We start from the raw sequence: 230686 nt of genomic DNA on the forward strand, positions 1-230686 counted from the left end.
GATGTGGGGATATGAGTCAATAATATATGGAACTATAAAAGTCTCCTACTTTACAAACACTTTTATTGCGATAATAACGGCCTCCCTTCTTAGTGTTTTGATACCACTAAGAAAAATAAAAAAACTAAATCCTATAGAAGTTATAAAGGCTGAGAAATGATAAAACTTGAAAATGTTAACAAGTACTTTTTTAAAGATGACCCTAGAGAGGTTCATGCTCTTCGTGATATTAATCTAACTATAGAAGATAGTGAATTTTCGCTATTTAGCGGACCTTCTGGATGCGGAAAGACTACTCTCTTAAATGCCATTGGTGCACTTGACAGCATAGACAGCGGTGAGATTTACTTGGACGACAAAGAGATAAGTTCTCTTAGTGAAGAGCAGCGTACAGAGCTTAGACTTACTCAAATGGGTTTTGTATTTCAGGCATATAATCTTGTTCCTGTTTTGAGTGTTGAAGAGAACATAGGTTTTATTATGAAGCTTCGTGGATTTAGCGATAGCGAGATAAAACAAAGAGTCTTTGAAGTAGCATCTATGTTAGAGATAGACAACAAACTAAGCTCACTCCCAAATGCTCTAAGCGGTGGACAGCAACAACGTGTCGCAGTTGCCCGCGCTGTCGCTGCAAAACCAAAGATTATCTTAGCGGATGAGCCTACAGCAAATCTGGACTCGAAAAATTCTCAAAGTTTGATGGATATGATGCGAGAGTTGAACGAGAAAGAGGGTGTTAGCATCTTGTTTGCATCTCATGACGATATGGTTATGCAGAGCGTAAAGAGAATCATAAGACTAAACGACGGTGCTTTGGTAGATGCGTAAAATAGTCCTACTCTTAGTTTTACTTACACCTGCACTATTTGCAGAGTTTGAGTACAGAGTAGACAATACCAACTTTACAATCTCACAAGGTAGTATAGAACCAAACACAGATAAGACCTATGTCTACAATTACGATAGATTGAGGTTTCGTGGAGACTACACAGAGGGAAATTATTTTGTTACTTTAATAGGTGATGGAGTGAATTACTTTGGACATGACTATGTAAGTTCAAATGATTTTAACTATGTGAAAGAGATAAAATCAGATACACCTTTTAGTACACAGACTAATCATCATGACTACTATGAGGGAAGTGTTTATGCAAAGCTATATAGACTCTATGGCGGTTATGAAGACAACAAAAACAGAGCAGTTGTAGGTCTGCAAAATATCTCCATGGGAGTAGGTCGCATCTGGACTCCAACGAACCTTTTTAATCCTAAAAACATCTACTCACTTGAACCTGATGAGACATTTGGAGTAGCAGCTCTTTCATATACAAGACACATAAACGATACTTCGCATCTAAGTGCAGTGGCATCCCAAAATGCTGACTACACTTTCAAGTATGGAGCTAGATATAAAGCTTTTTTAGACTTTGCAGATTTTGCCATAGATGCTGTAAGCTCTGATGATACTAAGATGCTGGGAGTGGAACTTGAAGGAAATCTAGGTGACACGGGAGTTGAGGTTAGAAGTGAGGGAGCATATATAAAAAATACTCTTAAGACCTTATCCGGTTTAGATGAAAAAGAGTTTTTTCAAGGAATCATTGGAGCTGATTATGGTTTTGTAAATGGTCTTACTGTTATAGGTGAAGCACTTTACTCATCTGAGAAATTTACACGTGGTGAGATACTTCTAAACAGAGACTCCGAGATACTCTCAAATCTTGTTAGTTCAAACTTTTACACAGCAATTTCTGCGACTTACACTTTCAATATATTTTTAGACGGAGGGCTTGTTTACATAGAGAGCTTTAATGATAAAAATTCACGTTTTATATCACCGACTCTTACATATACTATGAATGATTACAATACATTTGTACTTGGTGCGATGATTCAAAATGGTCCTAGCGGAAGTGATTTTGGAGACTATGAAAATACATATTATTTTAAGTATGCACTCTCATTTTAGGTTTGTTTTCTTAAGATAGTAGTGGCCACAAAGAGGAAGCAAAGTGACCACTACTAAAATCTTTACATCTGTTTACCGATGCCTTTTGTAAGGTTTAACATAAATGCTAATCCTTTTCTAGTGTCTTCATCTTTAAGAAGTTTTAGCATACCAAAAAGGCTGGGGATTTCATTTTTGGCACTTTCACGTTTTGCATATCTAACTGCATTTTCTGTTACAAAACCGGCTGTTGCTATATTATCTATAGAGTGAACCATCTTCTCAACTATCGGAGTAGTAGTCATCTCTATCTGGTCAGATACTACAGCAAGCAAATCAATAAGATTATCGATCCTTCCTGTTTGCACTAACATTGTCATCTTGTCTTCAATCTCTTGCATCTCAGCACTTTTTTTTGTTTGTATTACTTCGCTCATAGTAACCTCCTATAACATACCGCGTGCGGCAGCCCAATATAAACTTTTGTTAAAACCTAAGCGTACAAAACTACCTAGTTTACTACAAGGAGTCGGTTTAACATCTTCTTCGTAGTCATACCAAAGTGGCATACCACACTGTAATCCCATCTGTGCGATAGCGATTACTTTACCGTCATAAGATTCAGTTGGATATCCAAAACGCATCTCTGCTGCGATATTATCTACAAGAACATCTACTTGATTATGAATAGTTCCACCTGCTTTAGAAACAGATAAATCAACAGTGTCACCAAGAGTGTAGACGTTATCAAGACCCTTAACTTTAAGAGTCTTTTTGTCTGTTGGCAACCAACCTTCATCATCAAGAGCTTTAGATAGACCTGACTTACGAATCACTTCAGCTGCAATAAATGGTGGTGTTGACATAAGGATATCAAACTCCATTTTTTCGCCTTCTTCAGAATAAGCAGTCTTAGTTTTAGGATCAACTTTTGCAAGTGTGAAACTTGTTTTATGTTTTACATTTATACTGTCAAAAATCATTGGAAGAACATCAGAAGTCGGAGCTTGTAAGAAAAGTCCATTTTCTACTGCTTGAGATTTTGTAGGGTAAGTATAAATAATCTCTATGTCATCTCTGATACCTTTTTCAGTTAGGTAATCATGTAACATCATAGTTGTCTCAACTGGTGCGATTCCACACTGGTGAGGGATGTTTGGAGTCTTAGGAAAGTTTACAGTAACTAGAACTCTTCCTTTTTTAAGTGCTGCAAACTTTTTAGCTAATTTCTTAGCACCTTCATAACTATAGAACCAATCACCACCTTCTTGTAGCCCTGGAATTCTGTCAGCGGCAACTTCACATCCAGTAGCTAAAACAAGATAGTCGTAGTTATATTTTGTACCACTTTTACCTTTTACATAGTTCGACTTTGCATTGATCTCAACAGCTTTGTCAACTATAAAATCAACTTCTAACATAAGTAGAGAACGTTGATCTCGGATAAACTCATGACCTGCAGCCTTATGAAATGCAACATACATTGCTCCAGGGCGATATACATGGATCTTTGAGTCAGAAATCATTGTTATTTCTACTTCTCCACGATTAATCTCTGGCATAAGTTTATTTGCAAGATTGTTAGCGGTCATGGTTCCTGCTGTACCACCACCAACTATAAGAATTTGCTTTTTCATATATCACTCCTTTTATTTGCACTTAACAATGGTAACGGATAATCAAAAGGTATTAATAAGGAGTGTATAAGGTTTTAATAAGGTTTTTAAGAGATATTTAGACGGTAGCCCAGTCCTTTGAGGTTTTCAACTAAATCACCGTAAATCTTTTTGCGAAGACCTACGACTACCATTCGTATAGCATCTGCACTAACAGGCTCTTCATAGATATTTTGCTCAATCATCTCCAATCCTACAAGGCTGTGAGGATTTTTTAGCAGGAGTTCAAGAAGTTGTAACTCTTTTTTTGTGAGTTTTACAGGCTCTAACTCTTCTTTATAGACCATTCTTTTTTGAGCATCGTAGTAAAAACCTTCTCCAAGATTTGAGATGGGCTTTATGGATTGTGCATCTGGCATGTGTGAAGATATGGCTACAAGAAGTTCATCTATATCTATAGGTTTTTTCAGATAAAAGTGAACACCTGATTCAACTGCACGATTTAAGTAGGGGTTAGAGTTAAAGGCTGTCATAACAATTCTTAGAGTGTATGGTGAGATAACGGATATCTTTTGCAAAAAGCTTAGTCCATCAACTTCTGGCATCTGAATATCGGCTATGACTATATCGCATGGTGAAGAAGTAAAGATATCTAAAGCATCCATAGCATTTGAAGCACCTTTGACATCTTTGAAATAAATTTTAAGTACTCTTACAAGCCATTTTAGTGTACTTGGGTCATCTTCCGCAACCAAGACAGTGTGAGATGCTAAACGCTTGTGAATAGTTTGCATATTATTGTAACTCCTGACATTTTAATTCTATGCAAAATTTTGTACCATCATTATGATTTTGTACAGTTAGGTACCCTTGCATGTGATGCTCAATGATTACTTTGGACATATAGAGGCCTATTCCGCTTCCATTTTCACGTGTAGTAAAGTATGGATCAAATATCTTTTCAATATTTTCTTCATCTATTCCACCTCCGTTATCCAAGATACAGATATTTAACCTGCCATCATAAAAAGTTAGCTTTATCTCTATTAGAGCATTATTTTTGTTCTTTGCTACAACAGCTGTCATAGCATTATGAACTATGTTCATAATTACCTGTTTAAACTCATTTGGAAATCCGACAACATTTCTTGGAACTCCATTTTCAAGTATGATTTTAATGTCAATAGAGTTAGCTTTTAACTGAACATCTATAAGACGAATAGCATCTTCGATGCTGTTTAGAACATCAAAGGACTCTTTTATCTTTGAGATGCGAAAGAAACTGCTAAAGTCGTCGATGGTTTGAGACATATAGTTAATCTTCTCCATAATCTCCTCTTCAATCTCTTCTAGCATCTCTTTGTTTAGCATATTGTTATCAGATATATGTCTTAAGCCTTGAACGATTAGGCCTAGGCCGTTGAGGGGTTGTCTCCATTGATGGGCTATAGAGTCAATCATCTCACCCATAGCGGCCAGTCTTGACTGATGACACATGATCTCATACTGCTCAGTCCGCTTGGCTACTTCAATCTCAACTTGTTTTTTTAACTCGTCTTGATACTTTATATCTTGTGTGATATCTGAAGTTATCATAACGATTTCATTACGACTTTTTAGGTAACTAAGTGACATACTTGCATTTAGGTGTTCGCCTGATTTTGTAATACAGACTTTACGAAAGTTTTGAATACTTCCATATTTTATGGCCTTTTGGACTGCAGTCTCAGAAGCAGCGGCATATTCTGGAGATGATAAAGAGATACAAGACTCAGTATATAGTTCTTCCATCGTGTAGCCCATCATGTCTTGAAAAAATTTGTTTGCGTAAAGAAACATTCCGTTGTGGTCAAGAATAGAGATACCGTTTGCCGCCATATCAAAGACAGCTTGAAGTTCTTCCTTTTTTGACATCAGATCATTAACAGTCTGCTTTAGCTGAGACTCGACACTATCCATTTTAACCGCCTAAATAATTGGGTAAGAGATATTATAGTGTAATTTTCTACATAACGTTAAGTCAAACTTAACGTTAAGATAGATAAGTTTTAGTGTTTGATGATGATTTTGAAGAGTGCACCGGAGTCTGTGTTTTTTACGCTGATAGTGCCATTGTGTTTTTTAACGATTTGAGAACTCATATATAGACCTATTCCTGTCCCGTTAGAGTCTTGTTTAGTTGTGATGTGTGGATTGAATATTCTAGAAATCACATGATTTGAAATACCTTGGGCATTATCTTCAAACTCTATGATGCTCTTATCTTCATCCGTATAAGTTTTTATAGTTATATCTCTATTGGAAATATTTTTTTCGTTAAACGCATCTATAGAATTACTTAGAAGATTTAAAAACAGATGTTTAAACTCATTTATAAAACCATATATTTTGATGTCATCTTTTATATCAGTTTTTAAGTTTACAGTATTTTTTATAAGCTCATCTCTCATAAGAACTTCTACACTGTTTATGCAATCTTCAAGTAAAAACTCTTCACTGTCTTTTGAAGGTCTGAAAAAAGTTCTAAACTCATTTAGAGTAGTAACCATATGCTCTATCTGAGTATGAGCAGTTTCTGTAATATCATCTATATAAGCTTCGTCAACTATACCATCTTTAAAATCGTCTTTTAACATATCATTCATCATGCTCAGAGAGTTTAAAGGCTGCTTCCATTGGTGAGCTACTGCATCCATCATCTCGCCCATAGCGGCCATTTTTGACTGCTGGCGAAGCATCTTGTCTTTTTGGGTACTTGTCTCGTTGATGACTACAGTTCTTTTATCAACTTGTTTTAAAAAAGCGGAGTGGTTTTTTTGGAGTTTGGAGTTTTTCTTTTTTTGTTCTTCGTAGAGCTCTATGAGGTGGTGGGTTTGCTCTCTAAGCCTATGATTAGAGAGCTTAGAGAGAACTATTATTTCGTCAATGAGTTTTTGATTTTCATCTTCATTCATTTGTTTTTAGCTAAAAGCCCTGTTTAAAGCACAAAACATCGCTTTGATAGAAGCAGTAGCAATATCGTTGTCTTTGCCAACACCATAACAAGAGAGAATATCTTTACTTTGAATCTCTATGTAAGCAACAGCTTTGGCAGTGCTTTTGTCTCCACACGAATGCTCAGAATATGAGTTTATAGTAAATTCATTTTTATAATCTTTCATCAAAGCATTTTTGCATGCATCAATAGGACCGTTGCCTTCAGCCTGTGCTACTATTTTTTCTCCATTGTACTTATAAGTTAAAGTGCAAGTCGAAACTTTTTTATTAGTAGACAGTGTTACATCAATTAAAGATATATGTTTCTTTATATTGAAGTATGTATCTTTAAATATTTCTAATATTTCTTCTGCTTCAAGCTCTCTGCCTTTTTCATCAGTTACTGCTTGGACTATACGACCAATCTCTGGATGCATAGCTTTTGGAAGCTGATAACCAAAGTTTTTCTCTAAGATAAATGCTATTCCGCCTTTTCCAGACTGTGAGTTAATACGTATGATACTCTCATAAGTTCTTCCCACATCTTGAGGATCAATCGGTAAATATGGAACTTCCCAAAAGCTGTCTACACTATTTTTTTGATATGCAAGACCTTTGTTTATGGCATCTTGGTGTGAACCGGAGAATGCTGTATAAACTAATTCACCTACATAAGGGTGACGAGCATGCGTAACCATTTCCGTACATCTCTCAACTACATCTAAAACTTCATTTATATCTGAAAAGTCTAGCTCTGGGTTTACACCCTGAGTTAACATATTAAGAGCAAGGGTAATCATGTCGACATTACCAGTTCTTTCACCATTACTTAAAAGTGTTCCCTCAACTCTGTCTGCACCTGCTAAAAGTGCCAATTCAGTCGCAGCGATAGAAGTTCCTCTGTCATTATGAGTGTGAGTTGAGATGATTACATTCTCACGGTTATCTAAGTGATTGGCCATCCACTCAATCTGGTCAGCATAAACATTAGGTGTCGCCATCTCTACTGTTGCAGGAAGGTTGATAATAACCTTTCTTGTGGACGAAATGCCCCATCTTGCAGTTACAGCATTTGAAATCTCTGCCGCAAACTCTAGCTCAGTTCCAGTAAAACTCTCAGGTGAGTACTCTAAAAATATCTCTCCATCATGTTCTTTTTCATATTTTTTAACTAAGTCAACACCCTCTAATGCTAAAACAACAATCTCTTCCTTGCTCTTACCAAATACTATTTTTCTTTGAGCAGTAGAAGTAGAGTTGTATAGATGCACAGTCGCTTTTTTAACACCACTAAGTGCTTCAAAGGTTTTAGCTATCAAATGTTCTCTTGCTTGAACTAAAACCTGAATCGTTACATCATCAGGAATTAATTTGTCATCAACTAAACGGCGTAAGAAATCAAACTCGACTTTTGAGGCAGATGGAAATCCAACTTCAATTTCTTTGAAACCAAGTTTTAGTAAGAGTGTAAAAAGTTCAAGTTTTTTATTCATGTCCATAGGGTTGATTAGTGCTTGATTACCGTCACGTAAATCTACACTACACCATTTTGGAGCTTTTGTAATTATTTTATTTGGCCACTGTCTGTTTGGCAAATCTATTTGTGGGTAAGGGCGATATTTGCCCATTTTTACTTGATTCATTACGAATCCTTAACTTGAAATTTTTAATAACACACTCTTACATATAGTTATTAAGTTCGGAATTATAGCAAATTTATGATTAGGGTAAAAGTAGGTGTTATTAAATAGTAGCTTGTCGTAAAGTTATTGTAAAGAAAGCTCCAGCAGCTGTATTATATACATTTATAGTTCCGTGGTTCTTTTTAACAATCTGTTCGCTCATATAAAGCCCAATACCTGTGCCTTTACCCTCTGGTTTTGTAGTTACGTTTGGTTTGAAAATATCTTTGATTACTTCATTTGGAATGCCACCTGCATTATCTTCGACTTCAATGTAAATATTTGTATTTTCTTCATAGCATCTGATATTTATATTTCTATGATTTATATTTTTGTCATTAAATGAATCTATTGAATTATTTATCAGGTTTATAAAAAGGTGTTTAAATTCATTCTGATTTCCAAATATTTTAATCTCTGAATCGATGTCTATATCTAGAAGAATATTTTGCGAGATAAGTTCATCTTTCATGAGTATTCCAACGCTATTCATTGCATCTTGTATAGTAAACTCTTCATTTTTAGTTGATGGACGAAAGAAAGTGCGAAACTCATGTAACGTGCTTACCATGTGATCTATCTGCATATGTACTGTATCATTAAACTCTTTGACGTAGGCAGAATTAACTAAGCCATTTTCAAAGTCCTCTTGCATCATATCACTCATCATACTCATAGAGTTTAAAGGTTGCTTCCACTGGTGTGCAATAGCATCTATCATCTCACCCATAGAAGCCAGTCTTGATTGCTGTTCTAGTAGTTTGTCTTTTTTGGCATCTCTCTCATGAGCTATGATATTTCTTTTATCCCATTGCTTTAAGAAATACTCGTTCTGTTTGATAGTTTTTTGATTTTCTTTTTGTTCAGTAATGTAAAAATCAAGTACTGTCTGAATTTTTTCAGCGAGTTTTTTATCTGATTTTTTGGATAGGTTTACAATTTCATTTAGAAGTATTTGAGTGATTTTATTTGACATTTTTCACCAGTTAAATAGTTTTCATATATTATAGCAAAAAATGTAATCGAAAGGTATTCCCGCAAAAAGCGGGAAAAAAGATTTAAAGCCCTCAACCAAGGAGGACATGTGCGACTAGCACTGGTAAGTTGTTTTAAACTCGTAAGCAGTTGGACGACCTTCATCTGGCCATACATCACGCTCAAATCTGTAATGTCTGTATGCTTCTAAAAATTCATCAGTAAATACAGGTTTTAGGTAGTCGTTGTCACGGAAAAGAGCTTCAAGTGAACCACGAAGAGTGTGAGGCATTTGAGGAATTCCTTTTTCACGAATCTCATCTAAAGATAATTCATATAAATCTTCATCCATTGGACCTATTGGAATCTCTTTGTTTTGGATACCATCAAGACCAGCCATCATCATTACTGCAAATGCTAAATAAGGACATGCACTTGAATCTGGAAAACGCATCTCAACACGAGTAGCCATTTCACCAGCACCATAAGGGATACGGCAAGATGCAGAACGATTTTGAGAAGAGTAAGTTAAAACACTTGGTGCTTCAAACCCTGGTAATAATCTTTTGTATGAGTTAGTTGATGGGTTAGTAAATGCAGCAACTGAACGAGCATGCTTGAATATACCACCGATATAGTTAATACCCATCTCAGATACGTTTGCATAATTACCTTGTTTATAGAAAAGGTTTTTACCATCTTTCCATAGTGATTGGTGAACGTGCATACCATTTCCATTATCGCCAAACATTGGCTTAGGCATAAATGTTGCAGTTTTACCATTAAGGTGAGCAATCATTTTAATAACATATTTGTATTTTTGAACATTATCAGCTGCACCAATCATATCAGAAAAAACGATACCAATTTCGTGTTGACCTTGAGCAACTTCATGGTGACCAAGAATAACTTCTAGACCAACTTGCTCTAAAACTTGCATCATCTCAGCACGGATGTCAACAGCAGAATCTGTTGGAGCTACTGGAAAGTAACCACCCTTAGTCCCTGGTCTGTGACCTGTGTTATACATATCTGGATAAGGATTGTTTGAATTCCACTCACCCTCTTCAGTATCTATTTTGTAGCCAGCTTCATTGATATTGTCAACAAAAGTTATGCTATCAAACATAAAAAATTCATTTTCAGGACCAAAGTATGCAGTGTCTGCAATACCTAAAGAATCAGCATGTGCTAGTGTTGCTTTTGCAATTGAACGTGGACATCTTTCATATGCTTGATTTTTGTAAATATCATATACATCACAAAATACGATGATAGTTGGATCAGCAGTAAATGGATCTAAAAATGCAGTTTCAACCTCTGGTTTTAAAAGCATATCTGATTTATTGATTGGCTGCCATGCATCGATTGAAGAACCATCAAATGGTAATCCATTATTAAGTTGTCCTGCGTTTACAGCACTCATTCTATAAGTAACATGGTGCCATGTTCCTTTAATGTCTGTAAATCTAAAGTCTACAAATTGAACATCATTCTCTTCACAAAAAGTAAAAAACTCTTCTGTATTATTAACAAATTTTCCCATTCATTCTCTCCTGAAATTAAATTGCCATTAGTATATCTGATTTATATTTAATTGAATCTCTTATGTTGCTTATATTTTAATCAATATTAATTTTTTGTTTCGTTTTGTGCGAGTTGTCTTTCTCTTTTTTTGAGAAACCTGCACCTTTTTTTGTCTTTGCTTCTAATTCTAATGAATCTATAATTGAATGATAATCCATACCATTTTTTTTCATTTGCGAAAAGCAAGTGACAATAACGGCAATAGTGTTTGGAACCACACCTTTTTGTTTATAAGCTTGTAAGTTTTTTTCACTTACTTTAATTAGTTTACTGAATTTCGGAATAGTAATTTCTGCATCTAGCAGTAGTTTTTTAAAATCTATAAAAGTCATATTTGTCCTAATTGGTATAAAAATCAATATGCAAATTATAGCATATATCTATATTTTATTGACATATAGGCATAAAACATATATAATCACTATAATTTATTACTATTAGTAGTAAAAAACTTCATCAAGGAGCCACCAATGGCAAAAGAATTAAAGAAAAAAGTAGCTAAAAAAGTAGCTAAAAAAGCAGATAAGAAAAAAGTTGCAAAGAAAGTTGCAAAGAAAAAAGTAGCTAAAAAAGCAGAAAAGAAAAAAGTAGCAAAGAAAGCGGCAAAGAAAAAAGTTGCTAAAAAGTCTTCAAAGAAAAAATAAGTTTAGTCATTTAGTTTAAAACTGCAAAGTCATATTTTGCAGTTTAACTCTTTAACTATAATGGCGAATCTCTCCACCTTGTGAAGCAAATAACATAAGATTTGCAATATTAACACTTCTATCACATGCACGTTCAAGTTTACGAAGAGTCCCTAATACCTTGACATACTCTATAGATAGTTCTTTTTCACCTATAATCATAGTTAAAATTTCTTTTTCTAAGATAGAAAAAAGATCGTCATTTTTACTTTCCTCAACCATTACCTTAGTGAAAAAATCTTCTATATTACAATTGTCAAGTTGCTTGAAACATTCTAAAATGTACTCAAGAGCATTTATAGTACTTTTGTGAAGTTGTATAATAGTTGAGTTTAAAGGCTCTAAATTACACTTACTAGAAGAGTGGTCTCTCATACGAAGGGCATATTTTTTCACACCTTCACCTATCCGTACGATTTCGTTGGTCATTTTTAAGTAAGCAACTAATGATCTAAGCTCTTTTGCCTCAGGTCCATATAGAGCAAAAGTTTTTATAATTTCATTATCAATAATATCACCTTGAACAGTTATATTGCTAAGTCTGCTTTGAACATCTTTGTAAAGCTCGTCGTTACTATTTTTATAGGCCTCAAGAGATATTGTGTTAGCATCTACTATACTTGTTAGTAGATTTGACATTATCTCTCTAATTTCTTCAATTTTATTATCATATTTTGTCGACATCATTTTCCTTTGTATTCTTAAATCTCATATAGTCTTAGTAAAGCTAAAATCAACCAAATTTTCCTGTAATATACTCTTCAGTTAACTTCTCTTTTGGTGTTACGAAAAGCTCTTCTGTGCGACCAAGTTCTATTAACTCACCAAGATACATAAAACCAGTGTAGTCACTTACTCTTGCTGCTTGCTGCATATTGTGAGTTACTATAATAATAGAAACACGATCTTTAAGTTCAACGATTAACTCCTCTATACCGGCAGTTGAAATCGGATCAAGTGCAGAAGTAGGTTCATCAAATAGTAAAACTTCCGGCTCTACTGCTACAGCTCTTGCAATACATAGTCTCTGTTGTTGACCGCCTGATAGGCCGTTTGCATCATGCTTAAGTCTATCTTTAGTCTCTTTCCATACAGCTGCATCTTTTAAAGCTTTCTCAACTCTGTCTTGAAGCTCTGTTTTGTTTTTAATACCTTGAAGCCTCATACCATAGGCAACATTATCAAATATGCTCATAGGGAAGGCAGTAGGTTTTTGGAAAATCATACCTATTTGGATTCTAAGGCTTATAAGATCTTCTTTAGAAGTTAATATATTTCTATCTTTAAATATAATTTCACCATCATATTTATTCCCAGGATATAAATCATGTATACGATTAAAACTTCTAAGAAGTGTGGTTTTGCCACAACCTGAAGGCCCGATTAGTGCCGTAATGTTATTTTTAGCAATAGGCATATTTAGTGTTTTAATACTTGGAGCATCAGCAGATGCATAAGTGAATTGAAAGTCTTTAACTTCCAGTGCTTTTTCTTCTGTTATATCTACAATCGTAGCCATTACTTTCCTTTTTTCTTCATAATAAATAGTCGTCCAATTATGTTTAGAGATAAAATAAACATACTTAAAATAAATGCTGCAGCCCATCCAAGTTTTTGCCAATCTTCATATGGACTAGTTGCATAGTTGTACATTGTTACAGTCAGAGATGCTACAGGCGCATTCATATCTGTATTTAAAAAATTGTCATTAAATGATGTAAAGAGTAGTGGAGCAGTTTCACCTGCAACACGAGCCACACCAAGTAAAATACCTGTAAGTATTCCAGCCTTTGCTCCACGATAAACTACCTGTATAATAACTTTGTATTTAGGAGCACCAAGTGCAAAAGCAGCTTCTCTTAGCGTTGATGGAACAAGCTGTAACATGTCATCAGTAGTTCTAAGAATGATAGGCAACATTATAATAGTCAGAGCAATTGAACCTGCCCAACCGCTAAAGTGACCCATAGGTGCAACAATGATTGCATAAACAAAAGCTCCGATAACAATACTCGGAGCAGACATCATAATGTCTGAGATATCACGTATAGCCTCAGAGAGTTTTGACTTTTGACCATATTCACTAAGATATGTCCCCGCCATAATACCTAAAGGAACACCAACAAGTGTAGCTACTCCAACAATCATTAACTGTCCAATCAGTGCATGTTTTAAACCACCTTCTGCGTTGCCAGGAGGTGCACCTTCTTGAGTAAAAATACTCCATGTAAGTGCATCAACACCGTTTATGATTAAAACACCTAAAATCCAAAATAAAAATCCAATTCCAATCAGAGCTGACAGCGTAGATAAGACCATAACAATATTATTTATAATAATTCTTTTTTTAGTATGAGTCATTAGACTAACCTTTTTCTTCTAAGGAAGTAAAACTTTGCAACTGAGATAATGGTAAAACTAATTACAAGAAGTAAAAGTGACAACTCAAACAAAGATGAGTAGTAAAGCTCAGTATCTGCTTCAGTAAACTCATTTGCAAGTGTTACCGGAATCGAAGTCGCAGGTTGTGTTAAATCTGCAGATATTTTATGCACATTACCCATTACAAATGTTACAGCCATAGTCTCTCCGATTGCACGACCAAGAGCTAAGATAAATGAACCTATAATTCCGGCTTTAGCGTATGGGATGATAATGTCTTTTATAACATCCCATTTGGTTCCACCAAGTGCATAAGCAGACTCTTTTAATATATCTGGTGTTGTATTCATAGCATCTCTTGTTACTGCTGCCATAAATGGAAGAATCATGATTGAAAGTACGATACCAGCTGTTAACATACTTATTCCTATACCTCCAAAAACATCACGAACGATAGGCACAAAATAAAAAAGTCCCCACATTCCGTAGATAACAGATGGAATAGCAGCAAGAAGCTCTATTGATACACCAACTGGTGCTTTAAACTTCGCAGGTGCCAACTCACTTAAGAATATTGCCACCCCAATAGCTAGTGGAACCGCTAAAATCATTGCTAGAAACGTTGAGACAACAGAACCGTAAATAGCAGGAAGTGCTCCAAATTTTTCTAAATTCGGTGCCCATTTTGTGTCAGTTATAAAGTCAAAGCCAAAAGCGTTAATTGACTCGATGGAGTGTTGAAATAAAACTACAAAAATCCATGCAACAATAAGAAGTATAGCAATAGCGATTATTTTTGTAGCGTTAGCAAAAAGTTTATCTATTATTATGCTCATAAAATTTTCACCCCTTTTTTTAAGTTCGCAATTATAAAAAAGTTTGGTTACATAGAGGTTACATTTTGGAATTGTTTAGAAGATATTTTATTAAAATCAACACTTCTGTTTTTATCTATTTATTTATTTTATTCTAGCTTTGTGGTTCAAATTATAAATAGCCTTTAAAAAGAAAATTTTATTAATTTATACCTTTTGGGGTTAAAATCATATATAAATCTCTTTAAGAGCATTTAAAATTAATTTTATGATGAATAATATTGGTATTAAAAAGTGTATTTTAGTAAATTTATTTTAATCTTCTAAATAATCTAAAGAAAATCATTAAAATTGAAGAAAAAATCAAGAATAGTAGGAGTATACTGACTCCATGTAGCTGATAAATAACTTAAGATAAAAAGAAAATGAGTTAGAGATATTATACAGCTCTTAGAAAAGGAAAACATGGAAATTCAGACAGTTAAGAAGATGGAAAAAGAGGCGCTTAAGGGCAGCGGTATAGATTTTATGAGACTTGGGTTCGCACTCTTTTTTATGGTGGCAGTTCTTGCTTACAGCTTCTTGAGTCTGGGTAGTGTTCCAAATAGTATGTTTCTAGCTATTGCAGCGCTCTTTGGAGCGTATATGGCAATGAACATCGGAGCTAACGATGTTGCCAACAACGTTGGACCAGCTGTTGGTTCAAAAGCTCTTACTATGGGTGGAGCGATAGTTATTGCTGCTATTTTTGAAGCTGGTGGTGCCTTTATCGCCGGTGGTGATGTTGTAAAAACAATCAAAAAAGGTATTATTGATATAAATGCATTTGGTGGAAATGTAGATCCATTCATCTGGGCGATGATGGCTGCACTTTTAGCAGCTGCATTATGGCTAAACTTTGCAACTGCGATGAAAGCACCGGTTTCAACTACACACTCAATCGTTGGTGGTGTTATGGGTGCTGGTATTGCGGCAGCAGGGTTTAGTATAGTTGACTGGGGTACAATGGCAAAAATTGCATCTTCATGGATTATCTCACCTGTTTTAGGTGGTGTGATTGCTGCAACATTTTTGTTTGCTATTAAAAAGACAATGGTCTATAAAGAAGATAAAATAACCGCAGCCAAGATATGGGTGCCTATCTTTGTAGCCATTATGTCATGGGCATTTGTTACTTACTTAACTTTAAAAGGTCTTAAAAAGATTTGGCCTTCGATTGTTGATGTCTTGTCTTTTCTTCCAGATGAGAAAAAACCTTCATTTATTGTTGCAGCAATTTTTGGATTAATCATTGCAGCAATTGTCTACTTCATAGTTAAAAAAACTGTCACAGCCAGAGCTGCTAAACTTGATAACACTAGAGCTGGAATAAATTTACTTTTTACAGTACCTCTTATTTTTGCAGCGGCACTATTAAGTTTTGCTCATGGAGCAAATGATGTTGCAAATGCAATTGGACCATTAGCTGCGATCAGTGATGCTGTTACTACAGGTGGCATCTCTGCTAAAGCCGGAATACCTTTTTGGGTAATGGCAGTAGGAGCTTTAGGTATTGCAATTGGACTAGCTCTTTATGGACCAAAACTGATTAAAACTGTAGGTGGTGAGATAACAGAACTTGATCAGATGAGAGCATTTTCAGTAGCAATGGCTGCTTCTATAACGGTGATTATAGCTTCACAGCTTGGTCTTCCTGTTTCTTCTACTCATATTGCTATTGGTGGTATATTTGGTGTTGGTTTTTTAAGAGAGTATCTGGTTTCAACTAATCAAGAAGAGATTTTACACCAAGAGGAATTAAGTATTGAAGATGAGAAAAAAGTTTTAAAAGCATATACTAGTGAGAGAAAAACATTAGAAGATAAGAGTGATAAAACTAAAGATGATTATGAGAGAATTGTTAATCTATATAAAATGATTGATGAAGAAGAGAATAAGATTAAATCATCTAAAAAACATATTAAAAGCGTAGAAAAAGTTAAATACGTAAAAAGAGATGCAGTTAAGAAAATTATAGCAGCTTGGATAATAACAGTTCCTGCAGCCGCTCTTTTATCTGCAGCAATATTTTTTATGATTAAAGGAATTGTGCTTTAATGTTAAAGAAAATATTATTACCGACAATTTTAGTCATTCTTGCTTACGGCTTTTGGATTAGCCCAGATTTTAAAGAGATAGCAGCCGGTGTTGCTATCTTTTTATTTGGTATGTTAACTTTAGAGGAAGGTTTTAAAGCTTTTTCTGGTGGTACTTTAGAAAAGATTTTAAAAAAATCTACAGATAAACTTTATAAAAGCATTAGTTTTGGATTTGTAGCTACGGCGATAATGCAATCAAGTTCTTTGGTCTCAGTTTTAACTATATCATTTATAGGAGCAGGACTAATTGGTCTTACTCAGGGTATTGGAATAATCTTGGGTGCCAATATCGGAACAACAACCGGTGCTTGGTTAATGGCCGGATTTGGTTTGAAAGTAAAAATATCAGCTTATGCAATGCCAATGCTTGCCTTTGGTGTGATACTGATTTTCCAAAAAGCTAAATCTTTAAAAGGTATAGGGTATATATTAGCGGGACTTGGATTTTTATTTTTAGGTATCCATTATATGAAAGATGGATTTGAAGCATTTAAAAACACGGTTGATTTAGCAAGTTTTTCAGTTGATGGTTTTAAAGGTCTACTTATTTTTGTAGGAGTGGGTATTTTAGCAACTGTAGTTATGCAATCCTCACATGCTACTATAGTTCTTATTCTTGCTGCTTTATCTGTTGGTCAAATAACATATGAAAATGCTCTAGCGCTTACAATTGGTGCAAACATAGGTACAACTATTACTGCCGTTATTGGTTCATTGAGCTCAAATATAGATGGTAAACGACTCGCAGGAGCGCATTTTATTTTTAACGTAGTGACTGCTCTAGTAGCTATTGCTTTTATGAATCAAATAATGCAATTTGTAGCGATTATAAGTGATTCGATAGGAATAGCTAGCGACAATCACACACTTAGACTTGCAGTTTTTGACAGTTTCTTTAAAATAATGGGTGTGATTATGTTTATACCATTTATTGATAAGCTTGTGAAATTTCTTAATAATACACTTAAATCAAGTACATTAGAATCAGATGCAGGTTCGGATAATGCTAAATACTTAAATGATTCAGTATTAGGACTTTCAGCAACTTCTATGGCAGCTATTGTTAGAGAGACAAAGCATCTGTATGAAAATGCATTTGAGATTATCACTCACGGATTGAATATAAAAAGACATAATATAGTCTCGTCTATGCCATTGGAAGAGGTTGTGCAAGAAGAGTATTCTAAAGAAGCAATCGACATTGATGATTTTTATAATAGAAGAATAAAAGGTATATATGGCGAGATTATAGATTTTTCTACTAGAGCCCAGTCTCAAATGGAACCAGAAGATATTGAGATTCTTTACAAATTAAAGCTTGCTAATAGAGATATAGTAGAAGCTGTAAAAGACACAAAACATTTACAAAAGAATTTAGTCAAATATTCAAAAAGTACGAATGAGCATATAAAAATGCAATACAATACTATGAGAAAAGATTTGGCAGAACTTTTGAGAAATATCAATATTATTGCAACAACAGATGAAGAAGATATCATACTTATGTTACTTTCAAAAGCTAAACTGCATATTGAAAAGTATGACATTATTGCTAATGGTACACTGGATAACCTCATTAGAAAAGGTTTGATTACAAATGAGATGGCTACTTCATTGATGAATGACAGCGCTTACGCTTATAATATAAGTAAACATCTTATAGCTATGGCAAATGTGATATTTATTGATAATAATAATGATATGAAAAACATTGGTGAAGAGATGCTTATCAGTGATGATGAAGTTACTTCAATCTTAGAAAAAAAGGAGAGTACATGAGTATAAAAAACTTTATTGAGAGTGTTAGAAAGTCTTTAAGTATTGATGATTATGAGAAGTCTGGTAAAAAAAAATCTGTTAAAAACTTACTAAAGAAGTTACGTGAGAGAGAAAACAAGATTCTTAAATCCTTGAAGAAAAAGTTAGATAAAAAAGATAAAAAAGAGTTAAATGAAGAGCTTGAGATTATTGAGTTACAAATAAAAAATGGTAAAAAAATACTGGAAAAACTCAACTCTTAAAATGTGTATATATTGAAGAAACTATCAAGATAAGTAGTAGTATACTTGTTAGAGATAGTTTGAGTAAAAGAAGAATTAAATAAGGATACAAATGGCAGCAAAAGAGACAAATATGTTTGACGTAGATGGAAAACAGGTTACACTTGACGAGTTGATAAAAGAATATAAAAAATCAAAAAATCAAAAAATTATAAGAAGTAAGGCAGAAATTAAGAGAAATGATGAGCAGAAGCTCAAGCCTTACCAAGCAGAACTTATTAAACTTCAAAAATATTTAGAAGACACTTCACAAAAAATGATTATACTTTTTGAAGGTCGTGATGCTGCTGGAAAAGGTGGAACCATAAGAAGAGTTACGAGATATATGGATGAAAAACATTATCGTGTAGTTGCACTTGGAAAACCTACAGAGGAGCAAAAAACTCAATGGTTTTACCAAAAATATATTCAACACTTTCCAAGAGGTGGTGAGATAGTTCTTTTTGATAGAAGTTGGTATAACAGAGCAATGGTAGAGTCTGTTTTTGATTTTTGTACTAAAAAAGAGTTTGATGACTTTATGAATGGCGTAAAAGGGTTTGAAAATGATCTTGTTCGTCAAGGAACAATACTTGTAAAACTATACTATAGTGTAACAAAAGATGAACAGGCAAGAAGATTCTCCAGACGTAAAAATGATCCACTAAGACAGTGGAAACTTAGTGAGATAGATTTACAGGCTCAAGAGAGATGGGATGACTTCACAACTACAAAATACAATATGATAAAGCAGACTCACTCTCACAGTGCTCCTTGGACAATTATAAGATCAAAAGACAAACAACTAGCAAGACTAGAATCTTTAAAAGTAATACTTAATGCTGTTGATTATGAAGGCCGTGATGAGCATTTGAATTATTCACTAAATCCAGCTGTTGTAATATCGGGAGCTAGAGAGATTGAGATAATGGACGCACAAATTACAAGTACAGGTAAATTTATAGGATAATAAGGGGAATATAGTGAAAGAAGAAAAGATGTCAAAAAAAGAGATAAGAAAAGAAGAAGATAGAAGAAAGCTTGACCGAGACAGAAGAGAAAAAAAGAAAGATGGTAAAGTTAGAATATGGGTTAAAGCAGAAACACTGGAGTATGAAGATGAACTCTCAAAGCTACAGGTAGAACTTTTAAAATTCCAAAACCATGTAAAAGAACAAGGACTCAAAATCTTGATGATTTTTGAAGGTCGTGACGCTGCTGGCAAGGGTGGAACTATTAAAAGAATTACTGAGCATCTAAACCCAAGGGGAGCAAGAGTTGTAGCCCTTGAAAAACCAAGTGATCAAGAGCGTACTCAGTGGTATTTTCAAAGATATGTAAAACATCTGCCTAGTGCGGGTGAGATTGTACTATTTGACAGAAGTTGGTATAACAGATCAATGGTTGAGCCTGTTATGGGTTTCTGTACAGAGAGAGAGCATCATAAATTTTTAAAAGACGCACCGAAATTTGAGCAAATGATTGTAGATGAAGATATACAGATATTTAAATTTTATTTCTCAGTATCTAAAGATGAGCAAGAAAAAAGATTTAAAGCAAGAGAGACAGATCCTCTAAAGCAGTATAAGCTATCACCTGTAGATAAAGAATCACAAAAACTTTGGAATGAATACTCTCTCGCAAAATACATGATGCTTAGCGCAACTCATGTAGAATCTGCTCCATGGACAATTGTTAAGAGTGATGATAAGAAAAAAGCTAGAATCAACTGCATAAAACATATACTAAATTTTGTTGATTATCCAGATAAAATATCTAACAAAAATATAAAAGTAGACGGCGATATCATAGTATACGGAAGAGATGAGGCCATATCTATGGAGAAAATGTTTAAGTTCTCGGAAAAAAAATAGTTAGACATAAAAATTACAAAGAGGTTACAAAAATAACCTCTTTCTACAAACTCTTGTAATCACTCTGTAACATTACACATTTATAATTTCGTATCTTAAAAAATACAAAGGTATGAAAATGTTAAAGAAAATACTTGGAGTTGCATTAGTTGCAGCTGTTTCTGTTAGTTCATCTATCGCAAGCGATAAGATAAATGGTGCTGGCGCATCTTTCCCTGCTCCTCTATATTATGATTGGGCTTTTAATTATAAAAAAGAGACTAAAAATCTTGTTAACTATCAATCAATAGGTTCTGGCGGTGGAATCAAACAGATTACTAAACGTATTGTAGATTTTGGTGCATCTGATAAGCCTCTTGATTCTAAAAAACTTGGTGCAGCAAAACTTTTACAGTTCCCAGCAGTTATTGGTTCAATCGTTGTAGCATTTAACGTAGATGGAATCGCTGATGAAACTTTAAAACTTTCTAATGATGTAGTTGCAGATATCTTTGCAGGTAAAATCACTTCTTGGAATGATCCGAAAATAGCTGCTAACAATAGCGGTCTAAAACTTCCAAATCAAAAAATCATCGTTGTTCACCGTTCAGATGGAAGTGGTACTACTTATAACTTTACTTATTACCTAAGTGGAAGTTCACAGAACTGGAAAAATAGTTTTGGTACTGGTAAAGCTGTTGACTGGGCTGTTGGAATCGGTGGGAAAGGTAACGAGGGTGTTGCCAACTTAGTTAAGCAGACTCCTTATTCAATCGGTTACATTGAAAACGCTTATAAAGAGAAAAATAACTTAAGTGCAGCTATACTCAAAACTGCAAATGGTAAATGGGTAAAAGCTACTGAAGATAACTTCAAAGCTGCTGCTAAATATGCAAGCTGGACTAAAGAAGATAACTTCTATGCAATGTTAGCTCTACAGCCTGGTGATACTTCTTACCCGATTGTTGCTGCTACATTTATTTTACTTCCAACTGAGACTCCTGCTATGAATAAAAAAGTAACAGAGTTTTATGATTATGCTTTCAAAAATGGTGACGCTTCAGCTAAAAAGCTAGGTTATATTCCACTTCCAGAAGCAACTAAAAAAATGATTAGAGAATATTGGGCGGCTAATATCAAATAATTATTTCTATAACTTTCATTCATTCTCCTTAAAAGTTCTTGCATCGAGACAATGCAAGAACACTCCTAACAGTTAAAACTTTTAAACCAATCATCCGGTCTGTTTGAAAACGGATTTTGTCTATGGAATTCCTCTTCATCTAAAGAAAATCTATAATTTTTCATATATGTTTGTATGATTTTATATGCTTCATTAATCTCTCTGAATTTTTCATTACTACCATCAGGCATATCTGGATGATACTGTTTTGATAATCTCTGATATTGGTTTTTAAGGTCAGCATGAGTTATTCGTGTCATTATATTTAAAGTCTCAAGAGCTTTTTCAAAATCTTTGTATCTCATACTTCTCCTTTAAGTGTTTGTATATTTTACCTTTATTCTTGACATAAGAGTTTTAAAATCATAACATAGTAAGGATATTTAATTTTCAAGTGAACAAGGAATGTAATGAGAAGCAAAATAATAAATTTAATCTTGATAGTATCAATTCTATCAGCTACATCATTGATGGCTAGGTTTAAAGAGACAGAAGCATTACTCTCAGAAGCTAAAAGAGAGGTTGGTGAGATGACACCTCAAGAATTAAAGAAAATGATCGATAGTGAAGAAGAAGTAATAGTCCTTGATGTAAGAGAGATTGAACAAAGAGCAGAAGGTAAAATTTATGCGGATGACAGCTATGCTATAACTCGTTGTAATTTAGAGTTTCAGACGATGAAAATAATTGAAAATAAAGATGCTATTATCGTTAGCTACTGTCGAGGCGGGATTCGTAGTGCATTCGCAGCACAAACATTAAGAAAACTTGGATATAAAAATGCTACAAGTCTAAAGGGTGGTCTCAAAGCTTGGGCAAAAGCCGGTTATGTGATTGAGACAGGGCTTGGAGTAACAAAATTAGTAAAGGATAAGGAATGACTACTATTATTTTAAATCATCAGCCCTATGACGGTACTGATATAACATGGAATGCACTAAGACTGGCTAAGACACTTTTTAAAAGTGGAGAAAAAGTCAATTTATTTTTAATGAATGACGCTGTTGATTTAGCTCGTGATAAAACAACTAAACCAGATAGTTACGATTATGACTTGGTTGAGATGCTAAAGAAGATGTATGCCAATGGAGTGTCCCTTCAAGTATGCGGTACATGTAACGCTCGTTGCGGCATATTTAAAAATGAGCCATATTTTGATGAAAAAGTAACTTCAACTATGCAAGTGCTTGCTGACTGGGTTATAGAGAGTGATAAAGTTATAAGTTTTTAACCAAAGTAAAAATAATCTTATTTGGTGTTGTCAAACTGATAGACAACACCTTTTTCATAATCTTCTACTAAAATATTGAAGCATCCTGCAATCTCTTTCATAGTCTCTATATTTGGTTCTATATAAATCTTATTTTTATTTTTTGTCATAGTAATTATTTTTGCATCTTTTAACTCTTTTAAATGACGAGAGATTGTAGGAAGTGCAAAATCAAAATGTTCTGCGATGCTAGTAACACAAGTGGCTTGAGCGATAATATCATCTTTTGGTTTAGAGTCATCAATTGAACAAGCATATCCGCCAGTGAAAATATTTTTAAAAATCATAAACCTTGTCTCATTACCAAGGGCTTTGAAAATCTTAATCTTATCATTCATATCTAGCATCTAATAACCTTGTATATAATTTAGAAAGGATTATATCCAAAGTAAATCTATTTAGCAATTTAGACAATTAACGCTAGTATAAGTTATTATAATATAAAATGAAAAGAATCATTTAGCTTATAAGCCAAATTGTAAAGGAATCTTACCAGTAACATGCGTACTTTTACTTTAATATTTTTTCTATTTATATCCACCTTAGATGCTCTTGAAAACTCATCATTAAGTTTTGATGGCCAATACAGAGGGCGTTTTGATATATATAATGGTGTAAATAAAGCAGCCTATGGAGATGACTCAATAGATGCAAAAGGAAATAGCAGAGGTAAATCTAATGATACGATATACCTTCAACAAATTATTGCCGGCTTTACATACAAACCTAACACTGATTGGAAAATAAAAGCTTATATGTATGATTCACGTTCTTGGGGTTCCTCTTTAGATGCTGATGATTTTATTAAAAATGGTGGAACTCCTGATGAGTACGGGATGTCCTTTTATGATGATCATTTTGAACTTTTTGAAACCTATATCCAAAAACACAATTTTTTAAGCAAAAATCTAACTTTTACTGTTGGCCGTCAACAGTTGGGGTATGGAGATAGCAGAATCTTTGGCCCTGGAAAATGGGGAAACACAATTGGTTGGCTTTGGGATGGCACTCATATATCATATAAAAAAGATAATAATTTTATAGACCTGTGGTACGGGCAGACTCGTATAAAAGATAGTGATGATTTTAGTATACTAGAACAACATCGATATCAAGGAGTGGGATTATACTCTCACTATGAATTCTCTTCAATGAAGATAGAGCCTTTTGGAGCATGGAAAAACAATCTCCATACAGAAGTCTCAGATGAGTTTAATTACTACTATGGCGGGGCAAGGGTTTATGATTTAACAAAAGGTTTCATTTACGACATAACAGGAGTCAAGCAGATAGGAAGTTACAGTACTAAAGATGTAGATGCATACGCTTATGTTTTAAAGGGTGGTTATAAGTCTATAAATAAATATGAACCTACTTTCACCTTGGCTTATATTTATGCTTCTGGTGATAATGATTTAGACGACAATAAAGTAAAAACATTCACTACACCTTTTGGTTCTACTGATGGGTCACATTATGGACGTATGGATGTAATGGCATGGGCAAATATGAGTGACTTAGAAGCAAAAATTTCTATTAAACCAATGAAAAATATGAATTTACAGTTTGAATACCATCATTTTAATCTTGCAGATGCTGCTGATAAATGGTATATCTTTGGATATAAAAATAAAGTTGGAAATAGTTTCACTCATATTGGAGATGAGTATGATGTAACTATCAAATATAAAGCTACAAAAGATTTAAACTTGTTGGCTATTGGTGCATATATGAAATCTGGGGATTTTATTACCGCTAATGATATTGCCCAAAATGATACATCAAAAGTTTTTTTACAATTTTTATATAAATTTTCTACAAATTAATAGTCTCTAAATTTGATGAAAGATTATATATAAAGTGAAGCTATTTAGCAATTTAGACAATTAACTTTTATATAAGTAAAAACTATATACAATTTTGAAATAAATTTAGCTTATTAGCTAAATAGTATATAAGGACATTAAATGGCTGATGTAAAACAGATAATAGAACTTTATTCAGAGTTAGTTGATAAACCAAATAAAGATTTTGGCTGGGATAAGGGAATTGAAAATGCCAAAGCACATAACTACTCTAAAGAGTGGTTTGAAAAACTACCGCTTAAAGTGTGGGACTATTGTGCTGCTGTTGGAAATCCGTTTGAGCAAGCGGATATACAAGAAGGTTCTACTGTTGTAGACCTAGGTTGTGGAGCAGGTGTAGATCTATTGGTGAGCGCTCTACTTGTTGGTGAAAATGGTAAGGCAATAGGTGTTGATATCACTCCTAAAATGGTTAAAAAAGCAAAAGAACATGCAGCTTTAGCAGGTTTTATAAATGTTGATGTTTTAGAGAGCAGTTTTGATGATATTGATTTAGAAGATGAGTCTGTTGATGTCGTTATCTCTAATGGTGCTATAAATCTTACATCTTGTAAAGAGAGTGTCTTTGCTGAAATTTACAGAATATTAAAACCGAATGGGAAAATTTATTTTGCAGATATGATAGATATATCTGAGAATGATGACTCTTGTAGTGATGAAAGCTCTTGTTGTATATCTGAGTCACAAGACTGGGCTAACTGTGTGGCTGGAACACTACAAAAAGATAAGCTAATAGAGATAATCTCTAAAGCTGGATTTAGAAATGTAGAGTGTACAGGATTAACACACTACAAAACATCAGATACTACATGCGGCGCAACTTTTAAAGCTGCAAAGATTGCATCGGATGAGTTAAGAGAAGCTCACTGGGATAATATCTTTAAAACAAAGGATTATACACAGGTTTTATGGCATCAGAACTCTCCTGATAAGTCCTTAGATCTAATAAAAAAATCCAACATAGGAAAGAAAAGTTCGATTATTGACGTAGGATGCGGAGCTTCATATTTAGTTGATAAGTTAGTAGAAGATGGATATAAAGATATTACACTTCTTGATACATCCGCTACTTCTCTTGAGATAGTAAAAGGAAGACTCTGGAGTCATGCTGATATTGTAGAGTATATTTGTTCAGATATTATGAACTATGAGAGTTCAAAAAAGTTTGATATCTGGCATGATAGAGCTGTTTTTCACTTCTTAGTTCTCAAAAAAGAAAGAGCTAAATATTTTGAAGTTCTGCAAAATTCATTACAATCAGGCGCTATCGCAATAATAAATACATTTGCTACTGATGGTCCAATTCAATGCGCAGGCTTAGATATAGTTCAGTACGACAAAGAAAAAATGTTACAAGAACTACCTTCTGGACTAGAGCTTATGGAGTACGATAAATATATACATCATACACCAAAGAATACAGATCAAAAATACAGCTGTTTTGTCATTAAAAAAGCATAAGTCCAATGTAATCTCTATGTAACCAAACTATTTTATAATTTCTTCAACAAAAAAAAGGAATTAAAATAATGAAAAAAATAGTTTTATCAGCATTAGCTGCATTAACAATCGGTACAGTAGCTGCATCTGCTGGCGATGTAAAATTCTATACAGACGGCAATGGTCAAGTATTCACTACTGCTGGTGAAGGTCGTACTGAGATAAAAAGTAAAAAAACTCCAGTATTTTCTCATGCTGATAAATTAAAATTCAGTGGTTTAACTTATATTGGCTATACATATAATGACTACAAAGATGGATTGACATCTGATAACGTAACAGCTTATCAAAGTGACACATCTCAATTTGAATTAAGAAGAGCTTATTTTCAACTAAAAGCATACCTTTTAGATGATCCTAAATCTTATTACCGTGTTACATTTGACATGTACCAAAATACAGAGAAAGATATGGTTGTTCGTGCTAAATATGCATATCTTTATTTAAATGAAGTTTTACCTTTTACTGGTGTAGAAATTGGTTTAGTTCACCGTCCATGGCATGACTATGAAGAACATAATGCTTGGTACTACCGTAATATTTCAAAAGTTTTAATTGAAGCTAAAAATGCTGGTGATTTAAGTAATTCAGCTGACTATGGTGTTAACTTTAAAACTAAAACAAAATATTTTGATAGTGAAATTGGTTTATTTAATGGTGAAGGGTATCACGCTACACAAGCAACTGGTACTGGTATGAGTCTTGAGTGGAGAGCAACTGCTCACTTACTTGGTGTAAACGGTAAAGATAAACAAACTATTAAAACTTATCTTGATGCTTCTTTCTTTGGTCAATACAACCAAGAACATAAAGCTAATGCAGCTGCACCAAGTGGCTTTGATGATTTAATCTTTACTGGACTTCATACAGTATATAATCAGCCAGAGTTCTTAATATCTGCTCAATATGTATTATCTAATGATACTGCTGAAAACTCTACTTATGTTTCTAAGCAAGCTGGTTCAGGTTACAGTGTAAATGGTGAATACCGTCTTGGAGATAAGAAAGAGTATAGAGCAATCGCTCGTTATGATAGTTGGACAGATAAAAAAGCAACAAGTTCAGCTGAGAAAGCAGATAAGGCATATATCGTTGGTGGTGTTTGGGAACAAAGCCATAATGTTCAATGGGTTGCTAATGCTATTGTTACTGATAATGAAGCAGGTAGTGATAGAGAAAAATATAACGGCGTAGCTTACATGCTTACTGCTGAAGTTAAATTCTAAAAATTCTATTCTCCTTATTTTCGTAAAGCCCACTTGAACTGGGCTTTACATTCTTCTCATATTTAAAATCAATCATTTTTAAAGTACATATTATGTTTTATGTGTTAGTATCTGTTATTGTGCAAAGTTTTTATTTGCTTATTAAGGGGTATATATGTCTTTTTTATTAGATATTGATCTTATTTCCACTAATATAGTAATCTATAAAAAAGTAGATGATGATTTCATCTTTGTAGCTTTTAATAAGATGGCTCAAAAGACAGAAGATGTAGATGCCAATGAACTTTTAGGTAAAAGACTTACTGAAGTGTTTCCTGGGGTTAGGGAGTTTGGTCTCTTTGATATACTTTTAAAAGTTCAAGAGAGTGGAAGAAGTGAAATATTTGAGACATCATTTTATAAAGACAGTAGAATTAGCGGTTGGCGTAGAAATGAGATAAAGAAACTCCATGATGGAAATTTAATAGTATTATATGAAGACAGTACAGTTCAAGTTGAAATCAAAAAACAATTAAATATACAAAAAAGTCTTCTAAGTACTATTTTTGACATAATCCCAGACCTTATTTGGCTAAAAGATATTGATGGTATTTATCTATACTGTAATCCAAGATTTGAGCAGTTCTTCGGTGCAAAAGAAGCAGAAATACTCGGCTCAACAGACTTTGATTTTGTAGATGCAGATCTTGCAAACTTTTTTCGTAAGAATGATTTAAAAGCTTTAGAAGAAAATGCTCCAAGAAGAAATGAAGAGTATCTTGTTTTTGCAGACGGTTCATATAGAGGTATGTTTGAGACTACAAAAGTACCTATGTACGATGATGAAAACAACCTCATAGGAATTTTAGGAATAGCGCATGATATCAATGAAAGAAAAGAGCATGAAGAGCAACTTAAAATATATGCAAGTCATGATGCATTGACAGGTTTAGCAAATAGAACACTATTTTTAGAACGCTTATCTCAACTCCTAAAACAAAGAGAATCAGATATTAATGTTCATGCTGTTTTATTTATAGACTTAGACCACTTTAAAGTCATAAACGATGAAAAAGGACATGCTACAGGTGATAAAGTCCTGGTAGAAGTTGCCCATAGATTAAGAGGTCTTATTCGTAAAGGAGATACTTTATCGAGATTTGGTGGAGATGAGTTTACAATACTCTTAGAAAATATTCATAGTGCTGATGAAGCTGCAAAAGTAGCACAAAAAATATTAGATAAGTTAAGAGAACCAATAATAATTAATGAAGACAATTATCAGGTTACAACCAGTATTGGTATCTCACTTTCTCCATATAACTCCAAGGACAGTGAAGTATTACTTCACTATGCGGACGTTGCTATGTATAAAGCTAAGTCAAATGGGAAGGATGGGTATAACTTCTTTACTAAAGATTAAATCCCATCTACACGAAGTAGTTTACTCTTTCCAACCATCAGGTCAATAGTCATACCGATTCTTTTAAACACACTCTCTTGTCTATATTCTATGTTATGTTTTCTACAAACTTCTTTTACGAGAGGTTGCATTTTTTGCTGATAACTCTGTGGTGTATTTGGAAAAAGATGATGCTCAATCTGATAGTTTAAGAACCCTTGTGAGAAGTCAATCAGATCAGAACCAGTGCTGTAATTTACACTACCCATGATCTGTCTTAGGTAGAACTCACCTTGTGACTTGTGAGGCTCGCTAAACTGGTAAATATCTCCCGCAGAATGGTTTGGTACAATCACTAAAAATGAGTGAAGATTTGCGTATACTTCAGCCATAAGCATGATAATTAAAGCACTAAAAACTGCGCTAGTTCCTAGTGGTAAAAACAGAAGTGGAAGTAGAGCAAACTTTACAAGAGCGTATGGAAGATAGAAATTTTTCCATAACTCTTTTCCATTCTCTGTAAATGGAGAAATTTGATACTCTGTAATCTCTGGAAGTCTCTTTTTTCTACGCTCTTTATTTTCTAAAATTCTAAGTGTGTTTGGCGCATAATAAACCGGTTTCCAAACTGCTGCAAACATGTAAACAATTACTCTTCTAAGCCACATTGGAACCTTTGACTGGATGAGCCATTGAAGATTTCTTTCAACATTATCCGGATCATCATCTTCACCTAAATGGTAGTGATGCATAATGTTATGCTCATACTCCCAAGCTTCAGGTTTTATCCAATCTAACCAGTCAATATATCTTCGTTTGCCTCTTGCAAAACCAGATTTTGTGTATTGTTTGGGAATATTAGGGACTTTATCATAAGCGCCATGTAAAATAGGATGAGCCACATTTGCCCATCTAGCTACATTTCCAACACCGACTAAAATAGCTGCAACAATACCTAAAGTCCAAAAACCAAATGTACTTAAACCTATGGATATTTCTAGTGCCGTTGCCATATAAATTAAAAAGAAACCGCTTAGTGTTGCTCCTCTTCCCCATCTCTCAAGTTTTAACAGATGCTGATAATCTTCTTCACCTACCGGGCCAAGATTAGCTTTTATCTCTTCTAAATCACGTTGAAGCTCTTCTTTATCAACATCTTCATATTTTGCATAAACATGCGTGGAAGAGATCTTTTCTTCTTTTAAATGTTTTATTATTGGTTCTGATGAAGTAGATAACTCTTGAATTGCTATTTCTGCTTCATGTTTTAAAATCTTCTCTTGGGCAGAAAGTTCTTCTGCTTCTTCGGTAGAGATTATTGATTCTCTTGCGTTTAATATATCTTCAAATACTTTATTTTCTCTAGCTGACAAAATTTCCCTTTTATTTCATATAATTATAATTCGTATTATAAGTAAAAATGCTTTAAAAGTACTTGTTAAATGACCTTAATATATAATAAACAGCATTTTGGATAGAATATCAAGAATTTATAAAGTAATAATTATTGGAGAATCAATGGACGCAGCCAAATATATTTGGATGAATGGAGAATTCGTAGCTTGGAATGATGCCAAGGTGCATGTACTTTCACACACAATTCATTATGGAAATGGTGTAATCGAAGGAACTAAGGCTTATAAAACAGAAAAAGGTTATGCTATTTTCCGCTTAAATGAGCATACTAAAAGATTAAAAGAGTCTGCAAAAATGACTCTTATAGATATTCCATATTCAGTAGAAGAGATGAATAAAGCTCAAATAGAGCTAATTAGAAAGAATGAGTTTACAGGTCTTAATGTTTACCTTCGTCCTTTCGCATTTTTAGGATATGGTGTAATGGGTGTTTACCATAAAGGTGCTCCAGTTGAGACAGTAATGTCTGCTTGGGAATGGGGTGCTTATCTTGGTGAAGAGGGCCTGCAAAAAGGAATTAAACTTAAAATTGCATCAATGACAAGACCTGCTAACACGTCTAACATGGGGAAAGCGAAAGCTACTGCAAATTACCTAAACTCTCAAATGGCTAAGTATGAAGCAATAGACTGTGGATATGACGAAGCACTTTTACTTGATGACCAAGGTTATGTTGCAGAAGCTTCCGGTGCAAGTTTCTTCATGGTTGTTGATGGAAAACTGGTAACTCCTCCAAGTGATAATGCACTTGTGTCTATCACGCAAAAAACAGTTATTGAAATCGCTCAGGATATGGGCATTGAGGTTGAACGTCGTCGTATTAGTAGAGAGGAAGTTTATATTGCAGATGAAGCATTTTTAACTGGAACGGCTGCAGAGATTACTCCAGTTCGTATAGTTGATGCAAGAGAAATTGGGTGTGGTTCTCGTGGTGTGATTACAGAAAAAATTCAAAGTACTTACTTTGACATAGTGTTTGGCAGAAATGCTAAGTATGAGCATTATTTAACGTATATAGATTAGTTCACGTTTTAAATAGATATTGTGTAATTCATTTATAAAGAACTATTATAATGACGAAAATATAAATTAAGGATATTTAATGGCTTCAGATATGAATGACTATTTCAACAAGAAAAAAAGTGAAAGTGGTGGTTTTGGAAAAAAACCTACTGGTGGTTCTGGCGGTGGTGGTCCACAAATGCCAAAGATTGATATGAATTTCGGTGGCGGTAAAGCAGGGATAGTTTATTTTCTTGTAGCTGTTGTTGTAATGTTAGTTTTAGCAAAACCGTTCACAATCATTCAAGAGGGTGAGCGTGGTATTTTGAGTACAAATGGTAAGTACCAAGACCAAGCACTTCTTCCAGGACTTCACTTTATTATTCCAGTGATTCAGAAAGTTTATGTTGTAGATACTAAAGTTCGTATTATTAACTATGCTTCTCGTATTGAAGCTAGTGGTGGTAATGCAGCGGGTATCAATGTTAAACCTGCTATTACAGTTCTTGATAAGCGTGGTCTTCCTGTTTCTATTGAGCTGACTGTTCAGTACAGACTTAACTCACAGTTCGCAGCACAGACTATCTCTAACTGGGGATTCTCTTGGGAAGATAAGATTATAAATCCTGTTGTTCGCGATGTTGTTCGTAATGTTGTTGGTAAGTATGATGCAGAATCACTTCCACAACAAAGAAATGTTATAGCTGACGAAATTGACAAAGGTGTAAGAGCTAGTGTAACAAGTCTTAAAAACTCTCCTGCAGATCTTCAGTCAGTTCAGCTTCGTGAGATTGGTTTACCAAACAAGGTAAAAGAACAGATCGAGCGTGTTCAAGTTGCAAAACAAGAAGTTCAAAAAGCTGAACAAGATGTACAGCGTGCGAAACAGGAAGCTCTTAAGCGTGCTGCTGAAGCAGAAGGTATGGCACAAAAAGCTAGAATTGAAGCACAAGGTATAGCAGATGCTATTACAATTGATGCAGATGCAAAATCAAAAGCTAATTATTTGATTTCAAAATCATTGACTACTCAGCTGCTTCAGTTGGAGCAAATGAAAGTTCAAGGTCAATTTAATGATGCACTTCGTGAAAACAAAGATGCTAAAATTTTCTTAACACCTGGCGGTTCAACTCCAAATATTTGGGTTGATATGAAAAATGGTCATCAGACTAAAACATCTACAGGCCAGTAAGTAGAAATATGCAAGATGCAATAAATCGAATTGATTGGCAAAAGTGTGAACTTTTGCCTGTTATTGTTCAAGATAACTCAAATAGCGAAGTTCTAATGATGGCTTATATGGATAAGCAAGCTTTAGAACTTTCATTAACTACAAAAGTGGCACATTACTTTTCACGTACAAAGCAACGCATCTGGAAAAAAGGTGAGAGCAGTGGGCATATTCAAAAAATTCACTCTTTTAGCATTGACTGCGATAATGACACTCTTCTCATAAAAGTCACTCAAGAGGGTGTTGCTTGTCATACAGGTCGTCGCACATGTTTTTTTACTGAGTTAGAATCTGGCGCTACAAACTCAGAAGTAGAAGTAAATACTGATGCTATATATGGCGTGATAGACACTCTTTATCATACTATTCAAGAGAGAAAAAATGCAGATCCGGAGAGTTCATGGACAGCTAAGCTAATCTCTAAAGGTGACAATACAATTTTGAAAAAAGTTGTAGAAGAGGCAGGTGAATTTAGTTTTGCATACAAAGATAATGATGAGTCGGAGATGATATATGAAGCTGCTGATTTGACTTACCATATGCTTGTAGCACTTGCTGTTAAAAATATCTCTCCTGATCGCATCAAACAAGAGCTAGCTCGTAGATTTGATATGAGTGGAATAGCTGAGAAAAATTCAAGAGATAAGTAGATAGATGAAAGCAAAAATAACTGCCTTTATAGATGAATTGATTACATACGATTACATTCTTTTTGGTAGTGTTTTTGGACTCTTTATCCTATTTATCATCTTAGGTATAGTTCTTAGAAAAAAAATTGCTCTAGCCATACTCCTAATTCTTTTAGCCTTTACTATACTTTTAGCAGGTCCAACCATTGGTTATGTTAAGATGCATGATTATATATTCAAAAATACTACTGAATTAACAAGTCAAAAGAAATTATCTTTTACACAAGCTGTTGTTGTAAAAGGAAAAATAACCAATGAATCTAAGCGTTTTTTTAATAGTTGTAATATCACAGCAAGTGCTAATAAAGTAAGTAATAATGAGTTGAAAAACTATTTGTACTCATTTAAATCATTTGCCAATATGTCGATCATGGAACAAAATATAGCAGTTGGTGAAACAAGAGAGTTTAAGATAATTATTGAACCTTTTACATACTCAAAAGACTTTAACGTCTCAATTGGAGCAAAATGCAAATGACAACACTCTTTAATTACTGGCACTATATAATACTTGCAATAATTCTTTTTATATTTATTGGTGGTGTTGTTTCTGCTTTTAAACAAACAAATAAAAAACTTGTTTTTCCTATGTTGATATCAGTCTCATTAATTACTGCACTTATGGCTGGTTTCTCAATAGTTGTTGTTGATAAGTACACAAAAATCCCGAAAATATATAAGTTAGAAAATAAAAGACTTCTTTCAATTGAAAAAATTGTATATACGGGTATAGTAAAAAATGAAGGCAATCATGAGATTGGTACAGTTACTATAGAGATTAAACTGGTAAATAAAGGTCACGCAACAGGAAATGTAAAAGGCGGTAACTTTTATAAGCCAAGCGGTTTTTTAGATTTTTTTAGTGGTGGAGCAGACATTTTATATAAGCCACAAACTATTGTAAAAGAGTTTGTTGTTGCGACAAATTTAAAGCCTGGTGAAGCTAAGGCTTTTAGAGTATATTTTGGATGGCCGCCATATTTTAGAAGTGTTGCAGAGTTTGTAAAAATAATGGGGCACTAATAGAGGTGATTTCTATTAGTATTTGAGTCCTAATGGTTTTAGTGCACTATTAATATTTTTGATCTGTATATTTTTATCTCTACACCAATCTGGAGATAGTAAAGAAGAGTTGTTTATACCTGCAGTAACTCTTTGAACTGTTACATTTTCAGGTTTCATCATAATAGATTTTATTAAAACATCAAGATACTCAGCTTCATTTATAGGGGTAAACAATCCTTTTATAAAATCATTTGCAAGAGCTGTTTTTTTAACTACATACAGTGGATGATATTTAACAGAGTCTATTCCCCATTCATAGGCTTGTTTAGAAGTCTCTAGCATCATCTCCTCGGTCTCATCAGGCAGACCAAAGATTAAATGTCCACAGACGTTAAGACCCTTCTCTTTAGACTTTACAATCCACTCTTTAACATTATCACTAGAGTGACCACGATTTATCTTCTGCAGTGTCTCATCATAAACTGATTGTATGCCAAACTCTATCCATATCTCTTTATCTTTGTTTAATAGTGCGAGATACTCTAGAGTCTCATCTGTTATGCTGTCAGAACGAGTACCTATACTTAATCCAACAACATTAGGAAATGATAGAGCTTTTTCATAAAGAGCTTTTAGAGTATCAAATGGAGCGTAAGTATTTGTAAAAGATTGGAAGTAGACTAAAAACTTTTTGGCTCCATATTCTTCACTCTGTCTTTTGCTAATAGCATTAAATTGCATCTCAAGTTGGTCTAGTTGTTTTTGAAGATTTGGATTTGATTTTGATTCGAGGTTAAGATGAAAACCTTTTAGTTCTTGAGTCTCACCTGTACTGGCACTAAAAGAGTCATTTTCACAAAATGTACAGCCGCCTTTAGCAACTGTACCATCTATATTTGGGCAGGTAAAGCCAGATATATTGATCCCAACTTTGTAAACCTTGCAACCAAATTTATTTTTAAGATAGTTGCCGTAAGTATAAATTTGTTGCATTAAACGATATACTTACCTGTAAAACAAGCAGTACAATAGTTGTCTTCTTTTGTATTTACACTTCTAAGAAGTGAAGCCTCATCTAAGTAAGCTAAAGAATCAGCTTCTATATATTTGCATATCTCATCAGTTGTCATGTTTGCAGCGATTAGATTATTCTTATCAGGTGTATCTACCCCGTAAAAACATGGATCTGTAGTTGGAGGAGAAGATACACGCATATGAACTTCACTCGCTCCGGCTTCTTTTAGCATTCTTATAATTCTTCTTGAAGTTGTTCCACGAACAATAGAATCATCTATAACAATAACTCTTTTGCCTTTAATGATATCAGTCATTGGAGAGAGTTTCATTTTAACTTTTAAGTCACGCATCTCTTGTGTAGGTTCAATAAATGTACGACCAATGTAGTGGTTTCTCATAATACCCATTTCGTATGGTATACCACTCTCTTGAGAGTAGCCTATAGCTGATGGAACACCACCATCTGGAACAGGGATAACAACATCTGCTTCAACAGGTTTAATATGAGCAAGTTCTTTACCCATATTTTTTCTTGTTTGGTACACAGACTGACCAAATACAACAGAGTCAGGTCTCGCAAAATATACATATTCAAATATACAGTGTTTAGGTGTTGGTTCAAAAACTTTTATACTTTTAGGCTCTTTACCTTCTGAAAATATAAGTAATTCACCAGGTTCAACATCCCTGATAAACTCAGCACCGACAAGGTCGAATGCACAAGTCTCAGATGCTACGATGTAACCACCATTTGGAAGACGACCTAAACTAAGAGGACGAAAACCAAAACGATCACGCATAGCAAACATTTTTGTTCTGCTTAAAAATACAAGTGAAAAAGCACCTTCAATTCTTTGCACAGCATCTATTATTCTGTCAAGAAGTTTTTTTTGTTCACTTTTTGCTATAAGATGGATAAGATTTTCTGTATCCATATAAGTTTGAAAAATTGCACCTTTTTCAATCAGCTTGTTACGAACTTCTTCTGCATTTGTAAGATTTCCATTATGAACTATAGCCATTTCACCTAAATCATATCTTGCAAATACCGGTTGAGCATCAAGAATTGAATCATCGCCTGCAGTTGAGTAGCGAGTGTGACCGATAGCGCTTGAGCCACTTAAAGTTTTTAGTTTAGCTTCATCAAAAACACGCATAACTAGACCACGTTTTTTGATAGTATGTAGTTTCTCTCCATCGGAAGAACTGATTCCAGCTGCTTCTTGTCCACGATGTTGAAGTGCATGAAGTGAAAAGTAAGCTAATTTAGAAGCTTCTTGATGACCATAAATTCCTACAACAGCACATTTTTCATTAACATCTTCTAGCAAATTATTTTCCTTGTTCTGCAAATATGAAGCTTTTTAGATAAATAAAAAAACTTCAATTAATCCATTTTGCGAATTATACTGAATTTGTCCTAAATCTTTTATAATGTTTTTACAACTCTAAACAGTCACTTATAGAGTATAAACCTGGTTCTTTATCTGCTAACCAAGCTCCAGCTCTGATAGCACCTTTAGAAAATGTACTTCTTGAAGTTGCAGTGTGGTTAAGTTCTATAAATTCACCATCATTGTAAAAACCTACAGTATGACGACCAACTATATCTCCACCGCGAATAGCCATTACAGCTATTTCATCTTCTGTTCTCTCACCAATATTGCCATCTCTACCGCTTACACGAACTTTATCTAAATCAAGACCGCGACCTGCAGCCGCTGATTCAGCTAGAGTAAGTGCTGTTCCGCTTGGTGCATCTTTTTTATGTTTATGGTGCATCTCAACTATTTCAATGTCAAAACCATCGAGTGCGGATGATGCTTGATAAACAAGCTTATTTAAAAGTGCTACACCCAAAGACATATTTGTAGCATATAGTACAGGCATGTTTTCACTAGCCTGCTTTAAAAGGTTTAGTTGGTGTGCGCTAAGTCCAGTTGTTCCTATAACTAGAGGTTTTGGAGTTTTAATAGCCGCTTCTAAAAGAGCTTCACAAGCCTCTGGAAGTGAAAAGTCTATTACTATGTCACAGGCATTTAAAAACGATTTTATATCTGTACTTACTAAAACAGAAGGGTCAATAGAGAAGTTAAGTTCAGTTCTTACAAAAACCGAACTTAAGCTGATATTTTCACTCTCTTTTAAATCATCTATGATTAATTGTCCAACTCTACCATTCGCACCAAATACACCAACTCTTACCATATTATTATATTTCCTAACTTTTCTTTTAATTTAATTTTTCATCTACATATGAGATAGCTTGTAGTGCTGCAACAGCACCATCTCCAGCTGCACTTACAACTTGTTTTGGAGCAGCGATTCTCATATCACCTGTAGCATATAAACCTTCTACTGAAGTCTTCATGCTAATATCTACAATAACCTCACCTGCAGAGTTCATGTCACATAAAAAGCTTCCATCCTCTTGGATAAGAGCTTGATTGTTTACATCATTTCCAACAAATGTAAAAACACCAGGAACTTTTATATCACGAAGCTCACCATTGTTGTTTTTTACTCGGATGCCAGTAACACCCATATTGTCCCCATAAACTTCATCGGGAACTGAATTTAAAACAAGTTCAATATTCTCAGCTTTTTTTATTCTCTCTATAGTGTTTGGAGCTGAACGAAATGTATCTCTTCTATGAACAAGATAAACTTTAGAACATATTTTAGCTAAATAAAGTGCTTCTTCCAAAGCTGTGTCTCCGCCACCGATAACTGCAACCTCTTTTCCTTTATAGAAAAAGCCATCACAAGTAGCACAAGTGCTTACACCACGACCGAAAAGTTCATCTTCTCCAGCAAAGCCAGCACGACGTGGAGATGAGCCAGTACCGATTATTACACTGTGTGCTTCACTAATAGTTCCATCACCTTTGTGAATTTTAAAAATATCACCATCTTTACTAACACGAAGAACTTCTACCATCTCATGTTTTAAACCAAATCTTTGACACTGCTCTGGCCACGGCATCATAAGATCCATACCACTTATTTCACCAGTAACACCAGGGTAATTTTCTATTTCAGAACTTGAAGTAATTTGACCACCAGGCATACCTTTTTCAAACATTGTAACATTTTCTAAACCACCACGAGTTGTATAAAGTCCAGCAGTAAGACCAGCAGGACCACCACCAATAATTGCACAATCTAATATCATTTATTTATTCCTTATAGAGCTTCTATATGCGAAGCTAATTCTTTTAAATTATCTAATTTCCGTATCATACTATCTTGTTTATAAAGAGACTCTTTTGATTTCTTTATAAAAAAAATAGATGGGGATTCATAGATATTAAAGCGTTGAATAAAGCTAAGAGAATTCTTTGTACCACTCCTTAGGAATGTCGTGCCAGAGCTGTTTTCAATGACCTCATTGTAGTAGTCAATAGCTAGGATTGGAAGCTTAAGTTTTGTTTCAGATAAGAGCTTCATGGTATTGTTTTCTTTAGAACTGTAGAAGACTACAACATACTTATCTGCAGTTGGAGAAAAGACATTACTTTTTTCATAAAAGACCCACTCTTTGAAGTCAATAAATTTGTATTCTGAGAATTTATAGTTGAAGTAAGCAAAGGCACCGGCTATCATAGCGGCGCCAAAGAAAGAAGCTAAAAGAGTAGAGACAGAAAAGAGGCTTTTGCCTCCCCTTTTTGCCACTACTTAGCTCCTTTTAAGATTACGCTAAAAGAGCGTCGATTTTTTCAGCTAGAGCTTGTTTTGATTGTGCTCCAACAACTTGATCTACCATTTCTCCATTTTTGAAGAACATGATTGTAGGGATAGAACGGATACCAAATTTAACAGCAATATCTTGCTCTTCATCAGTATTTACTTTACAGATTTTAGCTTTTCCATCATAGTCTTCAGCTAACTCTTCGATCACAGGAGCGATCATACGACATGGTCCACACCATGGCGCCCAAAAGTCTACAAGAGATACACCTTCACTTAAAGTTGCTTCAAAATCTGCACCAGTTAATTCTATATATTTACCCATTACAATTTCCTTTTAAATTATTAATATGGAAGTATTATACAGAGCTAATCTTTAAAATCGCTTTATAAATTTTTTTCGAACATTTTATATATAGATGTAAAGAATAGGATTGCCCCAATACTCAGTAATAAAGCCCCTGCATAAAATATTGTATATGTGTTGATTAAGATGCCAAGAGCCGACACTCCAAGACCTATTGATGAAAAGATAAATTGCAAATCTGTTAGCTTTTTTGGTATGAGTTCATGTAGCATCGGCACCTCTTGTTCTTCAATAAGCGGTGAGTAAATCTGAAACCAAATCAAGAATGGAATTATCTTATAGAAGTTTCCAATGATTAAAAAACCAAAAAAACCAACAAGCATAATCCACATACTCAGCTTTAGGCTTAAGGCGTCATTTGTAAATATGTAAGAGACTAGCAATATAAAAGAGATAATAAAAGAGCTAAATCCGACATACATAGATCTTGCCCATATATCATGAACTGCCTTTTTTCTTGACTTAGTCATTTTAAAGAGTTGATAAAAGTAGAGTAAAATAGCTGATATAGTAAGAGCGTACGCTAAGTACTCCATATATATAGTTAAAAAGAATGGCGATAGAAGCATTGTAACTACTGCTACACTTAGTGTATAGAAACTGCTTGAGAACTCATTATCACTTATGCGTTTAGAAGAGCCAAACATAGGAACTAAGACAATTGATATCCCCATTATCAAAAGTATGACAAAACCAACAACCAGTCCAAATGTATGAGTCTTTAAAATTGAGTGAGGATCTATATCTACGTATCCGTTAAAACCAGAAGCCATGATTAGACCGCTAATGATTCCAAGAAGTAAGAATATACTACTCATCTTCATAGCATTTGTAATGCTTGTCTTTCTTCTTGCATTTTTAAGAGTTAAAAAGAACTCAATAGCGTAGATGCTCATAGCGATAAGAACTAAAACTCCTCCATAAGTTAGCAGCTTCATATCTATATAAAAACCTGCGATCATTATAATGAGACCGATTGTTAGAAAAATCCAAATGTACTTAAAAACATTTACATTGTAGTGTTTAGTCTCAACAACAACAGGACCTAGTTGAGCCATGGCTGAAAATATAGCCATCATAACAAAGCCTAGCATATAGATGTGAACCCAAGCAATAATGGAAAAGTTATCAAGTGTGTCTAGTGGATTTATGAAAAACAGCCAGATCATGCTCAGTAGGTAGAAAAATCCAGATAGTATAAAATATGGTTTCATTATTTTTATAGATGGAGAAAAATCAGGTGATACATTCATTTACATTTCTTAATTATATTTTTGTACAATTCTAACAAATTTTTAAAGGTTTTATTATGAAATTAACAATTAGTGATGGACAAATCGGTGTGAGACCACCAGTAACTAAACCACATCCTGGATTTTTACATGAAGTTGGTGAAGAGAGATTTAAAAAATTAGTTTTTGACCACTATGATTTAATCAAAGATAGTGACATAGCATTCCTATTTCCTGTTCATGATGAAGAAGATTTTGATGATGCAAAGCAGCACGCTTTTGATTTTCTTATTCAGATTTCCGGAGGGCCTAGATACTTTGAGCAAAGTCGCGGTGAACCGAGAATGGTTGGAAGACACGCACCGTTTCGCATAGATGAAGAGAGTCGTAAATCTTGGTTGGCTCTTTATGCACCACTTTTAGAAGCCCTTGTTGAAGAAGGCATAACAGAAGAATATATTCAAAGTTTTTGGGATTATCTAAATATTTTCTCAATGTGGCTTATAAACACTAAAAGCTAAGAGATTACTTCATAAATAGTAGTCTCTTCTTTTTTCCCTTTTACTCTAAGAACATCTAACTTTTTTATGTTGTAACTATCTTTGAGCAAATCTTTTGTCTGCTGAGTTATGAGAAGCTTGCACCCATACTCTTTTGTAAGAGATTCAACTCTTGAAGCTACGTTAACGGTGTCACCGATAAGTGTATAGTCACTTCTACCGCTACTTCCCATCTCTCCGACAATAGCTTCACCACTGTTTATCCCGATACCGATTTTAAGCTCAATATTAAACTCTTTTTTAAGCTCAATATTCAAGGTGTCCAATCTTTCGAGTTGTCTTAGTGCTGATTTTAAAGCCATATCTGCATGATTCTTTAGTGGCAATGGTGCATTGAAGTAAGCCATGATTGCATCTCCGATGAACTTATCTACAGTTCCGTTAAACTCCGTAATAGATTCAACCATTGGTGACATATATCTGTTTAAAATACCTATGAGCTTTATTGGATCTTTTATATCTTCACTAAGAGATGTAAAGTCACGTATATCACTAAAGAGAACAGTTACTTCTTTTTTTTCTACCTTCAAGATGCCTTCATCATGTTTTAGAATTTCCTTGGCAACACTGTTTGAGACTTTTGAACTGAGTTTGTTAAATATTTTTTTACGTTGAATATTCTCAAAGTAGTAAGAGAGAAGGGCGAAAAATCCTGTTGTAAAAAAGAGAGTGATAAGTGGTGCACTAAAACCTATTATGATCTGTTTTGTAAAGATGAGGTAGTAGTTTGTAAAGATTAGAATTCCCAAAGATGCTAAGAAGACTACTAAACTAAAACTAGCAGGCAAAAAATATAAAACTAGTCCAACAACGATGCTAGAGAAAAATATAAGTAAGATGCCATAAGTATAACTATCAATAGGTGTGTAGAAAAAGTCGCCATTTAAAATATTATCAATAGTTGTAGCATGAACTTCGACTCCGGGTATTGCAGGGTCGTATATTGTTGTAACCATGTCATTTAGTCCAATGTCACTTGTACCTATTAAGATAAACTTTCCATTTACGTCTCTTGGATCAAAGTTATTTGTTAAAACATCATAAAAAGATAGGTACTTATAGCTAAATCCAGCTCCTCGAAAATTTAGTTTTATCTCAGTATGTCTGTTTGTTGGAAGATTTAAATCTCCTAATTTTATTCCTTCTACACCCAAGTCAGAGTTGATAACTTCGATACTTTTTTGCGATGAAGCAATACGAACCATCTCTAAAACTAGAGATGGATATAGTTTATCATTTAGATTTATAAGAAGAGGGGCACTATCAACTACTCCACTTGTAATATTAGTAAGATTAAAGTAGCCACTGGAATATGCTGAGTTTTTTAGTGGAGGGATGTTGTCAACTACACCCATTGCATGGTTGAAACTCTCTAGATTTTTTGAACCTTGAACAATTATATTTGCCAGATGCTTTGGTGGCAATTGTTCATTTTGCTTTGACATGTCAAAAAAATAGCCAAGAATAGTAGGAGTTTTTTCTAGTGTGGATGCCAAGAGTAAGTCATTGTTAGTAAAATTTCCTTCTATATCTAAATGTTTAGCCATCGCATGAGGACTCAGCCTGTCTGGGTTTGAGAAAACAATATCAAACCCAATAATACCAGCACCGGAGTTAGTTAAGTTTGTGATTGAATCTGAGATGAGGTTTCTTGGAAATGGCCATTGGCCTAGCTTTTCTATACTCTTAGCATCTATATCTACGATGGTGATATGCTTAGAAGCTTCTTCTGGCTTTTTAGATTTTAAAAAAAAAGATGTAATCTTATCGTCTGTTGTTTTATAGATAGACTCGAAGTTAATATATGAAAACTCCATAACAACGAATATAAGGAGAATCAGTATAGGTAAAATGTGATTTTTTTGCATAATTTTATGTTATACTTTTTTTCATGTGAATATACTGAAAAAGGAATATTATGAATAAGTATCTAATTTTTTTAAGTTTGGTTGGTGTGCTGAGTGCTGGAGAGATAGTTAGTAGTGGTGAAGTTCTTGTCAATGGAAAAGTATTGAGTAAAACAACAAAGATAAAACATGGCGATACAATAGAGACAAAAGCCAACTCTAGTATAAGATTTAACGTAGCAAATGATGCTTTCTCTGCAAAGGAGAAGTCAAAATTTAAACTAGAAAAATTGGGTAATAAAAAAATTCTCAATGTACTAAATGGTGGAGTTATGGCTGTCTTTGGTAAAGGCAATCATGGTGTAGCTACTCCAAATATGACTGCCGGAATTCGTGGAACTGGAACATATACACTTGTAAGAGATGCTAAAACATATTTTTGTACATGTTATGGTCATACTGAAGTTGGCGCGCATGGAGAGACAAAAGATTTAAAAGCTACTCATCACAAGATGATATGGGTTACAAACGATAAGATAAAAGCTGCTAAAACTATGGAGAATCATAGTGATGATGAGCTAAGAGTATTAGAAGCTATGGTCGGAAGAGTCGTACCTTTTCATAAAAAGTAGATGACTAAAAACTAATCATCTCTCTTTTTCTTTTTCTAAAAAAGGCACACTCTGTATAACCTGCGTCACGTGCCAGTTTTACAATCTCATCATTAAAAAGTGATACTTGCTCTGGCTTGTGAGCATCTGAGCTAAATGTGATGGGAATTTCTAACTCAAATGCTCTCTTTAAAAGTGAAGCAGAAGGGTAGGCCTCACCAACAGGTTTTCTATAACCTGCAACATTTAATTCTATAACCATATCAGCTTTTTTAATGGCTAAAAGAGCATTTTTAGCAAGTTCATTTATATCTTTTCTTGGCATAAATTTAAACACTTTTATAAGGTCAAGATGCCCTACAATATCAAAGTGACCACTTATTGCCATCTCTTCTATCGCATTAAAGTATTTTTGCCAAATCACATCAATGTCTTCATGCTGATAGTGACCTATAAACTCAGGGTTGTCAAAGCCCCACTCATCTATGAAGTGAACAGAGCCTATAAGATAGTCAACATCGGCGTTTAGAACCCTTTCATCCATATGATCTTTTAGATAATCTACCTCATAAGCTAGTAGTATTTCAATCTTGTCTTTATATTTTTCTTTCACTTCAAGTACCGCTTTCTCATACTCTGGCATTTGAGCAAAACTCATACGATATTTAGGGTCGAAATCCATGGGTGCGTGGTCTGAAAAACCAAAACATTTTGTACCGGATTCTATTGCTTTTTCAACATACTCAAATATTTCTCCCTCAGCATGATTACAAAGTGAAGTATGGTTGTGTAAATCGACTATCATAAATGTACCTCTAAAATAAATCTTATAGTTTTTTATGCTATTATAGTGACAATAAATAAATTTGGCTAGGGAATTAAAATGACTCAAGAAGAACTAGATGCTATGATGAATGGGGAAATCGACGATATTGATGGGCTTGAAGATGAAATAGGTTTGGATGAGGAAGTAGCTTCTGCAGAGCCTGCTGCTTCAAATGACTCTTCAAATACTGGTCTTCCTGCTGGTTACAGTGATGAGACTTCACATCACTGGCCTCTTCCTGCTACAGATGAAAACAAGATGGTACATCAGCTTGATGATGTAACAAAAGAAAGTGAAGAAAAAGCTACTGAAATTTTTGATATTATTGAAATTATTAGTAATGATTTGATGGAGAAAGAGGAAAATGCCGCTAATGTTGCAGAAGTTATAGCTTCTAACATTGAGCTATTTACTACATTAAGTTCAAAGTTTCCTGATGTTGAAGCTTTTAAGACTCAACTGGAAAAAAATGAAGCTGCATTAAATGATATTAATGAAACTATAGAGATGCTTCAAAACAGCGGAGACTCTATTATGAGCGTTATGGATATTATGCAGTATCAAGATATTCATCGTCAAAAAATAGAACGTGTTATAAATGTTATGCGTGCACTTTCAAAATATATGAACACGCTTTTTGAAGGCAAAGTAGATGATGACAAAAGAGTTTCATCTGCAACACATATTGCTGGTGATACACACAATGATTTAGCTTCAACAGATGATATTGAAGCACTATTAGAACAGTTTGGAAGTTAATGAGTAAAATAGAACTTCTATCTCCGGCGGGAACGCTTGAGAAATTAAAAATTGCACTTGATTTTGGAGCAGACGCTGTTTATGGTGGAGTAAGCCACTTCTCACTTCGTATTCGCTCTGGTAAAGAGTTTAGTATGGAAGAGTTTAAAGAGGGCATAGATTACGCTCATGCTCGTGGGAAAAAAGTATATGCAACTATAAACGGGTTTCCATTTAATTCTCAACTCTCTCTATTAAAAAAACATATTTTAGCGATGGCAGAACTTGGTCCGGATGCTTTCATTGTTGCTACTCCTGGTGTTTTAAAATTGGCTCATGAGTTGGCTCCACAAATCCCATTGCATCTATCAACCCAAGCAAATGTTATGAACGTCTTAGATGCAAAAGTTTTTTACGACATGGGTGCTGTCAGAATAATTACAGCGCGTGAGATTTCGCTCAAAGATCTTGTCGCTATAAAAACTGAACTTCCAGATTTGGAACTTGAGGTTTTTGTACATGGCTCTATGTGTTTCGCATATAGTGGAAGATGCCTTATATCTACACTTCAAAGTGGTCGTGTGCCAAATCGCGGATCTTGTGCAAATGACTGTAGATTTCCTTATGAGATGTATGCAGCAAATCCTGAGACTGGAACACTCTTTAAGCTTGAAGAAGATGAAGGTGTTGGAACTTACATAATGAACTCTAAAGATTTAAACCTTGCATCTCATATACAAGAGATTTTAGATAGCGGAGTTGTAGATTCTATTAAAATCGAAGGTCGTACTAAAACATCTTACTATGCCGCTACAACAGCTAAGGCTTACAGAATGGCTTTAGATGATTACGCTAATGGTACAGTAGATGTTGACAGGTACCAGTATGAACTGCAATCACTGCAAAATCGCGGCTATACAGATGCTTATCTTATTTCAAGACCTTTTGAAAAGCACGATACTCAAAGTCTAGACTTTACAATGCAACTTGGTACCCATCAGGTTTGTGGTCAAGTAAATGAAGCGGGAACACATTTTTTATGTAAGTATAAAACTCTGCCAAATGATGAAATGGAAGTAGTATTTCCTTTAGGCTCAAAAGTTGAAATAGTTGATAATGAAATAGGAAGCACTTATGAAAAAGATGGAAGATTTTATCTAAAACTAAAACAGCTAAAAGCTCAAAATGGAAAAATTTGGGAAGAAGTTCATAGCGGAAATATAAACCCTATAACCCTACCGACAAGCTTCCCCTCATATACTTTTTTTAGAGTTGGGGCACATCCAGATATGGGAACATATCCAAAGAAATAAAAAAAAGTGTATAATTCCAAAAAAATATTTGAGGGAAAAACAACATGAAATTTGTATCAATAGTAATGGGTTCAAAAAGTGATTATGAAGTAATGAAGTCTTGTTCTGACACACTAGAGTCTTTTGGTGTTAACTATGAGATGATTATCTCTTCAGCTCACCGTTCACCAGAGAGAACAGCAACTTATATTCAAGTAGCTGAAAAAAAAGGTGCTCAAGTATTTATCGCTGCTGCCGGTATGGCTGCACACTTGGCTGGTGTTTTGTCTTCTAAAACTGTTAAGCCTATCATAGGTGTACCAATGTCAGGATCTGCTTTAAGCGGAATAGACGCACTGCTTTCTACTGTTCAGATGCCAGCTGGAATGCCAGTTGCTACTGTAGCTATAGGAAAAGCTGGAGCTATTAACTCTGCTTACTTAGCAATGCAGATTTTAGCACTTGATAATGAAGAATTATCTATCAAACTAAAAGAAGATAGAATTGCCAAAGCTAAAAAAGTTGAAATGGATTCTTTAGAGATAGAGACAATTATCAGCATATAAATTTTTCCTACATAAGGGGTTAAAATGAAGTGGATGAGTGATGAAGAGTATATGGAACTTACAGGTTTAGATTTGAATGCGATCGATGATTTATGTGATCGCGGAAAACTGACTGTAAAAGTAGAAGACGGAGTCAGAATGATTGACCCGTCTAAAGGCTCACATGAAGTGGTTCCAGCTCAACTAAGAGAGCTCTCTGCTCGTAACACTCATGAGATGCTAGTTCAGCCAGAATTTGTTGAAAAAACAATAGGCACTATCATCAACCTTCATGAAAAAGTCCTAGATGCTAAAGATGAGACTATTGTTTCTATTAAGAATGAAAATGAGTTTTTAAGAGAGGCATTAGCATCTCTGCAAGAACTTTACGATGAAGACAGAATAACTATTCACACACTTCAAGAACAACTAAAGCTTTCTCAACAAGAAGTTGAGTTTATGAGAAGAAAATATAAACTTATGTGGAACAAAGCAATCGAAGAACATACTAATTAATGACAATTGATGAAGCTTGTGTTGCTTGTATAATAAACCAAAGTGTTAAAGTCGCAGATGCTATTGGTGCATCTGAATCTATTAAAGAAAAAATGACTTCTACAGTTAGAGATATGAGCTCTAACTTCTCTTACGATGACAACCCTCCTGAAATCGCTTCTTATGTTTATGAAAAAATGGCTGAGATAGCAAATAAAACTGATTTATATGATGAAGTAAAAGAGCTCTCAACTAAAAAAGCACTCTCATTTGTACCTCTTGTAAAAGAAGAAATTTCTTCATCTACAAATAAACTTTTAACAGCTACAAAAACTGCAGTTGCAGGAAATGTTATAGACCTTGCAGCGGCAGTAGAGTTTGACTTAGAAGAGGAGTTGTCAAAAGTTTTTCACACAGATTTCGCATATAATGATTTTGATAAGTTTCAAGAGAAACTCTCAGATGCTAAGAGTGTTTTAGTTATAGGTGATAATGTAGGTGAGCATATTTTTGACTACCTTTTTATAGAGACTCTCCAAGAGTTATATCCAGAGGCTAAGTACTCATATATGGTTAGAGGAAACCCAATCATAAACGATGTAACTATGAAAGAGGCAAAAGATGCTGGCTTTGATAAGCTTTGTTCTTTAGTAGATAGTGGTGTAAATACTCCTGGGTTTACATATAACCGTGCAAATGATGAGTCAAAAAAGCTTTTTGATAGTGTTGATCTGGTTATATCTAAAGGCATGGGAAACTACGAGTGTATGAGCTCGTCTCACAGAAAAAATATATGTTTTCTTCTCAAAGTAAAATGTAATGTTGTAGCAAACTCTTTGGGTAAAGAGGTAGGCGATATAGTTTGTAAAATGGTATAATGCCAAAAAATTTAATATAGGTACTTTTTTATGATTACTTTTAGCGAGATGTTACTAAAACTTCAAGAATTTTGGATGAAACAAGGGTGTAATATAGTTCAGCCTTACGATATTCCAGCAGGTGCAGGAACATTTCACCCAGCTACTTTTTTACGTTCACTAGATTCACAACCTTGGTCAGTTGCTTATGTAGCACCTTCACGTCGTCCAACAGATGGAAGATATGGAGAAAACCCTAATAGACTTGGAAGCTACTATCAGTTTCAAGCTCTTATCAAACCATCTCCGGATAACATCCAAGAGCTTTACCTAAAATCATTAGAGTACCTTGGTCTTGATGTATCTCAACATGACATTCGTTTCGTAGAAGATAACTGGGAATCTCCAACACTTGGTGCTTGGGGTCTTGGTTGGGAAGTTTGGTTGAACGGCATGGAAGTAACTCAGTTCACATACTTTCAGCAAGTTGGAGGGATTGAGTGTAATCCTGTAGCTGTTGAGATTACTTACGGAACAGAGAGACTGGCAATGTACCTTCAGGGTGTTGATAATATTTTTGACATAGTTTGGGGAGAGAATGAGCATGGAAAAACTTACTATCGTGATGTTCATAAAGAGAGTGAGATTCAGTTCTCAAAGTATAACTTTGAAGTAGCGGATACTGATATGTTATTTGCTGATTTTACAGCAAAAAGTGATGAGTGCGTAAGAGCACTTGACGCTGGGCTTCCTCTTCCTGCCTATGACTTATGTATGATGGCTGCAAATACATTTAATGTACTTGATGCTAGAAAAGCTATTTCTCAGACAGAGAGACAAAACTATATTCTTAAAATTCGTGAACTCTCACGTGGTTGTGCAGAACTTTATAAAGCTCAAGAAGCTGATAGAATAGAGAGAGTAAAGGCTTAATCCTTGAGCAGCACACTCATCGGTCAAATAGACCGTATTCTATTTGAAGATGAGGGCTTTTTCATCGCAGTTTTAAAAACAGGTGAGAAAGTTAGCGGTACTTACTTAGAGAGTGAGGTCGCGCATATAAAAGGCTCAGCCATAACTCTTAGCGGTCAGTGGGAAGAGCATAAAAAGTACGGAAAAACTTTCAAATTTGAGTCCATTAAAGTAAATCAAAATCAACTATTTTTCTTCTTAAACAAAATTGTAAAAGGTTTTACAAAAAAGATTTCTAGTGACCTTATAGAACACTTCGGAAATGAAAAACTCATAGATATTTTAGATAATGATATAGAGAGACTTCTGGAGTTTAACGGCATCAAAGAGAAGCGTCTTAAAAAGATCCAGACTTCTTGGAAGAAGTTTCGTTCCATGAGAAAACTCGGTGAGTTTTTAAGCCCTTATGATGTTTCACAAGCTCTTCTTACTACCATAGCATCTGCTATGAAAGATGTTGATGAGCCTTGTACTAAGATAAAAGAAAATCCATACATCCTTACTTCCATAAACTCCATAGGTTTTAAGAGAGCTGATGAGCTGGCGCTCAAGATGGGTGTAAAAAGTGAAGATGAAAACCGAATCTCTTCGGCGATGGATTATGTTCTTATGAATTACTGCGAACAACAGGGAAACAGTTGTGTCGCAAAAGAGCTGCTTTTCTCAGGACTCAATGAACTTCTAGGATTTAACGGCAAAAATCATCTTTATGAAGCAGCACTTATAGAGAGAGTGAGTGAGCAGAGCATTGTCATTATGAAAAATGACAGAGTCTCTCCTGCAAGGCTTTATGACTCAGAAAAATACCTGCATGATACTTTTACAACAAGAGCTGAAAAAGATAGTGGTGGATTTGTAAAGAACTTAGACGAGTTTTTAGCCACTAAAGAGTTAAAACTTGGAGATCAGCAAAAAGAAGCAGTTGCTAAGATAAACGAGGGTGCATCTCTGCTCTTTTTGGTTGGTTATGCAGGAACAGGTAAGAGTACAACTTCAAAGACTATACTTGATTTGCTAAACACTAGATATGAAGAAAAAGAGATAATAACTTGTGCCCTAAGCGGTATAGCATCTCAACGAATTGCAGATACCACAGGTTATGAGAGTGCGACAATCCAGTCTCTTTTAGTAAAGTATGAAGATAGGGATGATTTTCCATTTAGAGTTGTTCTTATAGATGAAGCATCTATGATTAACTCATCTCTTTTTGCAAGATTAATGGCAAAAGTGCATAGAGATGCCATAGTTATAGTGGTTGGTGATGATGCACAGCTTCCTCCTATTGGTGCTGGAAATGTTCTGAGTGATGTTCTTACTTTGGAGTTGGCACCTATTGTAAAACTTACAAAGATATATAGACAGAGTGAAGATCAGGCGATAACGCTTATAGCAAATGATATCCGTAAAGGTATGGTTCCAGATTATAGACAGACTTATGAGGATTTTGAGTTTATAGATATTAGCATCCAGAACTATTATGCTATAAAAAATCAGCTCTCCTCGCAAGAACAACAAGACCTAAGGGAGGCTAACTCTCTTTCCATTGTTACGGAGATAGTACACAAAGTTGTAGAGTCCATAGAAAAAGCCAGATACAGACTAAACAATAAACAGATTAAAGAGTACCTAAACTACTTTCAGGTTATTACTCCGATGAAGGGTGGAACACTCGGTTCTAACAATCTAAACATAGTTTTGCAAGAGTATTTCAATCCAAATCCTAAAAAATGTGTCAAAAAAGGCGGCAGTGAATTTAGACTTATGGATAAGGTCGTTCACACAAAAAACGAGAATATGACTTCATGGAGCAGTGAAGGTTTTAAGATGGGTGAAGACTCAAGCCAGAGACGAATATTTAATGGTATGAGTGGACTTCTTTTTAAGATAGAAGAGGATGATGAACAAGTGTTCGTATTCTATCCAAATGAAGACGTAGTGGTAGTTTACGAGTATGAAGAGATAAAGTCGCATCTAATGCTTTCCTATGCTCTTACCATTCATAAAGTCCAAGGTATGGAATACGATATCGTAGTTATTCCTATGACTTTCTCCCACTTCATCATGCACAACACTAAGCTTATCTATACAGCCATAACAAGAGCAAAACATAAGTGCATCTTGATAGGTGAGAGCGGTGCTTTTGAGAGTGCATGCAAAAAGTTTGAAATTACAAGACGAGATACTGTACTACTAGAATTATAATCAAAGCAATTCCTTATTTTTTTTAACATATAATCACTTATTATAGTTTTAAAGGAGTTTGACATGTCTAGAGGATACAGAATTAAAATAGCTATTTGTGGCAAAAGTGGACTTGTTGGATCAAAATTAGAAGATATGTTCACATCTAAGCATAGTGATGTAATAGGCATAAAAATCAGAGAAAACACAAGAATAGAAGATGTCGCAAAAGAGATATCTGGTTGTGATGTACTGATAAATCTAGCCGGTACAACTATCCTGGCAAGATGGACTGATACTTATAAAAACATACTCTACAACAGCAGAATAGATACAACAAGAAAACTCGTAGATGCCATAGCTCTATGTGTTGAAAAACCTAAGCTATTTATCTCTGCATCTGCAGTTGGAATCTATGACTCTGAATCAAAACATGATGACTATTCTACGGAATATGCAGATGATTATCTATCTCATATCTGTAAAGACTGGGAAGCAGAAGCCAGAAGAGCAGAGGAGTATGGTGTAAGAAGTGTTCAGACAAGGTTTGGAGTTATCTATGCTAAAGAGGGTGGAGCGATGCAAAAGATGCTTCCGCCATTTAAGATGGGTGTAGGCGGAAAAATTGGAGGTGGTCACCAGATAGTTTCATGGATACATATAGATGACTTGGTTCGCGCTTTTGAGTTTATTGTAAAGACTCCAGAGTTAAACGGCCCGATTAATTTTACAACACCTCATACTCTTTCAAACATAGAACAAACCAGAATACTAGGCGAAGTATTGCATCGTCCAACTTTTTTAAGTGTGCCAGAGTTTGCTTTAAAAATTGCATTTGGTGAAGGCTCAACTGTAATGCTTGACTCAAAAGATGTATATCCTAAAAAGCTTTTAGATAGTGGTTTTGAGTTTAGATTTGATAGATTCGAAGAAGCCCTTAAAGATATACTCCGCTGATATAAAGCTATATCTTTATAGTTTATTTGTGCTATCATATAAGCATAATAAAACAGGGAAAAGTAATGGAGATGCTATTTAATATAGGAATCATCTTTGTCTTAGGAAGTATAGTTGGATGGTTTAGTCCAGGGTTTGGTATTCCTCGTGTAGTAGGTTATTTACTCCTTGGCTTAGTAATAGGACCAGGACTCTTAGGCATAATACCTGCAGAGTTTGTCAAACATTCACATCTAATCATTGATATTTCCCTATCTGTTATCGCTGTATTGGTCGGCGCTACCCTTAAGTTTTCATCGCTTGATGGACATCACAAAGAAGTCATATATATTACTCTTTATCAAGCAATAGGAACATTTATTATTGTAGCAATCGGCTTTATTCTATTTGCTAATGTATTAAAGTTTGAAACTACTCAAATAGTGCTAATGTCCTTACTCCTAGCCGGCATTGCAACTGCAACCGCTCCAGCTACACCTCTTGCGATAGTTAATGAACTTCATGCAAAAGGTATTTTTACTTCAACTTTATTAGCCATTGTAGCTCTTGATGATGTCATCTCCTTAATGTTGTTTAGTCTAGCGCTGACTATAGGAACTTCGCTTGTTGGAAGTGGAGTTTTAGAGTGGATTAATATCGTAGATGCAACAAAGGTTCTGTTTTTTAGCATCTTGTTTGGTACAATAGCCGGATTAATAAACACTCTTTTAGAGAGAGTTTTTGTTGATTCTAAAACTATGGAGACTATTGCTACATTAGGTTTGATATTTTTGGTTTACAGCATGAGTAATTTTTATGCTCTTGAGCCACTGCTGAGTGCTATGACTATGGGTATTGTAATGGCAAATACTTCACATAATTTTGACTTGATACAAGAAGAGATTGACAAGCATTTGGCAAATATTATCTTCATGCTTTTTTTCATTATATCTGCTATGTATTTGCAGTTAGAAGCACTGCTAAGTGTACCTCTTATCATAGCTTTATATACAATATTAAGGTTTGTCGGCAAAGTTAGCGGAAGTTATTTAGGAGCAGTGGTATCAAATAGTTCAGATGCCATAAAAAAATATATGGGGATAGCTCTGTTTCCCCAAGCAGGCGTAGCAATAGGTCTTGCACTCTCTATACAAAACCACCCGCAGCTTGAAAGTATTGCACCCTTAATCTTAAATGTTATTATTGCTACTACTTTTATTCATGAGTTGTTAGGGCCTTTTATGACGAAGTATGCGTTGCAAAAGAGTGGAGAGTGTACCAGAGAGGAATTAAAAGATTCTTTGAAGAAAAGACGACGCTTTAGCGATTAATATTAGGAGTTTACATGATAGATTCTATTTTACTGAGAATTGCAAAAAGTGCAATTCTCAGTCGGTTCGATGATAAATATAAATTTGATGAAGATAGTCTTACGAATAAGTATCCGTTTTTGGCTAAAGACGGTGCTGCTTTTGTTACTTTGAAATATGATAGCAACCTGCGTGGATGCATAGGTTCTATAATCGCACACACTAGACTTTTGGATGATGTTATGCACAATGCAATATCTGCCGGTTTTGGTGACCCCAGATTTAAGCCTCTGAGCCCTGAGGAACTTTCGCATCTAAACCTTGAAGTCTCAGTTTTGAGTGAGCCTGAGGTTTTAGAGTATGAGAATTATAAAGATTTAGTTAAAAAAATTCGGCCAAATATTGACGGGCTTATTTTAAAGCATGGAAGATATCAAGGTACTTTCTTACCTCAAGTCTGGGAACAACTTCCTTCTGCGGAACTGTTTTTAGAGCATCTGAGTATGAAAGCCGGAGCAAACCCCTCAATATATCAAGAACACCCAACTATATACAGATATGGCGTAGAGCATATAGAAGAAAAATTTGATAAGGTTCAAGCCCTTTAAAAGGAGAAGTTATGAAAAGAATGATGAGTGTTGCAGGAAGCTTTTATCCGGCAAGAGAAGTTGAAATTGAGAGATATTTTGAGCATTTCAATACAGTTTATGAAGAAAACTTTACTCTGCCTGATGTAAAAAGCAGAGCAGTGATAGTTCCTCATGCAGGTTATATTTACTCTGGCTATACGGCAAATATAGCTTACAGGGTTTTACAGCGTAGCGATGTTAGAAAGTTCGTAGTTATAGGACCCTCTCACAGAGTGGCCTTCAATGGTGTAAGCATGTGTGATTTTACTACTTATGAGACACCTTTTGAAGATTTGAAAGCGGCAATAGATGTGGCACAAAGACTAAGAGAAAAATTTTCACTGACTCGTTTTGAAAACGCGCATCAAGAGCATAGCACGGAGGTGCAGTTTCCGTTCATAAAATTCTATATGCCAGATGCCAAGATAGTTGAATTGGTTTACAGCGGAGCAGGAGCAAATGAGATCTCAAACATCATAGATTTTGTTTTATCACAAAATGATTGCGGAGTTATTATCAGTACGGATTTAAGCCATTTTTACAATCTCGAAGATGCAAATAAGCTTGACAATATATGTTTAGAAGCCGTAGACAAGTTAGATACACAAAAACTCCATACTGGATGCGAGGCTTGTGGGATGATAGGAGTAGAGGCGATGATGCTAAGTGCTAAAAAGCTCTCTCTGAACTCTCACATACTTGACTATAGAACAAGTGCAGATGCTAGTGGAGATGAGAGTAGGGTTGTTGGATATATGAGTGCGTATTTTATATGAAAAAATCTAATATATTTGCAAATATTCCGACTGAGATAAACGAAGAACTCTTCGAAGATATCATCTCAAAAGATGGAATAAAAATAGAGAGAATAGTCTCAAAAGGTCATACAACAACAGAGTTTGAGTGGTACAATCAAAATGGTGATGAATGGGTTATTGTTCTTAAAGGAGAAGCTGTTTTGGAGTTTGAAGATGCTGATGAGGTTAGACTAAAAGAGGGTGACTACCTAAACATCCCCGCTCACACAAAACACAAAGTCTCTTGGACTAAACCGGACGAAGAAACTGTCTGGTTAGCTATACACTACTAACAATAGGAGTAAATGCCTTAGTGCTGACCTCTACAGCATCTCCAATATTTAGGTTTTGTGCTTCATCTTCACTTACAACTACTTCCACGAGTTGCTGACCTATAGCGATGATAGCAATATAGATAACATCTACTTTTTTTATGTCTAAAAGCTCACCGCTAAAAGAGAACTTTTGACTTCCCGATGTTCTTAGAAGAATATCTATAGGTTTTCCGTCGTTTGTAATTTTCCCATTTTCTAAGACTACTACTCTAGATGCAAGTCTATATATCTCGCTAGGGTCGTGGCTTACCATGATGGTAGTTGTATTAAACTCACGGTGTAGAGTCAGTATTTCGTTTTGTAGTTTTGTTCTCATAGCAGGATCAAGGGCAGAGAGAGGCTCATCCATAAGTAAAAGTTTTGGTCTATTCATCATGGCACGACAGAGTGCGACTCTCTGTTTTTGTCCACCGCTTAGAGTGTTTGGAAGTCTATCTTTAAGCTCACTAAGTTCTGTGATGCCAAGCAGATGCTCTGCTAGTTTTATGTCCTTCTTTACATATAAAAGGTTGTTTAAAACACTCATGTTATCAAAAAGAGCGTAATCTTGAAAAACAAAACCGATGGCTCTTTTTTGCGGCGGCAGTTTAGTTTTCGCATCTAACCAACTATCTTCACCGACTTTTATATTTCCAGTAGCATCTTCAAGACCTGCTAAGATGCGAAGAAGTGTAGTCTTTCCGCTTCCACTTTTCCCACTTAATGCTAAGAACTCTCCCTCTTGGATGCTGAGGTCTATATCTAAGTTCATATCAGCATTTGAACCGTGAAGTTTTTTATTTATATTTATATTAATCATCGGTGAAATCCAGCAAATTTATTATTATTTTTATGGTTAAAGATGTAAACACTCAGTAGAACTAAAAAGCTCATAATAACCATTAGAGCACTATAGATATGTGCAGAAGAGTAGTCCATAATCTCAACCATTTCATAGATGGCTACAGATGCTACTTTTGTCTCATCAGGAATGCTTCCACCTACCATAAGAACCACTCCGAACTCTCCGACAGTATGAGCAAACGTCACGATGATAGCAGTTATAAGTGCGGGTTTCATATTTGGAAGTGCGACTTTTATGATAGTCTCTAACTTACTTTTACCACTTATGTAAGAGGCTTCAAGCATATTTTTGTTGATGGATTCAAAACCGCTTTGCAGAGGTTGAACCATAAATGGAAGAGAGTAAAAAGAGCTTGCAATGACAAGACCAGTAAAGTTAAAAACCAGTTTTATTCCAAAATACTCATCAAAAAAAGCACCGATAGGAGAGTTTTGAGAAAGAGCTATTAGGATATAAAAACCTAAAACAGATGGAGGCAGAACAATTGGAAGAGCAGTTATAGCTTCTAGAATTGGTTTACTTTTAGAACGGGTCTGAGAGAGCCACCATGCAAGAGGCATAGACAATACAAAGAGTATAAGTGTAGTTATCCCAGCCAGTTTAAAAGATAGTGCAAAAGGAGCAAACTCAATTAATTGAAGCATCTCTAGCATTCTATTATCTCCTTTATTGACAACTCACTTGCTTTTATAAAGAGAGTAACACTATCTCCTACTTTTAGGTTCATTCTGAGGGATGAGTTTTTAGTTATGATACTCTCACAAGTAGCATCTCCCGTATTTAGTTTTATGCTGCTTAAAAGCTCACCATTGTTTATCTCTATTATCTTTGCATCTAGCTGATTTGAGTAGCTTATCTCTCCACTGAACTCTTTTGCTATTGCTATGTGAGTCGGTTTTGCAGTGAGTATGACTTGGCATCCAACATCTACTTTTTCGTTTAAATCCAAACTCATCATACTTAAGTTTTGAGAGCAAAAGTCAAAGTTAACTATGTTTAGATTTTCTACACTTTGTATTTTTGTTATTGTCGCAGTGAATTTATTCATGGTAGTAAGTATCCATATTCTTTAAATATTTTTTTTGCATCATCTGAGAGGATAAAGTCATAAAAAGCTTTTACCTCTTTGTCATCTTTTAACATGACTATGCCTTGTTGGATGGGAGTGTATAGTTTTGAATCTATGGATATCCAGTTTATGTTCTCTTTGTATTGTGACATATTAGGTGAGTATAGTGATGACTTTGCAATTATCCCGACATCTGCTGCAGTTACAGCATAAGAGACGGTTTGGGAGATAGACTCACCATAGACAAACTTACTCTTCACATCATCTTCAAACTTAGCATTTGTTATTGCTTGCATAGCCGCTATTCCATAAGGGGCAGTTTTTGGGTTTGCTATGGCTACTTTGGATACTTCCTTACTTTGAAGTATATAGATGCCATCACTTAAATCTCTTTTTTTGTTACTTAAAATAGCTAATGAACCTAAAGCATAAACAACAGGCTCCGTAATCGCTATTTTTTCTTGATATAACGCTTGTGGATATTTCATGTTTGCAGACATAAATATCTGATAAGGTGCACCATGTTTTATTTGCGCTGTAAGTTTTCCGCTGCTTCCAAGAGTTACACGTACTTTTGTTTCTGGATTAGTCTTGTTAAACTCTTTTTTTAAGTCTTCTATTGCATAGCTTACATTTGCTGCCACGGCTATGCTTATAGTCCCAGCATTTACCAATGAGATGCCAAGAAGTAGTAATATAAATAATCTTTTCATTTAATTTCCTTAGATGCTAACAATTATATCTGTAGCTTTTATGATCGCATATATCTCTTGACCTATCTGTAAGTTAAGTGATTTTAGTGACTCATTGCTTATGGCAGATGTAAGAGTATTTTTACCAATAGATAGTTTCACTTCAGTACTTACAGCATCTGTTTTAAGCGCTGAGATAGTGCTTTTGATGATGTTTCTGGCACTGATTCCATGAAGCTCATGAGTAGAAAGCATGATAGAACTCTCTTGAATAAGAGCAAAGACTTTGTCACCTTGTTTTAGGTCCATATCTATAAATGTTGCAGTTGGGATGATAGCGTAAAGGGAGCTCTCTTCAGAGATGCCAATCTCAATTTTGGTGTTGTATTCAGCTGTGTTAAACTCTTTGATATGTCCGGTAATCATGTTTCGAGAACTGCTTTTCATATGCAGTTTACGAATTAGCGAGAGGTGGTTGTCACTGTTTAGCTCATTTTCATCTACTTCAAGCAACAGAGCGTTATAAAACTCTTTGAACTTTTTAAATGTATTGATGAGTTCTTTACCGACTTTGGTTACTTGTGCTCCGCCACCATTTTTTCCGCCTGTCACTTTTTGAACAAGAGGCTTATCAGATATGTTGTTCATAGCATCTACCATGTCCCAGGCAGCCTTGTAGCTCATCTTCATAGCTCTTGATGCTTTGGATATAGAACCATACTCATCTATTTTTTCAAGAAGTTCAACTCTACCATTGCCCAGTAGATTTTTTCCCTCTTTTTTAAACCAGATACGACCTTCTATTTCCACACCACACCTCTGTATAATAAAATATATAACGGTATGATATCAATTTTAAAAAAAGATGTCAATTGTTATATCTGTTAAATTTAGTTTATATAATTTTAATCCTCTAAGATGTAAAATAGATCAATAGCTAAAATTGGAGGTGTGTGATGAGAAGTGTTTTATACGTTTTATTAGTTTTGTGTATGCCGATAAGTTTGTTTGGAGCAGGTGCAAATAGTAGTTTTAATTCAGTGGACAAAGAACTAGATAGTCTAAAACCAATGAAGATGCAGCAAAAAAAAGTTGCAGTTTCTTCTAATGATGATTCCCAAGATTCTCAAGATTCACAAGAAGGTAGCGCTAATGCAACTAATATCCATCCTACACTATATTTAGTAGTTAAAGATGATCATAAAAATCATGATTTTAGCAAATTTAACGGATATATGCATATTGACTACGGTGTGATTTTTGCAGAAAATTTTGGAAATGATAAGTATGGTAAGGTTTATCGCTCTCTAACCCATAGAGCAGAACAAGAGTGTATAAAAAGAGCACAATATATTCAAGGTGCTCATATGAATACAATCAATGTTGTGTTAGATTATTTCAGTTATACAGGAAGAGCTCCAGCATTAGAAAACAACGGTGGTTATGGTTATGGAAGTGCTAATCTACACTGTTACGTATATAAAAATTAAAATAAATGTTGCTTAATGGCATAATGTTTTAATAGCCAGTATAGTTCTGAATATGAATAATTAAAAATGGTTTAATAATATTAATGTATAATCTCCTTACTCTTGGAGACGTAATGAAACATATTTTTATATTACTATTTTTAACAGCTTTTTTATTTTCTAATGATGTCTTAACTATAAATCAAAATGAGACGGCTTATGAGCTTGGACAAAGTATTGACTACTATGTTGATGAAAAAGGCAATCAAACTTTAGAAGATATCCGCTCTGAAAAATTTATCTCTCATCATGAGCCTATCCCAAACTTCGGATTTTCAACACAGACATATTGGTTTAAACTACAATATAACTACGTTGAGTTGATGAAAAGTAAGGAGTGGTGGCTAAATATTGACTATGCGCTTCTGGATTTTGTAGATATCTATGTCTTTGATGAAAAAGAAAATTTACTAATTCATAAAGAGAGTGGGGACTTAAATAGTGAAGCTAAAAGGGATGTAGAGCAAAACAAGTTACTCTTTTCTCTGCCAACAGAGTCACTAGGTACTTATACTTTATACATGAAAGTAAAAACAACAGGTTCTATGTTTGTCCCGATGCAGATTATCAGCTCAAAACCACTTTTAGAGACTACGCATCTAAACCAGACTCTGACTGGGATGTATTACGGGATTTTATTTATCCTGATTCTTTACAATAGTGTTATTTATATCTATACACGAGAGAAAATTTATATCCTATATGTATCGTTTGTAATCTCTTATGCTTTGTGGCAACTCTCTTTTGATGGTTTGGGAATGCTCTATCTTTGGCAAGACAGCCAGTGGATGAAGGAAAAAAGCACAGTTCTATTTATTTACAGTAGTACCTTTTTACTTATGCTCTTTTCTCAGACGCTTTTAAAAGCAAAAACAAATATTCCACGTTATAATAAATATGTTCTTCAGCCATTAAGATATATCTCTGCTGTTGGAATCTTGGCTTCTATAGTTCTCCCATATAACAACACTATAATCCTTGGAGCTGTTCTTGCAACAGGTGTACCTGCCGCACTCTTTATAGCCGGTCTTATGGTCATTAAAAAAGACTACTACTCTATCAGACTTTTTGTACTTGGTTGGGGTATATTTTTGATAGGGACTATACTCTTTACTCTTAGTAAGTTCAATCTGATGTCGGGTTATATTATTATGAAGTATGCCCAACAGATAGCATCTGTTATTGATATGATTCTTCTATCAGGAGCTTTGGCGGAGCGTTTTAAGCGTCTACAAGATGAATATACATATAAACTTAAAAATCATAATAAAAATCTACAAAATGCCGTAACTGACGCGCTAAAATTAGAGAGAAAAAAAGATAAGATCTTGATTGAGCAATCAAGACTTGCATCTATTGGTGAGATGATAGAGCAAATAGCACATCAATGGAGACAGCCTCTAAATGACTTAGGTCTGCTAAATCAAAACCTTTACTTTAAACAACAGCTTGGTACCTTGGAAGATGATGATTTTATAAAAACCCATAATAGTATAGATAGTACTATAAAATATATGTCGGATACTATTGATGACTTTAGAAACTATTATAAAAGCGATAAAGAAGAAGAGACCTATCAACTCAGCAGTGCAATTGAGAGTATCTTATCGATCGTAAGACCAACTTTGGAACACTCTGGTATCCAAGTGACTTTAAAACTTGACTATGAAGTTAATGTCCGTAATGTTAAAAATGAGTTACAGCAAGTTCTGCTTATAATTTTAAACAACGCTAAAGATGCAATGATAATAAATGCTATAGAAGATAAGAAGATTACTATTGAAGTAACAGCTGATGAGAAAAATGCTTATATTCATATAGGTGACAATGGAGGTGGAGTTCCTGAGGATATCAAAGCAAAGATATATGACCCTTACTTCACAACTAAGTTTACAGGACAAGGAACAGGCATCGGACTTTATATGTCAAAAATCATAATTGAAAAAAATATGCACGGATATTTAAGTTTGAAAAATTTAGATGATGGAGCCTGTTTCAGTGTTAAACTTCCACTGGCATAAAAGCATAAATATCTTAAGAAAAAAGATGATATGATTACTTATAGTTATATTTAGACGTAAATACACAACTAAAATTATTGAAGGTGGGTCTAGATGGCAAAGCTACTAATAATAGAGGATTCTAAAACCCTCTGTATGGTTTTTGATGAACTGCTAAATAAATATACCAACTTTGATTTCGATATAGCCATGACCTATGAAGAGGCAAGACTGTCTCTATCCCAAACAAGATATGAGTTTGCAGTAGCTGATATGAATCTCCCAGATGCACCAAATGGCGAAATTATCGCTCTGTTAAACAAACATAATGTTGCTCCAATAGTCTTTACTGCCATATTTGATGAATCTTTTAGAGAGGGTTTTGAAACCGCTAGAATTGTAGACTATGTACTAAAAGAGCGTTTTGAAAACGTTATATATGTAATTGAAAAGCTTAAACAGCTAGAAGCCAACAAGAAAAAAACAGTACTTGTAGTTGATGACTCAGCTCTTTATGCAAATTATTTAAAACAGAATTTTATGCTTCATCATTTTAAAGTCATAAGTGCTTCTAACGGTAAAGAGGCTCTAGAAAAGTTAGAACTTCATCCAGAGATAGATTTAGTAATCACTGACTATCATATGCCAGTTATGGATGGTTTAGAGTTTGTACGAGCGATTCGTAAAAAAAGAACCAAAAAAGATCTCAGCATCATTATCTTAACCTCAGATACAAACTCCTACACAACAAGCCGTTTTTTAAAAGATGGTGCAAATGACTATATTACCAAACCTTTCTCTCGAGATGAGTTCTATTCTAGGATATATCAAAACGTAGAGACGGTAGAACTTTTTGAATCTATGCGCTCAGAGTTTAATGAAGATATAATCGCATTACTCGCAGAGGTAACAGAGTTTAAAAGTTCAGAGACTTCATCTCACATAAAACGAATCAGTGAGTATGTATATCTTCTAGCAAAGTTGCTTGGTATGTTTGATGAAGAGGCAAAGATGATATCCAAAATGTCGGTTCTTCATGACATAGGAAAAGTCACAATAGCTGATAATGTTCTATGTAAACCGGGTAAATTAACTCAAGAAGAGTTTGAACATATGAAAGCTCACACTGCTAATGGTAAAAAACTACTAGAGAGAGCATTTAACAGTGATCCTAAAGTTAGTAAAGTTGCACAGGAAATAGCGATGCACCATCATGAAAAATGGGATGGAAGCGGTTACCCTGATGGACTAAAAGGAGAAGAGATACCTGTTCATGCGAGGATAGTTGGTTTGGTTGATGTCTTTGATGCTTTAGTTAATAGAAGAGTATATAAGGACCCATGGACATTAGACGACACTCTCTCATATATTGAAAATAATGCAGGTACACATTTTGATCCTAAAATCGTAAAGCTATTTCTTTTAAATATAGGATGTTTTATAAATGTTGTAAATAAGTATGAAGATGAAGAATCCAAAGCTACATTTTGTAAAGTTAGCCCTATCTAGTAATTTAGTGTAGTATAATAATCCCATGTTTTTAAATACCAGACGTACTTTTTTAAAATGTACTGCCTTTAGCACTACTGCCCTTATTCTTCCTCACACAAAACTCTTTGCATCTGCAACCATACTCGATACTCTAGCCTTGGCTCAAAGAGATTTGTATGGAGACTTAGAGAGTGCTCCAGGCTTTAAAGAGATAAATTCTAGAGCATATTTGAGTCTCATCTTAACTCACTCTCGCATTGGTGAAGATTCAAAAAAGTTCATAACAAATGGTGCTACTTGGTTAGAAGAAGAAGCGCAAACACTTTATAAAACCCCATATACTTCTCTAAGCTATGATGAACGTCAAAAAACTCTAGAGTCTACAGCTACATACAAGTGGGGAGAATCATGGATAGATGCGATGCTTAGGTTTATATACGAAGCAGTTTTAGGTGATCCTATCTATGGTATTAACAAAGACTCAAGCGGATGGAAGTGGTTAAATCATGTCTCAGGTCTGCCTCGTCCAAAGGAGCCTCTACTATGAAGTATGATGTCTGTATAGTCGGAAGCGGAGCAGGTGCATCTCCCATAGCGTATGAGTTGTCAAACGCTGGATTTAATGTAGTAGTTTTAGAAAAAGGAAAGTACTACAAAGAAGAAGACTTCTCAAAAGATGAACTTGCAGTCTCACGTAGAGATAAGTTTACGCCTCTGCTTAAAGATGAACAGCATGTTATAAACACTAGGGAAGAAGATGGAAGCATGGAGAGATATGAAGGTGCTAAAAGCGGTTGGAACTTTTGGAATGGTTCTATGGTCGGAGGCTCATCAAATCTTATGAGTGGATATTTTCATAAGATGCAAAAAAATGACTTTAGACTCAAAAGTGCTTATGGAGAGATAGAGGGAGCAAATGTTGTTGACTGGCCAATCTCACTTGAAGATTTAGATCCATACTATGAGAAAGTTAAAATGGTTGTTGGAGTATCAGGTGATGAGATGCCATACAGACCATTGGAAGTAAATGGTGCAACAAAATGGTTTGACAAGAGCTGTAAAGAGTTAGGTTATAAAAGTTTTGCAACTCCTAGAGCCATACTTTCAAGCCCAGCATTAGGTAGGAACAGTTGTTCATATAGTGATTTTTGTGGAAGTTACGGCTGTGCAACTGGGGCGAAGGGAAGTGCAAGAGCAGCTCTGCTTCAAAAGTGTGATGCCAAGATAATCAGCGAAGCATTTGTATACAGACTAGATAGTGATGAGAGTAAAATCACTAAAGCACACTACTATGACAAAGATATGAAAAGCCACTCTATAGATGCTAAAATATTTGTAGTAGCTTCTCAGGCTATAGAGAGTTCAAGACTACTTTTAAACTCTAAAAATAAGCACTTTCCTAATGGTCTGGCAAATAGCTCAGGGCAAGTTGGAAAGAACTTGATTTTCTCAGGTGGTGGTGCAGGAACAGGTCGTCTAAACAAAGAAGACTTTAGCGAAGAAGAGTTTAAAGAACTTATGACTCCCGGACTCTTTTTTAACCGCTCACTTCAAGATTGGTATGAGTATGAAAAGGGTGGTAAAAAGTATAAGGGTGGAACCATAGACTTTTTGTTTGAACACTCAAATATTATCTCGCGTGCATCTAGAGAGTTCTACGATAATGATGGCAATATCATGTGGGGTAAAAAACTCCAAGAGAAGATTCACAACACCCTTACAACTTCAAGAGTTTTGACATTTGAAGTATTTAACGACTGGCTGCCGACTGACTACACATATGTGAGCATCGATGATAAGGTAAAAGATAAATACGGTGTAGCAGTTGGAGCTATAAATCTTTATGGACATAAAAGAGATGTTGAGGTTGGAGAGCATCTGGCATCTATGGCTGAGAAGATTTTAGAGAAAATGGGAGCTACCGAGATATCTATCGGAATCTCAAGTTCACCACCACCAAACTTAGTCGCAGGTGGTTGTCGTTTTGGTCGTGATGCTAAGAACTCAGTGCTTGACAAAAACTGTAAGGCACATGACTTAGAGAACCTCTACGTCACAGATGCCAGCTTTATGCCAACGGGTGGAAGCGTCCCATACACATGGACAATCTATGCAAACTCATTTAGAGTTGCAGATCATCTTCTTAAAATAATGTAAATCTAAAGTGTGTAAAGCTTAAAACCTCTTCCATATCTTTTATGACTTTCTCCATTATAACGCCTTCTCTTCTTCCAGAGAAGAGTCTAGCCATAACATAACCGTTACTTAGTCCGATGATAACACGACCGTCACTCTTTTCATAAACTGAGATGCTAAGAGGCATTTTAGTAGCCATTATTTTACTTTCATCTGCACTTAGCATCTCTGCAGCGTATTTAGCATTACAGAACTTGATAATCTTTACTTTGCCAATATCAGCTGCGCCATGGTTGATAATCTCTTCTTGCTGATTTATAACGTTTGTTACATGCCAGCCATCTTGTTTGTTGATTCTACTTTTAATAAGTTCAACTGTTTTGTCAAACTCGTATGAAGATTTTACTTCTTTTAAAAGCATAGTCGGAGCAGCAATTTTAAAGCCTATGCCCATAACAAATATACTAAAAACTAAACCTAAGATTGCGCCTACTAAAATTGATAACTTATTCATTATTCTTCCTCTGAAATACAGATGCTTTTAGCTCTGTATGCTTGTATAGTTTTGAAGGCAACAAAGCCAACGACCAACGTTGTAAGAGCTATTAAACTCATAGATGCCAGATATGTAAAGGTGTTGTGAAATATCATCTGCATCATAAGTGTTGCTATTGTTATGGCTGCAAGTGGAAAGGCGTATGCCCACCATGAGATGTAAAAAACCTTTGTGTCATACATCCTCATCATAAACAAAAGCAGTAAAAGCGTAAAGAGTGCAATGAAATATAAAAACATTGCAAACATATCTATAGAGCCGTTAGTGATTCTGAGATAACTAACAAACCCAACAGCAGGTGGTGCTATAAATATGAAAAAAGTCGGTACAAGCTTTTGTGCTAGTGGATGATGAAAGATGATTCTATTCATAGTGATAGTAAAAAGAACTATCCAAAAAAACATCCCAAGTGAGAAGAAAAACAGCGATACATAAACAGGTGCGGCTTCAACTCCTATAATGGGAACTAAAACATTACCTACGATAGGGATGAACCACGCAGGATTACTGTGTACTACTTTTAGCTCGTTGTGTATCCAGTATCTGATAACTATCAGTGTAAATGCTAACTGAAGAGGTGCACCGATGTACCATAGAAGAATGGATAGTGTCGGAGCAAAATCATAGTAGGCAATTGATAGTAGTAAAAAACTAATAGAGATTGCAGCCATGAAAGAACTTTTAATGGGATGGTAAAACTCTTTTTTTACTGCATCTGTATAGTGAAGTAGTTTAAGCATGTAGGCTGTAAAGATTGCTAAAAACACAACTGTATCTATGAAAAGTATAGTCGCATATAACCAGTAAGAGAAGTCTAGAAGATGATAGGCTTTTGCAAAAACTATTGCAAAGCCTGAAAGCCCCATAACTATAGCAAAGAGCTGTACAGGAAAATGTTCTAGTGATCTTTTGTTAAATGGCATTGCAGTTTCCATTTTATTCCTTTGGCAAAAATTTGATTGAATTATAATATATATATTGTTAAGTTATAATAAATATAGCAGAGAGCATAGATTTAAAAACTATTATAAAAATTATTGTAGAATTGCGCTATTAAAACAAAAAAGGATATTTATGGCTTACGCAACAGCAAGACATATTTTAGTAGCAAGTGAAGACGAGTGTAATACTTTAAAAGCAGAAATAGAAAATGGAGCTTCATTTGAAAGCGTAGCGCAAGCTCATTCTCAGTGTCCATCTGGTGCGCAAGGTGGAGATTTAGGTCAGTTTGGTCCAGGTCAAATGGTTCCTGAATTTGATAAAGCTGTATTTAGCGGTGATGTTGGTGTTCTTTATGGCCCTATCCAGACACAGTTTGGTTACCACCTTCTAGAAGTAACAAGCAGAGGTTAATGATTATGGTAAAAGTAAGTGCTATCCAGATGCAAATGAGTGATGACAGAGATTCTAATGTCTCAAAGGCAGAAGCCCTAGTTCGTGAGTCTCACGCAAACGGTGCACAAATCATACTTTTACCAGAACTTTTTTCATCCCTTTACTTTTGTAAAGATATGGATGAAAAGTACTTTTCTTTAGCTCAAGAGTTAAAAAACAACTCACTAATAGAACGCTTTTCACAACTTGCTAAAGAGTTAAGTGTGGTTATATTAGTAAGTTATTTTGAAAAGAGCGAAGAAGATTATTTTAACTCTTTAGTAGTCGTAGATGCATCTGGAAAAATTATGGATAATTACCGTAAAACTCACATACCTGACGGTCCAGGATATGAAGAAAAATTCTACTTCAAACCTGGAGATACAGGCTTTAAAGTTTATGACACAGCTTATGGGAAAATTGGTATTGGCATCTGCTGGGATCAGTGGTTTTGTGAAACAGCTAGAGCTTTGACACTTATGGGCGCTGAGATTATTTTCTATCCTACTGCCATAGGAAGTGAGCCTGAGATTCATCTTGACTCAAAAGAGCATTGGCAACGTGTTCAGATGGGACATGCAGCAACAAATACAGTTCCAGTTGTAGTAGCAAACAGAATAGGAGAAGAAGTTGGCGAGAGTTGCTCTTTGACTTTTTACGGTTCATCATTTATAACTGACTATACTGGTACAAAAATCGCCGAAGCATCTAGAGATAAAGAAGAGATCATTTACGCTGACTTTGATTTGGAAGATAACGCCAAACAAAGAGAGTATTGGGGACTTATAAGAGATAGAAAACCAAAAGCGTATAAGATTTTATGCGAATAATTACTACTTTTTAGAGTTTAGCTTATCTAGTTTTTTAGTGGCTTTTTCTATGTACAAAGAGATTATGTCAAGCTCTTCTTGGAGCTGAATAAGTTTTTCACTATCTGACTCTTTCTCAATATCTTCAGTAAGTTTTATTTCTCGTAATTCTAATTTTTCAATTAGATGTTTTATAGACTTCTTCTTTCCAGAAGCTTCGTGATTCTCGAGGTTCAGAGACTTTACTACATTAGCGATAAATTTTTTAACACCCATTGTAAATCCTATTATGAATATTTTGAACTTGCATCTTAACCTATGATGATGACAAGAGTATTACACTTTTATTATTAAATAATATTAATTGGAACTTTTTTTGCTTTTAAATGTGAAAATATCTCAATAAAGGTAGGTCTATGGAAATTGTACTTCGCAATAATCTTATTCTTATCACTACAGGATTTGATACTTTAAATACTTCCTGGATGAAAGATTTTCTAAATCATCACGCAAGAGGTATGCTCTTTTTACCAAAGGCAGTACTAGTATTTAGAAATGAAACTCTCACTGAAGTAAGAGAAGAATTTTTACACGAACTCTCTCAACACCATGCAAAAACGCATGACTTTGACCATAAATTTTTTCTTCGTTCAATGCTAAAGTATGGAACACAACCCATAAAAATAGAACTAGAAAAACTTGAAGACCCCCAAACTATAAAAGTAAATCTTTATGCTTATGATAAAAATACCGTTTTGATTTCGCTTGATCAGCCTAATCTATGGGTACTAAACTATTTGCGTTCACAGTTAGAAGTTTATGTGGAGAGAGGAACTGATATCTCCTTAGTTGTAGATGTTAGTGACTATAAAGCAAAGTCCAGATTAGAACGCGCACTCAACAAAAGACATATTTTGCATTACCAGATTCAGTATAGTTATGACAATCGTTTTATGAGTAAACTTTACAGTGATTTTGCTAATTATAGTTTTGGCGACCTTTGTAAAGATCAAGATGACAATAGCAATACGCATCTTTATACAGTTCTAGAATGTCCGGTTGGAGCAAGTCAAGATGCACTCAAAAAGAGTTATAAAAAACTAGCAAAAGTCTATCATCCTGACAAGATTATACACGAGAATCCAAATATGATAAAGCACTACACGCAAAAGTTTCAACTTCTGCAAGAGGCATATACGGCACTTCGAATAGTAAGTTAATGATTGGAGCTAAACAAGTTATCTAAAAGTTCACTGTTTGAAGTATTTTTTACAAGTGCTTTAAAGTCCTCGCAACTATAGAGTGCTAAGTCTTTACCTTCCATTTGTTTCAACTCTTTTGAGAACCCTCTTTTTGAAAATAAAATCACTTGAGAAGGCTCAATATCGAGCTTTTCGCACTTTTCTTCAAGTTTATGTAACTCACTTTTGTTTACTTGATGGTTAGTCCATTTACATTCAGCTACATAAACTCTCTCATCGTCCGTAACAGTAAGTATATCTATCTCTACGTTAGCATCCCAGTAACTTCCAGAACTTAAAATCTGGGCATCTCTTAGGTTGTAGTTTAAGAGTACTTCTGAGAGTTCTTCAAAAACTAAGCTTGTATAACTGTTTTGCTTACTCTCAAAGTTTTTAAATAATTTATCATAATCACCATTTCTAATCTCTCTAATATGAGGGTAGATAAAATAAAACCAGAATCTTATAAACGGATATGTAAAAAGAACTTTATGAGAGATTCTATGACGTGCTATTTCTTTTTTTAGTTTACCTTTAGGGTTTAGACTTTTGGCAGGTTCTTCTCTTGAGTATTCTATTTGTATGAGACCTTTTTCCTGTAGAAAATTTAGTGCGCCTCCACCATTTCCATTGTTTAGTCCTGCACGTTTAAAAGCAGAAAATATTCTTCTATCTCCAACAGCAAGGGCAGTTAAGAGCCTTTTGTTATTTGTATCATTCAGTGTCAGTTGTTCTATTTTTTCATTGAGTGAATCAAAATTTTGAAGTATATGCTCTTCTATAAGAAAGGTTGTTGGTTTGGCCGTGTCTATCTCTAAGCCGAGACCACCGAAGATGGCAAAGTACTCGATTTGAATCTCCATATCATCAGGAAAGTTTCTAAAATAAAATGAACGAAATTGTTCTAATAGTTTTGTATTTGTCATTAAGTATATTTTATCATAAAATTATTACCTAAAGTTCACTCCCCCATTTGAGTGCATCTATGCCATACTTTTCTCTTAGGATTTGTGTATTTTCTGTTAGTCTTTTCATTTTCTGTTCATCAGCAAAGCCTATGAGTGACAGCTCTTTTTTAGTGTCTCTTGTGAAGCTTGAGCAGTTTATGCTCAGTCTTATGACATGTAGTCTTCTTTGGTTGTCTGCTTCATTAAAAAGGCTAAGACAAAGAGAGTCAAACTTTTTCTCTGTAAAAATCTCAGCTAGAGAGATGTTTTTATGTGAGCTTTGGCTCATCTCATAAGAGATGCTAAGATGAAAAACTGTCGGAATGACATTTAGTTTTAAAATGGCAAAACTAAGATGGCGCGCGAGTATGTGAACTCTTCGTCTAAGTTCAGCTCTGTCATGAAGTGCATCAAAGGTACGAGAGATGCCAATAGACTTCCTTCTGTGAGTTGTCTCAATGGGAGCATCTGCAAGCCCACTTACTCTTTTGTATAACTCTTTTGCATATGGACTCCATGATTCAACTGTTCCACGTCTTTTCTTTAAATCTCCTAATGTGTGAATCTGTGCCGAGCGCAGTCTCTCCCTCATACTTCGTCCGATTCCTGCAAACTCTCCAACAGGAATATTTTGTATGAACGCGTCTAGTTCGTATGGATAAATTGTTTTGCATCCAAAAGGTTTAGCGGCAGTTGTTGCCAGCTTTGCAATGTAGCGAGTTTTTGCAGCTCCTATGGATACCGGAAGTTTTATAACTCGTTTTATTTCATGTCTCAGGTTGTCTATGAATTGCTCTACTTCATCATCTTCCACCCAGCCAGATAAATCTCCATAAAACTCATCAATGCTTGCCTGTTCTACAAGAGGGATGCGAGATTGTAAAAACTCATGAAGTTCATGTGAGAGCTTTTGATACAGAGACATATTTGGTGCTTTTATGATTAAGTGAGGGCAAAGTCCAAGAGCATCTTTTATATTCATGGCAGTCTTCACTCCATAAGCTCTGGCTTCATAAGAAGAGGTTGTAAGGATACCTCGAACTCTCCCGTCATCATCTTTAAATGCATCTAAATCATCATCACTCTCTTCATAAGCTTTGTAAAAAGTCGGTACAAAAGAGCCTGAATTTTCAAAGTTTACAGTCTGCTTTTTAGCGTCATTGTTGAAGATTTTAGTATCACTTCTTCCTCCAATGGCAACTGCTTTATGCTCAAGTGATGGATCTTTTATGCGTGCAGCACTTACAAAAAAGCAATCTATATCTATATGGATTTTCATTTTTTAATTATATATAAATTTTATTGCATCTATAAAAAGTATGACAGATTGAAAATAAATTTCTTGCTATAATCATGTTCATGAAATATTTACTAATAGCATTAGCTCTTTTATTAACTGCTTGTAGTACAAAAAACTATGAAGTAACACAGACAAAAATCATCATCATAAAGTCACCAAAACTAAAATTTGCAGATGTTGGTTACATTAGAAACTCCGAAAAATCAATTGAGTTGGAACTTTTTGTCGCTGGAAAAGCAATAGAGAAAATAACTATAAACCATCTTATTTGCACAGGTGAAGGCTGTATGACAAAGGGCAGTTTTAATAAAGACTATCTAAATGATGCATACCCATCGGAAATACTACAAAATATACTTCTTGGGCGTGAGATATATAATGGTAAAAATAGAGTTCAGACTTCTGAAGGTTTTGAGCAAAATATAGAAGACGAAAATGTAAATATAACTTATAGAGTGAGTACAAACGTAACATTTTTTAAAGATAGAAAAAACAAAATAATATTTAAAATCAAGGATACAAAATGAGTAATAAATTTGTAGGAGCACACTGTTCAGCTAGCGGAGGTGTTTACAATGCCGTAGCAAACGCTCAAAAGATAGGGGCTAAGGCTTTTGCACTATTTACAAAAAACCAAAGACAATGGGTTGCAAAAGATCTAGATTCTGAGACTATAGATAAGTTTAAAAGAGCACTTGATGATAGTGGCATACTTCCAAAGCATGTGTTACCACATGACTCATATCTTATAAATCTTGGTCATCCTGAAGCTGATAAACTTGAAAAATCAAGAGAAGCATTTGTAGATGAGCTTCAAAGATGTGAACAGCTTGGACTTGATAGACTAAACTTCCACCCGGGAAGCCATCTTAAGCTCATAAGTGAAGATGAGTGTCTCAGTATAATCTCTGAGTCAATCAATATGGCTCTTGATAAAACAAGCGGAGTTAAAGCTGTTATAGAAAATACAGCGGGACAGGGAAGTAACCTTGGATATACTTTTGAGCAATTAGCACAAATAATAGATAAAGTAGAAGACAAAAGTAGAGTCGGCATCTGTATAGACACTTGTCACATGTTTGTAGCAGGTTATGATATAAGAACAAGAGAAGCTTATGATAAAACATGGGATGATTTTGGAAAGATTGTAGGTTTTAACTACCTAATGGGTATGCATATTAACGATTCAAAGCCGCCACTGGGTTCAAAAAAAGATAGGCACCATTCAATTGGAGAAGGTGAGATTGGTCTAGATGCTTTTAGATTTTTGATGAATGATGAGAGAATGAATGATATCCCCCTAGTGCTTGAAACAATTGATGAAAGCATCTGGAAACAGGAGATAGAACTTCTTTACTCTTTTGAAAATTAAGCTAAATTTATGTAACATTGAGCAGACATTTAAGGAAAAAATAAATGAAAAGAGTACTTTCATTATCGTTAATCGCAAGCTCAATGTTGATGGCTGGTGGATATAAAATCCCAGAGACTTCACTTAATGGAGTTGCTCTAAGTGCTGCAAACATTGCACATAACAAGAGTGCAGATGCAGCTTACTACAATCCTGCCAATATGGTTTTTATGGAAGATAAAAACAACATTGAGCTTGACTTGACTTATATTGGGCTTGATCCAGTTAGCTATAATGGAAAAGTTACTGCTACAAATGTTGATTTAGATTCAGAACGTGAATCATTTATTGTCCCTACAATTCACTATGTATCAGGTAAGGCAGGTGAAGCTCGTATAGGACTTAGCATAGTTTCTCCTGGTGGATTATCCAAGAGATGGACAGAGTCTCCTGCAAGCAAAAGTGCTGAAGAATTTACTCTCAAAGTTATAGAGATTAATCCAACATTTGCTATTCCTGTGGGTGAGAAAGTAGCACTAGCATTTGGATTTAGAATCGTTCATTCTGAGGGTGTAGTAAAAGCTACTCCTTCTCCTGGAGCAGTTTATCAAGATATGACAGGTGATTCTATAGATTATGGTTATAATTTAGCACTAGCTTATAAGCCGACTTCAGATATTGATGTAGCGTTAACTTACCGCTCACAAGTTAACTTAACTGTAGAGGGAAGTGCAGACTTATATTATGCTCCAGGTGGATTAGTACCAAAAGGTAATTATGAAGCAAGTGTTAACATACCGCTTCCAGCAACAGCCTCAGCAGCATTAGCATATACGCTTCCTTCAAAAACAACAGTTGAGTTTGTGTATGAAAGAAATATGTGGTCTGCATATAAGAATCTTGATTTTGATTATACAAATGCTTCAGCAGAAGCTGTATTTGGTACTTCAAAATCTAAAGATTGGAAAGATACAAACGCATTTCGTTTAGGTTTGACTCAAGAGCTAGACAATATGACTCTAATGGCTGGTATGGTGTATGACGAGTCTCCTGTCCCAAGTAAAACATTAGGTTTTGAGCTTCCTGATTCAAATAGTCTTTCTGTATCGCTAGGTGGACGTTATGAAATAAACGATAAAATAGAGGTTGGTTTATCAGCCCTTTACTCTATGCGTGAAACAAGAAAAATAGAAACAAACGACGCTAATGATAATAATTTAGTAGGTGAATTCACAAATGCAAATGTATTGATGATTTCTACTGGTGTTAGCTACAAATTTTAAGGATAATATTGAAAATATTAATTAATTTTTTACAAACAAAAAAAATAGAAGAGTCTCAAATATTTGCACAACTAAAGTGTAGTGTAAATGAAGCTTTAATGCTTCAAAATCTAGCAAAAAAGTATCTTGAAGGACAAGACGATGTCTTAGTTCTTGAGTTACTTGCTGAGCTTTATGAAGGTGATAGTTTTGAGCATCTATCTCACCTTCAAGAAGTAAAGATTTTGCTAGAACTTGGCTGGTTGCACCAGCAAAGTTTTACTCCTGTTAAAATCTCAGAGGTTACTCCTCTTGAACTTTTAAATACTGCAGTTGGTCTTACTCCGTCATTTTTGAAACTACTTCAAGATGGTGCAGCAGATATTGAACTGCCAGATATTAAGCCTTATACTGACCATCTTGAGTATCTTCAAGATCAGTTTTTCAGAATAGAGCTTTATCAAAAGATGAGTACGATTCGTCAGAATGTTCATGAACACTCTCTTGGTATTGATAGAGTTCAGCATAAGTTACAACTATTAGAGCAAAGAATTACTCAAAGAGTCGAACAGACTGCAGAGAAGTTAGTCTTAGATAAGTTTTTTAAGCAAAAAAAGCTTCAGCCAAAAGAAGAAGTTATCTTTTTGGCACTTCTTCGTGAGGAGTATAGTGCTACAGATTCTTCTCTTCGTGAGATGAATACTTTGATAGATTTAATATCTTTAGACGAATATGATCGTATTAAAAATCGTTCACTTTTAGAAGATGGTTCAAATTTGCTTAATGAAAATATTATTGATTATGAAGAGATGCTGAATCCTTTTGGTGGAATTTCAAGAGCATTTTATATTGTAGATGATGTTCTTCAAAGTATTATTCATCCACAAAAGAACAAAAAAGTTCGTCGCTTAAAACTGAATGCTCTTATAGAAGAGCAGGATATTTTTGAGCTTATAGAACCAGAAACATCTTTAGAAGATGTGGTACTTGCAAAAGAGACTCAGACTACACTTGAAAACCTGATGCGTCAAGTTGATAAAGAGGTAATAAGTCGTCTTGTCGAGTGGGGCATAAAAGATAAAAAAAGCGGTATAGATGCCAGAATAATCTTTTACGGGCATGCAGGTACTGGTAAGACGATGACAGCATATTCACTTGCAAAATCACTAAAACGTCAAGTTCTAGCATTTGACTGTTCAAAGATTCTTTCTATGTATGTTGGTGAGAGTGAGAAAAATGTTCGTAAGATTTTTGATACATTTTATGATCTTTGTGAAAAAACAAAATCTGAACCTATCCTCCTTCTAAATGAAGCAGACCAATTTTTGAGTGCCCGTTCTAGTGGTGCAACAAGTGGATCAGAGCAGATGCATAACCAAATGCAAAATATATTTTTAGAACAGATTGAGAAGTTTAGAGGTATGTTAATAGCGACAACAAATCTGTTGGAAAATATAGATAAAGCATTCTCAAGACGCTTTAATTACAAGATAGAGTTTAAAAAACCTGATGAAGCGCAGAGACAACAGCTTTGGGAAATGATGCTACCTTCTGTAGCTCCGTATGATGAAAAGTTTGATGTTAAAGAACTTGCTAAATACTCTCTTACAGGCGGACAGATTAATCTAATCATAAAAAATACAGCATATAAAGTAGCTGTTACAGAAGAACCACTTTTTACTCTGGATGACTTCATAAGCGAGATAAAAAGAGAAAAAGATGCAAACTTCGACAGTGAAAAATCAATGGGGTTTTTAAATAAGTAAGAATTAAAATTAAGGTTGATATTATGCACAAAATATTAAATTTATATATTAAATTATTGAGTATAGTGTTTCTAACTTTCTTTTCTTTATTTGCAAATGACATAACGACCAAAGAAACAGTAAAAATTCAAAATACTAAACTTTTGCCTGTTATGCAGGAGTTTAAAAAATTTGTTAGTGAAGATGCAATTGCACGAATGTATTTTACTCAAATGATAGAACAAGTTCCTCAGTATTATAAAAAAAATCCTCTGCCAAACGTATATTTAGAAAATATTGACCATATGATTTATTTGATAAACGATGCTTTAAGAATGGCACCAGAATATAATGACACTGATTTAGTAGGATGCAGAATTAACAGCATTTTAAATTGGACAATGAATGTTCCGGCAGGATATGCAGCTTTTCGCAATGATAATGTAAACACAATGTTTAAAAAGATATTAGATGATTATTCATCTTACTTGAACAGTGAAGCTTCATTGTCTTCGCTAAATGATGGACCCACAGGCTGGAAATCTGAGACCGCTAAGAAAAAACTGCATATGGAAGAATATAAATATAATAAAAATGACAAGTATTGGGGATTTAAGTCTTGGAATGATTTTTTCACAAGGGAATTAAAAGATGGTATGCGCCCAATTGAAGAAAAAGAGAATCCAAAAGCTATAGTTAGTGCCTGCGACTCAGAAGTTTTTGCTATAAAACATAAGGTAAAAAAAACGGACAGTTTTTGGATAAAAACTCAGCCATATTCCTTAAATGATATGTTGAATAATGATAAATTGGCCGAATCTTTTGTTGGAGGGGATGTTTATCAGGCATTTTTGTCTGCCTTTAAATATCATCGTTGGCATAGCCCTGTGTCTGGAACAATTAAAAAGGCATATATAAAACAAGGAACCTACTACTCTGGTTTAGAGTCTCAAGGTATTGACCCTGGGAGTCCAAATTATTCACAAGGGTATATAAGCCACGTAGCAACACGGGCAATTATCTTCATAGAAGCAGATGATCCAATCGGATTGATGGTTGTTATGCCCGTTGGCATGGCAGAAATTTCTTCTTGTGTGCTAAATGAAAAAATTAAGCCCGGGTATAAAATCAAAAAGGGAGAAGAGCTTGGATATTTCCAATTTGGAGGATCATCATATTGTCTTATTTTCAGACCTGATGTCATCAAAGAATTTTCCGTAAAAAAAGGTGATGATGTAAAGATTGGACAAAATATTGGTTTTGCAAAATAACCAAGAATAAGCCAGTTTACATATTGTCATATCTTGGTTGACTCTTCTCTTGTTCCGTAGAGTTATTCCACACTCTTATAATAAATTACACAAAATCTAATCTAATTATTAAGCAGTTATTTAGTTCTTTTTCACTCTTAATAAATCAGTATGTTACAATTTTACACCTATGTTACCAACTGCTAAAAATCATGTAGCGTTTGGTGACATTATAAAATTCTTCACCTTCTAGCCTCGTAAATTTAATACTCTTTTTGATATAGTGCATTAACTGTTTTTTCTAGGATAATGCTTGAAAACAATGAAAAAATTATTTAAAGGTAGGTTATATGGAGCATATTAGCACTGCAAATCCGTATTTTGGGGTATTCGTACTATTTGTTGTAACATTTGGTGCATTCACAGCTACGACTATCATTGCTCGTTTAGCGAGTCGCGCTTTGGCAGCAAAAGATAGTGAAAAGATTAGACTCTCAGTTTACGAATGTGGACCAGAGGTAACTAGACAACCAAATAGAATATCACCACAGTTTTATCTATTTGCGTTACTTTTTCTACTATTTGATGTAGAGATTATTTTTATGTTTCCATGGGCGGTAGACTTTAAGCTATTAGGTTGGTTTGGTTTTGCTGAGATGTTAATGTTTATATTACTGTTAACAATTGGATTCGTATATGCATGGAAAAAAGGAGCACTTGAATGGCACAACATAAAGTAAATTATACACAAAACGCCGGCTTACCTGTAGCACTTACAAGTATAGACAAAATCGTTAACTGGGGTCGTTCAAACTCACTTTGGGCACTTACTTACGGTCTTGCTTGTTGTGGTATTGAGATGATGGCATCTGGTGCGTCAAGATATGACTTTGACCGTTTTGGAACAATCTTTAGAGCATCTCCTCGTCAAGCAGATGTTATGATCGTTGCTGGAACTCTTACAAAGAAACATGCAGAATTTATCAAAAGACTTTACGACCAAATGACTGAGCCTAGATGGGTTATATCTATGGGTTCATGTGCAAATACGGGCGGTATGTTTAACACTTATGCAACTGTTCAAGGTGTTGATAGAATTATTCCTGTTGATTTATATCTTCCTGGTTGTGCACCTCGTCCTGAGACACTTCAGTACGGAGTTATGTTATTACAGCAAAAGATTCGTGCTAACCACGCGTCTAAAGCACAAAAAGCAAAAAGGTTAATGTAATGAGAGCATATACACCTAAAGATGATGTACAGGCAAAGCCGTATTACACAGACAGATTCTATAAATCTCCTCAAGTTGCTAAACATGCACCTGAGAGTGATGAAGTATTTAATGCTGATTTAGAGGCTATTAAAGCAAAATTTGAAGTACTAGATGCTTACATCCAAGTAGAGCAAATGGTAGTTTATATCAACGCTAAAGACAACTATGGTGTTTTAGAGCTTATGAGAGATGAACTAGGTTATTCTCAGCTTTCTGAGATGAGTGCTATAGACTGGCTAGCAGATAGAGGTGGATTTGAAATTTTCTACCAAATGTTAAGCATGGCTAAACGCAAGCGTATCCGTATTAAGCTTTTCATAGAAAATGGACAGGCTGTAAACTCTGTAGAGAAACTTTTCCGTTCTGCTGATTGGTCTGAAAGAGAGATGTTTGACATGTTCGGCATCGAAGCTAACGGACACCCATTTATGAAAAGAATCCTTATGCCTTATGATTGGCAAGGACATCCTCTTCTTAAAACTTACCCACTTCAAGGTGATGAGTTTGCTGCTTGGTATGAAGTTGATAAGATCTATGGAAAAGAAGCTAGAGAAGAGATTGGACCTGAAATTCGTGACACTGCAAGAATTGACCGTTATGACTCACAAAGATTTGCTCGTTTAGGACATGAAGTACCTAAAGGAACAGAGATTACAGGAAATGAGCCAAGAGTAGAGAAAAACTACCAAGAAGATAGTGGTGTGTTCTTGATTAAAAAATTAGATAAAAAGTCATCAGTTGTTATTGATGATCCGCAAAGATAAGGTGGTAAAATATGGCACAAATAAAAAATAGATTAACACCGTTTTTTGAAAATATCACTTTTGATAGAGATGACAATGAACTTATCCTAAACTTTGGTCCTCAGCATCCATCTGCTCACGGTCAGTTACGTTTAATGCTTCACCTTCAACAAGAGCAAATAGTAAAGGCTCATCCTGATATTGGGTACCTTCACCGTGGTATGGAGAAGATGGCTGAGAACATGATTTACAATGAATTTATGCCGACAACTGACCGTATGGATTATATTGCTTCATCTTCAAACAACTATGGATTTGCTCTATCAGTTGAGAAGCTTATCGGTTTAGAAGTTCCTCGTCGTGCAAAAGTTATTCGTATGATGCTTCTAGAGATTAACCGTCTTATGTCTCACCTTTTCTGGTTAGCAACTACTGCTCTGGATATCGGTGCGATGACAGTTTTTCTATTCGCATTCCGTGAAAGAGAATATCTGATGGACATAATCGAAGGTTATTGTGGAGCTAGACTTACACATGCTGCTATTCGCATCGGTGGTGTACCTTTAGATGTCCAAGACAGTTTTATCTCTCAGTTGAAAACTTTCTTAGACAAGTTACCTCAAAACATTAAAGATTATGAAGATCTTCTTGACACTAACCGTATTTGGTTAATGAGAATGGAAGAGGTTGGTACTATCTCTACTGAGATGGCACTATCATGGGGCTGTACTGGTCCTATGCTTCGTGCATCTGGTGTAGCTTGGGATATTCGTAAAGAAGAGCCGTATGAGTTATATGATGAAGTAGAGTTCAATGTTCCTTGGTCAGACAAGGGCGATAACTTCGCTCGTTACCGTATCTATATGGAAGAGATGAGAGAAACTGCGAAGATTCTTTATCAAACAATAGATATGTATCAAGAGTGTGTTAAAAATGGAGAAACTGAGCTAATGGCTCACGCTCCAAAATATGTATCAGCTCCAAAGCTTGATATCATGACACAAAATTACTCTTTAATGCAGCACTTTGTACTTGTAACACAAGGTATGAGACCTCCTGTTGGAGAAGTTTATGTAGCAACTGAATCACCAAAAGGTGAGCTAGGTTTCTTTATTAACTCTCAAGGTGGACCATACCCATACAGACTGAAGCTTCGCGCTCCGTCTTTCTGGCATACAGGTATTTTAACTGACTTACTTCCTGGACACTATATCCCGGATGTTGTATCGATTATTGGTACTACAAATATTGTATTTGGTGAGGTAGATAGATAATGAAAAGATATGATTTAAGACACTTAAAAACTGAGTTCGAACCTAGAATGAAAGAAATTCTTGGAACTCACAGTGCAGGCGAAGTAGCAATCTTTTTATTTGAAATTGGAGATTTTACTCCGATTCAAAAATCAGCAGATTTAGTAAAAGAGTGTGGTTATGAGTTGATGAACTCTTTAAAGTTTAACGAAGTCGATTGGACTATCGTAGCAAAAAAAGGTTAGGAATTAATTTTGAGTAAAGTATATTTTTCTACTTGGAATGGTGAGCTGGTCAATAACGTCGGCAAACCTCAAGAAGAGTGGGAAGAATCAGCTTATAATCTACCTGCAACTTACGATGATCATCGTGACTCAAAAGCCTTTATCGGCTGGGATGGTGTTTCACTGTTCAATGAGGACGTTGACGTAATCCGTTTAGCTATGGAATATGCTGCGCAGTACCAAGTGTACTCAGAAGCTTGTGGAAGATGTGCACCTGGAAGATGGGGTGGACGTATTCTATATGACCAACTAGATAAGATTGCTCGTGGTGAAGGTGCTATAGCTGATATGGACCACTTAAAAGAGATCGGTAAAAGTATGCAAATCACTTCAAAATGTGAGATTGGTAAAACTGTTCCAAATCCTATTATTGATTTAATGACTCATTTTGAAGATGAGTTTATGGATTGTATAAACAATCAAAAACCGTCTAAACACTATAACGATGAAGTTGGTTATATTGCAAAAATTACAGCACCTTGTACTGATATGTGTCCTGCACATGTTGACATCCCAGGATATATAGAGGGTGTAAGAGATTTAAGATTTGATGATTCTCTTCAAGCAACTCGTCAAACAATGCCTTTAGCTCATGTTTGTGGACGTGTTTGTCCTCACCCATGTGAAGATGCTTGTAGAAGAACAAATCTTGATGAGCCTATTGCTATCATGGAGCTTAAGCGTCTTGGTGCAGATTATGAAACAGATCATGGTTTTGGTTTTTTTCATCCAATGGAAAAACAACCAAGCAATGGTAAAAAAGTTGCAGTTATCGGTGCAGGTCCTGCAGGTTTAACTACAGCTTATTATCTTGCTGCTGAGGGGACTCAGGTTGATGTTTTTGAAGAGCTTCCAGTTCTTGGCGGTGAAGTTGCAGTTGGAGTTCCTGAATATAGAATGCCGATTGACAAATACAATCAAGACATAGAATGTGTAAGAGATATGGGTGTTAATTTTATAACTAACACTAAAATCAATGCAGATGATATGAGAAGATTTGAAGCTGAGTATGATGCAACTATGGTTGCAACAGGTACTCGTATCTCAAAAAAAGTTCATTGTGATAATGAAAGACCTGAAATCGAAGGTTACTGGTCAGCTATCGAGATGTTAGATCAGATCAATCTTTGGGATAAGTATGAAATTGGTGAAGCAGTAGACTTAACAGGTAAGACAGTTGTTTGTGTTGGTGGAGGATTTACATCTATGGATGTTGTTCGTTGTTCAATTAGAGCAAATGCTAAAAAAGTTTATATGATTTACCGTCGTGATGAGCAAACAATCATCAGAAATACGACCTATGAAGAGTATCATGAAGCAGTAGAAGAGGGTGTTGAATTCCTTTTCCACTCAGCTGTAAATACTATGGTTGATGAAAATAATGTTTTAAAATCACTTCTTATTGATAAATTTGAATTAGTACCAGATCCAGATGGTGGACGTCCTAGTTTAGAAAAAGTCGAAGGTGCTTCTTATACTATAGAAACGGATTTCTTAATACCGGCAGTTTCTCAGTCAGCAGATCTTGCTCTTTTGCCTAAAGAGTGGGAAATGGAAATGACATCTTGGGGAACTATTAAGACAAATGGTAAAGACTATATGACATCTCGCAGAGGTATTTTTGCATCTGGAGATTGTGAATATGGTCCGATGACTATTGTTAATGCAGTTGGTCAAGCTAAGCGTGGCGCATCTGTTATGTCAAGATTCATGCAAACTGGTGAAATATCTCTTACTGATGATGAGATTATGGAAGATCATCTTCGTAAACTAAAGGTTTATGATAAGAAAGAGAAAGTTGAAGGTTGGCTACCTGGCTTGCCAAGACAAGAGAGTGAGAAACTTGGGGTTGATGTTCGTAAAGATAACAACAGAGAAGTTAACTTAGGTTTCACACAAGAAGAAGCGATGAATGAAGCTGATCGCTGTATGCGTTGTTACTACATCGCAATGATAGCAACATAAGGGAGGGGGATATATGAGTGATTTAATTAGTTTTAAAATTGACGGTATCTCTGTAGAAGCTAAAAAAGGCGAGACTATTTTAACAGTAGCTCGTAAAAATGATATCTACATCCCGACAATGTGTTATATCTCTAAAACTACACCATGTGCATCTTGTCGTATGTGTGTGGTAGAGGCTGAGGGAGTTGAAGGTTTTGTACTTTCTTGTAATACTCCTCCAACTGAGGGTATAGAGATTACAACTAATACAGCAGAGTTAGAGGCTGAACGTACAAATATTATGAAGCTTTATGATGTTAATCATCCATTAGAGTGTGGTGTTTGTGACAAGTCTGGTGAGTGTGATCTACAAAATAAAACTTTAGAGTTTAATGTTGGCAGACAAAACTTTTCTGCTCGTGATCAATCACGTGAGATTAAAGATTGGGGATTGATTAATTATGACCCATCTCTATGTATTCTATGTGAGAAGTGTGTTCATGTATGTAATGAAGTAATCGGTGACGATGCTATTGATGTTCAATTTGGTGGATATAGTTCAACAATAATTCCTAAAAATTCGGATGTTCTTGATTGTACTTTCTGTGGAGAGTGTATTGCGGTATGTCCGGTTGGTGCATTAGTGAGTTCAAACTTTAAATATAGTGCAAATGCTTGGGAGCTTAGTCGTGTACCTGCTACATGTGCTCACTGTTCTGCAGGTTGTTCTTTAGAGTATGAAACAAGACATTCAGGAATCAATGGTAATGATGCTATTTATAGAGTAAAAAATAACTTTGAGTATACATCGCTTTGTGGCGCGGGTCGTTTTGGTTTTGACTTTGATAACAAAGAGACTAGAGATGAATCAGCATTTCATAAAGCTGTTGAAGCCCTAAAAGAAGCAAAAGCTATTCGTTTTTCTTCAATGATTACAAATGAAGAAGCTCATATCTTACAACTTTTAAAAAAGAAGTTTGATATTAAGTTATTTAACGAAGATGCAAGAAAATTTCAAGAGTTTATGAAATCATATAGCAGTGTAAGTGGAAAATTACACCATAGTGGTTCTCTAGATGCAATCAAGCAATCAGATGCTGCAATAGTGATTGGAAGTAGAATTTCTACTGACAATCCTGCTGTGAGATATGCTCTTACAACAGCAGCTAAACATAATGGTGCTAGAATAGTTTATGCTCATCCGATGGAAGATGCCCTAATGCAAAACACTGTTACTCAACTTATGAAATATGAAGTTGGTACAGAAGAAGGTGTAATGGCACTTTTAGCAAACGCAATTATTGGTAGTGCTGATCTTTCTGATGATGAGAGAGCATTTTTTAACGACTTAGATTTAGGTTATCTTGCTGCTGAGAGTAATATCGGTGATGAAGAGATAGCTCAAATGATGAAGTCATTTTCGAGAGCAAAAAATCATGTATTGATAGTAGGTAATGACCTAATAGCGCATGATCGTTCAGAAAATATTGCAAAACTTGCAGCTATGATAGAGAAATATAGTTCGTTTTCTTTGGTAGTTGTTCCAAGTGAAGTAAATACTCTTGGTGCATCTCTGATATGTGATTTAGATATTGATGAAGATATAATTGATGTAGTAGGTTACAACGCAAAAGGTAATTTTATTATCTCATCACTGCCATTTGCAAATTTAGCAGTACCATCTCTAAACCAGCAAGAGGGAACTTTTGTTAATGTAGATAACAAAGTACTTCCAACAAATGTTGCTGTTAGCTTTGATGGTTACTCACTAAATGATGTTGCTTCAGCTTGTGGAGTTAGTAGTGCTAACACAATTGATTATACTAAAGAGTTAAAGCAAAGTGCTGGTTTTAAAAATATAGGTTTTGATGACTTAGAAAACTATCTATCTCCTTATGGTGATGATAATAGAGGTTACTTACTTGATGAAGTAACATGCGATACTAATGGTAAACTTGATGAAATTGATGATTTACCAGAATTCAATGGTACAATTATATATCATGCAAACCCAGTTCTACAGTTTAACGCTTACACAAATCAGGCTGCACAACTAGAGCGTGACTGTACACTTAGAGGTTCAGCTCAATTCGCAGCAGCTGCAAAAATCTCTGATGGAGACAAAATTGAAATTACTTTTGGATCTAAGTCTGTAATAAGAGAGTTTAAACTTGATAGTGAGCTAAAAGGGACAATAGCATTAAATCCTACATTTGATGATGTGGTAGATGCTAGTAGATATAGATTTGAAAAATCCAAAATAGTGAGAGTAGTATAATGAGTAAAATTACTATAAATATTGATGGTAAAGATGTCGAAACACAAGAGGGTGAGTTTATTCTCAACGCTGCTCGTGCTAACGATATCTTCATACCAGCCATATGTTACTTAACAAGATGTAGTCCGACACTTGCTTGTCGTATATGTCTTGTTGAAGCTGATGGCAAACAGGTTTATGCTTGTAATGCGAAAAGCAAAGATGGTATGAATATAACAACTAAAACTGAAAATATTGAAAAAGAACGCCGTGCTATCATGGAAGTGTATGATGTAAATCATCCTCTTCAATGTGGTGTTTGTGATCAATCTGGTGAGTGTGAATTACAAAACTATACGCTAGAAATGGGTGTAGATTCACAGAGCTATACAGTTAAAGATGTAAATAGAAGTTCTCATGACTGGGGTCATCTTCACTACGATCCAGGCTTATGTATAGTTTGTGAAAGATGTGCTACTGCATGTAAAGATATGATAGGTGACAACTCTTTAAAAACTATTCCTCGTGGAGCAGATGCACTAGACGAAGAGTTTAAAAACACAATGCCTAAAGATGCTTATGCAATGTGGAATAAGCTTAACAAGTCAGTAATCGGTTTAACTAATGGAACTGATGTTCTTGATTGTACAAGTTGTGGTGAGTGTGCTGCTGTTTGTCCAGTTGGTGCTTTAGTTGATACTCACTTTATGTATAAATCAAATGCATGGGAGCTTAATCAAGTTCCTGCAACTTGTGGTCACTGTTCTGCTGGATGTCAAATCTCTTACGATGTTAAACACACAAGCGTATCTGATGACACAGATAAAATCTACCGTGTTATGAATGAATGGAACTACGTTTCACTCTGTGGTGCAGGAAGATATGGATTTGATTATGAGAATAGAGTTGAAGCTAAAGATGAAGTTGCATTTGCATCTGCGATAGAAGCTTTCAAAAAGGCTGATACAATTGAATTTACTTCAACTATTACAAATGAAGAAGCGTATGTACTTCAAACTTTGAAAGAGAAGCATGGTTATAAACTTATAAATAACGAGGCTAAGTCTTTTCAAACATTCTTGAGTAACTATAGTGAAATAAGTGGAACTATGCTTTACGGAAATGACCTAAAAGCAACTCATAATTCAAACTTTGTTATATCTTTAGGAACTGCACTAAAAAGTGACAACCCAAATGCTAGGTATGCACTAAATAACTCAATGACTGTAAACAAAGGTGCTGGTCTTTACTTCCACCCTTTACAAGACCCAATTATTGAAGGTCTTGGTAAAAGCATCATAACAGTTAAACATGCACCACTTCAAGAAGAAGCTGCTCTGTATCTTATATTGGACCTGTTTGCAGATAAAGAAAAACTACCTAAGAAAGTAGTTGAGTACTTAGAGACTTTTCACTCCCAGAAAACTATAACAGTTGAAGAGACTATTAAAGAGACAATAGTTGAAATTGTTAAAGAGATGAAAGTAAATGAAGAAACTGGTGAAGAAGAAGAAGTTGAAGTAGAAAAATCTAAAGTAGTTCCTAAAAAAGTTTCTAAAGAGGTTCAAGTTGATGACAACCGTCTTTTAGAAATTTTAGGTGCGGATGACGATTTTATGGACGCATTAAACAAAAATCTAAGTAAAAAAGATACTTTTGCAATGGTAGTTGGAGCGGACCTTTACAACCATCCAAATGCTAAAAATATTGCAAGATTAGTTGGTCTTGTTGAAAAATGTAGTGATATCGAACTTACTATGATTCCTCCACTAACTAACTCTTTAGGTGTGGCACTTATCTGTGAACTAGATGATGAAAAAGGCTCATATAGTATAGGTTACAACACAAAGGGAGATTTTACTCTATCTGCTTTAGGTGATTGTGACTTAGATATGCCGGCTATTAATCAGCAAGAGGGAACTTTAACTTCTATCAATAAGAGAGTTAATCCTACAAATGCTGCATTAGTGTATAAAGGTTATGAGTTAAATGACATAGCTAACGAGCTTGGAATGAATGCTGAGAATGTAATGATTATACATCATCTCTCCCAACTGCAGTGGGCTTAAAGCAGAAAAATTTGACAACTTGCCAAATCGTTATGAAAATGATGGAACAGAAGTTAGAGGATACCTTCTTGAAAATGTAAAAATTAAAAGAAGTACTAATCAAAATGTAGAACCATTTAGTGAAGATAAATTAGAGGGAACAATAATTTATCTTGCAAATCCTGTAAGACAGTTTACAGATTTTACAAATAAAGCTACTAATCTTGATGAGATTGCCGGTCTTTATATGAGTGAAGAATTCTTAGCAGAATCAGAACTAAATGAAGGGGATAGTGTGAGAGTGAAGAGTAGTAATGGAGAAATTGTTGTTAATATAGTGAGTGATAATAAAATTGCTGGCAATATAGCAGTTCTACCAACATTTGATTCTAAAATAAATTCAGAGGCTCTGTTTAGCGGTTACCGCTTTGCTACAGCTTCGATTGAAAAGGTGTAATATATGGAAACAGCATATTTAATTGAAACGGTTATAAAAATCGTTGTAGTTTTACTTGTATTTTCTGCACTTGCGGGGATAGGAACTTACTTTGAACGTAAAATTCTTGCATTTATGCAGCGTCGTCTTGGACCAATGTATGTCGGTCCTTATGGATTATTACAAGTTGCGGCAGATGGTGTAAAACTATTTACAAAAGAGGATATTATCCCAACTAACGTAGTAGCTCCTATCTTTAAGATAGCACCGGTTATCACTGCTGCTACAGCATTTATGGCTGCTGCTGCGATTCCATTTTTACCATCGTTCACGATTTTTGGATATGAAGTTCATCCAATAGTTGCGGACATTAATATTGGTATATTATATATTCTTGGAATCATGGGTGTTGGTCTTTATGGTCCTTTACTTGGTGGTATGGCTTCAGCTAATAAGTTCGCTTTACTATCTTCTGCTCGTGCTGCTGCTGTATTTATCTCTTATGAGGTTGTTACAGGATTATCTATCTTAGCTCCGATTATGATGGTTGGCTCATTATCACTTATTGATTTTAATGAGTATCAAGCAGGTGGAATTACAGATTGGATTGTATGGACTCAACCAGTTGCATTTGTTCTATTTTGGATAGCTGCTTTTGCTGAGACAGGTCGTACTCCATTCCATTTAATTGCTAATGATCATGAGATTATTGATGGTTTTGGTACTGAGTATTCTGGTATGAGATGGGGACTTTTCTTCATTGGTGAGTATGCAAATATGTTCTTTATATCATTTGTAATACCTTTATTATTCTTAGGTGGTTACGGTGATGGAAGTCTTCTTGGTGCACTAGGATTACTTGGAAAAATGGCATTTTTCTTCTTCTTTTTCTTATGGACAAGAGCTGCTTGGCCAGATGTTAGACCGGATCAACTGATGTGGTTATGTTGGAAAGTATTAATGCCAATCGCAGTTTTAAACATCTTAATTACTGCAATAGTATTGATGTAAGGGGGTAATGATGAAAAATGAACAATTTAATAACAGAGATTTTTCTAATGAATACTTTTTAGTAGGCATTGAAGATTATCCGACTGACCCATGGGGTAAGTTTAAGAGAGCAGTTAAGAGAACATTCAGAGGCGAGCTATTTGTTGGTCTTTGGGTTGTTATGCGTGAAATGATTAGATTTGATATTCACACTGTACAGTACCCAGAAGAGAAGATGCCAATAGGTCCAAGATATCGTGCAGTGCATGAGATGAAAAGACTATGGGAATCAGATGCTGAAAGATGTATCGGTTGTGGACTTTGTGAGAAGATCTGTATTTCTAACTGTATAAGAATGGAAACAAAAATTGATGAAAATTCTCGTAAAGAAGTTAGTGAATATACAATTAACCTTGGTCGTTGTATTTTTTGTGGCTATTGTGCTGAAGTTTGTCCTGAGTTAGCGATTACTCATGGTGGCGAGTATGAAAACGCATCTGATCAAAGAGAGCATTTTGTTGACTATGCAGCAATGTTAACACCACTGGATAAAATGAAGGCCGGAACTCAAGTTGAGTTTGAAGGTTTTGGTGCTATCACACCACATGAAGATGAGCGTGTTAAAAAAACACCTCTCTCATATTAAGGAGTTTGGGTATGTTTGAAGCGATTGCTTTTTATTTGTTTGCTTTTCTGACTATAGCGATGTTTTACATTACTGTAACAACATCACAGGCGTTATATGCTCTTACAGCATTAGCAGCAGGGATGATTTTTATATCAGCATTTTTCTTTATTCTGGGTGCTGACTTTTTAGGTGCGGTACAGATCGTAGTTTACTCTGGTGCTGTAATGGCCCTTTATGCATTTGGTATGATGTTTTTTGATACAACTAGAGAAGTTAAAGAGAAAAATGGAAATAAGTATCTTGTTACTGGTTTAGCTACTATCTCTGCAATTTTAGTTGTTTTAATTTTTGCCGCTCCAATTGTTGGAGACAATATTACAGCTCTTTATCCTGTGACTGAAGGTGCTGGAAATACTCAAGAAATAGGTATAGTCCTTTTCACCAAGTACTTAGTTCCTTTTGAACTTGCAGCAGTTATGTTACTTGTAGCTATGGTTTCAGGTATTGTTTTAGCTGGTAAGAAAATGGATCTATCTCTTACTCTTATGAGTGATGCTGAGATTACAGATATGAAAAAAGAAATAAATAAAAAGGTACTTTCATGATGGAAATAGGACTTAACCACTATCTTGTACTTTCTACAATTTTATTCGCTATTGGTTTAATAGGTGTAATGAGAAGAAAGAACCTTCTAATGCTGTTTTTCGCAACTGAGATATTACTAAACTCTGTAAATATTGCTTTTGCTGCGATTTCACATTATTACGGTGACCTTACTGGTCAGATGTTTGCATTCTTTGTAATTGCAATCGCTGCTTCAGAAGTTGCTGTAGGACTTGGTTTATTAGTTGTTTGGCATAAACGCCACAATAATATTGACCTAGATTCAATGTCAACGATGAGAGGATAGAAATATGGAAATATTACTATATACAGCACTATTTTCACCACTAGTAGGCTCTATGTTTGCTGCACTGTTTGGTGCATCTCCAAAGACACTTGTTACTGGTGTAGTTACAAGTGCTCTGCTTGGTTTATCACTTATAGCTAGTACAATACTTTTAGTTTTTGTACTTACAAGTGGGCAACATGTACAAGTAGAAATGATGACATGGATGGCTACTGGTGATCTTTATATCCCTTTTGGTTTTATAGTTGATCAGGTAAGTGTAACTATGATGATGGTTGTTACATTAGTTTCGACTGTCGTACACGTTTACGCTATAGGTTATATGGATCACGATAAAGGGTTTAACCGTTTCTTTGCTTGGTTATCAGCATTCGTTTTTTCAATGATGGTTCTTGTAATGAGTGATAACTTTGCTGGTCTTTTTATTGGTTGGGAAGGTGTTGGTCTATGTTCATGGGGACTAATCGGTTTCTGGTACCACAAAGAGAGTGCTACTTGGGCAGCTAATGAAGCGTTCATTATGAACCGTATTGCTGACCTTGGTATGCTTATCGGTATCTTTCTTGTTTATTGGAACACTGGTACACTTCAGTACCACGAAGCTTTTGCAGCAATGCCAGGTTTAGATACTGATGTACTTACTTGGATGGGTATCTTCTTATTTATTGGTGCAATGGGTAAATCAGCTCAGTTTCCACTTCATACTTGGCTTGCAGATGCGATGGAAGGTCCTACTCCAGTATCGGCACTTATTCACGCAGCAACAATGGTAACAGCTGGTGTATACTTGGTTGTACGTTCAAACGAGTTATACAGTCTTATTCCAAATGTTGGTCTTTTTATCGCTAGCCTTGGAGCATTTGTTGCAATCTTTGCAGCGACAATGGCCCTTGTTAATCGTGATATAAAAAGAGTTATCGCTTACTCTACTCTATCTCAGTTAGGTTATATGTTCGCAGCAGCTGGTCTTGGTGCTTACTGGGTTGCACTTTTCCACCTTATGGCTCACGCATTCTTTAAAGCACTACTATTTCTTGGTGGTGGTAATGTTATGCATGCAATGCATGATGAGCTTGATCCGTTTAAGATGGGTGGTCTTGGTAAGACTATGAAGGGTACAATGGTTCTTATGACTCTTGCTTCTGTTGCACTTGCAGGTATTTTTCCTCTTGCAGGTTTCTTCTCAAAAGATTTAATCTTAGAGGTTGCATTTGTAGATCATCACTTTATCATTTACACAGTTTTACTACTTACTGCCGGTTTAACAGCATTTTATTCATTTAGAATTATTGCTCTAATCTTCCATGGTGAAGATCGTCACACAGCTTTAGGTTTTCATCCACATGAAGCTTATAAGTTTATGCTTGTTGCAATGACTCCACTGTTAATCTTAGCAATAATCGCAGGTTCATTCAAAGGAACTTATTTTGATTATGTAACAATGATTCTTCCAGGAACAGAGTATCACGTACATTCAGCAGCAACATACTGGATTATGACAATAGGTACTCAACTATTTGTTATTCTTTCTATTGCGTTTGCATATAAAAAATACATGAGCAAAGATATCAAAGTCCCAGACGGAACAAGTAAAATGGAAAATAGCTTTAAATATAAGTTACTAATTAACCAGTACTATATTCCATATTTTTATGAAGAATATCTTACGAAGCCATATAGAGAACTATCTACAGTTTTATGGAAACAGGTTGACCAGAAAGTTGTAGATGCAACTGTAGATGGAATAGCAAATATATTCTATGCAACAGGTGAAAGTACAAGAACAATGCAGAGTGGTAACTTATCTACAATGCTTAAGTGGATGGTAGCAGGTGCTGTTGCCTTGTTATCACTAGCTGTTGTTTTTGGACTAGCAGTTAGACATTCTGATGAAATTAAAGCAATTTTATCAGGTTTAGGAGTTTAATAGATGTTAGATAATATTTTATCGATTTTAATTTTCTTTCCAGCTGTAGCAGGTATATTTGGCTTCGCAGTTCAAAAAGACAGTATCCGTGCTTATGGTGTTTCTGTAGCATTCATTGAGTTTGCTTTATCTTTAATGTTATGGTTCTCATTTGATTCAAATGTATCTGGGATGCAGTTTATAGAAACACTTCCACTGATTCCGTCATTTGGAATTAACTATATTTTAGGTGTAGATGGTATTTCACTATTTATTATTATACTAGCAGCATTCTTTACATTAATCGGTATAGCTTCACTTACTGATACTAAAGATGTAAAAAATATGATTATCACACTTCTGTTTTTACAGATGACTATGGTAGGTGTATTTGTTGCTTTAGATGCTATCGTGTTTTATGTGTTTTGGGAGTTATCTCTTGTACCGATGTTATATATCATTGGTGCGTGGGGCGGACCACTTAGAATTTACGCTTCAGTAAAATTCTTCCTATATACATTTACAGGTTCTCTAGTAATGCTAGTTGGTATGCTTTTTATGGCATATTTCTACTACCAAGCAACTGGTACTTGGAGTTTCGCAATCTTAGATTGGTATCGTCTGATTTTACCTGAGACTTTCCAATTATGGTTATTCGTAGCATTTTTCTTTGGTTTTGCAATCAAAGTACCAATGTTTCCATTCCATACATGGTTACCATATGCTCACGGTCAAGCACCGACTATCGGTTCTGTAATACTAGCGGCGATTTTACTTAAAATGGGTACGTATGCGTTTATCCGTTTTTCACTGCCAATGTTCCCGGATGCTGCAGTGTTTTTCATGTTCCCAATAGCAGTTCTTGCTATTATCATGATTGTTTACACAGCAATGGTTGCATACGCACAAGAAGATGTAAAACAAGTTGTTGCTTACTCTTCAGTATCACACATGGGTGTTATCATTCTTGGTACATTCGCTCTTAACGTTGAAGGTATCACAGGTTCAATCTTTTTAATGATTGCTCACGGAGTTGTATCTGGGGCACTGTTCTTACTTGTAGGTGTTATCTATGACAGAAGACATACTAAGATGATGAGTGAGTTTGGAGGTCTAGCATCTGTTATGCCAAGATTTGCAACTATCTTTGGAATAATGATGATGGCTTCAGTTGGTCTTCCACTTACAATCAACTTTGTTGGTGAGTTTTTAAGTCTTCTTGGATTCTATCAGCAATCACACATCTTAACTCTTCTAGCAGGTCTTGCTATTATTGTTGGTGCTATTTATATGTTAGCAGCTTATAAAAAGATGTTTTTTGGTGAAGTTACAAATGAGAAAAATAGAAATCTTCCAGATGTAAACAAAAGAGAACTTATCGCATTGGTTCCTTTAGTGATTATTACAGTTTGGTTAGGTATTTATCCTAAACCATTATTAGGACCGATTAACAACTCAGTAGAGTCAGTTGTTCAACTAATGCACGATAAATCTATAACTGATGAAGCTAAATCTAGAATTCCTAACCTTATAGACGGTGTTAAGATTACTAGAACTTCAGCGCAGGAGGCACACTAATGTTAGAGCCAGTAAATGTTTCATTGGAGTCATTAAATTTAATGACTCTTGCACCAATGTTGATTCCTATCATCGGTGCGTTATTAATCTTAGTTATTGATATTATCAAAGGTGGCTTAGATAAAACTCTGTATGTAATGATAAGTATTCTTTTCTTACTACTAGACTTAGGTGCTATTGCAGAGACTGCAGGTCAGTTTACTGCAGGTGGCACTATTATGGGTGTGTTTGATGTAATGTTAATAGATGGTTTAGCGATACTTTCACAATTAATTATTGTTGGAGCATCTTTACTATTTATTCCATTAGCATTAACTCATAAAAGATTCCATGAATTCTCTTATCCAGAGTTTTTCGCACTATTCTTATTTATGCTTGGTGGTTTCCAGTTTATGGTTGCAACAGACAACCTGATCTTAATCTTTGTTGGATTAGAAACAGCATCTTTAGCACTATACACAATGATTGCAATGCATAACCGCGATAAATCATTTGAAGCAGCAGTAAAGTACTTTACAATGGGTGCATTAGCAGCTGGTTTCTTTAGTTTCGGTGCAATGGTATTTTATGCACTGACTGGTTCTGTAGAGATTAATCAAATCGCTGCAGTATTAGGAGGAAATGGTTTTGCTGATATGGGCTTTGTTCTTGTAGGTGTTGTATTTGTTTTAGCTGCACTTGGGTTTAAACTTTCACTAGTGCCGTTTCATACTTGGGCGCCTGATGTTTATGAAGGTTCTTCTGCATCACTAGCTGGATTTATGTCTATTGTCCCTAAAATAGCAGTATTTATTGTTGCTATGAGAATGTTTGAATTTTTAATTCACAGTGGCGTAGTTTGGTTAGAGATAGTTCTTTATATAGTTGTTGTTGTAACAATGACAATGGCTAATATTTGGGCACTTGTTCAAACAGATGTAAAGAGAATGCTAGCTTATAGTTCGATTTCACACGCTGGTTTTGTAATGGCTGCTATTTTAATAGGTACCACTCAATCAAACAGTGCACTTTTTCTCTACTGGATTGTATTTAGCTTTACTAACTTAGGTGCATTTAGTATGCTTTGGATTTCTCGTCAGAAGCATCTTCCAGACCACCAAAGTTCAGACCATAGTTATAATAAATTTTCTGGAATGATTCAAACAGCACCTGTTGCTGCAACAATCATGGGACTTTTCATGCTAAGTTTAGCTGGTCTTCCTCCATTTGCACTGTTTTGGGGTAAACTATATATGATATCTTCTGCTGTAACAGGTGGATATACAGTATTAGCTCTTATTATGGCACTTAACTCTGCAATAGCAGGTTACTACTACTTAAAACTTATAGTTTATATGTTTATGAGAGAGCCTGTAATCAATAAAGACGGCCATGTATTTGTAGCAAATGCAACAACTCCACTGAGAACTATCATTGGTTTTGCTGCTGTGGGAACTATTTTTGCTTTTCTAGCTATAAACCCTGTACTAGAGTTTATTACTGCTTTAGTATTTAAAAGTGGATATTAATAACACCTTATAAATTTAGGGAGAAAAAGGAAGAGAACTTGTTTAAATGGATGCTCTCGTTCCTGCTTCTCACTAGTGTTTCTACTACATCTCTTTTAGCACTTGATATTTCACTTCAAGGGGCTAAAGAGAACTTCGAAAATTACTCAACACTTCATATAAAAGATAAAGATAAATTTTTATGCCAAGAGATGAGCAATGACTTTGATGTTATAACACAGATTATCTGTGCATTTTCAAAATCTCCATCTAAAAAACTTAAAACACTACAAAACGATTTTTTTAAAATAGAGACTCAAATAAAGAATAAAACATTTTTTATTATAATAACTCCATATAAAAACATGAAACTATATCCTGTTGTATTTAATCTAAGTGCAGATGACAGCGTATATGAAGCTAATGCAAAGCTTGCACTACACTGGATGATAGTAGGATACAACAAAGAATTACCATACATTAAAAAGCATGAAGTATCAGATGTAGCAATAAACTTTCCATTTATGCTTGATAAAGATAAGCTGCCGTATGTTGGGAGCTTGGATATGCAGGGTAACCCTGTTTACATTCAGGAAGTAAATGACGTAAGTGACTATTTAAAGATAAAACGTTATTACGATGAGAAAAACTACGAGAAATGTTTAGAACTTATTGACGAGGTAATGCTAGAGTACCCATCATCACTCTTTAACGCAGAATTACTCTACTATAAAATAAGAGTGAACTCTAAACTTGAAGAAAAAAACGATGAAGTAATTGAACTATCAAAAGTATACCTCAGAGAGTATTCAGCAGATGACAATGTGGCCGAAGTTTTATCACTGATAGCTAGAGCATACTCTCTTTCAGGGATCAGCGGGCAGGCAGATTACTTTTTTGACAGATTATTTAGTGAACATGAAGATTCCCCATACGCTAAGTGGGGTTATATATACAAGGGTGAGATGCTAGAAGAATCAGGTCTCGCATCTAAGGCATTGGACTACTATTTAAAAGCTCTTAATGAAACTGCCGACATAGATATTGCAGCTACTGCAGCATATAGATTGGCATTTTACAAGATAAATACAGCAAATAAAGCAGAAGCTAGTATGTATGCTATGAAGATAATTAAGGCAAAACCAAGCTTTTTTGCTTCTAAATATAAAAAATCATTAGAGCTGATAGAAACTTTTGTAGATGAGGGTGAATATGAAACTGCTGCAGCTATTGCTCAAGCAATTGTAAATGAAACTGATGAAGAATATGAAGAGTATGAATCATTAGTTAAAAATATAGGTATATGGCTTGCAAAAACACCAAAAAAACAAGAAGCTTTAGCATCTTTAAATGAGTATTTGAAAAAATTTCCTGATGGACTTTATGATGCAGAGGTACAAGTTGCAAAAGACTCACTCTTCTTTTATGTGAGTGATTCAAATGTATCTACAAAAATAGTTGACTATAATAAGCTTATAGATACTTATGCCGAAGATAGTATAGGTAAAAGAGCAATATATGAAAAAGCAAAACTTATGTGTGATAATGGCATGTACAATGATGTTTTAGAATTTAAGGATTCACTTCTTGCTCTTGATGCCACCACCTACCCTGATACGCAAACTATAGTTAATGATGCTGCATTAGGGGCAATGGAACTTGCGCTAAAAAATAAAGAGTGTAATAGTGTTTTAAAAATATCTAGTGAGTACTCTATTAAACTATCTGACAAGTGGGATGATGGTGTTTATGCATGTGCGATGAAAGGTGCAGACTTTTCACTTGCAAAAGAAACAGCAAGTAAAAACCTTAAGTCAGATAATATAGATATGAGAAAAAAATGGCTATATCGTTATATAAAAGTTGATTTTGCGACTGGAAATTATAGTGATGTTGTTAAAGCTTCTGAGGAGCTTATTTCTCTGATAGCTGATGATAAGGGTTTTGAGTATAAAGATGTTTATCGAGTTCTTTTTGATACTTATAGCAGATTGGAAAATGCAGATAAGATGATTGAAGCTATTGCAAACGTTCAAAAGGTATATGAAAACAGCTATAAAGACATAGAGAGATATGTTGCTGTTATGGCTATTGGAAGTGATAGAAATGATGATAATCTTGTACTTCAATATGGACAGGAAATTATGAATATACAAAAATCTTCATCTTCTAATGCACAAAGTCCATTTGTAGAGTTCTCTGTGTACCAGGCATACATCAATAAAGAGGATTTTAATAAAGCACTGGAAGTTATAAAATCACTAGATAGTGTTGAACTTTCTAAAGCTAACAGATCTAGACAGAAATATCTTTTAGGATCAATTTATGAGAAACTTTGGAGAGGTGAAGAGTCTCAAGCTGCGTATAACGAGTCGATAGAAGCAGATCCAAGCTCGGCATGGGCAAAATTAGCAGAGGGTGCAAAAGAAGACTAGTCTAAAGTTTTAAAAAATTCATTGAATTTAGAGACTAGCTTCTTGTCATCGGTAATATATAAAACTTCATAGTTATTGTTAAAGCTTTTTTTAGTCCAATTTGGACTTCCAAAAACTACAATTCTTTTATCAAAAATTGCTATTTTGGTGTGGAGTTTTTTGTCTACTTTTTTGCTCTTAATATCTTTAAAATCTACATCTTTTTTATCATAAAAAACATTTACATTAACTCCTCTTTTTTGTGCTTCATTTAAAAGTTTAGCAAATTTTTTATGTCCAAAATTGTACATTGCAATATCTATATTTTCTTTGGAATTTGTAATTAATTTTTCAATATCTTTTGTAGCTTCTAGTGAATCTTGAGGAAAAAAATAGAGAGTGTTTTGGGCATATATATTAATGCTTAGCAGTAGGATAAAAAATAGTTTCATGTGAGTATTCTTTCTAGATCTTCTAATTTGGCAGAGCTTATATTTTCAAACTGTGTACGGTTGAAAGTTTGCTGTCTCTTTGCTAGTTGTGCTGTATGAGTTGAGATGAGCTCACACATCTGTTCCTGTGTAGTCTTTCCATCTAGATACTCTAAAACTTCAACTATCCCTATAGAACCCATTGAATGAGGAAGTCTTGTATATTTTTGTTCTAAGTAGCATATTTCATCGATTAAACCCATATTTAGCATCTTGTGAGTTCTTTTTGAGATTCTGTCTCTAAGTACATCTCTATCAACATCGATATTATATATATCAAGATTTTCAATGATTGGTTTTGGAGGATTTTGTTTGAACCATTTAGTTGGAGTAAGTGATGAAGCTCTGTAAATTAGCAGCGCTTTTTCTATCCTGTAAGCATCGTTTTGGCTTATATTTTGCATATACTCAGGGTCTGCATCAGACAATAACTTATAGCACTCTTGAAGGTTTTGTAGCTCTTTTTTTACTTTTAAAGTTACATTGGCATCTATATTTGGTATAGATGATAGTCCACTTAGAAGTGACTTTAGATAAAAAGAAGTTCCGCCTACAATGATTAGATTTTTACCATCTTTTTCACACAGTTTTTTTATATCTCTGTATAAATCAATAAAAATATCTACACTAAAATAATCATCTGGATTTAGTACATCAATGCCAAAATGTTTGACTTGATTTAGCTCTTCTTTTGAAGGTTTTGCAGAGACGATATCAATCTCTTTATAGATGCTTAGAGAGTCTATTGAAAGTATATATGCATCTGTTTTTAGAGCAGTTTTTATAGCTAAATCACTCTTCCCAGATGCTGTCGGTCCTATTATAGCAAGTTGCTTTATAGCTTTATTCATAGCAAAATTATATCATTTTAAATCAACTTTAGATAAAATAAGACCAATTATAAAATAAGGTGTAAAGTTGCAAAGATATATCAGTAAAATAAAAGACTTTAACGAGCTTGTAATGTTCGAACACTCTATCTTTTCACTTCCTTTTATATTCATAGCTATGATTGTTGCAGCAGATGGATGGTTTGGCTTTTGGTTATTGATAATGGGTGCTCTAGCGGCTGTGAGTGCAAGAAATTTTGCAATGGGTCTTAACCGATATGCGGACAGAGATATAGATGCAGCGAACCCAAGAACCGAGTCTCGTCCAAATGTAGATGGTAGATTAGACGCTACAAGTATTATGATTTTTGTGCTTGTAAATGCTTTTGTATTTATAGCTATAGCATACATGATAAATGATTTAGCGCTCTATCTTAGTGTTCCTATTCTTTTTGTTCTTGGATCTTACTCATACTTTAAAAGATTTTCACATCTTGCACATATTGTGCTAGGTGTATCTCTTGGTCTCGCTCCTATTGCCGGAGTTGTTGCAGTTCAGGCGAGCATTCCTGCTTGGTCTGTAATATTAAGTCTTGGAGTAATCTTTTGGGTTGCCGGATTTGATTTGTTATATTCCCTGCAAGATATAGATTTTGACAAAGAGAATAACCTTTACTCTATTCCCTCTCGTTATGGGGCAGATGCTACACTTTTTATATCATCTTTGTTTCATATGTTAAGTGTTATCTTTTGGGCGCTGTTTGTCTGGATAGCAGGACTTGGTATATTCGCTTATGCAGCTGTAATACTAAGTGCTGTGATGCTTGGATATGAACATAAAATAGTTAGAAAAGATTTTACTCAGATTGACCGTGCTTTTTTCACAGTAAATGGTTATCTTGGAGTGGCATTCTTCGTATTTATAATTTTAGATAAGGTGCTCGCGTGAGTACTCGCTTAGTCTCAGCACATATCAGTTTAGTCTACAGCGAAACCGATATTGATAAAGAGGCATATTTGAAAGAGTATTCTCAGTTGAGTGAGAGCGATGATGATCCAATCAGCCAATGGCTTAAACTTGCAAAGGGCAGAGGAGAGACTTCAGATACGGACCCTGTCTTACTAAACTTGGTTGTTGAGCTTCACAGAAAAATAGATGCATTAGAGATGTTTTTAAAAAACGAAGTTCCAAAAAGATTGTCACTTACAAATAAAGCAGAGATAGAGTCTATTGGTTTTGAGCATTTTAAGCTTAGTGAAGATGTTTTGCAAGAAGGCAAGGAATATTACGCGAGAGTAGAGATGCCCGTTCATCCAAAAAGAGATGTTCCAATATTTTTTATGGCGGTTGATAAGTCCTTAGCAAAGATTATAAAAATACATGAACGTGATGAGAAAGAGTGGGGTGTTTATTTGACGGCAAGAGAGAGAGTCCTTATTCGTGAGGCAAAAGCTAAATGATAGACATTAAACTAATAAATATAGAGTACATTGTAGTTGCAATGGCGGCTATGATTTTGTATCTGCTTTATTATGTTTTTACAAAAGACTCAGAGTTTAACAAAAATATTCGTTCCGTAGCATCTGTAGTTGAAGATTTAAATAGAGAGATTTTTTACTTAAAAAAAGAACTAACAGAGACTAAGAAAAGTATCAAAAGTAACAGCAGTCGTATGAGTGATGAAGAGATATATGAAGAGGTAGAGAGAACTACATACGATATGGTTAAGCCTTTATCTCTAGGGGTTAAGAGACTTGAAGAGACTCTAATAACAATAGATGAGCAGATGAATTCAAGAATTGCATCTCTAGAGAGTGGTGTTAAGCAGATATCTATTCCAACATCAGTTCATGGCAATGATGATGAAAAAATTATCTCACTCTTTAAACAAGGAGTTTCGCTGGAGACTATCTCAAAAGAGTTGCATATCTCAAAAGCAGAAGTTGAGTTTGTTCTAAAAATAAATAAAATCAAATAGGATCTTTTGTAATGGCAGATAGAAAACTCTTTACATTAGTAGCTATATTGATTTTAGTAAGTACAGTTCTTACTTATTCACTATCTGCATATACAACTCTGCTTTTTGGAGTAAGTGAGTTTCATTTTGCAATCAGACAAGCTGCATTTGGTTTTATTGGAATAATAATTATGTGGTCTTTAGCACAACTAGACCCTGATGAATGGCTAAATACAATTGGTTTTACACTCTTTATAGGTTCAACTATCCTGATGATCGCAATGCCTTTTTTACCGGAATTTTTAGTATCAGCGGTTGGTGGAGCAAAAAGATGGATAAAAGTATTTGGTTTTTCATTAGCTCCTGTTGAGTTTTTTAAAGTTGGTTTTGTATATTTTCTAGCTTGGAGTTTTTCTAGAAAATTAGGTCATCACGCCGGTATGGGGATTGGTGCAGAGTTTAAACGTTTTATCCCATATGCGCTCGTTTTCGTCGGAGCTATGTTTATGATAGCTTTTATTCAAAATGATTTAGGGCAGGTTGTTGTTCTTGGGATGACACTTCTTTTTATGCTTATGTTTGCAGGTAGCAGTTTTAGATTTTTCCTCTCACTATTATCAATTACGTTGCTATTCTTTATATTTTTTATAATGACAGCAGAACATAGAATTATACGTATAAAATCTTGGTGGGCACTGGCACAAAATAGTGTATTAGAGCTTTTTCCTGCAGCTATAGCAGAGAAATTAAGAGTTCCAACAGAGATTGAACCTTATCAGATAGGTCACTCACTAAATGCTATCAATAATGGTGGAATGTTTGGTACAGGACTAGCAAGTGGAACTTTTAAACTAGGGTTCTTAAGTGAAGTTCACACGGATTTTGTTTTAGCAGGATTAGCTGAAGAGTTTGGTTTTGTAGGTGTATTGCTTGTTGTTGGACTATTTATGTGGATACTCCAAAGAATTTTTAAAATTGCAAATCGCTCAGATGATACAAGTATGTACCTCTTTTCTTTAGGCGTAGGATTACTTCTGGCATTTGCCTTTTTGATTAACGCTTATGGGATAAGTGGGATTACACCTATTAAAGGTATTTCAGTTCCATTTCTTAGTTATGGAGGGTCTGCGATTATAGCAGCATCTATCGCTATTGGAATGGTGCTAATGGCTTCAAAAAAAGCGAAGATGGAGCAAGTATAGGATGGTGTTGAGTTGAAATTATGCATAACTGGCGGTGGAACTGGCGGGCATCTGATGATAGCACAGGCATTAGTAGAAGCCGCAGTAAAAGAAGGGCATGAAGCTATTTTCATTGGTTCAATAAGTGGTCAGGATAGAAAATATTTTGAAGATAGAAGTTCCTTTTCTCATGTTTATTTTTTAGAGACTACCGGTGTTGTGAACCAAAAAAGATTTGGCAAGTTAAAAGCTCTTTGGAGAGTTTTTCGAGCTTTTTTAAAATCAAGAGAAATTTTAAAAAAGCATAAAATTCAAGCTACATACAGTGTAGGTGGATTCTCAGCAGCTCCTGCATCTTTTGCATCTCTAAGTAAAAGAATTCCACTCTTTATACATGAGCAAAATGCTGTTACAGGAAGACTGAATTCTATACTTAAACCTTATGCTAAAAGATTTATCTGTGCCTATGACAAAAATTCTTATATAAAAGGCTATCCAGTAAAAGAAGTTTTTTATAAAAATGCCAGAATTCGTGAAAGTATTAAAACATTGATTTTTCTTGGTGGATCTCACGGTGCAAAAGCTATAAATGATTTGGCTTTAAGTGTAGCTGGAAAATTAAAAGAGAGAGATATAAAGATAGTCCACCAAGCTGGTGAGAGTGATTATGAGAGAGTAAAACAAGAGTACGAAGTTTTAGGTGTTGAAGTTGAACTATATGGTTTTACAAAAGATTTGGAATCTCTTATTCAAAGAGCAGATTTAGCAGTGAGTCGCTCAGGAGCTAGTACACTTTGGGAAGCAACTTCAAATGCTTTACCAGCTTTTTATATACCATATCCACATGCAGCAGGTGACCATCAATACCATAATGCTAGATTTATAGTTGAGAATGAACTTGGATGGTGTGAGAGAGAGAGTGAAGACTTAAGAAGTAAATTGTTACATATATTAGATGAGTCTATAATAGAAAAAAGTAAAAAACTTATGGAGTATTCAAATAGTGATGTTGCACAGAAAATGATAAAAGATGTACAAGAGAGTATTAAATGATAAGAGAGTTAGCGCAAGATTTAGTAGACCTTATTTTTGACTGGGGATATGTTGGTATCTTTTGTCTTATGGCAGTAGAGAGTTCATTTATACCTTTTCCTAGTGAAATAATTCTGATTCCTGCTGGTTATCTAGCTTCGCAGGAGAAGATGAGCATAACTATGATAATGATTAGTGGATTGGGAGGCTCAATGGTAGGAGCATTCATCAACTACTATCTTGCTCTTAGTCTGGGTAGAAAAATACTAAAGAAGTATGGAAAATACTTTTTTATAAAAGAGAATGCTTTAGATAAAATGGATAGTTTTTTTGAGAAGCATGGTCATATTTCTACATTTACAGGAAGGCTTATACCTGGCATACGTCAGCTTATATCTATACCTGCGGGTATTGCTCGTATGAACTTGGTAGTATTTTCAACATATACAGCGCTTGGTGCTGGCATCTGGGCATTGATATTAACAATGTTAGGTTATTTTATTGGAGAAAATCAGGAGTTGATTGACACATATTTAAAACAAATCACAATGAGTGTTTTAGTAATGTTAGTTTTATTGGGTTCTTGGTATATTTATTATCAAAAAAATAGAGGAGTTAAGAGTGAGTAATTTAGATTATATGTTTCATCCAGGTTTTTTCGGTACGCGTGCACCATTTTTTATGGATTTGGTTACTTTAATTGTTGCACTTTTACCTCTGCTAGTAGCGAGTGCTATCTATTTTGCTAAGACAAAAAGATATAAAACTCATGCGTACACACAGATATTTATTTTTGCATTTTCTGTTATAGTACTTGGTTACTTTGAGACTGGTGTTAGAATGATTGGTGGATTTGACTATTTTATGAAAGAGAGCGGGGTGTCACATAACTACGCTTTTATAGTACTTATTTTTCACATAGCTATATCAGTAATCACACTTATAATCTGGGCTACTACAATTTTCATGGCAAAAAAACAGATACAACTTAAAAAGCATAAAAAAGCAGGACTTATGACATTCAGCGGAGTTGTGCTGACTTCACTTACTGGCATCTGGGTTTACTTTTTGATGTTTGTCTATTAAATCTACTATAAAATCAAAGGAATATATATGTTAAAAATTGAGACACAAGCCCCTGCATTTTGCTTACCAAACCAAGATGATATCGAGATATGTTTAAGAGATTTAAGGGGAAAATGGATAGTCCTTTATTTTTACCCAAGAGATAATACTCCAGGTTGTACGACAGAAGCTTGTGAGTTTACAGAGGCAGCACCGGATTTTTCTGAGCTAGATGCTATTATAATTGGGGTAAGCGCAGACACTACTAAAAAACACCGTAGTTTTATAGAGAAGCAAGATTTGGGTATTACACTTTTAAGTGATGAAGACACATCTATGATGCAAGAATATGGAGTTTGGCAGCTAAAGAAAAACTATGGAAAAGAGTATATGGGGATTGTTCGTACTACTTTTATAATTAATCCTGAAGGAGTTGTAAAAGCTCTTTTTGAAAATGTAAAAGTGAAGGATCATGTTGCTAAAGTTCAAGCTGAGTTAGAGAGGTTACAATCTCTCTAAGCCTGAATAACTACTAATATTTATAACGAAGGTAGAAGCGGATATCTTGAGCCGTGTCTACTACGTTAGCACCTTGACCAAATGCTATAGCAGTATTCATATTCATAGAAGCTCCTGAAGTTCCTCCAAAGAAACCGTTACTTCCACTATGAGAATAATCAATATATGTATAGCGGATTTGCATAGACAAGATATCTTCAATTAAATACTCTGTTAAGTAAGCTTCATAAGCATCACCGCGAGCTGCTACTTTAGAACCTATGTTTGTATCTTCACCATAAGTAATACTTCTCCAGTATTCAGAACCGTGATTATATTCTAGTCCCCATCTTCCGTAATCTGTAATAAGTGAAGGAAATTGTGTCCCAATCCAGTAAGAGTAACCAGTTTTTGACTCTCCAGTAGCAGTGGCAACCATATTCGAATCCATTGCACCATAAAGCATACGTTGATCAGAGTTGGGATTTGTAATACTCATCGCACCACTTACAAAGAATGTAGTGTCATCAAGAAAATCACTTATCTCATGTCCTATGCCATTTATAACAAAGTTTGCTGTCATACTGTGTAAACCACCCACCGTGTCAAAACCTTGCGTATAATCAGCAGTGTTTTTTACATCTATTAGATTGTTCGCATAGTAGTACTGTGTAGATACGGAATATTGACCATTATTATATGGAGCGAAGATTAGACCTATTAGATCAATATTAGTGTTATCACTTGTAACACTAGTGTAAGGTGTAGAGTTAAACTTTGGCGCTGCATTACTCATACCGCGACCGGCACAGAGTTTAACGTACATGCCATCTACCCATTTATCAAAACTAAATTTTGAACTAAGGCCATCAAATTCAACATTTATAGTATGACCCATTGGAGATGAGGGTTTATCATCATCACGAAGACTAATAAGGTGACCATTTGTTGATGGGCGACGACCAACACTAAACGTCCATGGAACTGAAGTTCCAATGAACGTGCTATTTCTGTATAGAAAATATGCTGATCGAACTCTCAATGTATCATCGTATGCATTTTCATTTGAGATCCAGTCAAATCCTTCAAATGATGCGTTTGCAGGAGTGCTTGCCCCTGAACGTTGACCAAAAGCTTTGTTATACGCTAGTTGGCCATTAAAACTAAGGTTTTTAGTAGCCAACCAGTCCATGTTTAACCATAAACGGTTTGTCATAAAAGCATCATTATTCGCCTCAGAACCATCAGCCATTTTGTAGTTAAGATTTTCCAGTGTAAATCTATAATCAACACCAAATTTTAAATGGTTGCCAGAAGTAGCTTTGTTTAGTTCAGAGATACTCTCTTGAATCTCAGCTATCTCTTCTTCAACATCCATCTCCTCTTTCTCTTCTTTCTCATCATCAGCTTCAGATTTCTCTTTATCTGCTACTTCATCTTTATCTTCAGAATCTTCTTTTTCATCAGCTTTTTCTGAATCTTCTGTTTCACCTTTTTGAGCTTTGAGTTTAGATATCTCTTTTTTTAGCTTAGCCATCTCGTTTTCCATTGCTTGAAATCTTTCAAACATAGACTCTGCACTTACGTTAGTTGTAGTAAGAAGTGCAGCAGCTGCTAAAGATAATAGGAGTGGTTTGTTCATGCTATTTCCCTTTTTTTATATAAATAGTTGTTACAAATATAACACTTTTTTATAATATATTTGTGATACTATACAGTAGATAAGATAAATTTTTTTTGAAGTTACACATTTAATAGTATAAAAAATTATTATATTGTTACCTGACAAGACAATAAACAACTTTAAGCATAGAATCTTTTAATATTGTCTAAAAAGACGTGTAAAAGCTATTTTTAAAAATATTTTGAGTATAATTCGCGGATTTTTCTTCTACAAAGTACAAGAAAACATTAACAGGTATGTGTCAAAAGTTAGTGCAACCTCTTTTTTAAGAGAAAATTGTTCGACATTGCCAAAGCTAACTAACAAAACTCTGGCTTGAAATAATAGCCTTTAAGGATTACCTATGGTAACTATGAAAGACCTTTTAGAATGTGGTGTACACTTCGGACACCAAACTCGTCGTTGGAACCCGAAAATGAAAAAATATATATTCGGTGTTCGTAAAAATATCTATATTATAGATTTACAAAAAACTCTTCGTTATTTCCGTAATACATATACAATCGTTATGGATGCTGCTGCTGAAGGGCAAACAGTTCTTTTCGTTGGTACTAAAAAACAAGCTCGTAGCTCTGTAAGAGATGCAGCAATCGCTTGTGGTATGCCATACGTAGATAACAGATGGTTAGGTGGTATGCTTACTAACTTCCCAACTATTCAAAAATCTATCCGTAAACTTGACGTAATTACTGAAATGCAAGAAAATGGTCAAATTGATCTTTTAACTAAAAAAGAAGCTTTAATGCTTTCTCGTAAAAAAGAAAAGCTACAAGAATATTTCGGTGGTATCCGTAATATGAAAAAACTTCCAGATATGTTATTTGTTGTAGATGCAGTAAAAGAGCACATCGCTATTTTAGAAGCTAGATGTCTTGGTATTCCAGTTGTAGCTCCACTTGATACTAACTGTGATCCGGATTTAATCACTTATCCAATTCCTGGTAATGATGATGCAATTCGTTCAATTCAACTTTTTTGTCGTGAAATGACTGAAGCTATTAATGAAGGTAAAGCTCTTAGAGATGCACCTGCTGAAGAAGAAGTTGCTGAAGAAGTAGTAGTAGCAGAAACTGTTGAGGCAACTGAAGCATCAGCAGAGGAAGTATAATTATGGCGGAAATTACAGCAACAATGGTAAAAGAGTTGCGTGCAGCAACTGATGCGCCGATGATGGATTGTAAAAAAGTTCTTGTTGAGGCTGATGGAGACATGGCTAAGGCAACTGAGCTTTTAAAAGAACGTGGTATTGCTAAAGCAGCTAAAAAAGCTGACAGAGTTGCTGCTGAAGGTCTTGCAGGTTTCAAAATCGCTGATGACTTTTCTAAAGCTACTGTAGTTGAAATCAATTCTGAAACAGACTTCGTTGCACAAAATGAAAGTTTCCAAAAATTAGTTAAAGCTACAACAGAAGAGATTTACAATAATCAACCTGCTGATGTAGAAGCTTTAATGGCTTCTTCTTTTGGAGAAACTTTTACAGCTGCTGTTGCTAAAATCGGTGAGAAGATAGAAATTCGTCGTTTTTCTACATTAACTGCAGATGCTACAACGGCACTAAATGGTTATATTCACTCAAATAACCGTATAGCTGTTATTGTTATTGCTAAATGTGACAGTGAAAAAACTGCAGAAGGTATGAGAGCTGTACTTAAGCAAGTTGCTATGCATGCATCTGCAATGAAACCAACTACACTTAGCTATAAAGATTTTGATGCTGATTATGTTACTTCTGAGACTGTAGGTAGAATCGAAGTTATTAAAAAAGATAACGAAGAGCTATCTCGTCTTAAAAAACCTCTTAAAAATGTACCTCAGTATATTTCTATGAGTCAATTAACTCCTGAGGTTATGGCTGCTGCTGAGGAAAATATCAAAGCAGAGTTAAAAGCTCAAGGTAAACCAGAACAAATTTGGGACAAAATTGTTCCTGGTCAATTAGCTCGTTTTGTTGATGACAATACGACTCTTGACAAAGAGCAAGCTCTATTAGACCAAACTTATGTTTTAGATGACAAATTAACAGTTGCGCAAGCTGTTGAAGCGCACGCTAAAGCATTAGGTGGTACTGCAACAATTACTGAATTTATTCGCCTAGAAGTAGGTGAAGGAATTGAGAAAGTTGTAGGCGACTTCGCTGCTGAAGTTGCGGCACAAATGGCTTAAGGATTTTTCCTTAGCCAATTTGCATAACAAAACACTTCTCTTCATCTTTCTCATTACACCATTCTTTCAAAAAAACTTATAATAATAACAAAATACATATTCTTCTCATATAACTAATATTAATATTAATACTATTGCATATATTAAAAAAAATTATGCTAGTATAAAAAATAATAATTTATAATCAAATGTCCCTGAAATATAAAGGAGCTAGAAGATGAAAGAATTTGTATACTATTCGCATGAAACCCCTAATTTCCCATTAGATGAAAGCATCTATATTGTCAACAGTTCCTCAAATATAATTGAAGAAAAATTTATTGTCTCAAATTCAAATAGTATTTCTTCAGAAATATTAGCCAACGAAATTGATTTCTACATCAACAATACAGAAGATTCAATAGCAAATAAAATTAAAAACATCCAAAAGCTCTATGAAGTAAATGCGATTCGTTTTGATTTAGCTCAAGATATAACTTATTCACAAGAAGTGTCTAAAGAAGTTTTACTAGTAGCGACTCAAGAGCAAAAAGAAGCATTTCTAAGAGCAATACTTCCTGATGAGTTTAATCTTTTTCATGTATATCCAGATGCTGTTAAGTCTATTATCGGACATATTGGAAACTTAAAAGTTATAGCAAATGACAACTTCAAAGATATAACACTAAATGTTTCTCAAATAGTATGGTTTGACCAAGAAGCAATAGCCATCACTCAGAGTGGTTCGTTTGATCCGCAGGAGAGCTCAATTGATGATGTTCTTGCAACACTGCGTAACAATATAGACAACTATGAATATAAAAAGTTTACAGTATATGATAAGACTATATGTCAATACCACGAAAGACGTGAAGAGATATGTTCTAAGTGTGAAGAGGTATGTCCAACTGTAGCAATCATCAAGATTGATGAAGAGAAACATTTGGAGTTTTCTCAAATCGATTGTCACGGATGCGGTGGCTGTATCTCGGTATGTCCATCAGGGGCACTTGATTATGCACCTTCAAACAGAGAGACAATTTTTGAAATGGCAAGATTTTATAATGGTCATATGCCTCTTATCATTCCTAGAAATATGGATATGAAAACTCTAAATGTATCACTAAAAGAAAATGTTTTACCATTTGCAGTAGAAGGTGAAAAGTTTCTACATGAAGGAACATTTCTAACTATACTACAAGAGTCTGGCTCACAGCTAATCTTCTATTCTGATTTTATCTCTAAAGGCAGCGGAGATGCTATCTCTATTCTTAATCAGATTTATCAAAGTAAATACGGCATAGATGCAATCTTGGTTGCTATGAATGAAGAAGAACTTGTTAAAGTTCTTGAAGAAGTAAGATTTGTTGATGACTCTCGTTATACATTTAATGAACCAGGTTCTAAAAAAAGAGAAATCTTCTCTCTACGTCTAAGAAATATAGTAGGAGAAGATGATCTTGGAGAAGTTACAACAGGTGAACACATTCACTATGCTCAAGTCAAGGTTAATGAGGCGAACTGTACTCTTTGTTTAGCTTGTGTAGGTGCTTGTAATGTAAATGCACTTGTTGCAAACATAGATGACAACTCTTTGAGAATCAATCCTAGCATCTGTACAGCATGTGGCTACTGTGAAGTATCTTGTCCTGAAGCTGATTGTTTAACAATAGAGCAAAATGTAATCAAACTAAATCCTACTTGGTTCAAAGAGTCACTGCTTGCAAAAGACACTCTCTTTGCATGTGTGGAATGCGGTAAAGAGTTTGCCACTACAAAAGCAGTAGAAAAAATCGCCACTCTAATGGCTCCTATTTTTTCCAAAGATCCAATCAAAGAAAGAACTCTCTACTGTTGTGCTGATTGTAAACCAAAAATTATGATGCAATCATATTCAGATAATAAAGCTTTATACAATAATCAAGGACAAACTTTATGAATGAAAAAAATATAAATAAAGCCAGGGCTTTATACTATGGAATGTTTTCAAGATGTTTTGTGTTTACAACTGATACTTCAAGATATTTTGAACTAGTGAATTTTATTGATATCTTAAAAGAAAACCCGTTGGATAAGATGTCCCAAGAAGCCTTGTTAAATATAAGAGAGCTAATAAAATCTGACTCAAATATAGCTTTTATGCGTGAATATGATGAAATATTCCACTCACCGGAGACAACAAATATAAGAAATACTGCTTCTTATTATGATGAACAAGTTGAAAGTGGCAAAAAAAGAGTTCAGATGCAAAACTTCTTAGCTAAAACAAAAATCAGAAGAGATGAAAAAGCTTATTGTGACTATGAGGATAATGTTGGATTTATTTTTACAGTAATGAGTGAACTGTGTGAACTGATTGCAAATGGTGAAGATCAATATAAAAATACAGCACACTGTATTTTTGAGCAAGTTCTAAATGAATTTGTTGATGAGTTTTCTAGAGAACTATATGAACATGAAAGTGCAGTCATCTTTAAAAATATAGTTGTTTTACTGAAGTCTTTTGTTGAGTTTGAAAGAATTTATTTAGAAGTCTCTACTCCAGTTACTAAAGAAAGAATACTCAAAAGAGAGTCTCAAGAAGATGAGATTTCCCAAGAAGAGATTGCTAGAAGAGAGAGAAACAGACTCCTTAGAGAATCAGGCGCAAAAATAGAACAAGAGAGCTGTTCTGTAGATGTAGCTTCTGATGTAGAAGTGGATATCTAGCCACGTTAGATATGAGACTTAAATAAGATAATTTTTTTATTTTACTTAAGTCTCATATATTTGGGGCTAATCACAAGTTAAAGGAGACAACTATGCAAGAAAGTAGAAGAAATTTTCTAAAAAATAGTGCATTGGTTGTTGGTACCGCCGCTGTCGGTGCTACGGCGTTAGCTGCTAATAAAGAAGAAGTTTCTCTTGAAGCCAATTCGCATGGAGTAGTTGTAGGGAGCTCAACAAAAAAAGAGATTCTATATAAAAAAACACAAGCTTGGGAAGATTTCTATAAACAAGCTTTATAGTGAATAAGGAGTGAAAATGAGTGCATTTGATATGTTAAAAGCTCAAATCGGTAGACGGTCATTTTTAAAAATGGCCGCTGTCGCTACAGCTTCAAGTGTTACAAATAGCTTCGCTAATGATGGTATAACAAGAGCTGCGACACAAGAGGAAGTGAAAAATCCTTTTCCAGGCTCTAAAAATGTTAAATCTATTTGTACAGCATGTTCTGTAGGATGTGGTGTAATTGCTGAAGTTCAAAATGGCGTTTGGGTAAGACAAGATGTCGCACAAGATCATCCGGTCTCTCTTGGTGGTCACTGCGCTAAGGGTTCTGATATGATTGATATGGTCAGATCAGAAGTTAGACTAAAGTACCCGATGGTAAAACAAGCCGGCCAATGGAAAAGAATTTCTTGGGATGAGGCTTTGGATGGTATATCTAAAAAATTAGAAAACCTAAGACAAACGGTTGGACCAGATTCAACAATGTTTTTAGGATCAGCAAAATTTGGTAATGAACAATCGTACTATTATAGAAAATTTGCTGCAATGTTTGGAACTAATAATATAGATCACCAAGCAAGAATTTGACATAGCTCTACAGTTGCCGGTGTGGCAAATACATGGGGTTATGGTGCTATGACAAATTCACTTGGAGATATACAAAACGCTAAGGCAATTATAATTTTTGGAGCGAATCCTGCGGTTAATCACCCAGTTGGTTTTCAACATTTTTTAAAAGCTAAAGAGAGAAACAATGCAAAGATAATTGTTATTGATCCTAGGTATACAAAGACTGCTGCAAAATCAGATTTATATGCACAGATTAGACCTGGTACAGATATTCCTTTTATGTATGGAATGTTAAACATTATTTTTGAAAACGGCTGGCATGACAAAGGTTTTATCAAAGATAGAGTTTTTGGAATGGAAGACATAATGAAAGAGGCTAAAAATTGGCCTATTGAAAGAGTTGCGGATGTTACAGGAGTAGATGCCAGTTTGATTATTCAAATTACTAAGGCGTATGCGAAAGAAACTCCAGGTACTTTAATCTGGGCTATGGGACTTACGCAACACAGTAATGGTTCATCTAACACTAGAATGGCTCCAATCCTACAACTTGCTCTTGGAAATATGGGTATCGAAGGTGGCGGATGTAATATTCTTAGAGGTCATGATAATGTTCAAGGTGCTACTGATATGGCATGTTTATCTGACACACTTCCTGGTTACTATGGCTTAAGTGATGGTTCGTGGAAATATTTTGCTAAGTCATGGGGTGTTGATTATGATTGGTTAGCCGGAAGATTCAAATCTAAAGAGTGGATGGGCAAAAAAGGCTTTACATTAGCTAGATGGTGGGCAGGTGTTCTTGCTGGTAAAGAAGGTGAAGATGCTATTCATAATAATGGCACAAATCTAAAAGCACTGTTTGTTATGGGCAATGGTATAACATCAACAGCTCAAACTAAAAAAGTAAAAGAAGCCTTAGACAATCTAGAATTAGCAGTATTTTGTGACCCTTTTGTTAATGAAGGTGCAATTCTTACTGATAAGCAAGATGATGTTTATATTTTACCGGCTGCTACTCAATTTGAAACAGCAGGTTCAGTTACTGCAACAAATAGATCTGCTCAGTGGAGAAGTAAAATCATTGAACCGATGTATGAGTCTAAAACTGACCAAGATATTATGTTTGCGTTGGCTAAAAGATTAGGTTTTTATGATGAACTTACGGCAGGTATGAAAATTAAAGAGAATAAAAAAGATTTCACTTGGCCAGAAGATGCGACTGATGAAATAGCAAGAATAATTAAAACTATCGGTTTAACTGGTTGGACTGCTAAAAGATTAAAGAAACACCAAGAAAATTGGCATATGTTTGATCAGATTTCTGGTCGTGGATATGGCGAGATGAAAGGTGAATATTATGGCTTGCCATGGCCATGTTGGACTGAAAAACATTCAGGGTCAGCAGTACTATACAACATCAACAGAAGTGTTGCTGAGGGCGGTATGGGATTTAGAAACAGATTTGGGCTAGAGCATGAAGGGCATGATTTATTATCAGGCAAAGGTTCTGCACCTAAAGATTCTGCTAATAAAGACGGTTACCCAGAGATTACTGCAGAAAATATTGAAAAAGTTCTTGGCATTACGCTAAGTGCTGATGAGAAGAGTAAAATTGGTAAAAACTGGAAAGTTGATACTTCTAATATTATTGCTGAGAAATGTATGCAACGCGGTATAGCTCCTTATGGAAATGCTAAAGCGAGAGCTAAAGTTTGGACATTCCCTGACCAGATTCCAATGCACAGAGAGCCTTTACACTCCCCAAGACAAGACTTAGTGAAGAAGTATCCAAGTTTTGCAGATAAACCTAACCACTTTAGAGTTGATACAAGATATATTTCTGAACAGAGCAAGCAGGATTGGTCTAAAGACTTCCCTATTAATCTAATTACAGGAAGACTTGTAAATTTAAATGGTGCAGGTATGGAAAATAGAGCTTCTAAATATTTAGCAGCGCTTACTCCTGAAATGTTTTGTGATATTAACCCTAATTTAGCTGGGATGCATGGAATTCGTGATGGAGATATGATGTGGATACATTCACCACAAGGTACAAAGATTAAAGTAAAGGCCAAATTCTCTTATTCGGTTTCTGAAGATAGAGTATTTATACCTATTCACTTTGCAGGTGTATTAGAAGGTGAAGATTTATCTCACAAATATCCAAAAGGTACTAAACCTTACGCAACTGGTGAGAGTGCGAATACAGTAACAAACTACGGCTATGACATAGTTACCCAAATTCCTGAGACTAAGGGTGGTTTATGTCGAGTTGAGCGAGCATAGGAGAGCATGATGAGTAAAATAGATGTTTCAAGAATGAAATTTTATTGTGATGAAAATCGATGTATTCATTGTGATGGCTGTTCCGTTGCATGTGCTGAAGCGCATGAATTACCGGTTGGAATCAATAGAAGAAAAGTTGTAACAATCAATGAAGGCATCCAAGGAATGGAGTTCTCTTTATCTGTTGCATGTATGCATTGTACAGATGCTCCTTGTGAGCAAGTATGTCCAGTTGATTGTTTCTATATTAGAGAAGACGGTATTGTCTTACATAATAAAGAGGTATGTATCGGTTGTGCTTATTGTCTATATGCCTGTCCTTTTGGAGCTCCACAGTTTCCTAAAGATGGTGCATTTGGAACCAAAGGTGTAATGGATAAGTGTACTATGTGTGCCGGTGGTCCAGAAGAGACTAACTCTCATAAAGAGAGAGAACTTTATGGTCAAAATAGAATCGCTGAAGGCAAGGTCCCGGTATGTGCTTCTATGTGTTCAACAAAAGCACTGCTAGTCGGTGATTCTGCTGATGTTTCTAATATTTTTAGACAAAGAGTTATGTCTGCTGGACATGGGGTACAATCCGCGCCTTATGGTTGGGATAAAGCTTATGGAAAATAAAAGTTTTCTTAGCGAATATAAGGCCTATTTAATTATAGGTTTTTTATTCGTCCTTTTAACATATTGGTATTTTTTCTTAGCAACAATTGCTGATTTAGGTTATGTATTTAATTTTACTTTGCAAATTTTACAAGGAAATTTTACCGGACAATTAGTGCCATTTGATAGTTTAACTCACTATCAGCAGATGGAAGTAGGACTTTTTGGACCAAACTATGATGCGATAGCACCTGAAGTTATTCGTGCATTCGAAGAGAGACAGCATCTATTGCCTTTAGTTTTTTTGGTAGAGTTCTTCCTATTTTTGACTATGTTTATTGTTGCTAAAGGAAGAAAACAAGCAAATATTACTAGAGGTAGTGAAAAAGTTCAAGTATATTCACTCTTTCAAAGAGTGGTTATTTTATTAAACATTATAGTTATGATTTATCTCTTTATAACAGGGTTTTCAATCACTTTTGGAAATGTAACCGGCGGTGGATTAATAGCTAGATATATGAGAGCAACACATGAGATAGTTGGACTTGGCTGGATGCCAATCTGGCTTATTATGACAATAATTGCTTTTAAGGATCATAAGTATTTTGCAAGGCCAAGTGCAAAAACATGGAATAATTTTTTCCTTAGAGGAAAATATAAACCAATGGATAGAATAAACTACTATGCATATGTAGCTTTTGGAGCTACTCTAGTTTTTAGTGGATTTATTATTTGGTACATAGTACCAGATTCGGCAACACATGCCGAAGTTATTCAGTTCAAAAGATTTATACTGTTTTTTCATTTTTTAGGAAGTGCAATTATTTCTTTTTTTACATTTGAAACCGTTTACTCTATGTTTGCAGCTGTAAAAGGCTATATTCCAGGTGTTGTAACCGGTAAACTACCTATCGAATATCTAGAACAGTTAAGACCAGATGTTTTAGAAGAAGAAGCTTTAGGAACACAAGTTTAGCATTGTGCTCCCAAGGGAGCAAATGCTTTTCTTATTAATTATAAAATATTTTGCTTTATAATAAAAAATGATATACTTATCTTATGTCAAATCAAAAAACAAATAAAATTATCGTCATTGGCGGTGGCTACGGTGGGCTGCGTACAGTTGAAAAACTAGCTAAAAATCCAAATAATGAGATAACACTATTTGATAAAAATCCATACCATTTTATGCAAACAGATGTTTATGATCTCATAGCAAATGAAGAAGATTTCGCACAAGTAACAGTAGACCTTTTTACATACTGTATGGGCTTTGATAGTAATGTGGTTTTTTACAAGCAAGAAGTTACTAATATTGATTTTAAAAATAAAAAAATAATTACACAAATACAGAGATATACATATGATTATCTTGTGATAGCTGTTGGATCAAGAACAAAATTTATGCCCAGTATACCAGGACTTAGAGAGTATGCTTATGGCATAAAAGCACTTCATCGTGCTATGTACTTTAAGCAGAAATTTGAGATGTCCCTCTTTAACAAAGTTGATGAGAGTGGAACTGTATGTACTCCAATAAATATAATAATAGCTGGTGCAGGTCTTAGTGGTGTTGAAATTGCGGCTCAAATGGCATCATTTTCCAGAGAGTTTTATCGCAGAAATAATTTTATTTGCAGAAAGCTAAATATAGTTCTAATAAATTCTGGAAAAACAATACTCAAAGGGATGGATAAGCATTTAGTAAAGAAATCACAAGAGAGATTATTAGACTTAGAGATAGTTATTAAACATGAGAGAAAAGTAGTTCAACTCAGTAGTAATAGTGTAAAGTTGAGTGGTGGAGAAGAGCTACATATGGACTTTATGATATTTGCAGGTGGAGTTGAACCAAATGGTTTGGTGTATGATTTAAATCTTGTAAAAAATGAAGATGGATATATAGTCACAAATGACTCTTTTCAAGTTCCCCAATACAATGAAGTATTTGCGATTGGAGACTGTACTACTATTTATAATAATGGTGAGAGAGTATCACCGACAGCAGATGTAGCAGAGCAAATGGCAGATATTTGTGCAAAAAATATAAGAAATTTAATCTTGGATAAACATCTTCTTAAACATAATATAAAATCTCGTGGTACATTAATTGCCTTAGGCAGAGGTTACGCTGTTTCTAAACTTTTTGGTTTGTATTTTAATGGTTATATTGCCCATATAGTTAAAAAAATAGTAGAGAAAGTTTATGCAAAAAGATTGGACTATAGATCAAACCGTGGATGCAAAAAAATCTTTAACTGTTAACAACTAATCTTTAGTTAGATTTGATATAATCACTTCATGAATTTATTATCAGCAAAAAACCTATCACACACATTTGAATATGAGCTCTTTAGCGATATATCTATGGATTTAGATGAAAAAGAATCAATAGCAATTATTGGAATAAGCGGAAGTGGTAAATCTACATTGCTTCATATATTATCAACCCTTTTAACCCCTGATAGCGGTAGTGTTAGTCTTTTTGCTGAAGATGTATCACAGATGAATAAAAAGAGACTAGCAAAGATAAAAAGAGATTCTCTTGGTCTTGTGTTTCAGTCTCACTATCTTTTTAAAGGCTTTAGTGCATTAGAAAATTTAGAAGTAGCTGCAATTTTATCAGGCCAAGATATAGATAATGAAATATTAAAAAGACTTAACATATATGAGGCAATTAATCAAAAAGTTACAGAACTTTCCGGTGGTCAGCAGCAAAGAGTTTCAATAGCCAGGGTTTTGACAAAACAGCCTCGTATACTTTTTGTAGATGAGCCAACTGGGAACTTAGATAAGTTGACTGCACATGAAGTGATGGAGATATTCTTTGAATATATTGAAAAAAACAGTGCAGGTATGGTGCTAGTAACGCATGATGAAGAGTTGGCTTTTAAGTGTAAAAAAGTTTATAGATTGGAAAATAAAAAACTTGTAGCAGTTAAGTGAGTAAAATGTAATGGTATCTTGGGCAGAAGTTTTTAGCGACACTTATATAGTCGGCTTTATACTTCTGTTTTTTCGTTTTGCAGCACTCTTTATGGCAGCTCCAATATTCTCTCACAAAAATATTCCGATGACAATAAAAACTTCAATGGCATTTTTCTTTACAATAGTCTTTTATTCCTCAATGCCACCGCTTCAGATAGATATAAATGTACCTACTGTTGTGCTGGCAATACTTAGTGAATTATTATTTGGTCTGGCAATAGGAGTAGTTTTACTACTTGCTTATAATGTTATAACATTCGCTGGTGGACAAATATCTTTTATGATGGGTTTTTCTATGGCTAGTGCAATTGACCCTCAAACTGGTGTATCAATGCCAATCATCTCACAATTTTTATCTCTCATGGGATTGATGATTCTCTTAGCTATTGATTTACATCACTGGTTATTGCTTTTTATAGACGGTTCATTAAGTGCTATACCATTAGGTGGATTTTTATTGACTGAAGATCTTTTTAACTATATGATTAAAGCCACATCAAATATGTTTATAGTTGGTTTTATGATAGCTTTTCCAATCATCGCACTATCATGGTTAGCAGATGTTATTTTTGGAATGCTTATGAAAACAATGCCTCAGTTTAACCTTCTTGTAATTGGTTTTCCTATTAAAATCATGGTTGCATTTATGGTTCTCATTGCAACTTTTAGTGCGACAATGTTGATTTTAAAATCGCAAATGCTCGAAGCTTTTAATTATTTAGAGATGTTTTTTTAGTTTTTTTTTGATACAATGATAAAACTTATGCCCTCAAAGGAATAGACGTGAATATATTACTTTTAAATGATAATCCAGTAGTTACAAAACTAGTAACACTTAGTGCACAAAAAACTTCTGATGAACTAGATATTGTTAGCAGTGTTGAAGAAGTAGAAGCTGGAACTTACGAATTATTTGTATTAGATGATACTCTTTATAGTGAAGAAATACTAAATGAGATAAAAGAAAAAGTAAAATTTAGCAAGTCATTATATATATGTTCACGCGATGCCCAAGAAGTAGAGGGGTTTACAGCGACATTAAGAAAACCATTTTTACCAACTGACCTAGTTGAACTTTTTGCTAGTTTAGGTAAAGACGCAACTACAATCGATTTAGGAACTGATGAAGAAGAATTAGACTTAACTGACTCCTTAGAAGAAGTAATAGATGATAGTGAACTTTTAGAGTTGGCTGATGATGATATTGAAGAGCTTGGTGAGTTAGGTGATATTGATGATTTAGACGACCTTGATGACATGGATATGGACTTAGACTCTGAACTTGGGGAAGAATTAAATTTGGAAGAAGATGCAGAAGAGTTAGATGGACTTAGTCTAGATGATGAAGAAGAAGATCTTGACGACATGGATTTAGATTTAGGTGATATTTCACTTGAAGATGATGAAGAAATCGATGAGCTTTCTTTAGATGATATCGATTTAGGTGAAAGTGTTTTAGACAAAGATGAATTACAAGAGGTGCAAGATCTTTTGGAAGAGACAGAAGACAACACGGAAGAGTTATTCTCAGATAACATTAATGATGAAGAGCTTGATGATATGGACTTAGGGGACTTAGACTTAGAAGATGATTTAGATATTGACGACTTATCACTAGACGATGAGGATAATAAAAAATCTGTTGACGATGCTATAAGTGATGAGTTAGAAAATATTGAAGAAGATTTGGACTTAGACATGGACTTAGGAGATGACACTGATCTTGATGATCTATCTTTAGATGATGATTTAGATCTCGATGGCTTATCACTGGATGATGATGAGACTGAAGAAGAAGTTAAAAAAGCAAGTCCAGAAGAATTGCCTGAAGATGAGATAAGTGATGAAGATGAAAGTCTTGATGAGATGGACTTAGGGGATTTAGACTTAGATGACGATGACGATGATTTAAATATTGACGACTTGTCATTGGATGATGAAGAAGAATCTCTTGAAGAAGTGAACACAGATGAGTTAGACGAAGCCGAAGAAAATAATGAAGAAGAAGAAAGTCTTGAATCAGAAGCGATTGCTGAAGAGTTGGATTTTGAAGATGAGCTAGACATTAGCGATGACTTAGAAGCAGAAGAAGAATTTAACATTGATGATATCAGCGATGAAGAATTAGAGAGTAAGATAGAAAGTGCTGTTCTTGAATTAAGTGATGAAGACTTAGAAAGTGAACTTGATGAGGATACACTTTTAGATATAGCTGTGAGTGATATTAATGGGCTAGAGTCATTAAATACAAGAGATATAAAACTTGCAATTGGTGAAGAAGTTGGAGATGAAGAAGTAAATACAGATGAATTGGATGAAGTTGAAATTACAGAAGATGTAGATCTTGAAGAGTTAGGTGAAGTAGAAACTATTTCAAAAGATACAGAAATCACGCCTGACAACGACGGTGTAGAATCATTGAAAAAATTATTAGCAGCACTTTCAAATGAAGACGTGGTAGCTTCTATGAAGGGCATGAAGATAAATATAAATATAACATTAGGTGACAAATAGTGAATAAAAGCGGAGCAGTTTTAGTTCTCTCAGGCCCAAGTGGTGCCGGAAAAAGTTCTTTATTGAATAAAATAATAGATGATATTGGAGAGTGTTATTTTTCTATTTCTACAACAACTCGTCCTATCAGAACGGGTGAAGAAGAAGGTGTACATTATCATTTTGTAAGCGTAGAAGAGTTTAAACAAGATATTGAAGATAACAATTTCTTAGAGTATGCGCTTGTTCATGGAAATTACTACGGGACATCTATAAAACCAGTTCGTAAAGCATTGTCAGACGGTAAATTAGTTTTATTTGATATAGATGTTCAGGGAAATACAGCTGTAAATAACAGACTTGGCGATATTACTACTTCAGTTTTCATTACACCACCGACTCTCTCAGAGTTGAAGAAAAGACTTGCCGGTCGTTCAACTGATTCACAAGAAGTTATGGACGGACGTTTAAAGATGGCTAAGAGAGAGATACAGAGAATAAGTGAATACGATTTTTTAATCATAAATGATGATTTACAAAGAGCCGCAAATTTATTAAGACAGATAGCTATAACTGCAAGAATGAAAACTCCAAATAATGAAATTAATGATTTCGTACAAAAATGGGAAGATATAGAACAGTAGAGTTACAAAACAGTGATGATAAGAGTATTTACAGCAAAGTGTAGATATACTCTCGCATTAATTTTATAAAAAAAAGGAAAAATCATGGGAATGCCTGGTGGAACAGAACTATTAATAATATTTGGAATTATCGTACTTTTATTTGGTGCTAAAAAGATACCTGACTTAGCAAAAGGTCTTGGTAAGGGAATCAAAAACTTTAAAAGTGAAATGAAAGAGACAGATGAGATTGAAACAGCATCTACTGAAGCTCCAAAAAAAGTAGAGAGTGGCGAAGAAGTTGCATCTACTGAAGCTCCAAAAACTACAACACAAGCATAATAATTGAAACAACGTGTATCGGCGCTCTTGCGCGAAAAGTTTGGTCGTGAAGTTGTTTTAGAAAAACCTAAAGATCGTACTTTCGGTCATTTTGCTACACCAATTGCTTTTTCTTTAGCTAAAGAACTTAGGAAGTCTCCTATGGTCATAGCTGAAGATTTAGCCTCTTCATTTAATGAATCAGAAATTTTTTCTAGTGTCGAATCAGTAAAAGGTTACTTGAACTTTCGTCTTAGTGAAGACTTCTTAAATGAGTATGGAGATTGGGCACTGCAAAACCAGAGTGAGTTTGGTAAACAAGAGAAAAAAAGTAAAATACTTCTAGAATTTGTTAGTGCTAATCCTACTGGTCCTCTACATATTGGTCATGCACGTGGTGCTGTTTATGGAGATACACTTTACAAGCTTGCAAAGCATTTAGGTTATGATATTACAGCTGAGTATTATGTAAATGATTCAGGAAATCAGATTGATTTACTTGGTCTTTCTATCCAGCTTTATGGACGTGAAAATATACTTAAAGAGAGTGTTGAATATCCTGAGAGTTATTATCGCGGAGAATATCTAGAAGGTCTTGCAAAAGGTGCTGTTGAGAAGTTTGGTAAAGAGATTTTAAGTGATGAATCTCGTCAAAAAGAGCTTGCACTTTGGGCTAAAGACGGTGTTATGGATATTGTAGTAAATACTTTAGCAGACACAAACATTCACTTTGACACTTTTGTAAATGAGTCATCTCTTTATAATGACTGGGAGAGAGTTATGAAAAAGATGGGTGATGGCATCTACAAAAAAGACGACAAAGTCTGGATAGCATCTGAGGCAAAAGGCGATGACAACGATAGAGTTGTTGTACGTGAAGATGGCCGACCAACTTATCTAGCTGGAGATATAGTGTATCACAATCAAAAATTTGAGCGCGGATATGATCACTATATTAACATCTGGGGAGCAGACCACCATGGTTACATCCCAAGAGTTAACGCAGCAGTGGAATATCTGGGATATGACTCAAGCAAGCTTGAAACACTGCTTTCTCAAATGGTAAGTCTACTTAAAGATGGTGAACCATATAAGATGAGTAAGCGTGCAGGTAATGTTATTCTTATGAGTGATATTGTTGAAGAGATAGGCTCAGATGCACTAAGATTTATCTTTGCATCTAAGAAGAGTGATACGGCTTTAGAATTTGACTTATCAGAGTTTAAGAAGCAAGATAGCTCAAACCCTATTTTTTATATTCAGTATGCTCACGCTAGAATTCAGACTATTCTCTCAAAAAGTAACTACTCGAGAGAAGAAATATCTGCGTCTTCATTAAAAGGACTTGATGAAAATGCGGATAGTCTTCTTTTTGATGCTCTTTTGCTCCCTGAGATAATAGAAGATGCATTTAGTTCTCGTCAAGTTCAAAAACTTACTGATTATTTAAAAGCACTTGCGGCTTCACTTCACAAGTTCTATTATGATTGCAGAATCATTGGAACTGATGATGAAGCAAAACTTTTAAAACTTCTTTTAGTGGTTGCATTATCGTTAAAAACAGGTCTTTCACTTCTAGGCATCAAAGCTAAAGACAGGATGGTTAAAGAGGAAGAGTAGGGAAAAGTTCTTTTATCTCTTTTAGAGAACTTTTTGGAACCTGAATCAGGATGGGATTTTTACTCCCATCTAACCATAAGTTTATCTCCCTCATCTGGGCTAAACTCATCGAAGTACATCCAGCTGTAGAAGCATCTTTTGATTTTTGAACATGTAAAAATATACATGAACCTGCTTGCTTTTTCTGATCTTTATTGTGTGCAACAACTACTCCCAATTCGTATTGATCATCCTTTCTTCTCATTTGCTCAAAACTTTTTGGCCGCAATTTTGGCATCTGGATTATTTTATTATAGTCTTTGGAATCAGAATCATCAACACAAATAAGTTTTTTTGATAGAAAAATGTAATTTAAGTTAAAAGTTTGTTTTTCGTAATAACCGAAAGTAGATACGAGTTTAAAGATGCCTGCAGGTGCTTTTTTATCACCTTCTTTTTTGATTGGATCGTTGTTTTTTTGCTTTAGTTTAAACTCTCCTATTCCCCATGCTAAGCCATTTGTACCTATGTTTACATCAATCGTATTTAATACTTTTTTCCCATCTTCATAACAGCTGAGTTTTGCTTTTGAAGAATTAAAATTATCACTAACAACTAAGATTATTTGCTGTGAAGAATATAGGAAATTTTGCAAAATAAGGAGGATTAAGAAAGTTTTTATCATAAGGTATGGTACTATTACTAAGATATGAATTTAATTAATTTTTGGAAAATATTATGAGTATGAAAATAAGAAAAGCTTTAGGTACCGACGCCCATTTTTTGGCACAGATGATTCTGCAAAGCTCTCGTGCGGACAAACAGATTTGTATGTTCGACTTGATTTTTGGATCAAAGAACAGTGAAGACACTTTAAGAAATATAGAAAAACTAACAACAACAACAGCGAAAAATCATTGTCATTATAGTAATTTTTTGATTGCTGAGATTGATGGTGAAAGTGTTGGATCATTATGTAGTTATGAGCCAAGAATAGCAACAAGAGAAGCATTTTTAGATGCACTTAAAGAGATAGATTGCGATGATAATGTAGAAGAGTTTTTAGAGGTTTTAAACTCTTGTGATTTTGAACTAAACAATAGAACTTTAGTATTTGATTTTATGGAAGAGATAGAAGGACATATGGATGTTGGAATATTAAAATCACTTATGCAAAAAAGTCTTCTAACTGCAAGGCTAAAAGGTTATCGTATAGCTCAAACAATGGTTGAGATAGGCTCACTAGAGACATTGCTTTACTATAAAAAACTAGGCTTTAAAGAAGTAAAACAAAAAGAGTGTGAACTCTACAAAGAAAAGTTTGGTAGAGCTGGTTTAGTACTTTTAGAATATGAGTTTTAATCATAGAGACATCAGTCCTCTCTCTTCTTCCCTCACTCCTTGCGATTGCTTTAGCCCTTTATACTAGAAGTGTTCTTCTATCCCTCTTTAGTGGGATAGTCTTAGGTCTATTAATTCTGAATGACTTCGCTATTTTTGCATCTGCGGAGGAAACTTTTGAACTATTTAGTTCATTGCTTATGCAGGCTTGGATAGTGAAAACTTTAGGTTTTGCTATTCTTGTTGGAAGTATTATGGCTTTGATAGATAAGAGTGGTGGTATTGATGGTTTTGTAGATTTTATGCAAAACAGGGCAAAAGTTATTAGTTCAGCTAAATCAGCTCTGCTTCTAAGCTATATGATTGGTGTTGTTATTTTTATAGAGTCATCTATAACATCATTAATAGCAGGAGCAGTTGGAAGACCTTTTTGTGCTAGGTACAAAATACCACAGGCCAAACTTGCTTTTGTCTGTGACTCTACATCAGCACCTATTAGCTCCATAATAGTTTTAAATGCTTGGGGTGCACTTCTTCTTGGCCTTATCTCAACGCAGATAACACAAGGTGTTATAGAAGCAAATGCTATTGACTTACTGATAGACTCGATTTTTTATAATTTCTATGCGATGAGTGCTTTGGCTGTAACATTTATTGCTGTATGGTTTAATATAGACATAGGACCAATGAAGCATAGTAAATATATTGCTGTTGACGCTAAAATAGACCTCCCTAATCCTCAAAGTATGTATTATATGCTATTACCAATTTTATTGATGGTTTTTTTTGTATTTGTTTATTTATATATTACCGGTGATGGAAATATCTTAAAAGGAAGCGGTTCAAGTGCTATTTTCTACACAGTATTGACTACTCTTGTATTTACACTCTTTTATTATGTGGGCAAGAAAAATATGACTCTAAAGACTTGGAGCAAGACTACTGTCAAGGGAGCCAAAAATCTACTTCCTATTGCAGCGATTTTACTTTTTGCTTTTGCCATAGGGGAGGTTACAAGTGAACTTGGCACTGGTCAATATCTGGCTTCACTAGCGAGTGAAAATCTTAGCATCTATCTTACAGCAGCTGTGATATTTTTGCTTAGTTCACTTATATCTTTTTCTACGGGAACTAGTTGGGGAACATTTAGTATTATGATTCCGATTGCTGTACCAATGGCAGTTGCAATGGATGCTGATGTCGCTCTTGCAATAGGTGCTGTGATATCAGGAGGAATTTTTGGAGACCATTGTTCACCTATCTCTGATACTACAATTATTTCATCAATGGCAAGTGAGTGTGAAGTCATTGAACATGTTAAAACTCAACTTCCGTATGCCTTGATTAGTGGACTTATTGCCCTTTTATTGTTTCTCTTAGTTGCATTCATCTCTAATTAATATTCATTCAAAATATAAAGTGATATAATATTTTAAAACAGTATTGACTTTCGTTAGTTGAAGATTAGATTAAGGGTGGATTAAGTGAGAAAGATTGTAATTTTATTGGTAGGGCTTAGTGTTTTTCTATTTGGAAGTGAGCTTATGGAGAGTACAGATTCTAAGTATGAACAGGCTGTAAAATCTTATAAAGAAAAAGACTTTAAAAATAGTTATGAGATCTTGTCAAAGATATATATATCAAAACTCTCAGATGCAAAACTTAACTTTTATCTTGGTCGTTCTGCATTTGAAACAGGGAACTATGAAGTAGCACTTGCTGCTTTTGAGAGAGTCGAGATGCTAGACCCTGCAAATCTTGGCAACAAGCTTGAAATGGCTAGAACATACTTTATGCTTAAGATGTATGAAGATTCTGAACTGGCATTTAAAGAGGTGCTGGAAAATCCAAATATACCTCAAAATCTTAGAACAAATATAGAGCTGTATCTATCTAAAGTTACAAAGGTTCAGCAAAAATCATTTACCTATGCGACTGTAAACCTTGACTGGGTGTATGACTCAAATGTAAACTATGGGTCAATAGATAGTCAATATAACATAAATACAGGAACTCTTCCAGGAACTCCAGAACAATCAGATAGAGCCTTACAAGTTTATGCTGATATAGTAAATATTTATGACTTGGGTGATAAGAATGGTTTTGCATTTAAAAATAGATTTACTCTATTTTTAAAAGATTATCAAAAACTAGATGCTTTTGATGTGGCGTATATAGGTTACTCTCCAAGTCTTCTTTATAAAGAGACTAAGTATCTTGTAGAATTTGTACTTGGCTTAGATGTATTAAACCTTGCTGATAAAGAGTATCTTCGTACGGTGGGTTTTACTCCTAGATTTGAATATAGCCACACAAATACACTTAGAAGTATAAGTCATATAAAGTATCAGAAAAAATACTTTTCTCAAAGTGCTCAGTATGATTTAAATTCAGATCATTATGAATTAGCATATTCACTGCAAAATATTCTTTCTCCACGCTCATATATTCAAGGCAATATAACTGGTATTAGAGAGAGAAAACATCACGGTACAAGAATCGATGTAGACTATGATGAGTATAGAGCAAATGTTGTCTATGCAAATCAATTTACAGCGATTTACGGTACAGAACTTTTTGCTGAGTATAGAAGAAGAAACTATGAAGATCATAGTACACTTTTTGGTAATACTAGAGTTGACAACGGTGCAACTGCAGCAGCAACTGTTAACGCACGAATTTTAAAAACCCTGCGTCTGCATCTAAAAGGTACATACAATAGAGTTGAATCAAATCAAGACAGATTCAGTTATCAAAAATATACAATAACTGCCGGCTTGAATAAAACATTCTAGGAGCAAGAAGATGAAACTTTTAACAAAAATTGTTCTATTGGTTTTCTTATTGAGTGCTGCTATGTTTGCAAAAGATGTTGCGACAGTTACTGCTCTAAATGGTAAAGCATTTGTAGAGAGAGAGGGCACAAAAGTAGAGATTACCATTGGCGCATCTCTGCAAGAAAAAGACACAATATTAACAGATGACAAAGCTAAGGTACAGATAATCTTTACAGATGAGACTATTGTAACAGTAGGTAAAAACTCTAATTTTTCAATTAGCGAATATATGTTTGAAGACTCTCAAGAACCTGTTGCAAAGTTTGCAATGATAAAAGGTGCGATGAGGACTATAACTGGTAAGATAGGAAAAATTGCACCAGATAAGTTTCAAGTTCAAGCAAAAACTGCACTAATTGGTATACGTGGAACTAACTTTAGTGTCCTTGTTGGCGAAGATGACTCTGTAAATGTATATTGTACATATGGAGCTATCAGTGTAACAGTTGATGGCACAGAACACGTAGTTCAACAAGGTTTTTATATCAGCGTATCTCCTGATGGAAAAGTTGAGATAAAAGAGTTCAGTCCACAAGACTTAAAAGATATGAAAGATAAAAACTTTGGAAAGAGTGCATCTAAAAAAGGTAATGCAACTGATGATGCAACAGCAAGTAATGAGGGTCAGATTGACACTACTACTGAAGAGATGGATAATATTGTTATAAAAGATATATCTGATAGTGTTGTAGATGCTGAACAAACATCTAGTGAAGGTCCTACAGCAAATTCCGTTATTGCAGGTTACTCTATGACTAATGCTCAATATACAGGTACTTTTTCTACTACAAGTAATAACACACCATCTTTTCCTAATAGTGGTACTGCAAATTTTGATGTAAATTTTGGAGCTGATACGGCTACATTGACTTTAAATCCTGGTTTTGGTCAAAGTGAAACAGCTACATATAATGAAACTTACACCGGACTTAATACGAATACATTTAGTGTAGATAAAGGTAGCCCTGGTGGAGGCTTACCAGAAGGTACAGCAAGTGGTATATTTTATGGTCAGTCAGGTAATACAGCAAAAGGTGATTTTACTTATGTTCCAGATGGGTATACTACCTCACAAAAAGCTATAGGAACATTTAACGTTACAACAACGCAGACATTACAGTAAATAGGAAACATTATGAAATTTTTACAAAAAATGATTTTACTGATTTTATTTTTAGCTTTTAATCTCTTTGCAAAAGATGTTGCAACGATTACCGGTTTAAACGGAAAAGCATTTGTGGAGAGAGACAGTAGTAAGATAGAACTTAGTTTAGGTGACAAGCTTCAAGAAAAAGATACTATCGTTACAAATGACAAAGCTAAAGTTCAGATTATTTTTAAAGATGAGACTATAGTCACTATTGGAAAAAACTCTAACTTTTCTATTAATGAGTATCTTTTTGAAGATAGCCAAGAACCGGTTGCAAAGTTTGGTATGTTAAAAGGTGCGATGAGAGCTATAACTGGTCGTATTGGAAAAGTAGCACCTGATAAGTTTATGGTAAAGACTAAAACAGCAACGATGGGGATACGCGGGACGAACTTTAGCCTCCTTGTCGGTGAAGATGGTTCATATCAGGCATACTGTACATTTGGAGCTATTAGTGTGAGTGTAGGTGGGACAGAACATGTAGTTCAACAAGGTTTTTTCCTCTCTATATCTCCTGATGGAAATGTAGAAGTAAAAGAGTTTACGCCAGAAGATTTAAAAGAGATGAAGAAGAAAAACTTTGCAAAATCTACATCTAAGAAAGGTAATGCTTCTGAAGATGGAGATACATCTGCGAACAATGATGGACAGCTTGATAATACTACAGAAGCGTTTGATAATGTAGTCGTTAAAGACATTTCTGAAAGCGTTGTAGATGCTGAACAAACAACTGATCTTGCTTCTTTAATAGCTTCATATAGTATGGATAATGCTGTATATAGTGGAACTTATGCAACTACCGTTGATAGTGGCGGAGATTGGGGAAGTGCTGAGGGAGGTACTGCAACATTAAATGTTGATTTTGGAAATGATGTATCTTCTTTGGTTCTCAACGATGGAAACAATGACTTTACTGTAAGTGGAACTACTACTATTGAAGGAACTAGTTTAAAATTAATTGGTAATAACGGAAGCGATATTGTTAATGGTACATTTGAAGGTGCAACAGGAAACAAAGTAACAGGAAATTTTTCTGCAGATGTTGGTGGTAGTGGTGATGAAAAAGGTACATACACAGTTACAACTGAGCAGGTACTACATTAAATCATGAAAGGCAAGTATAAAGTTCTCATACCTCTCTTTATACTCCTTTCACTACTCCTCTCTAGTGCATACCTCTTTTTACCTACTCACTTTCAATCACTTGACAACAGAGTAAGAGACTTCTATTTTAAATTTCGCGGTCCCCAGAAGGCTAGTGAAGATATTGTTATTGTTGATATTGATGAGCGAAGTATTAAAGAACTTGGTCAATGGCCTTGGGAGAGAGATAAATTCGCTCGCATCTTAAACAATTTAACTGCATCAGATGCCGGAATAATAGGGCTGGATATTGTCTTTAGTGAAGCAGACAAAACAAGTCCAAAGCGTCTTGCCAAGAAGTGGGGTATAGATGCTAAGAAGATGCCTGACTATGATCTTATACTCTCACAAACAGTAGCATCTACTCCTACAATACTTGGTTATGTTTTTGATTTTGATGCAGATAATACAAATGAAGCTCCGCAAGTTCCTGCAATATTTATAGAAAAAGGGAAAAAAGAGATAGAGTTTCTCCCCTTGGCTCGTGGTGTTCTGCCAAATTTAAAAGTCATCCAAGATTCAGCCTACTCAAGCGGATATATGAATAATATTCCTGATGAATCGGGAATTATTCGTAGTGTTCCTTTGATGATAAAGTATCAAGAACAACTTTACCCGTCACTTGCTTTTGAGATGTACCGTGTAGCAACTCAAAGCAGAAAAGTAGTAGCTACATATTCGGACGCAGGTATAGAAAATGTCCAAGTTGGTAAACAAGTCATACCAAGTGATAGGTTTGGACGACTATATGTAAACTTTAGAGGACCGTTTAAGAGTTACCGCTATATCTCGGCAGTTGATGTTTTTAATAACACTATAGATAGAAAACTTTTAGAAGGTAAATTTGTACTTATCGGGACATCCGCTTATGGGCTTATGGATTTACGTTCTACTCCTATGGACAGCGTAATAGCCGGAGTTGAAGTTCACGCAAATATGATTGACAATCTTTTAAATGACGATATGATGAGAAAGCCCTCATGGGCAGAAGTGGCAGATTTAACTGCTATTGTTTTGATCGCTTTTATAGTTATATTTATATATTCAAGATTTTCTCTTTTGATATTGAGTCTGGTCTATCTAGTCTCATTTTTCGCTCTGATGTATGCAAACTACTATCTGCTATTTACAGAGTATGTGATAATAAATTCTATCTTTCCACTTGTTTCTATATTTCTATCTCTTGTTGGGACTCTTGGGGTTAACTACTTTTTTGAGACAAGACAAAAAGATATGATTAAAGGTAAGTTTGCCACTAAAGTAAGTGCCAGTGTTATGGAAGACATCCTCCAACACGCTGATTCAAATGCACTTGAAGGACAAGAAAAAGAGATTACAGTCTTTTTCTCTGATGTTAGAGGCTTTACAAATATCTCTGAAGCTATGGGAGATGCAAAGCGTCTGATTAAGTTTATGAATGAGATTATGGAGCCTATGACAGAGATAATCATAAATGAAAAAGGTACAGTTGATAAATATATCGGCGATGCAATTATGGCTTACTGGAATGCACCGCTTGATGTTACAGATCATGCAGACAGAGCAGTGTGTGCAAGTCTTAGACAACTTCACAAACTTAAAAGTTTAAATGATGAGTTGAGACAAAACCCAGACTTTGTAAATGTCACAAACATGGCAGATAGTTCTAACATCCCAATAGTCGATATTGGTATAGGACTAAACAGCGGAGTTGCTATTGTCGGAGAGATGGGATCTTCGATACGTTCAGACTACACTGTTATCGGTGATACTATTAACTTAGGCTCCAGACTTGAGTCACTGTGTAAGTACTACAACTCAAGACTAAATATTTCCAACTTTACAAAAAGTCAGCTAAAGGGAAAATATATTTACCGTTTTTTAGATCTTGTGACAGTAAAGGGTAAAAGCGAACCTATTGAGATATGGCAGATACATGATTTTGACAGAGATGAAAAAGAGCCTATCTTTTACTCTAGCAGGGAAGAACTTTTAGAAGAACTTGAACGTTATCATGAGGCGATAGACCTTTATAAGCTCCAAAAGTTTGCAGATGCATTAGTAATATTTAAAGAGCTTAATAACTTAGAAAATAAAAGTAACCTCAAAATATGTGACATATACATAGAACGTTGTGAACACTATGTAGAGTTGCCGCCTGAGAACTTTAATGGAGTTTTTGTACATACGACTAAAGGTTAGTCGTAAATGGAGCTTACTAAGCTCCTAGAGCGTTATTTATAGAGTAGCGCATATCTTCATCCAGATTTTCCATGCTTGTCAGCATCCATCTAAGGTATCCTGCATCTGAGGCTGCTACTTCTTGAAGAGTCTTACCTTTGTACTTTCCAAATCTAAATGATTTTACAAGTATCGGAGTGTTTGTAAGATCAACCATTTTCTCAACAGGATTTTCACTCGGATATGCAGCTGAAACAGCCTCTCTTAGTTTTGTCAAAAGAAGTTTTAAAACTAAAACATCACCGATAGCATCGTGAGCTTTTACAACTACACCTAAAGCATCTGCTTCTTTTTGCTCATCTTTGTAAAGAGCCATCTTGTAGCGAAAGTATTGAAGTCTGTGAGCATCTTCATCAGGTAAAATATGCTTAGCGACTCTTAGAGTATCTATAACTTTCATCTGAGTATTAAAGCCTTCTTTTTCAAGCATTCCAAGATCAAACGGAGCATTATGTATAATCATATAGTTCTCGCTGACATTTAACTCACACAATCTTTTATATGCAACACTGTCTCTGCAGGCAGGTTTGTTCTCCAGCATATCAGGAGTAATTCCGTGAACCTCCATAGCTCCAAAACTGATAGGCACATCAGATGAGTAAAACTCGTTGTGCACTTCTACATCTTTTGCACCAAGTACTACGTAGCCTAGTTGAATTACTCTGTCGTTCTCACCTACACCAGTAGTTTCAGTATCTAAAATCACATATTTTTTTGCCAACAATTATCCTTTTAAAAATGGGTCTAACATATAGTGCTCTTCCACATGCAAAAATTCTTCATTAAGCTCTATTTCTATGGTTTCATCTTTGATTTTGTAGCTGCAAAAAACAACAAACCTCATTGGGTAAGTGTTAGCATAGTATTTAAAATTTTTGACGCATAGAGGCTCATTTAACTCTTCAAAAAGAAATCTAATATACTTGAGAGCTTCTTTACTTGACTGGAGTTTCAAAAGGTTCAAAACAGTGTTTATTTTGATATCCATAAAGAGCTCTTTATCGTTTTCCAGATAAGTGTTGTAAATGGCACGAGCAAGTTTTAGAGCATCGTTATCAAATGGTTCTTGTAATAACTTCTGCTTTATTATTTCATGTAAACTCATAGTGCTAGTATTCTACCAAAATTTACCTTTTGCTTCTAAATTTTACTCTAAAAGTCTCAGTTTTTTTAGCATCTAGAACTACTTCAAATGAAAGAGTGTTTCCACGTTTAAACGTATAAGCCTTTGATGTCTCAATAGTGCTTGTTGTATTCTTGTTAAAAGGGATGAGAATCTCCAAAGTCTTTTTATCATCTGAGCTGTTTTTTAGAGTGTAGAGCACAGTTGCTTCTAGGTAACTTTTAGTGTCCGAACGACTTTCTATAGTCTCTTTTACTTTTAAATCAAAGTTTTTACCCAGAGCCAAGTTTACAGGTGTATCCTTTGGTGTGTGGTTTAGTGAACTCTCTCCCAGTAAAATATTGTTCGAGTTTAGTTTCGAGTAAGTTCTCACTACACCTTTTGGAAGAGCTAAATCAAGCTTTTTAATCTCTATGTACTGAGTCACATTGTGTTTTTGCTCTGATTGTAGATAGAGTGGATTTGAAGTAGTGCTAGAGTATCTGCGTTTTATGTCAATGGCATCTTGAGTTATAAATTTTATCTGAGTTTTTTCGTTGTTAGCCAGATTTACTTTAAACGGTATAGTATAAAAATGGTAACCTTCATGTGCTTGATGCGAAACATCTGGAGCAGCTTCCATCATTGCCATTGCCTTTTGGTATCGCTGTTGGGGTTGTGCTCTTTGAGCTCTATTGATGTCACCTGCTAAAACATAAAGGTTTGTGCCTTCATAGGCTTTTCCGGAGCGGTTATCTATAGTTATCCATCCTGTTAAGTCTGCTTTATCGCCGTTAAGGTTTAAGATGTAGTCACTCTTCCATGAAAGACTGTTTATTAGATAATCTATGTCCATTTTAGTGTTTAGATTTTTTCTAGCTTCTATGTTCCAAACCAAAGATGGTTTAGTGAGAAGTGAGTCAGGAATAGATTGAAAGATTATGTCTTTACTTAAAACTGAGACAATTTCATTACTGGCATCTCTGACTAGTGCATTTTCGCCGTTATGAGAAAGTAGGGTCGCACGGTTTATGCCTACTTTTACTTTCCTATTTATATGAGCGTCTAGGAGTTTAGACATAGTTAGTTTGTCAAAACGGTATTGTTGAGAATAAAGAGTCACAGAGTTAGGAAGAGCTACATTTACTGAGTCAGTCTCTATCGTACTTGCAACACCTTCATATATTATTTGTTTATCATCTCTATCGAGGTTAAGTTCTCTCTCTTCATGAACAAGCCCGATACCACCGTTGTAAACGATGAGTGAAGAAGAGCTTGGTTTAGGGCTTAGAGATGCGCTAAATAAAGACGAAGATAAAAGTATAAATGCAGACAGAGTTAAAGATATAGTTTTCATGGTAATCCTTTGGATATATGTTACACTATCAAAAAAAATAATGGGTAATTATGATTGAATCTCCCTTAATTTATCTATTTTCCATAGCACTTCTAGCAACTATTTTTCATCTGCTTGACACTAGAACTACTTGGAAAGTATTTAAGTTCATTCCGGCCGTTGTTTTCATCTATGCTTTTTCTATGCTCTTTGCATCTCTGGGACTCTTTGATAAAAACGAAGAGATAGACGCTATCTATAAACTTACAAAGACAAACCTGCTTCCTGCGATGCTCTTTCTTATGCTCTTGCAAGTGGATTTTAGACACTTCTTCAAGCTTGGAAAATCTCTGCTTATCTCTTATGTGTTAGCAGTAACTTCTTTAGCGTTTGGTTTTGTTATAGTCGCGTTTGTTTTTAACTTTGACCAAGACTCAGCGGCGGCTTTTGGGGCTTTGGCTGGAAGCTGGATGGGTGGAACTGCTAACATGATTGCTGTTGGTTCTGCTCTTGGTGTATCACAAGAGGCCTTTGGTTATGCACTTATAGTTGACAGCGTAAACTACACTTTGTGGGTAATGTTACTTCTGTTTTTAGTACCCTTTGCATCTATCTTCAACAAGTTTACAAAGAGTGATGAAAACATGGCATATCTGGGTGAGATAGGTTGTGCTTGTAGCATGGGAGCACCAAGATACTGGCTGCTTATACTTTTCGCTCTTGTAGCATCTTTAGGCTCTCAAATAATCGCTCAAAATATAGAGATACTCAATAAAACAACGACCATAGTTCTCATAGCATCTACGCTTGGAGTAATTGGTTCATTTACAAAACTAAAAGAGATAAACGGCTCTAGCGAAGTGGCATCTACTATGCTCTACATACTCATAGCTCTCATAGGTTCAAAAGCTGTTTTTGATAACTTCAGCGATGTCGGAGTTTACGTACTTGCAGGTTTTAGCATCTTGGTTATTCATGCCATAATAATGGTCATAGGAGCAAAAATATTCAAGCTTGACCTGTTCAGTGTGGCTGTAGCATCTCTCTCAAACATAGGCGGAGTTGCATCTGCACCAATCCTTGCAGCGACTTACAACAAGTCACTTGTGAGTGTAGGCGTCCTCATGGCGATAATGGGTTATCTCATAGGAACTTTTGGCGGTTTGCTTGTTGGGAATGTTTTGATATGGATTGTGAAGTAGATATAAAAAACTCAAATCACAGCTTATTATTATATACTTGCTTCATATTAAATATCTAAAATCTTATCGACACTAGGCTCATATTATGAAGATACTTGACATATCAACGGAGGTTAAAGAGATAGCTCTAAAGACTCCTTTTATAACAGCTCTTAGACGAGTAGATGCAGTTGAGTTTGTAAGAGTTAAAGTTGTTTGTGATGATGGGAGTGTAGCCTATGGTGAGGCACCTGCTACTCGGGCGGTGACAGGAGAAGATATCTATAGCATCTTGAGTGATATTGCGTTTATTCAAGAAGAACTTATAGGTTTGACTCCTAAAGATGCTATTGTGTCTCTGCATCTGGCTGAGATGGGTAGCAGTGCAAAAGCAGCTTTGGATATGGCACTTTTTTATCTTCTTCCACAAACAAAAGAAAAACAAAACCTTACTCTTCAAACAGATATAACTATCAGCCTAAAAGATTCAGATGAGATGATCTCAGATGCTACGCAAGCTATAGCAAGCGGTATGAATATATTAAAAGTAAAATTCGGTGGTGATATAAAACACGCCATAGAAGTCACAAATAGACTCTCAGAGTTAGATGCCAAACTAATCATAGACGCAAACCAAGCTTGGACGCAAGATGACACTATGGAATACCTAGAAGCTACTCTAAATGTTAAACTTGAGCTTATAGAACAACCCGTTAAAGCAGATGAATTACATGAACTTAGATGCATAACTAACTACTCACATGTGCCAATACTTGCGGATGAATCGGTCTTTACACTCGAAGATGCAAAAGCAATCATAGAGTATGCCTGTGCCGATATGATAAATATCAAACTTATGAAGTGCGGTGGAGTTACAAAGGCGATAGAAATTTTAGAGTTTGCCAGAAAAAATGACATTAAATGTATGTTAGGGTCGATGCTTGAAGGTCCTATCTCTATAAATGCAGCTTTAAATCTGGCAATGGAATACAGTGATGTTATAGCCTATATAGACCTTGACTCTCCACTACTTTACAAAGAGCCATCAAATGAGTTAGAATTCGATTTTAATGGCTGTGAGATAACTAGAAAATAAAGTAATAATTTGGTAATTTCACAATGTTACAATTTTTCAAAGGATGAATTTTAATGAAAAAAAGAACAAAGATCTTAGCAACTATAGGCCCAGCATCTGACTCACAAGAGAAGATAGAAGCTCTTATGAGAGCCGGCGTAAATGTATTTCGTCTGAATTTTTCTCACGGTACACATGAGTATCACTATGAAGTTTTGCAACGTATACGCGCGGCTGAGAAAAAGAGCGGTCTGTTTGTTGGAGTACTTCAAGATATCAGCGGCCCTAAGATTCGTGTAGGTCACTTGGAAGAGCCTTTTGAACTTGAAGCTGATGACATCGTCGAGTTTGTAAAAGAAGAGATTGTTGGGTGTAAAGTTGAAGAAGGTAAATATCGTGCTTGTATAAATCAGCCGACTATTTTAAAACAGTTAAAAGTAGGAGAGTTTATCTATCTTTATGATGGGATAATCCGTACTGAGGTTGTTGAGGTTTTAGCTGAGTCTGTAAAAGTAAAGGTAAGAAACAGAGGAGTGCTAAGTTCTAAAAAAGGTGTAAACTTTCCAAACACAAGACTTGGCATCGATGTTTTGACTCCAAAAGACAGAGTAGATATGCTTTGGGGAATAGAGAATGATGTTGACTTTATGGCTATCTCTTTTGTTCAAGATGCACAAGATATGATAGATGCCAGAAAAATCATAACAGACAATAATGGAAGAGTTCAGCTCTTCGCAAAGATAGAGAAGTTTGATGCTGTAGAGAATATAGATGCTATTTTAGAAGTAAGTGACGGGCTTATGGTCGCTCGTGGAGACTTGGGTATAGAAGTGCCGTTTTATGAAGTTCCAGCTCTTCAAAAAATGCTGATAAAAAAAGCAAACGAAGCTTCAAAACCTGTTATTACAGCTACTCAGATGCTACTCTCTATGACTACAAACGACACTGCAACACGTGCTGAGATAAGTGATGTTGCAAACGCTGTTTTAGACGGCTCAGATGCTGTTATGCTCTCAGAAGAGAGTGCAATGGGACATAATCCTGTTTTAGCAGTGGAGACTATGATGGAGACTATTATCGGTGCCGAGAAGATCTACCCGTATAATAAGTTCTCAGTTTTTAAGATATCAGATGCAACAGACAGTATAAACGAGTCAGCAGTGAGACTATGTGAAGATATAGATGCATGGGGACTTATTGGTTTGACTGCATCAGGATCATCTGTCAGAAAGATTTCACGTTATCGTCCTCGTCGTGATATATATGCGGTTGTGCATGATGAAAAAGTTGCACGATATTTGACTATGTGTTGGGGAGTGGTTCCTGCGTTTATGGTTGAGGAGGGTTCACTTGGACAGATGATGTGCGATGTGATGAACCAAGGAATAGAGAGAAAAGTCTTGAAGTTGGATAAGAGCTATATACTAACAGCAGGAGATCCTGTCGGAGTAGCGGGTTCTACGAATATGATCCGTATTTTAAGAGAGCATGAGATGAAGTTCTTCGCTTCACTTTAAGAACTCAACTCTGAATACGGCACCTTTTTCATCGTTTGAGGCAGAGATATAGCCATTATTTTTCTCTGCAATCTCTTTAGCGATGTATAATCCAATACCACTGCTATTGGTACTACTTTCATACGGCAAGAATATATTGTCTATTATCTCATTGTCAATTCCGCCACCATTATCACTTATTGTAAGTACATTATTTTGTATATCTATCTTTATCTCAGGATTTTTAATCTCTCTTTTCTTAAATATATCTCTTGCATTATTTATTATGGAGAAGACTATCTGTGTAAACTCATTTTCATTTCCGTAAGTTTGCCCAGTTTCATCTGAACTAATTAAGATATTTATTTTATTATATTTAAGAGTCGCATCTGAGATGTCTAAAACTTTTTTAACAGAGTCAGTAAGAGAAAATGTTTCACTGGAGTGTGAGGGGAGATAAAAGTTTCTAAAAGTCTCAACTGTATTTGACATAAAATTAATCAAGTTTTGAGACTTTTCAATCCTTGCTAGATTTTCATCTTTTGTAGTCTCTAAGTCTTGTTCAATTTTTATTTTTTGACTAATATTTAGAGCTGATAAAGAAGCAAGAGGTTGCTTCCATTGATGAGCAATATGCATAAGAAGTTCACCTAAAGCTGCTTGTTTTGACTTTTGATAAATCATCTCTTGCTTAAGTCTGTTTTTTTCTAGTTCTATTTCTATTCTAAGTGCTAAATTTTTTTCATAAGCTCTTAGTGTTAGATGTGTATTTACACGAGATAAAAGCTCTTTCGGATTAAATGGCTTTGTTATATAGTCAACAGCTCCAAGCTTAAACCCTTGCTGTAAATCTTCTTGTTTATCAAGAGCAGTTAAAAATATGATTGGAATATTAGAAGTTTTTTTGTTGCTTTTTAAGATATTACATACTTCAAAGCCATCCATGTCCGGCATCATAATATCTAAAAGAATGAGATCTATATCCTCACTATTAGCTGCTTCTAGTGCTGTTTTTCCATCTATGGCAGTAATCAAGTCATACTTTTTTAACAGTTCAACCAACACATCGATATTTTCTTTAACATCGTCAACGATTAATACTGTCTGTATATTTTTTATGAGAACTCCTTTTACGCATAAAGTATATAATTAAATAACCACTTGTAATAATCCGTCATAAACTTTTATTATATACTATTCTATCATGTTTCCCGTTATAGTGGGCTTTCGTTACCTATAATGTGTTTATATTAATCAACATTTTAAGTTTCAACAAGTTATAATAAAAACCAATAATATATGGAAGTTGTGTATGAAAAAAAAGTTACTATTACTGGTTTTACCTAGTTTTATATTTGCTAGTTCATTACAAAATGCTTTGCAAGAAGAGATATCTTATCTGCAAGAAGAAACATTTGTTACTTCAGCTTCCAAAGTAAAAGAAAATATCAAAAAAACACCAGCTTCAGTTACTGTCATTACCCAAGAGATGATAGAAAATATGGGAGCTAATAATATATTTGATGTACTTAGAAGTGTTCCAGGTTTGGGTGTGTCACAAAGTAATATTTATGTAGATAAAATAACTGTTCGTGGTATTGAAACATGGTTCTCAGAAAAAGTGTTAATACTACTAGATGGGCACTCCTTAAACGTCGATCTTCTAAATGGTGGAGCTACAGGAGCGTATAAAAATATTCCCATAGAGCTTATAAAAAGGGTAGAGATTATTAAAGGTCCTGCATCTGCTTTGTATGGTGAAAATGCTTTTACAGCTCTCATAAATATAATTACAAAAAAAGCCAAAGATATTGACGGTGCTAAAGTTGTTGTTAAATATGGAAGTGACAACACAAAAGTTGCAAATTTATCTTATGGAAAAACTTATGATGATTTTGAGTTAACTGCAAATCTTAACTATATAAAATCAGATGGTGATGCAAGATTTATAGCGAGTGATGCAGTTGGCAACAGTGGATACAGCAATCCAACATTAGATAGTTTTAATGGATATCTGTCTTTGGTTCATAAGAATGGATTTTACGCTACTGGAAATATTAATACTACAGAAGATGGACCTAGATATGGTGTTGCACATGCACTAAATAATGAAGATATTTCAAAAAAGATAACTTATTTTATAGAACTTGGATATAAAAACAGACTAAATGAATATCTTGATTTACATATTCGAGCATACTATGACAGTTTTAAAGTTGATAATACATGGAGAGTATTTCCAGCCGGATCTCCAGCCCCTGCATTTACAAATGGAATGCTAGGTTATGTAGGGTATGAAACAAATAAGTTAGGTGCTGAGACACTTTTAACTTTCAAATATAATAAATATACGATAGTTACAGGTTTGTCGTATGAACAGCAAAAACTTCAAAATCCTTGGCAAAAGATGAATTGGAATCCAGTTACAGGGGCTCCTGTAGGCAGTATACAAGATTTTTCAAATCCAAGTACAAATTTTACAGATGAAGTTGATAGAAGTTTTACGGCAGTTTACAGTGAACTTCTTTATGATGTTACTAAAGATATAAGAATAAATTTTGGACTTAGATATGATTACTATAGTGACTTTGGAGGCACTCTAAATCCAAGAGTTGGTGCTACATGGGCTATTAATAAGGATAATATTTTTAAGTTTATGTACGGTGAAGCATTTAGGGCTCCGACTTTTGCAGAGTTACACAATAAAAACAATCCGTCAATTAAAGGCAATCCTAATTTAAACCCAGAAATGGTAAAAACACATGAACTTAGTTTTCAAAATAGCTCTATTGATGATCTACAGGCATCTATAACACTGTTTTACACTGACATAAAAGATATCATAATTCTTGAAAACACTATATACACCAACAAGGGGCAAGTAACCACAAAAGGTGCTGAGCTTGAAGCAAAGTACAATCTTAGAAGAGGCTCTTATCTTTTAGCTAACTATACATACCAAAAACCAGAGAATGAACTTACAGGTGACGAGTTAGAAAATATCTCCAATCATGAAGCATATCTTGGTCTGAATTACAGGATAGATAGACACTTTAACCTCTACGCAGATGCTAAGTTCATAGGCAAACAAACAAGAAGTACATCCGATACAAGAGAAGCTGTACAGAGCAGTATAACAAGTAATGCTACACTCTTGGCTAAAGATATAATGCTTAAAGATTTAGAGATGAAATTTTCAATATACAACCTATTTGATGAAAAAAGCTATGACTCTTACTCACCATACGATTATCCATTGGGTGGTAGAACTTATATGGCTCAACTTAGTTATAAATTTTAGGATGTAAAAAATGAAACTGATATTTTTAATTTTATTATTTGTTAACATCCTTTTTGGGGATACTCTAAAAGTATATTTTTATACTACAGAGGCAAATATAAATAATTATAAATCTTTAAAGGTAAGTTTTGACGCTTATTTGAGAGATCATGGAGATTATGAGTTTCAGCCATTTAACGATAAAAAGACTTTTGAAAAATATTTAAAAGATAAAAACTCAATCGTTATTTTATCGAGTTGGCACTATAAAAAGATTGCAAAAGAGTATAACTTAGAAGCAAAGTTGGTAGCTCAAAAAAAAGATACATTTACAGACACCAAAATACTTGTTGGGCAAAAAAATATCTCTTTAAATGGTGTAGTTGCATCTGCTTACGATAATGAATATGCAAATGAGTTACTAATAACTTTAGCAAATAATAAATCTAATAAACTATCTATTTTAATTGTTCCAAAAGAGATAGATGCTCTTATGAGCGTAGGTTTTGGGATGAGCCAATTTGCACTTGTGTCTAAAGACAGCTTTAAACTACTAAAAGAAATTAATCCGCTATTGTCCAAAAGTTTACAAATTTATCATGAATCAGAGCCAAAATATAGAATGCTTTTAACTTGCAGTGAGATAGATAATCAAAAAAATGAACTTGTGTCTGTATTTCAAGAGATGGGCTTTACTGAGAGTGGAAAAAGCATTTTAAAGATGATAGGTGTGGATAAATTAGTAGTTCTGAGTTCAAATGACTTAGAAAATTTAGGGGGCCTGAAATGAGATTATTATTTTTATTATTAAGTTTTATGCTGCTCATAGAAGCTCAAGAGATATTGGTGATTAATTCAAATGCTAAAATTGAAAAATATAAAGAAGCCCAAGAAGGATTTTCTAAAAGTATAAACAGACCATTTAAAATAATAGACATAGCACAGATGAAAAGTGCTGAAATAAAAGAGTATTTATATAATGAATATCCAGATATAGTTTATGCGATAGGTGCTAAAGCTTATCAATATGCAAATCAGTATATACCAGAGAAAAAAATATATTTCTCTTCAATTATGAACTGGAAAAGATTAAAGATGAGCGATGAGAGAAATGGTATTTCTCATGAGCTGCACTCTGAGATGCATCTAATACTTATTAAATCTATCTTTAGAAATATTAAGACAGTGGGAATTATATATAGTAAATATACAGAAGATGTAATGCTAGATTTTGCTCAAAACGCAAGAAAACTAGGGATAGAGATAGTTTCTTATAAAGTAAACAAAGAATCTGTTTCAAATGAGAATTTTGATGAACTTGTTAAACATACAGAATCGATGATTATTCTGCCTGATCCAATCCTTCTGAGTGATGATAAAATTGTTAAAAAACTGTTTAAACTCTCAAAAGAGTATAAAAAACCAGTCTTTGCTTATCATGAGCTCTTTATTGAGTATGGAGCTGCTTTAATAACTTCAGTAGACAATCCAACGATTGGAAGACAGATAGCTGCTATGATAAATGCTGAAACGAAAATACAAGATATAAAAGAGATTCAATATCCGGCCGGAACAAAAGTTTTATTTAACAAAAAAGTAGTGCTAGAGCTTGGAATAGAATACAGTGATAGCATTACAGCTATTGCGACTGAGGTAATTGAGTGAATCTGATTAAAAAGTTTGTGCTTGCCATTTTTCTAATTGTTTTGTTTGTAGTTTCTATATTTACAATTATTCAAATAAATGAGCAAAAAGATATTTTAAATGCTGAATTAAATCAGAGAATATCTCTTATGAAAAGAAATCTAGAATCAAATGCAAAACTTGTTATTAAATCTTTAAAATCTGAAGTAGAAAATGACATAGCTTCTTTTAGTTTTTCAAATATTGATATCTCATTTCAAAAGCTATTGATGAGTGAAAATATAGATAGTGTAATGTTATTTAATTTGAATAATAGAATGATTATTATTGCCGGAGATAGTCGTTACAAAGAAATATTGCTAAAAATGAATGTCGAATATTTGGATATACAAGAGATAGATGATGGAAATTCTTTTGTTGTATCAATACCTATATATTTGAGTGCTAAATGGGGAGAAATGCATATAGTATACTCTCTAGTAGAGCTAAAAAAAGAGATATATAAAACAGAACTGAATATAAAAAATAAGATTAAGATTAGTATCCTTAAAGCTATTTACACCTCGATGCTATTAGCACTGTTTTTAATACTTTTAAGCTATTTATTTGCAAAAAAATTCATTTCACCAATTTTACTACTTACAAAGACTGCTAAAGAGATGGCTGGTGGAAATCTTGATATAAGTGAGGAGTTAGCTGCTATAGACAGTAATGATGAGATTGGTCTCTTAGCAAGTACTTTTAAAGATATGAGCATCAAACTGGATAAATCTTACAAAGAACTAAAAGGGTTTAGCGAGAATCTTGAACAGAAGATACAAATAAGAACTAAAGAGTTAGAGATAGAAAAAAAGAAAGCAGAAGACGCAACAAAAATAAAGTCGGAATTTTTAGCAAATATGTCCCATGAAATAAGAACACCTATGAATGGAATACTGGGTATGACTCATTTGGCACTAGAAACAGATCTGAATGATAAACAGAGAAACTACATACAAAAGATAGACAACAGCGCAAAATCTCTTCTTGGAGTAATCAACGATATCTTGGACTTTAGTAAAATAGAAGCTGGAAAATTATCAATAGAAAAAGCAGACTTCAACATGTCTGAAGTTATTGAAAATGTTATCCATGTAGTAGAGTTGAAGGCTGATGAGAAAAATCTAAAGTTAACTGTGAATTATGATAAAAATATATCCAAATATTTTTATGGAGATAGTCTTAGACTTAGGCAAATACTGATTAATCTCTTAGGTAATGCAGTAAAGTTTACAGATTCTGGAGAGGTGTCTATCTCTCTAAAAAAAATATCTAAAGATAGATTTAGATTTGAAGTAAGTGATACCGGAATTGGTTTGAGCCAAGAAAAACAATCTAAACTATTCAAATCATTTTCACAAGCAGATGGAAGCATCACAAGAAAATATGGTGGAACAGGGCTAGGATTAAGTATTTCTAAGCAGTTAGTTGAACTGCTAGGCGGTAAAATCTGGGTAGAAAGTAAAGAAAATATAGGAAGCAAGTTTATCTTTGAGATAGACTTGGAAGAGAAAGAGAGTGACTTATTTAGTGATAAAAAAGAGCTAATGAAATATCCATTAAGTATAGATGTAAAGACTTTAGCAGGAAGTAGCATTTTACTTGTTGAGGATAATGCTATGAATCAGGAAATTGTTTTAGGGATTTTACAGCATAGTGGAATCAATATAGATATTGCGAATAACGGAAAAGAAGCAATAGAGAAATATAATCAAGACCCGGATAAGTATGAACTTATTTTGATGGACTTACAGATGCCGGTAATGAATGGCTATGAAGCTACTAAAGTCATTAGAGAAAAAAATAAAGAGATACCAATTATTGCTTTAACTGCAAATGCAATGAAAGAAGACTCTAAAAAGAGTGAGACAGTTTTAATAAATGAGCATATAAGTAAACCGATAGATATTGAAAAGCTTTATGCAATTCTATTGAAATATATACCATTAAATCCTGACTTACAATTAGCCGAAGATAAAAAAGAGATTTCAGATGCTAGAATAGATGAACTCTTCTCAGAATTAAAAGAGGCAGTGAAAACTAAGAGGCCAAAGAATTGTGAATTGGCTAGTAATGAACTTCGAGAGTCTAAATTAAGTTCACAGGATCAAAAGTTATTTGATACTCTAGATAAGTTGGTTAAAAGATATAAATTTAAAGATGCTCTAGAAGTATTGAAAGACAGATAGATGCCACAAACAAAACATACAATATTGATAGTAGATGATACAGAGACAAATATCGACATTTTACTAGAGCTCTTAAGCGCATATGATATTGTAGTAGCCATAGATGGAGAGAGTGCTTTAGAGATAGCTTATGAAGATAAACCTGACTTAATTTTGCTTGATATTATGATGCCTGGTATGGATGGATACGAAGTATGCAAAAGACTTAAAAGTATAGAGCATACAAAAGATATACCCGTTATTTTTATAACAGCAAATACGGATGAAGATTCTATAGAAAGGGCTTATGAAGTTGGTGGCATAGACTATGTAACTAAACCTTTTAAACCGCGTGAATTAACAGCTCGTGTAAAGACTCAGATAAAACTGAAAAATCTTTTGAGTGATCTGAATTTTATCGCTTCATATGACTACCTTACAAAAGTATATAACAGAAGAAAATTTTTTGAATTAGCAGAGATAATCTTTAAGAATTCAAAAGAAGATCTATATGCTGTAATGATTGACATAGATAAGTTTAAAAAAATAAACGATACATACGGACACCCAGTTGGTGATGAGGTTATAAAAGCTGTCGCAACAAGCATTAATGAATCTATTTCGAAAGAAGATTTATTTGCAAGAATAGGTGGAGAAGAATTTGCAATTATTTGTCACTGTGACTCAAAAGAAGAGATTATTGAAAAAAATGAATTTATCAGACAAAGTGTAGAAAAATTAGAAGTCTCAACAAGTAACGGAGATGTTATCAAGTTTACTATCAGTAATGGTATAGCAAAAGCGGGGGAAGCTATATGCAGCTTAGATTTGCTTCTAAAAGGAGCGGATGCTGCTCTTTATGAAGCAAAAGGAAAGGGAAGAAACAGGGTTGTCTTTAGAAGTTAAAACTCTGTTTTTTAAAGATATTGAACTCTGTAGCAACTTTTTCATTTTCAAGTCCAAGTTTTTTAACCGCTTTAGGATTTACTAAAAACCAGCCAAGAACTACATCTACTTTATCGCCTTTAAGTATTTTAAAATCATACTTTACAACTCTTTTTTCATTTGCTTTAATCATAGTATTTTTGATGTCTGTTTTTGCAGCCCATGGCATCGCAGGTTTTCCATCTGCTCCTATGACTCTTACAAAAGTTTCATTTTTTAGTTGTGTTACATTTGCATCTCTTGTAACACTTACTTTTAAAACAGCTACTCTTAGCGGGTGAAGCAGTAGAGCGTGAGAAGTTTGGTTGTCTATATTTATCTTAAAGCTGTTTATCTCTCTAAGAATTGAGATATCAACATATTTTGTTAGCATCTCTGAGTGAAAGTGAGCACCTGCAAAACCGTGAAAAGCATGTTTTTTTGTCTCATGTAAAAGAGATACGCTTCCATCTACTTTAGGCATATGACAACTAACACAGTTAGCAGCATTTAACTCATTGTCAATATTTGTAGAACATACATTAAGGCCATGTTTATTCATCTTGTGAGAGTGACATCCGATGCAAACATTACCGTTTTTCATATGCTCATTACCATCTGAAACGATGCCGTGAAATGGCGATTCAATATGTTCAAGCATAGTTCCAAAGTAGTTCTTTTCAGTATTTGTCATTATATTTGTGTTACTTATTTTATGAAGTTCTATGCTCTTTATTCGGTGACAATAAGCACAGCTGATGGCTTCTTGATGAGTTTCATTTGTAGCATCTGGAAGAGCTTTTTGACCTTTTGTCAGCATCTTGTCTAAGTCATCAGCAGCTGGAGTGTGGCACTTTCCGCATGAGTATTGCTCAAACTTTAGGTTTTTAGGATGTCTGTCCCAAACAGCTTTATGAATCGGATCTTTTTGAGGAGTGGCATTTGCATGCATAGAGCCGTAATACTCTTTGTATATTTGAGTATGACAGGCTTTACACTCTTCGCTTTTAGCGTAAGTGTGTACTGCATCGTTAGCAATTACAGAGATTAAAAAAAGTAGAAGTAAAAAAATGAACTTCATGTTAGTCCTTTTAAATATTAAGATTATATGAAATAATAACTAAAATAACTTAGGCAAATATTACTCGCCTTTTTTAGCTATATACTTAAGCCAAAAGAAACCAAATAAACCAGCAAAAAGTGAAGCTGAGAGGATTCCTACTTTTGCTTGAAAGATTAGATCATCATTGCCTAAAAATGCCAAATCAGCTACAAATATAGACATTGTAAAACCAATACCACCCAAAAATGCAACACCAAAAATTTGGCTCATTGTACTGCCCTGTGGAAGTTGTGCAATACCAAGTTTAATAGCCAGCCATGCTATACCAGCTATACCAAGAACTTTACCAACTACAAGTCCGGCGATTATACCTAGAGATACTGGCTCTACTATAGTTTGTCCTATAGAGGAAAAATCTATAGAAATACCGGCATTTGCAAGTGCAAAAAGTGGAATTACAATTAAACTCACTGGAAGATGCAAATCATGTTCTAGTCTTGCAGCCGGAGAGCTAACAGCATCTATTCTATCTTTTACATTTTGAAGTATTGCTTTTTGTCTCTCATGCATCATATGGTCTGTAGCTACGGGATAGTTGTCATACTCATCGAGTAGATTTTTGGTATGACCTGTAAAATCAATGGGAGTCTGTTTTGGTTTAGAAGGTATAGCCATAGCAGCAATAACACCGGCAATAGTAGCATGTACACCAGATTCAAGCATGAAAAACCACATGAATAATCCAACTATGAAATAAGGTAAAATCATGTGAATACCAAAACGGTTAAACAGAACTAAAAATAAAAAAGAAGCACCTGCTAAAGCAAGTGGTAATAAATGTATTTCATCAGTATAAAATAGAGCAATAACAGCAACAGCACCTAAATCGTCAACTATAGCAAGTGCAACCAAAAATGTAACAAGTGCAGTAGAGACTCTTTTCCCAAGTAGGACAAGAGCACTAATAGCAAAGGCGATATCTGTAGCCATAGGGATACCCCAGCCATTTGAACCTTCCCCGCCATTGTTGATGCTAAGATATATTAGAGCAGGTAGAACCATACCTCCAATAGCAGCCAAAATTGGTAAAATAGCAACTTTTATGTTTGAGAGCTCACCTACTAAAATCTCCCGCTTTATCTCTAAACCGATTAAGAAGAAAAAGATAGCCATTAAGCCATCGTTTATCCAGTGATGAATAGTGTGAGATAGTTGCCAAGAACCAACATTAAAATCAATTTTAGCATGAAAAAAGTGTCCATATGCTTCAGTTAGAGGTGTGTTTGCTAGTATAAGAGCAATAATAGTCATAACCATTAATATTAAACCAGTTGTCGTTTGGGCATGCAAAAAGTGTTCAAATGGGGTAGCTATTTTATTAAAAGTTTTTTCCCATGGAGCATATATCTTCATTAAATTTCCTTGAATTAATTGCCCTATTGTATCTAAGAAGAGAAAACTTAAAAAAAATGTGTATAATCTGCTTATGAATCTATATGAACTACAAAATAAAACAATACTTCTATTTGGAAAGAGCCGCGCTTTTAGTGCTGATGAGTTCAATGCACAACTAAAATACCATAAAATTAATATTACAAAAGAGTATAACGATGATGTTGTCTTAGTCGTAGACGGCAAGATGATGACTCCGTATGAGCAAAATGACAGCGATAAGTTATATGAAGAGAAAATTGATGCTACTTTTGTTGATATTGATGTTCTTGAAAAAGAGTTGGCAAAGTACATAGATGCAGATACTCTTATGATGAGTCTAAAACTATCTCACGATAAAGATAGACTAAAAGATTTTTTAACAAACTCTATGATTAACGATGACCTCTACCTGCGACTTTTAAAGATGTACAAATGGGGTGGTGATAACTTTTTTGATAATGATGATAACAGAGATATAAGTGCCGCTTTAATAGTAAGGTTCTATCAAAATATAGAAAGAAATCATAATGTTCAATATGCAGCACTGGGAATTATGCACCTATCAACTCAATCAGATAATGAAAAAGTTTTAGAAGCGATTGCGTACTTAGAACCAATACAACAGACTATGCTTCAAGATACAAATATAGCAAACAACAAAATTATATCAGCGATTGCAACAAACTACGCAACACCAAAAAATATTCTAAATATGTTAATAAAAAATGCAAACTCTTATATTAAAACGCTTATAGCTATGAGAGAAGATTGCGATGAAGAGATGCAACTAAAACTTGTTGAGAGTGAAGAAGATGATGTACTAAAAGCACTCTCATATAACCCTAATTTGTCAAAATCAATAGTAAAAAAGCTACTTTTTAACAATCCGCTTGCAAAGAATATGGCTAAAAATCTTCGTTTAAATAATGAACTGTTTGAAATATTTTTTAAAAATCATCCAAATGAAGTTGCTAAAAATGAGTTTATATCAGTTGAGATGCAAAAGAAGTTAGTTGCTAATAGCACTCAAGAAGTAATGATGTCGCTTGCAACAAATGAAAATATAGATAAAAAAGTAGTAGTTGATTTACTAGGTGAGGATTATGCTGAACTTAACCTTGCTCTTTATGAAAATAATGCCACACCACAAGAGAGTTTAGTGGAAGCTTATAACAGTGTTTTAAACCACTTTTCTCTTGCAAATAATGAGAATACTCCGAAGCATATTTTAGAACTACTGGCTGAAAGTGAGGATGCAAAAGTTCTCAAATCATTAGCAAAAAACCCAAGCACACCAATAGAGACTCTCTATCAACTTCAACTTGACTCACGTTTTGAAAGAATAGTAAAAGAGAATCCAAATTTTGGTAAGCACATAATGAGTGAAAATATAGGGTGGGAAGTATAGATGAAAGCTTCTAGATTAATAAGTACACTAACCGCATTAGTAGAGCAAAAAGTTCCAGCTTTTTTATGGGGCGCTCCTGGCATCGGTAAATCATCAATTGTTAAGCAAATTGCTCAGAGTAACGGCGTTGGTTTTATTGATTTAAGACTTGCTCTTATGGATCCAACTGATTTAAAAGGCATACCTTTTTATGATAAAGAGTCACACACTGCACTTTGGGCACCACCTGCTTTTTTACCTAAAAGCGGTGAAGGAATTCTATTTTTAGATGAGTTAAACACTGCTGCCCCAAGTGTTCAAGCATCTGCATATCAGTTGATTTTGGACAGAAGAGTAGGTGAGTATGAACTCCCAGATGGCTGGGCAATAGTGGCTGCCGGAAATCGTGAGAGTGATAGAGGTGTTACATATAGAATGCCTTCTCCTCTTGCTAATAGATTTGTTCACTTTGAGATGGAAGTTAATGTTGATGACTGGAAATATTGGGCTTATAAAAAAGGGATAGATGATAGAATAATCTCTTACATCTCTTATATAAATGAACATCTCTTTACCTTTGATGCAAAGAGTGATGTAAAAAGCTTTGCTACTCCTAGAAGTTGGGAATATGTAGATAGCATCTTAAAAAGCAATATTTCTAAAGAGTTACTCCTTGATGCTATAAGCGGTGCAATTTCTAGAGAAGTGGCTGTTGGCTTTTTGAGTTTTACTAAGGTTATGAACAGGCTTCCTGATATTCAGGCTATCTTGGCATCTGGAGAAGGTGAGTATAGCGAAGAAGTTGATGTGCTTTACGCACTAAGTATAGCTCTCGTTAGTGCTTATCTAAAAGAGCCAAATGATGAGATGCTGGATAACATACTAAAATATACTCTAGAGTTAAAAAGTGAATTCGCTGTTATGTGTGTACAAGACCTGCAAAGAAATGGCGTAAAGATGGAACACTCTGATGTTTTTAAAGAGTGGGTAAAGAAGTTTGCTTATCTTTTGGCGTAGTACTGATAGATGCAACTTCAGCAAAAAATCTCCCGTGCAAAAGCAAAACTACTAGTTGAGTATCCACTATTTGGAACTATCGCTTCAAAACTTCAACTCATAAAAAATGACGATATCCAAGCTTTTAAAAGTAACGGTACGACACTTGAGTACAGCAGTGACTTTTTTAACGAGATAACTATAAATGAGATGGAGTTTGTCTTCGCCAATGGTGCGATGCATGCATCTCTAGCTCATGAGTCACGTAAAAATGGACGAAGCGGTTGGTTGTGGCAACTCTCAACAGACTATGCCGTAAATGATATGCTTGTAGAAAATGGGATGGAAAGACCATATCAGGCACATTACTCTAAAAGATTTCATGGGCTTTATGCAGAAGAGATATATGCTGAGCTAAAAGATGATATTTTACGTGATGAGTTAGAGTATGAATCGGATGATGTAGATGATGTTCAAAAAGATAAAAATGATTCACAGGACAATCAACAAGAGAGTGAAAAAGTTCAGCAAGATGATTTGGTTTCAGAGGAACTCTTTGAAGAGTTTGCAAAAGCAGTTTTAGAAGCTGAGGAAAAAAGGGGTGAGCTTCCGAGAAGTCTGGAGAGATTTTTTAAAATTGAGCAAAATGCAAAGATTGATTGGCGTGACGAACTTAGAGTGGCTTTAGAAAGATTTCATAAAGATGATTATACTCAGATGCCGCCAAACAAAAAGTTTTTGCATCTGGGATTTTACCTGCCATCTAGTGTCTCTCAAAGATTTAAGTTAGTAGTTGCAGTTGATAGTTCAGGCTCTGTAGATGATGAGCTTCTCGGTGAGTTTTTGAGTGAGTTAAACTTTCTTATGAATACCATACCTTCATATGAAATAAACTTAATTGTTTGTGATGACAAGATACGTTCACACAGAGTTTTTTATAGTGGAGATATTTTAGAAGCTAGTGTCGAAGGTGGTGGTGCTACTGACTTTAGGCCCGTTTTTGAACTTATAAAAAATGAGTTAGAAGACACAAAATTGCTTTTGTACTTTAGCGATTTGGATGGTACTTTCCCAAAAAATGCACCATCGTATGATGTAAAATGGATAGCTCCAAAAGATTTAGAGACTCCTTTTGGAGAAGTTATAGTTTTGGATGATTAACTAAACTCAATCCTATTTTTACCATTTTGTTTTGCACCATGAAGCATCATATCGGCTTGGTTGATTGTTTCTTCAAGAGTATCATCATCGTCATGAATAGATACACCGATTGATATAGTAAACTTGATGCTTTTATTAGCATCTATCGTAAAGTTGAATTTTTCAACTTCTTGTCTAAGTCTTTCAAGTATATCTGACGCGCTATATTTATTGATATTTTTAAGCACTACACAGAATTCTTCACCGCCAAATCTTGCGACTATATCTCTGTAGCTAGTGTTTGTTCTGAGTATCTCAGAGATGCTTGTTATAACTTTATCTCCAATATCATGACCGTAAGTGTCATTTATATGTTTAAAGTTGTCAATATCTATCATTGAAACAGCAAATTGTTCACCACTTTCTTTTGTATCTTCAATATACTCTTGCATGTTTTGGAAAAAGTAGCGACGGTTATAGAGACCTGTTAAAAAATCTCTATTTGCATGGTTTGTAATAAATTGGATATTTTCTAGTGCTTCAATTGAGTTATTTATACGACAAGAAAACTCTTCTTTTGAAAAAGGTTTTTTGATGTAGTCATTTGCACCATGTTTTAAAAACAGAGCATTTACCTCTTCATCGTTGTTTGAGGATATTGCGATGATACATAATTCAGATTTTTTATAATCTTTTCGAATCTCATTGGTAAGTTCTAGTCCATTCATAACGGGCATATTGTAATCGGTTATAACCAAAGATATATCAGAATGAGCTGTCAGCATACCAACTGCTTCTTCACCATGGGCAACCGTTATAACATTGTAAAAAAGATTCTCTAGCATCTCTTTCATCATTTTTCTAAACACCATGGAGTCATCAACAACTAGAACTTTATGTTTTTGGTTTTTTTCTAGTCTTTGAATAGTTTGAATAATGTAGTTAATATCATCAACACCACCTTTGTTTACATAGTCAATAATATTTTTTTGAAGCATCTTCTTTCTAAACTCTTTGTCGATGTTTGCACTTAATACAATGGCATGATTGCCTTTGCTTAGCACATAGTCAACAATCTCTCCATTTGGAGCATCTGGAAGATTGATATCGAGTAAGGTTATGAAATATTCATACTTTTTTAAAAATAGTTTTGCTTCTGAAAGTTTGTAAGCTACATCTACTTCATATTTTAAAGATAGTTCTATTTTTTTAGCCAAAATTTTTGCGAGTGTCTTATTGTCTTCGACGATTAATATTCTTTTCATGCGGCTATTATACTATTTTAGTATAATTTCTTTATGAATTATCTAGAAGAAATCACACAAAAATTGCTAACTAAACAAAATATTTTTTTAACAGGTGGAGCAGGTGTCGGAAAAACAACAATAACAAGACAGGTTATAGAGTATTTTGAGAGTGAAGCCAAAAAAGTGGCAAAGCTTGCATCTACAGGTATGGCAGCCACACTTATAGATGGACAAACTCTACACAGCTTTTTAGACCTTGGCATCGCATCTGACATAAAAGAGTTAGAGATAAGCGGTAGATTAGAGATAAAAAAGAAGATAAAGAACCTTATATCGAGTATGCACTTAATAGTCATAGATGAGATTTCTATGGTTAGCGATACACTTTTAGAAATGATACAACTTAGACTTGAACAAGCTGAATTTTGCGGTACAGTTCTTGTTGTAGGAGATTTTTTACAGCTTCCACCTGTTGTAAGAGGAAGTGCAGAGGTTAAATTCGCCTTTGAATCAGCTGCGTGGGCTGAGTTTAATTTCTATAAGATAGAGCTTACACATATATATAGAACAGACGATAAAAAGTTTATAGAACTTTTGGGAAGCGTAAGAGATGGTTTTATAGATGAAGACGTTCATAATCATTTGAACGAATATATAAAACCACTTCCAGAGGATTTGAGTGAGTTTACTTTTCTTTTTGGTAAAAATCACTCAGCATCTCTTCACAATAAAAGACAGTTAGCTTACATAGATAGTGAAGTCTTTGTAAAAGAAGCGCAAATAATAAAACACGCTAAAAGTGTAGCAGATGCAGAGATTGAGCGTTTTATGAATGATTCTCGTATAGATAAAGAACTTGAACTAAAAATTGGAGCACCGGTTCTTTTTACTAGAAATTCTTGGAACTATTTTAATGGGGAACGTGGAGTTGTTGAAAATGTTGATACAAGTTTTGTTTATGTGCGTAAGTCAGATGCCAAAGTGGTAAAACTCGAAGCAGTTGCACAGAGTAAAGCTAAATGGAGTGAAAAAAGTATAAATGGAAAAAAAGAGATGGTAGAAGAGGCTCAATTGAGTGTTTATCAGTTTCCTATAAAATTAGCTTTTGCGATAACTATTCATAAATCACAGGGAATGTCTATTGAAGATTTGATTATAGAGACAAACGAGATATTTGCACCGTCTCAGTTTTATGTAGCACTTTCAAGAAGTTCAAATCCTAAAAGACTGAATCTTATAGCACCTGCTTGTCAGTGGCACCAAATTGTTTTTGTAAATAATAAAGCTTTGGGATTTGTAAAAGATTCTTAGTATTAGAGTTTAAATGCTCTAAAATTACCATCATGAGATAGAATAATTACTTTAGTAAATTTATGTTTTTTAAACGGTATTTTTTTTACTTTTTCAAAAGCTTGAGTATCCATTCCATTAGTAATATAATCCACTAAAATTAACCACCACTGACTATAAACCGGAAAGTTTTTATCAATCTTTTCATTTTTTTCATCTATAAGAAGTTGAATATTTTTATGTAGTTCATCTATATTATCAACCAAAGGAGAATCTATGCTTACTAAGTTACCATTGCTTTTGCTTTTATAGTTTCTATTTAGTCTTCTTACTTCAACAGCTACTTTTCCATCAATCAAAAAGTCAGGAGTAACATTTCCAAGTGGCTCATACTCTATCTTTGTATGGGGCAGAGTCTGTAAGTACTGCTTCGCTCTAGTTTCATCAGAATTTTCTTTTCTTTTCATAGTTAATATATTAGCAAAAAGATGGTAAAAAGTAGTGTGTGAGGAATTAACAACGCAGAAGATGCGTTGCTATTTTAAGTTTTGATTATAGATCGTCTTCGTGCTTAGCAAGATACTCAGCAACACCTTCAGTAGATGCTTTCATCCCTTCGTCACCTTTTTGCCAACCAGCAGCACATACTTCACCATGCTCATCAGTAAATTGCATTGCATCTACCATACGAATCATCTCATCAATGTTACGACCAAGTGGTAAGTCATTGATTACTGCGTGACGTACAATACCTTTACCATCAATTAGGAATGAACCACGAAGTGCTACTGCTTCACCGAAAAGTACATCGTAATCTTTAGAGATTTGTTTTGTAAGGTCAGCTACTAGAGGATATTTAATTCTACCGATACCACCATTGTTAACTGGAGTTTCTCTCCAAGCAAAGTGTGAAAATTGGCTATCAACAGATACACCGATAACATTTACACCACGGCTTTTGAAATCTTCGATTCTATGAGAGAAAGCGATTATTTCCGATGGACATACAAATGTAAAGTCTAATGGATAGAAGAAAAGAACAGTACCTTTCTCACCAAAGTTTTCTGATAATTTGAAGTTCTCATCGATTGAGCCATCTGCTAAAACTGTAGTTGCTGTAAAATCTGGAGCTGGGTTTGTTACTAACATGTAAATATCCTTGAGTTTGTTATTTTGTTGGTGAAATTTTAACACAAAAACATTAACAAATCTTAGATGAAAAGAAGTAATAAAATTATTTAAGGATAATTTTTATCTTTTATATTTGTTGACTTCTGATAATTGAAAATTAAACATACTTTGATATACTTCGTTCGATTTATGGAGCCCGACTCTATACTTCAATAAGGAAAAATCGATGACGAAAGAGTATATATTTACTTCAGAGTCTGTAACAGAAGGGCACCCTGATAAGATGGCAGATCAAATCAGTGATGCAATTCTGGATTATATTATTGAGCATGATCCTAATGCACGCGTAGCGTGTGAGACATTAGTATCAAATGGTTTTTGTGTAATTGCAGGCGAACTGAAAACAACGGCTTATGCCCCGATGCAAGAGATAGCTAGAAAAGTTATCCAAGAGATTGGTTACACAGATGCAACTTATGGTTTTGATTACCGTGCTGCAGCTGTTTTAAATGGAATAGGTGAGCAATCTCCGGACATCAACCAAGGTGTTGATCAAGAGGATGGTGAAATAGGTGCAGGTGACCAAGGTTTAATGTTTGGATATGCTTGTCGTGAGACGGATGTTCTAATGCCTCTTCCTATTTATTTAGCACATAGATTAACGCAGCGATTAGCTCTGGTGCGCAAAGAAGGAATTGTTCCTTATCTTCGTCCAGATGGAAAAGCACAAATCAGTGTTAAATATGTTGGAGATAAACCTGTTTCTATTGAAACAGTAGTAATTTCAACTCAACATGCTCCAGATGTTTCTCAAGAGCAAATTCGCCAAGATATGATTAGTGAAGTCATTAAACACGTTATTCCAGCAGATATGATAAATGAAAACACTATTTTTCATATCAATCCAACTGGAAAATTTGTAATAGGTGGCCCTCAGGGTGATGCAGGTCTAACCGGTAGAAAGATTATAGTAGATACATATGGCGGCAGTTGTCCTCATGGCGGCGGTGCTTTTAGTGGAAAGGATCCTACTAAAGTTGATAGAAGTGCTGCTTATGCTGCTAGATGGGTTGCAAAAAATCTGGTTGCTGCAGGGGCTTGTGACAGAGTTACTATCCAAGTTGCGTACGCCATAGGTGTAGTTCAGCCTGTCTCTATATTGGTAGATACACATTCAACTGGCAAGGTAGATGAAGAGAAGATTGAGAAGTGTGTAAAAGAGCTTTTTGATCTTTCTCCAAAGGGAATTATTAAATCACTTGACCTTTTAAAACCAATATATAGAAAAACAGCTACATATGGACACTTTGGAAGAGAAGAAGAGGGCTTCACGTGGGAGCAAACGAACAGAGTAGATGAGATTAAACAGTATTTGGATATTTAACGATATATTTTAGCTATCTTTAAAAATCTTGTGATAAACTTATCTCGAAAATTAATTTTAGGAGAATTTTATGGCAGTAATTATTAATGACACTTGTATCAATTGTGGTGCATGTATCGATGAATGTCCAGTAGAAGCAATCGTAGACGAGGATGATAATCCACAAGATGAAGAAATTTATTATGTTTATGGTGATAAATGTGTAGAATGTGTTGGTCATCACGATGAACCAGCTTGTGCTACTGCATGTCCTACTGAAGGCTGTATTACTTGGGATGCTATCGGCGAAAGTCCAGCGCATCGTGAAGATATTACAGATGAGCAACGCTCAAACCATGAGAATATCGTAGACTAATTCTCTTTTCTTTTAATCATAAAGTGCCACTTTAGCGCTTTATGATCCCTCTTTCATTTAAAAATATTTAAATTTAAACTTAAACACATAATTTTTTGGATACAATCCCACCCTAATTTTAAACTTATACAGGAGATTTAATGGAACGTACACTATCAATAATAAAACCAGATGCCGTAGCTAAGGGCGTAATTGGCAAAATTTTAGATCGTTTTGAGAGCAATGGCCTAAAAATTGCAGCAACTAGAAAGATCCAACTTTCTCGTGGAGATGCTGAAGCATTTTATGCTGTTCACTCAGAGAGACCTTTTTTCAATGACCTAGTTGATTTCATGATCAGCGGACCAGTTGTTGTTACGGTTTTAGAAGGTGAAAATGCTATGCAAATTAACCGTGATTTAATGGGCGCTACTAACCCTAAAGAAGCTGAAGCTGGTACAATTCGTGCAGACTTCGCTGAAAATATTGATGCTAATGCAGTTCATGGAAGTGATTCTGTTGAAAATGCTGCTATCGAAATTGCATTCTTTTTCTCAGAAAGAGAAATTTCATAAGTAAACTATGAAAGTTACTCTTAGGAAAGTAGGCAAAACGCCAGTAGATTTTGAAGTTAAATCAGACGAAATAACTTTTAAAGGTTATTTACAGTATGATTCTGGCAAATTAATTTTGCTAAAAGCAAATCTAGATGGCGTAGCTCTTACAGAGTGTAGTCAATGTGGCGAAGAACTTAAACTACCGGTAAATGAAGAGATAGAAATTTTTATTTCTGATGGTATTTATGAAGGTGATAACAGCAGAGAAATCGATGTTGTTGAGTCTTTTAATTCGGTAGCTGATTTAGATGAGCTATTAAACTCTGAGATTGAGCTTATAAAAAGTGACTATCACAGTTGCGAAAATTGTAAAATAAAATAAAATAACGAAAGGATATAGATTATGGCAGTACCTAAAAGAAGAGTATCTCATTCACGTTCAGCGAAAAGAAGAACTCACTATAAAATAACTTTGGCTAAACCAGTTAAAGATAAAGACGGAACATACAAACTACCACACCACATCAACCCAACTACTGGTGAGTATAAGTAATCAATGGTAAAAATTGCTATTGATGCAATGGGAGGGGACTTCGGTCCCGAACCAATTGTAAAAGGCTGTATTCAAGCACTTAAGAAAAAACTTTTTATGCCTATACTTGTAGGTAATAAAGATGAAATTTTAGCTCTGTTACCGAAACGTTATAGAGCTAAAATTTTAATAGTTGAAGCGGATGATGTTATTTCTATGAGCGATGCTGCTACTGATGCAGTAAAGCGAAAAGAGAGCACTATCTATAAAGCTATTGAGTTAGTAAAAAATGGTGAAGCTCATGGTGTAGTTTCTGCTGGACACAGTGGTGCGACTATGACATTAGCAACACTTAGACTTGGTCGTCTAAAAGGTGTTTCACGTCCAGCACTTGCTACTCTTATGCCAACAAGATCAGGTCGTCGTTCAATCCTATTGGACGCTGGTGCAAATGTTGATTCAAAAGCTGTGCATATTGCAGAGTTTGCAGTTATGGGCGGATGTTACGCAGAAGATTTGTTAAAAATACAAAATCCTAGCATCGGTATTCTTGCAAATGGTGAAGAAGCTTCTAAAGGTAATGAAATTACAAAAGAAGCATTTAAAATCCTTAGCGGATATCCAGGATTCAAAGGGAATGTTGAAGGTAGTGATATCTTTAATGGTTCTTGCGATGTTATAACATGTGATGGATTTGTAGGAAACCTTGTGCTTAAAGCTAGTGAAGGTGTAGCATCTACAATAAGCCTGCTAATAAAAGATTATATAAGAAAATCTCCAATTGCAATTACTGGTGCACTTTTGATGAGAAAAGTATTTAAACTTCTTAAAAAGCAAATTGATTATGCTGAAATAGGCGGTGCTCCGCTTATCGGAATCAAGGGTTGTGTAATTGTTAGTCATGGAAAAAGTAATTCTAAAGCAATTGAGAATGCAATATACCAAGCTATCAATTATGTGGACACTGGAGTTAATGAGCATATCGTTACAAGACTTGAAGAGTTGAAAAGTAAGGAAGTTTAATGGCTTATGCTGCATTTCGTTCAATTGGTGCTTATGCTCCAGCTGATATCTTGACTAATGAAGACCTTTCTAAAATGGTTGATACTACTGATGAGTGGATTACTAAAAGAACAGGTATTAAAGAGCGTCGTATAGCAGCAAAAAATGAAACTACTAGTGATATGGGCGTTGAAGCTGCAAAAAAAGCAATCCAAAGAAGTGGTATAAATAAAGAAGATATTGATATGGTAGTATGTGCTACTATTTCTCCAGATTATTTCTGTATGCCATCAACTGCTACAATTATTTCAAATAAGCTTGGACTTAGAAATGTTACTGCATTTGATATTTCTGCAGCATGTACAGGTTTTGTTTACATTCTATCTATCGCCAAAGCATTTATTGAATCAGGAATGAAAAAAAATGTTCTTATTATTGGTGCTGAAAAATTATCTGCAATAACTGACTACAGCGATAGAGGGACTTGTATCCTTTTTGGCGATGGTGCAGGTGCAGCAATAATTAGTGCAACTGATAATAAAGATGAAGCTATCATAGATGTGCATACTGGTGCAGATGGTGAATATGCAGACCTGCTAATGACTCCAAATGGTGGAAGTGGTTCAATTCATGATTCACTAGACCAAGAGGCTTCAAGCTGCTTTATGCAGATGAAAGGGAATGAAACTTTTAAAGTTGCTGTTCGTACACTTACTAAAGATGTAGTTGAGATTTTAAAAGAAAATAATATTGAGAGTGATGCAATAAAACATTTTGTACCACATCAAGCAAACTACCGTATTATTAAAGCGGTTGGTGATGCCCTCAAATTAAAAGATGAGCAGGTTGTTTTAACTGTTGCTAAATATGGTAACACTTCTGGAGCCTCTATTCCTATGGCTATAAATGATATCTACGAGCAAGGCAGACTTAAAAGTGGTGAATTAATGCTTTTAGACGCTTTTGGCGGTGGACTAACTTGGGGTAGCGCACTAGTACCTTTTTCCCCTTTAGAAAAATAGACATAATGAAATAAATAATTTTACTGAAGAGCGTTAAATACTCTTTTGTAAAACTCTTTTGCTGGCGGTAACTCCAAATTACCATCTCTTAATTTTTCTCCCCACATTGGGTTTGGAAAGTGAGAATCTTCTTTAAATCTAGCCATAACATGTATATGAACTCTTGGAAGCATATTTGCGAATGAAGCCATGTTTATTTTTGTAGGATTGTAATAGTGTTTCATCTCATACTCTAAAATATCATATATATCCCAAAGTCTAGTTCTTAAACCTTTTGGTACATCACCCAACTCTCTATAGGGTTCCTTTGTAAATATTTTTAACCAAGGAATTTCACTATCATGTTTTTCTATATATATTTCATTATCTTCATAAATAAGCATATGCATTTAAAGTCCTTTTGTAAATATATAATATCATAAGTAAGATAAGTGTACTATATTCTAATATCTTACAAGGAAAATTAATGAATAAAATCAATTTGTTATTACTTCTACTTCTTTTAGGGGTAAGTTTATCAGCAGATGTAAAAGATAAGTGGAAAATAAATATTGGAACTATGTTCGTTACAGATTTTGAAACAGATATGCAATTAAGTCCAAAAAATATTCCATTAGCTCTTAGAATTAATACTAAAGATCAGTTAGATATGAAAACCGATACTAATGTCTTTCGTTTAGATGGTTACTATCGTTTTACAGATTCTCACAGTATAGATTTTACATATTTTAGTGTAAAAAGTAATGGCTACAAGTCAATAAATGAAGATATTATTTGGGATAACAAAACCATTTCCGCAGGTGCAAGAATAGATAGTTTTTTTAATATGGATATCTATAAATTAAACTATGGGTATTCTTTTTATCATAATGAAAAAGTAGAGCTTCTTGTAAGTGCTGGTTTACATATAACTACTTTAGATATAGGAATCGCTGCACAAGGTACGATTGATGGCGTGTCTAGTCAAGCATATAGTTCATCTGGAGGAGCAACTCTACCATTACCAGTTTTTGGTTTTAAGGGTGAATATACAATTATAGATAAGAAACTTTTTGTAAATTATAAAGCTGATTATTTATTTATAGAGTTTGATGATTATAAAGGTTCTCTAGTTACGAGTGCTTTAGGTTTTGAATATCGGTTTATGGAAAATGTTGGTGTCGGTATTGGTTACAACATAAATAAAATTATTATTGAAGCTGATGATGGAGCAAAAAAGTTTGAGGTAGAGAACACTTTATCCGGTGCTATGCTGTATTTTACGTATATTTATTAAATAGTTTTCATTTCTCACACTCAGGTGTGAGAAATGAATTCAGTAGCTTAGTCTCTATGTCTAGTAGAGCTTCCAGATGAACGGCTTTTATCACGATTACCACGGTAGCCACCGCCATCACGAGCACCATCACGACTTCCACCGCCATCACGATTACGGTCTCCACCACCACCTGAACGAGGTTTGTTACCACGGTAGCCACCGCCGCCGCCACTTCTTCCACGAGAACCACCTCTACCATTAGAACTACTACCTCTTTGAGCAGCACGAGCTAAAATAGCTTCAATTCTATCAGCAGGGATACCAATATTATTTGGCCCTTTTATATCTTGTTGGTCTAGTAGCATTGATATAAGTTTATATGCCATTTGCTCTTCATCAATATCTTCACGTAATCTATCTAAAACCTTATGAGCTTCATCATAGATTTTATGATCTTCAACTTTTTTAACTAATGCTTCAACAGTTGATTCTCTTAAGTCATTTTTACTTGGAACGTAAGCATGACCCATTGAAGTTCCAACTTTTTGCTTAATACGTTGAAGTTCTTTAAACTCTAGTGGAGTTAAAAGTGTGATTGCTTTACCTTTAGTACCAGCACGACCTGTTCTACCGATACGGTGAACATAAGACTCAGGATCAAAAGGAATATGGTAGTTGAAAACATGAGATATATTATCAACATGTATACCACGTGCAGCAACGTCAGTCGCAACAAGAACTTTTACAGAGTTACTTTTAAAACCTTTAATTACTGTTTCACGTTGACGTTGCTCCATATCTCCATGAAGACCGTTAGCTAAGTAACCAGCGTTAGATAAAACATTTGATAATCTATCTACTTCACTTTTTGTTCTACAAAATACAACTGATTTTTTTGTATCTTCAGAGTCCATAAGACGGATGATTGCATCATCTCTTTCAGACTCTTCTATAACATAGTAAAGTTGTTCAATATCTGAATTTGTAGTTTCACCTTTTGTAATAGAGATAAATTCCGGATTATCTAAGATACGTTCAGCTAAGAGTTTAATTGGCTTAGGCATTGTTGCTGAGAAAAGAAGTGTTTGACGTTTTGTTGGAAGGTATGAAAAAATTTCATTGATATCATCCAAAAATCCCATATCTAGCATCTCATCAGCTTCGTCAAGTACAACTATACTTGGTGTGAAATTTTTAACTAAACCTTTTTTAAGTATGTCTAAAAGACGACCTGGTGTAGCAACAACGACACTTGCCCCACGATCAATAAGGTCAATCTGTCTATTGTATGAGCTACCACCATAAACTGTAACAGTTTTAGCGTTAATGTTTCTTCCATATTTGAAAAGCTCATCACTTACTTGAGTAGCTAGCTCGCGAGTTGGAGTGATAACTAAAATCTCTACACCATTTCTTACATCGATGTTGTTTAGTGCTGGAAGACCAAAAGCTGCAGTTTTACCTGTTCCTGTATGTGCCTGACCTACAATGTCTCTACCTTGAAGTATAAGAGGTATAGCTGCTGCTTGAATAGGGCTTGGAGTAACGAAACCTGCTTGTTTAACGCTTCTAAGTATATCTTGGCTTAAACCTAAATCATCAAATGTGAGTAGATTTTCTTCAACTGGTGTGTTTTCTTCTGTTTGTGCATTTTCTTGCATCATAATCCTTTAATAGTCAAGGAGATGATACAAGCTTGCCAAACGCAAGGATATCTTCCCCTTAAAGTATTTCGCGAATTATATCCAAATAAAACAAAGTTTATCTTGAAGTTGGTAAAACTTAAAATAATTTAAGTTTATATTGTGTAGAAAAAGCTAATACAAAAAGTCTAGGTATAGATGATACTACAGTTTTTTCCAGACTCTTTAGCTCTGTATAGAGCCTTGTCGGCTTTTTGTAAAATGTCTTTTACTTCTTTATCTTTATCTCCATCTAAAGTAGCAATACCGATGCTAACACTATACTTGATAATTTTATCTTCTATATGCACTTGGGAAGAATAAATTTTTTCACGAAATCTCTCTGCAAATAAGTAAGCACCTTCAGCATCTACTTCCGGAAGCATAATAGCAAACTCTTCTCCGCCAATACGAGCAATAACATCTATACTTCTGGCCATATTTAAACATGTTGAAGAAAAATGCTGAAGAACCTTATCTCCAAGTGCATGGCCATAGGTATCGTTAAGTGACTTAAAATTGTCGATATCGAGCATTAAAAAGCTCAAATTCCTTCCATATCTAGTAGAGCGCTCTATCTCTTTGTTTGATATTTCACCAAACTTGCGACGATTTAGAACTCCTGTTAAAATATCAATGAATGCTATTTTTTCCAGTTTTAGATTTTGTTTTTGATGTCTTTGAATTTCTAATTCTTTTTTACTTAAGTAGAGTTGGGTATACATATCACCTTGTAAAAGTTTTTGCCTTGTTGTTTCATAAGCGCTGTACATTTTAGCCATTTCATCATTTGTACTTGTAGATTTGAGTTTAAGTGTTCTTCCTCCGCGTGCCAAATGCTTCATAGCATCTATCAATTGATAGATTTCATTTTTTGAACTCTGTTCAAACACGTATATTATAATAACAGTTAAAACGAAAATAATACTAGAGTATAAAATCCACTTAAACAGCTTATCTGTAGCATCTTCTAGTTCATTTCTAATAAGCATGTTAATTTCATTTGTAAGTTTATCTTCAAATATTTTCATACCATTTATAAGTTCTGTCATAGATTCAAACCAAATTACAGAATTTACATCTTGAAAATTATGATTTTTTATACTATTTTCAATATTATAAATTTTATTGGAGATATTTGAGTTTATTATTGAATTTAGTTTATCTTTTTGAAGTGCTGTAGCGGTATGATTGAAATTGTTTAAAAGAGTGCTTTGCGAACCTGATAGTTGAATAAACTTGATATATTTTTCTTTATTTAATATCTCATTATTTTCTATAAGCATCGTTCCATATGCTCTTTTTAGACCTAAGGATTCTTTATACTGTAAGAGTGACGAGAGAGAAGATATGGATGAAGAAATTTCTTTATCAAGATTATAAATTGCCATTTTAGAGGTTATGCCTAAAATATTTCTGATTATTTCTGTGTAGAAATTTATTATGCTGCTCTGAGACACAGTATTGGCATCAATTTTTTTTCGAAAATTATTGAGACTATCTATATCTTTTATAAATGTTTCTATAAAAGGACTAATAACTAAAAGTTTATCACCATGTACGCTCATAAGCTTATTATTAAATGACTTTATTGATTTATCAACAATTATTCTTTGTTTGTTGAGAGTGTCTTTAAATTTACTTTGAGATGAAGATATGTATCCGGAGCTTAAACCTCTTTCAATTTGTAGTGAATGGGCTAATTCATTTATATTTGAGATAATATGAGTAAAACTTGATGTTTTTTTAATATCTTCATATCTGCTATAGTCATTAAAAAGAAGAATAAAGGCAAAAATCAGCATTCCTGTAAGTGGAATAACAGACAATAAAAATATTCGTTTTGTAAAACTAAATGCCTTAGTTGTTTTATTGATTATTCGCTTTAGTATTGATTGCTTGAGTACATGCCTCTTTGATAGAGCACATTTTTCAAAAGTATCTGTTGCAGGAATGTCTTCTTCGATAATATGATTAAATAGCCAATCTGTTAAAAAATAACTGACCTCTTGTGCATTTTCAGTGTTTAGTGAATTTGTGAGCTTAGTTTTTAGCTCCGGAAATTTCTTGATTAAAGCGCTATGATGCTCTATCCGTTCTTTGATTTTTGGATAATTACATTTTTTTAAAAAAATCTCTTCTCTGTCAAAGTGTATTTTCGTATACTTTTCTAAATCATCAAAGATGCTGTCTATGACAGATTCTGCTTCATCATCTCTTATTGCTACTGAGAGGGTGTTTATTATATTTAATATTTTTTTATGGTCGTCATCTAACTTTTTGACGCCAATGTTTAACCCATCATTCCAATTTATCATAGTAGATTATATTGTAATAAATATCATAGAGTTGTTAAAGCAAAAAAAGGATGTTTTATTTGTAGACAATTGTGCAGTTTCTTCCTGATTCTTTAGCTTTGTATAGAGCTTTGTCAGCCCTTTGTAGAATATCTTTCACATCTTTATCATTGTCTAAAATAGCTATACCGATACTTACACTGTATTTTATTATTTGCTCATCTACGGTTACTTCTGAAGTGTAAATTTCTTTACGAAATCTCTCAGCAAATATGTAAGCACCATCTATAGTAGTCTCTGGTAGCATGACTACAAACTCTTCACCGCCAACTCTTGCAACAATATCCAGGCTCCTAGCCATATCTAAACATATAGACGCAAAATGCTTAAGTATTTCATCTCCTGCAGCATGGCCGTAGGTGTCATTTATGCTTTTAAAGTGGTCAATATCAAGCATTAAAAAGCTTAAATCACTATTGTAACGATTTGAGCGCTCTAACTCTTGCATTGATAATTCTTCAAATTTACGACGATTTACTGCTCCGGTTAAAGGATCAATAAATGCCATCACTTCAAGTTTTACATTCTCTCTTTGATGGCTTTGAATCTCCATTTCTTTTTTATTTAAATAGAGTTGTGTATATATATCACCTTTGAGAAGTTTCTGTCTTGTTGTTTCATACGCATCGTACATATATGCCAGTTCATCTCTTTTTACATGTATAGGAGAGAGTCTAAGAGATCTTCCTCCAGTTGCTAAATCTTTCATAGCATTTGTTAGTTGATAAATTTGAAATTTTGTACTTTTTTTGAATGTATATAAAATTGAAAGGGTAATAACCAAAATAGCTGTTGTGAATGAAAGCCATAGAAGAAGATTCCTGATAGTATCATTAATTCTTTTTTCTATTAAAATGTTTATATCTGAAAGAAGTTCATCTTCAAAGAGTTTGATTTTGTTTATATATGTAGTCATTGACTTAAACCAAATCTCTGTGTCTAAATTTTTAAAGTCATGAATCTCAATGCTATCTTCATATAATCTTACCTGTTTGGCAATATTTGAATCTCTTAACATCTTATTTGTATGTTTTTGCGATCCACTAGCTGTATGTGCAAAGGTGCTTAAAAAAGCTTTTTGCGTACCGATGAGTCTTGTGAAAGTTATATACTCTTTTAACGTTGCGTCCTTTTGTTCAATTATCATTGTTCCAAAAGCCCTCTCTTGCCCAAGAGACTCTTTTAAGTGCTGAATAGATGATAATGTGGCAATTGAAGAAGAAACTTCTCTATCAAGATTTAAGAATGCCACTTTTGGAGTAATGCTTAGAATATTTCCAATCATACTTGTATATTTGTCTATAGTCCTAGCTTGAGAAATTACTTTACCATCAATATCTTTTCGAAGTTTATTAATAGATGAGATATCAGTTTTAAAAGTATTTATATATGGTTGAATCTCATAGATGTTTTTTATCTCAGTAGTTTTTATCTTTTCAAGAAACTCATTTGTTGCCATATCAACAATAGTTCTTTGAACATTTAAAGTGTCTTTGAACTTATCTTGTGCTGATGTTAGAAAACCACTACTTAAACCTCTTTCTATTTGAATTGTATGAACTAACTCATCTATATTTGAGATGATATTAGTAATAGCAGAAGTTTTTCTCATATCTTCATATTTATTATAATTGTTAAGTAAAATAATTGTTCCAAAAAGCAGCATTCCTATTAATGGAGTTAATGCTGATAAAAGTATTCTTCTTGTGAAGCTGAATTTATTAGTAGTTTTTGTGATGATTTTTGTTAGAAAATTGCTTTTTTCCTTTTTTTCCTTAGTTAGACCACATTTCTCAAACATAGTTATAGCAGGAATATCTTCTTCAATAATATGGTTAAATAACCAGTCTGTCAAGAAAAAACTTATTTCTTCTGCATTATAAGGCTCTTTAGAGAGAAGAAATTTTGCTTTTAGATCAGGAATCTTTTTGCTAAATATGAGATGTTGTTTTATATGTTCATCTAGTTTTTTACACCCACATTTTTTAAGTAGCTCTTCTTCTCTATGAAAATGATCTGTTGCATAGTTTTGTAACTCATCAAAGATGCTTTCTATAAATTTTTTAGCTTCATCATTACTTATTGCATGTGAGAGTTCGTTAATAATATCTAAAAGTTTTTTATGGTCATCGTCAAGGGCTTTTATCCCAAGGCTTAGACCTTCATTCCATTCTATCATAACATGATTTTAACATAATTATGTAAAGATAGACTGTTATATGGCATGAGGCAATACAAATGTAGTATAATTTTTCCTAAAAAATAAATAGGTGGTTTAATGGATCTGTATTTAATACTTTTAATATCTGGTGGTGTAATTATTTTAATCTTGCTCTATCTCTACTTAGTAACTCTTCAAGAGAAAAATAATTTACGCCTCAGCTATGCAGTATTGAGCAGCAGTTATGAACATGAGATAAGATCCTCTAAAGAAAAATTAGAAATTATGCAAAATGCAAAAGAGGAGCTCTCTAAAGAGTTTAAACTACTTGCAAATCAGATATTTGAAGATAAATCAAAAAAGTTTAACCATACCCATAAAGAGCAGTTTGAGATGCTTCTTCGTCCATTTCGTGAACAGATTACAAATTTTTCAACTCAGTCACGTGAACAGTTTAGTTATGAGGCTAAAGAGAGACATCTTTTAAAGGATGAACTTGTTCGTCTAAAAGAGATGAATGCTCAGCTATCTCAAGAAGCACTAAACTTAACAAATGCTCTAAAAGGTGAGAATAAAACACAGGGTAACTGGGGTGAAATAGTCCTAGAAAGAATACTTGAGGAGTCAGGTCTTCGTGAAGGGATGGAGTACAAGACACAAGCTACTTTAAAATCAGGAGATGGAAAAATATATCGTCCTGATGTAATTATTCACATGCCGCAGGATAGAGATATTATAATAGATTCGAAGGTTTCTCTTGTTGCCTATGAAAGATTTATGAGCCAAGAAAATCCAGATGCTAAAGCATTAGCACTTAAGGAGCATATCAGTTCAATTGCTGGACATATAAAAGATTTAAGTTCCAAAGAATATGAGAGATTAGAAGGTGTTAACACTCTTGATTTTGTACTTTTGTTTATGCCGATAGAGGGAGCTTTTTTGCTAGCTCTTGAAGCAGATGGAGAGTTTTTTAAACGAGCATACGATAGTAATATACTAGTAGTGTCTCCATCAACTCTTTTAGTTACTTTAAGAACTATAGAACATATCTGGCGTACACAAAGACAAGAGGAGCATGCAAAGAAAATTGCAAATGAGGCAGAAGCTATGTATGATAAACTTGTTTTGTTTGTGAAGAAATATATAAAATCGGTACTCATTTGCAAAAAGCTCAAGATGCTTATGACACTTCTATAAAAAGATTAAAAACAGGTAAGGGCAATATAATAAAGCGTGCTGAAAATATGGTTGAACTTGGTCTTAAACCAAAAAAATTGTTAAATATTTCAAGTGAAGATGAATCATGAAAATAAATGAAAAAAGAATCATTCCCTATCTTATTGTTGTAGTTCCGCTTGCGCTGGTATTAACTGCAAGTTTTTTTATCACTACCTTTTATATAGAGAAAGTAAATGCGTATTTTCATAAGGTAAAAGAGGGTTCTATAAAAGAGCATGTTGAATCCAAAAAAGCAAAGAGTGAGATATGGGTAGAACAGCTTAACCTTCTTTTTGATTACAAAAACAATAGAGTGGATGAAGATATAAAAGTACAACTACAAGCAAGAGTAGATATGGCTTACAAAAGTGCAAGATTTATCTATGAGAAGTATGAAGGTAAAAAAGCAAACCATGAGATTAAAGAGCGTATAGTAGATGCTCTTAATCAAATGACTTACAATACACAAAAAGATTATATTTTTATAGCTGATTTTAATGGAAACACTATACTCTCAAGAAGTTCACTACTAAATCAAAAGAATATTAGTGCATATGAAGATGTTGATGGAAGGTCTATAGTTTTAGAAGAGATACAAAAAGTTAGAAAAGAGGGTGAAGGATTTTTAGAAAGCAACTTTTACACAGGTGCCGGAAAGCAGATTATCTTAGTTAAAAACTTAGATATGTACGACTGGTATATAGGATCATCTACAAATGTTGTACAAAAAAGAGATGCTCTCAAAACATCGCTTTTAGGAATGGTGAAAAGTGTACCTATGGACAGTGTAGATTTTATGGGGCTTTATGATGATAGAAAGCCTATCTTTTTATCTAAGAAAATGCGGACATTTTTAGGAGATGAATCTCTGGAGGTTATAAGTAAAAATCTATCTAAAGAACCTACTTGGTACAAAGATCAATTAGATGGTTATTACTACTACTCAAAGTATTATGAACCACTTGATTGGTACTTGGTATATGGATTTGAAATTTCTAAAATGAGTAAAAAAGAGTTAAAAAAACAGACTGAGCTGGAAGAGATTCTTGATAATGAGTTAAAGTTTATCATAAAGGCTTCTGGATCTATTGTTATTTTTGTTGCAATCCTTTCACTATTGTTATCAAGAAAAATTAATCAAATATTTTCTCAATATCAACTTGAAGTAAAAAAAAGAACAGATGAGCTCGAAAAGCTAAATGAGTCACTAGAGCAAAGAGTATATGATGGATTAAGAGCTCATAGGCAAAAAGACAAAATGCTTATACAGCAGTCTAAAATGGCAGAAATGGGAGATATGCTAAGTATGATTGCCCATCAGTGGAGGCAGCCACTGAATCAGATGTCATATCTGTTTATGAATATTGACTCTGCTTATGAATATAAAGAATTGACAAAAGAGTATCTTGATGAGAAGCTAAAAGAAGGAAATACTCTTTTAGAATTTATGTCTGTAACTATAGATGATTTTAGAAATTACTTTAGACCAGATAAAGATAAAGAGTTTGTTCTTGTTAGTGATGTTGTACATACGAGTGTATCTCTTATGCAAAAGTCACTAGAAGTCAGTGGAGTTGAAGTAGAGCTAGAATCATACGGAAGAGATCTAACTCATATATATAAAAATGAGTTCATTCAAGTAATGCTAAACCTTATTAAAAATGCAAAAGACATATTAGTCGATAAAAAGATTGAAAATCCAAAAATAATAATCACATCCAGATGTGAGAAAGACAAACTTATTGTTGAAGTGTGTGATAATGGTGGTGGAGTGGATGAGAAAATCAAAGATAAGATATTTGATCCTTACTTTTCTACAAAAGATAAGCAGAGTGGAACAGGCTTGGGGCTATATATGTCAAAAATGATTATAGAAGAGCATTTGGATGGTAAGTTAAGTGTAAGTAACTCTAAAGATGGTGCCTGTTTTAAGATTGAGATCTAATTTTACTTTTTAATTATTTGTTGTTTATTTTAGTATAGAATTCGCATATATGAAGTCAATTAAAAATAAGATATTATCGGTTTTACTTTTCACATTCGCTTTTTTTGTGATGCATGACTACGTCGTTGTAGATCATCATATCAATATGAAGTATGAAGTTTATCATCTAGACCATGATGAGACTTCAATGGAAGCACAGGCTCATATTCATGATGCTATTCACACAATACTGGCTTTTAATTGTGAAGCAGAATTAACGATGCAAGAAAAATTATCAGATATAAAACCTTCAAACTTACTATTAACATTAATCTCCAATGTTAACCAAGTTCCACAAAGACCCCCTCTAAGCTAACTTTTTTCTATTTATATATTATTTAAAAAAAAGGTTAAACCATGAAACTAAAACTATTTTTAGTGTTTTTTATTGCGCTAAATGCAGATGCTCAAAACTTGTCAGAAATTTTAGACTCACTGCAAAAGAGCAAAAAAACACTTTCCATAACACAAAGAACTTATTCAGATATAGCTAAAAATGAGCTGTTTTCAACACAAGAAGCACCTGAACTTGGCCTTAGCATCTCTCACGCTGATGAGACAGCAAATGATGGTGTAGAGTACTCTCTTGGCATCTCTCAAAATTTGGCTCATCCATTTTCATCTTCCAGTAAAGATAGAGCTACTGACTCTTTAACAAAAGCTATAAAGCAAAAATCAAAACATGAGCTTCATGTTCTTACATTAGAAGTCTCTTCAAGATATCACTCAGCTTGTACTTCAAAAGAGATGAGTGATAGGGCAGAGGAACTTTTTAAAGAGCAGAGCAGTAGATTTAATCAACTCCAACGCGCTTATGATTTAGGAGAAATTTCAAAAAAAAGTCTTCTTTTTAATAAGCTAGACTTGGTAAAGCTACAACAAAAAGTAGTCTCTCACAAGAGATCTTATTTAGCAGAGTTGTCATATCTTCAAGAGGCTGCTGATAATTTGAAAATTGACGAACTCTCATGTGATGATTTACTTAAAATATCTAAGGATGTAAAATTAAACAACATCGATGAACATGGTGAAATAAAAGAGATCACGTATCAACAAAACTCAGTGAAATCTTTTTATGATGTTTATAACTCATCATTTAAGTCTATTGGCTATGAAGTTCTATATGAAAAAGAGTTAGATAAAACGCGTTATACATTCGGGCTTAGCATCCCACTTGGTGCGGTGACTTCACAAACTCAAAAACAACAAGCTGAGTATCTGCATAAAAACTCATCACTTTCAGCTGCCAAAGATGCTCTTACTTCAGAAATTATTAACGCTTCAAAGTCTTTACAACTAAAAGTAGGAACTCTATATGATGAATATACTCTGTTAAATCAAGAGATATTACCAATGAGTTTAGAGCTTAGACAACTTGCAAAATCTGCTTTGTCTGAGGGAGAGGGTACGATAATGGAGTACCTGGATGCAACAAGATCTTATTCAGAAAACTTGTTAGAGATGCTAGAAATCAAAAAAAATTACTACTATGAGCTTTTTGAACTTTATAAAAAAGCTGACTTAGATTTAGGAGAAAAATTATGAAAAAATTATTTACTTTATTAGTTGTTAGTCTGAGTCTATTTGGGGCTCAAATTATAGAGATATCAAAAAAACAACAAGCTGATTTGGGTGTAAAAACGCAAGAAGTCACAATTGTTGATTCGATCACTGTTGGACCTTATAATGGAATTGTTGCACTAGATAAAAGAGATGTTATATCTATCGGTTCAACAGTAGAAGCCGTTGTAACAAATATATATGTAAGAAAGTTAGATCATGTAAAAAAAGGAGAAAAACTTTTAACTCTTAAGAGTAATGAGCTTTTAAATCTTCAAGAGAAATATATAAAGGCACTCATAGAGAGTAAAAACATAGATAAAAACTATGAAAGAAATCAAAAACTTCAGAATGAAGGAATAATCTCACACAAAAAACTTTTAGAATCATTTCAAGAGAAGCAGAGTATAGATTTAAGAGTTAAACTCAGTGCAAATGAACTTCTTGCAAGTGGCTTGAGCGTAGAAATGCTACAAAGAATCCAGAAAAATTATCAGCCTATCATGCAGATAAATATTCTTGCTCCAAGAGATGGCATCATAAATAAAATAGATGTAAATATTGGTGAAACTGTAGAATCCAACCGTAGTATGATGAGTATCTTCGCAGATGGAAAAAGATTTTTAGAACTTAGTGTTCCTGTTAAATCTATAAACAATATTTCTATTGGAGACAAGTGTCTGTTTTCATCATATAGCGCGACAATAACTGCAATAGGAAATGTAGTAAACAGTGAGTCACAGTCAGTGCAAGTAAGAGCTATGATAGATAGTGCCAAAGATATTATGATAAACAGAATCTACTCTGTAGAGATTACAAAAAAGATTAGCGGAGCAGTAAAAATAAAAAAAAGTGGTTTAGTTTTTGAAGAAAATAGCTCTTATGTTTTTAAAAAAGTGGCTAGCGGATTTGAAGTTGTAAGTGTTACTATTATTAAAGAGGGGCCTTCTTGTTATATTGTTAATTCTGATTTAAAAGCAGGAGATGCTTTAGCAGTCAGCTCAACATCAGCACTTCTAGGTGCTATGGAAACTCCAGATGAGTGAAAAATTAATTAGCTTTGCACTAGGGCAGAGAGTATTAGTCCTTTTAGTAGCAACGGCAGTTCTTTTCTTTGGCGCATATTCAATGCTAAAATTACCCGTAGATGCTTACCCTGATGTTGCACCAACACAGGTAAAAATTATTTTAAAAGCTCCTGGTATGACACCTGCAGAGATGGAAGCACGGGTAATGATTCCTGTTGAGCAGAATATGCAGAGTATTCCAGATCAGAAGATTGTGCGATCACTCTCAAAATATGGCATCTGTGACATTACAATTGACTTTGCAGATAAAGTAGATATCTACTGGGCAAGACAGCAGGTGGCACAAAGACTTAGTGAAGTGAAAGATTCACTTCCTTCAAATGTAACAGGTGGCTTGGCTCCGATTACCACGCCTCTTGGTGAAGTTTTGATGTTTACGATTGAGTCTGATACACTTGATCTGATGCAAAAGAGAACACTTCTTGACTGGGTTATAAATAAAAGAATACGTTCTATTGATGGTGTTGCAGATACAAATGCACTTGGTGGATATGTAAAGACCTATGAAATCGTTCCAGATTTTGCAAAAATGAAACTATATAAAATAAATATGAAGTCATTACAAGCAGTTCTTAGTGAGAACAATAAAAATGATGGAGTAGGAAGATTATCTATTGGTGAACAAAGTCTTTTTATCCGCTCAGAAGGAAGACTTAAAGATATACCAGATATTTCAAATTTAATTCTAAAATATGAAAATGGCAGAAATATCAGAGTTTCAGATATTGCAGAAGTTAGGATAGGTTCGCTTACAAGAGCTGGTTTTGTGACAAAAGATGGCAAAGAAGAAGCTGTTCAAGGTCTTATACTCTCAAGAAAAGGTGTTGACACATCAGGGGTTTTAAAAAGAGTAAAAGAAGAACTTAAAAAGATAGAAAAAGAGCTGCCAAAGGGTACAACTCTAAATATATTTTATGATCGCTCAGACTTAGTTTCTAAAGCTATAAATACTGTTTCAATGGCACTTTTAGAAGCTTTGGTTTTAATAGTGATTATTTTGTACCTGTTTTTAGGAAACTTTGCATCTGCATTTAGTGTTGCAATAATTCTGCCTTTTGCAGGGATGATGACGTTCATCGCAATGGGTTACTTTGGAATCACTGCAAACTTGATGAGTCTTGGTGGTTTAGCCATTGCAATTGGAATGCTCGTAGATGCAGGAGTTGTAATGGTTGAAAATATTAGTGAGCATCTATATGATAAAAAGTATAAAAATGAGCCTAAATTAAGACTGGTGATGAGTTCCGCAAAAGAGGTTGCAAGCCCTGTTTTTATAGGTATTTTAATTATCATCATAGTTTTTTTACCACTGTTGACGCTAGAAGGACTAGAGGGTAAACTTTTTGTACCAGTTGCTCTTAGTATAGTATTCGCTCTAACTTCATCACTAATCTTAGCGCTTACTTTTATCCCGGTAGTAAGTTTTTATGTATTAAAACAGACTCCACATGCAAAAGTACCACTTATGGTATTTTTGGAAAATAGATATGAGACTATCTTAAAGTGGTCTCTAAAACATCAGAAGATTGTTTTCATAGTAGCTGCTGTTTTATGGCTGGCGGCTGTTGGCGCTTACACTCAAGTAGGTAAGACTTTTATGCCGACACTAGATGAGGGTAATGTTATTATCGGTATAGAAAAAAATCCATCTATTTCATTAGATGCTAGTAAAGATATTGATCTTAAGATTCAGCAGTCACTTATGAGAGAAGTCCCTGAGATTATATCAATAGTCGCACGTGGCGGTAGTGATGAGATTGGACTTGATCCAATGGGTCTAAATGATACAGATACGTTTTTGGTTTTAAAGCCAAAAGATGAGTGGAGGGTTCCTTCAAATGAGTGGCTTCTTGATGAGTTTAGAAAAGTTCTTGATGAGTTTGTTGGTATAGAGTATGGATTTACTCAGCCTATTGCTATGAGAATATCAGAGATGTTAAGTGGTTCACGCGGTGATATTGTTGTAAATATTTATGGAGGAGATACCGTGAAGCTTGAGAGCATCGCCGGTGATGTGGTAAAAATCACAGAGTCCATAAAAGGAAGCAGCGATGTCTATAAAAAAGCAAATGATGGTGTTGCGTATTGGGAAGTAGAGTTTAAAGATGAAGCTATGGCTAGGTATGGAGTTAGCAGAGATGAACTCTCATCTTATCTTCAGGCAAGTGTAAATGGTATTGAAGTCGGCATTATACAAGAAGAGCTGAGACGAATACCTCTTATGATAAAGGGCGATAAAAATCTTCAAACTAGCATGAGTACAAATATAGACTTACAATATGTACTGAGTAATGGAAACAGTGTTGAGATAAATGAGTTGGTTGATTTTAAAATGACACAAGGACCTGTTCAGATAAATCATGAGAATGGTATGAGAAAAAGTTTGGTGCAGACAAATGTTGTGGGTCGTGACCTTGTTGGTTTTGTTGATGAACTAAGTGCTAAGATAGAAACCTCTATAGATTTACCTCAAGGCTATTTTATTGAGTACGCAGGAGAATATAAAAACCAGCAAAGAGCTTCAAAAAGATTATCTATAATTGTACCACTAAGCATAGGACTTGTGTTTATATTATTGCTCATTACATTTAAGTCATCTCTACAGGCATTTTTAGTTCTTCTAAATATTCCTTTTGCCTTGATTGGTGGGGTATTTGGACTCTACTTTACTGGTGAGTATATGAGTGTTCCGGCTACAGTTGGATTTATTGCTCTAATGGGTATAGCGGTTTTAAACGGTGTGGTTATGCTCAACTATTTTAATTATTTAAAACAGAGTGTAAAAGACTCTTTAGAATTGGTTACTATTGGTTCGATTAGAAGACTTCGTCCCGTTCTTATGACTGCATCTATTGCAGCGCTTGGACTTATTCCTATGCTTTTTGCAACAGGTCCAGGTTCTGAGATACAAAAACCACTGGCCATTGTTATCATAACCGGTTTAGTGTCATCTACATTTTTGACTCTGGTATTACTGCCAATTTTGTATCATAAGTTTGTTTTGAAAAAGAGCGAGTAGATATTAGAAGTTCGCTTATCAGATTTACTGATAAGCGAAAAAAAGTTTATTACTGAGCTATTTATAATGCTCTAGTGCTAACATATCTTTTAGCAATTTCATCAATTCTGCTAGTTGCGAGCATCGCCACAATAAACGTAAATACAAACGCATAACTAGATGGCATACCCAAGATATATGAAAGTGCTAAAAATCCCAAAAGCGGGATAGCTACAAAAAATATACCAAGCATCATTTTCACTTGAAGTTTAATGTTTGTCTCAAACTTTGTATCACAACCAACCACACAAGTAAGAGGATTGGCTTCAAAGTTTTTAAGCTCTTGAGAGATGTTAACATCCACATTTTTATTTCTGTGCTTATCTTCAACTTTTTCAAATATATCTCTTACGCTATTGCACAAAAACATATCTGTTAAATCTAAAAATTGTTTAATCATAAAGTCCTCCTTATAGTATTTATAAGTATATTATAACATATTTTTATGTTTTGTTAAAATTACTCACTGTATATATGTAGTTTATATCCGCTTCCGGATATGTTCTCGATACAATCTTGTGGTACTTTTTTTCTTAACCCACGCACTAATGAGCGAATAGCATCTTGACTCATTCCTTCATATGCCCAAATAGAACTCTCAATCTCTTCATACTTAACAACTCTTGTATGGTGATGAGCTAAAAGATCTAAAAATAGAGTCTCATTCTTTGTTAGCTTAATCTCTTTGCCATCATCATAGATAATCTTTTCATAAGCATTATATTGGGCCGTTGGAGATAGTGGTAGGTTAAACTTACTTTTATCTTCTATAAGTTCTATTGATTTTTCCAATGCACCGATAAGTTTCTCTTTTGTTATAGGTTTGATGATGTATTTTACAAGCTGAAGTTCAACAGCTTTTAGCAGGTATTCTGTGTCAGAATGAGCAGTTGCTATAATAATCTGGACATCTTTATCGTGAGCTCTTATATAGCTTGCCATATCAATGCCGTTGAGGCGTGGCATGCTTATGTCAGTGATTATGATGTCAGGTTTATGTTCTCTCCAAACTTTAATAGCTTCTTTGCCGTCTTTTGCTTGGAGTACTTCTTTAGCAACGCGTTCAAGGTACTCAACAGCACTTTTTCTGACCATATCTTCATCTTCGACATAAAGAACGGTGAAATTTTTTAACATATCTTTCATCTGTTGCCCCTAAAACCTATTTTTAGATATTATACTACTATGAATATACAAACACAATACAACTACGAAAAAACATGGACAACAACAAAAGAGGCTGATCTTCTTAGGATGATAGAAGAGGAGATTGGAGATGCAGATCCAAAGGGTACGCTTCTGTATGTAAAAGAGGCTATAAAAAGTGGAAAGACTATAACTGTGGGCAGCTGTAGATTTAGACAAGAGAAATAGGAGTAAATAATGGATAAAGAACTAGAAGAAGTCAATAAGTTTTACAATATAGTAATAGAGTTTATCGCTAACTACTCTTTTCAGATTCTCGGTGCCTTAATAATAATTATTATTGGTATTTTTGTCTCTAGATATGTTCAAAAATTTGTTTTAAGAGTTATGATAAACAATAAGATAGATGAGACTTTAAGTGGATTTGTTGCTAATTTTGTAAGATTTTTAGTTGTTGCAATTATGGCAATATTGGCCCTTGGAAAACTGGGCATCTCTATAGCCCCTTTCATAGCTGCTCTTGGTGCAATTTCTCTTACAGCTGGACTGGCTCTTCAAGGAAGTGTCTCAAACTTTGCTGCTGGTATTGTGCTTGTTCTTACTAAGCCATTTAAGATAGGTGATACAATAACTGTACACGATGTTTATGGAGAAGTGGAAGATATAAAACTTTCATATACATCACTAAGAAATGAAGATGGTGAGCAGATAACTATACCAAACAAGTATATGATAGGTGATGTTTTGGTAAATTCATTTTCTTATCGTGTAGTTGAAGGAAATGTCGGTGTGGCTTATGACAGTGATGTTGAAAAAGCAATAAGTACGATAAAAGATGTTGTACTCTCTCAAAAAGATGTAAGCAGTGAAAATGAACCGATTGTCGGAGTAGAGAGATTTAACGACAGCTCAGTAGATATAGCTTACAGATACTGGGCTCCTACAAAGAGTTTTTTTAAAACACAATATGATGTAAATATAAAAGTCTTAAAAGCATTAAACAGTGCAGATATTACAATACCGTTCCCTCAAAGAGAGATTAGAGTTTTAGGAGAAGATAGTGTTTCAAAATAGCGATATAGCAAAGTTAATTATTAGACTTAGTCTTGGTATCATGATGTTATTTCATGGTGTTGACAAAATCATAAATGGCATAGGTGGCGTAAAGTATCTTACAACAAACGCAGGACTTCCTGAGTTCTTAGCTTATGGAGTTTATGTAGGTGAAGTAGTAGTGCCTATCTTTATAATCCTTGGACTATATGCTAGAGTTGCTTCAGTAGTTTTAGCTTTAAATATGCTTATGGCTATCTTTTTAGCTCATGGAGGATCACTACTTGCATTAGGAAAACATGGCGCACCTGTTATTGAACTTCCATTGTTTTATCTGATACTTTCAGTAGCTGTATTTTTACTTGGTTCAGGACGTTATAGCGTTAATTCTAAGTAATATTTTATACTTTTTACTGTAGAGTTTATATAAAATTTATTTATATAAAGGCTTGGAAAACAAATGTTAAGTAAATCAAAAATAAGTGGAGTTGTCTGGTATAAATCACTCGGCTTTTCAATCCTTTTTTGGTTTTTACTTTTATCATTAGTTCCTCTGCTTATTATCTCGTATGAGAGTAATGCAATAAGTGTAAAAAGTTTTAAAGAAGCTGCTTATGAAGACCTGAAACATTCAGTAGAATTAGAAAAAAAGTTTATTGACAACTGGTTTTACTATAGGAAAGTTGATATATCAATTTGGTCACAAACTAAAGCAAATATAGATTTTTTAACTCTTCTTATATCGGAATATAAAAATAGTAATAATAACTTAAGTGAGTTTGTAAAAACTTATAACTATGTAGATATCCGGAATAAAAATCAGAATGACCTGCTAAAACTAGTTAAACATTATGACTATATTTATGACCTGTTTTTGATTAATGACGAAGGTGATATTCTCTATACAGTAGCTCAAGAAGATGACCTTGGCACTAATCTGCTAGAAGGTGAATATTCTTCAACAAAATTTGCAGCGTCTTACTCTAAAACAATTAAAGACGGAAAAATTAATTTTTCTGATTTAGAACTTTACAAACCTTCAAATAATGTAATCACAGGCTTTTTAACTGCACCATTAGTTGATGATAAAGGTAATCGAGTTGGCGTGATGGCTGTTCAGTTAAAAGCAGAGCGTATCTCTTCACTTTTTAATGATGGAGTTAATAGAACGAGTAATTATCTTCTCAGCTCAGATGGATTACTTATAAGTGATATGGCATCTCTAACCGATAGATCTAAAGTTGAAGCTTTGGTTTTAAAAGAGTGGTATATATCTCACAAGAATGAAGAGTCTCTAGAGACTATGTCTGGTTACAAAAATCCATTTTCACAAGACGTAATAGGAACGTATGATAATGTTGATGTTCTAGGTGTAAAATGGATACTTTTTAGTGAAATTAATGAAGAAAGTATTTATAAAATTGCAAATAAGGCAACATATAAAGCTTTTATTTTCTTTATAATAACTATGATTATCGTTGTGATAGTCGCATTTTTTATATCCCGTCGTATAGTTAAGCCTATTAAATCTCTATTGGATGCCAGTATAAAATTCTCCAGAGGTGAGCGAGATGTAAGTCTAAATCTTGGGTGTAAAGGGGAAATAGGAGAGCTGGAATCTGCATTTAACATAATGATTTATTCTTTAAAAGAGAATGAAGAACGATTAAAAGAACAGACTTCAGAGGCTAAAAAAGCACTACAAGAGCTTGCTGAACAGAAGTTTGCACTTGACGCACACTCTATTGTTGCAATTACAGATGTAAAAGGCACCATAACATTTGTAAATGAAAAGTTTATAGAAATCAGCGGGTATCCAAGAGAAGAGTTGATAGGAAAAAACCATCGCCTGCTTAACTCAGGGCTTCATGGTATGGAGTTTTGGAATAATATGTATGCAACAGTTTCAAGCGGTAAAATTTGGCATGATGAAGTTTGCAATATTGCAAAAGATGGACATTTTTACTGGGTAGATACAACTATAGTTCCATTTATGAATGAAAATAACAAACCAAAGAGTTATGTAGCAATTCGAACTGATATAACAGATAAAAAAGCTGCAGAGTTAGAACTTATAGAAGCAAATGAGATTGCAGAGGAAAGTGTAAAAGCAAAATCAGAGTTTTTAGCAACTATGTCTCATGAGATAAGAACGCCAATGAACGGTGTTATAGGTATGCTTGGTTTACTTATGAATACTAAACTTGATGAGACTCAAAGGCGTCAAGCATCTTTGGCTGAGGGCAGTGCAAAAGCACTTCTAACTCTCATAAACGATATTTTAGATTTTTCTAAACTTGAAGCAGAAAAGATGGAGCTAGATAATATTGATTTTAACCTTCGTGACGAACTGGAAACTTTTAGAGATACTATAGCAATTAAAGCTCAAGAAAAAGGTATTGAAGTCATCCTAGATACAAGTGATATAAAAACAGATATCATAAATGCGGATTTAGGTCGAATACGTCAAATACTTTTTAATATCGTAGGTAATGCGGTTAAGTTCACATCAAAAGGTCATGTTCTTATAAAAGCAAGTTTGACTCTAGTAGACAAGGTAAATGCAAGGTTAATTCTAAAGATGTCAGACACTGGAATCGGTATACCTAACGATAAGCTGGATAGACTTTTTGAATCATTTTCTCAAGTAGATGCATCTACCACAAGAAAGTATGGGGGAACGGGACTTGGTCTTGCTATTGTGCAAAAGTTATGTTCTTTGATGGGTGGCAAGATAGACGTTAAAAGTGATTTAGGACATGGAAGTACATTCACTGTTGATATTGGTGTAAAACTTAGCAAAAGTTCATCGTTGGTAAAAACACCAATTGCAGATAATATTGAGTTCGATAAAAACACAAAAGTCTTATTGGTTGAGGATAACCAAACAAATCAAATTGTCGCACAAGGAATTTTAAATAGTTTTGGGCTAAATGCGGATGTGGCCAATAATGGTATAGAAGCTCTTGAACTACTAAAAGACTCTGCTAAAAAGTATGATGTTGTTTTGATGGACTGCCAGATGCCAGAACTAGATGGCTATGATACAACAAGGGCTATTAGAGATGCAAAAGCAGGAAAAGCATATATATCAATACCAATTATTGCAATGACTGCAAATGCTATGGCTGGAGATAAAGAAAAGTGCAGTATTGCCGGGATGGATGATTATTTATCGAAACCTTTAGATCCAGAGTTACTCAGAAGCACTCTCGCTAAGTGGTTATTGAAAAAAGATAAAGTAGAAAACAATAGCAAGAAAGAGCTCTTATTATGGGATGAGAAAAATGCTTTAAATCGCCTTGGAGGTTCTGAAAAACTTCTAAAAAAAGTATTGCTGATCTTTGCAGATGATATACAAAACTCACTAAAATCTCTAAAAGAGGCAATAGAGAAAAAAGATGACTCAGGTATAAAACTTCATTCACACTCTATAAAAGGTTCATGTGGAAATGTGAGTGCAATGAAGATGGAGCAAATGGCTAGAGAGATAGAGTTAAATGAGTCTGAGTTTAAAGAAGAAGAACTTCACGAAAAGTTTCAAGAACTGCAAAAAAATGCATCTGAATTGTTGAGAGTTTTAGATGAGTATATTAAAAAAGATGCCAGTTTGCACAATATAGAAAAAAAACTTAGCGAACTAGAGATAATTAAAATAATGCTATTCCTAAAAGAAGAGTTGAAAAAAGGCTCATATATTGATACTGGCAGTATGGATATTTTTAACATAAGTATAGATGAAGCAAGAGATTTAAAGTTGAAGAAGTTAAAAAAAGAGATAGACAGTTTTTTGACAGATGAAGCATTAGTGACAATAGATGATATTTTAAATCAAGTGATGTAAATTATGAAGTTAATGTTTAAGATTACTGCTGTTTTATTCTTTATGATATTAATCTTTGTGATATATAGCAGTTATTTAAAGAAAGATAACGGTGTTGAAGATAATAAGATAATCCTTGGTCAATCATGTGCCATGACTGGCTCAGCAACTGACCTTGGAAGATCAATTCACAATGGAGCACTTGCTTATTTTAAATATATAAACTCAATAGGTGGAGTTCATGGCAGAAAAATTGAACTAATCACTTATGATGATAAGTATGAACCTTCACTCGCTAAAGAAAATAGTTTAAGACTCATCAAAAAAGATAAGGTATTTGCACTTTTTGGAGAGATGGGATCTCCTACTTCAAAAGTTGTTTTAGACGTAGTCAATAAATACAAAGTTCCTTTTTTAACCCCATATAGCGGAGCAGAATTTTTACGAAAACCTTTCAACCCTTTAGTAGTGAACTTTAGAGCAAGTTACTATGCAGAAACTGAGGCATTAGTGAAGTATTTAGTAGATGACCTTAAGATGAATAATATTGCAGTATTTTATCAAAATGACAGTTATGGAAAGGCTGGACTCAGAGGGACAGAGATTGCGCTAAAAAAAAGAAGATTGAGGCTTAGTGCAAAAGGAGCTTATGTGAGAAATACACTCTCAATAACGACAGCTTTGAATTTTATTAAAAGAGTGAAACCCCAAGCTGTTATTATGGTTGGAGTGAATAAGCCTAGCATCAAATTTATAAAACGTGCCAAGAAAGAGGGACTTGTAAATACAATATTTGCAGCTATTTCTGCCATAGGAAGCGAGATTTTAGCTAAAGAGTTAAAAGGTAATACAGATAATATCGTTATTTCACAAGTTGTTCCTTTAGCATGTAATATATCTAACGCAGCAGTTGCAGAGTATAAAGAGATACTTGAAAAGTATTCTCCTGATAAGAGTTGTAATTTTATCTCTTTAGAAGGTTTTTTAAGTGCGAAGCTTGTCGTTGAAGCACTTAAGTTAAATGGAGAGTCACTAACAAGAAAGAGTTTTATACGTAGCTTTGAGCAGTTGCCAAATAATGCTTTACATGGTATAGAGATTGGTCTTTCACCAAATGATCATCAAGCTATGGATAGCATCTATCTTACAACCTTTAAAAATGGTGAGCTAGTAGCAATAGAGGAAAAGAAGTAGATGAATTTTTTAGATAGATTAACACTTAATGTAAAACTTAACATACTTATATTTATGACTGCTTTTTCTATTTTAATAGTCACTGCTCTATCTTTTTATATTCGCTATGAAAATAGAAATATAACAGACAGTATATATCAAAACCATATTGAACCTTTGGTGACCTTGGAAGAGATTAAAGATATATACAATATCAATATTCTTGACACAATTAATGAAGAAAAAATAGGTAATATCTCAAAAGATGAAGCAATTGAAGTCTTGACATTGGCTAAAGAGTTACTAGAAAAAAAATGGAATCAGTTTGCACTAAAAGAGATAGACGATGAAGAAAAAGAACTTTTTGCCTACTCAAAAAGAGAGTTTATAAAGATTGTAAAAATATTAAAAAACAACGAGAGTGCTAATGATGAAGAACATAATGAAAATATTGTAAAACTAAAAGATATTATTAGTTATGCCAATATTGAGTTGAATGAATATATAAGGTTTCAGCTAGCTCTTGCATACAAAAAAAAGGTGAATTCTGATTATAAATATCTTCAACTAATCATATATGCTTCTATTTTTATTCTTCTGATGGCTACTCTTTTTTACTTGTTTGCTGTGAAGATTAAAAATAATATTAATACACTAAGCAGAGAATTAGTTGAAGCTAAGGAGATAGCAGAAGAGAGTGTTAAAACTAAAGCAATATTTTTGGCAAGTATGTCTCATGATATAAGAACTCCAATGAATGGTGTAATTGGGATGCTTGGTCTCTTAATGAACTCAAAATTGGATGACACTCAGAAGCACCAAGCATCTCTGGCTAAAAGTAGTGCAAAAGCACTTCTTAGTCTTATAAATGATATTTTAGATTTTTCAAAAGTTGAGGCTGGAAAGATGGATTTAGAATATATTGATTTTAACATTCGTGATGAGCTTGGAGACTTTGCAGAAGGGATCGCTTTTAGAGCACAGGAAAAAGGTGTTGAACTTATTTTAGAAGTTACAGATATTGAACAAAATATGATAAAAGCAGATCCAGGACGAATCCGACAAATACTCTCTAATATAGTAGGTAACTCCATTAAGTTTACATCCGAAGGATTTATTGCGATTAAAGCAATCTTGGATGTTACAGAACCTACAGATGCAAGATTGATTATTGAGATGTCTGATAGTGGAATAGGCATTCCAGAAGATAAAATAGATACTCTCTTTGACTCTTTCTCCCAGGTAGATGCATCTACTACAAGAAAGTATGGCGGGACTGGGCTTGGACTGGCTATTGTTGAAAAATTGTGTGAGCTAATGAATGGTAAAGTGGAAGTTAAAAGTGATTTTGGAAAAGGAAGTATATTTACTATAGATATTAGTGTAGAACTTAGTCAAGACAGATCTTTAGCTATTCCTCATAACTCGGTTAAAGATAAAAAGATTTTAATTATAGATGATTCAAAATTCAGTATAGAAGCCATGAAAAAACAACTCCAACACTGGGGAATGAAAGTTTACAGCGCGATTGATTCCAAAGAAGCATTAAAAATGTTACAAGATGATAGTTTTGATATAGCATTTATAGATAGAGTGATACCAGATATGAATAGCGAAGAACTTGCTAAAACAATTAGAAAGAACACTGCATATAGTAGTATGAAAATTATTATGATGACTTCGCTTATAGATAGAGTAGATGCCATTAGCTATCGTAATATTGGGATAGATGGTTTTTTCCCAAAACCTGCTACTACTAAAGATCTTTTTAAAGCTCTTGATACTCTTTTTAAAGATGATAATTTCTTCAGCAGTGAAAATATTGAAGAAGAGCAAGACCCTATATTTGAAAGTAATATATTACTAGTTGAAGATAACATCACTAATCAGCTTGTCGCAAATGGGATGTTAGAGGACTTTGGACTTGAAGCAGACATAGCAAATAATGGTATTGAGGCTTTAGAGATGTTAAATAGCTCTTCTAAAAAATATAACCTTATTTTTATGGATTGTCAGATGCCAGAGCTTGATGGATATGGTGCAACTCAAGCTATCAGAGCTGAGCAGGCTGGAGAGAGATATACAAATATACCGATTATCGCTATGACTGCAAATGCTATGCAAGGTGATCAAGAGAAGTGTAGGTCTGCCGGTATGAGTGATTATCTTGCTAAGCCAATAGATAAAGAATTGTTGAAAAATATACTTCTTAAATGGCTGTAAGCAATATGTAATTACATACTTTTCAAATATTTGATTAAGAAACTATTAAGAGTAAGCCTAGTAAGCTTTACACTATAAAAATTAAGTAAAGGGTATGAATGAAAGAAAAAGCAGTTGTATTAATTGTTGATGATGTGGCATCAAATGTACAAATACTTGCTGAAGTATTGAAAGATGAGTACCATATAAAAGTAGCGGTAGACGGCAGAAGTGCGATAGAACTAAGTACTAAAAAGCCATACCCTGACTTGATTTTACTTGATGTAAATATGCCTGATATGGATGGATACGACGTACTACGAGAATTAAAAAGATGTGTTGGGAGTGATAGTGTTCCAGTTATTTTTGTGACAGGCAACGATACTGAAGAAGACGAAGAAAAAGGTCTCCTCTTAGGCGCAGTTGATTATATTAAAAAACCGATACATCCAGCTATAGTAAAAGCGAGAGTTAGAACTCAGGTAACACTTAAAAAACAGAGAGATGAGCTTATCTACAATGCTGTGCATGACCAACTCACAGGTCTTTATAACCGCAATCACTTAGTTTTAGAAGGAGAGAGAAAATTCTCAAGAGCATTTAGAAAAAATGATAAGTTGAGTGTTATGATGATTGATATAGATCACTTTAAAATAGTAAATGATACTCATGGACATTTAACTGGAGATCTGGTTTTAAAAGAGGTAGCATCTCTGCTTATTCAGGATAATAGAACTGAGGACTTTAGTGCAAGATTTGGCGGAGAAGAGTTTATAGTCGTTCTGGATGGCTGCTCAAAAGAAGACGCAAAAGAAAAAGCAGAGACTCTTAGAAAAAAGATTGAAGAGTTAAATCCGGCTGATATAAAAGTAACTGCCAGTTTTGGAATTAGTGAGTTAAATAAAGAACACAATAGTTTCGAGTCTCTTTTAAGAGCAGCAGATTCAGCACTATATTCTGCAAAAAGCAGTGGGCGAAACTGCGTCGTAGTAGCTTAAAAAAGCTTCTAAGGATGAGGAACTTTCAGTTTAGAGTTTAGACTCCATCCAATAATAGCCATTAAAACAATAACTGCTATTGCAGGTAAAATATTATAAGCGTGTGTGAGATATACTAACCAGAGTAAAATCGCTCCAAGAGGAGTTGGTACGCCTGTAAAATATTTAGATACTTCTCCAGCATCTGTATTAATATTAAAATGTATAAGTCTTCTAAGTCCTGATATAACATAGTAGATGCTAACAACAGCAGCAAGAATTGTCCAGATGCCAGAGAGTGAAGTAGAGTAAACTGCTTGAAAGATTAAAAATACAGGAACAAGTACGAAACTTAAAAAGTCTGCAAAACTGTCCAGTTGAACACCAAACTCATTTGATAATTTGTATTTTCTGGCAATTTTACCGTCAAAAATATCAAAAGCACCGCCAATCCATGCTAAAACAATTGCTAAAATAAAATTGTTTTGAGTAATGAAGTAAGTTGCAAGAAGACCGGCTGTAATATTTACAAAAGTAAAAAGATTTGCCAGATTAAAGTGAGAAGTTGCTTGGTATAAAAATTTCATAAATTACCTTGAGTGAAGTTCTGGCGTAATTATATCTCTTATCATGCTATTAATCAATTTTTTATATCTTAATTTGTAGTAAAATAGTAAATATATAATAATTATTAATAATGATAACTTTTATCATTATTAAGATGCTTCTAAGTTGATATCTATTATCATTTGAATAAGACAATATAAAGACGGACTAAAAATGATAGATATGATTTATTTGGCGCATGCTGATGAAACTACTGCTAAAGCAAAAACTCCTATAGTTACAGAAAAAATGACTACGGCTATAGAGCAAAGCGGTATGATTCACTCTAAAGTAGCAGGAAGATATGATGTTGTAAAAATACTTCCAAAAGAAGCAGATAGTTTTGACACTATGTTCGACTATGCTGATGCTTTTGGTAAGTTTAGACTCTCTTATATAAATAGTGCACATAAGATCAGTTCCCTCCCTAATAAAACAGAAAAAAGTGCTACATCTTTGGGTGGTGAATTTGGTTTTAACACTGCTGAATTTCATGGACTTCAAGCACATGTAGCGGCTTATGTGTCACAAGGTCTTGATTTTATAAATCCAGATAAAAATGATCTCAATGAAGATTTTTTCGCAAAAGATTTAAGCTCTTTCGCTTACATTGCAGAGGCTAGTATCAACTATAGTAACGAATACTTTCAAGCAAAAATTGGACGTGTAAGAGTTGAGACACCTTTTGCAAACAGTGATGATATAAGAATGGCTCCAAATACATTTGAGGGTGCGTGGGCAAATATCGATTATAACGATAAAGTAAAAACTCAACTTTTATACTTTAACAGATGGGCTGGTTATGATTCTCAAGATGAGAGCGCAGGGGCATTTCAAAACGAGTTTAAAGACTTGGTTGGCTCTGATAGTTTTGGGATGCTTGGAGCATCTATAGCGTATGAATATGCGAAAAACAGTGAGACTTCTTTTTGGTATAACTATATCGATAAGATGAGTGCTATTGCATATGCTGAGATAGTAGGAATATATTTTATTGATGGTGAAGATATTCACTTGGATTATGGAGTTCAAGCTACCAATATACAAGAGTTAGAAAGCTCAAATGTTGGTGGGAATGTTTTTGGTGCAATGTCTATCTTTCATTACAATGGAGCATTTTTTGGAGGAGCGTACAATATTTCACTTTCAGATAATGGAAAATACGTAACAAATGGTTTTGGCGGTGGTCCTTACTACACTTCACTTGATGAAGCATCTATCTCTTCAATCTCAGAAGCAGGTTCATCGTATACAGGTGGAGCAAATAATAATGCTGAATCTTTTAGAATTGGCGCAGGTTACGAGTTTGAAGCAGTTTCAATAGAGGGTTTAGTCCTTGAACTTGTTTATGGTGAGCTTTACAGTGATAATGGCAGAATTATAGAAAAAGACGCAATTATAACTTATGACATAACTGATAAATGGTATCTAGAAGCTACCTACACAAATTACACATCAACAAGTAACAAAAATACTTTTGATAGAGCTCTTGTGAGACTTGAGTACAAGTTTTAATCAAGTATTAACATGATATTTATTATCATTATAAAAAATAAAGAATATATTTATGAAAACATTAAAAGATTGTAACAAAGCATGTATAGTAAAAGTTGTAAAGTTACACGCTGAGACAGATTTGAAACAGAGATTGATATCATTTGGAATCATGAAAGAAGCAGTTATAGAAGTATTAGAATACTCTACTGCAAAGAGTACAATAGAAGTTAAAGTAGGTAAGATGAGAATAGCTCTGCGTGCGAAAGAAGCTCAGTTAATAGAGGTAGAACAGATATGAAGGGAATAGATGTAAAAGCTTGTCCAGTCATTGCTAAACATATAAAAATAGCTCTAGTAGGACAACCTAATGTTGGTAAGAGTATGCTTATCAACTCTGTGTCAAACGCGCATCTGCATGTAGGAAACTTCTCGGGTGTAACGGTCGATAAAACAGAAGTACTTTTTGATTATAAAGATTATCATTTTACTGTTGTAGATCTTCCCGGGACTTACGCATTCACTGACTATACTATTGAAGAGAGAGTTACGCATGACTATCTTTGTGCAGAGAGTTATGACCTTATAATCAATGTAGTTGATTCTACAAATTTAGAGAAAAACCTTCAACTTACGTCTGAGCTTATGAGTATGAGTAAGAGTATTGTAATCGCTCTAAATATGAGTGATGAGGCAGATAAAGAGGGTGTGTCAATAGATGCAGCTTATATGTCAGAACTTCTTGGCATCCCTTGTGTAAAAGTATCTGCTGTAACAAAAATTGGTATTGAAAATCTTTTAGATGCCGTTATATCTGTACGTGAACAAGAAAAGCAAGAATCAAAATTAATCTTTAGTGAGCCAGTTGAAGAAGAGATATCAACAATAGTAAACTACCTCTCTAAGCATAAATATGATGCTGTAAACTCATATAGAAATGTAGCAATAAACTTACTGAAAAACAATAAAAAAACCTATGCTAAACTTCATGATGACCCTATCTGGACAGAGCTTCAACCAATACTTATTGACTCTTCAAAGCACGTAGAACTTCACCATGACAGTGATGATATTAAAGAAGCTTTTGCAGAGGAATATGCATCGTTTAACAGAGGTATTATTGCCGAAGTTTTTAAGCAAGATGCAAGAGAAGAGCAAAAAACTTTAACTGAAAGAATAGACAATATTTTAATTCATCCATTTTTTGGAATCCCAATATTTCTATTTTTCATGTGGGCACTTTTTCAACTGACTTTTGAGATTGGTTCTATCCCTATGGATTGGATAGACGCGTTTTTTGGTTGGTTCGGTGATACTGTTGGCGCTACAATAGCAAACGATGATGTTAGATCACTTATCGTTGATGGAATAATTGCCGGTGTTGGAGCTGTTATCCTTTTTGTTCCAAATATCATCATCCTATTTATAGGTATAGCACTATTGGAGAGTACAGGGTACATGTCCAGGGTTGCTTTTTTACTTGATGGTTTTTTCCATAAGTTTGGAATGCACGGACAATCTTTCATCCCGCTAGTTACTGGATTCGGGTGTTCTATCCCCGCATATATGAGTGCAAGAATACTTAAAAATGATCGTGATAGACTGCTAACTCTTTTCATAATCGGTTTTATGAGTTGTGGGGCGAGGCTTCCTGTTTATGTACTTTTTGCAGGTGCATTTTTTAGCCCTGAGATGGCGGGAAATATCCTTTTTGTCATCTATATAGGTGGAGCTATGATTGGTCTTATAGCTGCTAAAATTTTAAAACTGACAGCGTTTAAAGGTGCTGATGAGCCGTTTGTAATGGAGATGCCAAAGTATAGGCTTCCTTCTGCCAAACTAATCTGGCACACAGTTTTGACTAAGACGATGATGTATTTGAAAAAAGCAGGTACTTTTATTGCAGCTGCATCTATGCTAATTTGGTTTTTAAGTAACTACCCACATAATCTGGACTTAGAAAAAGAGTATGCAGCTAAGATAGAAATGGCTGTGCAAGAAGATGAAAAGAAAATACTTTCAAACAAGTTCGCTGAAGCTAATCTAGAGCAAAGTTATCTTGGGCAGATCGGAAAATTTTCTGAACCGATTTTTGCACCATTAGGTTTTGACTGGAAGATGAGTGTTGCTCTTCAAACTGGGCTTGCTGCAAAAGAAGTTGTTGTATCGACTCTAGGTGTACTTTATGCTCTTGGAGATGATGTAGATGAAGAGAATAACTCTCTTATTAATGCTATTAGTAAAAATATATCTTTTGCATCTGCAATAGCATTTATTGTTGTTATTATGATTTATCTGCCATGTTTAGCAGCATCTATTGTTTTTACTCGTGAAGCAGGAGGGATAAAGTATTTCTTTTACCTTTTTGCATTTACATCTGTTGTAGCTTATTCACTTTCATTTATAGCATACAATATAGCTTTGATGTTCTCTTAACCAGCTATTAGTTTATCTCTGTTAAAATCTCACATGAAAAAAATATTAATGATTGAAGATGACTTAGAATTAGCAGAGATACTAACAGAGTATCTTGAGCAGTTTGAGTTTGAGGTTATCACAGAAGATGACCCTTTTAAAGCTGTAAGTATATTAAAATTGGAGCCATTTGATTTAGTAATCTTGGACTTGACACTTCCAGGAATGGATGGTTTGGAAGTTTGTGAAGCAATTCGTGAGAGACAGGATATTCCTATAATCATATCATCAGCAAGAAGTGATGTTACAGATAAAATAAAAGCACTTGAGCTTGGTGCTGATGACTACTTGCCAAAGCCATATGACCCAAGAGAACTAGAAGCAAGAATTCACTCAGTTCTTAGACGTTACGCGGCAAAATCTGAAGCAAAAGAAGAGTCTAAAAGTGACTTTAAATGTGATACCTCATCTATGATGATTACATATAAAAGCAGAAATATAGACCTTACAAACGCAGAATTTGGAATACTTGCTTATATGATTGCTAAACAGGGACTGGTGGTCTCAAGAGAAGACCTTATCCATAACGTAAATGCTATAAATGAAGACTCTTCAAACAAAAGTATAGATGTTATGGTTGGAAGAATCAGAAATAAACTAGGCGATAAAACTCTTATAGAGTCAGTTCGTGGTGTTGGATACAAGTTACTTAAGTAATAATGAAAAAACACGCCGTTCTCATAACTGTACTTTTTGCACTAGCAGTTACACTTGTTAGTGTTAGTGCAGTTTTCTGGGAATTTTACAAACTTAATAAGCATCAATATATAGACCATATCTTCTCAAAACACGAAACAATTACTCAGATATATCGTGAACACCTTCAGAAAAATACTTCACAAATCATGCTTGAAGCAAACTTGGCAGTCTATAAGTTTGTAATAGAAAATGATGAGAATGAAAAAAAAAGAATTTTAGAAAATTCAAAACTATTAAAACATAAAAATTTTAAAAGAGTCGATGAAGCTATTATGTTAAACAATCAAGGTCTTTACACTCAAAAAGTTGTTCGTGATCTTAGAATATCAATGGTTGAATTAAGCAAGACTATATACTTTTATATAGAGTCTCCTATTGGCTCTGTTATGATTCAAGATGAAGAGTTAAAGCCATATAAATACTATTCAATTGCATACTCATATTTGACAATTATATTAATTATTTCTATCTCATTTGTACTTATTTTACAAAGACTCAGACCACTTATTCGCCTAAGAAGAAAGATTGCTCTTTTTGGAAACGGAGATATGAATATCTCTTTTAAAACTTCAGGAAGTGATGAGATAGCACTAGTCTCAAATGAACTTGAATCAACAAGAGAGAAGATTAATTCATTGCTAGATTCTAGAACACTATTTTTGAGAAATATTATGCATGAGCTAAAGACACCAATTGCAAAGGGAACTATTGCTACTCAGATGCTTCGTACTACAAAAGAAAGAGATAGATTTAGTTCTATTTTTGGCCGTTTGGAGACGCTTGTGGAAGAGTTTGCTCTTATTGAAGAAGTAACAAGTGTGCATGATAAGAGCGACTTTAAAGAATACAGACTTATTGACATTATAGACGGAGCTATTGATATGGCTATGATTGATAGAAGCAGTGTAACGATAGATATAGATGCCATGCCTAAATTGATAGTCAGCTACAGATTATATACAACAGCGATAAAAAATATGATAGATAACGGTATCAAATACTCCCCAGATTCTCATGTAAAAATTTTGATAATAAATAATGAATTGTGTTTTGAGAGCAAGGGTGAGTGTATAGCGCATCCACTTCAATACTATATAGAACCTTTTACAAAAGAAAATCCATCAAAAAATAGCTTTGGTTTGGGACTTTATCTAGTTGACTCTATTTTAAAAGTGCATGAGCAGGTTTTGGCGCATGAGTATGATAATGGAGTTAATCGTTTTATTTTTGCATAAGTTTTTATCTGTAAACTATTGTAATGAATAAAGTAGATAAAAATATTAAAATTTTACTTATTGTTTTTTTTGCATTCTCGTTCTTTATTTTTGGCTGGATTAGTCACTCCGCTTATAAGCCTGGAAACAGAATAGAGAAGCCATCAGTTTTAGATGAGATAAAAAAGACAAAAATTCTTAATGTTGTCTTATTAAATGCCCCTTCAACCTATTACATAGGAACTGATGGGGCACAGGGTTTTGAGTATGAGCTACTTCATTCTTATGCTGAGCATCTTGGTGTGACTCTAAATATTACTACTGCAAATACAATAAAAGAGGCTATAAAGTTCTCTAAACTTCCACATATACATATTACTTCAGCATCTCTGGCTAAAACTAAAGCTCGTGAGAGAACTTTTAACTTTGGACCCTCCTATTTTGAAGTTCAAGAACAGGTTATTTGTAATCGTGGGATGCTAGGTAGCGGAAAGTTCCCAAGAGATGTGGAAAGTCTTGCCGGACTTAGTATCACAGTAGGTGATGGAACTAGTTATAGTGAAACTATAAAATCATTGCAAGAAGATGGTTTTGACATAAATGCAACACTTGATTCAGAGCTCTCAACAGAAGAGCTCTTAGAACAGGTAGCATCTCATAAGATAGACTGTACTATAGCGGATTCAAATATTTACGCACTAAATCAGAGATATTTTTCAGGGATTACACAAGCTTTTGTTATAAGTGAAAGAGAACAGTTGGCATGGGTATTAGCGGAAAATTCAAAAGAATTAGCAGCTGATATGTATTCGTGGTTTAATGGTTTTAATCAAAGTGGTAAATTAGCACAGCTTAAAGACCATTACTACAGCTATGTACTTTTCTTCGACTATTACGACAACAAAATGTTTTATAAACGTGTAAAATCAAGACTACCAAAATATAAAGAATATTTTGAAAAGTATGGAACACGCTATGGAATTCCTTGGACTGTTTTGGCAGCACAGTCCTATCAGGAGTCACATTGGAACCCAAAAGCAAAAAGTTTTACAGGAGTTAGAGGCTTGATGATGTTGACTCTTCGTACTGCGAAATTACTTGGTGTAAAAAACCGTCTAGATCCTGAGCAAAGTATAAAAGGTGGAACAAGACATCTCAATCAGATGCTAATTAATGTTCCCAAAGAAGTAGAGGGTGAAAACCGCCTAAAATTTGCACTTGCTGCTTACAATATTGGAATGGGACACATAAAAGATGCGCAAGATCTAGCTAAAAAGATGGGACTGAACCAAAATATATGGAGTGATTTGAAACAAGCTTTACCACTTCTTTCTCAAAAGAGATATTACCAAAAATTAAAACATGGGTATGCAAGAGGAAGTGAGCCTGTTCGGTATGTTGATTCAATATATGACTACAGAGATATCTTACAAAACATTAATGAAGACGAAGATGAAGATGAAGATGAAGAAGAAGAGAAAAAGTAGTTTTTCCTCTCTCTTGTTTTGAGGTTTAAAGTACCTCACCATCTTCACCCTCTTTACCAGTTGCAAGAGCGCTTAAAAAACTTTCCATGTCATATTTTACTCTATACTCTGGAGTCATAATATGAATAAGTATATCTCCTAAATCAACAACTATCCAATCACCACTCTCATCAACATTGTTAAATTTCTCAGCAGGTTTAAGATCATCTTTTAGGTGATTTAGTAGAGCAGCTGTATGTCTTGGTCCCAGTGATGAAGCAATGATTGCATATTCAACGAAATAATTTTTGGCTCTTAAGTCAAAAACCTCTATTCCCTCAGCTTTGTTTTTGTCTAAAGAATTAGTGATATTATCAATTCTATTTTGCATTTTGTTCCTTATAATATTTTTCAATTTCAATCGCACATTTTTGTGGCAATTTTCTTTTATCTATCTTCTGTCTTAAAGTGGTTGATGAGATGTCTACATCTACACTTAGTTTCATAAAGCCCTTTGGTATTTCTAGAGATTCTCTTGAAGCAACTATAAAAGTTACTAACTCTTTTAGCTCACGGTAGTCCGTCCACTTATGAAGAGTTTCAAGATTATCAGCTCCAATAGTGAGATATATCTTTTTGTATGTTTTCAAAAGATACTTTACACTCTCTATTGTTGGGACTTTCTCAGCTTTTGAGACTTCAAAATCACTAATCTCAACATTTTTGTAATCAGAGAAAATCTCTCTTAGCCACTTTAGTCTTAACTCAGAAGGGGCATAAGATTGTGATTTAAAAGGATTTAAATATGTTGGCATGACGATGACTTTGTCAATCTCTTTTATGTTCAGTAAAGCCCTGACAATTGCCTCATGAGCGATGTGAGGTGGATCAAAAGATCCGCCAAATAGTGCAATAGTTTCCATAGGCTTCCCAAATTTAAAGCGAATTATAGCTAGTTTTAGATAAAATAATACAATTTTTTTAATTTTAGGAAATATAATGGCACTTAAAATAGCAATTAATGGATTTGGTAGAATTGGTCGTTGTGTAGCTCGAATAGCAGCTACAAGAAGTGATGTTGAAATTGTAGCTATAAATGACATGGCTAGCATGGACATGATGCTTTATTTATTAAAGAATGATTCTGTTCACGGAACATTTAAGAGTGAGATAGAGCAAATTGATGAAAACAACATCAGTATTGATGGACAAAATATTAGAATTTTTAGTGATCGTGATCCAATAAACTTAAGTTTTGCTGATTGTGGTGCTGATATGGTTTTAGAATGTACAGGTGTGTTCTTAACTCAAAAATCTGCTCAGGTTCACATTGATAACGGTGTTGAAAAAGTTCTTTTTTCAGCTCCTGCAAAAGATAAAGAGACTCCAACATTTGTAATGGGTGTAAATGAAAATGAGTACGATGGTCAAAAAATCGTTTCAAATGCTTCATGTACAACAAACTGTTTAGGTCCTGTAGCAAAGGTTTTAGATGATGCATTTGGAATTCAAAAGGGTCTTATGACTACTATTCACTCATATACAAATGATCAGAATATCTTAGATGTTAAACACTCATCAGACAAAAGACGTGCAAGAGCAGGTGCTATTAATATGATTCCTACAACTACTGGTGCAGCAAAAGCAATAAGCCTTGTAATGCCTCAGCTTCTAGGTAAGCTTCATGGACAAAGTGTTCGTGTTCCAACTCCTGATGTTTCTATGGTTGATTTAAACGTTGTCATATCAAGACAAACTACAAAAGAAGAAGTGACGGCAGTGTTTAATGAGATGGCAGATACTAAACTAAAAGGCCTTTTACTGATGGACAAAGAGATGAGAGTATCTCAAGACTTTGTTGGATCTACATACAGCTCAATTGTTGCAGAAGATTTAACTCAAGTCATTGGTGGCGATATGGTTAAAATTATGGCTTGGTATGACAACGAGTGGGGTTATTCAATGAGACTTATTGATATGGCTCTTCACATTAGTAAATAGGACAAAAATTGGAACTATTAAATATTAAAAACCTAGATTTAGCAGGTAAAAAAGTTTTCATAAGATGTGATTTTAATGTACCGATGGATGAGTTTGGAAATATCTCCGATGATAGAAGAATTCGTTCAGCAATTGCGACTGTAAACTATTGTTTAGATCAAAATTGTGCAGTTATTTTAGCATCTCATTTTGGTCGTCCAAAGGGTGAAGTAAATGAAAAATACTCTTTAGTCCCTGTAGCCAGAAGAATTCAGCATCTACTAAAAAGAGATGTTGTGATGGCTAAAGATGTTGTTGGTGAAGATGCAATGGCTAAAGCTTCTGTACTTAAAGATGGAGAAGTTTTACTTTTAGAAAATCTTCGTTTTGAAGCAGGTGAGACTCAAAATGATGCAGAATTTTCTAAAAAGCTTGCTTCTATGGCAGATTTCTATATCAATGATGCATTTGGTGTAAGTCACCGTGCACACGCTTCTGTTGAAGGTATTACCCATTTATTTGACAACAAACATAAAGCAGCCGGTTTTTTACTGGAAAAAGAGATTAATTTCTTTGGTAAACTCATTGATGCCCCTGTACGTCCGTTTGCTGCGATTGTAGGCGGTTCAAAAGTCTCAGGTAAACTAGAAGCACTTATAAACCTACTTCCAAAAGTTGATAAGATCTTTATCGGTGGCGGTATGGCATTTACATTTTTGAAGCAGATGGGCTATAACATAGGTGCTTCTCTTGTAGAAGATGACCTTCTTGAAGATGCTCAGCATGTTATGGATGAAGCAAGAAAACTTGGTGTTAAATTTTATCTGCCGGTTGATGTAATAGCAGCTGAAAAATTTTCTGCAGATGCAGTTAGTAAAATTGTTACAGCACAAGAGATACCTGATAATTGGATGGGTCTGGATATTGGACCTGCAACAGTAAGGCTTTACAGAGAAGGGCTTAATGATGTCCAAACAGTTCTTTGGAATGGACCAATGGGTGTTTATGAGATGGAGAAATTTGCAAGAGGTTCTAGTAAAATAGCTCACTTTGTTGCAGATAGCTATGCTACGACTGTTGTTGGCGGTGGTGACACTGCTGACCTTGTTCAACGTGTAGGTGTTGATGATGAGATGAGTTTTATCTCTACTGGCGGTGGAGCTTCTTTAGAACTATTGGAAGGCAAGATTTTACCAGGTGTAGCACCATTAGTAATTGAAAAAAAGGCATAAAATGATTATAGCTGCAAATTTAAAAACAAATTTAACTCGTAAACAAACATTAGAATATGTAAATGAATTAGAGGATTTTTTAAATAAAAACAATATTTCTCAAGAAGTTTTAGTTTTTCCTGCAGCATCTTCACTTAATGCTCACAGTGGAAAAGTAATAATTGGCGCTCAAAATGCTTATGCTACCGCAAATGGAGCATATACCGGTGAAATAGGGCAGGACCATTTAGATGAATTTGGTATAAAAACTATTCTGATTGGTCATAGTGAAAGACGTCATATCTTAGGTGAATCTCAAGAAGAACTTGTAAAAAAGTTTAACTACTATAAAGAGTTAGGCTACAAAATCATTTACTGTGTTGGTGAACCTTTAGACGTACGAGAAGCTGGATATGAACCAATGATAGAGTACATTTCAGATCAGTATGAAGGTATAGATACAAATTATGAAAATCTAATTATCGCCTATGAGCCAGTCTGGGCGATTGGTACAGGTCTTACACCTACACTAGAAGAGATAGAAGCAACACATAAAGATTTAAAGAAAAAATCACCTGCACCGCTTCTTTATGGAGGCAGTGTTAAAGTTACAAATGCAAATGATGTTTTAGAGTTGCAGAGCGTAGATGGGATACTAGTTGGAAGTGCAGCACTTTATGTAGAGCACTTTTGTACAATGTGTGAATATGCACAAAAAATTGAAAATAAAAACTAAGGATAAAATGTATGATAATGAAGGGTAAAAAAGGTCTAATCGTAGGTCTTGCAAATAATAAATCAATAGCTTATGGAATCGCAAAATCTTGTGCTGACCAGGGTGCAGAAATGGCATTTACATATTTAAATGATGCACTTAAAAAAAGAGTTGAGCCAATTGCTAAAGAGTTTGGGAGTGATAAAGTTTATGAACTAGACGTATCAAATGAAGAACACATGGCAGGAATTGCAGAACTAATAGAGAAAGATTTTGGAAAGATTGACTTTTTGGTTCACTCTGTTGCATTTGCACCAAAAGAAGCACTTAGCGAGCCTTTTATTAAAACTACAAAACAAGCATTCCAAATTGCTATGGATATATCTGTATACTCTTTAATAGACCTAACAAACCGATTAGAGTCTGTTTTAACTGACGATGCTTCAATCTTAACTCTTTCATATCTTGGTGGACCAAAATACATTGTTAACTATAATGTAATGGGTGTTGCAAAAGCTGCATTAGAATCAACTGTCAGATATATGGCTGTTGATCTAGGTAAGAAAGGTCAAAGAGTAAATGCTATCTCTGCTGGTCCAATTAGAACTCTTGCTGCTGCAGGAATTGGCGACTTTAAACAGATTCTAAACTGGAATGAAATCAATGCTCCATTAAAGAAAAATGTTACGACTGAGCAAGTAGGTAATTCAGCTATGTATCTTTTAAGCGACCTAGCATCTGGTGTTACAGGTGAAGTTCATTATGTTGACAGTGGATACAATATTATGGGTATGGCAGCTGCTGAGACAACTGCAGAAGGTAAAACAGTTCTTTCATGGGATATGAAAGACTAATAAATATATATAAATAGTAAGAGTTTATTCTCTTGCTATTCCTCCCCCATTTAAATAACAATCAATAAAATGATGAAAAATTAATCAATAGTCTATATCTTTTATATCTAATATATGTAATAATTATTTCATCAAAACAAAGGAAACAAAATGAAATTTATTAAACTTAGTTTAGCAGCAGCTCTTGTTGTATCTGTAGCATTTGCAGAAGAAAAAAAATCTGATTTAGGTGTTAGTGCTAATGTTGCTATGGCAAGTAACTATGTATGGAGAGGTATGACTCAAAGTGCTGATTCACCAGCGATTCAAGGTGGAATTGACTTAGACTACAAGGGACTATATGTTGGGGCATGGGGGTCTAATGTAAAGTTTACAGGAAGTGATGCTTCAATGGAACTGGATGCTTATGCTGGTTATAAAAATGAAATTGCAGGCATAGGTTATAACATAGGGTATATCCAATATGCATATCCTAATGATTCTAAGGCTTTAAATTTTGGTGAGGCTTACATCGGACTAAGTTATGATTTTAAAGTAGTTGAAGTTAGTGCAAAATATAATCTAGGTATTAAAACAGATACTATAGATCCTGAAAATGCTTATGAAGGTGGTGTAAGTGTACCTCTTCCTATGGATATCAGTATAGATGCAACTATAGGTAACTATGAGAACACAGGAGTATATTACATTGCTGGAGTTAGTAAAAAAATTGATAAATTTAAATTTACTGTAGCTTATAGTGCTATGGATTATAAAGCTTCTACAACTAAAACAGAAGAAAATGTTATAGCAACTGTTTCTGCAAGTTTCTAATTAATTAAATATTTAACTCTCTTTTCCTGTTTTTAGGGAGTTAAATTTTGATATAATCTTCTCTATGTTACTTTTATCAAAAAAACTTTTTTATCTGCTATTTATGTTACTGTTAATTTCAGTAATTTCTTTTTTAGCTATTCATGCCGCACCAAATAGTTTCTTTGCAGCCGGAGAGTTAAATCCAAATATGACTAAAGAGGCAATAGAGCAGTTAAAAGCTGTGTATGGCTTAGATAAATCACTTCTTGGACAATATGTTGACTGGGTAAAAAATATAGCTACTCTTAATTTTGGCATATCATTTGTAAGTGGACAAGATGTAAGCGCAGAGATTTTCAAACGACTTCCTATTACATTAATAATGAATATAACAGCTCTTGTAGCAGTCTTTGTATTATCATTATATCTAGGTGTAAAAGCAGCATTAGAGTATGAGAAAAAGACAGACTATATTATTCGTCAAATTTCTTTGGTCTCTTTTTCGATGCCCTCTTTTTATTTGGCACTTATTTTTATAATATTTCTTTCATTAAATTTAGACCTATTCCCAATAGCCGGACTTCACTCAATAGAAGAAAAAACAGGTTTGGATTACTACATAGATATGGCTTGGCATCTAGTGCTTCCAGTTGGAGTTATGATATTTGTAGGACTTGGTAGTATGATAATCTATATACGCTCTTTAACATTAGAAATACTAAAGAGTGATTACTATTATTTTGCACTTTCCCGAGGACTTGATAAAAAGAAATTACTTCGCTATTACATACTTCCAAATCTTTTACCTCCTATTATTACTCTATTGGGTTTATCACTCCCAGGATTAATTGGTGGTAGCGTTATTTTAGAGTCTATATTTGGGATAGAGGGAATGGGACAACTATTTTTTATGTCTGCTCTAAGCAGAGATTATCCAATAATTATGGGTACTCTAATGATAACAGCATTTTTAACACTTTTGGGGAATATGATTGCGGATTTAATCCTATTAAGATTAAATCCGTATATGAAAAGAGGTTAGTTTATTGAATTAATTAAACAACGCTTCAAGTGCGTCAACACCATCTTTAGCTTCTTCGATCTCACCATCTTCTGTAGTTACAGTGTTGTTTTCAACAAGCTCTATATTTAATCCAGTAAGCATAGAAGCTAGACGGATATTAATACCGCTTTTACCAATAGCTTTTGATTTTTGATCAGCTGGAAGTGTGATGATTGCTTTTTCAGCTTCTCCATCTTCATTTCTAATGATTTCAACATGAGAGATAATAGCAGGACTCATAACACGAGATATAAAAAGTTCAGGAATTGTTGTGTACTCTACACAGTCAATATTTTCTCCTATTAACTCTTGGCTAACAGCATTAATACGAACACCCTTAACACCGACAGTAGCACCAACAGCATCTACTTGAGGGTGAGTACTAAGAAGTGCGATTTTGGCTCTCTCACCAGGAATACGTGCACTTCTCTCTACTATAACAACACCATCAGCAATTTCAGGAACTTCAAGAGCTAATAGTTCTTCTAAAAACTTAGGACTTGTACGAGAAAGTTCTATTTGGATGCCATTTTCTTTATCCAGATTAACACGGCGTACTACAGCTTTTAAGTGATCGCCTTTTTTAAATACTTCACCTTTAATACGGCTTTTCATTGGTAATATAGCACGAACTTCATCTACTTCTATATATGTAGCGTTATGAGAATCGACACTAGTTACACGACCTGTTACAAGTGATCCGATTTTTGATTTATATTTGTTAAAAAGTTCATCTTCTACAAGTCTTTGAATATGGTACTCAATTTCACGGTGAAGCTGAGAAGCTCCAGTTCTTCCGTATTCTTCGAGGTCATGAGGAACTTGTAGCTGATCTTCAAGTTCCACTTGATCATCATATTCTCTAGCGTCTGTAATAGATATGTACGCAGGGGCAACTTCTTCATCTTGAAGTCTTTGGTCATCATCTGCTAAAACAGTAATAGTTTGAACAATTTCGATGCTTTTTGTAGATTCATCAATACTTGCTTCAAAAGCAAAATTTCTATCAATAACTCTTTTTGCAGTTTGAACAAAAGCAGTTTTTAAAGCCTCTAAAACTTTCTCTGGTTGAAGCCCTTTTTCGTGAGCAATTGCATCAACAATATCTAAAATTTTTTCCATTAATATGTCCTAGTGAAGGTAATCTCATAAAAAACAGCTGCAATAATTGTGGGATTTCTTATGAAGTGGTGAAATTATAGCAAAAATAACTTTAATATGACTTTTAGTAGAGTTTGTATATAATGCAAGACTTTTATATAGTCAAGAATAAGGAAACATAATGGATTTAAAATTTGCTAGAACAGATATTGATACAAAACCAAAAAAAGCTGATTTAGAAAAAATCGAAGCAAGCGTTGAAAAAGAAGGAAGTGTAATTTTTTACTTCGATAGAGAAAACTCTCACAAAGATTTACTAGAACTTCAAGATTATTTTGAAGAAAAAGGTAAGAGTTTTTACCTTAGTGAAGTTAAATTCGGACTTTCTGATAACGAATATATGTACCAAGTACACATAATTAGCTAGAGATTATTTAATGAGCAAAAAGTTATTTATTGAGACATTAGGTTGTGCTATGAACTCTCGTGATAGTGAGCATATGATTGCTCAATTGACTGAAAAAGAGGGTTATGAAGCGATTAGTGACTTTAGAGAAGCTGACCTTATTTTAATAAATACATGCTCAGTTAGAGAGAAACCAGTCTCAAAACTTTTCTCGGAACTTGGTATTTTTAATAAAAAGAAAAAGCCAGGTGCTAAAATTGGTGTTTGTGGTTGTACAGCTTCTCATTTAGGTGAAGAAATTATTAAAAGAGCACCATATGTAAACTTTGTTTTAGGTGCGAGAAACGTATCTAAAATTACTGAAGTTTTACATAAAGACAAAGCAGTTGAAATAGATATTAATTATGATGAGAGTGAATTTGCATTTGATGATTTTAGAACATCTCCTTACAAAGCTTTCATTAATATATCTATTGGTTGCGACAAGGCTTGTACTTACTGCATCGTTCCTAAAACTCGTGGTGATGAGATATCTATTCCAGATGCACTTATTATTCGTGAAGCCGAGAGAGCAGTAGATAGTGGTGCAAAAGAAATTTTTCTTTTAGGACAAAATGTAAATAATTATGGTCGTCGTTTTTCAGGCGAACATGAAAAAGTTAACTTTTCAGAACTACTAAGAAGACTAAGTAAAATAGAAGGATTAGAGCGTCTTCGTTTTACTTCTCCTCATCCTTTTCATATGGATGATGAGTTTATAGAAGAGTTTGCGTCTAACCCTAAAATCTGTAAATCAATGCATATGCCGCTTCAAAGTGGTTCTACAAAAGTTTTAAAAGACATGAAAAGAGGTTACTCGAAAGAGTGGTTCCTGAATCGTGTTGAAAAACTTCGTGCTGAGTGTCCTCAAGTTAGCATCTCTACTGATATTATCGTTGCTTTTCCCGGTGAGAGTGATGAAGATTTTGAAGATAGTTTAGATGTTATGCGTCAAGTTAGATTCAATCAGATATTCTCTTTTAAATATTCGGCTCGTCCAGAGACTGAGGCTGAGCATTTTACAAATACTGTTGATGAAGAGGTAGCTTCTGATAGATTAACAGCACTACAAAGTCTTAACACTGAGATCGTAGATGAAATCAATGCTACATCACTTGGTAAGACCTATAGAGTATACTTTGAAGAATTGATTAAAGACTACTTTGTAAGTGGAAGAAGTGATAATAATATTGTCATAAAAGTAAAAGGTTCGGATGAGCTTTTAGGTGAATTTAGAGATGTTAAGATAACTTCCATTGGAAGAACAATTTTAACAGGTGAAGTAGTTGCGTAAAAAGATTTCTCGCTATCTTGCTCTACTTTTTCTACCTTTCATAGCCTCATTACTTATTAGGTTTATTTACCTTACAAATAAAAAAGAATTTCATGCTCCAAAGACAATAGGGGAAGAACCGACAATCTTTGCATGCTGGCATGGTGAATTGCTTATGTTACCTTATTTATACTTCCATTATAGAAAAACTCCACATGCAAATGTTTTAATATCTTCACATTTTGATGGTCTTTTAATTTCAAAAACTATAAAGTTTTTTGGGCTTGGAACTATTGCCGGTTCTACAAACAGAAATGCAGCAAGAGTGCTTATACAAGCGATCAAGAGTCTAAAAGATGGCTATGACATAGGCATTACTCCAGATGGACCAAAAGGGCCACGACATGAAGTTGCAGATGGTATAATGATAATGGCGCAAAAAACTAGGGCAAAAGTATCTATTATCAGAATAAGACCTACAAAGTATTGGCAGTTGAATAGTTGGGATAAATTTATAATTCCCAAGCCCTTTGGTACTCTACATTATTATGCAAGTGACTCTATAGATATAAGTGATATGGATATAGAAGATGCTAGAACTTTACTCAAAGAGAGGTTAGACAAATATGAGATCTAGAATATTGATTCCAAGTGTAGCTTTTTTAATGTTAGTTGTAATGGGTGGATACTTTCTTGTAAATCCATCATATGAAAAATCACTCAAAGCAAAGTATTACTATGAAGTTGGGGAGTACAAAGAGGCGTTAGCTCTTGCAAAAGAGGCATTTAGCATTGATGTTTACAATCGTATGGCTTCAACTATCATGGCGCAGTCTATTACTTCTTTAAAATATGTTTCTTACATTGATGATGCTAAAAAATACATGCATGATATAAATAAAATTGCCACTCACGATGTTATTTCAGATGCTGATAAAGCAAAGATAAGAACAATGTGTAACATAATGTTAAGTGCATATATCAAACTTGCTCCTAGTGTCGTTACCGATACAGACTTAGTAGATGAAGCCGCAAGATATCATGATAACTTTGAGAAACTACTTGAAAAAGTTAATAAATAGCAAAAGAGTAGAATTTTTACAATCACTAGAAGACTTTAGGGGTTACTCTGAGCTTACAATAAAAAGCTATGATGAGGCAATCACGGAAGCACTTCGATATGTAGAAATCATAGAAGAAGATACCCACACTACTATAAATCTTATGCCATACCGTATTAAAATTTCACAATTAAATCCAAAAACAATAAGTAAAAAACTCAGTGCAATTAGAACTTTTGTAAAGTACTTAAATGACAATAAAATAAAAATTTATTTAAAAGCAGATGAGAGTGTTAAAGTGGCAAAAACACTTCCTAAGCCAATTTCACATAAGCATATACTTGAAGCACTAGAACATGCAGAGTTTTACGAGAGATTTGTTGTAACAATGCTTTACTCATTGGGACTAAGAATATCAGAACTTGCATCTTTAAAGTTGAGTGATATCTCTGATGAATGGATTAGAGTTTTAGGTAAGGGAAACAAACATAGAGATGTCCCACTTTTGCGCACAACTAGAGAGTTAATAGATGAATATTTATCCAATAATTGTCCAAAAATATTTCTTTTTGAAGCAAATGATGAAAGATTAAGCGAAAACAGTCTAAGATATACAGTTAATAAAGTCTTTAAAAGAGTAGGTCTCAAAGTAACGCCTCATCAGCTCCGTCACTCTTACGCGACAGCACTTCTAAATAGTAGTGCACCAATAGCTGATGTAAGTGAATTACTAGGTCACTCTAGCATGGCGACAACACAAATATATACAAAATTAGGTAGTGCATTGAAACAACAAAACTATAACAAAGCACATCCCCTTTGCGGAGATGAGCAGTGATAGGTAAGCTTTTTGAAGCTTTATATCATAAAGTATTTGTCAATATAGTTGTCCAACGTTCAAAAAGCATTGTATATGTAGAAGAGTGCAATAAAAAAGGTATGATTAACAGCGATTCAGAGAGTTTCAGCACCACTGAACTCAGTAATAAAATGCATGAGTATATTAACTCTTTTATCTCAGAATCTCCATTTCATTATATTTCTGTTTTAGATACGTCAGATGCTCAAGGGGCACTACCTACTTGTTCAAGTAGAGATATGTCTATCTTTCATGATTTAACATCATCAAAATATATTTGTCATCAAAATCAATGGGCATACTACACATCAAAGGCTGATCTTGATGTTATTCAACATAACTACGCAAAAATTGGTGTAGACTTTATATTTTCCCCATTTGTTATTCTCTCAAATTTTTTTAAAGACAAGATAAATACTAATCTAGCACTATATATTCTTCTGGAAGATAACTATATAACTATATGTGTTTTTGATAACTCAAGACTTCTTTTTGGTGAGCATTTAGACATGGAACATGGTGATGATCATGAGGATATGCTCATAGATGAGACTGGCGAAGATGATATGGATCTTGACCTAGACGGCAGTATAGATTTAGATGATATAGATGCCATGAATGATATTGAAGGATTAGATGATTTTGGAGATATCGAAGACTTAGATACTATTGATGAAATTGATGAATTCGCAGAATCAGAAGAAGAAGATGATAAAGAAGAATTTAGAGATGAAGAAGATGAACCATCTGTAGAAAATATTAGAGGTTTTAACGAGGATTATCAGAGATTTTCACTTATTCAAAGTTCAATAAACAGATTTTATAAAGATTCTAAATATGAGAGTAAATTTGTAGAAAGTGTTTATATCGCAGATGCTGTAGGTGTTAGTGGGGACTTAAAGAGGTACTTGGAAGAGGAGATGTTTTTAAGTGTTTTTGTTAGACAATTAGATCTTGGTGCTGAAGTTTGTGAGATAGCAAAGGCAGAGTTAAAATGAAATATAGCTATATAAAACCTCGTAAAAAGCATGTTTTATCATCAGAGCTGCAACTTCTTTTTAGTTTTTTCAGCATTACTCTTTTTATGCTTTTTATAACATATCTCTTCTTAGTTTTTAAAGATTACAGATTCATTCAAAATACGCAGGAAATTGTTGAAAAAAGAGCTGAGTTAGAATCTGGAATAATTAATATGAAAGCTCAGATTACTTTTATAGAAAAAGAAGTTCTATTATGCGAGCGAATCAACACTAAGAATACAGTTCTTAAAGATTCAATCGCAAACCTTTTTGATTTGGTACCACAAAGAATCACTCTCTCTGAAGCTTCTTTACTAAAAAATGGGCTTATACTTTATGGTATTACTCCAAACAAGGATGTATATAACTTTATGCTTCAGGCACCTCTTCGTTCTATATTTCACAGAACATATAGTAGTTTTTATCCGGCACCAAATGGATGGCTTAAATTTGTGTCCACAAACTATATTGATGAAGATGAATTAGAATTAGAATTAGAACCTCAAATGATAGATAAAAAAGAAGAGGAGTCTGATAATGAAAATTAATATATCAAGACAAAGTATCTATTTGCTGTCAATATCTATGTTTTTACTTCTGTTTGTACTTCTTTTTTCATTTCTTGTATTGATTCCAAAAGGAAAAGAGTACAGAGAGCAAAGAAGCTTGTTAAATAAAGACACACTTGAGTATAGAAGGTATGAAGAGTTCAGCAATTCAACCCTAGACAAACTTAAGCAACTTCAAGCTGATAATGCACATATTATTACTGCGCTTGACAACTCGTTTAACAGCGAAAGGTTTGAGAAACAGCATAGTACTTATTTTACTTCACTCAAATTATCTAAGATTGAGGCTTTAGAAAATGAAGACGAATTTGCTGTTTATGAGGTGAATACAACTTCATCAATTAACTCTCCACAGAGTTTTTATGAGTTTTTAGATGCTATAAATAAAGGTGATTGGATTATTGGAATTAATTTTCCTATAAACTTTAAAAGAGATTCTGAGTTAATAACTTCATCATTTACGATGAAAATTTACAGCACGCAAAAAGTTTCAGTTAAGTAGCTCTTTTACGCTTCTAAAAAGTTCTTCATTCTTATAAAGATATGGGCGAATTTTTGGCTCGATCTTTAAAATTCTACACTCTTCTTTAAACTCATGAGACATATTTATTTCAGCATCATCTTTTGAATATGGTACTATAAAAATAAAGCCTTTATTTTTACTAACTAAAAATTTTCTGCCAACAACCAGAGATTTTTCATCTTTTAATAATTCTCTCTCATTTGCACTAAGCATATATAGTTTTGATTTTAATATTTTGTCTATGATAAATATATCAGCTCTTTGTTTTTGCATACTTTTAAAGTATGATAAATCATCTATATGTCTAATCTCAACTTCTGGGATAAGGGTTTCTCTATCATCGTCTAGATAGTCAAAACTTTTTTTAATTCCGCTAAGATATTTATCTAGTAGAGGAGCTGAGTAGTTATGTCTAAAAGAGTTTCTCTTTATAGTCTCATTTAAGTTAGTCTCATCTTCAAAATATTTAATATTATCTCTACCTAGATATTCATATAGTTCTTGTTTGTCCAGGTGAAGCAGAGGTCTAACTAGAGTATAAAACTCTCTTTGTTGAACCTTTTGCATTCCTGCTATTTCAGCACAGCCGGCACCTTTACAAAATTGCATGAGCATCCACTCAAATCTGTCACCAAGATGATGAGCCGTTAGAAGGTTATCATAGCCATATTCTGATATGAGTTTTTCGAAAAAATCATATCTAATTTCTCTTGCCTTTGATTCGAAGTTTTTGCTAATTTTTGGAGATACAAGTGTATGGCACTCTAAGTTATATTTAGATGCCAACTCTTTTGCATACTCTACTTCTTTTATACTCTGAACTCTTTCGTTATAGTTGACAATAGCAATATCAAATTTTATGTTTTGTTTGAGAAGCAGAAAGAAGAGGGCAGTGGAATCTGCACCTCCTGAGAAGGCTAGAAGGTTTTTTTTATTTTTAAGTAGTTCTAGCGATGAAATTTCAAGCATTGTCTACTGTTGCAGTTAAGATATTCCCAACAAGCTCAGTCACTTTAGCTTTGTAGATTTTACCAAACTCTAATTCATCATCTTTAGTTCTGTCATTAACATATATTTCACCGTCAATCTCAGGTGCCCAGATAGTTTTCCTAGCACTTAAAAGATACTCATGCTCATTACTCTCTCCGTCAATTATAAGCTCTATATCTTTGCCTACTTCATTTTGTAGAGATTTATGTGTGCACTCAGATGCTATGTCTCCAAGTATCTGAGCGCGAGACGCAATAAGCTCAACAGAAATCTTATTACTCATATCATATGCAGGAGTTGTCTCTTCATCAGAGTATGAGAAAACATTGATTCTATCAAACCCAAAAGATGCTGCAAATTCACACATCTCTTCAAACATCTCCTCAGTCTCATCCGGATGCCCTACTATAAAACTAGTTCTTACAAATGAGTTTGGAAGCCCTCTCATAAAGTCTAAAAGTTCTATTGTTTTGTCTTTTCCAAAACCACGTTTCATCATACGGAGCATATCATCATTTATATGTTGGATCGGCATATCAAAGTAGTTATGAAAGATCTCACTTTTTGCTATATTTTTCAAAAGTGAGATAGTTGTAGTTGATGGGTAAAGGTAGAGGATTCTTGCACTTTTAACGCCTTCTATAAGCTCAATTCTTTGAATCAGAAGACTTAGCCCGTCTTTGATATTTTGATCTCTAAGGTATGAAGAGCTGTCTTGTGATACAAAACTAAAATCATAATAACCTTTGGCTACTAAACCCTCAACCTCTTTAGCAATAGAATCCAGATTACGAGAGTTTAGTTTACCTTTAAAAGATGGAATTGCACAAAAGCTACATGTTTGGTTACAGCCCTCAGATAGTTTAATATATGCGTGGTAAGTTGAGCCGGTTACAACTCTCTCACTCCCGTCAATTAAAAATACTTCATCAGAAAAACGGCTCTTTTTCTCACGTAAAAGTTCATCAATATGGTCATAATCACCAACCCCGGTAAAGATATCTACTTCTGGCATCTGAGTAGCTAAATCTTCTTTATATCTCTCACTAAGACAACCAGCCATTACCAATACAGAATCTTCTTTTCTTGCTTCATGAAGGTTAAGAACAGTATTTATAGATTCTTGTTTTGCAGCATCTATGAAACCACAAGTATTTACTATGATCACGTCAGCTTCAGACTCAGTATCTGTAAGCTCAAAGTTTTGAAGTTTCCCCATCATTACTTCTGTATCGACAAGGTTTTTTGTACAGCCAAGAGAGACTATGTGAAGTTTGTTGCTCATTATTACTACTTTTAAATATTTTTCGTATTATATCTAAAGTATAATACAGTATGAAAATATATGATGTTTTAATTTTAGGTGCAGGCGCTAGTGGTCTGATGTGTGCCTCCGAGTTAAGTAAAAAATTGAGTGTTGGTATTATTGATATAAATGCTAAAGTTGCACAGAAACTAAAGGTTTCTGGCGGTGGGAAGTGTAATATTACAAATGTAAGTGTCAGTCATAAAAACTTTGATGGTGAGAGCGAATTAGTATCAAGCGTACTAGAGCGTTTTTCTAAAGAAGACTTATTGGAATTTTTACAAAAAAATTCTCTTACACCAGTTATAAGAAAAAATCGTTATTACTTTTGTAAAGACTCTTCTGATGAAATAATAAATATATTAAAAAAACTTACTAAACATCAGGAACTTATCTTAAACACAGAGATATTTGAAGTTGTAAAAAAAGATGATATTTTTGATATTAAAACACTTAAAAGCACTCTTAGAGCTAAAAGGCTCATAGTTGCAACAGGTGGTAAAAGTTTTAATACCTTGGGCGCAAGTGATATTGGACTAAATATTGCAAAAAGTTTTGATATACAAATAAAAGAGTTCACTCCGGCCCTTGTTGGTTTGACTGTGCAAAAAGATCAGTTTTGGATGAAAGAATTAAGTGGCCTTAGTTGTTATGTAAATATAAAAGTAGATGACAGGATATTAGATGAAGACTTGCTGTTTGCACATAAAGGAATAAGTGGGCCTGCAGTCTTATCCGCATCCCTATATTGGAAAAAAGGTAATATATCCATAGATTTTCTACCAAATAAAAATATACATGAGCTAATAAATGGCAGTAAAAAACTTGTAAGTTCAGTGATTCCATTACCAAAACGGCTCTCAGTTGCGATATTAGAAGCCATTGGTGTAAATGATATTGAGTGTAAAAAACTAACTAATGAAGCAAAAGAGAAACTCTTGGCAATTCACAATTATGAATTTGCTCCAGCAGGTAATTTTGGTTTTTCAAAAGCTGAAGTTAGTAGAGGTGGAATTTGTGCAAAAGAGTTACATTTTGATTCTTTAGAATCAAAAACTGTTAAAAACTTACATTTTATAGGTGAGGTTGTCGATGTAACTGGTGAGCTTGGAGGGTATAACTTTCAATGGGCTTTTAGTAGTGGTGTAATATGTGCAAGAGGGATAAATAAATATCTTTAAAGTTTGCTTCAAAAGCGACAAGGTATAATGGTCGTAAATATAAGGGAGATGATAGAATGGTAAAAAAATTAAGTAAAGTAATAGTTGCTACTCTTTTAGTAGCTTCGTCACTTACAGCTGAGTTAACAGACAACTCAATGTATAAGTTTAATATAAACTCTCTAATAGGTTTTGAGGCTGGTTATAGTGGATTTGACTATGAACGTACAACTTCAGGCGTAACAGATGCCAGAGAAACTGTCAATATAAATCATGGTGGTATTAAGATAGGTGCAGAGTCAGAAAACTATAGACTATTTTTAAGCGCAAGAGCTTTTGATGGTGGTGATTTTGATTATGCTAGAGCATATGGTGTTGAAGTTCAATACCTTTTGAATTTTTCAAAAATGGCTAATGTTTACTTTGGTGTAAATGCTGGTAAAGTAGATATGAGATTTGCAGACAAAACAAACAATAAAACTGTAAAGCTGAGTAATGGTTACATGGGTGGAGATGTTGGTGTAAATGTACATTTAGGTAAAAGTGCAGACTTTGAAGTTGGAGCTAGGCTAATGAGTCTAAATGCGAGTGCAACAGATGGTGCAGTTACATATGACTTTGATAATATTGTAACTGGTTATGCAAGTATTATTTTTAAATACCAAATGGATTAATCAGTGAGATATATTTTAACAATCCTTCTTTTTTTAAGTGTCGCAAATGCAGATATAATGAAGAAAAAAACACTGGCTTGCCCTAGTGTTATTCAGTTGCAAAAAGCGCCAGTTGAGAGCGCTGAAAACTCTATGAATTTAAGTATGTATGCTATAGCAAATGACTGTGTGATTATAGATAAAAGAGATAATGTTGAAGCTGTAGGTTATGACCCTACAAACTCGCAAGAGATTTATCAAAAAATCATCTATAAAAAAACAGGTGTTTACCTCTATGTAATTAGATCGGCAATTCAAGTTGAACAAGATGGTAAAAAAAGTTCTCTAAGGTTCTAATGCCATTCATAAATCATTCACTTTTAAAATATAAGTTTATGGGCATTAGCCCATAACTACTACTCTTTCAATCTTTTTTACTTCATAAAACTTAAACAATTTATTTATATAATTAATGATATAAGAGAGTTAATATATAAATGTTTATAATAATAAATAAGCTTCTAAAGGATTTCTGATGGATTATGGCAGTAAATTAAATCTTAATACATTACTTTTTAATCATCATAAACACACAGTATTAATACCAACTTTCGTAATCGCTGTATTGCTATTTATTCTTTATTTTTCTGCAAATACATATATCTACAATTTAATAAAATCAAGTTCAATTGAAAAAGTGAAAACTCACGGTCATGATATGCTTCTTGAAAAGTCAAAATATATTGGAAACACTCTAGGTGAAGTCTCAAGATTGAGTCAAATACTTCAAAAAGAGCATAAACATTTTTTTGCAAACCCTGAGCTGACATATCTTCCATATGGAACACCAATATTTAAAGTTGCTCACAATGGTGTCTACTATAAATCAAATAAGACAGGTTCAAGTCTTTACTACTCTTCTGATACAAAAATAACAGATAAAGAAAAAAATAAAGCTCTACGTTCAGAAGCGATGGATATAAGCTTTAAAAATATAGTAGAAAGTAATCCAAACATTGTAGCCGCATATTTTAATAGTTGGGATAATATGAATAGAATCTACCCATATATAGATAATGTATATAATTTATTTGGTCTAAGTATTCAAATTCCTGATTATAATTTTTATTATCTTGCAGATGCAAAACATAACCCTAAAAGGGAATCTGTATGGACCGGAGCTTATTTAGATCCAGCTGGTAATGGTTGGATGGTTTCTTGCATCGCTCCTATTTATAATAAAGATTTTTTAGAAGGTGTCACTGGTATAGATATTACTTTAGAGAGTTTTATAAATAATATTTTGGAGAGTAAAATGCCATGGAATGCTACGCTTTTTATGTTAGATGATAAAGGTAGTATTTTAGCAATGCCAAAAAAAATAGAAAAGATAGTAAAAATAGAAGAGTTAATTTATCATGAATACACAACAAATATCAATAGAACAATTGAAAAACCAGAGGAGTATAATCTTATTAAAAATAAAAATACACCTTTTAGCTATAAATTTGCGGAGTATTATAAAAATAAAACAAAGATTTTTGAACTGACTGTTAATTCTATAGATTATATATTACTTCAAACTACAGTAAAAGAAACTGGCTGGAGATTAATACTTATTATTGAAAAGAATTCTATTTTTCACGATATCTATAAATTGAAATCTTATGCTGATATCATAGGATACAGCGCAATTGTATTTGCAATATTGTTTTATTTGGCGTTCTTATTATATACAGTGAAAAGATCAGAATCATTTGCCCTTCGTATTACAAATCCAATTAGAGAGTTATCAAGACAGACAACATTTGTAGGAACTGATAAAATGACAGAGCCATTTGTGAAGAGTAATATAGAAGAGATTGATAAGTTAAACTCAAATTTTACCAAGATGGTCAGTGAACTTAAAATAGGGAAGAACAATCTTATTAAAACTGAGCGCAGGAGACAAATATATGAAGAGAAGGCTCATATATATCATAAAAAATCACTAACTGATCCATTAACCGGTGTATATAATCGCTCTAAGGCTGAGGATGTCATGAGCCACGAAATAAACCTTGCAAAACTATATGGACAGCCACTATCTTTGATTATGTTAGATATTGACCATTTTAAAGAGATTAATGATACGTTAGGACATGCTGTTGGAGATGAAGTTCTTGTTGAGTTTATAAAAGTGATAAATAATAATTCAAGAAGTAATGATATTGTTATAAGAAATGGGGGAGATGAGTTTTTAATTATATGTCCAAATACAGAAGCTAAAGATGCTGCATTACATGCAGAAAATATACGTTCTTTAATTGAAAGCAATAATTACAAAAAAGACTACAATGTAACATCTAGCATTGGAGTGACATCTTATCAAACTGGAGATACAAAAGAAGCCATATTTAAAAGGGTTGATAAAGCATTATATATAGCAAAGGAAAAAGGCAGAAATTGTGTTGTTAGTTCATAAAGAGACAATATGAGGATGGTGCTCGATACTGGGCTTGAACCAGTGACTTCTTCCATGTCATGGAAGCACTCTACCACTGAGTTAATCGAGCATGTTTTACTTTCTTTATTCCTTCTAAAGGCAATAGCCTAGAAACTAAGTTATCATAGTAAAATAAAGAGCATAATTCTATCTAAAAATTCTTAAAACAATTTTTCTCTATTTAGCCTCAATATTTATATTTAATTTATGTTTAGTGAGTGTATAATTTCGATATTAAAAAAAGTACCCAAAAGGTAAGTTATGCATTTAACTGAGTTAGAAGAGTTAGGATTAAAAAATATTGGTAAGGTTCATCATAATCTAAGTTATGATGAATTAATTCAACATGAGCTTGAAAATGGCGAATGTGCACAAACAAAAAAAGGTGCGACAGCTGTTGACACAGGTATTTTTACTGGTCGTAGCCCTAAAGATAAGTACTTTGTAGACCGTGATCCATCAAACAAATATATAGCGTGGGGTGATGTAAATAAAAAAGTTTCTGCTGATATTTTTGCAGAGTTGCTAGTAGTCGCACAAGAGCAGCTTTCTGGAAAAGATTTATATGTTACAGATGTTTTCTGTGGTTCTTCGGCTGCATCAAAAAGATCAGTTCGTTTTGTATCTGAAATTGCTTGGCAGTCACACTTTGTAAAAAATATGTTTATTCGTCCGACTGCTTCTGAGTTAGAAGTTTTTAAATCAAATTTTACTGTTTTAAATGCTTGTAAAGCTGTAAACGATAAATGGGAAGAGCATGGACTAAACTCAGAAGTATTTGTACTTTTTGATGTTGAAAATAATATAGCTATAATCGGTGGTACTTGGTACGGTGGTGAAATGAAAAAAGGGATTTTTTCAATGATGAATTACTGGTTACCACTAGAGGGTAAACTTCCTATGCATTGTTCTGCAAATGTTGGCAAGAGAGGTGATACTGCACTTTTCTTTGGACTAAGCGGAACTGGTAAAACAACTCTTTCAACTGATCCTCATCGTGCTTTAATTGGTGATGATGAACATGGTTGGGATAATTATGGAGTATTTAACTTTGAAGGTGGATGTTACGCAAAAGTTATCAACCTTGATGGTAAGAGTGAACCGGAAATCTATAATGCTATTAGAACTAACGCACTCCTTGAAAATGTAGTTATATATGGTGAAGGTGAAGTTAACTATGAAGATGGCTCTAAAACAGAGAATACTCGTGTTTCTTACCCAATTGAACATATTGAAAATCATAAACTAGACCTAATGGCTGGTCATCCAGAAAATATCATCTTCTTAACTGCAGATGCTTTTGGTGTTCTACCTCCAGTATCTAAACTTACTAAAGAACAAGCAATGTACTATTTCCTAAGTGGATATACTGCAAAAGTTGCTGGAACTGAGCGTGGTATTACTAAGCCAGTTGCCACTTTCTCAGCATGTTTTGGTGAAGCTTTTTTACCTCTTCATCCAACTGTTTATGCAAAGCTTCTTGGTGAGAAGATTGATGAACACGGTGTAAATGTTTATCTAGTTAATACAGGTTGGACAGGTGGAGGTTATGGAGTTGGTAAGAGAATGAGCATTAAAGATACTCGTGCTTGTATTAATTCTATTTTAAATGGAAGTATTAAAGAGAGTGAATTTGATACTACTAAAACATTTAGACTTCATGTTCCAAAAACACTAGGTGATATTAACCCTGATATCTTAAATCCTCGTAATGCATGGGAAGATAAAGAACTTTTTGATAAAACTAGAGATAATCTAGCAGAAATGTTTATTGAAAACTATGCTAAATACCAAGGTGGAGAACATCCTGATTTTTCTGCATTTGGCCCAATACTAGGAAGCTAAACTTATAGTTTCAATCTCATATTCCCAAGTTTTACTTGGGAATGATAAATATACTAAACTTTTCTCTTTGTAGCTTTTTCCATATAAAGCCATAAAGCTCCTCCGAAAATAACTAAAATGATTGGTGCAATCCAAGGTTTATCACCTATGATTTCAGCAAATTTGACCAAAGCACTTCCAGAGTAATAACTTCCAAGTCCAAATACTAAAGCCCAAACACCGGCACTAAGTACATTCAAAATAGCAAACTTTTTAAAATCATATTTCGTTAATCCGATAGCGATAGGAATAAGTGTCTTAATTCCGTAAACAAATTTTTGAATAAGTATAATCCACGAACCATTCTTTTTCATCATAACATGAGCAAGAGCTAATTTTCTTCTATGTTTACGTAGTCCTTCCATCATCATGCTCTTTTGGTATCTTGCCATATAAAAAAGTAAAACATCTCCTATAGCATTTGCTATAAATGCTATGGCTATTGATGTAGTTAAGTCCATCTTACCCATAAAAGAGAGTACACCAGCACCGATGAGTGCTACAAACCCACCACCAAGTGAGTATAGAAAAAGTCCTATATATCCATAAGTTGCTAAATTAGTAAAAGTATCTTCCATTATTTTTTTGTATCCTAAAGTTGTTTTATTTTCATTATTTCATCACGAAGTCTAGCAGCTTCTTCAAAGTTTAACTCTTTTGCAGCTTGTTTCATTTTAAGCATAAGTTCTTTTGTAATAACTTTCTTCTCTGATGCTGGCATTTTATCCATTTTTTTGTGTTTTTGGTAAATATCACCATGATCTTCTACTTTTAGATTTGCATCTAGTTTGCGGATAGTAGTAGTTGGAGTGATTCCATTCTCTTTGTTATATGCTTCTTGAATCTCTCTCCTGGAAGTTGTTGTGTCAATTGCTTTTTGCATCGATTTTGTAATTTTATTCGCATATAGTATAACTCTACCGTTTGAGTTTCTTGCTCCTCGACCTATGGTCTGGATGAGTGCAGTCTCACTTCTTAAAAATCCTTCTTTGTCAGCATCTAGAATGGCTACAAGAGATACTTCCGGAAGGTCTAAACCTTCGCGAAGCAGATTTATACCTATTAGAACATCAAACTCACCAAGTCTCAAAGCGCGAATGATTTGATTACGTTCAATAGTGTCAATATCAGAGTGCATATACTGAACTTTAATACCTAGGTCTGCTAAATATTTTGTTAGAGCTTCAGCCATCTTTTTTGTCAGAACTGTTATTAGAATTCTCTCATTTTTTGCAGCAATTATTTTTATTTCATCATGTATGTCTTCAACCTGATTATCTGAAGGTTTAATTTCTAAAATTGGATCAAGTAATCCAGTTGGTCTAATAATCTGATGTGCGGTAACACTAGACATTTCCAGTTCATACTCAGCAGGTGTAGCAGATACGAAAAGATAGTGAGGAGCTTTATTTATGTACTCATCAGCTTTGAGAGGTCTGTTGTCTAAGGCACTAGGAAGTCTAAAACCATAATCAACTAAAACCTCTTTTCTAGCTCTGTCTCCTGCATACATTCCACGATACTGCGGAAGAGAAACATGAGACTCGTCAACTATAACCAGATAGTCTTTATGATTAAGGGCAAAGTAGTCAAGAAGAGTAAATGGAGCCTCTCCTGGTTTTTTGTTTGTAAGAAGTCTTGAGTAGTTCTCTACACCTTTACACATGCCTGTAGTTTGTAGCATCTCTAAATCAAATTCAACTCTCTGTTTTAGTCTTTGGTGCTCTAAAAGTTTTCCTGCTGATTGAAAGTATGCAAGTCTTTCATCAAGCTCTTCTTCGATACGTTTTATAGCGACCGCCATCTTCTCTTGGCTTACACTGAATTGTGAAGTCGCATAGATAGTAAATTTTTTATGCTCTTCGAGTTTTTTATTGTCGATAATATCAAAAGTATATATTGCTTCTATCTCATCTCCAAAAAACTCTATTCGAATAGCTTCTTGTTCAAAGTAGGGAGGATAGATATCTAGACTTTCTCCATTTACTCGTATATGTCCACTGTCAAAATAAGTGTCGTTTCGGCTGTATCCCATTTCAACTAAACGAAGAAGAAGTTTTTTCTGAGGAATCTCATCTCCAACTTCTAAAGCTTGAACCATATTGAGGTATTCCTCAGGGTCACCTAGCCCATAGTTGGCAGATACAGATGCAATAACAATAACATCATCATAAGAGAGAAGATTAGCAGTTGAAGAGAGTCTCATACGCTCTAGCTCATCATTTATAGCACTATCTTTTTCTATAAACAAATCTTGTCGTGGTATGTAAGCCTCAGGTTGATAATAATCGTAGTAACTTACAAAGTATTCAATATGATTGTTTGGAAAGAATTCTCTAAACTCACTGTACAGCTGAGCAGCAAGAGTTTTATTGTGAGTCATGATGATAGTAGGCATCTTTACATTCTCTATAACCTTAGCCATAGTGTAGGTTTTACCGCTGCCAGTAACACCTTCAAGAGCCTGATATCTATTGCCTTTTAGAATTGATTCACTTAAGACTTTTATAGCAGTAGGCTGATCTCCAGCCGGTTGATAAGGTGAGTTTACTTTAAAGTTAGCTTCTTTTTTCATTGGTGGAATTATAGCTTTATATTGTGAATATTCTTTATTTTCTGGAATATGACTGCCATTAGGCAGTCGATGAGATAATTCTTAGTCTATTAATAATGCCTTGGCTAAAGGAACATTTACGGGAATCTATGCAAGCCTTCCTCTACGATGAGGCTAATAACCTGATCGTAGCTTAAATCATGCGCCATTTCACATGCAATAGGAAAATAACTTGAAGTATTTCCAATATCAGGAGTAAGGTTTATTCCAATGAAAAAACAGTGTCCATACTTGTTTGTTTTAACATTAATTAATCCATAATCCCTAATTTCTAAATCAATATAGGCGTCTATGGCAAGTGTTTTTATTCTATCCATAAGAAAATTATCTTCAGTTTTTCTAAGTACTTCAGTGTCGTCTTTTTTAACTTTTTCTCCTAAAATTCTTAGAGCTTTTGTTGATTCTGGTGGTATTACTTCAAGAGCTGATACTAATAAATTAGCATCTTTTGTTTGGATAATAGCAATAGCAAACTCCTGACCATCTATATACTCCTCAACCAGGACAGGAGTATCAAATATTTCATATAAAGATAATACTTTACTTTGAAATTCTGCAAAACTATTTACAATTGATAAATTGTCAATTCCTTTTCCATTTGCAGCATCTAATGGTTTTAAGAAAAGAGGGTATCCGATTGGTAAAGCATAAGTAGATTTGTACTCTCCAGGAACAGCAGTGAAATATTTTGCAGTATTTATACCTTTACTCCTTAAAAAAGTTTTGGCTAATATTTTGTCAGAATCAAATTTTAAAGTTTCTCTTAATGAACCTGAATGGTTGATATTATTTCTTGCAAAATATTCAGATAGCCAAATATCTTCTTCGTTTTTAATAGCAATATACTTTACTGCCAAGATAACAAGATCAGGTTTTCTTTGCACTACACTTTCTAGATCTTCAATTGATTTACATACGGTTAGTTCAACTACATGATCCATCTTATTAATTGAGTCTAAAACACTATTGTACGCATCAAGCGTTACAAATTCTGTTTCTTTTAAGTAGTAATTTGGTGTTGTTATAATTTCTATTTTCATGTTAACCTTATTAAGTAGAGAAGAAGATGCATCTTGAATTAGAATGTATTCAAACTCAGAATCATAATATGTATAAGGTTTCCTCAAGAGGAAAGCGGTATGTACCAAGATATTTATTGGTGCTGCTCAAGAAAGAGAAGGTTCGGTGTTAGTGAAATATCTGTTTATCGTTAGCGTGACTTATTTCTCAGCAATTGTACTCTATTTCAGCTTATAAAGAGGAATTGGAAACCTAAAATATTGTTAATCATCAATCTGATAATAAGCTATAATATAACAATAAGATATAAAATAAAGGCTTTATTATGTCGGATACTTCAATATTAAAGATTAATATCTCAATAGATGAACTCCCAGATAATGTTGTGATATATCGCTATGAGGATGATGATTTTATATTTGTAGATTTGAATAAAAGTGCACAAAAAACAGAAAATACATCTAAAGAAAAAATTATTGGAAAAAAACTCACAGAAATATTTCCTGGTGTAAAAAAATTCGGTTTATATGATTTACTACTAAAAGTGAATAGAGATGGCGGCTCCCAAGAGTTAGATATGAGATTTTATGAAGATAAACGCATTAGTGGCTGGAGACATAATAGTATCAGAAAACTCAGTAATGGTGATTTGATTGTTTTTTACAAAGATTTGAACGAGTATAAATCTTTAGAAGATGAGACAAACAGAAAAACTAATGAACTAAAATCATTAGGACATATTTTAGATAATAGCAACAGTGAACTATTTATTTTTGATACCGATACTCTGCACTTTACGTATTTAAACAAAAAAGCCTTAAAGCACATCGGTTACTCTTTTGAAGAGATGCAAAAAATGACACCTGTTGACATTAAACCAGAATATACAATGAGTAATTTTTTAAGATTAATAAAGCGTTTAGAAAATGGAGAAACAGGCCATTTTGTGTTTGAGACAGTGCATCAATGTAAGAATGGTGAACTATATAATGTAGAGATACGTTTAGAACTCATGACATTAGAAAACAAAAAGCAGTTTGTAGTGTTTGCTCACGATATCACCGAGAGAAAAAAATCACTTATTCAGCTTCAAGAGAGTGAAGAAAAATTTAGAAAGATTGCAGAGACTTCTTTGATGGGTATTTTTATCTACAAGGAACGTTTTATATATGTAAATGAAGCTTTTGTAGATATGAGCGGGTATACCATAAACGAGTTATATGAAATCGATCCTTGGAGTGTTGTAGATAAGTCACAAAGAGAAACTGTACGGGCAATAGCTAATAGACGTTTAAAAGGAGAAGAATTTCCTAGAGTTTATAGTGATTTCAAAGTTAACAGAAAAGATGGTGAATGTAGAATTATGAGAGTTATGACACAAACTATTAAATATGAAGATAGTTATGCAGGTCTTGGAACAATTATGGATATTACAGATATTAGAGAAACAGAAGATAAGTTAAAAGTTTTAGCTCAAGCCATAGAGCAAACAGATGAAATGGTCAGAATTACTGATAAGAATGGAGTTATCACTTTTGTTAACGATGCCTTGGTAGCTCATACTGGATATAAACCATTGGAGTTGATAGGTAAAAAGATAAACATGTTTAAATCAGGTAAACATGATAATGCATTTTATAAAGAGATGTGGGAGATTATTTTATCAGGTAAGACATATAGAGGTGTCTTTATAAATAGAAAAAAAGATAAAAATATTTTTTATGAAGAAGAGACAATAACCCCTATCTTTGATTCCAAAAAAAATATTCAAAATTTTGTTGCAACAAGTCAAGATATTACAGAGCGTATAGAGATGGAGAATAAACTTCAAAAGTTAGCAACAATAGATAGTCTAACTGGTATTTATAATCGCCATAAAACCAATGAAGAGATAGAAATACAATTGGCAAAAGCTAAACGATATGATGAAGAGTTTGCTCTAGTTATGTTTGATATTGATCACTTTAAAGATGTTAATGATACGTATGGGCATGATGCCGGAGATGATATACTAAAGGAGTTTAGTGACGTTGTTTTAAAGCATATACGTGAGAGTGACAGGTTCGGTAGATGGGGAGGAGAGGAGTTTATGCTTCTTCTTCCTAAGGTTGACAAAGATGAAGCCATTAGAGTTGCAGATAAAATAAGAGAGTTTGTCTCAAGATATCCGTTTAATAAGCTTTCAAGGATTACAGTAAGCGTTGGGGCTAGTATATATAGAGAAAATGATACAAAAGAGAGTCTGTTAAAGCGCACGGATGAAGCTCTATATCAAGCAAAATCAAGTGGACGAAATAGAGTTATATTTAAGTAGTAGCTACTTTGAAAATTATTAATAATTATAACTAAGTTTTATTAGTATCATAATTCCAACTTTGCATATTGTAGTATGTCAAAAATAAAGTTGGAGATAATATGAAAAAAATCATTGTTGGATTAATTGTTGCATTACTATTTTTAGGGTGTAGTTCAAAAGATGTTGAAGAACAAGCAGTAGAACCAAAGATAGTTGTTGGTAAAAGTTTATCAGATATGAATCTGAATGATCAGTTTGAAAAAGCTCAACCGTTAGATGCAACTACAAAGAAAGTAATATTTGCATTTTCAAAAGATATAGCACATATATGTAATGACTATTTTGTTACTCAGTCGCCTACATACTTAAGTGAAAACAATACTCAATTTGTAGCAGATGTAAGTGCTGCACCTTCTCTGATTAGAAGTATGTTTATTCTTCCAGGATTAAAAGATTTTAAACATACAGTTTTACTTTTAGATGATAAAAAAGTAGCTGCCCCATATAGAGTAGATATGAATGTAGAAAAAATTGTAGTTGCATACATTGATAATAAATCAATTACAGAAATCGTAACAATTAGCTCAGAAGATGAGCTAAAGAAAGTCATAGAAGCTAAGTAACTTCTATGACTTGAACATACTTTTCAAACTCGTGTTTATCAACTGGTTTTGAAAAGTGGTAGCCTTGTAAAATATCACACTTTTCTTCTATTAAAAACTCTTTTTGCAACTGAGTTTCAACACCTTCAGCAACAATACTTAAGTTCAAGTTTTTAGCAATATTTAGAATAGTTTTTACCATGTTTGTACTTTTACTTGTGTCATCTAATTCAAATATAAAAGATTTGTCTATTTTTAACTCATCTATTGGTATCTGCCTTAAGTAACTAAGAGATGAATATCCTGTTCCAAAATCATCCATAGAGAAGCGAATACCACACTGTTTGATTTTATTCATAGTGTTTATCAGTTTAGTTATATCTTCGGCAACACTTGTTTCTGTCATCTCAAACATTAGCTTTGAACTTAGTTTTGGATTAAGATATTTTTTACATAACTTGGCTACATCATCAGTAAAAGTGTTATGAAACATCTGACGCATACTGATATTAATAGAAAGTTGCTCTAAATATATTCCTTTTTTATCCCAATCGCTAAAAGTTTTAAAAGCTTCTTCTAGTATGAAGTATCCTAACTCTACAATGAAACCTGTCTGTTCCGCAATAGGAATAAACTCATCAGGACCAACTTGACCTAGATGCTCGTTATGCCATCTAACAAGTACTTCACACCCTATAACTTCTGAATTGGAATTAAGTTGAGGTTGATACTGTAGAGTAATTTCATTGTTCTCTAGAGCAAAATGAAGAAATCTTTCTATCTCAAGTTTTCTCTCAACTCTTATAGAAAGTTCATCATTAAAAATCATTACTCCATCTCTTCCTTGAGATTTTGCTTCGTACATAGCAATATCTGCTTCTTTTATAAAAGTCCCAGCTTTCATTTTTGGATTATCTATAATGCTTACACCGATACTTGCACTAATGTACATATGATGCTCTTGGATTACATAAGTCTGTTTAATGGAGTCTAATAGTTCATTTGCAAAGGCTATTGCATTGTTTAGACATACATCTTTATCTCTGCATGTTGAACTTAATATACAAAACTCATCCCCACCAAGTCTAGATACATGTGCCCCATGCTTTTTGGAAATCATAGACATTCTGTTGGCAACTTCACAGAGTAATAAGTCTCCAACATCATGACCTAAAGTATCATTTATAGTTTTAAAATGGTCTAAATCAATTAGTAAAAGATATACATACTTATGGTCATTCTTTTGAAGTTTTATTGCATTTTCAAGTAGTTCTATGAAGTAGCGTCTGTTTCCAAGTTTAGTCAAGTAATCATGATAGGCTTGAAACTTACTTTTTTGTAAGTAGTTATAAGTGTTTCTCGAAGCATACAGAAGTACCCATCCTAAAACTATTGTTAAAATTGCCAGAAGATAACTGTAAGGCTCACCGACAAGAATAAGATAGATTGTAATTGGTAGCATAGAAGAAGATAGTATAAATAGAGATAGCTTTTTCTCTGATACTAATATAGTGGTAGAAACTACTGAAACGCCAAGTTGTGTTGCTATAGCTATGTAGTGAAGTTCTACTGCATCTCTAGAAACATATACAAAAAATATGATAGTCCATATTGAAAAATAAGTAAAAAGAAAATATCTGGTTTGCATCAGCCACTTCTCTTTTTCTTCTATTGAATAGTTGTTATGTGAATATGATTTGTATAGTTTATGACCCCAAAAAGAAACTAAAATAATAAGTAGATACCATGATATTTCAGGAAGATATGAGGAGTATAGACTGCCTATAAAGACATAAGATAGTCCTGTGCTTGCAAAGAGTCCTATTAAGATAAGAATCTGTTTATGCATAAAGTTGTAAAAGTTCATATTGTCTAGCATATTATGTTACATCTCCATGGTAGGTATAAAAAATTATTATAACTAAAGTTTTTCTAATCAAATACTAAACAGTAAAAATAAGTTAAAAAACAAAGCAATTATTCAGATGAGTAAAGTTAAGGTTAGAATATTTGTGATAGAATTATACCCATATAACATAGATAGGGATTTTAATGCAAAATCAAACAAATTTAGACAAATTAAACGATAAAGTATCACAAATACTACAAAACTATAACACTTTGAAAGAAGAGAATAAAAATTTTCGTATAGAAGTGGTTACATTAAAAGCTGAAAATGAAGTAAAAGATATAGAAATAGAAAAGCTTAGAGAAGAAAATATAATGAAAGATATTGAGATAGAAGAGATAGTAGAAAAAATAGAAAGTATTTTAGGCTAAAGTTTTATGAGCAAAAAAATAGGTTTACACATAGGTGGGCGTCGTTTTGATGTTGATGTAGAAGATGATTTTGCACCATTTTTAGAGCAGAACATGGCTAAAGATTTCAACATTGATGGGAATAATGATTTAAAAAAAATGCTTCATGCATATGTAAAAAAGACTCATGAAATATTTCTACAAGAAAAGGAAATAGAAAAGATTTTAAGAAAAACGGAAATTTAGTATTTAATTTAGGATACTATAAGTTAAAGGTGCTATAATTTCAGCCTCTCAAAAAAGAGATGGTGTGCGCTCGTAGCTCAGCTGGATAGAGCACTGGTTTGCGGTACCAGCGGTCACACGTTCGAATCGTGTCGGGCGCACCATATTTACTTCGAAGAAACAATTTTACTTCATTTTTTAAAATCTTGATTTAATCTTACAAATGTCGCGGAATAGAGCAGTTCGGTAGCTCGTCGGGCTCATAACCCGAAGGTCGCAAGTTCAAATCTTGCTTCCGCAACCAATTTTAAATCCTTTATTTATAGGTTTTATAACAACACTTTTTAAACAATTTAACTAGACTTACGTATCGTATCATTAAGCCACATTAAACACTTTTAGAACCCGTCAACTTGTTATCTCCCTATTGTTAAATGATTTAATGAAAATTTAAAACAAAAAGGAAAACAAATGTCAATTATAAATATAAATCAGACACAAAGAGTAAAAGTACTTTTAAGATTATTAGATAATCATGAGAACATTGAAACAGCTTGTAGTAAAGCCGGACTTAATGTTGAAGTAACAAAAAAATTCTTATCTTTAAACTAAGAACTTAATCCTCTAAAAATTACATAACAAATTAAATTAATGACACTCACGGCATTGATTTAATGTAACTCTCCTTATCGCTTAACTGGATAAAGCAGTCCCCTCCTAAGGGATAGCTCGTGGTTCGAGTCCACGTAGGGAGACCAATGAATAAAAGGAACTAAGTGTTTAGATTATTTAAAGAAAAAGAAAAAGAAAAAATTAAAGTAGAAATACATAATCGTTTAATTGATATTAGAATAGGTAGAAAATACGCTAGAGGGGAAGATATGGATGGTAATACTTATGAATGCTTTAATTATACAGCGGAAGAAGTATATGATAACTCTTTAGAAACTTGTGATGATCTAAAAGCTGTCAATAAATCATATTTTGTAGAGGGATACGATTTACAAACAAAAGAGTTGTCTAATGTAATTAAAAATAACTGGAAAAACTAAAAGACAATATTGTGGATTTGGCTTGAATTTGACCAAGGAAACTTCTACTCCTTATATGTCTTTACTCCAATGCAAGTTACCGTCTTGTGAAGATAAACTTTGTAAGTGTTTATAGCCAATACATCCATAGTCATCAATACTAGTAATTTCAATTAAGTTAACTATACTCAATTTCAAATCTTTAATAGCCTCTCCGTATATTGCGAAATTTACACCAGGTGCATCTTTTGTACTAATAAATACAACACCATTAAATCTTCTATCTTTCGAAATAGACTTTTCAACATTTTCTATCAAAAATTGATTTAGTTCATATCTATCTTCATCACTAGAGAGAGTTGAAAATATTTCATTAATTAGCAAATCCTTAAATACGAGTGAAATAAGAACTTCTTCATCTGTATGAAATGGTTTATGTAAAACATTTAAATTTTCTAGATATCGTGTCTCTTCTTGTGATTTATAGAATGTTCCAAGTTGACCAACAAACCAAAAATCATCTTTCATTATCTCAGTGTAGTCAAAAATGGCAATATTTACTAAGTCACCTATCTTTACTTCTATTTCTGCTAAACTTGTTTGAATAGAAGACGAGCCATATAAAGTTGGTTTACTTAAAGATGAAAATGCTCTTCCAGATGGGTTTGGCGGATTATATAAATGTTTAATATGATAAAAAGGTTCATTATTTAGGCACTTACGTGCCCGATAGAATAGATTAGTGTTATGACTGGCTAATGGTGAAATAATTGGCTGATATACATTCATAATAGGTTGAATGTAATCTTCGAACATTTTTTTTGCTTGACCAGTGGTATCAGATAGACGTTCAATTTGTTTTTTTCGTGATATTATTTTTTCTCTTAAGTCACCGAGTTGATTATGTTGTATATGAATTCCCATGGCATTATCTTTTTATTCTTATCATTAGTTGAGTTTTTCTGTCTCCTACATATTCCATATCAAATAAGTCCAATGCTTTGATAAGGTCGCCCATTTTTTTAAATCCATAGTTAACTTGAGAAAAAGAAGAATTTTTTCTTATATACATAGACATATCTTTAACATCTGCCCATCCTTGCTCATCTGATGTTACATCAACACCTTGTTTAAGCAAATTAATAAGTTTATAGTCTTTTCGTATATCATAGTTATTTCCAACATATTTTGTAACAGCTTCTGTAATAGCTTGATGCTTGTTATTTCTAGAAATGTCTTCCACTGCTTCATCATTAAGTAATACACTTAATTTTTCAACATATATGAACTGTGAACATGCATTTACAAATGCCATGGGAGTCTTTGCTTCTCCATATCCATACACAGTTAACCCATCAGATAATATTCTTGTGACAATAGGAGTAAAATCACTATCGCTAGTTATTAGAACAATAGCTTCAAGATCTTTTGTGTACAAGATGTCCATAATGTCAATTATCATAGCTATATCTGTTGCATTTTTGCCTTTTGTGTAAGCAAACTGCTGAATAGGTTTAATATTATAATCTTGTAAAATATTTTCCCAGCCGTAAAGTTGTTTATCTTTCCAATCTCCATAAGCTCTTCTAATGTTTACAGTTCCGTATTGAGATAAATCATCGAATATACTTTCTATATATTTAGAACTTACATTATCACAATCTATAAACATTGCAATGTTGTTTTTATGCTGATTTTTCATTTTAATTCCTAATAAATTTGTGTTTTCTTTCTATAAAATTATTATATGTTGTTCTTTATTATACAAAAAATATGTAAAATTAATTGACACTTTAAATTATTAGATTTTACAATACAGCTTTTTAAATATAAACTTACTGAGAAGAGCTGCAAATATCCATAGTTAGTTCTATATAATCACCAGTTGTATTTAATATTTGTTACTTATAAATCTTCAGATTTTAAAATATATTTACAATTTTATGTACTTCTTTATTACATTACGTCATAATATTAAATAGTATTTATATTTTATAAGAACAATTAAGGGACAATTATGCCATTTGAAATTAAAGATTTAAAAGAGCACAATTCAGAATTGCTAAAACTTCTTACTCAGCATCTACCAGATATGTTGTGGGTTAAAGATTTAAATGGAATATATCTTTATGCAAATCAATCTATATGTGACGGCTTACTAATGGCAAAAGACACAGATGAACCTATAGGCAAAAATGATGTCTTTTTTGCTCTTCGAGAGAGAGAAGCCCACAAAGAAAGTCCAGATTGGCATACTTTTGGTGAACTATGTTTTAACTCTGATCAAGTTGTCATAGATAACAATAAAGCTATGAAATTTGAAGAGTACGGAAATGTAAAGGGAGAGCTACTTTACCTAGAAGTATATAAGGCTCCATTTTATGATAAAGATGAAAATATAATAGGGACAGTGGGTGCAGGGCGTGATATAACAAAACTTAAAAAAATACAACTAGATTTAGAAGAAAGTCTTAAAATTTTAGATCAACAAAGAGAACAGCTAAAATCATTTAATGTTAATCTTGAAAAGCGAGTTAAAGAAGAGATTGAAAAACAGCAAAATCAAGAACGTTTAATGATTCATCAGTCTCGTCAAGCTGCGATGGGTGAGATGGTTGAGTCAATTGCACATCAGTGGCGACAACCTCTAAATATTATTGGATTAGCAACAGCCAACTTAGAAACTCAGTACACTCTTGGTCTGATGAGTGAGCAAGAGTTTCATGAAAAAATGGAGATTGTCTCTCTTAACATCAACTATATGTCTGAGACAATTGATGATTTTCGTAATTTTCTCAATCCTGAGAGAGAAATGATCAGCTTTTCTCCGCAAAAAAGTATTGAGGATGTTTTAACGATTCTCAATGCTCAACTTAAGAGTAATAAAATTATTCATACTTTAACTGTTAACTGTGATATATTTTTCTATGGTGTTGAGAATGAGTTTAAGCAGGTAATGTTCATTTTACTAAACAATGCAGTAGATGCTATTAAGATAAATATTGAAGAAAAGAATATAGAACAAGGTAATATTACTATCACACTAAGTTGTAAAAATAATCAAGGAATCATAGAAGTATACGATAATGGCAATGGCATAGATGCTGACATAATAGACTCAATCTTTGATCCATATTTTACTACTAAGTATCACTCACATGGAGTGGGAATAGGGCTTTATATTGCCAAAAATATTATTGAAACAAGAATGAAAGGTGCATTAAGCGTGCAAAATATTAAATCTGGCAGTTGTTTTACTATTTCATTGCCTTTGATCAGTGACAGATTTTAAGATCTTAGATTGTTTAATTAGATTATAATCTATTATTATTGTTGCTATATTTAATATTATCGTAAAGAAAATAATAATAACATAACCAATGAAAAAGCTGCGTTATAAAGAAATACTCGAAAATATTAGTGACTGGCTATGGGAAGTAGACAGTAGTGGTGTATATACTTATTGTAGTGAAAATGTTTATAATTTTTTGGGTTACCATGCTGACAAAGTGGAAGGCAAGACACCATTTGACTTTATGAGTGAAGAAGAAGCTATCCGAGTTAAGGAAGTATTTGCTGCTTATGTTGAAAAAAAAGAAAATATAGTAAACATGGAAAATACGCATACTCATAAAGATGGGCATAAAGTTACTGTATTGACAAGTGCTATTCCCATTTTAGACAACAATGGAAACTTACTTGGATATCAAGGTATCGATAAAGATATTACAGATATTAGAGAAGTA

227 protein-coding genes and 4 tRNA genes (2 of these 231 cut by a window edge) are annotated in these 230686 nt (G+C 34.1%); 164 read left to right on the plus strand and 67 right to left on the minus strand.

What is annotated here, in order from left to right; all coding sequences use genetic code 11:
• The 3 genes in view from SMGD1_RS07980 to SMGD1_RS07990 are tightly spaced (each overlapping or abutting the next) and all read left to right on the plus strand, a layout consistent with a single transcriptional unit that may run on beyond the window.
• Positions 1 to 160: the final stretch of an FtsX-like permease family protein gene (locus tag SMGD1_RS07980; protein ID WP_008336529.1), read on the plus strand. 1052 nt of this gene lie to the left of the window's left edge; only the last 160 of its 1212 coding nucleotides appear in the window; the start codon falls outside the window, past its left edge; the stop codon is at positions 158 to 160.
• Positions 157 to 828 (plus strand): ABC transporter ATP-binding protein, encoded by a 672-nt coding sequence (locus tag SMGD1_RS07985; protein ID WP_008336943.1) that lies wholly within the window; start codon positions 157 to 159, stop codon positions 826 to 828. Before SMGD1_RS07980 ends, SMGD1_RS07985 begins: the two co-directional genes overlap by 4 nt.
• Positions 821 to 1969 carry a hypothetical protein gene (locus SMGD1_RS07990; protein ID WP_008336921.1) on the plus strand — a complete coding sequence of 383 codons (1149 nt, stop codon included), beginning with the start codon at positions 821 to 823 and terminating at the stop codon, positions 1967 to 1969. The genes SMGD1_RS07985 and SMGD1_RS07990 overlap by 8 nt, the downstream gene beginning before the upstream one ends.
• Positions 1970 to 2031: 62 nt before the next feature.
• On the opposite strand, the gene SMGD1_RS07995 is transcribed toward SMGD1_RS07990, so the two are convergent.
• The 9 genes from SMGD1_RS07995 to SMGD1_RS08035 form a co-directional block, all read right to left on the minus strand.
• Entirely contained in the window at positions 2032 to 2385 is a 354-nt protein-coding gene (locus SMGD1_RS07995) for a DUF1641 domain-containing protein (RefSeq protein WP_008335126.1), read from the minus strand.
• 9 nt (positions 2386 to 2394) lie between these two features.
• Complete coding sequence (locus SMGD1_RS08000; protein ID WP_008335677.1) at positions 2395 to 3585, minus strand: NAD(P)/FAD-dependent oxidoreductase; 1191 nt, start codon at positions 3583 to 3585, stop codon at positions 2395 to 2397.
• 86 nt (positions 3586 to 3671) lie between these two features.
• A complete protein-coding gene (locus tag SMGD1_RS08005; RefSeq protein WP_008336347.1) occupies positions 3672 to 4358 on the minus strand; it encodes a response regulator transcription factor in 687 nt (228 codons plus the stop codon).
• 1 nt (position 4359) lies between these two features.
• Positions 4360 to 5523 (minus strand): PAS domain-containing sensor histidine kinase, encoded by a 1164-nt coding sequence (locus SMGD1_RS08010; RefSeq protein ID WP_008335881.1) that lies wholly within the window; start codon positions 5521 to 5523, stop codon positions 4360 to 4362.
• 89 nt (positions 5524 to 5612) lie between these two features.
• Complete coding sequence (locus SMGD1_RS08015) at positions 5613 to 6518, minus strand: sensor histidine kinase (RefSeq protein WP_008335430.1); 906 nt, start codon at positions 6516 to 6518, stop codon at positions 5613 to 5615.
• A 6-nt stretch (positions 6519 to 6524) separates the two neighbouring features.
• Positions 6525 to 8183 (minus strand): 2-isopropylmalate synthase, encoded by a 1659-nt coding sequence (gene leuA, locus SMGD1_RS08020; protein ID WP_008336123.1) that lies wholly within the window; start codon positions 8181 to 8183, stop codon positions 6525 to 6527.
• Between the two features lie 100 nt (positions 8184 to 8283).
• Positions 8284 to 9198 (minus strand): sensor histidine kinase, encoded by a 915-nt coding sequence (locus SMGD1_RS08025; RefSeq protein WP_008336243.1) that lies wholly within the window; start codon positions 9196 to 9198, stop codon positions 8284 to 8286.
• 114 nt (positions 9199 to 9312) lie between these two features.
• Positions 9313 to 10743 carry a type I glutamate--ammonia ligase gene (gene glnA / locus SMGD1_RS08030; protein WP_008336778.1) on the minus strand — a complete coding sequence of 477 codons (1431 nt, stop codon included), beginning with the start codon at positions 10741 to 10743 and terminating at the stop codon, positions 9313 to 9315.
• A gap of 76 nt (positions 10744 to 10819) precedes the next feature.
• A complete protein-coding gene (locus SMGD1_RS08035; protein ID WP_008336969.1) occupies positions 10820 to 11116 on the minus strand; it encodes a hypothetical protein in 297 nt (98 codons plus the stop codon).
• A gap of 138 nt (positions 11117 to 11254) precedes the next feature.
• On the opposite strand from SMGD1_RS08035, the gene SMGD1_RS08040 reads away from it, so the two are divergent.
• Positions 11255 to 11428 (plus strand): hypothetical protein, encoded by a 174-nt coding sequence (locus SMGD1_RS08040; protein ID WP_008335613.1) that lies wholly within the window; start codon positions 11255 to 11257, stop codon positions 11426 to 11428.
• Between the two features lie 51 nt (positions 11429 to 11479).
• Here SMGD1_RS08040 and SMGD1_RS08045 read toward each other — a convergent pair whose 3' ends face one another.
• The 4 genes from SMGD1_RS08045 to pstC are packed head-to-tail and all read right to left on the minus strand — an operon-like array spanning position 11480 to position 14685.
• Positions 11480 to 12151 (minus strand): phosphate signaling complex PhoU family protein, encoded by a 672-nt coding sequence (locus SMGD1_RS08045; RefSeq protein ID WP_008336110.1) that lies wholly within the window; start codon positions 12149 to 12151, stop codon positions 11480 to 11482.
• Positions 12152 to 12200: 49 nt separating this feature from the next.
• A complete protein-coding gene (gene pstB / locus SMGD1_RS08050; protein ID WP_008335417.1) occupies positions 12201 to 12986 on the minus strand; it encodes a phosphate ABC transporter ATP-binding protein PstB in 786 nt (261 codons plus the stop codon).
• Complete coding sequence (pstA, locus tag SMGD1_RS08055) at positions 12986 to 13828, minus strand: phosphate ABC transporter permease PstA (protein ID WP_008335095.1); 843 nt, start codon at positions 13826 to 13828, stop codon at positions 12986 to 12988. Before pstA ends, pstB begins: the two co-directional genes overlap by 1 nt.
• Positions 13828 to 14685: a phosphate ABC transporter permease subunit PstC gene (gene pstC / locus SMGD1_RS08060; protein ID WP_008335407.1), complete on the minus strand. Its 858-nt coding sequence runs from the start codon at positions 14683 to 14685 to the stop codon at positions 13828 to 13830. The genes pstA and pstC overlap by 1 nt, the downstream gene beginning before the upstream one ends.
• 444 nt (positions 14686 to 15129) lie before the next feature.
• On the opposite strand from pstC, the gene SMGD1_RS08065 reads away from it, so the two are divergent.
• The 6 genes from SMGD1_RS08065 to pstS all read left to right on the plus strand — a co-directional run bounded on the left by SMGD1_RS08065 (position 15130) and on the right by pstS (position 21838).
• Complete coding sequence (locus SMGD1_RS08065) at positions 15130 to 16761, plus strand: inorganic phosphate transporter (RefSeq protein ID WP_008335003.1); 1632 nt, start codon at positions 15130 to 15132, stop codon at positions 16759 to 16761.
• Positions 16761 to 18581 (plus strand): Na/Pi cotransporter family protein, encoded by a 1821-nt coding sequence (locus tag SMGD1_RS08070; protein ID WP_008336739.1) that lies wholly within the window; start codon positions 16761 to 16763, stop codon positions 18579 to 18581. The genes SMGD1_RS08065 and SMGD1_RS08070 overlap by 1 nt, the downstream gene beginning before the upstream one ends.
• Entirely contained in the window at positions 18578 to 18823 is a 246-nt protein-coding gene (locus SMGD1_RS08075) for a hypothetical protein (protein WP_008336019.1), read from the plus strand. The genes SMGD1_RS08070 and SMGD1_RS08075 overlap by 4 nt, the downstream gene beginning before the upstream one ends.
• 91 nt (positions 18824 to 18914) lie before the next feature.
• Positions 18915 to 19811, plus strand: a complete 897-nt coding sequence (gene ppk2 / locus SMGD1_RS08080; protein ID WP_008335940.1) for a polyphosphate kinase 2 — start codon at positions 18915 to 18917, stop codon at positions 19809 to 19811.
• Positions 19812 to 19839: 28 nt separating this feature from the next.
• Positions 19840 to 20715 carry a polyphosphate kinase 2 gene (gene ppk2, locus SMGD1_RS08085; protein ID WP_394357047.1) on the plus strand — a complete coding sequence of 292 codons (876 nt, stop codon included), beginning with the start codon at positions 19840 to 19842 and terminating at the stop codon, positions 20713 to 20715.
• A gap of 118 nt (positions 20716 to 20833) precedes the next feature.
• Positions 20834 to 21838: a phosphate ABC transporter substrate-binding protein PstS gene (pstS, locus tag SMGD1_RS08090; protein ID WP_008336779.1), complete on the plus strand. Its 1005-nt coding sequence runs from the start codon at positions 20834 to 20836 to the stop codon at positions 21836 to 21838.
• A gap of 65 nt (positions 21839 to 21903) precedes the next feature.
• Here pstS and SMGD1_RS08095 read toward each other — a convergent pair whose 3' ends face one another.
• A complete protein-coding gene (locus SMGD1_RS08095; RefSeq protein WP_008336369.1) occupies positions 21904 to 22182 on the minus strand; it encodes a DnaJ domain-containing protein in 279 nt (92 codons plus the stop codon).
• A gap of 105 nt (positions 22183 to 22287) precedes the next feature.
• On the opposite strand from SMGD1_RS08095, the gene SMGD1_RS08100 reads away from it, so the two are divergent.
• Complete coding sequence (locus SMGD1_RS08100; RefSeq protein WP_008336131.1) at positions 22288 to 22758, plus strand: rhodanese-like domain-containing protein; 471 nt, start codon at positions 22288 to 22290, stop codon at positions 22756 to 22758.
• Complete coding sequence (locus SMGD1_RS08105) at positions 22755 to 23108, plus strand: DsrE/DsrF/TusD sulfur relay family protein (RefSeq protein ID WP_008335949.1); 354 nt, start codon at positions 22755 to 22757, stop codon at positions 23106 to 23108. Before SMGD1_RS08100 ends, SMGD1_RS08105 begins: the two co-directional genes overlap by 4 nt.
• 17 nt (positions 23109 to 23125) lie before the next feature.
• Here the strand turns inward: SMGD1_RS08105 and SMGD1_RS08110 are convergent, their stop codons facing one another.
• On the minus strand, positions 23126 to 23494 hold the full coding sequence (locus SMGD1_RS08110; protein ID WP_008336021.1) for an ArsR/SmtB family transcription factor: 369 nt from the start codon (positions 23492 to 23494) through the stop codon (positions 23126 to 23128).
• Between the two features lie 153 nt (positions 23495 to 23647).
• On the opposite strand from SMGD1_RS08110, the gene SMGD1_RS08115 reads away from it, so the two are divergent.
• The 4 genes from SMGD1_RS08115 to SMGD1_RS08130 all read left to right on the plus strand — a co-directional run bounded on the left by SMGD1_RS08115 (position 23648) and on the right by SMGD1_RS08130 (position 29140).
• Positions 23648 to 24973, plus strand: coding sequence for an alginate export family protein (locus SMGD1_RS08115; protein ID WP_008336690.1), 1326 nt, complete (start codon positions 23648 to 23650; stop codon positions 24971 to 24973).
• Between the two features lie 141 nt (positions 24974 to 25114).
• On the plus strand, positions 25115 to 26473 hold the full coding sequence (locus SMGD1_RS08120) for a class I SAM-dependent methyltransferase (RefSeq protein WP_008335432.1): 1359 nt from the start codon (positions 25115 to 25117) through the stop codon (positions 26471 to 26473).
• A gap of 68 nt (positions 26474 to 26541) precedes the next feature.
• Positions 26542 to 27738, plus strand: a complete 1197-nt coding sequence (locus SMGD1_RS08125) for a hypothetical protein (protein WP_008336198.1) — start codon at positions 26542 to 26544, stop codon at positions 27736 to 27738.
• A gap of 154 nt (positions 27739 to 27892) precedes the next feature.
• Positions 27893 to 29140, plus strand: coding sequence for a GGDEF domain-containing protein (locus tag SMGD1_RS08130; protein ID WP_008336594.1), 1248 nt, complete (start codon positions 27893 to 27895; stop codon positions 29138 to 29140).
• Here the strand turns inward: SMGD1_RS08130 and SMGD1_RS08135 are convergent.
• A complete protein-coding gene (locus SMGD1_RS08135) occupies positions 29137 to 30492 on the minus strand; it encodes a fatty acid desaturase family protein (protein WP_008335618.1) in 1356 nt (451 codons plus the stop codon). The genes SMGD1_RS08130 and SMGD1_RS08135 overlap by 4 nt on opposite strands.
• Before the next feature lie 145 nt (positions 30493 to 30637).
• Between SMGD1_RS08135 and SMGD1_RS08140 the strand changes: the two genes are divergently transcribed.
• The 5 genes from SMGD1_RS08140 (at position 30638) to SMGD1_RS08160 (ending at position 34480) form a co-directional block, all read left to right on the plus strand.
• On the plus strand, positions 30638 to 31558 hold the full coding sequence (locus SMGD1_RS08140; protein WP_008335634.1) for a branched-chain amino acid transaminase: 921 nt from the start codon (positions 30638 to 30640) through the stop codon (positions 31556 to 31558).
• Between the two features lie 79 nt (positions 31559 to 31637).
• Positions 31638 to 32729 carry a prohibitin family protein gene (locus SMGD1_RS08145; RefSeq protein WP_008335336.1) on the plus strand — a complete coding sequence of 364 codons (1092 nt, stop codon included), beginning with the start codon at positions 31638 to 31640 and terminating at the stop codon, positions 32727 to 32729.
• 8 nt (positions 32730 to 32737) lie between these two features.
• Entirely contained in the window at positions 32738 to 33418 is a 681-nt protein-coding gene (hisIE, locus tag SMGD1_RS08150) for a bifunctional phosphoribosyl-AMP cyclohydrolase/phosphoribosyl-ATP diphosphatase HisIE (RefSeq protein ID WP_008336284.1), read from the plus strand.
• Between the two features lie 4 nt (positions 33419 to 33422).
• Positions 33423 to 33935, plus strand: a complete 513-nt coding sequence (locus tag SMGD1_RS08155; RefSeq protein WP_008336521.1) for a DUF2393 domain-containing protein — start codon at positions 33423 to 33425, stop codon at positions 33933 to 33935.
• Positions 33926 to 34480, plus strand: coding sequence for a DUF2393 family protein (locus tag SMGD1_RS08160; protein ID WP_241761460.1), 555 nt, complete (start codon positions 33926 to 33928; stop codon positions 34478 to 34480). The genes SMGD1_RS08155 and SMGD1_RS08160 overlap by 10 nt, the downstream gene beginning before the upstream one ends.
• Before the next feature lie 15 nt (positions 34481 to 34495).
• Here the strand turns inward: SMGD1_RS08160 and mnmL are convergent, their stop codons facing one another.
• The 7 genes from mnmL to SMGD1_RS08195 all read right to left on the minus strand — a co-directional run bounded on the left by mnmL (position 34496) and on the right by SMGD1_RS08195 (position 40789).
• Positions 34496 to 35455 carry a tRNA modification radical SAM protein MnmL/YtqA gene (mnmL, locus tag SMGD1_RS08165; RefSeq protein WP_008335359.1) on the minus strand — a complete coding sequence of 320 codons (960 nt, stop codon included), beginning with the start codon at positions 35453 to 35455 and terminating at the stop codon, positions 34496 to 34498.
• Positions 35455 to 36810, minus strand: coding sequence for an amidophosphoribosyltransferase (gene purF, locus SMGD1_RS08170; RefSeq protein WP_008335143.1), 1356 nt, complete (start codon positions 36808 to 36810; stop codon positions 35455 to 35457). The genes mnmL and purF overlap by 1 nt, the downstream gene beginning before the upstream one ends.
• Positions 36811 to 36919: 109 nt before the next feature.
• Entirely contained in the window at positions 36920 to 37687 is a 768-nt protein-coding gene (dapB, locus tag SMGD1_RS08175; RefSeq protein ID WP_008335896.1) for a 4-hydroxy-tetrahydrodipicolinate reductase, read from the minus strand.
• A gap of 25 nt (positions 37688 to 37712) precedes the next feature.
• On the minus strand, positions 37713 to 38651 hold the full coding sequence (gene trxB / locus SMGD1_RS08180; protein ID WP_039919984.1) for a thioredoxin-disulfide reductase: 939 nt from the start codon (positions 38649 to 38651) through the stop codon (positions 37713 to 37715).
• A gap of 14 nt (positions 38652 to 38665) precedes the next feature.
• Positions 38666 to 39154, minus strand: a complete 489-nt coding sequence (locus SMGD1_RS08185) for a hypothetical protein (RefSeq protein ID WP_008336135.1) — start codon at positions 39152 to 39154, stop codon at positions 38666 to 38668.
• 19 nt (positions 39155 to 39173) lie between these two features.
• A complete protein-coding gene (trxA, locus tag SMGD1_RS08190; RefSeq protein ID WP_008336027.1) occupies positions 39174 to 39494 on the minus strand; it encodes a thioredoxin in 321 nt (106 codons plus the stop codon).
• Positions 39495 to 39556: 62 nt separating this feature from the next.
• Positions 39557 to 40789, minus strand: a complete 1233-nt coding sequence (locus SMGD1_RS08195) for a hypothetical protein (RefSeq protein ID WP_008335587.1) — start codon at positions 40787 to 40789, stop codon at positions 39557 to 39559.
• Between the two features lie 56 nt (positions 40790 to 40845).
• Here SMGD1_RS08195 and SMGD1_RS08200 point away from each other — a divergent pair, with 56 nt between their 5' ends.
• Positions 40846 to 41289, plus strand: a complete 444-nt coding sequence (locus SMGD1_RS08200) for a globin domain-containing protein (protein ID WP_008336954.1) — start codon at positions 40846 to 40848, stop codon at positions 41287 to 41289.
• On the opposite strand, the gene SMGD1_RS08205 is transcribed toward SMGD1_RS08200, so the two are convergent.
• Entirely contained in the window at positions 41286 to 43196 is a 1911-nt protein-coding gene (locus tag SMGD1_RS08205) for a CHASE2 domain-containing protein (protein WP_241761461.1), read from the minus strand. The genes SMGD1_RS08200 and SMGD1_RS08205 overlap by 4 nt on opposite strands.
• A 50-nt stretch (positions 43197 to 43246) precedes the next feature.
• Between SMGD1_RS08205 and SMGD1_RS08210 the strand changes: the two genes are divergently transcribed.
• A complete protein-coding gene (locus SMGD1_RS08210) occupies positions 43247 to 43807 on the plus strand; it encodes a FecR family protein (protein ID WP_008335719.1) in 561 nt (186 codons plus the stop codon).
• A gap of 4 nt (positions 43808 to 43811) precedes the next feature.
• Here SMGD1_RS08210 and SMGD1_RS08215 read toward each other — a convergent pair whose 3' ends face one another.
• Positions 43812 to 44591: a histidinol-phosphatase HisJ family protein gene (locus tag SMGD1_RS08215; protein WP_008335568.1), complete on the minus strand. Its 780-nt coding sequence runs from the start codon at positions 44589 to 44591 to the stop codon at positions 43812 to 43814.
• Between the two features lie 78 nt (positions 44592 to 44669).
• Here SMGD1_RS08215 and SMGD1_RS08220 point away from each other — a divergent pair, with 78 nt between their 5' ends.
• From SMGD1_RS08220 to SMGD1_RS08275, 12 genes are all read left to right on the plus strand, one after another.
• Positions 44670 to 45371 carry a hypothetical protein gene (locus tag SMGD1_RS08220; RefSeq protein WP_008335747.1) on the plus strand — a complete coding sequence of 234 codons (702 nt, stop codon included), beginning with the start codon at positions 44670 to 44672 and terminating at the stop codon, positions 45369 to 45371.
• Positions 45371 to 46663, plus strand: a complete 1293-nt coding sequence (locus SMGD1_RS08225) for a peptidase U32 family protein (protein ID WP_008335507.1) — start codon at positions 45371 to 45373, stop codon at positions 46661 to 46663. The genes SMGD1_RS08220 and SMGD1_RS08225 overlap by 1 nt, the downstream gene beginning before the upstream one ends.
• Positions 46664 to 46707: 44 nt before the next feature.
• A complete protein-coding gene (purE, locus tag SMGD1_RS08230) occupies positions 46708 to 47208 on the plus strand; it encodes a 5-(carboxyamino)imidazole ribonucleotide mutase (RefSeq protein WP_008334957.1) in 501 nt (166 codons plus the stop codon).
• 24 nt (positions 47209 to 47232) lie between these two features.
• Positions 47233 to 47703 (plus strand): DUF3972 domain-containing protein, encoded by a 471-nt coding sequence (locus tag SMGD1_RS08235; protein ID WP_008334971.1) that lies wholly within the window; start codon positions 47233 to 47235, stop codon positions 47701 to 47703.
• Positions 47703 to 48560, plus strand: a complete 858-nt coding sequence (locus SMGD1_RS08240; RefSeq protein ID WP_008335969.1) for a damage-control phosphatase ARMT1 family protein — start codon at positions 47703 to 47705, stop codon at positions 48558 to 48560. The genes SMGD1_RS08235 and SMGD1_RS08240 overlap by 1 nt, the downstream gene beginning before the upstream one ends.
• 30 nt (positions 48561 to 48590) lie before the next feature.
• On the plus strand, positions 48591 to 49472 hold the full coding sequence (glyQ, locus tag SMGD1_RS08245; protein ID WP_008336202.1) for a glycine--tRNA ligase subunit alpha: 882 nt from the start codon (positions 48591 to 48593) through the stop codon (positions 49470 to 49472).
• Positions 49473 to 49475: 3 nt separating this feature from the next.
• Positions 49476 to 51713, plus strand: coding sequence for an AAA family ATPase (locus SMGD1_RS08250; RefSeq protein WP_008335250.1), 2238 nt, complete (start codon positions 49476 to 49478; stop codon positions 51711 to 51713).
• A gap of 63 nt (positions 51714 to 51776) precedes the next feature.
• Positions 51777 to 52649, plus strand: coding sequence for a TIGR01777 family oxidoreductase (locus SMGD1_RS08255; RefSeq protein ID WP_008336817.1), 873 nt, complete (start codon positions 51777 to 51779; stop codon positions 52647 to 52649).
• Between the two features lie 65 nt (positions 52650 to 52714).
• On the plus strand, positions 52715 to 53959 hold the full coding sequence (locus SMGD1_RS08260; protein WP_008335365.1) for a cation:proton antiporter: 1245 nt from the start codon (positions 52715 to 52717) through the stop codon (positions 53957 to 53959).
• A 14-nt stretch (positions 53960 to 53973) separates the two neighbouring features.
• Entirely contained in the window at positions 53974 to 54546 is a 573-nt protein-coding gene (amrA, locus tag SMGD1_RS08265) for an AmmeMemoRadiSam system protein A (RefSeq protein ID WP_008336016.1), read from the plus strand.
• An 11-nt stretch (positions 54547 to 54557) separates the two neighbouring features.
• Positions 54558 to 55343: an AmmeMemoRadiSam system protein B gene (gene amrB, locus SMGD1_RS08270; protein ID WP_008335044.1), complete on the plus strand. Its 786-nt coding sequence runs from the start codon at positions 54558 to 54560 to the stop codon at positions 55341 to 55343.
• A complete protein-coding gene (locus SMGD1_RS08275) occupies positions 55340 to 55657 on the plus strand; it encodes a cupin domain-containing protein (protein WP_008336608.1) in 318 nt (105 codons plus the stop codon). Before amrB ends, SMGD1_RS08275 begins: the two co-directional genes overlap by 4 nt.
• Here SMGD1_RS08275 and SMGD1_RS08280 read toward each other — a convergent pair.
• From SMGD1_RS08280 to SMGD1_RS08300, 5 genes are read right to left on the minus strand one after another with little or no spacing between them, the layout of a single operon-like run.
• The gene (locus SMGD1_RS08280; RefSeq protein ID WP_008336694.1) at positions 55644 to 56498 is read right to left on the minus strand and encodes an ABC transporter ATP-binding protein; all 855 of its coding nucleotides are present in this window, start codon (positions 56496 to 56498) and stop codon (positions 55644 to 55646) included. The two genes, SMGD1_RS08275 and SMGD1_RS08280, sit on opposite strands and share 14 nt — an antisense overlap.
• On the minus strand, positions 56495 to 57196 hold the full coding sequence (gene modB / locus SMGD1_RS08285) for a molybdate ABC transporter permease subunit (protein WP_008341108.1): 702 nt from the start codon (positions 57194 to 57196) through the stop codon (positions 56495 to 56497). The genes SMGD1_RS08280 and modB overlap by 4 nt, the downstream gene beginning before the upstream one ends.
• Positions 57190 to 57591, minus strand: a complete 402-nt coding sequence (locus tag SMGD1_RS08290; RefSeq protein WP_008341109.1) for a TOBE domain-containing protein — start codon at positions 57589 to 57591, stop codon at positions 57190 to 57192. Before SMGD1_RS08290 ends, modB begins: the two co-directional genes overlap by 7 nt.
• The gene (gene modA, locus SMGD1_RS08295) at positions 57588 to 58325 is read right to left on the minus strand and encodes a molybdate ABC transporter substrate-binding protein (protein WP_008336358.1); all 738 of its coding nucleotides are present in this window, start codon (positions 58323 to 58325) and stop codon (positions 57588 to 57590) included. The genes SMGD1_RS08290 and modA overlap by 4 nt, the downstream gene beginning before the upstream one ends.
• A gap of 9 nt (positions 58326 to 58334) precedes the next feature.
• The gene (locus tag SMGD1_RS08300; protein WP_008336133.1) at positions 58335 to 59114 is read right to left on the minus strand and encodes a TOBE domain-containing protein; all 780 of its coding nucleotides are present in this window, start codon (positions 59112 to 59114) and stop codon (positions 58335 to 58337) included.
• Between the two features lie 146 nt (positions 59115 to 59260).
• On the opposite strand from SMGD1_RS08300, the gene SMGD1_RS08305 reads away from it, so the two are divergent.
• The 5 genes from SMGD1_RS08305 (at position 59261) to SMGD1_RS08325 (ending at position 65481) form a co-directional block, all read left to right on the plus strand.
• Complete coding sequence (locus tag SMGD1_RS08305) at positions 59261 to 59794, plus strand: hypothetical protein (RefSeq protein WP_008336159.1); 534 nt, start codon at positions 59261 to 59263, stop codon at positions 59792 to 59794.
• Between the two features lie 113 nt (positions 59795 to 59907).
• A complete protein-coding gene (locus SMGD1_RS08310; protein ID WP_008336145.1) occupies positions 59908 to 61854 on the plus strand; it encodes a sensor histidine kinase in 1947 nt (648 codons plus the stop codon).
• 93 nt (positions 61855 to 61947) lie between these two features.
• Positions 61948 to 63342: a response regulator gene (locus SMGD1_RS08315; RefSeq protein ID WP_008341118.1), complete on the plus strand. Its 1395-nt coding sequence runs from the start codon at positions 61948 to 61950 to the stop codon at positions 63340 to 63342.
• 25 nt (positions 63343 to 63367) lie between these two features.
• Complete coding sequence (locus tag SMGD1_RS08320; protein WP_008336650.1) at positions 63368 to 63871, plus strand: gluconate 2-dehydrogenase subunit 3 family protein; 504 nt, start codon at positions 63368 to 63370, stop codon at positions 63869 to 63871.
• On the plus strand, positions 63868 to 65481 hold the full coding sequence (locus SMGD1_RS08325; RefSeq protein WP_008335540.1) for a GMC family oxidoreductase: 1614 nt from the start codon (positions 63868 to 63870) through the stop codon (positions 65479 to 65481). Before SMGD1_RS08320 ends, SMGD1_RS08325 begins: the two co-directional genes overlap by 4 nt.
• Here SMGD1_RS08325 and SMGD1_RS08330 read toward each other — a convergent pair.
• Complete coding sequence (locus SMGD1_RS08330; protein WP_008336189.1) at positions 65468 to 65974, minus strand: DUF302 domain-containing protein; 507 nt, start codon at positions 65972 to 65974, stop codon at positions 65468 to 65470. The genes SMGD1_RS08325 and SMGD1_RS08330 overlap by 14 nt on opposite strands.
• Entirely contained in the window at positions 65974 to 66951 is a 978-nt protein-coding gene (locus tag SMGD1_RS08335) for an SLAC1 anion channel family protein (protein WP_008336227.1), read from the minus strand. The genes SMGD1_RS08330 and SMGD1_RS08335 overlap by 1 nt, the downstream gene beginning before the upstream one ends.
• A gap of 139 nt (positions 66952 to 67090) precedes the next feature.
• Here SMGD1_RS08335 and SMGD1_RS08340 point away from each other — a divergent pair, with 139 nt between their 5' ends.
• Entirely contained in the window at positions 67091 to 67369 is a 279-nt protein-coding gene (locus tag SMGD1_RS08340; protein ID WP_008335405.1) for a peptidylprolyl isomerase, read from the plus strand.
• A 5-nt stretch (positions 67370 to 67374) separates the two neighbouring features.
• Positions 67375 to 68220: an N-carbamoylputrescine amidase gene (gene aguB, locus SMGD1_RS08345; RefSeq protein WP_008335080.1), complete on the plus strand. Its 846-nt coding sequence runs from the start codon at positions 67375 to 67377 to the stop codon at positions 68218 to 68220.
• 3 nt (positions 68221 to 68223) lie between these two features.
• On the opposite strand, the gene SMGD1_RS08350 is transcribed toward aguB, so the two are convergent.
• Entirely contained in the window at positions 68224 to 68475 is a 252-nt protein-coding gene (locus SMGD1_RS08350; RefSeq protein WP_008336050.1) for a hypothetical protein, read from the minus strand.
• A 140-nt stretch (positions 68476 to 68615) separates the two neighbouring features.
• Between SMGD1_RS08350 and SMGD1_RS08355 the strand changes: the two genes are divergently transcribed.
• Entirely contained in the window at positions 68616 to 69419 is an 804-nt protein-coding gene (locus SMGD1_RS08355; protein WP_008337003.1) for a J domain-containing protein, read from the plus strand.
• On the opposite strand, the gene SMGD1_RS08360 is transcribed toward SMGD1_RS08355, so the two are convergent.
• The gene (locus SMGD1_RS08360) at positions 69416 to 70366 is read right to left on the minus strand and encodes a DUF234 domain-containing protein (protein WP_008336161.1); all 951 of its coding nucleotides are present in this window, start codon (positions 70364 to 70366) and stop codon (positions 69416 to 69418) included. The two genes, SMGD1_RS08355 and SMGD1_RS08360, sit on opposite strands and share 4 nt — an antisense overlap.
• A 28-nt stretch (positions 70367 to 70394) precedes the next feature.
• Positions 70395 to 71666, minus strand: a complete 1272-nt coding sequence (locus tag SMGD1_RS08365) for a Y-family DNA polymerase (protein ID WP_008335957.1) — start codon at positions 71664 to 71666, stop codon at positions 70395 to 70397.
• A gap of 80 nt (positions 71667 to 71746) precedes the next feature.
• Here SMGD1_RS08365 and SMGD1_RS08370 point away from each other — a divergent pair, with 80 nt between their 5' ends.
• From SMGD1_RS08370 to SMGD1_RS08475, 22 genes are all read left to right on the plus strand, one after another.
• The gene (locus SMGD1_RS08370; RefSeq protein ID WP_008335553.1) at positions 71747 to 72214 is read left to right on the plus strand and encodes a hypothetical protein; all 468 of its coding nucleotides are present in this window, start codon (positions 71747 to 71749) and stop codon (positions 72212 to 72214) included.
• Positions 72211 to 73059, plus strand: coding sequence for a deoxyribonuclease IV (nfo, locus tag SMGD1_RS08375; RefSeq protein ID WP_008335101.1), 849 nt, complete (start codon positions 72211 to 72213; stop codon positions 73057 to 73059). The genes SMGD1_RS08370 and nfo overlap by 4 nt, the downstream gene beginning before the upstream one ends.
• Before the next feature lie 44 nt (positions 73060 to 73103).
• The gene (locus SMGD1_RS08380) at positions 73104 to 74321 is read left to right on the plus strand and encodes an OmpP1/FadL family transporter (RefSeq protein ID WP_008336941.1); all 1218 of its coding nucleotides are present in this window, start codon (positions 73104 to 73106) and stop codon (positions 74319 to 74321) included.
• Between the two features lie 8 nt (positions 74322 to 74329).
• Positions 74330 to 76066 (plus strand): ATP-binding protein, encoded by a 1737-nt coding sequence (locus SMGD1_RS08385; protein WP_008337015.1) that lies wholly within the window; start codon positions 74330 to 74332, stop codon positions 76064 to 76066.
• Positions 76067 to 76089: 23 nt separating this feature from the next.
• Complete coding sequence (locus SMGD1_RS08390) at positions 76090 to 77316, plus strand: phosphatidylserine decarboxylase family protein (RefSeq protein WP_008341126.1); 1227 nt, start codon at positions 76090 to 76092, stop codon at positions 77314 to 77316.
• Positions 77317 to 77645: 329 nt separating this feature from the next.
• Complete coding sequence (locus SMGD1_RS08395; RefSeq protein ID WP_008336149.1) at positions 77646 to 78035, plus strand: NAD(P)H-quinone oxidoreductase subunit 3; 390 nt, start codon at positions 77646 to 77648, stop codon at positions 78033 to 78035.
• Complete coding sequence (locus SMGD1_RS08400; RefSeq protein WP_008334963.1) at positions 78017 to 78526, plus strand: NuoB/complex I 20 kDa subunit family protein; 510 nt, start codon at positions 78017 to 78019, stop codon at positions 78524 to 78526. Before SMGD1_RS08395 ends, SMGD1_RS08400 begins: the two co-directional genes overlap by 19 nt.
• A complete protein-coding gene (locus tag SMGD1_RS08405; RefSeq protein WP_008336808.1) occupies positions 78526 to 79332 on the plus strand; it encodes an NADH-quinone oxidoreductase subunit C in 807 nt (268 codons plus the stop codon). Before SMGD1_RS08400 ends, SMGD1_RS08405 begins: the two co-directional genes overlap by 1 nt.
• Positions 79333 to 79343: 11 nt before the next feature.
• Positions 79344 to 80585, plus strand: coding sequence for an NADH dehydrogenase (quinone) subunit D (gene nuoD / locus SMGD1_RS08410; protein ID WP_008335452.1), 1242 nt, complete (start codon positions 79344 to 79346; stop codon positions 80583 to 80585).
• Positions 80585 to 80809, plus strand: coding sequence for an NADH-ubiquinone oxidoreductase subunit E family protein (locus SMGD1_RS08415; protein WP_039919907.1), 225 nt, complete (start codon positions 80585 to 80587; stop codon positions 80807 to 80809). Before nuoD ends, SMGD1_RS08415 begins: the two co-directional genes overlap by 1 nt.
• 9 nt (positions 80810 to 80818) lie before the next feature.
• Positions 80819 to 82813, plus strand: a complete 1995-nt coding sequence (locus tag SMGD1_RS08420; RefSeq protein ID WP_008336321.1) for an FAD-dependent oxidoreductase — start codon at positions 80819 to 80821, stop codon at positions 82811 to 82813.
• A 13-nt stretch (positions 82814 to 82826) separates the two neighbouring features.
• Positions 82827 to 85070: an NADH-quinone oxidoreductase subunit G gene (locus tag SMGD1_RS08425; RefSeq protein ID WP_008335084.1), complete on the plus strand. Its 2244-nt coding sequence runs from the start codon at positions 82827 to 82829 to the stop codon at positions 85068 to 85070.
• Positions 85070 to 87118: an NADH-quinone oxidoreductase subunit G gene (locus SMGD1_RS08430; protein WP_008337016.1), complete on the plus strand. Its 2049-nt coding sequence runs from the start codon at positions 85070 to 85072 to the stop codon at positions 87116 to 87118. Before SMGD1_RS08425 ends, SMGD1_RS08430 begins: the two co-directional genes overlap by 1 nt.
• Before the next feature lie 19 nt (positions 87119 to 87137).
• Entirely contained in the window at positions 87138 to 87554 is a 417-nt protein-coding gene (locus SMGD1_RS14905) for a ferredoxin (RefSeq protein WP_008336355.1), read from the plus strand.
• A gap of 3 nt (positions 87555 to 87557) precedes the next feature.
• Positions 87558 to 88544, plus strand: coding sequence for an NADH-quinone oxidoreductase subunit NuoH (gene nuoH, locus SMGD1_RS08440; protein ID WP_008336922.1), 987 nt, complete (start codon positions 87558 to 87560; stop codon positions 88542 to 88544).
• Between the two features lie 10 nt (positions 88545 to 88554).
• The gene (gene nuoI, locus SMGD1_RS08445) at positions 88555 to 89169 is read left to right on the plus strand and encodes an NADH-quinone oxidoreductase subunit NuoI (protein WP_008336039.1); all 615 of its coding nucleotides are present in this window, start codon (positions 88555 to 88557) and stop codon (positions 89167 to 89169) included.
• A gap of 11 nt (positions 89170 to 89180) precedes the next feature.
• The gene (locus SMGD1_RS08450; RefSeq protein ID WP_008336046.1) at positions 89181 to 89756 is read left to right on the plus strand and encodes an NADH-quinone oxidoreductase subunit J; all 576 of its coding nucleotides are present in this window, start codon (positions 89181 to 89183) and stop codon (positions 89754 to 89756) included.
• Positions 89753 to 90061 (plus strand): NADH-quinone oxidoreductase subunit NuoK, encoded by a 309-nt coding sequence (nuoK, locus tag SMGD1_RS08455; RefSeq protein WP_008335729.1) that lies wholly within the window; start codon positions 89753 to 89755, stop codon positions 90059 to 90061. Before SMGD1_RS08450 ends, nuoK begins: the two co-directional genes overlap by 4 nt.
• Before the next feature lie 4 nt (positions 90062 to 90065).
• A complete protein-coding gene (gene nuoL, locus SMGD1_RS08460) occupies positions 90066 to 91988 on the plus strand; it encodes an NADH-quinone oxidoreductase subunit L (RefSeq protein WP_008335783.1) in 1923 nt (640 codons plus the stop codon).
• A 3-nt stretch (positions 91989 to 91991) separates the two neighbouring features.
• Positions 91992 to 93545: an NADH-quinone oxidoreductase subunit M gene (locus tag SMGD1_RS08465; protein WP_008335477.1), complete on the plus strand. Its 1554-nt coding sequence runs from the start codon at positions 91992 to 91994 to the stop codon at positions 93543 to 93545.
• Entirely contained in the window at positions 93545 to 95053 is a 1509-nt protein-coding gene (nuoN, locus tag SMGD1_RS08470) for an NADH-quinone oxidoreductase subunit NuoN (protein WP_008336654.1), read from the plus strand. The genes SMGD1_RS08465 and nuoN overlap by 1 nt, the downstream gene beginning before the upstream one ends.
• A 38-nt stretch (positions 95054 to 95091) precedes the next feature.
• Positions 95092 to 97467, plus strand: a complete 2376-nt coding sequence (locus tag SMGD1_RS08475; RefSeq protein WP_008336290.1) for a tetratricopeptide repeat protein — start codon at positions 95092 to 95094, stop codon at positions 97465 to 97467.
• On the opposite strand, the gene SMGD1_RS08480 is transcribed toward SMGD1_RS08475, so the two are convergent.
• Both SMGD1_RS08480 and miaA read right to left on the minus strand, forming a co-directional pair.
• Positions 97464 to 97898 (minus strand): phospholipase D-like domain-containing protein, encoded by a 435-nt coding sequence (locus SMGD1_RS08480; RefSeq protein WP_008335245.1) that lies wholly within the window; start codon positions 97896 to 97898, stop codon positions 97464 to 97466. The genes SMGD1_RS08475 and SMGD1_RS08480 overlap by 4 nt on opposite strands.
• Complete coding sequence (miaA, locus tag SMGD1_RS08485) at positions 97895 to 98788, minus strand: tRNA (adenosine(37)-N6)-dimethylallyltransferase MiaA (RefSeq protein WP_008336166.1); 894 nt, start codon at positions 98786 to 98788, stop codon at positions 97895 to 97897. Before miaA ends, SMGD1_RS08480 begins: the two co-directional genes overlap by 4 nt.
• 67 nt (positions 98789 to 98855) lie before the next feature.
• Between miaA and mqnP the strand changes: the two genes are divergently transcribed.
• The 8 genes from mqnP to bcp are packed head-to-tail and all read left to right on the plus strand — an operon-like array spanning position 98856 to position 104522.
• Positions 98856 to 99716, plus strand: coding sequence for a menaquinone biosynthesis prenyltransferase MqnP (gene mqnP / locus SMGD1_RS08490; protein WP_008336740.1), 861 nt, complete (start codon positions 98856 to 98858; stop codon positions 99714 to 99716).
• Entirely contained in the window at positions 99713 to 100228 is a 516-nt protein-coding gene (locus SMGD1_RS08495; RefSeq protein WP_008341138.1) for a hypothetical protein, read from the plus strand. Before mqnP ends, SMGD1_RS08495 begins: the two co-directional genes overlap by 4 nt.
• Positions 100225 to 100746 (plus strand): DUF6115 domain-containing protein, encoded by a 522-nt coding sequence (locus SMGD1_RS08500; protein WP_008336261.1) that lies wholly within the window; start codon positions 100225 to 100227, stop codon positions 100744 to 100746. The genes SMGD1_RS08495 and SMGD1_RS08500 overlap by 4 nt, the downstream gene beginning before the upstream one ends.
• A gap of 11 nt (positions 100747 to 100757) precedes the next feature.
• The gene (locus SMGD1_RS08505; RefSeq protein ID WP_008336598.1) at positions 100758 to 101927 is read left to right on the plus strand and encodes an FtsW/RodA/SpoVE family cell cycle protein; all 1170 of its coding nucleotides are present in this window, start codon (positions 100758 to 100760) and stop codon (positions 101925 to 101927) included.
• A gap of 12 nt (positions 101928 to 101939) precedes the next feature.
• A complete protein-coding gene (gene murG / locus SMGD1_RS08510; RefSeq protein ID WP_008335383.1) occupies positions 101940 to 102959 on the plus strand; it encodes an undecaprenyldiphospho-muramoylpentapeptide beta-N-acetylglucosaminyltransferase in 1020 nt (339 codons plus the stop codon).
• Positions 102956 to 103567, plus strand: coding sequence for a DedA family protein (locus SMGD1_RS08515; RefSeq protein ID WP_008336445.1), 612 nt, complete (start codon positions 102956 to 102958; stop codon positions 103565 to 103567). Before murG ends, SMGD1_RS08515 begins: the two co-directional genes overlap by 4 nt.
• Positions 103560 to 104024, plus strand: a complete 465-nt coding sequence (locus tag SMGD1_RS08520; RefSeq protein WP_008335054.1) for a DUF420 domain-containing protein — start codon at positions 103560 to 103562, stop codon at positions 104022 to 104024. Before SMGD1_RS08515 ends, SMGD1_RS08520 begins: the two co-directional genes overlap by 8 nt.
• A gap of 27 nt (positions 104025 to 104051) precedes the next feature.
• A complete protein-coding gene (gene bcp, locus SMGD1_RS08525) occupies positions 104052 to 104522 on the plus strand; it encodes a thioredoxin-dependent thiol peroxidase (protein ID WP_008335511.1) in 471 nt (156 codons plus the stop codon).
• A 13-nt stretch (positions 104523 to 104535) separates the two neighbouring features.
• Here the strand turns inward: bcp and SMGD1_RS08530 are convergent, their stop codons facing one another.
• Positions 104536 to 106143 carry a DUF3373 family protein gene (locus SMGD1_RS08530; RefSeq protein WP_008336451.1) on the minus strand — a complete coding sequence of 536 codons (1608 nt, stop codon included), beginning with the start codon at positions 106141 to 106143 and terminating at the stop codon, positions 104536 to 104538.
• Positions 106144 to 106528: 385 nt separating this feature from the next.
• Between SMGD1_RS08530 and rpsB the strand changes: the two genes are divergently transcribed.
• The 15 genes from rpsB to argS all read left to right on the plus strand — a co-directional run bounded on the left by rpsB (position 106529) and on the right by argS (position 122819).
• Positions 106529 to 107293 (plus strand): 30S ribosomal protein S2, encoded by a 765-nt coding sequence (gene rpsB, locus SMGD1_RS08535; RefSeq protein WP_008336948.1) that lies wholly within the window; start codon positions 106529 to 106531, stop codon positions 107291 to 107293.
• Between the two features lie 2 nt (positions 107294 to 107295).
• A complete protein-coding gene (tsf, locus tag SMGD1_RS08540; protein ID WP_008336213.1) occupies positions 107296 to 108348 on the plus strand; it encodes a translation elongation factor Ts in 1053 nt (350 codons plus the stop codon).
• Positions 108349 to 108565: 217 nt separating this feature from the next.
• On the plus strand, positions 108566 to 110266 hold the full coding sequence (locus SMGD1_RS08545; RefSeq protein ID WP_008335194.1) for a 4Fe-4S binding protein: 1701 nt from the start codon (positions 108566 to 108568) through the stop codon (positions 110264 to 110266).
• Positions 110263 to 111036, plus strand: coding sequence for a TorD/DmsD family molecular chaperone (locus tag SMGD1_RS08550; protein ID WP_008335283.1), 774 nt, complete (start codon positions 110263 to 110265; stop codon positions 111034 to 111036). The genes SMGD1_RS08545 and SMGD1_RS08550 overlap by 4 nt, the downstream gene beginning before the upstream one ends.
• A gap of 92 nt (positions 111037 to 111128) precedes the next feature.
• A complete protein-coding gene (locus SMGD1_RS08555) occupies positions 111129 to 111335 on the plus strand; it encodes a twin-arginine translocation signal domain-containing protein (protein WP_008337000.1) in 207 nt (68 codons plus the stop codon).
• 16 nt (positions 111336 to 111351) lie between these two features.
• Positions 111352 to 114177: a formate dehydrogenase subunit alpha gene (locus tag SMGD1_RS08565; RefSeq protein WP_008341139.1), complete on the plus strand. Its 2826-nt coding sequence runs from the start codon at positions 111352 to 111354 to the stop codon at positions 114175 to 114177.
• A 9-nt stretch (positions 114178 to 114186) separates the two neighbouring features.
• Positions 114187 to 114795 (plus strand): formate dehydrogenase FDH3 subunit beta, encoded by a 609-nt coding sequence (gene fdh3B / locus SMGD1_RS08570; protein WP_008335807.1) that lies wholly within the window; start codon positions 114187 to 114189, stop codon positions 114793 to 114795.
• The gene (locus SMGD1_RS08575) at positions 114785 to 115750 is read left to right on the plus strand and encodes a cytochrome b/b6 domain-containing protein (RefSeq protein WP_039919911.1); all 966 of its coding nucleotides are present in this window, start codon (positions 114785 to 114787) and stop codon (positions 115748 to 115750) included. Before fdh3B ends, SMGD1_RS08575 begins: the two co-directional genes overlap by 11 nt.
• An 83-nt stretch (positions 115751 to 115833) precedes the next feature.
• A complete protein-coding gene (locus SMGD1_RS08580; RefSeq protein WP_008335530.1) occupies positions 115834 to 117039 on the plus strand; it encodes an NAD(P)/FAD-dependent oxidoreductase in 1206 nt (401 codons plus the stop codon).
• A gap of 36 nt (positions 117040 to 117075) precedes the next feature.
• Positions 117076 to 117720, plus strand: a complete 645-nt coding sequence (locus tag SMGD1_RS08585; protein WP_008335382.1) for an ABC transporter ATP-binding protein — start codon at positions 117076 to 117078, stop codon at positions 117718 to 117720.
• A 10-nt stretch (positions 117721 to 117730) separates the two neighbouring features.
• Positions 117731 to 118498 (plus strand): flagellar biosynthetic protein FliR, encoded by a 768-nt coding sequence (gene fliR, locus SMGD1_RS08590; RefSeq protein ID WP_008336647.1) that lies wholly within the window; start codon positions 117731 to 117733, stop codon positions 118496 to 118498.
• A gap of 47 nt (positions 118499 to 118545) precedes the next feature.
• Positions 118546 to 120276, plus strand: coding sequence for a hypothetical protein (locus SMGD1_RS08595; RefSeq protein ID WP_008335571.1), 1731 nt, complete (start codon positions 118546 to 118548; stop codon positions 120274 to 120276).
• Positions 120276 to 120899, plus strand: coding sequence for a guanylate kinase (gene gmk / locus SMGD1_RS08600; protein WP_008335420.1), 624 nt, complete (start codon positions 120276 to 120278; stop codon positions 120897 to 120899). Before SMGD1_RS08595 ends, gmk begins: the two co-directional genes overlap by 1 nt.
• An 84-nt stretch (positions 120900 to 120983) precedes the next feature.
• Positions 120984 to 121220, plus strand: a complete 237-nt coding sequence (locus tag SMGD1_RS08605; RefSeq protein WP_008335361.1) for a Sec-independent protein translocase subunit TatA/TatB — start codon at positions 120984 to 120986, stop codon at positions 121218 to 121220.
• 3 nt (positions 121221 to 121223) lie between these two features.
• Entirely contained in the window at positions 121224 to 122819 is a 1596-nt protein-coding gene (gene argS, locus SMGD1_RS08610) for an arginine--tRNA ligase (protein ID WP_039919915.1), read from the plus strand.
• Here the strand turns inward: argS and SMGD1_RS08615 are convergent.
• Positions 122803 to 123453: a L,D-transpeptidase family protein gene (locus SMGD1_RS08615; RefSeq protein ID WP_241761462.1), complete on the minus strand. Its 651-nt coding sequence runs from the start codon at positions 123451 to 123453 to the stop codon at positions 122803 to 122805. The genes argS and SMGD1_RS08615 overlap by 17 nt on opposite strands.
• Positions 123454 to 123536: 83 nt before the next feature.
• On the opposite strand from SMGD1_RS08615, the gene SMGD1_RS08620 reads away from it, so the two are divergent.
• The 6 genes from SMGD1_RS08620 to SMGD1_RS08645 all read left to right on the plus strand — a co-directional run bounded on the left by SMGD1_RS08620 (position 123537) and on the right by SMGD1_RS08645 (position 131450).
• The gene (locus SMGD1_RS08620) at positions 123537 to 124160 is read left to right on the plus strand and encodes an acyl-CoA acyltransferase (RefSeq protein WP_008341144.1); all 624 of its coding nucleotides are present in this window, start codon (positions 123537 to 123539) and stop codon (positions 124158 to 124160) included.
• Positions 124161 to 124354: 194 nt separating this feature from the next.
• A complete protein-coding gene (locus SMGD1_RS08625; protein ID WP_241761463.1) occupies positions 124355 to 125539 on the plus strand; it encodes a Na+/H+ antiporter NhaC family protein in 1185 nt (394 codons plus the stop codon).
• Positions 125540 to 125623: 84 nt separating this feature from the next.
• On the plus strand, positions 125624 to 126934 hold the full coding sequence (locus tag SMGD1_RS08630; protein WP_008335322.1) for a tetratricopeptide repeat protein: 1311 nt from the start codon (positions 125624 to 125626) through the stop codon (positions 126932 to 126934).
• Between the two features lie 10 nt (positions 126935 to 126944).
• Complete coding sequence (locus tag SMGD1_RS08635; RefSeq protein ID WP_008335020.1) at positions 126945 to 128099, plus strand: FecR family protein; 1155 nt, start codon at positions 126945 to 126947, stop codon at positions 128097 to 128099.
• Between the two features lie 12 nt (positions 128100 to 128111).
• The gene (locus SMGD1_RS08640) at positions 128112 to 129230 is read left to right on the plus strand and encodes a FecR family protein (protein ID WP_008336268.1); all 1119 of its coding nucleotides are present in this window, start codon (positions 128112 to 128114) and stop codon (positions 129228 to 129230) included.
• Positions 129231 to 129233: 3 nt separating this feature from the next.
• A complete protein-coding gene (locus tag SMGD1_RS08645) occupies positions 129234 to 131450 on the plus strand; it encodes a CHASE2 domain-containing protein (RefSeq protein WP_008335692.1) in 2217 nt (738 codons plus the stop codon).
• Positions 131451 to 131466: 16 nt separating this feature from the next.
• On the opposite strand, the gene SMGD1_RS08650 is transcribed toward SMGD1_RS08645, so the two are convergent.
• The 3 genes from SMGD1_RS08650 to SMGD1_RS08660 are packed head-to-tail and all read right to left on the minus strand — an operon-like array spanning position 131467 to position 133948.
• Complete coding sequence (locus SMGD1_RS08650) at positions 131467 to 132210, minus strand: exonuclease domain-containing protein (RefSeq protein WP_008335805.1); 744 nt, start codon at positions 132208 to 132210, stop codon at positions 131467 to 131469.
• A 3-nt stretch (positions 132211 to 132213) separates the two neighbouring features.
• Positions 132214 to 132594, minus strand: a complete 381-nt coding sequence (locus SMGD1_RS08655; protein WP_008336022.1) for a hypothetical protein — start codon at positions 132592 to 132594, stop codon at positions 132214 to 132216.
• A 22-nt stretch (positions 132595 to 132616) separates the two neighbouring features.
• The gene (locus SMGD1_RS08660; protein WP_008336850.1) at positions 132617 to 133948 is read right to left on the minus strand and encodes a DUF4139 domain-containing protein; all 1332 of its coding nucleotides are present in this window, start codon (positions 133946 to 133948) and stop codon (positions 132617 to 132619) included.
• Positions 133949 to 133998: 50 nt separating this feature from the next.
• On the opposite strand from SMGD1_RS08660, the gene SMGD1_RS08665 reads away from it, so the two are divergent.
• From SMGD1_RS08665 to pyk, 3 genes are all read left to right on the plus strand, one after another.
• Positions 133999 to 135129, plus strand: coding sequence for a DUF819 family protein (locus tag SMGD1_RS08665; protein WP_008336504.1), 1131 nt, complete (start codon positions 133999 to 134001; stop codon positions 135127 to 135129).
• Between the two features lie 85 nt (positions 135130 to 135214).
• The gene (locus tag SMGD1_RS08670; RefSeq protein WP_008336237.1) at positions 135215 to 136204 is read left to right on the plus strand and encodes a dipeptide epimerase; all 990 of its coding nucleotides are present in this window, start codon (positions 135215 to 135217) and stop codon (positions 136202 to 136204) included.
• A gap of 53 nt (positions 136205 to 136257) precedes the next feature.
• A complete protein-coding gene (gene pyk, locus SMGD1_RS08675; protein WP_008336468.1) occupies positions 136258 to 137700 on the plus strand; it encodes a pyruvate kinase in 1443 nt (480 codons plus the stop codon).
• Here pyk and SMGD1_RS08680 read toward each other — a convergent pair.
• The gene (locus SMGD1_RS08680) at positions 137692 to 138798 is read right to left on the minus strand and encodes a hybrid sensor histidine kinase/response regulator (RefSeq protein ID WP_139064130.1); all 1107 of its coding nucleotides are present in this window, start codon (positions 138796 to 138798) and stop codon (positions 137692 to 137694) included. The genes pyk and SMGD1_RS08680 overlap by 9 nt on opposite strands.
• 193 nt (positions 138799 to 138991) lie before the next feature.
• Between SMGD1_RS08680 and SMGD1_RS08685 the strand changes: the two genes are divergently transcribed.
• Genes SMGD1_RS08685 through SMGD1_RS08705 form a run of 5 tightly spaced genes read left to right on the plus strand, consistent with a single transcriptional unit; the run spans position 138992 to position 145716 of the window.
• The gene (locus SMGD1_RS08685; RefSeq protein ID WP_008336508.1) at positions 138992 to 140980 is read left to right on the plus strand and encodes a TonB-dependent receptor plug domain-containing protein; all 1989 of its coding nucleotides are present in this window, start codon (positions 138992 to 138994) and stop codon (positions 140978 to 140980) included.
• Positions 140981 to 140990: 10 nt separating this feature from the next.
• The gene (locus SMGD1_RS08690; protein WP_008335244.1) at positions 140991 to 141749 is read left to right on the plus strand and encodes a hypothetical protein; all 759 of its coding nucleotides are present in this window, start codon (positions 140991 to 140993) and stop codon (positions 141747 to 141749) included.
• The gene (locus SMGD1_RS08695) at positions 141746 to 142624 is read left to right on the plus strand and encodes an ABC transporter substrate-binding protein (RefSeq protein ID WP_008335746.1); all 879 of its coding nucleotides are present in this window, start codon (positions 141746 to 141748) and stop codon (positions 142622 to 142624) included. The genes SMGD1_RS08690 and SMGD1_RS08695 overlap by 4 nt, the downstream gene beginning before the upstream one ends.
• Positions 142621 to 144831 carry an ATP-binding protein gene (locus tag SMGD1_RS08700; protein ID WP_008336635.1) on the plus strand — a complete coding sequence of 737 codons (2211 nt, stop codon included), beginning with the start codon at positions 142621 to 142623 and terminating at the stop codon, positions 144829 to 144831. Before SMGD1_RS08695 ends, SMGD1_RS08700 begins: the two co-directional genes overlap by 4 nt.
• Positions 144832 to 145716: a diguanylate cyclase gene (locus tag SMGD1_RS08705; protein ID WP_008341158.1), complete on the plus strand. Its 885-nt coding sequence runs from the start codon at positions 144832 to 144834 to the stop codon at positions 145714 to 145716. It abuts the gene before it with no gap.
• Here the strand turns inward: SMGD1_RS08705 and SMGD1_RS08710 are convergent.
• A complete protein-coding gene (locus SMGD1_RS08710) occupies positions 145706 to 146815 on the minus strand; it encodes a multiheme c-type cytochrome (RefSeq protein WP_008336447.1) in 1110 nt (369 codons plus the stop codon). The two genes, SMGD1_RS08705 and SMGD1_RS08710, sit on opposite strands and share 11 nt — an antisense overlap.
• Before the next feature lie 60 nt (positions 146816 to 146875).
• The gene (nhaA, locus tag SMGD1_RS08715; RefSeq protein ID WP_008336755.1) at positions 146876 to 148210 is read right to left on the minus strand and encodes a Na+/H+ antiporter NhaA; all 1335 of its coding nucleotides are present in this window, start codon (positions 148208 to 148210) and stop codon (positions 146876 to 146878) included.
• A 73-nt stretch (positions 148211 to 148283) separates the two neighbouring features.
• Here nhaA and SMGD1_RS08720 point away from each other — a divergent pair, with 73 nt between their 5' ends.
• From SMGD1_RS08720 to SMGD1_RS08730, 3 genes are read left to right on the plus strand one after another with little or no spacing between them, the layout of a single operon-like run.
• A complete protein-coding gene (locus SMGD1_RS08720; protein WP_008336181.1) occupies positions 148284 to 149639 on the plus strand; it encodes a hypothetical protein in 1356 nt (451 codons plus the stop codon).
• Positions 149640 to 150635 carry an AAA family ATPase gene (locus SMGD1_RS08725; RefSeq protein WP_008341159.1) on the plus strand — a complete coding sequence of 332 codons (996 nt, stop codon included), beginning with the start codon at positions 149640 to 149642 and terminating at the stop codon, positions 150633 to 150635. It begins immediately after the preceding gene.
• Between the two features lie 9 nt (positions 150636 to 150644).
• The gene (locus SMGD1_RS08730) at positions 150645 to 151775 is read left to right on the plus strand and encodes a vWA domain-containing protein (protein ID WP_008336150.1); all 1131 of its coding nucleotides are present in this window, start codon (positions 150645 to 150647) and stop codon (positions 151773 to 151775) included.
• Here the strand turns inward: SMGD1_RS08730 and SMGD1_RS08735 are convergent.
• Complete coding sequence (locus tag SMGD1_RS08735; protein WP_008335731.1) at positions 151772 to 153019, minus strand: GGDEF domain-containing response regulator; 1248 nt, start codon at positions 153017 to 153019, stop codon at positions 151772 to 151774. The two genes, SMGD1_RS08730 and SMGD1_RS08735, sit on opposite strands and share 4 nt — an antisense overlap.
• Before the next feature lie 33 nt (positions 153020 to 153052).
• Between SMGD1_RS08735 and SMGD1_RS08740 the strand changes: the two genes are divergently transcribed.
• Complete coding sequence (locus SMGD1_RS08740; RefSeq protein ID WP_008334968.1) at positions 153053 to 154312, plus strand: ATP-dependent DNA helicase; 1260 nt, start codon at positions 153053 to 153055, stop codon at positions 154310 to 154312.
• A 2-nt stretch (positions 154313 to 154314) separates the two neighbouring features.
• Here the strand turns inward: SMGD1_RS08740 and SMGD1_RS08745 are convergent, their stop codons facing one another.
• Positions 154315 to 154758, minus strand: coding sequence for a hypothetical protein (locus tag SMGD1_RS08745; protein ID WP_008336803.1), 444 nt, complete (start codon positions 154756 to 154758; stop codon positions 154315 to 154317).
• Between the two features lie 85 nt (positions 154759 to 154843).
• A complete protein-coding gene (locus SMGD1_RS08750) occupies positions 154844 to 155440 on the minus strand; it encodes a peroxiredoxin (protein ID WP_008335788.1) in 597 nt (198 codons plus the stop codon).
• Positions 155441 to 155648: 208 nt separating this feature from the next.
• Between SMGD1_RS08750 and metK the strand changes: the two genes are divergently transcribed.
• The 7 genes from metK (at position 155649) to SMGD1_RS08785 (ending at position 160253) form a co-directional block, all read left to right on the plus strand.
• Positions 155649 to 156806, plus strand: a complete 1158-nt coding sequence (gene metK / locus SMGD1_RS08755; protein ID WP_008336336.1) for a methionine adenosyltransferase — start codon at positions 155649 to 155651, stop codon at positions 156804 to 156806.
• A gap of 70 nt (positions 156807 to 156876) precedes the next feature.
• Positions 156877 to 157161, plus strand: coding sequence for a 4Fe-4S dicluster domain-containing protein (locus SMGD1_RS08760; RefSeq protein ID WP_008336017.1), 285 nt, complete (start codon positions 156877 to 156879; stop codon positions 157159 to 157161).
• A gap of 140 nt (positions 157162 to 157301) precedes the next feature.
• Positions 157302 to 157715, plus strand: a complete 414-nt coding sequence (gene ndk, locus SMGD1_RS08765; RefSeq protein WP_008335059.1) for a nucleoside-diphosphate kinase — start codon at positions 157302 to 157304, stop codon at positions 157713 to 157715.
• Positions 157716 to 157722: 7 nt separating this feature from the next.
• Positions 157723 to 158079: a DUF177 domain-containing protein gene (locus SMGD1_RS08770; protein ID WP_008336164.1), complete on the plus strand. Its 357-nt coding sequence runs from the start codon at positions 157723 to 157725 to the stop codon at positions 158077 to 158079.
• A 21-nt stretch (positions 158080 to 158100) separates the two neighbouring features.
• On the plus strand, positions 158101 to 158250 hold the full coding sequence (gene rpmF / locus SMGD1_RS08775; protein ID WP_008335740.1) for a 50S ribosomal protein L32: 150 nt from the start codon (positions 158101 to 158103) through the stop codon (positions 158248 to 158250).
• 3 nt (positions 158251 to 158253) lie between these two features.
• Positions 158254 to 159252 carry a phosphate acyltransferase PlsX gene (gene plsX, locus SMGD1_RS08780; protein ID WP_008336510.1) on the plus strand — a complete coding sequence of 333 codons (999 nt, stop codon included), beginning with the start codon at positions 158254 to 158256 and terminating at the stop codon, positions 159250 to 159252.
• Positions 159252 to 160253, plus strand: coding sequence for a beta-ketoacyl-ACP synthase III (locus tag SMGD1_RS08785; RefSeq protein ID WP_008335542.1), 1002 nt, complete (start codon positions 159252 to 159254; stop codon positions 160251 to 160253). Before plsX ends, SMGD1_RS08785 begins: the two co-directional genes overlap by 1 nt.
• 20 nt (positions 160254 to 160273) lie before the next feature.
• Here the strand turns inward: SMGD1_RS08785 and SMGD1_RS08790 are convergent, their stop codons facing one another.
• Positions 160274 to 160642, minus strand: coding sequence for an HIT domain-containing protein (locus tag SMGD1_RS08790; protein ID WP_008336984.1), 369 nt, complete (start codon positions 160640 to 160642; stop codon positions 160274 to 160276).
• 77 nt (positions 160643 to 160719) lie between these two features.
• On the opposite strand from SMGD1_RS08790, the gene SMGD1_RS08795 reads away from it, so the two are divergent.
• Positions 160720 to 161529, plus strand: coding sequence for an outer membrane beta-barrel protein (locus SMGD1_RS08795; protein WP_008335302.1), 810 nt, complete (start codon positions 160720 to 160722; stop codon positions 161527 to 161529).
• 47 nt (positions 161530 to 161576) lie between these two features.
• On the opposite strand, the gene SMGD1_RS08800 is transcribed toward SMGD1_RS08795, so the two are convergent.
• From SMGD1_RS08800 to SMGD1_RS08810, 3 genes are all read right to left on the minus strand, one after another.
• Complete coding sequence (locus SMGD1_RS08800) at positions 161577 to 163172, minus strand: DEAD/DEAH box helicase (protein WP_008336452.1); 1596 nt, start codon at positions 163170 to 163172, stop codon at positions 161577 to 161579.
• Positions 163173 to 163342: 170 nt separating this feature from the next.
• Complete coding sequence (locus SMGD1_RS08805) at positions 163343 to 165511, minus strand: bacteriohemerythrin (protein ID WP_008335687.1); 2169 nt, start codon at positions 165509 to 165511, stop codon at positions 163343 to 163345.
• 55 nt (positions 165512 to 165566) lie between these two features.
• Positions 165567 to 167729 (minus strand): bacteriohemerythrin, encoded by a 2163-nt coding sequence (locus tag SMGD1_RS08810; RefSeq protein ID WP_008335214.1) that lies wholly within the window; start codon positions 167727 to 167729, stop codon positions 165567 to 165569.
• Positions 167730 to 167828: 99 nt separating this feature from the next.
• On the opposite strand from SMGD1_RS08810, the gene SMGD1_RS08815 reads away from it, so the two are divergent.
• From SMGD1_RS08815 to SMGD1_RS08840, 7 genes are read left to right on the plus strand one after another with little or no spacing between them, the layout of a single operon-like run.
• Positions 167829 to 168908, plus strand: coding sequence for a DNA recombination protein RmuC (locus SMGD1_RS08815; RefSeq protein ID WP_008335024.1), 1080 nt, complete (start codon positions 167829 to 167831; stop codon positions 168906 to 168908).
• A complete protein-coding gene (locus SMGD1_RS14645; RefSeq protein ID WP_008341160.1) occupies positions 168872 to 169018 on the plus strand; it encodes a hypothetical protein in 147 nt (48 codons plus the stop codon). Before SMGD1_RS08815 ends, SMGD1_RS14645 begins: the two co-directional genes overlap by 37 nt.
• Positions 169015 to 170874, plus strand: coding sequence for a sensor histidine kinase (locus SMGD1_RS08820; protein WP_008336331.1), 1860 nt, complete (start codon positions 169015 to 169017; stop codon positions 170872 to 170874). The genes SMGD1_RS14645 and SMGD1_RS08820 overlap by 4 nt, the downstream gene beginning before the upstream one ends.
• 49 nt (positions 170875 to 170923) lie before the next feature.
• Positions 170924 to 171229, plus strand: coding sequence for a hypothetical protein (locus SMGD1_RS08825; protein ID WP_039919925.1), 306 nt, complete (start codon positions 170924 to 170926; stop codon positions 171227 to 171229).
• Positions 171230 to 171270: 41 nt separating this feature from the next.
• Positions 171271 to 172458: a TolC family protein gene (locus SMGD1_RS08830; RefSeq protein WP_008336286.1), complete on the plus strand. Its 1188-nt coding sequence runs from the start codon at positions 171271 to 171273 to the stop codon at positions 172456 to 172458.
• Entirely contained in the window at positions 172455 to 173519 is a 1065-nt protein-coding gene (locus SMGD1_RS08835; protein WP_008336169.1) for an efflux RND transporter periplasmic adaptor subunit, read from the plus strand. Before SMGD1_RS08830 ends, SMGD1_RS08835 begins: the two co-directional genes overlap by 4 nt.
• Positions 173512 to 176580: an efflux RND transporter permease subunit gene (locus SMGD1_RS08840; protein ID WP_008334965.1), complete on the plus strand. Its 3069-nt coding sequence runs from the start codon at positions 173512 to 173514 to the stop codon at positions 176578 to 176580. The genes SMGD1_RS08835 and SMGD1_RS08840 overlap by 8 nt, the downstream gene beginning before the upstream one ends.
• Before the next feature lie 61 nt (positions 176581 to 176641).
• Here the strand turns inward: SMGD1_RS08840 and SMGD1_RS08845 are convergent, their stop codons facing one another.
• Together SMGD1_RS08845 and SMGD1_RS08850 are read right to left on the minus strand one after the other, a co-directional pair.
• Complete coding sequence (locus SMGD1_RS08845) at positions 176642 to 177019, minus strand: hypothetical protein (protein ID WP_008335221.1); 378 nt, start codon at positions 177017 to 177019, stop codon at positions 176642 to 176644.
• Positions 177020 to 177078: 59 nt separating this feature from the next.
• Positions 177079 to 177765, minus strand: a complete 687-nt coding sequence (locus tag SMGD1_RS08850; protein WP_008336604.1) for a response regulator transcription factor — start codon at positions 177763 to 177765, stop codon at positions 177079 to 177081.
• 39 nt (positions 177766 to 177804) lie between these two features.
• Here SMGD1_RS08850 and SMGD1_RS08855 point away from each other — a divergent pair, with 39 nt between their 5' ends.
• The 7 genes from SMGD1_RS08855 to SMGD1_RS08885 all read left to right on the plus strand — a co-directional run bounded on the left by SMGD1_RS08855 (position 177805) and on the right by SMGD1_RS08885 (position 187014).
• A complete protein-coding gene (locus tag SMGD1_RS08855) occupies positions 177805 to 177993 on the plus strand; it encodes a hypothetical protein (RefSeq protein ID WP_008335868.1) in 189 nt (62 codons plus the stop codon).
• A gap of 9 nt (positions 177994 to 178002) precedes the next feature.
• Complete coding sequence (locus tag SMGD1_RS08860) at positions 178003 to 178839, plus strand: mechanosensitive ion channel family protein (protein WP_008336444.1); 837 nt, start codon at positions 178003 to 178005, stop codon at positions 178837 to 178839.
• Positions 178826 to 179215, plus strand: a complete 390-nt coding sequence (locus SMGD1_RS08865; protein WP_008336500.1) for a DoxX family protein — start codon at positions 178826 to 178828, stop codon at positions 179213 to 179215. The genes SMGD1_RS08860 and SMGD1_RS08865 overlap by 14 nt, the downstream gene beginning before the upstream one ends.
• Positions 179216 to 179278: 63 nt before the next feature.
• Positions 179279 to 182662: an ATP-binding protein gene (locus SMGD1_RS08870; protein ID WP_008335851.1), complete on the plus strand. Its 3384-nt coding sequence runs from the start codon at positions 179279 to 179281 to the stop codon at positions 182660 to 182662.
• 3 nt (positions 182663 to 182665) lie between these two features.
• Entirely contained in the window at positions 182666 to 183835 is a 1170-nt protein-coding gene (locus tag SMGD1_RS08875; protein ID WP_139064132.1) for an ABC transporter substrate-binding protein, read from the plus strand.
• Positions 183836 to 186037: a response regulator gene (locus tag SMGD1_RS08880; protein ID WP_008336217.1), complete on the plus strand. Its 2202-nt coding sequence runs from the start codon at positions 183836 to 183838 to the stop codon at positions 186035 to 186037.
• 98 nt (positions 186038 to 186135) lie between these two features.
• Positions 186136 to 187014: a diguanylate cyclase gene (locus SMGD1_RS08885; protein WP_008336269.1), complete on the plus strand. Its 879-nt coding sequence runs from the start codon at positions 186136 to 186138 to the stop codon at positions 187012 to 187014.
• 8 nt (positions 187015 to 187022) lie between these two features.
• Here the strand turns inward: SMGD1_RS08885 and SMGD1_RS08890 are convergent, their stop codons facing one another.
• Positions 187023 to 187580 carry a CDP-alcohol phosphatidyltransferase family protein gene (locus SMGD1_RS08890; protein WP_008336658.1) on the minus strand — a complete coding sequence of 186 codons (558 nt, stop codon included), beginning with the start codon at positions 187578 to 187580 and terminating at the stop codon, positions 187023 to 187025.
• A gap of 193 nt (positions 187581 to 187773) precedes the next feature.
• On the opposite strand from SMGD1_RS08890, the gene SMGD1_RS08895 reads away from it, so the two are divergent.
• The 6 genes from SMGD1_RS08895 to mltF are packed head-to-tail and all read left to right on the plus strand — an operon-like array spanning position 187774 to position 194968.
• Positions 187774 to 189114, plus strand: a complete 1341-nt coding sequence (locus SMGD1_RS08895; RefSeq protein WP_008336371.1) for an OprD family outer membrane porin — start codon at positions 187774 to 187776, stop codon at positions 189112 to 189114.
• A gap of 52 nt (positions 189115 to 189166) precedes the next feature.
• Positions 189167 to 189394 carry a FeoA family protein gene (locus SMGD1_RS08900; RefSeq protein WP_008336398.1) on the plus strand — a complete coding sequence of 76 codons (228 nt, stop codon included), beginning with the start codon at positions 189167 to 189169 and terminating at the stop codon, positions 189392 to 189394.
• Positions 189391 to 191529, plus strand: a complete 2139-nt coding sequence (gene feoB / locus SMGD1_RS08905; RefSeq protein ID WP_008334962.1) for a ferrous iron transport protein B — start codon at positions 189391 to 189393, stop codon at positions 191527 to 191529. The genes SMGD1_RS08900 and feoB overlap by 4 nt, the downstream gene beginning before the upstream one ends.
• Before the next feature lie 33 nt (positions 191530 to 191562).
• Entirely contained in the window at positions 191563 to 192225 is a 663-nt protein-coding gene (locus SMGD1_RS08910) for a response regulator transcription factor (RefSeq protein ID WP_008336466.1), read from the plus strand.
• A gap of 2 nt (positions 192226 to 192227) precedes the next feature.
• Positions 192228 to 193502 (plus strand): ArsS family sensor histidine kinase, encoded by a 1275-nt coding sequence (locus tag SMGD1_RS08915; protein ID WP_008335787.1) that lies wholly within the window; start codon positions 192228 to 192230, stop codon positions 193500 to 193502.
• 23 nt (positions 193503 to 193525) lie between these two features.
• Positions 193526 to 194968 carry a membrane-bound lytic murein transglycosylase MltF gene (gene mltF, locus SMGD1_RS08920; RefSeq protein WP_008336007.1) on the plus strand — a complete coding sequence of 481 codons (1443 nt, stop codon included), beginning with the start codon at positions 193526 to 193528 and terminating at the stop codon, positions 194966 to 194968.
• 25 nt (positions 194969 to 194993) lie between these two features.
• On the opposite strand, the gene rsfS is transcribed toward mltF, so the two are convergent.
• Together rsfS and nadD are read right to left on the minus strand one after the other, a co-directional pair.
• Positions 194994 to 195338, minus strand: coding sequence for a ribosome silencing factor (gene rsfS / locus SMGD1_RS08925; protein ID WP_008336751.1), 345 nt, complete (start codon positions 195336 to 195338; stop codon positions 194994 to 194996).
• Positions 195328 to 195870 carry a nicotinate (nicotinamide) nucleotide adenylyltransferase gene (nadD, locus tag SMGD1_RS08930; RefSeq protein ID WP_008336082.1) on the minus strand — a complete coding sequence of 181 codons (543 nt, stop codon included), beginning with the start codon at positions 195868 to 195870 and terminating at the stop codon, positions 195328 to 195330. The genes rsfS and nadD overlap by 11 nt, the downstream gene beginning before the upstream one ends.
• Positions 195871 to 195946: 76 nt before the next feature.
• Between nadD and gap the strand changes: the two genes are divergently transcribed.
• The 6 genes from gap (at position 195947) to SMGD1_RS08960 (ending at position 201544) form a co-directional block, all read left to right on the plus strand.
• Positions 195947 to 196948, plus strand: coding sequence for a type I glyceraldehyde-3-phosphate dehydrogenase (gene gap, locus SMGD1_RS08935; RefSeq protein WP_008337008.1), 1002 nt, complete (start codon positions 195947 to 195949; stop codon positions 196946 to 196948).
• A gap of 8 nt (positions 196949 to 196956) precedes the next feature.
• Positions 196957 to 198159 carry a phosphoglycerate kinase gene (locus SMGD1_RS08940; RefSeq protein WP_008336914.1) on the plus strand — a complete coding sequence of 401 codons (1203 nt, stop codon included), beginning with the start codon at positions 196957 to 196959 and terminating at the stop codon, positions 198157 to 198159.
• Between the two features lies 1 nt (position 198160).
• Positions 198161 to 198874 (plus strand): triose-phosphate isomerase, encoded by a 714-nt coding sequence (locus SMGD1_RS08945; RefSeq protein ID WP_008335964.1) that lies wholly within the window; start codon positions 198161 to 198163, stop codon positions 198872 to 198874.
• An 11-nt stretch (positions 198875 to 198885) separates the two neighbouring features.
• Positions 198886 to 199707, plus strand: a complete 822-nt coding sequence (fabI, locus tag SMGD1_RS08950) for an enoyl-ACP reductase FabI (protein WP_008335179.1) — start codon at positions 198886 to 198888, stop codon at positions 199705 to 199707.
• A gap of 150 nt (positions 199708 to 199857) precedes the next feature.
• Complete coding sequence (locus tag SMGD1_RS08955; RefSeq protein WP_008336030.1) at positions 199858 to 200520, plus strand: TorF family putative porin; 663 nt, start codon at positions 199858 to 199860, stop codon at positions 200518 to 200520.
• A gap of 64 nt (positions 200521 to 200584) precedes the next feature.
• Entirely contained in the window at positions 200585 to 201544 is a 960-nt protein-coding gene (locus tag SMGD1_RS08960) for an ABC transporter permease (RefSeq protein ID WP_008336423.1), read from the plus strand.
• A 9-nt stretch (positions 201545 to 201553) separates the two neighbouring features.
• On the opposite strand, the gene nusA is transcribed toward SMGD1_RS08960, so the two are convergent.
• Positions 201554 to 202687: a transcription termination factor NusA gene (nusA, locus tag SMGD1_RS08965; RefSeq protein WP_008335761.1), complete on the minus strand. Its 1134-nt coding sequence runs from the start codon at positions 202685 to 202687 to the stop codon at positions 201554 to 201556.
• Positions 202688 to 202847: 160 nt separating this feature from the next.
• Between nusA and SMGD1_RS08970 the strand changes: the two genes are divergently transcribed.
• From SMGD1_RS08970 to SMGD1_RS09005, 8 genes are read left to right on the plus strand one after another with little or no spacing between them, the layout of a single operon-like run.
• On the plus strand, positions 202848 to 203093 hold the full coding sequence (locus tag SMGD1_RS08970) for an HP0268 family nuclease (protein WP_008336902.1): 246 nt from the start codon (positions 202848 to 202850) through the stop codon (positions 203091 to 203093).
• A gap of 10 nt (positions 203094 to 203103) precedes the next feature.
• Complete coding sequence (miaB, locus tag SMGD1_RS08975) at positions 203104 to 204405, plus strand: tRNA (N6-isopentenyl adenosine(37)-C2)-methylthiotransferase MiaB (protein ID WP_008336360.1); 1302 nt, start codon at positions 203104 to 203106, stop codon at positions 204403 to 204405.
• Positions 204398 to 205021 (plus strand): lysophospholipid acyltransferase family protein, encoded by a 624-nt coding sequence (locus SMGD1_RS08980; RefSeq protein WP_008336925.1) that lies wholly within the window; start codon positions 204398 to 204400, stop codon positions 205019 to 205021. Before miaB ends, SMGD1_RS08980 begins: the two co-directional genes overlap by 8 nt.
• Complete coding sequence (locus SMGD1_RS08985; RefSeq protein ID WP_008336601.1) at positions 205011 to 205466, plus strand: hypothetical protein; 456 nt, start codon at positions 205011 to 205013, stop codon at positions 205464 to 205466. Before SMGD1_RS08980 ends, SMGD1_RS08985 begins: the two co-directional genes overlap by 11 nt.
• Positions 205447 to 206283 (plus strand): tyrosine-type recombinase/integrase, encoded by an 837-nt coding sequence (locus tag SMGD1_RS08990; protein WP_008336171.1) that lies wholly within the window; start codon positions 205447 to 205449, stop codon positions 206281 to 206283. Before SMGD1_RS08985 ends, SMGD1_RS08990 begins: the two co-directional genes overlap by 20 nt.
• Positions 206280 to 207302 (plus strand): hypothetical protein, encoded by a 1023-nt coding sequence (locus SMGD1_RS08995; RefSeq protein ID WP_008335592.1) that lies wholly within the window; start codon positions 206280 to 206282, stop codon positions 207300 to 207302. The genes SMGD1_RS08990 and SMGD1_RS08995 overlap by 4 nt, the downstream gene beginning before the upstream one ends.
• On the plus strand, positions 207299 to 207871 hold the full coding sequence (locus SMGD1_RS09000; RefSeq protein WP_008335181.1) for a hypothetical protein: 573 nt from the start codon (positions 207299 to 207301) through the stop codon (positions 207869 to 207871). Before SMGD1_RS08995 ends, SMGD1_RS09000 begins: the two co-directional genes overlap by 4 nt.
• On the plus strand, positions 207861 to 208394 hold the full coding sequence (locus tag SMGD1_RS09005) for a hypothetical protein (RefSeq protein ID WP_008341174.1): 534 nt from the start codon (positions 207861 to 207863) through the stop codon (positions 208392 to 208394). The genes SMGD1_RS09000 and SMGD1_RS09005 overlap by 11 nt, the downstream gene beginning before the upstream one ends.
• Here the strand turns inward: SMGD1_RS09005 and tilS are convergent.
• Together tilS and rimO are read right to left on the minus strand one after the other, a co-directional pair.
• Complete coding sequence (gene tilS, locus SMGD1_RS09010; protein ID WP_008335686.1) at positions 208383 to 209384, minus strand: tRNA lysidine(34) synthetase TilS; 1002 nt, start codon at positions 209382 to 209384, stop codon at positions 208383 to 208385. The genes SMGD1_RS09005 and tilS overlap by 12 nt on opposite strands.
• Positions 209377 to 210690 (minus strand): 30S ribosomal protein S12 methylthiotransferase RimO, encoded by a 1314-nt coding sequence (rimO, locus tag SMGD1_RS09015; RefSeq protein ID WP_008336270.1) that lies wholly within the window; start codon positions 210688 to 210690, stop codon positions 209377 to 209379. The genes tilS and rimO overlap by 8 nt, the downstream gene beginning before the upstream one ends.
• A gap of 50 nt (positions 210691 to 210740) precedes the next feature.
• Here rimO and SMGD1_RS09020 point away from each other — a divergent pair, with 50 nt between their 5' ends.
• The 4 genes from SMGD1_RS09020 to SMGD1_RS09035 all read left to right on the plus strand — a co-directional run bounded on the left by SMGD1_RS09020 (position 210741) and on the right by SMGD1_RS09035 (position 214988).
• Positions 210741 to 211892 (plus strand): BaiN/RdsA family NAD(P)/FAD-dependent oxidoreductase, encoded by a 1152-nt coding sequence (locus SMGD1_RS09020; RefSeq protein ID WP_008335028.1) that lies wholly within the window; start codon positions 210741 to 210743, stop codon positions 211890 to 211892.
• 56 nt (positions 211893 to 211948) lie between these two features.
• The gene (locus SMGD1_RS09025) at positions 211949 to 212545 is read left to right on the plus strand and encodes a hypothetical protein (protein WP_008336365.1); all 597 of its coding nucleotides are present in this window, start codon (positions 211949 to 211951) and stop codon (positions 212543 to 212545) included.
• 3 nt (positions 212546 to 212548) lie between these two features.
• Positions 212549 to 212881 carry a hypothetical protein gene (locus SMGD1_RS09030; RefSeq protein WP_008335053.1) on the plus strand — a complete coding sequence of 111 codons (333 nt, stop codon included), beginning with the start codon at positions 212549 to 212551 and terminating at the stop codon, positions 212879 to 212881.
• Between the two features lie 178 nt (positions 212882 to 213059).
• Positions 213060 to 214988, plus strand: a complete 1929-nt coding sequence (locus tag SMGD1_RS09035) for a diguanylate cyclase (protein WP_008336843.1) — start codon at positions 213060 to 213062, stop codon at positions 214986 to 214988.
• A 16-nt stretch (positions 214989 to 215004) separates the two neighbouring features.
• Here SMGD1_RS09035 and SMGD1_RS09040 read toward each other — a convergent pair.
• Positions 215005 to 215079 (minus strand) — tRNA-Val (locus tag SMGD1_RS09040).
• Between the two features lie 191 nt (positions 215080 to 215270).
• Between SMGD1_RS09040 and pckA the strand changes: the two genes are divergently transcribed.
• Positions 215271 to 216854 carry a phosphoenolpyruvate carboxykinase (ATP) gene (gene pckA / locus SMGD1_RS09045; protein ID WP_008336972.1) on the plus strand — a complete coding sequence of 528 codons (1584 nt, stop codon included), beginning with the start codon at positions 215271 to 215273 and terminating at the stop codon, positions 216852 to 216854.
• Positions 216855 to 216907: 53 nt separating this feature from the next.
• Here the strand turns inward: pckA and SMGD1_RS09050 are convergent, their stop codons facing one another.
• From SMGD1_RS09050 to SMGD1_RS09060, 3 genes are all read right to left on the minus strand, one after another.
• On the minus strand, positions 216908 to 217471 hold the full coding sequence (locus SMGD1_RS09050) for a DedA family protein (protein WP_008336912.1): 564 nt from the start codon (positions 217469 to 217471) through the stop codon (positions 216908 to 216910).
• Positions 217472 to 217485: 14 nt separating this feature from the next.
• Complete coding sequence (uvrB, locus tag SMGD1_RS09055; RefSeq protein ID WP_008335775.1) at positions 217486 to 219468, minus strand: excinuclease ABC subunit UvrB; 1983 nt, start codon at positions 219466 to 219468, stop codon at positions 217486 to 217488.
• A gap of 116 nt (positions 219469 to 219584) precedes the next feature.
• Positions 219585 to 220547, minus strand: a complete 963-nt coding sequence (locus SMGD1_RS09060; protein WP_008335317.1) for a D-alanine--D-alanine ligase family protein — start codon at positions 220545 to 220547, stop codon at positions 219585 to 219587.
• A 305-nt stretch (positions 220548 to 220852) separates the two neighbouring features.
• Between SMGD1_RS09060 and SMGD1_RS09065 the strand changes: the two genes are divergently transcribed.
• Together SMGD1_RS09065 and SMGD1_RS09070 are read left to right on the plus strand one after the other, a co-directional pair.
• Positions 220853 to 222841, plus strand: a complete 1989-nt coding sequence (locus SMGD1_RS09065) for a sensor domain-containing diguanylate cyclase (RefSeq protein ID WP_008336758.1) — start codon at positions 220853 to 220855, stop codon at positions 222839 to 222841.
• A gap of 101 nt (positions 222842 to 222942) precedes the next feature.
• The gene (locus SMGD1_RS09070) at positions 222943 to 223446 is read left to right on the plus strand and encodes a hypothetical protein (RefSeq protein WP_008336864.1); all 504 of its coding nucleotides are present in this window, start codon (positions 222943 to 222945) and stop codon (positions 223444 to 223446) included.
• Here the strand turns inward: SMGD1_RS09070 and SMGD1_RS09075 are convergent.
• The gene (locus SMGD1_RS09075) at positions 223439 to 225292 is read right to left on the minus strand and encodes a putative bifunctional diguanylate cyclase/phosphodiesterase (RefSeq protein WP_241761464.1); all 1854 of its coding nucleotides are present in this window, start codon (positions 225290 to 225292) and stop codon (positions 223439 to 223441) included. The genes SMGD1_RS09070 and SMGD1_RS09075 overlap by 8 nt on opposite strands.
• A 185-nt stretch (positions 225293 to 225477) precedes the next feature.
• On the opposite strand from SMGD1_RS09075, the gene SMGD1_RS09080 reads away from it, so the two are divergent.
• From SMGD1_RS09080 to SMGD1_RS09105, 7 genes are all read left to right on the plus strand, one after another.
• Positions 225478 to 225705 (plus strand): hypothetical protein, encoded by a 228-nt coding sequence (locus tag SMGD1_RS09080; RefSeq protein ID WP_008335534.1) that lies wholly within the window; start codon positions 225478 to 225480, stop codon positions 225703 to 225705.
• Positions 225706 to 225711: 6 nt separating this feature from the next.
• Entirely contained in the window at positions 225712 to 225930 is a 219-nt protein-coding gene (locus SMGD1_RS09085) for a hypothetical protein (RefSeq protein ID WP_008335827.1), read from the plus strand.
• A 66-nt stretch (positions 225931 to 225996) separates the two neighbouring features.
• Positions 225997 to 226073 (plus strand) — tRNA-Arg (locus SMGD1_RS09090).
• 63 nt (positions 226074 to 226136) lie between these two features.
• Positions 226137 to 226213 (plus strand) — tRNA-Met (locus SMGD1_RS09095).
• Between the two features lie 167 nt (positions 226214 to 226380).
• A complete protein-coding gene (locus SMGD1_RS14745) occupies positions 226381 to 226521 on the plus strand; it encodes a hypothetical protein (RefSeq protein ID WP_008336104.1) in 141 nt (46 codons plus the stop codon).
• 70 nt (positions 226522 to 226591) lie between these two features.
• Positions 226592 to 226667 (plus strand) — tRNA-Arg (locus SMGD1_RS09100).
• A gap of 18 nt (positions 226668 to 226685) precedes the next feature.
• Positions 226686 to 226961 carry a hypothetical protein gene (locus tag SMGD1_RS09105; protein ID WP_008335878.1) on the plus strand — a complete coding sequence of 92 codons (276 nt, stop codon included), beginning with the start codon at positions 226686 to 226688 and terminating at the stop codon, positions 226959 to 226961.
• A 51-nt stretch (positions 226962 to 227012) separates the two neighbouring features.
• Here the strand turns inward: SMGD1_RS09105 and SMGD1_RS09110 are convergent, their stop codons facing one another.
• Positions 227013 to 227756 carry an RES family NAD+ phosphorylase gene (locus SMGD1_RS09110; RefSeq protein WP_241761465.1) on the minus strand — a complete coding sequence of 248 codons (744 nt, stop codon included), beginning with the start codon at positions 227754 to 227756 and terminating at the stop codon, positions 227013 to 227015.
• 112 nt (positions 227757 to 227868) lie between these two features.
• Positions 227869 to 228642, minus strand: a complete 774-nt coding sequence (locus SMGD1_RS09115; protein ID WP_008335506.1) for an NYN domain-containing protein — start codon at positions 228640 to 228642, stop codon at positions 227869 to 227871.
• A gap of 315 nt (positions 228643 to 228957) precedes the next feature.
• Between SMGD1_RS09115 and SMGD1_RS09120 the strand changes: the two genes are divergently transcribed.
• Positions 228958 to 230232, plus strand: a complete 1275-nt coding sequence (locus tag SMGD1_RS09120; protein ID WP_008335583.1) for a PAS domain-containing sensor histidine kinase — start codon at positions 228958 to 228960, stop codon at positions 230230 to 230232.
• Positions 230233 to 230320: 88 nt separating this feature from the next.
• Positions 230321 to 230686, plus strand: the 5' end (the start) of a protein-coding gene (locus SMGD1_RS09125; protein WP_008336005.1) for a PAS domain-containing sensor histidine kinase. The gene runs 747 nt beyond the window's last position; the window shows 366 of its 1113 coding nt (coding positions 1-366); its start codon is at positions 230321 to 230323; its stop codon lies beyond the right edge, outside the window.

The organism is Sulfurimonas gotlandica GD1 (assembly GCF_000242915.1).
Taxonomy (GTDB): Bacteria; Campylobacterota; Campylobacteria; order Campylobacterales; family Sulfurimonadaceae; genus Sulfurimonas; species Sulfurimonas gotlandica.

Bases quoted from the DNA above. Each gene is read 5' to 3' on its own strand.
- SMGD1_RS08855 (WP_008335868.1), top strand. From the start codon at position 177,805: ATGAATATACAAACACAATACAACTACGAAAAAACATGGACAACAACA.
- SMGD1_RS08005 (WP_008336347.1), bottom strand. From the start codon at position 4,358: ATGCAAACTATTCACAAGCGTTTAGCATCTCACACTGTCTTGGTTGCG.
- SMGD1_RS08895 (WP_008336371.1), top strand. From the start codon at position 187,774: ATGATAGATATGATTTATTTGGCGCATGCTGATGAAACTACTGCTAAA.
- glnA (WP_008336778.1), bottom strand. From the start codon at position 10,743: ATGGGAAAATTTGTTAATAATACAGAAGAGTTTTTTACTTTTTGTGAA.
- SMGD1_RS08805 (WP_008335687.1), bottom strand. From the start codon at position 165,511: ATGATAAATTGGAATGATGGGTTAAACATTGGCGTCAAAAAGTTAGAT.
- SMGD1_RS08620 (WP_008341144.1), top strand. From the start codon at position 123,537: ATGAGTATGAAAATAAGAAAAGCTTTAGGTACCGACGCCCATTTTTTG.
- SMGD1_RS08010 (WP_008335881.1), bottom strand. From the start codon at position 5,523: ATGGATAGTGTCGAGTCTCAGCTAAAGCAGACTGTTAATGATCTGATG.
- nuoD (WP_008335452.1), top strand. From the start codon at position 79,344: ATGGCACAAATAAAAAATAGATTAACACCGTTTTTTGAAAATATCACT.
- nadD (WP_008336082.1), bottom strand. From the start codon at position 195,870: ATGGAAACTATTGCACTATTTGGCGGATCTTTTGATCCACCTCACATC.
- SMGD1_RS08660 (WP_008336850.1), bottom strand. From the start codon at position 133,948: ATGAAAACTATATCTTTAACTCTGTCTGCATTTATACTTTTATCTTCG.
- SMGD1_RS08275 (WP_008336608.1), top strand. From the start codon at position 55,340: ATGAAAAAATCTAATATATTTGCAAATATTCCGACTGAGATAAACGAA.
- SMGD1_RS08325 (WP_008335540.1), top strand. From the start codon at position 63,868: ATGAAGTATGATGTCTGTATAGTCGGAAGCGGAGCAGGTGCATCTCCC.
- SMGD1_RS08330 (WP_008336189.1), bottom strand. From the start codon at position 65,974: ATGAATAAGTTATCAATTTTAGTAGGCGCAATCTTAGGTTTAGTTTTT.
- SMGD1_RS08095 (WP_008336369.1), bottom strand. From the start codon at position 22,182: ATGAGATACAAAGATTTTGAAAAAGCTCTTGAGACTTTAAATATAATG.
- SMGD1_RS08885 (WP_008336269.1), top strand. From the start codon at position 186,136: ATGAAAGAAAAAGCAGTTGTATTAATTGTTGATGATGTGGCATCAAAT.
- trxA (WP_008336027.1), bottom strand. From the start codon at position 39,494: ATGGGTAAATATATAGAATTAACTGGTGCAGATTTTGAAGCAACTTTA.
- SMGD1_RS08390 (WP_008341126.1), top strand. From the start codon at position 76,090: ATGCACAAAATATTAAATTTATATATTAAATTATTGAGTATAGTGTTT.
- SMGD1_RS08200 (WP_008336954.1), top strand. From the start codon at position 40,846: ATGAAATTAACAATTAGTGATGGACAAATCGGTGTGAGACCACCAGTA.
- SMGD1_RS08740 (WP_008334968.1), top strand. From the start codon at position 153,053: ATGAATTATCTAGAAGAAATCACACAAAAATTGCTAACTAAACAAAAT.
- SMGD1_RS09080 (WP_008335534.1), top strand. From the start codon at position 225,478: ATGCAAAATCAAACAAATTTAGACAAATTAAACGATAAAGTATCACAA.
- SMGD1_RS08670 (WP_008336237.1), top strand. From the start codon at position 135,215: ATGAAGATACTTGACATATCAACGGAGGTTAAAGAGATAGCTCTAAAG.
- SMGD1_RS08840 (WP_008334965.1), top strand. From the start codon at position 173,512: ATGAGTGAAAAATTAATTAGCTTTGCACTAGGGCAGAGAGTATTAGTC.
- SMGD1_RS08875 (WP_139064132.1), top strand. From the start codon at position 182,666: ATGAAGTTAATGTTTAAGATTACTGCTGTTTTATTCTTTATGATATTA.
- tilS (WP_008335686.1), bottom strand. From the start codon at position 209,384: ATGCTTGAAATTTCATCGCTAGAACTACTTAAAAATAAAAAAAACCTT.
- SMGD1_RS08155 (WP_008336521.1), top strand. From the start codon at position 33,423: ATGAAAGCAAAAATAACTGCCTTTATAGATGAATTGATTACATACGAT.
- SMGD1_RS08450 (WP_008336046.1), top strand. From the start codon at position 89,181: ATGTTTGAAGCGATTGCTTTTTATTTGTTTGCTTTTCTGACTATAGCG.
- SMGD1_RS08240 (WP_008335969.1), top strand. From the start codon at position 47,703: ATGACAATTGATGAAGCTTGTGTTGCTTGTATAATAAACCAAAGTGTT.
- SMGD1_RS09000 (WP_008335181.1), top strand. From the start codon at position 207,299: ATGAAATATAGCTATATAAAACCTCGTAAAAAGCATGTTTTATCATCA.
- SMGD1_RS08105 (WP_008335949.1), top strand. From the start codon at position 22,755: ATGACTACTATTATTTTAAATCATCAGCCCTATGACGGTACTGATATA.
- SMGD1_RS08860 (WP_008336444.1), top strand. From the start codon at position 178,003: ATGGATAAAGAACTAGAAGAAGTCAATAAGTTTTACAATATAGTAATA.
- SMGD1_RS08665 (WP_008336504.1), top strand. From the start codon at position 133,999: ATGATTGAATCTCCCTTAATTTATCTATTTTCCATAGCACTTCTAGCA.
- SMGD1_RS08235 (WP_008334971.1), top strand. From the start codon at position 47,233: ATGAAGTGGATGAGTGATGAAGAGTATATGGAACTTACAGGTTTAGAT.
- SMGD1_RS08870 (WP_008335851.1), top strand. From the start codon at position 179,279: ATGTTAAGTAAATCAAAAATAAGTGGAGTTGTCTGGTATAAATCACTC.
- SMGD1_RS08820 (WP_008336331.1), top strand. From the start codon at position 169,015: ATGAAAATAAATGAAAAAAGAATCATTCCCTATCTTATTGTTGTAGTT.
- SMGD1_RS08025 (WP_008336243.1), bottom strand. From the start codon at position 9,198: ATGTCAAATAAAATCACTCAAATACTTCTAAATGAAATTGTAAACCTA.
- SMGD1_RS08655 (WP_008336022.1), bottom strand. From the start codon at position 132,594: ATGAGTTTACATGAAATAATAAAGCAGAAGTTATTACAAGAACCATTT.
- SMGD1_RS09065 (WP_008336758.1), top strand. From the start codon at position 220,853: ATGTCGGATACTTCAATATTAAAGATTAATATCTCAATAGATGAACTC.
- SMGD1_RS08380 (WP_008336941.1), top strand. From the start codon at position 73,104: ATGAAAAGAGTACTTTCATTATCGTTAATCGCAAGCTCAATGTTGATG.
- SMGD1_RS08045 (WP_008336110.1), bottom strand. From the start codon at position 12,151: ATGTCGACAAAATATGATAATAAAATTGAAGAAATTAGAGAGATAATG.
- SMGD1_RS08645 (WP_008335692.1), top strand. From the start codon at position 129,234: ATGAAAGGCAAGTATAAAGTTCTCATACCTCTCTTTATACTCCTTTCA.
- SMGD1_RS08280 (WP_008336694.1), bottom strand. From the start codon at position 56,498: ATGATTAATATAAATATAAATAAAAAACTTCACGGTTCAAATGCTGAT.
- hisIE (WP_008336284.1), top strand. From the start codon at position 32,738: ATGCAAGATGCAATAAATCGAATTGATTGGCAAAAGTGTGAACTTTTG.
- SMGD1_RS14745 (WP_008336104.1), top strand. From the start codon at position 226,381: ATGTCAATTATAAATATAAATCAGACACAAAGAGTAAAAGTACTTTTA.
- pstC (WP_008335407.1), bottom strand. From the start codon at position 14,685: ATGAGCATAATAATAGATAAACTTTTTGCTAACGCTACAAAAATAATC.
- SMGD1_RS08725 (WP_008341159.1), top strand. From the start codon at position 149,640: ATGAAAGCTTCTAGATTAATAAGTACACTAACCGCATTAGTAGAGCAA.
- rpsB (WP_008336948.1), top strand. From the start codon at position 106,529: ATGGTAACTATGAAAGACCTTTTAGAATGTGGTGTACACTTCGGACAC.
- SMGD1_RS08760 (WP_008336017.1), top strand. From the start codon at position 156,877: ATGGCAGTAATTATTAATGACACTTGTATCAATTGTGGTGCATGTATC.
- pstA (WP_008335095.1), bottom strand. From the start codon at position 13,828: ATGACTCATACTAAAAAAAGAATTATTATAAATAATATTGTTATGGTC.
- nuoI (WP_008336039.1), top strand. From the start codon at position 88,555: ATGAAAAATGAACAATTTAATAACAGAGATTTTTCTAATGAATACTTT.
- SMGD1_RS08880 (WP_008336217.1), top strand. From the start codon at position 183,836: ATGAATTTTTTAGATAGATTAACACTTAATGTAAAACTTAACATACTT.
- fliR (WP_008336647.1), top strand. From the start codon at position 117,731: ATGGTATCTTGGGCAGAAGTTTTTAGCGACACTTATATAGTCGGCTTT.
- aguB (WP_008335080.1), top strand. From the start codon at position 67,375: ATGGTAAAAGTAAGTGCTATCCAGATGCAAATGAGTGATGACAGAGAT.
- SMGD1_RS08225 (WP_008335507.1), top strand. From the start codon at position 45,371: ATGAGTAAAATAGAACTTCTATCTCCGGCGGGAACGCTTGAGAAATTA.
- feoB (WP_008334962.1), top strand. From the start codon at position 189,391: ATGAAGGGAATAGATGTAAAAGCTTGTCCAGTCATTGCTAAACATATA.
- SMGD1_RS08040 (WP_008335613.1), top strand. From the start codon at position 11,255: ATGGCAAAAGAATTAAAGAAAAAAGTAGCTAAAAAAGTAGCTAAAAAA.
- SMGD1_RS08215 (WP_008335568.1), bottom strand. From the start codon at position 44,591: ATGATAGTCGATTTACACAACCATACTTCACTTTGTAATCATGCTGAG.
- SMGD1_RS09070 (WP_008336864.1), top strand. From the start codon at position 222,943: ATGAAAAAAATCATTGTTGGATTAATTGTTGCATTACTATTTTTAGGG.
- SMGD1_RS08830 (WP_008336286.1), top strand. From the start codon at position 171,271: ATGAAACTAAAACTATTTTTAGTGTTTTTTATTGCGCTAAATGCAGAT.
- SMGD1_RS08310 (WP_008336145.1), top strand. From the start codon at position 59,908: ATGAAACATATTTTTATATTACTATTTTTAACAGCTTTTTTATTTTCT.
- SMGD1_RS08430 (WP_008337016.1), top strand. From the start codon at position 85,070: ATGAGTAAAATTACTATAAATATTGATGGTAAAGATGTCGAAACACAA.
- SMGD1_RS09115 (WP_008335506.1), bottom strand. From the start codon at position 228,642: ATGAAAAATCAGCATAAAAACAACATTGCAATGTTTATAGATTGTGAT.
- SMGD1_RS08685 (WP_008336508.1), top strand. From the start codon at position 138,992: ATGAAAAAAAAGTTACTATTACTGGTTTTACCTAGTTTTATATTTGCT.
- SMGD1_RS08640 (WP_008336268.1), top strand. From the start codon at position 128,112: ATGAAATTTTTACAAAAAATGATTTTACTGATTTTATTTTTAGCTTTT.
- SMGD1_RS08365 (WP_008335957.1), bottom strand. From the start codon at position 71,666: ATGAAAATCCATATAGATATAGATTGCTTTTTTGTAAGTGCTGCACGC.
- ppk2 (WP_008335940.1), top strand. From the start codon at position 18,915: ATGGCAGCAAAAGAGACAAATATGTTTGACGTAGATGGAAAACAGGTT.
- SMGD1_RS08405 (WP_008336808.1), top strand. From the start codon at position 78,526: ATGAGAGCATATACACCTAAAGATGATGTACAGGCAAAGCCGTATTAC.
- nuoL (WP_008335783.1), top strand. From the start codon at position 90,066: ATGGAAATATTACTATATACAGCACTATTTTCACCACTAGTAGGCTCT.
- SMGD1_RS08955 (WP_008336030.1), top strand. From the start codon at position 199,858: ATGAAATTTATTAAACTTAGTTTAGCAGCAGCTCTTGTTGTATCTGTA.
- SMGD1_RS08350 (WP_008336050.1), bottom strand. From the start codon at position 68,475: ATGGGTGTTAAAAAATTTATCGCTAATGTAGTAAAGTCTCTGAACCTC.
- metK (WP_008336336.1), top strand. From the start codon at position 155,649: ATGACGAAAGAGTATATATTTACTTCAGAGTCTGTAACAGAAGGGCAC.
- SMGD1_RS08900 (WP_008336398.1), top strand. From the start codon at position 189,167: ATGAAAACATTAAAAGATTGTAACAAAGCATGTATAGTAAAAGTTGTA.
- SMGD1_RS08605 (WP_008335361.1), top strand. From the start codon at position 120,984: ATGGGAATGCCTGGTGGAACAGAACTATTAATAATATTTGGAATTATC.
- miaA (WP_008336166.1), bottom strand. From the start codon at position 98,788: ATGAATAAAGCTATAAAGCAACTTGCTATAATAGGACCGACAGCATCT.
- SMGD1_RS08530 (WP_008336451.1), bottom strand. From the start codon at position 106,143: ATGAACAAACCACTCCTATTATCTTTAGCAGCTGCTGCACTTCTTACT.
- SMGD1_RS08580 (WP_008335530.1), top strand. From the start codon at position 115,834: ATGTCAAATCAAAAAACAAATAAAATTATCGTCATTGGCGGTGGCTAC.
- mltF (WP_008336007.1), top strand. From the start codon at position 193,526: ATGAATAAAGTAGATAAAAATATTAAAATTTTACTTATTGTTTTTTTT.
- SMGD1_RS08425 (WP_008335084.1), top strand. From the start codon at position 82,827: ATGAGTGATTTAATTAGTTTTAAAATTGACGGTATCTCTGTAGAAGCT.
- SMGD1_RS09025 (WP_008336365.1), top strand. From the start codon at position 211,949: ATGGTAAAAAAATTAAGTAAAGTAATAGTTGCTACTCTTTTAGTAGCT.
- SMGD1_RS08335 (WP_008336227.1), bottom strand. From the start codon at position 66,951: ATGGAAACTGCAATGCCATTTAACAAAAGATCACTAGAACATTTTCCT.
- SMGD1_RS08015 (WP_008335430.1), bottom strand. From the start codon at position 6,518: ATGAATGAAGATGAAAATCAAAAACTCATTGACGAAATAATAGTTCTC.
- SMGD1_RS09110 (WP_241761465.1), bottom strand. From the start codon at position 227,756: ATGTTCGAAGATTACATTCAACCTATTATGAATGTATATCAGCCAATT.
- SMGD1_RS09075 (WP_241761464.1), bottom strand. From the start codon at position 225,292: ATGAACTTTTACAACTTTATGCATAAACAGATTCTTATCTTAATAGGA.
- rimO (WP_008336270.1), bottom strand. From the start codon at position 210,690: ATGAGCAACAAACTTCACATAGTCTCTCTTGGCTGTACAAAAAACCTT.
- SMGD1_RS08075 (WP_008336019.1), top strand. From the start codon at position 18,578: ATGAGTATAAAAAACTTTATTGAGAGTGTTAGAAAGTCTTTAAGTATT.
- SMGD1_RS08145 (WP_008335336.1), top strand. From the start codon at position 31,638: ATGGCTTCAGATATGAATGACTATTTCAACAAGAAAAAAAGTGAAAGT.
- mnmL (WP_008335359.1), bottom strand. From the start codon at position 35,455: ATGCAACAAATTTATACTTACGGCAACTATCTTAAAAATAAATTTGGT.
- SMGD1_RS08785 (WP_008335542.1), top strand. From the start codon at position 159,252: ATGGCTTATGCTGCATTTCGTTCAATTGGTGCTTATGCTCCAGCTGAT.
- dapB (WP_008335896.1), bottom strand. From the start codon at position 37,687: ATGGTAAGAGTTGGTGTATTTGGTGCGAATGGTAGAGTTGGACAATTA.
- SMGD1_RS08210 (WP_008335719.1), top strand. From the start codon at position 43,247: ATGAATAAGTATCTAATTTTTTTAAGTTTGGTTGGTGTGCTGAGTGCT.
- rpmF (WP_008335740.1), top strand. From the start codon at position 158,101: ATGGCAGTACCTAAAAGAAGAGTATCTCATTCACGTTCAGCGAAAAGA.
- SMGD1_RS09005 (WP_008341174.1), top strand. From the start codon at position 207,861: ATGAAAATTAATATATCAAGACAAAGTATCTATTTGCTGTCAATATCT.
- SMGD1_RS08205 (WP_241761461.1), bottom strand. From the start codon at position 43,196: ATGCAAAAAAATCACATTTTACCTATACTGATTCTCCTTATATTCGTT.
- SMGD1_RS08480 (WP_008335245.1), bottom strand. From the start codon at position 97,898: ATGAAACTATTTTTTATCCTACTGCTAAGCATTAATATATATGCCCAA.
- SMGD1_RS08255 (WP_008336817.1), top strand. From the start codon at position 51,777: ATGTCTAGAGGATACAGAATTAAAATAGCTATTTGTGGCAAAAGTGGA.
- SMGD1_RS08720 (WP_008336181.1), top strand. From the start codon at position 148,284: ATGAATCTATATGAACTACAAAATAAAACAATACTTCTATTTGGAAAG.
- SMGD1_RS08770 (WP_008336164.1), top strand. From the start codon at position 157,723: ATGAAAGTTACTCTTAGGAAAGTAGGCAAAACGCCAGTAGATTTTGAA.
- SMGD1_RS08800 (WP_008336452.1), bottom strand. From the start codon at position 163,172: ATGCAAGAAAATGCACAAACAGAAGAAAACACACCAGTTGAAGAAAAT.
- nusA (WP_008335761.1), bottom strand. From the start codon at position 202,687: ATGGAAAAAATTTTAGATATTGTTGATGCAATTGCTCACGAAAAAGGG.
- SMGD1_RS08315 (WP_008341118.1), top strand. From the start codon at position 61,948: ATGGCAAAGCTACTAATAATAGAGGATTCTAAAACCCTCTGTATGGTT.
- SMGD1_RS08555 (WP_008337000.1), top strand. From the start codon at position 111,129: ATGCAAGAAAGTAGAAGAAATTTTCTAAAAAATAGTGCATTGGTTGTT.
- SMGD1_RS08320 (WP_008336650.1), top strand. From the start codon at position 63,368: ATGTTTTTAAATACCAGACGTACTTTTTTAAAATGTACTGCCTTTAGC.
- SMGD1_RS08915 (WP_008335787.1), top strand. From the start codon at position 192,228: ATGAAAAAACACGCCGTTCTCATAACTGTACTTTTTGCACTAGCAGTT.
- ppk2 (WP_394357047.1), top strand. From the start codon at position 19,840: ATGTCAAAAAAAGAGATAAGAAAAGAAGAAGATAGAAGAAAGCTTGAC.
- SMGD1_RS08635 (WP_008335020.1), top strand. From the start codon at position 126,945: ATGAAACTTTTAACAAAAATTGTTCTATTGGTTTTCTTATTGAGTGCT.
- SMGD1_RS08195 (WP_008335587.1), bottom strand. From the start codon at position 40,789: ATGAATGTATCACCTGATTTTTCTCCATCTATAAAAATAATGAAACCA.
- uvrB (WP_008335775.1), bottom strand. From the start codon at position 219,468: ATGAAAAAAGAAGCTAACTTTAAAGTAAACTCACCTTATCAACCGGCT.
- rsfS (WP_008336751.1), bottom strand. From the start codon at position 195,338: ATGCAAAATAGAATTGATAATATCACTAATTCTTTAGACAAAAACAAA.
- SMGD1_RS08695 (WP_008335746.1), top strand. From the start codon at position 141,746: ATGAGATTATTATTTTTATTATTAAGTTTTATGCTGCTCATAGAAGCT.
- SMGD1_RS07990 (WP_008336921.1), top strand. From the start codon at position 821: ATGCGTAAAATAGTCCTACTCTTAGTTTTACTTACACCTGCACTATTT.
- SMGD1_RS08000 (WP_008335677.1), bottom strand. From the start codon at position 3,585: ATGAAAAAGCAAATTCTTATAGTTGGTGGTGGTACAGCAGGAACCATG.
- SMGD1_RS07995 (WP_008335126.1), bottom strand. From the start codon at position 2,385: ATGAGCGAAGTAATACAAACAAAAAAAAGTGCTGAGATGCAAGAGATT.
- SMGD1_RS09085 (WP_008335827.1), top strand. From the start codon at position 225,712: ATGAGCAAAAAAATAGGTTTACACATAGGTGGGCGTCGTTTTGATGTT.
- SMGD1_RS09120 (WP_008335583.1), top strand. From the start codon at position 228,958: ATGCCATTTGAAATTAAAGATTTAAAAGAGCACAATTCAGAATTGCTA.
- SMGD1_RS08815 (WP_008335024.1), top strand. From the start codon at position 167,829: ATGGATCTGTATTTAATACTTTTAATATCTGGTGGTGTAATTATTTTA.
- SMGD1_RS08825 (WP_039919925.1), top strand. From the start codon at position 170,924: ATGAAGTCAATTAAAAATAAGATATTATCGGTTTTACTTTTCACATTC.
- SMGD1_RS08550 (WP_008335283.1), top strand. From the start codon at position 110,263: ATGAATGAAAAAAATATAAATAAAGCCAGGGCTTTATACTATGGAATG.
- SMGD1_RS09035 (WP_008336843.1), top strand. From the start codon at position 213,060: ATGGATTATGGCAGTAAATTAAATCTTAATACATTACTTTTTAATCAT.
- pckA (WP_008336972.1), top strand. From the start codon at position 215,271: ATGCATTTAACTGAGTTAGAAGAGTTAGGATTAAAAAATATTGGTAAG.
- SMGD1_RS09060 (WP_008335317.1), bottom strand. From the start codon at position 220,547: ATGAAAATAGAAATTATAACAACACCAAATTACTACTTAAAAGAAACA.
- amrA (WP_008336016.1), top strand. From the start codon at position 53,974: ATGATAGATTCTATTTTACTGAGAATTGCAAAAAGTGCAATTCTCAGT.
- nuoK (WP_008335729.1), top strand. From the start codon at position 89,753: ATGATGGAAATAGGACTTAACCACTATCTTGTACTTTCTACAATTTTA.
- SMGD1_RS09020 (WP_008335028.1), top strand. From the start codon at position 210,741: ATGAAAATATATGATGTTTTAATTTTAGGTGCAGGCGCTAGTGGTCTG.
- nuoH (WP_008336922.1), top strand. From the start codon at position 87,558: ATGGAAACAGCATATTTAATTGAAACGGTTATAAAAATCGTTGTAGTT.
- SMGD1_RS09050 (WP_008336912.1), bottom strand. From the start codon at position 217,471: ATGGAAGATACTTTTACTAATTTAGCAACTTATGGATATATAGGACTT.
- pyk (WP_008336468.1), top strand. From the start codon at position 136,258: ATGAAAAAAAGAACAAAGATCTTAGCAACTATAGGCCCAGCATCTGAC.
- SMGD1_RS08850 (WP_008336604.1), bottom strand. From the start codon at position 177,765: ATGAAAGATATGTTAAAAAATTTCACCGTTCTTTATGTCGAAGATGAA.
- SMGD1_RS08395 (WP_008336149.1), top strand. From the start codon at position 77,646: ATGGAGCATATTAGCACTGCAAATCCGTATTTTGGGGTATTCGTACTA.
- SMGD1_RS08070 (WP_008336739.1), top strand. From the start codon at position 16,761: ATGTTAAAGAAAATATTATTACCGACAATTTTAGTCATTCTTGCTTAC.
- fdh3B (WP_008335807.1), top strand. From the start codon at position 114,187: ATGAGTAAAATAGATGTTTCAAGAATGAAATTTTATTGTGATGAAAAT.
- SMGD1_RS08575 (WP_039919911.1), top strand. From the start codon at position 114,785: ATGGAAAATAAAAGTTTTCTTAGCGAATATAAGGCCTATTTAATTATA.
- SMGD1_RS08705 (WP_008341158.1), top strand. From the start codon at position 144,832: ATGCCACAAACAAAACATACAATATTGATAGTAGATGATACAGAGACA.
- SMGD1_RS08290 (WP_008341109.1), bottom strand. From the start codon at position 57,591: ATGAATAAATTCACTGCGACAATAACAAAAATACAAAGTGTAGAAAAT.
- SMGD1_RS08370 (WP_008335553.1), top strand. From the start codon at position 71,747: ATGAAATATTTACTAATAGCATTAGCTCTTTTATTAACTGCTTGTAGT.
- SMGD1_RS08065 (WP_008335003.1), top strand. From the start codon at position 15,130: ATGGAAATTCAGACAGTTAAGAAGATGGAAAAAGAGGCGCTTAAGGGC.
- SMGD1_RS08890 (WP_008336658.1), bottom strand. From the start codon at position 187,580: ATGAAATTTTTATACCAAGCAACTTCTCACTTTAATCTGGCAAATCTT.
- SMGD1_RS08340 (WP_008335405.1), top strand. From the start codon at position 67,091: ATGGCTTACGCAACAGCAAGACATATTTTAGTAGCAAGTGAAGACGAG.
- SMGD1_RS08130 (WP_008336594.1), top strand. From the start codon at position 27,893: ATGTCTTTTTTATTAGATATTGATCTTATTTCCACTAATATAGTAATC.
- plsX (WP_008336510.1), top strand. From the start codon at position 158,254: ATGGTAAAAATTGCTATTGATGCAATGGGAGGGGACTTCGGTCCCGAA.
- bcp (WP_008335511.1), top strand. From the start codon at position 104,052: ATGTTAAAAATTGAGACACAAGCCCCTGCATTTTGCTTACCAAACCAA.
- SMGD1_RS08110 (WP_008336021.1), bottom strand. From the start codon at position 23,494: ATGCTAGATATGAATGATAAGATTAAGATTTTCAAAGCCCTTGGTAAT.
- fabI (WP_008335179.1), top strand. From the start codon at position 198,886: ATGATAATGAAGGGTAAAAAAGGTCTAATCGTAGGTCTTGCAAATAAT.
- miaB (WP_008336360.1), top strand. From the start codon at position 203,104: ATGAGCAAAAAGTTATTTATTGAGACATTAGGTTGTGCTATGAACTCT.
- SMGD1_RS08835 (WP_008336169.1), top strand. From the start codon at position 172,455: ATGAAAAAATTATTTACTTTATTAGTTGTTAGTCTGAGTCTATTTGGG.
- SMGD1_RS08910 (WP_008336466.1), top strand. From the start codon at position 191,563: ATGAAAAAAATATTAATGATTGAAGATGACTTAGAATTAGCAGAGATA.
- glyQ (WP_008336202.1), top strand. From the start codon at position 48,591: ATGATTACTTTTAGCGAGATGTTACTAAAACTTCAAGAATTTTGGATG.
- amrB (WP_008335044.1), top strand. From the start codon at position 54,558: ATGAAAAGAATGATGAGTGTTGCAGGAAGCTTTTATCCGGCAAGAGAA.
- gap (WP_008337008.1), top strand. From the start codon at position 195,947: ATGGCACTTAAAATAGCAATTAATGGATTTGGTAGAATTGGTCGTTGT.
- SMGD1_RS08750 (WP_008335788.1), bottom strand. From the start codon at position 155,440: ATGTTAGTAACAAACCCAGCTCCAGATTTTACAGCAACTACAGTTTTA.
- modA (WP_008336358.1), bottom strand. From the start codon at position 58,325: ATGAAAAGATTATTTATATTACTACTTCTTGGCATCTCATTGGTAAAT.
- SMGD1_RS08120 (WP_008335432.1), top strand. From the start codon at position 25,115: ATGGCTGATGTAAAACAGATAATAGAACTTTATTCAGAGTTAGTTGAT.
- SMGD1_RS08730 (WP_008336150.1), top strand. From the start codon at position 150,645: ATGCAACTTCAGCAAAAAATCTCCCGTGCAAAAGCAAAACTACTAGTT.
- SMGD1_RS08140 (WP_008335634.1), top strand. From the start codon at position 30,638: ATGGACGCAGCCAAATATATTTGGATGAATGGAGAATTCGTAGCTTGG.
- SMGD1_RS08545 (WP_008335194.1), top strand. From the start codon at position 108,566: ATGAAAGAATTTGTATACTATTCGCATGAAACCCCTAATTTCCCATTA.
- tsf (WP_008336213.1), top strand. From the start codon at position 107,296: ATGGCGGAAATTACAGCAACAATGGTAAAAGAGTTGCGTGCAGCAACT.
- SMGD1_RS08305 (WP_008336159.1), top strand. From the start codon at position 59,261: ATGAGAAGTGTTTTATACGTTTTATTAGTTTTGTGTATGCCGATAAGT.
- SMGD1_RS08845 (WP_008335221.1), bottom strand. From the start codon at position 177,019: ATGATTAAACAATTTTTAGATTTAACAGATATGTTTTTGTGCAATAGC.
- purE (WP_008334957.1), top strand. From the start codon at position 46,708: ATGAAATTTGTATCAATAGTAATGGGTTCAAAAAGTGATTATGAAGTA.
- SMGD1_RS08745 (WP_008336803.1), bottom strand. From the start codon at position 154,758: ATGAAAAGAAAAGAAAATTCTGATGAAACTAGAGCGAAGCAGTACTTA.
- SMGD1_RS08960 (WP_008336423.1), top strand. From the start codon at position 200,585: ATGTTACTTTTATCAAAAAAACTTTTTTATCTGCTATTTATGTTACTG.
- SMGD1_RS08160 (WP_241761460.1), top strand. From the start codon at position 33,926: ATGCAAATGACAACACTCTTTAATTACTGGCACTATATAATACTTGCA.
- SMGD1_RS08400 (WP_008334963.1), top strand. From the start codon at position 78,017: ATGGCACAACATAAAGTAAATTATACACAAAACGCCGGCTTACCTGTA.
- SMGD1_RS08035 (WP_008336969.1), bottom strand. From the start codon at position 11,116: ATGACTTTTATAGATTTTAAAAAACTACTGCTAGATGCAGAAATTACT.
- SMGD1_RS08795 (WP_008335302.1), top strand. From the start codon at position 160,720: ATGAATAAAATCAATTTGTTATTACTTCTACTTCTTTTAGGGGTAAGT.
- SMGD1_RS08500 (WP_008336261.1), top strand. From the start codon at position 100,225: ATGATAGACATTAAACTAATAAATATAGAGTACATTGTAGTTGCAATG.
- SMGD1_RS08945 (WP_008335964.1), top strand. From the start codon at position 198,161: ATGATTATAGCTGCAAATTTAAAAACAAATTTAACTCGTAAACAAACA.
- SMGD1_RS08810 (WP_008335214.1), bottom strand. From the start codon at position 167,729: ATGATAGAATGGAATGAAGGTCTAAGCCTTGGGATAAAAGCCCTTGAC.
- SMGD1_RS08220 (WP_008335747.1), top strand. From the start codon at position 44,670: ATGACTCAAGAAGAACTAGATGCTATGATGAATGGGGAAATCGACGAT.
- SMGD1_RS08355 (WP_008337003.1), top strand. From the start codon at position 68,616: ATGGAAATTGTACTTCGCAATAATCTTATTCTTATCACTACAGGATTT.
- SMGD1_RS08970 (WP_008336902.1), top strand. From the start codon at position 202,848: ATGGATTTAAAATTTGCTAGAACAGATATTGATACAAAACCAAAAAAA.
- SMGD1_RS08100 (WP_008336131.1), top strand. From the start codon at position 22,288: ATGAGAAGCAAAATAATAAATTTAATCTTGATAGTATCAATTCTATCA.
- nhaA (WP_008336755.1), bottom strand. From the start codon at position 148,210: ATGAAGATATATGCTCCATGGGAAAAAACTTTTAATAAAATAGCTACC.
- SMGD1_RS08465 (WP_008335477.1), top strand. From the start codon at position 91,992: ATGTTAGATAATATTTTATCGATTTTAATTTTCTTTCCAGCTGTAGCA.
- leuA (WP_008336123.1), bottom strand. From the start codon at position 8,183: ATGAATCAAGTAAAAATGGGCAAATATCGCCCTTACCCACAAATAGAT.
- SMGD1_RS08260 (WP_008335365.1), top strand. From the start codon at position 52,715: ATGGAGATGCTATTTAATATAGGAATCATCTTTGTCTTAGGAAGTATA.
- SMGD1_RS08115 (WP_008336690.1), top strand. From the start codon at position 23,648: ATGCGTACTTTTACTTTAATATTTTTTCTATTTATATCCACCTTAGAT.
- SMGD1_RS07985 (WP_008336943.1), top strand. From the start codon at position 157: ATGATAAAACTTGAAAATGTTAACAAGTACTTTTTTAAAGATGACCCT.
- SMGD1_RS08125 (WP_008336198.1), top strand. From the start codon at position 26,542: ATGAAAAAAATAGTTTTATCAGCATTAGCTGCATTAACAATCGGTACA.
- nfo (WP_008335101.1), top strand. From the start codon at position 72,211: ATGAGTAATAAATTTGTAGGAGCACACTGTTCAGCTAGCGGAGGTGTT.
- nuoN (WP_008336654.1), top strand. From the start codon at position 93,545: ATGTTAGAGCCAGTAAATGTTTCATTGGAGTCATTAAATTTAATGACT.
- SMGD1_RS08360 (WP_008336161.1), bottom strand. From the start codon at position 70,366: ATGACAAATACAAAACTATTAGAACAATTTCGTTCATTTTATTTTAGA.
- SMGD1_RS08515 (WP_008336445.1), top strand. From the start codon at position 102,956: ATGATAAGAGAGTTAGCGCAAGATTTAGTAGACCTTATTTTTGACTGG.
- SMGD1_RS08735 (WP_008335731.1), bottom strand. From the start codon at position 153,019: ATGAAAAGAATATTAATCGTCGAAGACAATAAGACACTCGCAAAAATT.
- SMGD1_RS08505 (WP_008336598.1), top strand. From the start codon at position 100,758: ATGGCAGATAGAAAACTCTTTACATTAGTAGCTATATTGATTTTAGTA.
- SMGD1_RS08985 (WP_008336601.1), top strand. From the start codon at position 205,011: ATGAGATCTAGAATATTGATTCCAAGTGTAGCTTTTTTAATGTTAGTT.
- SMGD1_RS08585 (WP_008335382.1), top strand. From the start codon at position 117,076: ATGAATTTATTATCAGCAAAAAACCTATCACACACATTTGAATATGAG.
- modB (WP_008341108.1), bottom strand. From the start codon at position 57,196: ATGCTAGAGATGCTTCAATTAATTGAGTTTGCTCCTTTTGCACTATCT.
- pstS (WP_008336779.1), top strand. From the start codon at position 20,834: ATGTTAAAGAAAATACTTGGAGTTGCATTAGTTGCAGCTGTTTCTGTT.
- SMGD1_RS08710 (WP_008336447.1), bottom strand. From the start codon at position 146,815: ATGAAGTTCATTTTTTTACTTCTACTTTTTTTAATCTCTGTAATTGCT.
- pstB (WP_008335417.1), bottom strand. From the start codon at position 12,986: ATGGCTACGATTGTAGATATAACAGAAGAAAAAGCACTGGAAGTTAAA.
- SMGD1_RS08415 (WP_039919907.1), top strand. From the start codon at position 80,585: ATGAAAAGATATGATTTAAGACACTTAAAAACTGAGTTCGAACCTAGA.
- SMGD1_RS08790 (WP_008336984.1), bottom strand. From the start codon at position 160,642: ATGCATATGCTTATTTATGAAGATAATGAAATATATATAGAAAAACAT.
- SMGD1_RS08690 (WP_008335244.1), top strand. From the start codon at position 140,991: ATGAAACTGATATTTTTAATTTTATTATTTGTTAACATCCTTTTTGGG.
- ndk (WP_008335059.1), top strand. From the start codon at position 157,302: ATGGAACGTACACTATCAATAATAAAACCAGATGCCGTAGCTAAGGGC.